This window comes from Pseudomonas maumuensis, assembly GCF_019139675.1.
Classification (GTDB): domain Bacteria; phylum Pseudomonadota; class Gammaproteobacteria; order Pseudomonadales; family Pseudomonadaceae; genus Aquipseudomonas; species Aquipseudomonas maumuensis.
In genome coordinates, this window is sequence record NZ_CP077077.1 from 1,297,097 (window position 1) to 1,521,260 (window position 224,164).

Genomic DNA, 224,164 nt, shown 5'->3' on the forward strand with positions numbered 1-224,164 from the left:
ACACAGGAAGCTTGCCGATGCAGTCAGCCTATACCGTTCTTATCCTGCTGATGCTGGTGAGCGTGTCGAAACTGGTGGGGCGCGTGTTGCCGCTGCCGCTGCCACTGGTGCAGATCGGCGCGGGCGCCCTGTTGGCCTGGCCGACTCTGGGCCTGCACGTGGCGCTGGATCCGGAGCTGTTCCTGTTCCTGTTCTTGCCGCCGTTGCTGTTCGCCGATGGCTGGCGCATGCCCAAGCGCGAGCTGTGGCGCATACGCGGGCCGGTGGTGGCCCTGGCGGTGGGGCTGGTGCTGTTCACCGTGGTCGGTGCCGGGTACTTCATCCACTGGCTGCTGCCGGGCATTCCCCTGCCGGTGGCCTTTGCCCTGGCGGCGGTGCTGTCGCCCACCGATGCTGTGGCGGTCTCGGCCATCACCCAGGACCGCCTGCCCACGCCGCTGATGCACATGCTCCAGGGCGAGGCATTGATGAACGACGCCTCGGGCCTGGTGACCTTCAAGTTCGCCCTGGCCGCCGCCATCACCGGCGTATTCTCGCTGACCGAGGCCAGCCTGACCTTCGTGCTCGTCGCCCTTGGTGGCTTGGCGGTGGGCGTGGCGCTGAGCTGGCTGGTGGGACGCCTGCGCATGTGGATGATCACCCGCGGCTGGGACGATCCGGCCACCCACGTGGTGTTCATGCTGCTGCTGCCGTTCGCCGCCTACGTGCTGGCCGAGCGCCTGGGCGTGTCGGGCATCCTCTCGGCGGTGGCCGCGGGCATGATGCAGAGCTGGCTCGACCTGCTGCCGCGCCAGACCAGCACCCGCCTGCTCAATCGCAGTGTCTGGTCATTGCTGGAGTTCGCCTTCAACGGCCTGATCTTCCTGCTGCTCGGCCTGCAGTTGCCGGACATCATCAAGGCGGTGGTCACCGACGAGGCGACGGTCTGGCCGACCCTGGCCTGGCGCTGCCTGGACGTGGTGGCGATCTTCGCCGCGCTGGTGCTGCTGCGCTTTGTCTGGGTGCAGAGCATCTGGCGGGCGATCGGCGTGGTGCGGCGCTGGCGCGGCAAGCCGGCGCTGGTGCTGATGCCGACCGCGCGCTCCTGCTGGTTGCTGACCCTCGGCGGCGTGCGCGGGGCGGTGACCCTGGCGGGCGTGATGTCGGTGCCGCTGCTGATGGGAGCGGGCAAAGCCTTCCCCGAGCGCGACCTGCTGATCTTCATCGCCGCCGGGGTGATCCTGCTGTCGCTGGTCAGCGCGGTGATTGCCTTGCCGATTCTGCTGCGTGGCGTGACCAAGAGCCCCGACGAGCGCTTGCACCAAGAAGTGCAGGAAGCCTGGCGGCGCACCGCCGAGGCGGCCATTCATGCTTTGGAAGCCGAGGAAGTGATCGACGCCAATGCGCCCCAGGACGCTGCCCAGGCCACCCTGGCCACCGAGCTGAAGGCGCGGTTGATGGCCGAGTACCGAGATGAACTGGACAGCTACAACGACAGCGCCGAAGCGCGGGCGCTGGCGGAGCAGATGGATCTGCTGGAGCGTCGCCTGCGCCTGCGGGCATTACGTGCTCAGCGCCTGGAACTGTACGAGCTGCATCGCCAGCATCTGGTGGGTGATGAGGTGGTGCGACAGGTGCTGGGGGAGTTGGACATGAGCGAGGCGAACCTGGGCCAGGTTCGCTAGTGACGCAGGGGCCGCAGGGCGGCCCCATACGACTCAACGGCTGCGCAGGAAGTCGCGAATCCTCTCGGCGGCCTCGATGCACTCGGCCAGCGGCGCGACCAGTGCCATGCGCACGCGCCCGGCGCCCGGGTTGACCCCTTCCACCTCGCGGGACAGGTACGAACCCGGCACCACCGTCACATGTTCGGCCTCGAACAGGTCGCGGGTGAAATCGGCATCGCTACCCGGCACCTTGGCCCACAGGTAGAAGCTGCCATCCGGGCGCTGCACATCCATTACCGGCTGCAGGATGTCGAGCACCGCGTCGTACTTGGCGCGGTACTGGTCGCGGTTTTCGCGCACGTGGGCCTCGTCCTGCCAGGCGGCGATGCTGGCCAGCTGGGTCTGCACCGGCATGGCGCAACCATGGTAGGTGCGGTATAGCAGGAACGGCTTGATGATCTCGGCGTCGCCAGCCACGAAGCCCGAACGCAGCCCCGGCAGGTTGGAGCGCTTGGACAGGCTATGGAACACCACGCAGCGCTTGAAATCGCTGCGGCCCAGTTCCGCGCAGGCGCTCAGCAGGCCCGGTGGCGGCGCGTCCTCGTCGAAGTAGAGCTCGCTGTAGCACTCGTCGGCGGCAATCACGAAGTCGTGTTCGTCGGCCAGGGCGATCAGCTTCTTCAGGGTGTCCATCGGCACCAGGGCGCCGGTGGGATTGCCCGGGGAGCACAGGAACAGGATCTGGCAGCGCTTCCACACTTCTGCCGGCACGGCATCGAAGTCGGGGTTGAAACCGTTGTCTTCCAGGCACGGCAGGTAATGCGGGGTGGCACCGGCCAGCAGCGCTGCGCCTTCGTAGATCTGGTAGAACGGGTTGGGGCTGACCACCAGGCCGGCCTCGGCGCGGTTGACCACGGCTTGGGTGAAGGCGAACAGCGCTTCGCGGGTGCCATTGACCGGCAGGATATGGCGGTCGGCGTCCAGCCAGCCCGACGGTACGCCGAAGCGCCGTTCGCACCACTGGCCAATGGCCTGGCGCAGGGCTGGCAGGCCGATGGTGCTGGGGTAGACCGCCAGCTTGTCGAGGTTGTCAGCCATGGCCTTGGCGACGAAGGCTGGCGATTCATGCTTCGGCTCACCGATCGACAGGGCGATGGCGCGCTTGTCGGCTGCCGGTTTCACGGTGCCCAGCAGGGCGCGCAGTTTCTCGAACGGGTAGGGCTGGAGCTGGGTCAGGGCGTGGTTCATCGGCGCAAGGTCTCGTTAGCGTCAAAAGGTCATGCGGGTAGGGCTGGCGTCGCTGGCCTGGCCGGCCTGCAACTGCTGGACGATGGCTTCCTGCAGGCGGCTGCACAGCTGCGGGTCGGACAGCGGCTGGTTGTCGGCATCGGTGATGAAGAACACGTCTTCCACGCGCTCGCCGAGGGTGGCGATCTTGGCGTTCTGCAGCGAGATGTCGAACTCGAGGAAGATCCGCCCGATCCTGGCCAGCAGGCCGGGGCGGTCGGGCGCGGTGATCTCGAGGATGGTCACCGGACGCTGGGCGTCGTTGAGGATCGTCACCTGCGGCGGGAAGTCGAAGTGCTTGAGCTGACGCGGCACCCGACGCTGGATGATCGCCGGGTAGTCCTCGGGGTTGCGCAGCGCGTCGCTCAGGCCGTCACGGATCTGCCTGACTCGCTGTGGATTGTCGCCGATCGAGCCGCCGTCGTTGTCGAGCACGATATAGGTGTCGAGGGTGAACTGGCTGCTCGAGGTGATGATCCGGGCGTCATGGATGTTCAGGTTGAGCTGGGCCATGGCGGCCACGGTCACGGCGAAGAAATCGTGCTGGTCGGGGGCATAGATGAAGATCTGCGTGCCGCCCTCGAACTCGCGTTGGGTGGTTTCCTTGATCAGCACCAGCGGGCCGCCATCGGCCGGTTGCTGGAGGATCGCATCGCTGTGCCAGGCCACATCGGCGGCGTTGTGCTTGAGGAAGTAGTCGTCGCCCAGCTGCGACCAGAGCTGCTCGACGTCATCCGGATCAGTGCCCTCGCGCACCAGGATATCCAGCGCCGCGCTCTGGGTCTGGCGGATCTGCTCTTCGCGGTCCAGCGGGTTTTCCAGGCCACGGCGCAGGGCGCGCTTGGTCTCGGTGTAGAGCTGGCGCAGCAGGCTCGCCCGCCAGGAGTTCCACAGGCTGGGGTTGGTGGCGTTGATGTCGGCCACGGTCAGCACGTAGAGGTAGTCCAGCCGTGTTTCGTCACCGACATGCAGGGCGAAATCGTTGATCACCTGCGGGTCGGAGAGGTCCTTGCGCTGGGCGGTGGTGGACATCACCAAGTGGTTCAGCACCAGCCAGACGATCAGGCGGCTGTCCCAGGCCGGCAGCTGATGCCGTTCGCAGAACTGCTGCGCATCCACCGCACCCAGTTCGGAGTGGTCGCCCTGGCGACCCTTGCCGATGTCGTGGTAAAGGCCGGCCAGGTAGATCAGCTCGGGCTTGGGCAGGCGCCCCATGAGCTTGCTGGCCAGCGGGAATTTCTCCGAGACCGGGGTGTATTGCAGTTTGCGCAGGTGCTTGATCAGGTTGAGGGTGTGGGCATCGACCGTGTAAATGTGGAACAGGTCGTGCTGCATCTGCCCGACGATCAGGCCGAACTCCGGCAGGTAGCGGCCGAGGATACCGTAGCGGTTCATTCGCCGCAGGTTGCGGTGGATACCGATCTCGCACTTGAACAGTTCGATGAACAGGCTGGTGTTGCGGATATCGTGGCGGAACTTGTCGTCGATCAGGTGGCGATGTTCGCGCAGCAGGCGCACGGTGTCGGCGCGCACGCCCTTGATTTCGGGGTGCTGGGCCATCAGCACGAAGATTTCCAGCATGGCGAACGGGGTACGCCGGAAAATGTTCGGATTGACCGCTTCTATATAGCCGTCATGCAGGCGGAACCGGGCGTTGATCGGTTGGGTGGCACCGCTGTCATCGGCCAGGATCACCTCTTCGAAATGCTGGATGATCAGGTCGCACAGCTGGCTGATGCTCATCACCACCCGGTAGTACTGCTGCATGAACTGTTCGATGGCGCGCTTGGGGTTCTCGTCGGTGTAGCCCAGCAGCGCGGCGATGCTGCGCTGGTGGTCGAACAGCAGGCGGTCTTCGGCGCGGCCGGCGAGCATGTGCAGGGCGTAGCGCACACGCCAGAGGAAGGCCTGGGATGAGGCCAGCAGCTCGTTTTCGCTCTCCAGCAGGAAGTCCTCGCCCGCCAGCGCGTGCAGGTTCAGCGTGCCGTACTGGCGCCTGGCTACCCAGAGCACGGTCTGGATGTCGCGCAGGCCGCCCGGGCCGCCCTTGACGTTGGGCTCGAGGTTGTACTCGGTGTCGTTGTACTTGTGGTGGCGGGCCTTGAGTTCGGCCCGTTTGGCCAAGAAAAATTCCTTGCTGGGCCACATGTGCGCGGTGCTGGTGGCGTCGAGCATGCGCTGGCGCAGGGCCTCGGGGCCGGCGATGGTGCGGCTTTCCATCAGGTTGGTGATGACCGTGAGGTCGGCCCGGGCCTGCTCGGCGCACTCGTCGACGGTGCGCACGCTCTGGCCGACTTCCAGGCCGATGTCCCAGAGCAGCGTAAGGAAGCGCTCGATGGCATCGCGGTACTGCTCGTGCTCGGCGGCGTCGAGCAGGATCAGCAGGTCGATGTCCGAGTACGGATGCAGCTCGCCACGGCCGTAGCCGCCCACCGCCACCAGGGCGATGCCGCCTGGCGCGCCCCAGCTGAACTGGTGCCAGGCCTGCTGCAGGATGTTGTCGACGAACCAGGCACGGTCCTCGATCAGGCGGCGGATCTCACGGCCTTCGCGAAAACGCTTGTCGAGCACCTCGCCGGCCAGGCGGATGGCCTTCTTGAAAGCGGCGATGGGGCTTGCCTTGAGGGCCAGTTCCGCCTGGAACTGGCCGCGATCGAACAGCTCGGGATCCACCTGGGGCATCGAGTCGCGTTCCTGTCGTTCAGTATCAGGCCGAGGTGCGCGGGATGGTATCGTCCTTGCGCAGGGTGAAGATCTCGTAGCCGGTAGCGGTCACCACCAGGGTGTGCTCCCACTGGGCCGAGAGTTTGCGGTCCTTGGTGATGGCGGTCCAGCCGTCGCCAAGGACCTTGGTGTCGGCCTTGCCCTGGTTGATCATCGGCTCGATGGTGAAGGTCATGCCTTCCTTGAGTTCCATGCCGGTACCGGCGCGGCCGTAGTGGAGAATCTGCGGCTCTTCGTGGAACACCTTGCCGATACCGTGGCCGCAGAACTCGCGGACCACCGAGAAACCGTTCTTCTCGGCGTGCTTCTGGATCACCTCGCCGATGTCGCCCAGGCGGCAGCCGGGTTTGACCAGCTCGATGGCCTTGTACAGGCATTCCTGGGTGACCTTGGACAGGCGCTCGGCCCACGGCGCGACGGTGCCGACATGGAACATGCGGCTGGTGTCGCCATGGTAGCCGTCCTTGATCACGGTCACGTCGATGTTGATGGTGTCGCCATCCTTCAGCGCCTTGTCATTGGGGATGCCATGGCAGACCACGTGGTTGATCGAGGTGCAGATCGACTTGGGGAAGCCTTTGTAGTTCAGCGGCGCCGGGATGGCCTTCTGCTCGTTGACGATATAGTCGTGGCAGAGGCGGTCGAGTTCCTCGGTGGTGATACCGGGCTTGACGTGTGGCTCGATCATTTCCAGCACTTCGGCGGCCAGGCGGCCGGCGATGCGCATCTTCTCGATGTCTTCTGCGGTCTTGATGGTGACGGTCATTACAGGCTCTCTACGGCGCCGCGGGCGGCGCGAACAAACGGGAAAGGCCGGATTCTACCAGAGCGCGGCGGCGATCTGTCGGGAGAGTCCAGCAGATCCGGTGGTCTATTGAGGGCATTCTGGCCCCAAAGGACGGGCGCTGCAAAAACCACTGACGGACGAAGCATCATCCGGGTTCCGTTCGCTCGCCGGCTGTGGTATAAAATGCGCCGCTTTCGGGGGATGTCCTCCGTCAGCTCAAACCCACACACGTGTCGACACGATGGCCTGGGTGCCCGGTTTCCCTGGAAACACGGGTTGGTCATTGGGATACGTGGAGGCCCAACCCGACTTATCAAGGAACTATCATGTCCCAAGTCAACATGCGCGATATGCTGAAGGCCGGTGTGCACTTCGGCCACCAGACCCGTTACTGGAACCCGAAAATGGGCAAGTACATTTTCGGCGCGCGCAACAAGATCCACATCATCAACCTGGAAAAAACCCTGCCGATGTTCAACGAGGCTCTGTCCTTCGTAGAGCGCCTGGCCCAGGGCAAGAACAAGATCATGTTCGTCGGCACCAAGCGTTCCGCCGGCAAGATCGTCGCCGAGCAGGCTGCTCGTTGCGGTTCGCCATACGTTGATCACCGTTGGTTGGGCGGCATGCTGACCAACTACAAAACCATCCGCGCCTCGATCAAGCGTCTGCGCGACCTGGAAACCCAGGCCGAAGACGGCACCTTTGCCAAGCTGACCAAGAAAGAAGCCCTGATGCGTTCGCGCGATCTGGAAAAGCTGGACCGCAGCCTGGGTGGTATCAAGGACATGGGCGGCCTGCCTGATGCCCTGTTCGTGATCGACGTCGACCACGAGCGCATTGCCATCACCGAAGCCAACAAGCTGGGCATCCCGGTCATCGGCGTTGTCGATACCAACAGCAGCCCTGAAGGTGTTGACTACATCATCCCAGGTAACGATGACGCCATCCGCGCCATCGAGCTGTACATGACTTCGATGGCCGACGCGGTCATCCGCGGCCGCAACAACGTTGCCGGCGGCACTGAAGTCTACGCTGAAGAAGCGGCTGCACCTGCTGCTGAGTAATTGACGCCTGGCGTCTACTTGGCACGCAAAAAGGGGGCTTGGCCCCCTTTTTGCCACCTTGAAATCCTGCTGTCAGCAACGGCCCCGCATCATGGGCGAGCTGATATAAAGGCAGCGATTTGCAGAATTTAACGCCCGTGACGAGCGGGTGGAATGGTTGAAAAACTTTCCAAGAGGATTTTGAAATGGCAGCAATTACTGCGGCGCTGGTCAAAGAACTGCGCGAGCGTACCGGCGAAGGCATGATGGATTGCAAGAAGGCCCTGGAAAAGGCCGGCGGCGACATCGAGAAAGCCATTGACGACATGCGTGCCTCGGGCGCCATCAAGGCCGCCAAAAAGGCTGGCAACGTCGCTGCTGAAGGCGCTATCGCCGTCAAGACCGACGGTAAATCCGCCGTTCTGCTGGAAGTGAACTCGCAGACCGACTTCCTGGCTCTGCAGGACGACTTCAAGAACTTCGTAGCCGAAAGCATCGAAGAAGCCTTCGCCCAGAAGCTGACCGACGCCGCTCCGCTGATCGCCTCGCGTGAAGCTGCTCGTGAAGCCCTGGTTGCCAAGTGCGGCGAGAACGTCAACATCCGTCGCCTGGTGCGCGTTGAGGGTGACGTTGTCGGTGCCTACCTGCACGGTAACAAGATCGGTGCAGTTGTTGTCCTGAAAGGCGGTGACGTCGATCTGGCCAAGAACATCGCCATGCACGTTGCCGCTTCGAACCCAGAGTTCCTGGACGCGTCGGAAATCTCCGCCGAGGCCATCGAGCGCGAGAAGAACGTCTTCCTGCAGCTGAACGCCGACAAGATCGCGGGCAAGCCGGAAAACATCGTTGAAAACATGATCAACGGTCGTATCTCCAAGTTCAAAGCCGAAGCCTCGCTGAAAGAGCAAGCCTTCGTGATGGATCCGGAAGTCAAAGTTGGCGCGCTGGCCAAGAAAGCCGGTGCTGAAATCGTTTCCTTCACCTACTTCAAGGTCGGCGAAGGCATCGAGAAGCCGGTCGACGACTTCGCTGCCGAAGTTGCCGCCCAGGTAGCTGCCGCCAAGCAGTAAGACGGACTCGTCTGTCGCCCCAAAGAGGCTGCCCGCTCACGCGCGCAGCCTCTTTGTCAAAGCGGGAGTGGTTTACCAGACCGCTGCTCGCTGACGCAGTAGCTGCGTCACGCTAGAGTTACGCGCAGGCTGAAACAGCCCGCCAGATTTTTACAAACGCCGCAGGAGAGATTCGCAATGGCTCAGCAGGGCAGTGGTCATCAGGCTCGCTATAAACGCATTCTACTCAAACTTAGCGGCGAGGCCCTGATGGGCTCGGAAGAGTTCGGGATCGACCCCAAGGTCCTGGATCGCATGGCGCTGGAAGTCGGCCAGCTGGTCGGCATCGGCGTCCAGGTCGGCCTGGTGATCGGTGGTGGCAACCTGTTCCGTGGTGCGGCGCTCAGCGCAGCCGGCATGGATCGGGTCACTGGCGACCACATGGGCATGCTGGCGACCGTGATGAATGCACTGGCCATGCGCGACGCGCTGGAGCGGGCGAATATCACCGCGATCGTCATGTCGGCCATCTCCATGGTCGGCGTTACCGATCACTATGATCGCCGCAAGGCCATGCGCCACCTGAACTCGAAAGAAGTCGTGATCTTCGCTGCCGGTACCGGCAACCCGTTCTTCACCACCGACTCCGCCGCTTGCCTGCGCGCCATCGAAATCGATGCCGACGTGGTATTGAAGGCAACCAAGGTCGATGGTGTATACACTGCAGATCCATTCAAGGACCCGCATGCCGAGAAGTTCGATCATCTGTCCTACGATGAAGTGCTGGATCGCAAGCTGGGTGTAATGGACCTGACGGCAATCTGCCTGTGCCGCGATCACAAGATGCCGTTGCGCGTCTTCAACATGAACAAACCCGGCGCCCTGCTGAACATCGTGCATGGCGGCGCGGAAGGAACTCTGATCGAGGAAGTTCAAAAATGATCAACGAAATCAAGAAAGACGCCCAGGCGCGCATGCAAAAGTCGCTGGAGTCGCTGATCCACGCATTTGGCCAGATCCGCACCGGCAAGGCGCACCCCAGCGTCCTGGGCAGCGTGATGGTGCCTTACTATGGCACCGACACCCCGCTGACCGGCGTGGCCAACGTGACCGTGAAAGACAACCAGACCCTGCAAGTGGTGCCTTTCGAGCGCAACATGCTGGGTGCCATCGACAAGGCCATCGGCAGCGCTGGCTTGAACCTCAACCCGACCAACCTGGGCGAGTTGCTGCTGGTCAATATGCCCCCGCTGACCGAAGAAACCCGCAAGGGCTTCACCAAGCAGGCTCGCGCCGCGGCTGAAGACGCGCGCGTTGCCGTGCGTAACATTCGTCGTGACGCCATGGGTGAGCTGAAAAAATTGTCCAAGGACAAGGAAATCAGTGAAGACGAAGAACGTCGTGCCAGTGCGGACATCGACAAACTGATCAAGGATTTCGAAGCGAAGATCGCCAAGGCCACCGATGACAAAGAAAAGGACCTGATGGCCATCTAAGGGTCAGGACACCTTCATGGAAAAGACCAAGCAGACTGTGCCCTCCGTGGTGCCGCGTCACGTGGCGATCATCATGGATGGGAATAATCGCTGGGCGAAGAAGCGCTTTATGCCCGGCGTTGCCGGGCATAAAGCGGGTGTCGATGCGGTACGCGCCGTGATCGAAGTGTGCGCCGAGGCCAAGGTCGAGGTGCTCACGCTTTTTGCGTTCTCCAGTGAAAACTGGCAGCGACCGGCGGACGAAGTCAGTGCCCTCATGGATCTGTTCTTCAAGGCGCTGCGCCGTGAGGCCAAGCGCCTGAACGACAACAACATCAGCCTGCGCATCATCGGCGACCGCTCACGCTTCCACCCTGAACTCCAGGCTGCGATGCGCGAGGCCGAGGCCGCGACCGCCGGCAGCAACCGCTTCATCCTGCAGATCGCCGCCAACTACGGTGGCCAGTGGGATATCGCCCAGGCTGCCCAGCGCCTGGCGCGTGAAGTGCAGGCCGGCCATCTGCGCCCGGAGGACATCACCCCGGATCTGCTGCAGACCTGCCTGGTGACGGGCGACCTGCCATTGCCTGACCTGTGCATCCGCACCGGTGGCGAGCACCGCATCAGCAATTTCCTCTTGTGGCAGCTGGCCTACGCCGAGCTGTACTTCTCCGACCTCTATTGGCCGGACTTCAAACACGAGGCCATGCGCAATGCGCTGGCCGATTTCGCTTCGCGCCAGCGCCGCTTCGGTAAGACCAGCGAGCAGGTCGAAGCCGGAGCCCGTGCTTAATGCTTAAACAACGCATCATTACCGCGCTGATCCTGCTGCCGATCGCGTTGGGTGGTTTCTTCCTGCTCAATGGTGGGGATTTCGCCCTCTTCATCGGCTTCGTGGTGACGCTCGGTGCCTGGGAATGGGCGCGCCTGGCCGGCCTGGTGGCGCAATCGCTGCGTATCGCCTATGCCGCCGTGGTGGCGGGCGGGCTGATGCTGCTCTACCTGATGCCGGACCTCGCGCCCTGGGTGTTGGGTGCCTCGGTGATCTGGTGGGCGCTGGCCACCTGGTTGGTATTGACCTATCCGCGCAGTGGCGAGCTGTGGAGCAGTGCCGCCTGCCGCCTGCTGATCGGCTTGCTGGTGTTGCTGCCCGCCTGGCAGGGCCTGGTGCTGCTCAAGCACTGGCCGCTGGGCAACTGGCTGATCCTGGCGGTCATGGTACTGGTCTGGGCGGCCGATATCGGCGCTTATTTCTCCGGTCGTGCCTTCGGCAAGCGCAAGCTGGCGCCACAGGTCAGCCCGGGCAAGAGCTGGGAGGGCGTGTATGGCGGCCTCGCGGTCAGCCTGCTGATCACCCTGGGCGTGGGCATTGCCCGTGACTGGAGTGTCGGCCAGGTGCTGTTGGGTTTGCTGGGCGCCGTGGTGGTGGTGATGTCCTCGGTGGTCGGCGACCTGACCGAAAGCATGTTCAAGCGCCGTGAAGGCATCAAGGACAGCAGCAACCTGTTGCCGGGCCATGGTGGCGTGCTCGATCGCATCGACAGCCTGACTGCGGCGATTCCGATGTTTGCCGTACTGTTGTGGGCGGCTGAGTGGGGTGTGATGTGAGTCGCGTGCAACGCATTACCGTGCTGGGAGCCACCGGCTCCATTGGCTTGAGCACGCTGGACGTCATCGCTCGCCATCCTGACCGCTACCAGGTGTTCGCCTTGAGCGGCTATTCGCGCATCGACGAACTGCTGGCCCTGTGCGAGCGCCATCGCCCGGCGTACGCCGTGGTGCCGAGCGCCGAGGCGGCTGGGCGGTTGCGCGCGGGGCTGGCCAAGGCCGGATGTGCCACCGAGGTGCTGGAAGGTGAGGCCGGGCTGTGCCAGGTCGCCTCTGCATCGGAGGTCGATACCGTGATGGCGGCCATCGTCGGCGCTGCCGGCCTGCGTCCGACCCTGGCCGCGGTCGAGGCGGGCAAGAAGGTGTTGCTGGCCAACAAGGAAGCCTTGGTAATGTCCGGGGCCCTGTTCATGCAGGCGGTGCAGCGCAGCGGTGCGGTGCTGCTGCCGATCGACAGCGAGCACAACGCGATATTCCAGTGCATGCCCGGCGACTACGCCCGTGGTCTGGGCGCTGTCGGCGTGCGCCGCATCCTGCTGACCGCCTCCGGCGGCCCGTTCCGCGAAACCCCGGCCGAAGCCTTGCTGGATGTCACGCCGGAACAGGCCTGCGCCCATCCGAACTGGTCCATGGGGCGCAAGATCTCGGTCGATTCGGCGAGCATGCTGAACAAAGGCCTGGAACTGATCGAGGCCTGCTGGCTGTTCGACGCCAAGCCTTCGCAGGTCGAAGTGGTTGTGCATCCACAGAGTGTCATCCACTCGTTGGTGGACTATGTCGACGGCTCGGTGCTTGCCCAGTTGGGCAACCCGGACATGCGCACGCCGATCTCCAATGCCCTGGCCTGGCCGGAGCGGATCGATTCGGGCGTGGCGCCGCTGGACCTGTTCGCCATCGCCCGTCTGGATTTCCAGGCCCCCGACGAACAGCGCTTCCCATGCCTGCGCCTGGCGCGTCAGGCTGCCGAGGCGGGCAACAGTGCGCCGGCGGTGCTCAATGCCGCCAACGAAGTGGCTGTCGAAGCGTTTCTCCAGCGGCGTATCCGCTTCCCGGAGATCGCGGGTATGATCGAACAGGTGCTCGACCAGGAGCCTGTGGTGGCATTGCCCACGCTCGATGCGGTATTCGCCGCCGACCAGCGTGCTCGGGAGCTGTCCCGGGAATGGTTGCGACGCCACGGCCGCTAAAGCCTGCGGCCGGCTCCGCCGAATGTCATCCGGAGATTGGACATGACTGCGCTCTACATGATTGTCGGCACGCTGATTGCGCTCGGCGTGCTGGTCACCTTCCACGAGTTCGGCCACTTCTGGGTGGCGCGGCGCTGCGGGGTCAAGGTCCTGCGCTTCTCGGTGGGCTTCGGCACGCCGTTGCTGCGCTGGCACGATCGCCAAGGCACCGAGTTCGTCGTCGCCGCGATTCCCCTGGGCGGCTACGTCAAGATGCTCGACGAGCGTGAGGGCGAGGTGCCGCCGGCGCTGATCGAGCAATCGTTCAACCGCAAATCGGTACGCCAGCGCATCGCCATCGTGGCGGCCGGCCCGGTCGCCAACTTCCTGCTCGCCATCCTGTTCTTCTGGGTGCTGGCCATGCTCGGCTCGCAGCAGGTGCGCCCGGTCATCGGCGCGGTCGAGGCGGGCAGCCTGGCGGCCAGCGCCGGTCTGGGCGTCGGCCAGGAAATCGTTTCCATCGATGGCAAACCGACCACTGGCTGGTCGGCGGTCAACCTGCAGTTGGTGCGCCGCCTCGGCGAGAGCGGCACGCTGCGCGTGGGTGTGCTCGACGAAGGCGCAACGGTCGAGCGCCAGCTCGACATTACCCTGAACAATTGGCTCAAGGGCGCCGATGAGCCTGATCCGATCCAGTCCCTGGGCCTGCGCCCGTGGCGACCTGCGATGGTTCCGGTGCTGGCGGAGATCGATCCGAAAGGGCCGGCCGCTGTCGCCGGGCTCAAGACCGGTGACAAGCTGCTGGCGCTCGACGGCGTGACGCTGGGCGACTGGCAGCAGGTGGTCGACGCGGTCCGTGCCCGCCCCGAGCGCACGGTGAACCTGCGCATCGAGCGCGACGGCGCAACGCTCGAAGTACCGGTCACCCTGGCGCGCAAGGGCGAAGGCCAGGCATCCGGTGGTTACCTCGGCGCCGGGGTCAAGGCCAGCGAATGGCCGGCGAAGATGCTCCGCGAGGTCAGTTACGGGCCGCTGGAGGCGGTGGGCGAGGGCTTGTCCCGCACTTGGAACATGAGCGTCCTGACCCTCGAATCGCTGAAGAAAATGCTGTTCGGAGAGCTCTCGGTAAAAAACTTGAGCGGACCGATAACCATTGCTAAAGTGGCGGGCGCTTCAGCCCAGTCGGGCGTTGGGGATTTCCTGAATTTCCTGGCCTACCTGAGCATAAGCCTGGGGGTTCTGAACCTGCTGCCCATCCCAGTACTGGATGGGGGGCATTTGCTGTTCTACCTGATCGAGTGGGCGCGCGGTCGTCCGCTCTCGGATCGGGTGCAAGGTTGGGGGGTCCAGATCGGTATCAGTTTGGTCGTCGGGGTGATGTTGCTCGCCCTGATCAACGATCTGGGTCGACTATAAAAGCTTCGCTCAATCGCGAAACCTGCCGCTTTCTCGCGGCGGGTTGTTTATTGCCAGTTGGAATAAAAGGACTTCATGAAACGTCTGCTGCTAACTGCGGTGCTCTCCGCACTGATGATCGCTGAAGTTCACGCCGAGTCCTTCACCATCTCCGATATTCGTGTCAACGGCCTGCAGCGGGTTTCCGCCGGCAGCGTGTTCGGCGCGTTGCCGCTGAACGTCGGTGACCAGGTCGACGACCGCCGTCTGGTCGAGTCCACCCGCTCGCTGTTCAAGACCGGCTTCTTCCAGGACATCCAGCTGAACCGCGACGGCAATGTCCTGATCATCAACGTGGTCGAGCGCCCTTCGGTGTCGAGCATCGAGATCGAAGGCAACAAGGCGATCAGCACCGAAGACCTGATGAAGGGTTTGAAGCAGTCGGGCCTGGCCGAAGGCGAGATCTTCCAGCGTGCGACGCTGGAAGGCGTGCGTAACGAGCTGCAGCGCCAGTACGTGGCCCAGGGCCGCTACTCCGCCGAAGTCGACGCCGAGGTCGTGCCGCAGCCGCGCAACCGTGTCGGCCTGAAGATCAAGATCAACGAAGGCACCGTCGCCGCGATCCAGCACATCAACGTGGTGGGCAACACGGTCTTCGACGACGAGACCCTCGGCCAGCTGTTCGAGCTCAAGACCACCAACTGGCTGTCGTTCTTCAAGAACGACGACAAGTACGCCCGCGAAAAACTGTCCGGTGACCTGGAGCGCCTGCGTTCCTACTACCTGGACCGCGGCTACATCAACATGGACATCGCCTCCACCCAGGTGTCGATCACTCCGGACAAGAAGCACGTCTACATCACCGTCAACATCAATGAAGGCGAGAAGTACACCGTTCGCGACGTCAAGCTGTCCGGTGACCTGAAAGTGCCGGAAGACCAGGTCAAGTCGCTGTTGCTGGTGCAGCCGGGCCAGGTGTTCTCGCGCAAGGTGATGACCACCACGTCCGACCTGATCACCCGTCGCCTGGGTAACGAAGGCTATACCTTCGCCAACGTCAATGGCGTGCCGCAACCGAACGACCAGGATCACACCGTCGACATCATGTTCGTCGTTGATCCGGGCAAGCGCGCCTACGTCAACCGCATCAACTACCGCGGCAACACCAAGACCGAAGACGAAGTGCTGCGCCGCGAAATGCGCCAGATGGAAGGTGGCTGGGCTTCGACCTACCTCATCGACCAATCCAAGACCCGCCTCGAGCGCCTGGGCTTCTTCAAGGAAGTCAACGTCGAGACGCCGCCGGTGCCGGGCACCGACGACCAGGTCGACGTCAACTACAGCGTCGAAGAGCAGGCCTCCGGCTCGATCACCGCCAGCGTCGGCTTCGCCCAGAGCGCGGGCCTGATCCTCGGTGGCTCGATCAGCCAGAACAACTTCCTGGGTACCGGTAACAAGGTCTCCATCGGCCTGACCCGTTCCGAATACCAGACCCGCTACAACTTCGGCTACGTCGATCCCTACTTCACCCCCGATGGTGTGAGCCTGGGTTACAACGCCTTCTACCGCAGCACCGACTACGACGACCTCGACGTCGACGTGGCCAGCTATGCGGTGGACAGCCTGGGAGCGGGTGTCAGCCTCGGTTACCCGATCAGCGAGACCTCGCGCCTGACTTACGGCCTGACCGTGCAGCAGGACAAGCTGAAGACCGGCCGCTATACCGTCGATGAGATCTTCAAGTTCATCCAGGACGAAGGCGACAACTTCCTCAACTTCAAGGCTTCGATCGGCTGGTCCGAATCGACCCTGAACAAGGGCGTGCTGGCCACCCGTGGTCACTCGCAGAGCCTGACCCTCGAGACCACCGTGCCGGGCAGCGACCTGTCGTTCTACAAGCTCGACTACCGTGGCCAGCTGTTCAAGCCAATCAACAACGACTACACCCTGCGCCTGCACACCGAGCTGGGCTACGGTGACGGCTATGGCTCGACCAATGGTCTGCCGTTCTACGAGAACTACTACGCGGGCGGCTTCAACTCCGTGCGCGGCTTCAAGGACAGTACCCTGGGCCCACGCAGTACGCCGAGCCGTGGCGCGGCCGTGACCGGCAACCAGGGCACCATCGCCGACCCGGATCAGGATCCGCTGCCGTTCGGTGGCAACGTCCTCGTCCAGGGTGGCGTGGAGCTGCTGTTCCCGCTGCCGTTCGTCAAGGACCAGCGTTCGCTGCGCACCTCCGTGTTCTGGGACGTGGGTAACGTGTTCGACACCAACTGCGGGTCCAAGCCGGACTGCACCAAGGTCGGTTTCTCGGACATGGCCAGCTCCGTCGGTCTGGGCGTAACCTGGATCACCGCGCTGGGCCCGCTGAGCTTCAGCCTGGCGATGCCGATCAAGAAGCCGGACGACGCCGACACGCAAGTGTTCCAATTCTCTCTGGGCCAGACCTTCTAAGGTCGGCCCTTGCATAACGACAACGGATTATCCAGGAGTGCATCGTGCGTAAGTTGACCCAACTGGCCCTCGTGGCCGCGGCGCTGGTCGCCACCCCGGCTTTCGCCGAAATGAAGGTTGCCGTGCTGAACTATCAGATGGCCCTGCTGGAGTCCGACGCGGCCAAGAAGTACGCCGTCGACGCCGAGAAGAAGTTCGGTCCGCAACTGACCAAGCTCAAGGGCCTGGAAAGCAGCGCCAAGGGCATCCAGGATCGCCTGATCAAGGGCGGCGACAAGATGCCTCAGCCTGAGCGTGAACGCCTCGAGCTCGAGTTCAAGCAAAAGGCCCGCGACTTCCAGTTCCAGTCCAAGGAACTCAACGAAGCCAAGGCCGTGGCCGATCGCGACATGCTCAAGCAGCTCAAGCCCAAGCTTGATGGCGCCGTCGAGGAAGTGATCAAGAAGGGCGGCTTCGACCTGGTGCTCGAGCGTGGCGCGGTCATCGATGTCAAGCCGCAGTACGACATCACCCGCCAAGTCATCGAGCGCATGAACCAAGCCCGTTGATATGACCGTGACCATGACACTCGGCCAGCTGGCCGAAGCCCTCGGGGCCGAGCTCAAAGGCCCCGAGGCGCTGGAAATCACCGGGTTGGCCACCTTGCAGGAGGCCGTTTCCGGGCAGCTGAGTTTCCTGGCCAACAAGCAGTACCGCAAGTTCCTGGACGATTCCACGGCCAGTGCGGTATTGCTCAAGGCCGAGGACGCCGAAGGTTTCGTCGGCAACGCCTTGATCGTGGCCGACCCGTACCTGGCTTACGCGCGCATCTCGCACCTGTTCGATCCGAAGCCCAAGGCTGTGGCGGGAATTCATCCCAGCGCCGTGGTTGCCGAGGATGCCCAGGTGGATGCCAGCGCCAGCATCGGCCCGTTCGCGGTGATCGAAAGCGGTGCGCGAATTGGCGCCAACGTGACGGTCGGCGCGCACTGTTTCATCGGTACACGTTGCGTCATCGGCGAGGGTGGCTGGCTGGCACCCCGTGTCACGCTGTATCACGACGTGACCATTGGCAAGCGCGTGGTCATCCAGTCCGGCGCGGTGATCGGCGGCGAGGGCTTCGGCTTTGCCAATGAGAAGGGCATCTGGCGCAAGATTGCGCAGATTGGCGGCGTCACCCTGGGCGACGATGTCGAGATCGGCGTGAACACCGCGGTGGACCGCGGCGCACTGTCGGATACGTGCATCGGTGATGGCGTCAAGCTCGACAACCAGATCCAGATCGCCCATAACGTGCAGGTCGGTGACCACACGGCGATGGCGGCTTGCGTCGGCATCTCCGGTAGTACCCGAATCGGCAAGCACTGCATGATTGCCGGTGGTGTCGGGATGGTCGGTCACATCGACGTCTGCGACAATGTTTTCGTCTCCGGCATGACCATGGTGACCCGTTCTATTACCGAACCGGGTGGCTACTCTTCCGGTACGGCCATGCAACCTTTGGCCGAATGGCGCAAGAGCGCCGCTCGCATTCGCCAGCTGGACGAGATGTCCAAGCGTCTCCAGCAGCTGGAAAAGCGTGTCGACACCGTGACCTCAGGTGGCCAGCCGACATCAGAAGGCTGATACCATTTACTGAGCGAGCGTTACAGTCGCTGGCTGGCTCCTCTTTGGATCTGCAAAAGGAGCGTGTGTTCAGCACCTGCGCTCCCTATTCTTATACAGGCTTCCCCCCGAAATGATGGACATCAACGAGATTCGCGAATACCTGCCTCACCGTTACCCGTTCCTGCTGGTGGACCGAGTGACGGACCTGGACTTCGAGGCCCAAAGCATTCGTGCCTACAAGAATGTCAGCATCAACGAGCCGTTCTTCAATGGCCACTTCCCGGCGCATCCGATCATGCCGGGCGTGCTGATCATCGAGGCGATGGCCCAGGCGGCCGGAATTCTCGGATTCAAGATGCTTGACGCCAAGCCGGCCGACGGCACGCTTTACTACTTTGTCGGCTCCGACAAGCTGCGTTTCCGCCAGCCGGTGCTGCCGGGTGACCAGCTGGTCCTGGAAGCCAAGTTCCTCAGCCGCAAGAGCATGATCTGGAAGTTCGAATGCCGCGCCCTGGTGGACGGCAAACCAGTCTGCTCGGCCGAGATCACCTGCGCGGAACGCTCCCTATGAGTTCGATTGACCCACGGGCGATCGTCGACCCCTCGGCCAAATTGGCCGAGGGTGTCGAGGTTGGCCCCTGGTCGATCGTAGGCCCCGATGTGGAAATCGGGGAGGGTACCGTCATTGGCCCGCACGTCGTGCTCAAGGGGCCGACCCGTATCGGCAAGCACAACCGTATCTACCAGTTCTCCTCGATCGGTGAAGATACCCCTGACTTGAAGTACAAGGGGGAGCCGACGCGCCTGGTGATCGGTGATCACAACGTGATCCGCGAGGGTGTCACCATCCATCGCGGCACCGTCCAGGACCGTTCGGAAACCACCGTGGGCGACCACAACCTGATCATGGCCTATGCCCATATCGGTCATGACAGCGTCATCGGCAACCATTGCATCCTGGTCAACAACACTGCGTTGGCGGGGCACGTGCATGTGGGCGACTGGGCGATCCTGTCGGGCTACACACTGGTGCATCAGTACTGCCATATCGGCGCCCACGCGTTTTCCGGCATGGGCACCGCGATCGGCAAGGACGTGCCGGCCTACGTGACGGTGTTCGGTAGCCCGGCCGAGGCGCGCAGCATGAACTTCGAAGGCTTGCGCCGTCGCGGTTTCAGCGACGAGGTGCTGCATGCACTGCGTCGCGCCTACAAGATTGTCTATCGTCAGGGCCTGACCGTCGAAGAAGCGCTCAAGGAGCTGGATGAGCTGGTAACGCAGTTCCCCGAAGTCGACCTGTTCCGTCAATCGATCGCCAATTCCGCCCGCGGCATCACCCGCTGATATGGCCCGGCTCTGCGTGGCGCTGGTCGCGGGCGAGGCCAGCGGCGACATTCTCGGTTCCGGCCTGATGCGCGCCATCAAGGCACGTCATCCCGATGTCCATTTCATCGGCGTTGGCGGTCCCTTGATGGAGGCCGAAGGCATGACCTCCTACTTCCCGATGGAACGCCTGGCCGTCATGGGCCTGGTCGAGGTACTCGGGCGTCTGCGCGAGCTGCTCAAGCGGCGCAAGCTGCTGATCGAGACACTGATCGGTGAAAAGCCCGACGTTTTCATCGGTATCGATGCACCTGATTTCACCCTGAATATCGAACTCAAGCTGCGCCAGGCAGGGATCAAGACGGTGCATTACGTCAGCCCGTCGGTCTGGGCCTGGCGGCAGAAGCGTGTGCTGAAGATCCGCGAGGGCTGCGACCTGATGCTCACCCTGCTGCCGTTCGAGGCGCGCTTCTATGAAGAGCAGGGCGTGCCGGTGCGTTTCGTCGGCCATCCGTTGGCTGACACCATTCCCCTCGAGGCAGACCGCGCTGCAGCGCGCGCCGAGTTAGGCCTGGGTGACGCTCCGGTGATCGCCCTGATGCCCGGCAGCCGTGGCGGCGAAGTGGGGCGCCTGGGTGCCTTGTTCCTCGACGCCGCCCAGCGTCTGTGTGAGCTGGTGCCCGGCGTGCGCTTCGTGCTGCCGTGCGCGAATGCCGCCCGACGTGCCCAGGTCGAGCAGATGCTCGAAGGGCGCGACCTGCCGCTGACCCTGCTGGATGGCCGCTCTCACCAGGCGTTGGCCGCCTGTGACGCGGTGCTGATCGCATCCGGCACCGCTACCCTGGAAGCGATGCTGTACAAGCGACCGATGGTCGTGGCCTACCGCCTGGCACCGCTGACGTACTGGATCCTCAAGCGCATGGTCAAGAGCCCCTACGTGTCGCTACCCAACCTGCTGGCCCAGCGGCTGCTGGTGCCCGAGCTGCTGCAGGACGCCGCCACCAGCGAAGCCTTGGCGCAAACCCTGGCGCCGCTGGTCAAGGATGGCTCGCAGCAGACCGACAGCTTCGACCAGATTCACCGCACCCTGCGCCGCGACGCCTCCAACCAGGCGGCCGACGCGGTGCTTGCCCTGTTGAAGGACCGCTGACATGCAGATGGGACTGGATTTCAACCTGGTCGAGGAGCTGGTCGCTGGCGTCGATGAGGTGGGCCGTGGCCCGCTGTGCGGTGCGGTAGTCACCGCGGCGGTGATTCTCGACCCGCGCCGGCCGATTCTGGGCCTGAACGACTCGAAGAAACTCACCGAAGCCAAGCGTGATGCGCTGTTCGACGAGATCTGCGAGAAGGCGCTGAGTTTCTGCATCGCGCGCGCCGAGGTCGAGGAGATCGACCGTCTGAACATCCTCCACGCGACCATGCTGGCCATGCAGCGCGCGGTGGAGGGGCTGCACATCACGCCGAAACTGGCGCTGATCGATGGCAACCGTTGCCCGAAGCTGGCGGTGCCGGCGGCTCCGGTGGTCAAGGGCGATTCCCAGGTGCCGGCGATCGCCGCCGCATCGATCCTGGCCAAGGTCACCCGTGACCGCGAGATGAGCGCTTTCGAGCTGGTCTATCCGGGTTATGGAATGGGCGGGCACAAGGGGTATCCGACCCCGGTGCATCTCGAGGCCCTGGCCCGTCTTGGGCCGACGCCCATCCATCGGCGTTCGTTCGCGCCTGTTCGAGCCGCCTGGGAAGCCCGTGAAGGGTTCTCCAGCTCTTTGATCTAGCACATTGGGGCCGCTTCGCGGCCCCATACGTTTCGCCCGTTTACGCTACAATCCCGCCCTTGTCGTTCAGCACTGCTACAGGATCCTCCATGTCGGTCTCCTTCGTTCACCTTCGCGTGCACTCCGAATTCTCCCTGGTCGACGGCCTGGTGCGGATCAAGCCGCTGGCCAAGGCCCTGGCCGGGATGAACATGCCGGCGGTGGCGATCACCGACCAGAGCAACATGTGCTCGCTGGTGAAGTTCTACAAGACCGCCATGGGCGCCGGCATCAAGCCGATCTGCGGCGCTGACCTGTGGTTGGCCGGGGCCGATCCCGAGGCGCCGCTGTCGCGCATCTGTTTCCTGGCCATGAACCCCAAGGGTTACCGCAATCTCACCGAGCTGATCTCGCGTGGATGGACCGATGGCCAGCGCAATGGCCTGGTGATCATCCAGCGCGACTGGATCGCCCCGGCCAGCGAAGGGCTGATTGCCCTCTCCGCCGGCAAGGAAGGCGACATCGGCATGGCGCTGATGGCCAATCGTCAGGACGAAGCCCAAGTCCTGCTCGCCGACTGGATGAGCATGTTCCCCGAGCGCTTCTACGTCGAGGTGCAGCGCACCAACCGCGCCGGTGACGAAGAATATGTGCATGCCGCAGTGGCCCTGGCCGACAAGCTCGGCGCGCCGCTGGTGGCGACCAACGACGTGCGTTTCGTCAAGCAGTCGGACTTCGACGCCCACGAGACCCGCGTATGCATCGGCGAGGGCTGGACCCTGGACGACCCGCGCCGCCCGCGTGGCTACAGCGATCAGCAGTACCTCAAGTCCGCCGAAGAGATGGCCGAGCTGTTCAGTGACCTGCCGGACGCCATTGCCAACACCGTGGAGATCGCCAAGCGCTGCAACATCACCGTGCAGCTGGGCAAGTACTTCCTCCCCGACTTCCCGACGCCCAACGGCATGGGCATCGACGACTACCTGCGGCATGTCTCCCACGAAGGCCTGGAGGAGCGCCTGGCGGTGCTCTGGCCGAAGGAGACCACGCCCAATTACGAAGAGAAGCGCCAGGTCTACCTGGACCGCCTGAAGTTCGAGCTGGACATCATCATCCAGATGGGCTTCCCCGGTTACTTCCTGATCGTTATGGACTTCATCAAATGGGCGAAGAACAACGACGTGCCGGTCGGCCCGGGCCGGGGTTCGGGTGCCGGCTCGTTGGTGGCCTACGTGCTGAAGATCACCGACCTCGACCCGTTGGCCTACGACCTGCTGTTCGAACGTTTCCTCAACCCTGAACGTATTTCCATGCCCGACTTCGACGTCGACTTCTGCATGGATGGCCGCGACCGGGTGATCGACTACGTGGCCGAGGCCTACGGGCGCAACGCGGTGAGCCAGATCATCACCTTCGGCACCATGGCCGCCAAGGCGGTGGTGCGTGACGTGGCGCGGGTGCAGGGCAAGTCCTATGGCCTGGCCGACCGCCTGTCGAAGATGATCCCCTTCGAAGTGGGCATGACCCTGGAGAAGGCCTACGAGCAGGAAGAGATCCTGCGCGACTTCCTCAAGAGCGACGAGGATGGCCGCGAGATCTGGGATATGGCCCTCAAGCTCGAAGGTGTCACCCGCGGTACCGGCAAGCACGCCGGTGGCGTGGTGATCGCGCCGACCAAGCTTACCGACTTCTCGCCGATTGCCTGCGATGAAGAGGGCGGCGGCCTGGTGACCCAGTTCGACAAGGACGACGTCGAGGCCGCGGGCCTGGTGAAGTTCGACTTCCTCGGCCTGCGGACCCTGACCATCATCAAGTGGGCGATGGAGATCATCAACCGCGAGCAGGCCAAGAAGAACCTGCCCGACGTCAACATCGACTTCATTCCGCTGGACGACCGCAAGACCTACGAGCTGTTGCAAAAAGCCGAGACCACGGCGGTGTTCCAGCTTGAATCGCGCGGCATGAAGGAGCTGATCAAGAAGCTCAAGCCCGACTGCCTGGAAGACCTGATCGCACTGGTGGCGCTGTTCCGCCCTGGCCCGCTGCAGTCGGGCATGGTGGACGACTTCATCAACCGCAAGCACGGTCGCGCCGAGCTCGCCTACCCACACTCCGACTACCAGTACGAAGGCCTCAAGCCAGTTCTGGCGCCCACCTACGGCATCATCCTGTACCAGGAACAGGTGATGCAGATCGCCCAGGTGATGGCGGGCTACACCCTCGGCGGCGCCGACATGCTGCGCCGGGCCATGGGTAAGAAAAAGCCCGAGGAAATGGCCAAGCAGCGGGGCGGTTTCATCGAAGGCTGCGTGGCCAACAACATCGATGCGGACCTTGCCGGTAACATCTTCGACCTGGTAGAGAAATTCGCCGGCTACGGCTTCAACAAATCCCACTCCGCCGCCTACGGCCTGGTGTCGTACCAGACCGCCTGGCTGAAGACCCACTACCCGGCGCCGTTCATGGCTGCGGTGCTGTCGGCGGACATGCACAACACCGACAAGGTGGTGGTGCTGGTCGAGGAAGTACGCAGCATGAAGCTGCGCCTCGACGCGCCGGACGTGAACTTCTCCGACTTCAAGTTCACCGTCAACAACGATGGCCGCATCGTTTATGGCCTGGGGGCGATCAAGGGTGTGGGCGAAGGCCCGGTGGAGGCGATCGTCGAGGCGCGCGCACAGGGTGGTCCGTTCAAGGACTTGTTCGACTTCTGCGAGCGCATCGACCTCAAGCGCGTCAACAAGCGTACCCTCGATGCGTTGATCCGCAGTGGCGCACTGGATCGTCTCGGCCCGCACTTCCATGACGAACTCAAGGCCTACCAGGCCAACATCGACATCAACCGCGCGACCCTGTTGTCGGCGCTGGGTGAGGCCGTCAAGGCTGCCGAGCAGGCGGCTCATACCGCCGACAGTGGCCATGTCGACCTGTTCGGCGGCATGTTCGACGAGGCAGATGTCGACGTCTATGCCAATCACCGCAAGGTGCGCGAACTGACGCTCAAGGAGCGCCTGAAAGGTGAAAAGGACACCCTCGGCCTGTACCTCACCGGGCACCCGATCGATGAGTACGAGACCGAGATCCGCCGCTTTGCCCGCCAGCGCATTGTCGACCTGAAGCCCGCGCGGGATACCCAGACCATCGCCGGGATGATCATTGCCCTGCGCGTGATGAAGAACAAGAAGGGTGACAAGATGGGCTTCGTCACCCTTGACGACCGCTCCGGGCGCATCGAGGCTTCGTTGTTCGCCGACGCCTTCATGGCCGCCCAGGCCCTGCTGCAGACCGACGCCATGGTGGTGGTGGAAGGAGAGGTCAGCAACGACGATTTCTCCGGTGGCCTGCGCCTGCGGGTCAAGACCGTGATGACCATGGAGGACGCGCGCACCAAGCTGGCCGAGAGCCTGCGCCTGAAGGTCGCCCACGACGCGCTCAAGGGGGACCGCCTGAACTGGCTGGGCGAGTTGATCACCCGTCACCGTGGTGGCTGCCCGATCACCCTGGAGTACACCGGCAGCGACGCCAAGGCGATGCTGCAATTCGGCGACCAGTGGTCCATCGACCCTGCCGACGGCCTGATTCAAGCCCTGCGTGACCAGTTCGGACGTGAGAACGTCTTCCTGCAATACCGTTGAAACGACGAATTTTAATCTCGACCTATATGCGCCTGATCCCTTAAGGTAGGGCGCCAAACGGATCAACCGGCCGGCCGCCTGGCCGTAGACCCAAGACGGAAGCCTATGAACCCGAATTTCCTCGATTTCGAACAGCCGATTGCCGACCTGCAAGCCAAGATCGAAGAGCTGCGCCTGGTGGGTAACGACAACTCGCTGAACATCAGCGATGAAATTGCCCGTCTGCAGGACAAGAGCAGCACCCTGACCGAGAGCATCTTCGGCAACCTGACCAGCTGGCAGATCGCCCGCCTGGCCCGTCACCCGCGCCGCCCGTACACCCTCGACTACATCGATCACCTCTTCACCGAGTTCGAAGAGCTGCACGGCGACCGTCACTTTTCCGATGACGCCGCCATCGTCGGTGGCACCGCGCGCCTGGACGACAAGCCGGTGATGGTCATCGGCCACCAGAAGGGCCGTGAAGTGCGCGAGAAGGTGCGCCGCAACTTCGGCATGCCGCGCCCTGAAGGCTACCGCAAGGCCTGCCGCCTGATGGAAATGGCTGAGCGCTTCAAGATGCCGATCCTGACCTTCATCGACACCCCGGGCGCCTACCCGGGCATCGACGCCGAAGAGCGCAACCAGAGCGAGGCCATTGCCTGGAACCTGCGCGTCATGGCGCGTCTGAAGACGCCGATCATCGCCACCGTGATCGGTGAGGGTGGTTCCGGCGGCGCACTGGCCATCGGCGTGTGCGACCAGCTGAACATGCTGCAGTATTCCACCTACTCGGTAATCTCGCCGGAAGGCTGCGCCTCGATCCTGTGGAAGACCGCCGACAAGGCCGCTGACGCCGCCGAGGCCATGGGCATCACCGCCGAGCGCCTGAAGAGCCTGAACATCGTCGACAAGGTCATCCAAGAACCGCTGGGCGGCGCCCACCGTGATCCGGCCAAGATGTCGGCGAGCATCCGCGCCGACTTGATCGAACAGCTGGACATGCTCGGCAAGCTCGACAACGACGCGCTGCTCAAGCGCCGTTACGATCGCCTGATGAGCTACGGTCTCTGATGGATTCCAGGGGCCGCTTTGCGGCCCTTTCGCCGGCAAGCCGGCTCCCACAGGGGAATGCATACTTCTGTGGGAACCGGCTTGCCGGCGAAAGGGGCGTGAAACGCCCCCCGCGATCTCCATGACGGTGAGGTCCAGGTGATCAACCTCACCCGCCAGTTTGCCCGTTGGCTCGATGCCCCCGCCTGGCACGTCGCCTTCTCCGGCGGCCTCGACTCCACCGTCCTCCTGCACCTGCTGGCCGATTACGCCCGCAATCACCCCGCGCCCCCCCTGCGTGCCGTCCATGTGCATCATGGTCTGCAAGCTGCCGCCGATCCATGGCCCGCCCACTGCAAGACCGTCTGTGATGCCCTGGGCATCGAACTCGACGTTGTTCACGTTCAGGTAGCCCCGGGCGCCAGTCTTGAGCAGGCTGCCCGCGATGCCCGTTACACCGCGTTCGAAAAGCAGCTTGCCCCAGGCGCCGTGCTGTTCACCGGCCAGCACCGTGACGATCAGGCCGAAACCTTGCTGTTCCGTCTGCTGCGCGGCGCCGGCTTGCGTGGTCTGTCGGCCATGCCCGAGGCGCGCTCGTTGGGGCAGGGTAGGCTCGTGCGCCCGCTGCTGAAGGTTTCGCGCGAGCGTTTGCACGCCTATGCCCAGAGCAGGGGGCTGGTGTGGGTTGACGATCCCTCCAATACCGACACTACCTTCGCGCGCAACTTCCTGCGTGCAGAGGTCTTCCCGTTGTTGCGCAGTCGTTGGCCCCAGGCTGAGGGCAACCTGGCACGCAGTGCCGAACACCTGGGCGAGGCCCTGGGCCTGCTTGACGAGTTGGCCGCCACCGACCTGGCCTCGGCCTGCGACAATGCGCCGCTGCCCTGGCTCGGCCTTGCCTCCCTCGACCTCGCCGTACTCCAGGCGCTGTCACCGGCGCGCCAGCGCAATGCCCTGCAATACTGGCTCGGCCGCCGCACGCGCCTGCCGGACAGCCGCCACTGGGCCGGTTGGGATGACCTGCGTGACGCGGCAGGCGATGCCTGCCCGATCTGGCGCCTGACCGACGGTCAGTTGCAGCGCAGCCACGGGCGCATCTGGTGGTTGGGCGGGCAATGGCTCAAGGCTCCGGCGGGTGAATGGGCGTGGCCGAACCCGTCCAGGCCCCTGTCGCTGCCGGGCAACGGCCAGGTGTGGCTGGAGGGCTGCGTGGACGACGCGGGCCTGCGCATCGCCTACCGTCAAGGCGGCGAAGTGCTGGAGGTCAGCGGCCGTGGCCGGCGCGACCTCAAGCGTCTGCTCAACGAGCTGCAGGTCCCGCACTTCGTGCGTCCGCGCCTGCCGTTGCTGTACCGCGGCGAGCAATTGCTGGCGGTGGCCAATCTGCCCGAGCTGGCCTTGGCAGATTGCCAGTTGCACTGGCAACCGCCGACGAACGTGCAAGGTTTGAGCTGAAGGGTACATTCCGGTAGACTACCCTCCCTTCTTGATACAACTTCTGTGGGTTCCGCGAAAACACAGAGGTTGCCGATTACCAAGCAGTTTTTTGCTGGGCTGATTTCTTAAAATGACGAGCGAGCTCCATGCCGGGGATACCCCTGGTCTGTACAGACGCGGCAGTTTTTCGAGATGCACTGTGATTGACGCAGGTGATCGGGGGCTTCGGCCTTCCTTCGCTTTCTCCGGCGGCGCTGGCCGCCTTAACGCAGACTTCTAGGGTTTTTCATGACGCGCTACATATTCGTCACGGGCGGTGTTGTTTCTTCATTGGGGAAAGGCATTGCCTCGGCTTCCCTGGCGGCCATCCTGGAAGCGCGGGGGCTTAAAGTCACCATGCTCAAGCTGGACCCGTACATCAACGTCGACCCGGGCACCATGAGCCCGTTCCAGCACGGTGAAGTGTTCGTCACCCACGACGGCGCCGAGACCGACCTCGACCTGGGCCACTACGAGCGGTTCATCCGCACCACGATGACCCAGAACAACAACTTCACCACCGGCCGTATCTACGAGCACGTGCTGCGCAAGGAGCGCCGTGGTGATTATCTGGGCGCGACCATCCAGGTCATCCCGCACATCACCGACGAAATCAAGCGCCGCATCATCAAGGGCGCCGGCGATGCCGACGTCGCGCTGGTCGAGATCGGCGGCACCGTGGGCGACATCGAGTCGCAACCGTTCCTCGAGGCCATCCGCCAGCTGCGCGTCGAAGTGGGCTCCAAGCGCGCCATGCTGATGCACCTGACCCTGGTTCCGTACATCGCCACCGCCGGCGAGACCAAGACCAAGCCGACCCAGCACTCGGTCAAGGAGCTGCGCTCCATCGGCCTGCAGCCAGACGTGCTGATCTGCCGCTCCGACCACCCGGTCGACGCCTCGTCGCGCCGCAAGATCGCGCTGTTCACCAACGTCGAAGAGCGTGCGGTGATTTCGCTGGAAGACGTCGACACCATCTACAAGATCCCAGGTGTACTGCATGCCCAGGGCCTGGACGACTTCGTCGTCGAGCGCTTCGGCCTGCAGTGCAACAGCGCCGACCTGTCCGAGTGGGACAAGGTCGTCGACGCCAAGCTCAACCCTGAGCAGGAAGTGACCATCGCCATGGTCGGCAAGTACATGGAGCTGCTGGACGCGTACAAGTCGCTGATCGAAGCGATGAGCCACGCCGGCATCACCAACCGCACCAAGGTCAACCTGCGCTACATCGACTCCGAAGACATCGAGAACCAGGGCACCAGCCTGCTCGAAGGCGCCGATGCCATCCTGGTCCCGGGCGGTTTCGGCCTGCGCGGCGTCGAAGGCAAGATCACCGCGGTGCAGTACGCCCGTGAGAACAAGGTCCCGTACCTGGGCATCTGCCTCGGCATGCAGGTGGCCGTGATCGAATTCGCCCGTAACGTGATGGGCTGGAAAGACGCCAACTCCACCGAGTTCGACCGCAACAGCGGCCACCCGGTAGTTGGTCTGATCACCGAGTGGGCCGATGCCACCGGCGCGGTCGAAACCCGTACCGAAGCCTCCGACCTGGGCGGCACCATGCGCCTGGGCGCTCAGGACTGCCAGCTGGCAGCCGGCTCCAAGGTGCACGACTGCTACGGCAAGGACATCATCACCGAGCGTCACCGCCACCGCTACGAAGTCAACAACAACCTGCTGCCGCAGCTGGTCGAAGCTGGCCTGCAGGTGTCCGGTCGCTCCGAAGACGGCGCGCTGGTTGAAGTGGTCGAGTCCAAGGACCACCCATGGTTCGTCGCCTGCCAGTTCCACCCGGAGTTCACCTCGACGCCACGTGACGGTCACCCGCTGTTCAGCGGTTTCGTCAAGGCTGCCCTGGCACAGAAGAACAAGGCCTGATCCATGACTCAGAAGATCATTCGCGTCGGTAACATCGAGATCGCCAACGACAAGCCGTTCGTCCTGTTCGGCGGCATGAACGTCCTGGAGTCCCGTGACCTGGCCCTGAAGGTCTGCGAGGAGTACGTGCGGGTTACCGAGAAGCTCGGTATCCCGTATGTGTTCAAGGCCAGCTTCGACAAGGCCAACCGTTCGTCGGTCAGCTCGTACCGCGGCCCGGGCATGGAAGAGGGCCTGAAGATCTTCGAGGAGATCAAGCAGACCTTCAACGTGCCGGTGATCACCGACGTGCACGAACCCTACCAGTGCGAACCGGTGGCCAAGGTGTGCGACATCATCCAGCTGCCGGCCTTCCTGTCGCGCCAGACCGACCTGGTCGTGGCGATGGCCAAGACGGGCGCTGTGATCAACATCAAGAAGGCGCAGTTCCTGGCGCCCCACGAGATGAAGCACATCCTCGCCAAGTGCGTCGAGGCCGGCAACGACCAGCTGATCCTCTGCGAGCGTGGTTCGAGCTTCGGCTACAACAACCTTGTCGTGGACATGCTCGGCTTCGGCATCATGAAGGAGTTCGAGTACCCGGTGTTCTTCGACGTGACCCACTCGTTGCAGACCCCGGGCGGTCGCGCCGACTCCGCCGGTGGCCGCCGCGCCCAGGTCACCGACCTGGCCAAGGCCGGCATGAGTCAGGGCCTGGCCGGCCTGTTCCTCGAGGCACATCCGGACCCGGACAACGCCAAGTGCGACGGCCCGTGCGCCCTGCGCCTGGACAAGCTGGAACCATTCCTCAGCCAGCTCAAGCAGCTGGACGACCTGGTGAAAAGTTTTCCGACGGTAGAAACCGCGTAAAGCTCATTTCTCGGGTAAAGTACCGCCCGTTCCACCCCCTGACCTATCGGTCAGGGGCTCCCTTCGCCAGGCCTGCCCGTGCCATGTCGCCTGGTGAACGGCAAGAATTCCCAAAAGTTGCGTTCGTTTCGTCAATTCTGGAGTGCTTACAACAATGGCAAAGATCGTCGACATCAAAGGTCGTGAAGTTCTCGATTCCCGTGGCAACCCCACCGTGGAAGCCGACGTGCTGCTCGACAACGGCATCATTGGCAGCGCCTGCGCGCCGTCGGGTGCTTCCACTGGCTCGCGCGAAGCGCTGGAGCTGCGTGATGGCGACAAGAGCCGTTACCTGGGCAAGGGCGTGCTGAAGGCCGTCGCCAACATCAACGGCCCGATCCGTGACCTGCTGCTGGGCAAGGACCCATCGGACCAGAAAGCCCTGGACCGTGCCATGATCGAGCTGGACGGCACCGAGAACAAGGCCAAGCTGGGCGCCAACGCCATCCTCGCCGTGTCCCTGGCCGCCGCCAAGGCCGCCGCCCAGGACCAGGACCTGCCGCTGTACGCGCACATCGCCAACCTCAACGGCACCCCGGGCCAGTACTCCATGCCGGTGCCGATGATGAACATCATCAACGGCGGCGAGCACGCCGACAACAACGTCGACATCCAGGAGTTCATGGTCCAGCCGGTTGGCGCCAAGACCTTCTCCGACGGCCTGCGCATGGGCACCGAGATCTTCCACCACCTCAAGGCCGTGCTGAAGGCCCGTGGCCTGAACACCGCCGTCGGTGACGAAGGTGGCTTCGCGCCGAACCTGGCTTCCAACGAAGACGCCCTGGCCGCCATCGCCGAGGCTGTCGAGAAAGCCGGCTACAAGCTGGGCACCGATGTGACCCTGGCCCTGGACTGCGCCGCTTCGGAATTCTACGAAGATGGCAAGTACAACCTGTCCGGCGAAGGCAAGTCGTTCGACGCCGAAGGCTTCGCCGAGTACCTGAAGGGCCTGACCGAGCGTTTCCCGATCATCTCGATCGAAGACGGCCTGGACGAGTCCGACTGGGCTGGCTGGAAGATCCTCACCGACAAGATCGGCGAGAAAGTCCAGCTGGTTGGCGACGACCTGTTCGTGACCAACACCAAGATCCTGAAGGAAGGCATCGAGAAGGGCATCGGTAACTCGATCCTGATCAAGTTCAACCAGATCGGCTCGCTGACCGAAACCCTCGAAGCCATCCAGATGGCCAAGGCCGCTGGCTACACCGCAGTGATCTCGCACCGTTCCGGTGAAACCGAGGACTCGACCATTGCCGACCTGGCCGTGGGTACTGCCGCTGGCCAGATCAAGACCGGCTCGCTGTGCCGCTCCGACCGCGTCAGCAAGTACAACCAACTGCTGCGCATCGAAGAGCAACTGGGCGCCAAAGCCGTGTATCGCGGTCGTGCCGAGTTTCGCGGCTGAGCAAGAGATGGTAAAAAGGCAGCAGCCGGGGCCCGCTGAACGTTCGTACTGATCGTTTGGCTGTCTCCACGGGTTTCTGTCGACGAAGCCTGGCCTCGGCCAGGCTTCGTGCTATCGGAAGCTCGCTGCGGCGGCCTTTTTTACCCTGGATATCTTCATGCGCAGTCCCTATTGGTTGTTCCTCGTCCTGCTCCTGCTGCTCGGCGGCCTGCAATATCGCCTTTGGGTAGGTAATGGCAGCCTCGCGCAAGTGACCGAACTCAAGCAGCAGATCGCCGACCAGCATGCGGAAAACGAGCGCCTGCTGGAGCGCAATCGTGTGCTCGATGCCGAGGTCCTGGAGTTGAAGAAAGGTATGGAGACCGTGGAAGAACGGGCTCGTCATGAACTGGGGATGGTCAAGGAGGGCGAAACCCTCTACCAGCTGCCACAGAAATGACAAACGAACTGCCGGCCTTCTGGGCCGTGATTCCCGCCGCGGGCGTTGGTGCCCGCATGGCTGCCGACCGGCCCAAGCAGTACCTGCAACTGGGCGGGCAGACCATTCTCGAGCATAGCCTCGACTGTTTCCTCGACCATCCCATGCTCAAGGGCGTGGTGGTCAGCATTGCCGAACACGACCCTTACTGGCCCGGCCTGCGCTGTGCCAGCGATCCGCGTATCCAGCGTGCGCCGGGTGGTGACGAGCGCGCTGACTCGGTGCTCAATGCGCTATTGCTGCTGCACGCCCAGGGCGCGTCGGATGACGACTGGGTGCTGGTGCACGACGCCGCGCGGCCGAACCTGGAGCGCAGCGATCTGGACAAGTTGCTGTCAGCCCTGGCTGAAGATCCTGTCGGTGGATTGCTCGCCGTACCCGCTCGGGACACGCTCAAGCGGGCCGACGGCGAGGGTAGGGTGGCGGCGACGGTAGATCGCAGCACCGTTTGGCAAGCCTACACCCCGCAGATGTTCCGCCTCGGCATGTTGCACCGGGCGCTGGCCGAGTGCCTGGTGTCCGATGTGGCGGTCACCGATGAGTCGTCCGCCATCGAGTGGGCCGGGTATGCGCCGCGTCTGGTCGAAGGGCGCAGCGACAATATCAAGGTGACCCGGCCAGAGGACCTGGAGTGGCTGCGCCAGCGATGGGCCGGGCGTCGCTGAGCGACGGTCTGACACCGTACCTGTAGGAGCGGCTTCAGCCGCGATCACCCGCGCAGCGGGTGCCTGACCGCGTTGCCTGCATCGCGGCTAAAGCCGCTCCTACAAAGGCGTGATGCGATATTCCGGCAACTGCGCCAACCCTTCCTTGAGGTAGTCCACCAACCGCCGCACCTTCGGTGACAGATGCCGTTGTTGCGGATACAACGCCCACACTGCTGTATTCGGCGGTTGGTGCCCCTCCAGCAACGACACCAGCGCCCCGCTGTGCAAGTGCTCGAGCACGTAGTAGTCCGGCAACTGGCACAAGCCCATCCCCTGCAGCGCCGCATCCAGCACCGCCTGGCCGCTGTTGCAGCGCCAGTTGCCTTGCACCCGCTGACTGATCTCGCGACCCTCCTGCTGCAGCGCCCACAGGTCGGAGCTGCCGACCAGGCAATTGTGCCGCGCCAATTCCGAAACGCTGTGCGGCCGCCCATAACGTTCCAGGTAAGCCGGCGAGGCGCACAGGAACATGCGCCGCGGCGCCAGGCGCGTGGCCACCAGCCGGGAGTCCTGCAGGCGGCCCAGGCGAATCGCCAGGTCCATGCCTTCGTGCAGTAGGTCTAAGGTGCGGTTGCTCAGTTCCACTTCCACCCGCAACTGCGGGTACAGCGCCATGAAACGCGTCACCAGCGGCACGATGAAACGCTCGCCATAGGCCACCGCGCAGGTCATGCGCAGCAGGCCCTTGGGTTCGCTGGCCAGGTCGCCCATGGCGCGCAGCGCTTCCTCGCGGCCATCCTGCAGGCGCTGGCAGTGCTGGAGAAAGGTCTGCCCGGCTTCGCTGAGGGTCACCCGCCGCGTGCTGCGGTACAGCAGGCGAGTCTGCAGGCGCTCTTCCAGACGGGCGATCTGCCGGCTGATGTGCGAGGACGACACGCCCAGGCGTTCGGCGGCGGCGGTGAACTGGCCCGATTCGGCCACCGCAACGAATTCGTCGATGCCTTCCCAGCGGCTGCTCATTGATTGTCCCTGCATGGCAATAATGTTTTGTGGATGCCGGGATTATTCACAAAAAGGCAGTGAATTACACTGCTAGCCTGCATTCGACATCTTTTCTGGAGACCTTTGATGATCAAGTCCCGCGCCGCCGTCGCCTTCGAGGCCAAGAAACCCCTGGAAATCGTCGAAGTGGACGTGGCCATGCCCAAGGCTGGCGAAGTGCTGCTGCGCGTCGTCGCATCGGGTGTCTGTCATACCGACGCCTACACCCTGTCCGGCGCCGACCCGGAAGGCATCTTCCCTTCGATCCTTGGCCATGAGGGCGGGGCGATCGTCGAGGCGATTGGCGAGGGCGTGACCTCGGTGGCGGTGGGCGACCATGTCATCCCGCTGTACACCCCGGAATGCGGCAAATGCAAATTCTGCCTGTCGGGCAAGACCAACCTCTGCCAGGCCATCCGCGCCACCCAGGGCAAGGGCCTGATGCCCGACGGCACCACCCGTTTCAGCTACAAGGGCCAGCAGCTGTTCCACTACATGGGCACCTCGACCTTTTCCGAGTACACCGTGCTGCCGGAAATCTCCGTGGCCAAGATCCAGAAAGAGGCTCCGCTGGAGAAGGTCTGCCTGCTCGGCTGCGGCGTGACTACCGGTATTGGCGCGGTGCTCAATACCGCCAAGGTCAAGCCGGGTGACACCGTGGCCATCTTCGGCCTCGGCGGCATCGGTCTGTCGGCAGTGATCGGCGCGGTCAAGGCCAAGGCTTCGCGCATCATCGCCATCGACATCAACCCGGCCAAGTTCGAGATCGCCCGCCAGCTGGGCGCTACCGACTGCATCAACCCGAAAGACTACGACCGCCCGATCCAGGAAGTGATCGTCGACCTCACCGACGGCGGCGTGGACTTCTCCTTCGAGTGCATCGGCAATGTGCAGCTGATGCGCGCGGCGCTGGAATGCTGCCACAAGGGCTGGGGCGAGTCGGTGATCATCGGCGTGGCCGGTGCCGGCCAGGAAATCGCCACCCGTCCGTTCCAGCTGGTCACCGGTCGCGTCTGGCGCGGTTCGGCCTTCGGCGGTGTGCGCGGTCGCAGCGAGCTGCCGAGCTACGTGGAAATGTCCGAGAAAGGTGAGATCCCGCTGGACACCTTCATTACCCACACCATGGGCCTGGAGGACATCAACAAAGCCTTCGACCTGATGCATGAAGGCAAGAGCATCCGCAGCGTGATCCATTTCTGAGGCCCTCGCCATGACGCTGGAAAACATCTCCTGCCAGAAAAGCTTCGGCGGCTGGCACAAGCGTTACCGGCACAGCTCCAAGGTGCTTGGCTGCGACATGGTGTTCGCGGTGTACCTGCCGCCCCAGGCCGAGCAGGGCGAAAAACTGCCCGTGCTGTACTGGCTCAGCGGTCTGACCTGCACCGACGAGAACTTCATGCAGAAGGCCGGCGCCCATCGCCTGGCCGCGGAGCTCGGGTTGATCATCGTCGCCCCGGACACCAGCCCGCGAGGCGAGCAGGTGCCGGGCGATCCGGACGGTGCCTGGGACTTCGGCCTGGGCGCGGGGTTCTACCTCAATGCCACCCAGCAGCCCTGGGCCAAGCATTATCGGATGCACGACTACGTGGTGGAGGAGTTGCCGGCTTTGATCGAGGCGTCATTCCCGGCGTCTGACCAGCGCAGTATCAGTGGCCACTCGATGGGCGGGCACGGCGCGCTGGTCTGCGCCTTGCGCAACCCGGGGCGCTACCGCTCGGTGTCGGCGTTCTCACCGATCAGCAATCCAATGGATTGCCCGTGGGGCGAGAAGGCTTTCAGCCGCTACCTGGGCGAAGACCGGGCGCAGTGGCGCGAGTGGGATGCCAGTGTGCTGCTGGCCGAGGCGGACGAGTGCCCGCCGCTGCTGGTGGACCAGGGGGATCGCGATGATTTCCTTGAAAAGCAGCTCAAGCCAGAGGCGCTGGAGCAGGCGGCGCGCAAGGGCGGCCATGGGCTGACCCTGCGCCTGCAGCCAGGCTACGACCATAGCTACTACTTCATCGCCAGCTTCATCGATGAACACCTGCGCCATCATGCGGTGGCACTGGGCAGGGTCTGAGCCGCAGGGCCGTGAAGCAGCCCCAATACTACAAAAGCAGGTAGAATCACGCCCTGACTCAATCAGGGCGTTTTTCTATGCGTATTGGCCACGGCTACGATGTCCACCGTTTCTGCGACGGTGATTTCATTACCTTGGGCGGGGTGCGTATCCCCCACAAGTTCGGCCTGCTGGCCCACTCCGACGGCGACGTGCTGCTGCACGCCCTGAGCGATGCCCTGCTCGGTGCTGCGGCGCTGGGCGACATCGGCAAGCATTTCCCCGACACCGACCCGCAGTTCAAGGGCGCCGACAGCCGGGTGCTGCTGCGCCACGTGGTCGCTGTCGTGCGTGACAAGGGCTGGAAGGTCGGCAACGTCGACGCCACCATCGTCGCCCAGGCACCGAAGATGGCCCCGCACATCGAGACCATGCGCCAGCAGATCGCCGCCGACCTGCAGGTCGAGCTCGACCAGGTCAACGTCAAGGCCACCACCGAAGAAAAGCTGGGCTTCACCGGTCGCGAGGAGGGCATCGCCGTGCACGCGGTCGCCCTGCTGCTGCCAGCATGACCGAACTGGAACTGCTGGGCCCTCGGGCCTCGGGTGATGTCTTGGGCAGCGCGGTGCTCAAGGCGGTGGCTGAAGACTTCCAGGTCGATGAAGTGCTCGATATCCCGCTGTCCGGTCAGGGCGAGCACCTGTGGCTGTGGGTCGAGAAACGTGACCTCAACACCGAGGAGGCGGCTCGCCGCCTGGCCCGCGCCGCCGGTGTGCCGGTGCGCGCCATCAGCTATGCCGGCCTCAAGGACCGGCAGGCCCTGACCCGCCAGTGGTTCAGCCTGCACCTGCCGGGCAAGGCTGACCCAGACCTGTCCCGTGCCGAGGACGACACCCTGCGCGTGCTCAAGCAGGTGCGCCACCAGCGCAAGCTGCAGCGTGGCGCGCATTCGGCCAATGGCTTCACCCTGCGCCTGACCGCGCTGCAGGCCGACCACCAGGCCCTTGATGCCCGCCTGGAGCAACTCAAGCAGCAGGGCGTGCCCAACTACTTCGGCAGCCAGCGCTTCGGCCATGCCGGTGGCAACGTCCATGACGCCCAGGACTGGGCCGCTCGCCAGGCCCTGCCCGAGCAGCGCAACCTGCGCTCGCGGCTGCTGTCCGCCGGGCGCAGCTACCTGTTCAACCAGGTGCTGGCCGCCCGTGTCGCCGACGGCAGTTGGCAGCGCGCCCAGGTCGGCGACTTGCTGGCCTTCACCGACAAGCGCAGTTTCTTCGTCGCGGGCGAGGCCGAGTGCAACGACCCGCGCCTGGCCGTTCTCGACCTGCACCCGACCGGCCCGCTGTGGGGCGCCGGTGCGGCACCGAGCCAGAGCGCGACCCTGGACCTCGAGTCTACGGTCGGCGGACGTCATCCGGCGCTGTGCGATTGGCTGGCGCGAGCGGGCATGGATCACGAACGGCGCATCCTGCGGCTCCCTATTGGGCGGCTGACGTGGCATTATCCCGAGCCTGATATCCTGCAACTGGAATTCGTCCTTCCGGCCGGATGCTTCGCCACCGTGGTGGTGCGCGAACTCGTCGATCTGGTGCCGGCAGGGCAGACGGACAGCCCATGCGTATTCTGATTTCGAATGACGACGGTGTTACTGCACCCGGCCTCGCCGCGCTGCATGAAGCGTTGGTGGACTATGCCGAGTGCGTGGTGATTGCCCCGGATCAAGACAAGAGCGGTGCCGGCAGTTCGCTGACACTGGACCGGCCGCTGCACCCGCAGATATTGGCCAACGGCTTCATCAGCCTCAATGGCACGCCCACCGACTGCGTGCATCTGGGGCTCAACGGCCTGCTGCCGGAAACCCCCGACATGGTGGTGTCCGGCATCAACCTGGGCGCCAACCTGGGGGATGACGTGCTCTATTCGGGCACGGTGGCTGCGGCGTTGGAGGGGCGTTTCCTCGGCGGCACCTCGCTGGCCTTCTCGCTGCTGTCGCGTCTGCCCGACAACCTGCCGACCGCCGCCTACATCGCCCGGCGCCTGGTTGAGGCGCAGTCGCGCCTGGAGTTGCCGCCGCGCACCGTGCTCAACGTCAACATCCCCAACCTGCCGCTGGAGCATATCCGTGGCATCCAGCTCACCCGCCTGGGGCACCGCGCGCGTGCCGCGGCGCCGACCAAGGTGGTCAATCCGCGGGGTAAGGAAGGCTACTGGATCGCCGTGGCCGGCGATGCCGAAGACGGCGGCCCGGGCACCGATTTCCATGCCGTGATGCAGGGTTACGTGTCGATCACCCCGTTGCAGTTGGACCGCACCTTCAACGATGCCTTCGAGCGCCTCGACGGTTGGCTGGAGGGCCTGCTCTGATGCGCGAACAGGACGATCTGCAGCGCCGCGGCATCGGCATGACCTCCCAGCGTACCCGGGAGCGGCTGATCCAGCGGCTCTATGAGGAAGGCGTGTCGAACGCCAAGGTGCTCGAAGCCATTCGTCGCACCCCGCGTCACCTGTTCGTCGATGAAGCCCTGGCCCATCGCGCCTATGAAGATACGGCGCTGCCGATCGGCCACAACCAGACGATTTCCCAGCCGTTCATGGTCGCGCACATGAGCGAGCTGTTGCTCGAGGCAGGCCCCTTGGACAAGGTGCTGGAGATTGGCACCGGTTCGGGCTACCAGACCGCGATCCTCGCCCAGCTGGTCGAGCGGGTGTTCTCCGTGGAACGGATCAAGGTGCTGCAGGACCGGGCCAAGGAGCGTCTGGTAGAGCTCAATCTGCGCAACGTGGTGTTCCGTTGGGGCGATGGCTGCGAAGGCTGGCCGGCGTTGGCGCCGTACAACGGCATCATTGTCACCGCGGTCGCGTCCGAGGTACCGCAGGCACTACTCGACCAGCTGGCGCCGGGCGGGCGTATGGTGATCCCGGTCGGGCCGGCGGGGGAGACCCAGCAACTGATGCTGATCGTGCGCGAAGAGCATGGCTTCTCGCGCCGGGTACTTGGGGCCGTGCGCTTCGTACCGCTGCTCAATGGCCCACTGGCCTGAGCGGCGCCACGGAATATTTGCGTCGACGACGAATTCTTGCGTCTGGGCCCTGTCTATCTGGCGTGGCGCCTTTCGTACACCGAGTAGGCCAACAGCGAGTCACCCCAAGCAGGGTGGCTCGGTTATAATTGAAACAATATTGCATTTTGTATCGTCATTTTTTGACAGCATGAGGGGAGCGCGGGTGGGTCACACAGGCATGCGGCAGCGCAAGGATCGGTCGGTATTGAAGCTTCTGGTGATCGCGCTGGCCATGGGGACCTTGCTGGCTGGTTGTTCCAGCACCAGCTCGAACGGCGCCCGCGTGGTCGACCGCAACAACGCCGCGCCCAAGCGCCCGACCGTCACCTCGGGGCAGTACATCGTCAAACCCGGCGACACGCTGTTCTCCATCGCCTTCCGCTACGGTTGGGACTACAAGGAGCTGGCGGCGCGCAACAATATTCCCGCCCCCTATACCATCCGCCCGGGCCAGCCGATCCGTTTCAGCAGCGGCGCGGGGGGCAGCACAACGGTCGTTGGCAGCACTTCGTCGTCGAGCCGGACCACCGTGATCCGCCGGCCGGTCGCCACCACGGCGCCGGCGACCAGCAATGGCAAAAGTGCCACAACTGCCCCTTCCACCACCTCGCAAACGGTTGCCCAGGTGCCCGCCGCAGAGCGCGCCGTCGGCGGTTGGACGTGGCCGGCGAGCGGCGTGCTGATTGGAAAATTCGCTTCAAACGGTAGTTTGAATAAAGGCATTGATATCGCCGGTGATTTGGGACAGCCTGTTTTTGCTGCGTCTGATGGAGCGGTGGTCTACGCCGGCAGTGGCTTGAGGGGCTATGGCGAGCTCATCATCATCAAACACAGCGATACCTACGTCAGTGCCTACGGTCACAACCGCAGGCTTTTGGTTCGGGAGGGGCAGCAGGTCAAGGCAGGGCAGACGATCGCAGAAATGGGGTCCACGGGCACTGATCGGGTGAAGCTGCATTTCGAGATTCGCCGCCAGGGCAAACCCGTCGATCCTCTCCAGTTCCTGCCACGCCGTTGATCATTGTCCCGGCCTGTTCCTTGGATGTAGAGGGGACAGGCTCCAGCGCTGCCATGGAAGGGTGACGCTCGAGTCTGAGTTCGAACTCAGCAAAGGACTATAACAATGGCTCTCAGTAAAGAAGTGCCGGAGTTTGACATCGACGATGACCTGCTTCTGATGGAGACGGGCATCGTTTTGGAAACGGATGTGGTGTCAGACGAACCTGCTGTACCTTCGGTTCGGACCAAGTCGAAACAGGGCGCATCGCTCAAGCAGCACAAGTACATCGACTACAGTCGGGCACTTGATGCGACCCAACTGTATCTCAACGAAATCGGCTTCTCGCCCCTGCTTTCGCCAGAGGAAGAAGTGCATTTCGCGCGCCTGTCGCAAAAAGGCGACCCTGCCGGGCGCAAGCGCATGATCGAAAGCAACCTGCGCCTGGTGGTCAAGATCGCCCGCCGTTACGTCAATCGTGGCCTGTCGCTGCTCGACCTGATCGAGGAAGGCAACCTGGGCCTGATCCGTGCGGTGGAGAAGTTCGACCCCGAACGCGGTTTCCGCTTCTCGACCTACGCTACCTGGTGGATCCGCCAGACCATCGAGCGGGCGATCATGAACCAGACCCGCACCATCCGCCTGCCCATTCACGTGGTCAAGGAGCTCAACGTCTACCTGCGCGCCGCGCGTGAACTGACGCAGAAGCTCGACCACGAGCCTTCGCCCGAAGAGATCGCCAGCCTGCTGGAGAAACCGGTGGCCGAGGTCAAGCGCATGCTCGGCCTGAACGAGCGGGTGTCCTCGGTGGATGTCTCGCTGGGGCCGGACTCCGACAAGACGCTGCTCGACACCCTCACCGACGATCGTCCCACCGACCCATGCGAACTGCTGCAGGATGACGATCTGTCGCAGAGCATCGACCAGTGGCTCGGCGAGTTGACCGACAAGCAGCGTGAGGTGGTGGTACGGCGTTTCGGCCTGCGTGGGCATGAAAGCAGTACCCTGGAAGATGTCGGGCTGGAGATCGGCCTGACCCGTGAGCGGGTGCGGCAGATTCAGGTCGAAGGCCTGAAGCGCTTGCGCGAGATCCTCGAGAAGAATGGCCTGTCCAGCGAGTCGCTGTTCCAGTAGTCAGTGACGTGCGCCAGGCAGACGCCCCGACTGTGTTCGGGGCGTTTGCGTAAGTGGCTTGGCGAACGCTTTGATCGATACGAACGAAAAACCCCGCCATCAAGGCGGGGTTTTCGTTCAGCCAGCAACGGTTTACTGGATCTGGCTGACCGAGCGTGGTGCCACCGGCTGGTTGTCGTTGGAGATGGTCACTTCCACACGACGGTTTTGCGCACGGCCGGAGTTGCTGCCGTTGTCGGCCACCGGATACTCCTTGCCATAACCCTGGGCGACGATGCGCGCAGGGTCCACGCCGGCACGCACCAGCGCCATGCGTACGGCGCCGGCGCGACGTTCGGACAGGGTCTGGTTGTAGTTGGCCGAACCGACGCTGTCGGTGTAGCCCTCGACGATCACCTTGCGCTCGGGGTTCTCCTGAAGGAACTGGGCCAGCTTGGTGACGTTCGGATAGGCACTGCTCTTGAGCTCGGCCTTGTTGAAGTCGAACAGCACATCGCCGAAGGTCACCAGGGTGCCACGGTCGGTCTGCTTGGCGTTGAGGCTGTCCTGCAGTTTCTTGATCTGCGCGTCGCGGGCGTCGAGCTTGGCCTGGGCGCGCTGCGCTGCGGCGTTTTTCAGTTCACCTTCCGCAGTGCGCAGGGCGATGGTCTGCTTGGCCACTTCGACGCGCTGGTTGGTGAGGTAGGCGAGCTGGTCGACTTTCTTCTCATCCTCGCGCTCCATGTAGGCCCGGTCGGCCTTGTTCAGCCAATCCTGGGCGTCCTTGGTCTCGAGCGCGGCTACCTTGCTCGACTGCGGGTCGCTCTGCAGGGCGGAGAAGTTGGTGCGGGCCGACTCGAGGTTGGCGTTCGGGTCGTGAGAGCAGGCTGCAAGGCCGACGCTCAGGGCCAGCAGGGCGGGAATCATGACGTAGTTGCGCATAGTGTTCATCCTTTGATCTTTAACGAAGGCGGTAGTGGCTAAGCGGGCTTATTCAGCGCTGCGCAGGCCTTCCTCACGTACGTCCTGGACACCCTGGCGGGCATCCTGCACGGCCTTCTGGGCCTTGGCAGCCTGGGCCTTGCGCTCGGCGAGGCGGGCGTCCCATTCAGCCTGCTCGGCCAGTAGCTTGGCCTCGTCATACTTCTTGTCGTGCATGGCGATTTCGGCTTTCTTAAACTTGTCCTGGGCAGCCTTCATCTCCACCGCGGCGAACTCGGTGCCACCGGCACTGACCGCCGAGTTGACCGCCGATTGGGTCACGGCGTACTGCTCGGTAGGCGGCTTGCCCGCGCAGCCGGCCAGCACCAGGCTGCTGCCCAGGGCCAGCGCGGCCAGCTTGAGCCCGCGCAGGTGAGTGGAGGAAGGTTGTGCGATGCGGGTCTTCATGGTGGTCAACTCCATTGGGTCACTCCTGTTAAACGACGATGCCACGCAGTGACAATCGCTGTTCCCCTGTTGCCAGCGTCGGGCGCAAAGGCCCGTGTTTACAGGGTTTTGCCGTGATGGCTACTGGCTGTGACCGAGGCGTTTTTTGAATAGTTCAGAAAAATTTGCACGCTAAAGGTATTTTTTTCTGACTAATCAGTCAGCGGTTTCCGCCTGGAACTTCCGCTGCAGATGAAGGTATGCCGGGCGTTGCCCGGCACCCGCAAGAGCTCAGTGCGACGGATCTTTCTGCACCCGGCCAAGAGCCTGCAGATGGCGCCGGGACAGGGCTAGAAAGCGCGGCGTAGGGCCGATGTCCTCGTACAACGGGTCGCCGTCCTCATCGGTGGCGATCACCTGCTGGCCCTTGACGTAGGGGAAGCTGGCCTCGAGTTCTTCCAGTGCCGCCGCCACCAGCTCGCCCAGGAGTTCCTCGGGGCTGCGCTTGGGGTACATGTCGATCAGCGCGGCCAGGCGCGCTTCTGCTTCCATGTCCAGGTGCAGGACATGGCCGGTGGGGCTCAGGCGGCCGGCGGCGTTCTGTTCCCAGTGCTGGGCGAGTTGGCGAATTTTCATGATGACCTCTGTCAAAGCCTGGAGTGGCATTGCTTCGGATGACCTGTGTTCACTTTAGTTGCTTTGGCGGCTTGCGGCTTGCCAGGGGCGGGCGCGAGTGGGCACTCTTGGGCGCATGCGGTTTCCTGGAGTGGAGAAGGCTGATGAGTGATATCGATCTGCGCTTGCGCGAGGATGTGCACCTTTTGGGAGAACTGCTTGGCGAGACCATCCGCCAGCAGCATGGCGAGGCGTTCCTGCAGAAGATCGAGGACATCCGCCACAGCGCCAAGGCCGACCGGCGCGGAGCGGGCGAGCAACTGAGCTCGACCCTGGGCGACCTGGCCGAGGAGGACTTGCTCCCAGTGGCGCGGGCGTTCAACCAGTTCCTCAACCTGGCCAACATCGCCGAGCAGTACCAGCTGATCCGCCGTCGTGACGCCGGCCAGCCCGAGCCGTTCGAGGCCCAGGTGCTCCCCGAGCTGCTGGCGCGCCTGAAGGCGGCTGGCCACGGCAATGATGAGCTGGCCCGGCAACTGGGCAAGTTGCACATCGAGCTGGTGCTCACCGCCCACCCCACCGAGGTGGCGCGCCGCACCTTGATCCAGAAGTACGACGCCATTGCCGCGCAGCTGGCCGCGCAGGATCACCGCGACCTGATCCCGGCCGAGCGTCAGCAGGTGCGTGAGCGCCTGCGCCGGTTGATCGCCGAGTCCTGGCACACCGAGGAAATCCGCAGGACCCGGCCGACGCCGGTGGATGAGGCCAAGTGGGGCTTCGCGGTGATCGAGCATTCATTGTGGCAGGCGGTGCCCAGCCACCTGCGCAAGGTCGATACGGCACTGTTCGAGGCGACCGGGCTGCACCTGCCGCTGGAGGCGGCACCGGTTCGCTTTGCCTCCTGGATGGGCGGTGATCGTGACGGCAACCCCAATGTCACGGCGGCGGTAACCCGCGAAGTGCTGTTGCTGGCGCGCTGGATGGCCGCCGACCTGTTCCTGCGCGATATCGACTACCTGGCCGCCGAGCTGTCCATGCAGCAGGCCAGCGCCGCGCTCAAGGAAAAGGTCGGGGACAGCGCCGAACCTTATCGGGCGCTGCTCAAGCAGTTGCGCGACCGCCTGCGTGCCACCCGCGCCTGGGCCCACGCCTCGTTGGCCGCGACGCAGCCGGCCAGCGCAGCGGTGCTGGTGGACAATCGCGACCTTATCGCGCCGCTGGAGCTGTGTTACCAGTCGCTGCATGAGTGCGGCATGGGTGTGATCGCCGACGGCCCGTTGCTCGACTGCCTGCGCCGGGCGGTGACCTTTGGTCTGTTCCTGGTGCGCCTGGACGTGCGCCAGGACGCTGCCCGTCATCGCGATGCGCTGTCGGAAATCACCGACTACCTCGGCCTCGGCCGCTACGCCGAGTGGGACGAAGAGCGACGCATCACCTTCCTTCAGACCGAACTGAAGAACCGCCGCCCCCTGCTGCCGGCGCATTTCCAGCCCCAGGCCGATACCGCCGAAGTACTCGCCACCTGCCGTGAAATCGCTGTGGCCCCGGCGGCGTCGCTGGGGTCGTACGTGATTTCCATGGCCGGCGCGGCGTCCGACGTGCTGGCGGTGCAGTTGTTGCTGAAAGAGGCCGGGCTGACCCGGCCGATGCGCGTGGTACCCCTGTTCGAGACCCTGGCCGACCTGGACAACGCAGGCCCGGTCATGGAGCGTCTGCTCGGTCTGCCGGGCTATCGCGCCGGCCTGCACGGTCCGCAAGAAGTGATGATCGGCTATTCCGACTCGGCCAAGGATGCCGGCACCACGGCGGCGGCCTGGGCCCAGTACCGCGCCCAGGAAAACCTGGTACGTATCTGTCGTGAGCACCAGGTCGAGCTGTTGCTGTTCCATGGTCGCGGTGGCACCGTCGGGCGTGGCGGCGGCCCAGCCCACGCGGCGATCCTGTCGCAGCCGCCGGGGTCGGTGGGTGGCCGTTTCCGCACCACCGAACAGGGCGAGATGATCCGTTTCAAGTTCGGTCTGCCGGGCATCGCTGAACAGAATCTCAATCTCTACCTGGCCGCGGTGCTGGAGGCGACCCTGTTGCCGCCACCGCCGCCGGAGCCGGCCTGGCGCGCACTGATGGACCAGCTGGCCGCCGACGGGGTCAAGGCTTACCGTGCCGTGGTGCGCGAGAATCCTGACTTCGTCGAGTACTTCCGCCAGTCGACGCCCGAGCAGGAGCTTGGCCGCTTGCCGTTGGGCAGCCGCCCGGCCAAGCGCCGCGCCGGCGGCATCGAAAGCCTGAGGGCGATTCCTTGGATCTTCGGCTGGACCCAGACACGGCTGATGCTACCGGCCTGGCTCGGCTGGGAGACTGCGCTGAGCAATGCCCTGGCACGCGGGCAGGGCGCGCTGCTGGCGCAGATGCGCGAACAATGGCCGTTCTTCCGTACCCGCATCGACATGTTGGAGATGGTCCTGGCCAAGGCCGATGCGCAGATCGCCGAGGCCTACGACGAACGTCTGGTGCAACCCGAACTGCTGCCGTTGGGTGTACACCTGCGCGACCTATTGTCGCAGTCGTGCCAGGTGGTACTGGGGCTGACCGGGCAGTCGGTGCTACTGGCGCACAGCCCGGAAACCCTGGAATTCATCCGCCTGCGCAACACCTACCTGGACCCGCTGCACCGCCTGCAGGCGGAGTTGCTGGCACGCTCGCGCAGCCGCGAGGCCGCTCTGGATAGCCCGTTGGAACAGGCCTTGCTGGTGACGGTGGCGGGGATCGCGGCCGGGTTGCGCAACACCGGTTGAGTTCACCCCGCGGCGGTCGCGGCGCGAGGCGGAGCTGGCCGTGGCCGCGCCCTCCACGGCCGGTTGCGCTCGGCGCAACCTGTCCCCCGGCAAGCCACAAGTGGCGCATTCCTGCCACTTTGGGACGCTTGTCGGGGGGGCGGGCGCTGTGTATCTTGAGCAGCCTTTTGACCGATTTTACGGTCTCGACCGATTTTTCCGGAGTTGGCTTTGTGCGCCGAATCCGTTGATTTGCATAAAAAATATGAGGAGCACAAGATGCGCGTAATTCTGCTGGGAGCTCCCGGGGCCGGTAAAGGTACTCAGGCAAAGTTCATTACCGAGAAGTTCGGTATTCCCCAGATCTCCACCGGTGACATGCTGCGTGCCGCCGTCAAGGCCGGTACTCCACTGGGCCTGGAGCTGAAAAAGGTCATGGAGGCCGGTCAGCTGGTCTCCGACGAGCTGATCATCAGCCTGGTCAAGGAGCGCATCGCGCAGCCAGACTGTGCCAACGGTTGCCTGTTCGACGGCTTCCCGCGCACTATCCCGCAGGCTGAAGCCATGGTCGCCGCTGGTGTCGACATCGACGCCGTGGTCGAAATCGCCGTGGGCGACGAAGAAATCGTTGGCCGTATGGCTGGCCGCCGCGTGCATCTGGCATCGGGCCGCACCTACCATATCCAGTACAATCCGCCGAAGGTGGAAGGCAAGGACGACGTCACCGGCGAAGACCTGATCCAGCGCGATGACGACAAGGAAGAGACCGTGCGTCACCGCCTGTCGGTCTACCACAGCCAGACCAAGCCGCTGGTGGACTTCTACCAGAAGCTGTCGGCCGCCAACGCTGGCAAGCCGAAGTACAGCTACATCGAAGGCGTCGGTTCGGTCGAGTCGATCACCGCCAAGGTGCTGGCAGCCCTGAGCTGATCCATCACCGTGCGTCACGACGGCCCGCTTGCGGGCCGTTGTCGTTTATACTGCCGCTCTTTTTCCCTGTTGCCTGGATACCTCGCTCGATGACCACCTTGCTGGCCCTGGATACCGCTACCGAAGCCTGTTCCGTCGCCCTGTTGCATGACGGCAAGGTGACCAGCCATTACGAGGTGATCCCGCGCATGCACGCGCAGAAGCTGCTGCCAATGATCAAGCAGTTGCTGGCCGACTCGGGCGTGGCGCTGAGCGCGCTGGATGCCATCGCCTTCGGCCGTGGTCCGGGTGCTTTCACCGGCGTGCGTATCGCCATCGGCGTGGTCCAGGGCCTGGCCTTCGCCCTGGAGCGCCCGGTGCTGCCGACGTCCAACCTGGCGGCCCTGGCCCAGGGCGCCTTGCGTGAGCGTGGCGTGCAGCAGGTGGCCGCGGCCATCGACGCGCGCATGGACGAGGTGTACTGGGGTTGCTACCGCGCCGAACAGGGCGAGATGCGCCTGATCGGCCAGGAGGCGGTACTGCCGCCGGAGCGCGTGGCCCTGCCGCATGGCGCGGGCGAGGTATGGTTCGGTGCCGGTACCGGCTGGGGCTACGCCGAGCGCCTGGCCGTGCAGGTTTCTGCCAGCGATGCGGCCGCGTTGCCCAGCGCCCTGGATATCCTCACCCTGGCCGGCTTCGCCTGGGCGCGGGGCGAGGCGGTGGTCGCCGAACAGGCGCAACCGGTCTACCTGCGCGATAATGTGGCTACGACCAAGGCGCGTTGAAGGCATTTCGTCGGCTATCGCCGTTTACGATAAAACCTTTTGCGCGAACTGTGGTCCAGTTATCAGTTCGGGCATTAGCGAAGGATTCCTGATGCTGCTAAATTGCCATCATTGATCCTGAGTGCCTTTGTCATGCGTATCGACGGCTTCTCCTCACAGAGCTACCCCATCAAGCGTGCGCCACGCAAGGCGCCGGCGCGTGACGAAGCCATCGACGAAGCCGATGCCGAGATTATCGAGGACATCGACGCGCAGATCAGTCGCGCCAGCCGTCGCGGCGAGAACCTGCCGGCCCGCCAGCAGGACCTGATCTTTCCCCGCGCCCGCAACCGCCGCACCTCCACCGCCCTGGCCAGCTACCTGACCACTGCCGGCTTCACCGACTGGGAGATGGAAGTGCTGGGGCTGGACCTGTACATTTGATGGATGACGCCATCAACCCTCCCTTATTTCCTCGGTTGCCCGTCCTGGGCTGAAAACGCCTGGCGCGAGTACCTCTATCCCGCCGACGCCCGTAGCGGCGAGTTCCTCGGGCTCTACAGCCAGGTATTCAACGCCGTTGAAGGCAATACCACCTTCTATGCCCGTCCCGCGCCGGCGACCGTCGAGCGTTGGGCGCAGATCATGCCGTCGGGGTTTCGCTTTACGGCCAAGTTTCCGGGCGATGTAAGCCATGCCGGCGACCTGCGCGAACAACTCGATGCGGCCGTCGATTTCACCCGGCTGATGGCGCCCCTGGGCGGGCGCGTGGCACCGTACTGGCTGCAGTTGCCGGCGATGTTCGGCCCGTCGCGTCTGGGCGAGCTGGCGCATTTTCTTGATGAGATCGGCGTGCCCCTGGCTGTGGAGGTGCGCAACGATGCCTTCTTTGCCCGGGGCGAGGAGGAGCGTCAGCTCAATCGCCTGCTGCATGAACGTGGAGTCGAGCGTATCTGCCTGGATCCGCGTGCGTTGTTCAGTTGCACCTCGCGCGAGCCCGCGGTGCTCCATGCCCAGGCCAAGAAGCCCAAGGTGCCGCCGCGGCCAGCGGCCTTCAGCCAGTCTCCACAGGTACGTTTCATCGGCCACCCGCAGCTCGAGGCCAACGAGACCTTCCTCACTCCTTGGATCGACAAGGTCGCTGCATGGATCGAAGAGGGCCGCAGCCCCTACGTGTTCCTGCATACTTCCGACAATCGCCTGGCGGCGGCGCTGGCCCAGCGTTTTCACCAGCGGCTGATGGCTCGCCTGCCGGGCCTTGCAGCGCTGCCTGAATTGCCCCGCGCCCCTGAGGTCGAACAACTGGGGTTACTTTGATCTGACTGCCGGGAGGTTGAACCATGGATGTGCAAACCCTGCGAGCCGAAGCCTTCAAGGCGCTGCACGAGCGTGATGGCGCGTTCGTCATCCCCAATCCGTGGGATGCCGGCTCCGCCCGGCTGTTGGCCAGCCTCGGGTACGAAGCGTTGGCCACCACCAGCGCGGGGCTGGCGTTCAGCCTGGGGCGGCCGGATGCCGAGGGCGCGCTGACGCTCGAGGAAACCCTGGGCAACGCCCAGGCGATTGTCGATGCCACGCCATTGCCGGTGGCGGCGGACCTGGAAAACGGCTTTGGCGATTTGCCCGAGGACTGCGCACAGACCATTCTGCGCGCCGCCGAGGCAGGGCTGGTGGGCGGTTCGATCGAAGATGCCAGTGGCCGCGGCGAGGCGCCGATCTACGACTTCGACCTGTCCGTGGCGCGTGTACGCGCCGCCGTGCAGGCTGCCCGCAGCCTGCCGTTCCCCTTCACCCTTTGCGCGCGCGCCGAGAACCTGCTGCACGGGCGTCTCGACCTGGATGACACCATTCGCAGGCTACAAGCCTATGCCGAGGCCGGCGCCGATGTGCTGTATGCCCCGGGGCTGCGCAGCGTCGATGAGATCCGCGCGGTGGTGCAGGCCGTGGCGCCAAGGCCGGTGAACGTGCTGATGGGCATGGCGGGCGTGCCCTTGAGCGTGAACCAGTTGCAAGACCTGGGCGTCAAGCGCATCAGTGTCGGCTCATCGCTGGCGCGTGCCGCCCTGGCCGCTTTGCAGCGGGCCGCGCTGGAGATCCATGAACAGGGCACATTCAGTTATGGCGAGCAGGCGTTGCCATTCGCTCAGCTCAATGATCTCTTCCGTCGCTGAGGCCGCATGGGCAAAACGTTGACCGTACTGGCCAGCCTGCTGCTGGCCGTGCTTGTTGCCTGGTGGCTCGGTTGGCGCCCGGCGGATGCCTGGAACCCATGGGCGGTGCTGGATGTGCGGCAGCCGCCGAACCTGCTGACACCCTACAAGCTGTCGCGTCTGCGCGCCGACCCCGAGCTGTGCCGCGAGGCCTTGCAGACGTCGTCATTGCGCTATCGGCAGCAAAGCGACAGCCCGGCGACGGCCAACTGCCCGTTGCGCAACGTCTGGCGCGTCGAGGGCGGGCAGGCGCGGCTCAGCAGCAGCTTCCTCGCCAGCTGCCCGCTGGCCGTGGCCTATGCGCTGTTCGAGGTGCATGGGTTGCAACCGGCGGCGCAGCGGGTGTTCGGCCAGCCAGTGACCCAGGTCGATCACCTGGGCAGCTTTGCCTGCCGCAACGTCTACCATCGCAAGCAAGGGCGGCTCAGCCAGCATGCCAGCGCCAATGCCCTGGACATCAGTGGTTTTCGCCTGCAGGACGGCCAGCGCATCGTGTTGGCGCGGGACTGGCAGGGAGATGGGCGCAAGGCGGACTTCCTGCGCCAGGTGCAGGAGGCGGCGTGCGCAAGTTTCAGCACGGTGCTGGGGCCGGACTACAACGCCGCCCACCACAATCACTTCCATGCGGACATGGGCTTCTGGCAGATCTGCCGCTGAGGTTCAGGCGTGCAGGCGCACGTTGTTCAACACTATCGGGCGCGCCCAGTGGATATCGAACTCCAGGTCGTTCTGCTGCTTGGCCAGCGTGCTGTCGTCGAAGGGCTCGGGCGCAGGGTCGAGCAGGCCGGTCTCGAACTCGGCGATGGGCAGGAACAGCGGGCGTGGCGTTGGGCCAGGGCCGGGCTCGGCGATGGGGTGGCCCTGGCTCATGACAACTGGACGCACCCAGCTGTTGTCGATATCGAGCTGGCGTTGCTGCTCGATCAACTCGACGGTGTCGAAAGGCTCGGGGGCAGGGGGCAGCAGTTTGGCCTCGAGTTCCGCCTTGGGCAGGAACAGCGGCTCGGGTGGGGCCACCTCGGTGTCGTGAACCGGCAGGGCGCGCTGGGCATCGATCAGGGCCAGGGCGCGGGCACCGCCGATCGGTTCGCCGCTCTCCTGGTCGCACTGCATCAGCGCCTGGCTGAAACCGTCGACTTCCCCTTCCTGCTGCTCTGCCATGGCGCGGGCAAAGAAATCCTGCCACAGGTGGCTGACGCCACCCAGTGCCTGGGTATTCTGTCGACCGTAGTTGCCGACGGGCGACAAGTAGGTCAAGCCAATGGGAAGAGTGTCTGACATGGCAGTCGCGGGCGTTGTGCTCTGGCAGAATAGCGGGATATTGCCTGTATCGGCTCTGGCCGGGGTTACATTAATTTTTTTCGAGTGTGCGAATCGATGTTAGAGCAACAACAGGCGGCGGGTATCAGGGTCGAGGCGTTGGCCGCGCAATTCCAGGCGCAGGCCGAGACATGGGCGCAGCGACTGGGCTTGCCGCTGGTTGACGAGGCGGCGGAGTTTGCCGTGCAACTGGGCGCCGAGGGCTTGCAGATCCAGCAACTGGGGCCGCAGGCGCCCGGGCCTGTGCGGGTGGATTTCGTCGAGGGGCAGGCGGCGCATCGAAGGCTGTACGGCGGTGGCAACGGGCAGATGATCGCCAAGGCGGTCGGCATCGCCCAAGGCGTGCGGCCGCGGGTGCTCGATGCCACGGCGGGGCTGGGCAAGGACGCGTTCGTGCTGGCCAGCCTGGGCTGCGAGATGACCCTGATCGAGCGCCAGCCGTTGATTGCCGCGCTGCTGGAGGACGGTTTGGCGCGGGCGCGGGGCGATGCCGAAATCGGCCCGATCGTCGCGCGTATGCAACTGTTGACGGGCAATGCCATCGAGCGCATGCGTGCGTGGGAGGGGGAGGCGCCGCAGGTGATCTACCTCGATCCGATGTTCCCGCATCGTGACAAGAGCGCGCTGGTGAAGAAGGAGATGCGGGTGTTCAGGCCGCTGGTCGGCGATGACCTCGATGCGCCTGCCCTGCTCGAGGCCGCCCTGGCGCTGGCCACCCACCGGGTGGTGGTCAAGCGGCCGCGCAAGGCGCCGATGATCGAGGGGGGGAAACCGAGTCATAGCCTGGAAGGGAAGTCGAGTCGGTACGACATCTATCCCAAGAAGGCTTTGAAGGGGTGACGTGACTCGAGGGGGTTGGGTTTGCGCGGTCGCCTCAAACCCAAACCCGCGAACTCGCCACCCCTACCACCACCAACCCAATCAACAAGTTGCCCCCCACTATTCGCCGAATCCGCCCCAGCACCCCGGCCCCAGCAGCCCAATCCCCTGCCTCCACTGCCGTACGCAGTTCAGGCAACAACAACGCCTGAATCCGCATGAACAATGCGAACATGACAATCCCGCCGCCAATCATCACCTGCACGTAGCGTGGCACGGTCTCGAACCCGGCAAAGCGCAGGTGAACCATGCCGATCCCGGTGATGGCCAGCACCGCCACCGCCAGCCAGACCCATCTGAAGAACCGCTGGAAAACCTCCACCCACAAACGCAGCCGCGCGGGCCCCTCCAGCGCTGCAACCGTGGCCGGCCGCAGCACCAGCCAGGCGAAGAACATCCCGCCGACCCAGACAAGGGCGGCCAGGACATGCAAGGTGTAGGGCAGGGCAAAGGCAAGCATCCGGATCTCCATGCGGCACAAAGGGCAATAGCGGGTTATGATAGCCGGCCCATGCGAAACACTGAAAATATATCCAGCCCTCCGGGCGCCTGCAGACCATGATCAGCAACGAACTCAAAGCCACCATCCAGGGCGCCTACTCGCGTTTCCTCGAAGCCAAAAGCCTCAAGCCGCGTTACGGCCAGCGCCTGATGATCGCCGAAGTGGCCAAGGTGCTCGGCGACATCGCCAGCGACGATGAAGGCCGCCGTGCCGGCGAGCCCGCGGTGGTTGCCGTCGAGGCCGGTACCGGTACCGGCAAGACCGTCGCCTACAGCCTGGCCGCGATCCCCGCCGCCAAGGCCGCTGGCAAGCGCCTGGTGATCGCCACCGCGACCGTGGCGCTGCAGGAGCAGATCGTCTTCAAGGACCTGCCCGACCTGATGCGCAACAGCGGGCTGAACTTCAGCTTCGCCCTGGCCAAGGGCCGTGGCCGTTACCTGTGCCTGTCCAAGCTCGACGTCCTGCTGCAGGAAGGCCACGCCCAGTCGGCCACCGCCCAGCTGTTCGAGGAGGAGGGCTTTCGCATCGAGGTCGACGAGCGCAGCCAGAAGCTGTTCAACAGCATGATCGAGAAGCTCGCCGGCAACCGCTGGGACGGCGATCGCGACAGTTGGTCGGAGGCCATCGAGGATCAGGACTGGGCGCGCCTGACCACCGATCACAGCCAATGCACCGGTCGGCACTGCCCCAACTTCCAGCAGTGCGTGTTCTACAAGGCCCGTGAAGGCATGGGCAAGGTCGACGTGATCGTCACCAACCACGACATGGTCCTGGCCGACCTGGCACTCGGCGGTGGCGCCGTGCTGCCCGACCCGCGCGACACCATGTACGTGTTCGACGAAGGCCACCACCTGCCGGACAAGGCCATCGGCCATTTCGCCCATTACTCGCGGCTGCGCTCCACCGCCGACTGGCTGGAGCAGACCGCCAAGAACCTGACCAAACTGCTGGCCCAGCATCCATTGCCGGGCGACCTCGGCAAGTACATCGAGCAGGTGCCGGAGCTGGCTCGCGAGGTGCGTACCCAGCAGCAGTTCATGTTCACCCTCTGCGAGCAGGTGGCGGACTTCCGCACCGGCGAGGACATGGAAGGTCGCGACCGCCCGCGTTACCGCTTCGAAGGTGGCGTGGTGCCGGAGCAGATCCGTGAAGTGGGCATCGAACTCAAGAAAGGCTTCGCCCGCCTCAACGACCTGTTCACCCGCCTGGCCGACCTGCTCAAGGAAGGCATGGACGGCGAGAACAACATCGGTATCGCCAGCCACCAGGCCGAGGAGTGGTACCCGCTGTTCGGCAGCCTGGTGACCCGGGCCCAGGGCAACTGGGAGCTGTGGACCGCCTTTACCGCGGAAGACCCCGAAGACAACCCGCCCATGGCCCGTTGGCTGACCCTGGCCGAAAGCGGCGCGCTGTTCGATATCGAGGTCAACGCCAGCCCCATCCTCGCTGCCGAGATGCTGCGCAAGAGCTTGTGGAACGTCGCCTATGGCGCCCTGGTGACCTCGGCGACGCTCACTGCGCTGGGCAAGTTCGACCGCTTCCGCATGCGTTCGGGCTTGCCACGCGACGCGGTGCAGTGCGTGGTGCCCAGCCCGTTCGTGCATGGTGACGCCGGGCTGCTGCGGGTGCCCGACCTGGGTGCCGATCCGCGCGACGCCACGGCGCACACCGCGGCGATCATCCGCGAGCTGCCAGCCATCGTCGAGGACGCCCGCGGCGCGCTGGTGCTGTTCTCCTCGCGCAAACAGATGCAGGACGTGTTCGACGGCCTGGACCGCGACTGGCGCAAGCTGGTGCTGATCCAAGGCAACCTGTCCAAGCAGGAAACCCTGAACAAGCACAAGGCGCGGGTCGACGACGGCCAGCACAGCGTGCTGTTCGGTCTGGCCAGCTTCGCCGAGGGTGTCGACCTGCCGGGCGCCTATTGCGAGCATGTGGTGATCGCCAAGATCCCCTTCGCGGTGCCGGACGATCCGGTCGAGGCCGCGCTGGCCGAATGGATCGAAGCCCGTGGCGGCAATCCGTTCATGGAGATCGCGGTGCCCGACGCCTCGCTGCGCCTCATCCAGGCCTGCGGCCGGCTGCTGCGTACCGAGCAGGACCGTGGCGTGATCACCTTGCTCGACCGCCGTCTGGTCACGCAACGCTATGGCAAGGCTATTCTCAACGCGCTGCCACCTTTCCGACGGGAAATCGGCTGACTGCCGGAGCAACACGCACAACCCGTTGTCCATTACTCGATTGCGAGCCCATGACGGGCTCCGAAGGAGAGCCACCGCCCCATGATCCGCCGCGCCTTGCCTGTCGTGTTCTCCGTGTTGTTCAGTGCGCCCTTGCTGGCCGGGCAGCAGACCCTGTTCAGCTTCGTGCGCCCGGCCTCGGTGGTGAATGTCATCACCCAGGACGCCAGCATGCCGCAGTACAACGCGGAACAGACAGCCGAAGGCGAGGTGTTGCGGCGCGTGGTGTTCAACCCGGTGGCGCAGCCGACACTGCGCCTCGCGCCGCAGAGCGGGGTGTGGGACTGGTCTGCCGGCCAGGCGCTGACCCTGCGCCTGCAGAGCGGCATGGACTGGGCGCTGACCGTTGATGTGGTGGTGCAAAGCAGCGATGGACGCACGCTCACCAGCCGCATCGACCTGCCGGCTGGGCCTGCGCAGACCGTGATGATTCCGCTCAAGGCCCGTTCACCACTTAGCCAGGGCATGCGCGCCGGGCCGCCGATGCCGTGGACCTACGAAGGCCAGCGCCTGTTGCTGACCAGCAGCGAAGGAGCAGCCGACCTGGCCCAAGTCACCTCGGTCAGCTTGAGCATCCCCGCCCCCAAGGTGGCGCAGAGCCTGTTGATCGAGAAGGTCGGCCTGCAGGATGACGATCAGGCGTTCAAGGCCGCCTACGCCGAGCTGATCGATGGCTATGGGCAATCGACCCGTGGCCGCTGGCCGGAAAAAATCGTCAACGACGAGCAGCTCAAGGCTGCCGACAACCGTGAACAGGCACAGCTCAAGGGCTGGCTGGCCGAGCGCGACAAGCTCAAGCTGGACACCTATGGCGGTTTGCTTGAGGGGCCGACATTCGAAGCCAAGGGCTTCTTCCGTACCGAGAAACGTGACGGGCGCTGGTACCTGGTGACGCCGCAAGGGCATCCGTTCTATTCGCTCGGCGTCAATGCCGTCGCCGCCGATGGCGGACGCACCTATGTCGCCGGCCGTGAGGGCATGTTCAAAGCCTTGCCGGGTGAAGGCGACACCCTGAGTGCCTTCTATGGCGAAGGCAACAACGATGACGGCAATGCGTCGTCCCAAGGCCGTGGTTTCAAGCAGGGACGCTGGTTCGACTTCTACGCGGCCAATCTTCAGCGCACCTATGGCAAGCCTTGCCCGCAGGGAGAGGTGGCGTGCCCGGTGGCGGTGCTGGACGCCCAGCGCTGGCAGGCCCATACCCTGGATCGCCTGCAGGCCTGGGGCTTCAACACCCTCGGCAACTGGAGCGATGCGGCGCTCGGACAAGCCAAGCGCCTGCCGTACACCCTGCCGCTGTCGATCGTCGGTGACTACGCCAGCATCAGCACCGGCATGGACTGGTGGGGGCGCATGCCCGACCCGTTCGACCCGCGTTTCGCCATGGCCACCGAGCGTGCCGTGGCCATTGCTGCCCGGGATCACCGTGACGATCCTTGGCTGATCGGTTACTTCGCCGACAACGAACTGGCCTGGGCCGCGCCGGGGGACGACCCCAAGGCACGTTATGGCCTGGCCTACGGCACCTTGCGCCTGACCACCGATGTGCCGGCCAAGCGCGCTTTCCTCAAGCAACTGCGCGACAAGTACCGCAACCAGCAGGGGCTGTCGAACGCCTGGGGTATTGAGCTGACCGCCTGGGAGCTGATGGAAGACCCGGGTTTCGAGGCGCCGTTGCCCAATCCTGAGCATCCGGAAATCGAGCGTGACTACCAGTATTTCCAGCAGGTATTTGCCGAAACCTACTTCAAGACCATTTCCGATGCGCTGAAATGGCATGCGCCCAACCATCTGCTGCTCGGTGGCCGCTACGCGGTCAGCACCCCCGAGGCGGTGAAGGCCTGCGCCGAGTTCTGTGATGTGCTGAGCTTCAACTTCTATACCTTGAAGCCTGACGACGGCTACGATTTCGCCCGCCTGGCCGAGCTCGACAAGCCCGTGCTGGTCTCGGAGTTCCAGTTCGGCTCGCGCGATCGTGGCCCGTTCTGGCCCGGGCCGCTGGAAGTGGCCCGGGAGGAAGACCGTGGCCCGGCGTATGCCAATTTCCTCAAGGCGGCCATGGCGCAGCCGATGATCGTCGGTGCGCACTGGTTCCAGTACCTCGATCAACCCGCCAGCGGGCGCCTGCTCGATGGCGAGAACGGTCATCTTGGCCTGGTCGCTGTCACCGATGTGCCCTATGCGGGGTTCATCGAGGCGGTACGCCGCAGCAACCTGCAAGTCCTTGGGCATCTGCGCACAGCGTTGGAAAAGCCGTAGTTCCGGATAACCACCCAGCCATCTTCAGTAGGCAAATCGCCCAACTACTGAAACAATGCACCCCTTTGCAAGCCAGGCAGTAAAGAGAGGTAGTCGGGTGCAGATCCAGGGTCACTATGAGCTGAAGTTCGAGGCGGTGCGCGATGCTTTCGCCGCGTTGTTCGAGGATCCCCAGGAACGTGGTGCCGCGTTGTGCATCCAGGTCGGCGGAGAAACCGTGGTCGACCTGTGGGCCGGCAGTGCCGACAAGGATGGTCGCGAGGCCTGGCACAGCGACACCATCGCCAACCTGTTTTCCTGCACCAAGACCTTTACCGCCGTCACCGCCCTGCAACTGGTGGGCGAGGGCAAGCTCGCCCTCGACGCGCCAGTGGCGCGCTACTGGCCGGAGTTCGCCCAGGCCGGCAAGGAACAGGTCACCCTGCGCCATCTGCTCAGCCACCGCGCCGGCTTGCCGGCCATCCGTGAGCTACTGCCGGCCGAAGCCCTGTATGACTGGCAGGCCATGGTCGATGCCCTCGCCGCTGAAGCGCCCTGGTGGACGCCCGGCAGCGAGCACGGTTATGCGGCGATCACCTACGGCTGGCTGATTGGCGAATTGATCCGCCGCGCCGATGGCCGTGGTCCGGGCGACTCCATCGTCGCCCGCACCGCCAAGCCGCTGGGCCTGGACTTCCATGTCGGCCTGGCGGATGAAGAATTCCACCGCGTGGCGCATATCGCCCGCGGCAAGGGCAACCCTGGCGATGCCGCCGCCCAGCGCCTGCTGCAGGTGACGATGCGCGAGCCCGAGGCCTTGTCCACCCGGGCCTTCACCAACCCGCCGGCGATCCTCACCAGCACCAACAAGCCCGAATGGCGGCGCATGCAGCAGCCGGCGGCCAATGGCCATGGCAATGCCCGCAGCCTGGCGGGCTTCTATGCCGGCCTGCTCGATGGCAGCCTGCTCGAGTCCGAACTGCTCGACGAGCTGACCCGCGAGCACAGCCTCGGCCAGGACCGCACCCTGCTCACCCAGACCCGTTTCGGCCTGGGTTGCATGCTTGACCAGCCAGACGTGGCCAATGCCACCTTCGGCCTTGGCGCACGTGCCTTCGGTCACCCCGGCGCCGGTGGCTCGGTCGGTTTCGCCGACCCCGAACATGACGTGGCCTTCGGCTTCGTCACCAATACCCTCGGCCCCTACGTGCTGATGGATCCCCGCGCGCAGAAACTGGTGCGGGTACTTGGCAGTTGCCTTTGATCGGGTAACGCGGGTATTGCCAGGTCCCTTTGACTATCCTCAATGCCAACGCCTGAAGCGTATGGGCAAAATTTCTTTCTATTTCATGGTGTATCGCTGATGTCTTCACATAAAACCTTAGCACTCGCCCTGTGCCTGGCCATGACCGGTTGCGCCAGCCACTCCCCGGACGCCGCAAAGGACGGTGGCCTGAACTGGTGGCCATTTGGTTCGGACAAGGTTGCTGACAAGGAAGTGAAGGAGGCCGTCGTCGAGAACGTGGCCAAGGCCGACGCCAAGTCCGAAAGCGGCAGCCGCTGGTGGTGGCCGTTCGGCAGCGATGAGAAAAAGGACACGGTCGCAGCGGTGCCGAAGATCGACCACAAGGCCACGCAGGCCTGGCTCGACCAGTACGAGCCGAAGGTCCGCGAAGCGATCAAGGGCAGCAAGTTCGAGCTGGAGCGCCGCGAGGATTTGCTGGCGGTGACCATCCCGGTCGACAGCTCCTACAACCCTGATCGCCCGAACATGCTGCTGCCCGCGACCCTTGGCCCGATCACCCAGGTCGCCAAGGTCATCGAGACCGATACCAAGACCGCTGTGCTGATCCTCGGCCACGCCGACACCAGCGGCGCCACGGCCGCCAACCAGAAACTCAGCCTCGAGCGCGCCGCTTCGGTGTCGGCGATCTTCCGTCTCAGCGGCCTGCAGCGCGACCGCCTGATGCTCAAGGGCATGGGCGCAGTGATGCCGCGTGCCGCCAACGACAGCGCCGAAGGCCGTGCCCTGAACCGCCGTGTCGAGCTGCTGTTGACCCCACAGAACACCATGGTTGCATTGATTGCCAAGTACCAGCAGGCCGCGCCGGCACCCACGCCTACGGCCATGGTTGCCACCCAGGACGCCAAGGCCCCGGCCGCCAAGCCTGTAGCCAAGGCAGCCGCCAAGCCGGCTGCGAAGAAACCTGCCGCCAAAGCCAAGGCGCCGGCCAAGGCCAGCACCGCCGCCAAGAAGAAAGCCACTCCGGCCAAACCCGCCGCGAAGAAGGCCGCCACCGACAAGAAAGTCGCCGCCAACAGCCCTGCGAAGACCAACTGATCGTCAAGGAAACGCAGCATGACCCAATCCCTGGCCGATATGCGCCGCGACTATACCCGTGATGGCCTGGCCGAAGCCCAGGCTCCCGGGGAGCCGTTCGCGCTGTTCCACCACTGGTTCGCCGATGCGGTGAAGACCGAGCAGCTACCGGTGGAAGCCAACGCCATGACCCTGGCCACCGTTGATGCCGAGGGGCGTCCGCATTGCCGGGTGTTGCTGCTCAAGGCGCTGGACGCACGCGGTTTCACCTTCTTCACCAACTACGAAAGCGCCAAGGGTCAGCACATCGCGGCCAACCCTTTTGCAGCGATGACCTTCTTCTGGCCGGCGCTGGAGCGCCAGGTGCGGATCGAGGGGCGGGTGGAGAAGGTCACGGCCAAGGAGTCGGACGACTATTACCAGGTGCGCCCGCTGGGCAGCCGGCTGGGGGCCTGGGCGTCGCCGCAGAGCCGGGTGATCGCCGATCGCGAGGAGCTGGAAGGCCTGGTCAAGGCCACCGAGGCGCGCTTTTCCGACAGCCAGCCGCATTGCCCGGAGCATTGGGGCGGTTACCGCTTGTTGCCCGAGCGCATCGAGTTCTGGCAGGGGCGTGCGAGCCGCTTGCATGACCGCCTGAACTACCGCCTGGTCGATGGACAGTGGGCGCGCGAGCGCCTGGCGCCCTGACACGGATGGGGCCGCGACGCGGCCCCATCATCAACGATACCCCGCCGCCTCCCGTTCCAGCCACGCCGCCAACTCCTTGCGCCGCACCTTCTCCACCCGCGCCCGCTCCAGCAACTTGAGCATGAAGTCTTGCTTCGCCGGATCCTCCCCGGCCAGTGACAGCGCCAGGTCCCGGTCCATCCAGCGGCGCATGCGCACATACAGCCACCCGTGAAAATACAGCCCGGCGACCGTCACGACGACGACGATGAAGTAATCCATGGCTATCCTTGGTCTCACCTGTAGGCCCGCAACTCAGCCAGCAATGGCTGTACCTGAGCTGAATGAAAACATTTTTGTAACGTTTGCTCCGTGACACTTGTCAAGGCGCGGAGTCTAATGAGCACCTGTCTTATGGAGATTGTCCCCATGCGTAAATCCGCTTTGCTGCTGGCCAGCTTCACCACCGTGTCGCTGCTGCTGGGTGGCTGCCAATCGTCGCTGACCGGCGACAGCTACTCCCGTGATGAGGCCCGCCGCGTGCAGACCGTGCGCATGGGCACCATCGAATCCCTGCGTCCGGTGAAGATCGAAGGCACCAAGACGCCAATCGGTGGTGGCGCTGGCGCCATTGTCGGTGGTGTCGCCGGCAGTGCCGTCGGTGGTGGCCGTGGCAGCATCGTCGCGGCGGTAATCGGTGCCGTCGCCGGTGGCCTTGCGGGATCCGCCGCCGAAGAAGGCCTGACCCGCACCCAGGGTGTCGAGATCACCGTGCGTGAAGACGACGGCAGCATGCGCGCCTACGTGCAGCAAGTGCAGCAGAACGAGATCTTCCGTGTGGGTGAGCGTGTTCGCATCATGACTGTCGACGGCACCAGCCGCGTCACTCACTGACAGCACGCTTGAAAAGAAAACCCCGACCGGCTTGGCCGTGTCGGGGTTTCTTTTTGCCTGCAAAAGGCGATCGGGTTAGTCGTTCAGCCCGAGGATATCCCGTGCCACCGCTTCGGCGATGCGGATCCCGTCGACACCGGCAGACAGGATGCCACCGGCGTAGCCTGCGCCTTCACCTGCCGGGAACAGACCCTTGAGGTTGAGGCTCTGGAAGCTGGCGTCACGGGTGATGCGCAGTGGCGACGAGGTGCGGGTTTCGATGCCGGTCAGCACCGCGTCGTGCAGGTTGTAGCCCTTGATCTGGCGGTCGAAGGCCGGCAGCGCTTCACGGATCGCCTCGATGGCGAAGTCCGGCAGGCTCGGTGCCAGGTCGCCCAGGGTCACGCCCGGTTTGTACGACGGCTCGACACTGCCCAGCGCGGTGGACGGGCGCCCGGCGACGAAGTCACCGACCAACTGCGCCGGTGCCTGGTAGTTGCTGCCGCCCATCACGTAGGCATGGGCTTCCAGGCGCTCCTGCAGTTCGATACCGGCCAGCGGGCCACCTGGGTAGTCGCGCTCGGGGTCGATACCGACGACGATGCCGGAGTTGGCGTTGCGCTCATTGCGCGAGTACTGGCTCATGCCATTGGTGACCACGCGGCCAGGCTCGCTGGTGGCGGCGACCACGGTACCGCCCGGGCACATGCAGAAGCTGTAGACCGAACGACCGTTCTTGGCGTGGTGCACCAGCTTGTAGTCGGCGGCGCCGAGTTTCGGGTGGCCGGCGTACTTGCCCAGGCGCGCCTTGTCGATCAGCGACTGCGGGTGCTCGATACGGAATCCGACCGAGAACGGCTTGGCCTCCATGAACACACCCTTGGCGTGGAGCATGCGGAAGGTATCGCGGGCGCTGTGCCCCAGGGCCAGCACCACATGGCGCGAGTGCAGCTGTTCACCGCTCTGCAGTACCACGCCCGTCAGCTGCTCGCCGTCCACCAGCAGGTCGGTGACCTTCTGCTCGAAGCGTACCTCACCGCCCAGGGTGATGATTTCCTCGCGCATCTTCTCGACCATGCTGGTCAGGCGGAAGGTGCCGATGTGCGGTTTGTTGATGTAGAGGATCTCGTCGGGCGCACCGGCCTTGACGAACTCTTCCAGCACCTTGCGACCGTGGTGGTTAGGGTCCTTGATCTGGCTGTACAGCTTGCCGTCGGAGAAGGTCCCGGCGCCGCCTTCGCCGAACTGTACGTTGGATTCGGGGTTGAGCACGCTCTTGCGCCACAGGCCCCAGGTGTCCTTGGTACGCTGGCGCACCTCTTTACCGCGCTCGAGCACGATCGGCTTGAAACCCATCTGCGCCAGCAGCAGGCCGGCGAAAATACCGCAGGGGCCGAAGCCGACCACGATGGGGCGCGCAGGCAGCTCGGCCGGGGCCTGGCCGACGAACTTGTAGCTGACGTCCGGGGCCACGCCGACCTTGCTGTCGCCTTCGAAGCGGCGCAGCAGCTCGTCTTCGTTGCTGGTTTCAAGGTCGATGGTGTAGATGAACAGCAGCTCGCTGTTCTTCTTGCGCGCATCGTAGCTGCGCTTGAACAGGGTGAAGCCGAGCAGTTGCTCATCGCTGATGCCCAGGCGCTGGACGATGGCGGCGCGCAACTCGTCGTCGGAGTGGTCCAGGGGCAGCTTCAGTTCGGTGATTCGTAGCATGGCAGGGTCCAGTATCCCGGCCATGGGCGGCCGGCGGCGTTACACAAACCGCCAAGTATAAGCTGTTAGCCGCCCCGACTGGCAGGATAAAAGCACCCGGTGATCAGAGGTCGCGGGCGCCGCCGTAGTAGGCGCAGCCCTGCAGGGTCTTGCCGTCGATGCGCAGCTCGGCTTTGAGGTGGCGGATGGCGCCGGTGGCGCCGTCGACGCAGCGCTGTGGCGCGACCCACAGTTCGACACGCTGGCCGTTGGCCTCGCTGGACAGGCTCAGGCCGCCGCCGGGCAGCGCTTCTTCCAGGTAAGGCAATGGCAGCGGATCCTGGCCGATGCGGTTGAGCACCATGCCCTTGCCGCTGGCCTTGATGTCCCAGTCCGGCTCGTGGCCGCCGGCGCGCAGAGTCAATTGCTTGAAGTTGGGGTCTTCGCAGCCACGGTATTCGGAGGTGTCGAGGCGGTACAGGCGGGTCACGTCGAGCTGTCCGTCGCTGCCTGCCTGCTTGCTGCCGGACATACGCGCGCGGACATCGGCGAACAGCTTGTCACCGGCGTCGTCGGCCAGGGTGGCGGCCTCTTGCAGGATGCCGGTGCCGGCTGCGTCGTTGACGATGAAGCGGCGGCTTTCGTTGCAGGGTTTGAACAGCAGATGGCCGCCGGCCGCGCTCAGTTCGCCTTGCAGACGGGTGGTACCCAGGTTCGGGTCGACCGGTTTTTCGGCCAGCATCTGGCAGCCTGCGAACAGCGGCAGCAGGGCGGTGAGCAGCAGGGAAGGGGTGAGGCGCATCAGGCGGGCTCCGGTGTTCGGGCAAAAAGTGCCGGTCACGTTACCGAGCCTGCCGCATGACGACAAGGGGCGTGACCTTATCGCGGGGCGGCGTGGGAGCGGGCTTGCCCCGCGATGAGTTCCAAGCGCAAGAAAAAAGGGCCCGAAGGCCTAATGCCAGTCAGTTAAGCGTTAGGGGCCGCTTTGCGACCCATCGCCGGCAAGCCGGCTCCCACAGTGATCGCGCAATTCTTGAGTCCTGCACAGCAATTGTGGGAGCCGGCTTGCCGGCGATGGGCTGCATAGCAGCCCCAGTTACGCTAACTGACAAGTATTACCCGAAGGCCCTTTGATCATTCAACCCCCGAGGTACGCATCGCGTACCTTCGGGTCGGTCAGCAACGCTTCACCGGTACCCTGCATCACCACCTTGCCGTTCTCCAGCACATAGGCGCGGTCGGCGATCTTCAGCGCCTGGTTGGCGTTCTGCTCCACCAGGAACACGGTCACGCCATCGCGGCGCAGCTGTTCGATGATGTCGAAGATCTGCTGGATGATGATCGGCGCCAGGCCCAGCGATGGTTCGTCGAGCAACAGCAGCTTGGGCTTGCTCATCAGTGCCCGGCCGATGGCCAGCATCTGCTGCTCGCCACCGGACATGGTGCCGCCACGCTGGATGTAACGCTCCTTCAGGCGCGGGAACAGTTGCAGGACCTTGTCCAACTGCTCCTGGTAGTCGCCCTTGTTGGTGAAGAAGCCGCCCATGGCCAGGTTTTCCTCGACGGTCAGCCGGGCGAACACGCGGCGGCCTTCCGGCACTACCGCGATGCTCTTGCGCATGATGTGCGACGACGGCTGGCCGACCAGTTCCTCGCCCAGGTACTTGATGCTGCCGCTGCTCGCCTGGGGCGAGCCGCACAAGGTCATCAGCAGTGTCGACTTGCCGGCGCCGTTGGCGCCGATCAAGGTGACGATCTCGCCCTGGTTGATCTCGACGTTGACGCTGTGCAGCGCCTGGATCTTGCCGTAGAAGGTGGAAACGTTCTCGAACTTCAGCATTTACGCCTCCCCCAGGTAGGCCTTGATCACATCAGGGTTGCCGCGAATCTCTTCCGGCGTGCCGTCGGCCAGGGGCGTGCCCTGGTTGATCACCACGATGTGGTCGGAAATGCTCATCACCAGCTTCATGTCGTGCTCGATCAGCAGCACGGTCACGTTGTGCGATTCGCGCAGGTAGGCGATGAGGGCCTTGAGGTCCTCGGTCTCCTTGGGGTTCAGGCCGGCGGCCGGTTCGTCGAGCATGATGATCCGTGGTTGGGTCATCATGCAGCGGGCGATTTCCAGGCGCCGTTGCTGGCCGTAGGCCAGGGTGCCGGCGGTGCGGTTGGCGAACTCGGTCAGGTTGACCTTCTCCAGCCAGTACTGGGCGCGCTCCATGGCCTCCTTCTCGCTGCGGCGGAAGCTCGGGGTCTTGAACAGGCCGGCGAAGAAGTTGGTGTTGAGGTGGCGGTGCTGGGCGATCAACAGGTTTTCCAGCGCGGTCATTTCCTTGAACAGGCGCACGTTCTGGAAGGTTCGCACCACGCCCTTGCGGGCGATCTGATGGCCGGCCAGGCCCTGGATCGGCTGGCCGTCGAGCAGGATGGTGCCGCCGCTGGGCTTGTAGAAGCCGGTCAGGCAGTTGAACACGGTGGTCTTGCCGGCGCCGTTCGGGCCGATCAGTGCCACCACCTGTTTTTCCTTGACGGTCAGGGCCACGCCGTTGACCGCCAACAAGCCGCCAAAGCGCATGCTCAGGCCGCTGACTTGCAGAATTTCGCGGCTCATCGAGGCAGCTCCATGTGCGGACGTTGCATGGGCAGCAGGCCCTGCGGACGCCAGATCATCATCAACACCATCAGCGCACCGAACATCAGCATCCGGTATTCGCTGAACTCACGCATCATCTCCGGCAGCAGGATCATCACGATGGCCGCGAGAATCACGCCCAGCTGCGAACCCATGCCCCCCAGCACGACGATGGCGAGGATGATCGCCGACTCGATGAAGGTGAACGACTCCGGTGTCACCAGGCCCTGGCGGGCGGCGAAGAAGCTGCCGGCGAAACCGGCGAAGCAGGCCCCCAGGGTGAACGCCGAGAGCTTGATCACGGTGGGGTTCAGGCCCAGCGCGCGGCAGGCGATCTCGTCTTCACGCAGCGCTTCCCAGGCACGGCCGATCGGCATGCGCAGCAGGCGGTTGATCACGAACAGCGCCAGCAGGGCCAGCAGCAGGGCGACCAGGTAGAGGAAGATGACCTTGTTGATCGAGTTGTATTCCAGCCCGAAGAACTCGTGGAAGGTCTGCATCCCCTCGGCGGCGCGGCGCTCGAAGGTCAGGCCGAAGAACTCCGGCTTGGGGATGTTGCTGATGCCGTTGGGGCCGCCTGTCCAGTCGGTGAGGTTACGCAGGAACAGGCGGATGATCTCGCCGAAGCCCAGGGTCACGATCGCCAGGTAGTCACCGCGCAGGCGCAGCACCGGGAAGCCGAGCAGGAAGCCGAAGGTCGCGGCCATCAGGCCGGCGATCGGCAGGCACACCCAGAAGCTCCAGCCCAGGTAGTGCGAGAGCATCGCGTAGCTGTAGGCGCCGACCGCGTAGAAACCGACGTAACCCAGGTCGAGCAGGCCCGCAAGTCCGACCACGATGTTCAGGCCCAGGCCCAGCAACACGTAGATCAGGATCAGCGTGGCGATGTCGACCGCGCCGCGGGAGCCGAAGAACGGCCAGATCAGAGCGGCGACGATCAGGCCCATGATCACCCAGCGCTGGGTCTTCGGCAGGGTCAGGAAGTTGCTCACCGCCGGCGGCACCAGCTTGCGCTCCGAGCGGCGGCCCATGACCGCGCTCCACTGCTTGTCGAACAGCACGCGCAGGAACATCAGCACCGAGCACACGGCGATGATGCTGATGGTGAACGAGCCCTGACTGTGAACGATCAGGCTGATGCCATCGATGCTGAGTTTCAGGCCCAGCACCGGGAACGCCACGGCCCAGACCAGCAAGGCGCTGAAGAACGCCTGTTTGAGATTTCTGTTCATACTTTTTCAACCTCCGGGCGGCCCAGGATGCCGGTCGGCCGGAACAGCAGGACAAGAACCAAAAGACCGAATGCCACCACATCCTTGTACTGGTCGCCGAAAATGTCGGCGCCGAACGCTTCGGCCACGCCCAGCACCAGCCCGCCGAGCATGGCGCCCGGGATGCTGCCGATGCCGCCCAGTACCGCCGCGGTGAAGGCCTTCAGGCCCACCAGGAAACCGGCGTTGGGGTTGATCACCCCGTACTGCATGCTCAGCAGCACGGCCGCCACCGCCGCCAGCGCGGCACCGATGACGAAGGTCAGGGCGATGATGTTGTTGGTGTTGATGCCCAGCAGGTTGGCCATCTTGATGTCCTCGGCGCAGGCGCGGCAGGCGCGCCCCAGGCGGGAACGGGAGATGAACAGGGTGAGGCAGGTCATGGCGACGACGGTCACCACGAACACCAGGATCTGCATGTACGAGACCAGCACTTCCTCAGCGCCCCCCGGGCCGAACGAGAAGCTGCCGGGGATCAGGTTGGGGATGGACTTGTCTTTGGAGTCCTGTGACAGCAGGACGGTGTTCTGCAGGAAGATCGACATGCCGATGGCGGAGATCAGCGGGATCAGCCGGTTGCTGTTGCGCAGCGGCCGGTAGGCGACCCGTTCGATGCTGTAGCCGTAGGCACTGGTGACGAAGATCGTGGCGACGAAGGCCACGGTCATCAGGATCGGCAATGAGTGGATGCCCATCATGGCCAGCCCGGCGAGAGCGATGAAGGCCACGTAGGAACCGATCATGTACACCTCGCCGTGGGCGAAGTTGATCATGCCGATGATGCCGTACACCATCGTGTAACCGATGGCGATCAGCGCGTAGGTACTGCCGATGGTCAATCCGTTAACCAGTTGTTGTAGGAAATGGTAGATCTCAGGCATTACAGCGCTCCTAAAAACCTGATTTGCATTTCTCTGGCGGGGGATGACCCCGGCCCCTTGTTCTCGTGGTCTTCGCCACGTGATCTTTTTGCGGGCACGGCCAGGAAACCGCGGGTGACGGTTTTAAGATTTTCAGGTGAACCGGCTCCCGGATCACGGGAATCAGGTTCATGAACCTCGTAAAACAAAGCCCACTGCTCGCACAGTGGGCTTCTCGGTCAGCTATTAGTCACGCAGTTACTGAGGGGAGGCTTCGGTCTTCGGCTTGCCGAAGTGCCATTCGTAGACCACGAACTTGAAGTCCTTCAGGTCGCCTTTCTCATCGTAGGACAGGTCGCCGGTCGGGGTCTTGAAGGTACCGGCGTGGATGGCGGCAGCCACCTTGTCGGTGTCTTCGGACTTGGCGGCCTTGATGCCTTCGGCGATCAGCTGGACAGCCGAGTAGGCCGGGAACACGAACGGACCGCTCGGATCCTTGCCGTCGGCCTTGATGGCGTCGACGATGGCCTTGTTCGCAGGGTCGGCGTCGAACGACTTCGGCAGGGTGACCAGCAGGCCTTCGGAGGCGCCCTGGGCGATCTGCGAGATAGAGTCGTTACCCACGCCTTCCGGACCCATGAACTTGGCTTTCAGGCCCTTCTCTTGCGCCTGGCGCAGGATCAGACCCAGTTCTGGGTGGTAGCCGCCGTAGTAGACGAAGTCGACATTGTTCTGCTTGAGTTTCTGGATGATCGAGGAGAAGTCCTTGTCACCGGCGTTCAGGCCCTCGAAGACGGCCACCTTGGTGCCTTTCTTCTCGAGGGTGGTCTTGACCGCGGTAGCGATGCCTTCGCCGTACTGCTGCTTGTCGTGCAGGACCGCGACGACCTTCGGCTTGACGTGGTCGGCGATGTAGTTGCCGGCGGCTGGGCCCTGGGCGCTGTCCAGGCCGATGGTGCGGAAGACCATCTTGTAGCCACGGCTGGTGATGTCCGGGGAAGTGGCGGCAGGGGTGATCATGATCACGCCTTCGTCTTCGTAGATGTCGGACGCAGGCTGGGTGGAGCTGGAGCACAGGTGGCCGATCACGTACTTGACGCCATCGTTGACCACTTTGTTGGCGACGGCCACGGCTTGTTTAGGGTCGCACGCGTCGTCGTATTCCTTGGCTTCGAGCATCTTGCCATCGACGCCGCCCTTGGCATTGATGTCCTTGATGGCCTGTTTGGCGCCGACGAACTGCATGTCGCCGTACTGGGTCACCGGCCCGGTCTTGGGACCGGCGATGCCAATCTTGATGGTGTCGGCGGCAAACGAATGGCTGGCGACTCCGGCCAGAACCATCGCGGCAAACAGCTTGGAAATCTTGATCATAGTGCTCCACTCATTCTGTTGTAATTCTTATAGTCCTGAGGCCAGGGCTACAGACCGGGCGGGATTCGCGGCCTGGCTACGCCAATGCCGTAAGCCCACCTTCCCCCGGAACATGTCCCGGAACTGTACCGGTACAGTGTAGAGCGCCGTCCGAGCGCTTGAAAAGCGGGCGAAAAGCGTCTGTTTCAAGGGGTGTCGCTTGATCGACATAAAGATACAGAAAAGCGCCATCACTTTGCCTGTATTCCCGGCCCGCCCCCACAAGTTCGGGCCTGATCGACCAAATTACGTATTTGAAACCGGGTTTTTCTGCAAAAATGCCGGCCTTTTTGTTGGCCGATCTTTGCGCAGGTAAACCCATGACTGATCAAGTAAGCACCCTCTATGCCAAACTGCTCGGCGAGACCGCCGTCATCGAGTGGAAAGCCCTGGAGCGTTTCTGGGCCAAGGGTGACCTGATTTGGGTCGACCCCAGCCTCGACCTGATCGCCGTTGCCGAGGCGATGGCCGAGAATCGCGGCGAGATCTTCGCCAAGTGGCGCAATGATGGCACTGTCGGGCCGGTCTCCGCCGAGCAGGCGCTCGACCTGCAAACCCGCGATCCAGAGATCTGGGCGGTGGTGGTTTCGCCGTTCATCGTGATCCAGGCGAAGAAAGCGGAATAAGCACGGGCTTTTTTAGTGCGTGAAAACGCGCAAGCGCTCCGCAATGGTGCGCATTGACGCTCACGTAAGGTGGAAGTTGGTAACAGTGGCGGGGTGATTCGGCGGGGCGGTAACAGTTTACGGCATGCGTAAATGGGGCCGCTTTGCGGCCCCAATTGGATCAGTAGTCCACGCGCCCGGTATGGCTGTTCAGCGAAATCACCCGGGTCTTGCCAATGCGGTGGCGGAAGATCTCGCGTAGGTACTTCACCGCCTTCTTCACGCACTCGCGCGACAGGCGGATGTCGTTGATCGAGACGAAGCGGCTCTTGTCGTTGATCAGCTCGCGGTACTTCTTCTCGTACATCGGCTTGATCGCGTACCAGTTGGTGTCGAGGATCTTCGCCGGGTTCTCGAACTCGTTGAGCAGGTCGTCGATGCTGTCTTCATCGAAGTGCTCGCTGGTGATGAACTCGAGGATCGCATTGTCCATGGTGTCGTCGAAGCGGTACGGGTTGCGCGCGAAGCAACGCTTGATGAACGCCACGATCAGCGTGAGGAAATCGTCCGACAGGCATGGGCTCTTGGCGATCAGGGTGGTCAGCGACAGGTTGGCCGAGGCGCCGATCACCAGCGCATATCGCTTGAGCGTGGTGTTGGGGAACAGGCTGTTGAGGTGGGTCTTGAGCCGGTTCAGGTCCATGTACGACAGCTTGTAGTCCTTGGGCAGGGAGACGATCGACACCACCGACGAACAGTTCTTGAAGAAGTGCAGGTCGTGCAGCGCCGCGGCGTCGTAGCCCGAGGCCTGGTACTGCTCCAACGCGGCGCGGTAGCGGCGCGACTCGATCGGCAGCAGGCTGATGCCTTCGATGGCCTGGGTCTGCTTGTTGAAGTGCGGCAGGTCGATGGAGCGGAAGAACAGGTCGTCGATGTCCAGGCGCGGCTGCTCACGCTCGAACACCTTGAACTTGTCCGAGCCTGCCGGCGGCACTTCCGGCACCACCGACTCGGCATAGGCGATGGCCACGGGGCCGGCCAGGCTCATGAACAGGTCGTTGGCGTCCAGGCGGATGGTCTCGCCGATGTCGATGCCGGCGCGGCGGAAGTAGTTCTGGTCGTAGTCGGTGGTCACCGCCTGGGCGGTGAGGATGTTGAAGATCTGCTGGGAGATGTACTGGTTGGCGTGCTTCTCCATGGCGTTGACGTCGATGTTCTGAATCGTGCCGTCGTCGCTCTCCTCGGCGTAGCGCATGATGTCGTTGGAGATCAGCATCATTGCGTTCCACGGGCGGATGCGGCCCATGACGCTGGCTTCGCTGCTGTCTTCATTGTCGAAGTTGTACGAGAAGTCCCATTCCTCCGACAGGTATTTGCACAGCAGTCGCCCGGCGTTGATGTGCAGCGCCTCGGACATTTCGCTGCGGTGGTCGGACGCATTGGGCAGCACGCAGATGCCGCTGGTGAAGATCGGCTCGAACACGAACGAATGCCCGCTCTTGCCGTCGTTCTCGTCGGCCGGCTTGGTATCGAAGGTCTTGTTCATGTACGAGTACTGCTGGGCCAGGCCGAATTCCGAGGCCATGCCCGAGCCGGTGCCGCCACCGGCGCTGAAGATGTAGAAGTACAGGCGCGACTGGTTGGCCTTGATGCCGCAGGAGTCGATCAGGTACGAGTGGATCAGCTTCCAGTCGGCGCTGGAGAAGCGCTGGGTGTCCTTGTTGAGGATGATCTTGGCCAGGTACTGGCCGAGGATCGGCGCGTTGCCGGCGCCACCGGCATGCACCTCGGACAGGTCCATGATCTTCATCTTGCTGTAGTCGCGCAGGAAGCCGCCGCGCTCGCCCTTGCGCGAGAAGCGGATGCGCCCGGCGATGTCCTTGTCCAGGTCGCCCAGCATCACCAGCGGCTCGACCAGGAACACCGGCTTGGACGCCTTGTTCTGTACCAGGCGCAGGTTCTGGCGGATCCAGCGTGCCGGGCTGTAGCCTGCCTCGCCCTTGAAGCGGTCCTCGTTGTTGTACTCGTTGAGGAAGAAGGTGCGGGCGTTGTATACAAGCTCCGCCACGTCCAGGGCGATGTTCGAACCGCAACGACCCAGGCCGATCAGGCACACCGACGGGAACTGCTGCTCCAGGCGTAGTTGGTCTTCGTCTTCGACATGCAGGTTGGGCGGGAACACCAGGTCGCGCAGGCCGTCGAGGTTGTCGAGGATGCGCTGGATGTCCTGCTCGGTGAAGTACAGGTACTGTTGCGCCGGCATGCTGCGGGCCGCAGGGAGGTCTCGAGCACTGCTGGCGGTCAGCGAGGTGAGGCTGAGGGACGGCTCGGAGGCCGCATTGGCAGGAGTGTTCGTAGAGGTCATAGTGCGCCATTTGCCTGGTGTGGTTGGCTTCCCGGTGATGAATATCATCTCGCCATCACGGAGAAATTTCGCGACTTTATCAGTGCGTCTTTTTCTAATGCGATAGGGGTTTTCCCTAGTTCCATTAAGGTTTTTCCCCTCGTACCTTCATTGCATCGTCCGTTTGTCACGCTTCTTTAATCTGGAGTCGTTCATGAGTGCTTCATTGCCTTCGTTGGGGTTTGCCGGAATCGGCCTGATGGGCCTGCCGATGTGCCGTCGGCTGCTGGCTGCGGGGTATCCATTGACCGTGTGGAACCGCAGCCCGGAAAAGTGTGCCGAGCTGGTCGCCGCTGGTGCGCGCCTGGCCGCGAGCCCCGCCGAACTGTGCCAGGCAACTGACATGGTGCTGCTGTGCCTGGCCGACACGGCGGTGGTACGCGAGGTGGTATTCGGCGAGCAGGGCATCGCCCAGGGCGGGCGCAGCGGTCAACTGCTGGTGGACTTCTCCAGCCTCGAACCGACCGCTACCCGGGAGATGGCCGCCGAGTTGGCCGCCGTGTGCGGCATGGCCTGGCTCGACGCCCCGGTGTCCGGCGGCACGCCTGGGGCCGAGGCCGGTACCTTGGCGATCATGGTCGGTGGCGAGGCCAGCGACCTGGCGCGCGCGCGGTCGGTGCTGCTGACCCTTGGGCAGCGGGTGACGCATATGGGCGCGTTGGGTGCCGGCCAGGTGACCAAGGCGTGCAACCAGATGATCGTGGCCTGCAATGCGTTGGTGATCGCCGAGGTGGTGGCGCTGGCCGAGCAGTCAGGGGTCGATGCGCAGCTGATCGCCGAGGCGCTGGCCGGCGGGTTTGCCGACTCGAAACCCTTGCAGATCCTTGCCCCGCAAATGGCCGAAAGCCGCTTCGAGCCGGTCAAGTGGCATGTGCGCACCTTGCTCAAGGACCTCGACACCGCGGTGAAATTCTCCCGCGAGCAGGGTTCGGCGACGCCGCTCAGTGGCCTCGCCGCGCAGCTGATGCGCCTGCACGGTAGCCAGGGCTATCTGGAAAAAGATCCGGCGACCCTGGTAGCGCTGTATCGCAGCAAGGACTGAGCTCGCCCGGCTGGCGGTCGAGCCGTTCGAGGATCGGCCGCAGCTCGGCCAGCGGCACCGGCCGGCTGAGCAGGTAGCCCTGAAGATAGTCGCAGCCGTGACTGGCGAGGAACTCGTGCTGCTCGACCGTCTCGACGCCTTCGGTGACCACTTTCAGGTGCAGGGTATGGGCCATGATGATGATTGCCTGGACGATCTCGCGGTCTTTCTGGCTGCCCGGCACGTCCTGGATGAACGAGCGGTCGATCTTCAGCACGTCCAGCGGCAGGCGCTTGAGGTAGGCCAGCGATGAATAGCCGGTGCCGAAATCATCGATCGACAGCGCTACGCCCTGGGCACGGATGCGCTTGAGCAGGCTGATGGTGTGGTGGATGTCGCCCATCAGGGCGTTCTCGGTGACCTCCAGTTCCAGCTGACGTGGTGCCAGGCCGGCCTGGAACAGCGCCATCTCCACCTCGGTGGCCAGCTCTTCGCGGCCAAGGGTGAGCGCCGAGCAGTTCACCGTGACCTTGAGATCGCCATAGCCATGGCGGTTGAGTTGGGCCAGATCCTCGCAGGCGCGGCGCAGTACCCACAGGTCCAATTCGGCGATCAAGCCGTTGGCTTCGGCAATACAGATGAAACGGTCGGGACTGAGCAGGCCATGCTGTGGATGTTGCCAGCGTACCAGGGCTTCGAGTTTGGCCACCTGGCCGCTGCGCAGGTCGAAGATCGGCTGGTAATGCACGCACAGGCCGCGCTCCTCGAACAGTGCCACGCGCAGTTCCTCCTCGAGCTGCAGCTCGAGGGTGGCCCGGGTCTTCAGGCCGTTGTTGAAGAAGTTCAGGCTGTTGCGCCCGCACCCCTTGGATTGGTAGAGCGCCAGGTCGGCGTTCTTCAGCAGTTCCTCGGTGCTTTGCCCGTCGTCGGGGAAGATGCTGATGCCGATGCTGGTGGTCATCACCATGCGCCGGCCCGCCAGGTCGATCGGCTCCTTCATGCGCTGCATGATGCGCTGGGCCAGATGGCGCGCCTCGTCGCGGCTGTTGAGGCTGGTGACGATGCAGAACTCGTCGCCACCGAAGCGGGCCACCAGGTCATGGCCACGGGTGGCGGCCTTGATGTGGTCGGCGATCACCTTGAGCAGTTCGTCGCCGGCGGCATGCCCGAGGCTGTCGTTGATCCGCTTGAAGTGGTCGATGTCGAGGAACATCACCGCCAGCATGCCGTCATGGGCGGCCTGCTCGGCCAGGCGCTCGGCGAAGACCTGGTTGAAGCCGCGGCGGTTGACCAGGTTGGTCAGGGCGTCGTAGTGGGCGGCTTGCTGCAGCGAGGCGCGGGCCTGGTCGAGCTGGCTGAGCAGTACGTTGACCCGGCGCAGGTCGTGCTCCTTGCTCTGCAGCTTCTTGTCGGCCAGCGCCGCGCTGATGCTGCCAGCGCTGATCAGCAGGGTGATGACGGCAATGGTCAGCGCCAGTTGCAGGCTATTGTCGGCCGAGGGCAGGCGCAGCGCGGTCTCGCTGGGGATCACCAGGGTCATGGCGGCCATGCCGGTGAAATGGGTCAGGACGATACCTGCGGCCATCAGCAGGCTGGCGCCGTACTTGAGCAGCAAGTGCAAGGTGCCGCTGCCCTTGTTGAAATAGCGCGCCATCAGCAGCGCCACCAGGCTGGTGAGCACGGCGATGCCGACAGAGGCGAGCAGCAGGCCGGTCTGGTAGTACTGCAGGGCGCTGGTCTGCATGGCGGCCATGCCTGTGTAATGCATGACACTGATGCCCAGGCCGATGAACAGCGCGGTCTGCAGGTAGTGGCGCAGGCGCATTACGCTGCGGTTGAGACTGTTCATCGCCAGCCAGGCGGCAAGCAGGGCGACCAGCAGCGACAGGCCGGTGAGCGGGGCGTCGAAGTGGATTTCCAGGGGGGCCTGGAAGGCCAGCATGCTGATGAAGTGCATGGCCCAGATGCCCCCAGCGAGGCAGCAGGCACCGAGCACACGCCATTGACGGCGGGCGAAGCGGTCTTCGCATTGGCTCTGGCGTTCGCTCATGTCCAGGGTGGCGAAACAGGCGGCGCTGGCCACGATGAACGCGAGCAGCACCAGGAAGGGGTTGTGTCGGCAGTCGAGGATGATCTGTCCGGTCGCCGGCAGCTCGGCGAACAATTGCAGTCCCAGCCACTCCATTGCAGGCCTCTTCGTCGAGTCTTCACTCGTCCCCAAAAAGCACGGATGGAGACTGTTCCTGCTGGAGTATAGGAACGAGTACCTAAGCCTTCCTGATTAATGGCAATTTGATTTCTACCATTTGGATATGGAGGCAATAGCCAGATGGTCTAAATGGATGGTTTGCAGGCTGTAACGAGCGCGGGGCAGGCCCGCTCCCTGCAATTCCGAGCCGGAATTTTGGGAGCGGGCTTGCCCCGCGATGACCGCCATGGCGATCAACCGGCGACGAGCACCCGGATTGCCTCGAGGCGCAGTGCCGCTTTCTCCAGCGCCGCCAGGCCCTCTTCGCGCTGCTTGCGCAGGGCGTCGATCTCGCTGTCGCGCACGCTCGGGTTGACGGCCTTCAACGCAGTCAGGCGCGCCAGCTCCTCGTCGGCTTCGGCGGTCAGGCGCTGCCGGGCCTGGGCCACGCGCTCGTCGTGGGTTGGCAGGACCTTGGCCTCGCCCGCGGCGATGCGCTTGGCCAGCACGTCGCGCTGGGCCTGGATGAACTTGTTGGCGCTGGCCTTGGGCACGCTTTCGAGCTGGTCGTTGAGAGTTTCGAAGGCCACCCGCGGGCCCAGGTCGTTGCCGTTGGTATCGAGCAGGCAGCGCAGCGCGGCCGGCGGCAGGTAGCGCCCCAGCTGCAGGCTGCGCGGTGCCACCACTTCGCTGACATAGAGCAGTTCGAGCAGCACGGTGCCGGGCTTGAGCGCCTTGTTCTTGATCAGCGCCACGGCGGTGTTGCCCATCGAGCCGGACAGCACCAGGTCCATGCCGCCCTGGACCATCGGGTGCTCCCAGGTGAGGAACTGCATGTCCTCGCGCGACAGCGCCTGGCCACGGTCGTAGGTGATGGTCACGCCTTCGTCGTCACCCAGCGGGAAGCTGGCGTCGAGCATCTTCTCGCTCGGCTTGAGGATCAGGGCGTTTTCCGAGTGGTCCTCGCTGTCGATACCGAAGGCGTCGAACAGGGTTTCCATGTAGATCGGCAGGGCGAACTGGTCGTCTTGCTCGAGGATCGCCTCGACCAGCGCCTGGCCTTCGCCAGCACCACCGGAGTTGAGCTCCAGCAGGCGGTCGCGACCGGTGTGCAGCTCGGCCTCCAGGCGCTCGCGTTCGGCACGGGCCTCGCCGACCAGCTGGGTCCAGCCTTTGTCGTCGCCACCGGCCAGCTGTTGCAGCAGGCGCGGGCCGAACTGATGTTGCAGGGCGTTGCCGGTCGGGCAGGTGTTGAGGAAGGCGTTGAGGCCTTCGTGGTACCACTGGAACAGGCGCTCCTGCGGGCTGTCCTGCAGGTACGGGATGTGCAGTTGGATCGTGTGCTTCTGGCCGATCCGGTCGAGGCGGCCGATGCGTTGCTCGAGCAGGTCCGGGTGGGCCGGCAGGTCGAACATCACCAGGTGATGGGCGAACTGGAAGTTGCGGCCTTCGCTGCCGATCTCGGAACACACCAGCACCTGGGCGCCGAACTCTTCGTCGGCGAAGTAGGCGGCGGCGCGGTCACGCTCGAGGATGCTCATGCCTTCATGGAACACCGAGGCCGGGATGCCGGAGCGCACGCGCAGGGCGTCTTCCAGGTCCATGGCGGTCTCGGCGTGGGCGCAGATCACCAGGACCTTGGTGCGCTTGAGCATCTTCAGGGTGTCGATCAACCAGTCGACCCGAGGGTCGAAACGCCACCAGCGCTCGTCGTCGCCGGCTTCGCCCTGGGCCTGGAAGGCCACTTCCGGGTACAGCTCGGCGCGCTCGCCCGAAGGCAGGTCGGCGTAGGCTTCGGGGTTGGCCAGCGGGTAGGGGTGCAGTTGGCGCTCGGGGAAGCCCTGGATCGCCGCACGGGTGTTGCGGAACAGCACGCGGCCGGTACCGTGGCGGTCGAGCAGTTCGCGGATCAGGCGCGCGCTGGCCTGGCTGTCGCCATCGCTGACCGCGGCCAGCAGTGCTTCGCCTTCGGCGCCGAGGAAGCCCTGGATGGTGGCGTGGGCTTTCGGCGACAGACGGCCTTCGTCGAGCAGCTCCTGTACCGCTTCGGCCACAGGGCGATAGTGCTCGCTTTCGGCGCGGAAGGCGGCCAGGTCGTGGAAGCGGTTGGGGTCGAGCAGGCGCAGGCGGGCGAAGTGGCTGTCCTGGCCAAGCTGTTCAGGCGTGGCGGTAAGCAGCAGCACGCCCGGGATCACTTGGGCCAGTTGCTCGACCAGCGCGTACTCGGGGCTGGCTTGTTCTTCGTGCCAGACCAGGTGATGGGCCTCGTCGACCACCATCAGGTCCCAGCCGGCGGCGAACAGCGCGTCCTGGGCCTTTTCGTCCTCGACCAGCCACTCCAGCGCGACCAGCGCCAGCTGGGCATCCTCGAACGGGTTGCTGGCGTCGCTTTCGATGAAGCGCTCGGCGTCGAACAGCGCAACCTGCAGGTTGAAGCGCCGGCGCATTTCCACTAGCCACTGGTGCTGGAGGTTTTCCGGCACCAGGATCAGCACGCGGCTGGCGCGACCGGACAGCAGCTGGCGGTGGATGACCAGGCCGGCCTCGATGGTCTTGCCCAGGCCCACTTCGTCGGCCAGCAGTACGCGGGGAGCGATGCGGTCGGCCACTTCACGGGCGATGTGCAGCTGGTGGGCGATGGGCTGGGCACGCACGCCACCCAGGCCCCATAGCGTGGAGAGCATCTGCTTGCTGGTGTGCTGCAGGGTGTTGTAGCGCAGCGAGAACCACGACAGCGGGTCGATCTGCCCGGCGAACAGGCGGTCGCTGGCCAGGCGGAACTGGATGAAGTTGGACAGCTGCGTCTCGGGCAGTGTGCGCGGTTGGTTCTGCGGGTCGATGCCGTGGTAGACCATCAGGCCGTCGATGTCCTCGACCTCCTGCACGGTCAGCTTCCAGCCTTCGAAATGGGTGATCAGGTCGCCTGGCGAGAAACGCACGCGGGTCAGCGGCGCATTGCGTAGCGAGTACTGGCGGGTGTCGCCCGTGGCCGGGTAGAGCACGGTCAACAGGCGGCCATCCTGCGCCAGGATGGTCCCAAGACCGAGCTCGGCCTCGCTGTCGCTGATCCAGCGTTGCCCCGGTTGATACTGCTGCGCCATACTGCCAAAACTCCCGCGATGAAAAAGCTGGCCATGTTACCGGATCGGCTGCGCCAGACCAAAGAATCTCAGTGAGTCTAGCGTGTTCATCGACGAACACCCGTCACGAGGGCCATGCGCCAACATGTTTGCCAAGCACCGCTGGTTGAATGTCACCTTGGGCCTGGGCAGCCTGGCGCTGCTGGCCGCCTGCGAACAGAAAAGCTTCGAGATCCTGCCGCCGATCCCGGTCGAGCAACTGGAAGTGCTCGGCGTGCAGACGCCGATCAAGAGCGTGCATTTCCATGACCGCGAGGGCGAGGGCCTGCTGGTGCTGAGCCGGGTCGATGGCCAGGCCACCGACCCCGATACCGAGGAGGAAGTCGACAAGGTGGTGCTCAAGGCCACCCTGTATGGCCGCGCCGCCAGTGCCGATGTCTTCAAGCCGCGCTGGCAGATCGAGCAGGAGACCACCTGCGCCGGCCTCGACCTCGACGTCGACTTCTATACCGATGTCAGTGATGTCGGCGACCTGAACAAGGACGGTGTCGCCGAAGTGACGGTGGCCAGCCATGCCTTCTGCGGTGGCGGTATCGACCCCCACGACATCGCCATCGAGATGCGTGAAGGCCAGGCGACCTACACCATCACCGGCCAGTCGCTAATCAGCCCGCCCGGTGAAGACCCGTTCGGCGGCGAGCGCGAAGACAGCGCCTCGTTGAAGAATGCCCCGCCAGGTGTGCGCGAACATATGGATGCGGTCTGGCAGCAGGTCTACAAGCGGCCATGGAGCGAGTCGAGCCCTTCCCCAGACGATCCGGACGAAGACGCCGAGTAGGCCCGCGCTATACTCCAGCGCAATGCGGCGTTGTGACACGCCGCACACCCTCGACCGCAGGCATTCAAGGCGGCGCACCACCAGCCGACAACAAGGCTACAGGAGACCTCCCATGCTGCCGCCGATCATCCCACTCAGTGCCGCCCCCGTGACCTCGCAACACGATCCGGTCAAGCCACCGCCGACCATTGCGCCGGTGGTGCCCACGCAAGCGACCTCCAGCGATGGCACCATCGACCTGAAGAATCATCGCGACCCCGAGGAGCAGGCCCTGCTACTGCGCGATGAGCAGCGCCGCCAACAACAACGGCGCAAGCAGGCCGAAGGCGAGCGTTATGATGCCGTACCGGGCGATGAGCTCAATGCCGACAACACCGTGCCGGTGGCGCCGCTGGGCGAGCGCACGCGCCAGGGGTTGCTGGTGGATATCGAAGTCTGACTAGTCAGCGCCCCCGCAAGCCTTCATCATTGAGGCCTCTGCTGTCCGTCGAGCCCGCCATGAGCCAAGACAAACTGATTGACTTCGGTGCCGAACGCGCCAAACGCATCCACGACCTCAACGATAAGCGTCTGGACGACATGCGCCAGGCCTTCGAGCAGGCCATGCCGCTGGGGCAGGCCAAGAAGAAAAAGCCCAAGGGCAAACCTAAGAAGCGCTGAAACTTGATGCAGGTCAACCCTGCACCCGCCTCCCGCGCCCGGCTCCGGGCGCCATTGACTCCGGTCAATTTTCCCCCTCCTCGCATTGGTTACCTTGCACCCATCGGATGACGGCACATCAAGGGAGGAGCCGACATGTTCTTCGACAACGTGGTTATCGCCGGGGTGGTAACAGTCGGGTTGATGTTGGCCTTCTTCGCCGGTCTGGGCATTTTCATCTGGAAGGACTCGAAAAAGCGCAACCAGCGCTGATCCTTCCCGATACACGAGCACGCAAGGCATTTAGGGCGACTTCGGTCGCCCATTTTTTTGCCCGCTCGAAACGCCAGTCCTAACAGGGACCGTGAGTCTTCGCTGGGGCTCTGTGCGAGCCCGCTGCCACATCATTTCTCAGCGACGTTGGCCTTTCCCTGGCGGGTTTCGATTTCGCCGATCAGGCGTTTGGCCAACGCCGGGTAGTTCTCGTCGAAGTGATGTCCGCCGGGTAGCTTCATGCGTTCACCCACTGCGGTCTTATCCGTGCAGCCACTCTCGTCGGTCTCTTCGACGCCATAGATGCACACCACTTTGGATGCCGGCAGCCTGGCCATTTCCGGCCCGGTCGGGGCCTCTTGCCCTTCCTTGCCCAGCCAGCCCTCGACCTCGATCTCAAAACTGCCGCTGCGGGCAAATGCGAGCAGGATCACCGCATCGATGCGCTTCTGGTCGTCCGCGGAAAGGCGGTTATAGATAGCTGGCAGTACATCGGCACCGAACGAATAGCCGGTCAGCACGAAGCGCTTGGTGCCCCATTTCTGACGATAGTGCTGCATCAGTTCGGACAGGTCGGTGGCGCTCTGTTCCGGGGTCTTGTGCTGCCAGTAGTAGCGCAGGGTATCGATGCCGACCACCGGGTAGCCAAGCTTGGCCATCTCGCCGGCCACATCGCGGTCCAGATCGCGCCAGCCACCGTCGCCGGAAAGGAACAGGGTGACGGTGTCGGTGGTCTGCCCGGCCGGGACTTCCACCACCGGGATGGCCAGGGCGTTGCCATCATGACCGACCAGGGCCTGGGTCAACTGCGCCTTGAGTACCTGGGGCAGGTGGATGTCGTAGTCGGCGATGCTGGTCTCGGCGTTGGCCTGGTCGCGCACGAAGGCGGCGCTGGCGTCATCCGGGTTGTCGTTCCAGGCCACATTCCAGTGGCCATGGGCGGCGGACTTGGGCAGGGCGGCCTGGCAGCCGGGCTGCTCGACGGTGAAATCCACCGAGATGGCTCGCGCCTTGTCATCGCCTTGCGCGGCCAGCCAGCGCCAGGCCTGGGCGGCGCCTGGGCCGATACCGGCAACCAGGGTCGGTTTGTCGGCCAGTCGAGTCAGGGCCTGGTCCATCGCGGCCTGCTGTTTGGCGCAATCGGCCGGCGGCAGGACCACCTGCACCAGCTGGGCCTCGCCGGCCTGGCTCAGGTCGAGCAGTTGCTTGTCGGTCAGGGCTTGGTCCTGGGGCACGCCGATGGCCACCCGGGCCTTGGCATGCACGCCGGGAGTGGCGCGGGTCAGGGCGCTGCCGTCGTCGAGCGTGAGGTGCTCCAGACGTGCCTCGGGGGCCGGGCGGGTCCACAGCCAGAAGGCCGCGCCACCGGCCAGCACGGCGAGCAACAGGGGAATCAGTACGTACAGCCAATAGCGTCGGATCATCAACGTTTCACCAATCCAGTCAGGCCACCAGCGATCAGGGCGGCGGTGTCAGCCAGTGCCACCAGCGGGTCGAGCCCGGCCGGCACGGCCATGTAGCGGGGTTCCCAGTCCGGCTGGAACTTGTCCTTGAAGCGCCGCAGGCCCTGGAAGTTGTAGAGCTGCTCGCCGCGCTGGAACACCATTGATCCCAGGCGCTGGGTCAAAGGGGCGCCACGCCGCGGCTGCAAGCCGGAAAGCGGGACCATTCCCAGGCTGAAGCGGCCATAGTCGTGGCTTTTGTAGTGCAGGATCAGACCGACCATCATGAACTCCATGGTCAGCTTCGGCGCTTCTGGATGCGCGCGCATCAGGTCGAGGCTGGCCAGCTCGTTGCTGTGGGTCTCCAGCAGGTTGGCGAAGGCCACCGGACGGCCCTGGAAGCGGATCAGCGCGATACGGAAATGCTGCAGGTATTCGGGGCTGAAGCGGCCGAGGGAGAAGCCTTTTTCGCGCACGTTCTTGCCGCTGAGCCAAGCGTCGGAGATCTCCTTGAGTGCCTCCAGCGGAGCGTGACCAGGCTCATGGATCTCCAGGGCCAGGCCGTCGCGGCCGCCGCGGTTCCAGGTGTAGCGCAGGTCCTTCATTTCCTTGCCCTTGGCATCGATATTGAAGCGGCGCAGGTCGACCCGCGCTTCCTCGCCGAGCTTGATCGCGGTCAGGCCGATGTCCATGTAGAACGGCAGGTTCTCCGCACGCACCTGGTAGAACACCGGGCGCGCATGGTGCAGGTCGCACAGGTCGCGGAACTGCCAGATCATTTCGGCGCGTTCCTGCGCTGGGCCGATCGGGTCGTACAGGGCCACCAGGCTGCGGCCGCGGCGGGCATACATCAGGAAGGCGTTGTCGCGAGGGTGGAACAGCAACGCTTTGTCGCCGGTCAGGGCCAGGCCGCCATCAGGCTGGTCGGAGGCGAGCAGGATGCGGTTGGCGCGCTGCAGTTCTTCTTCGCTGGGCAGGTGGATCACTGGCCGGGCGGTGCGTAGCAGCCAGGTCAGGGCGACGATCACCAGCAGCACGGCGCTGCCCAGCGCGGCCCGCAAGGCCCGCGGCGCATCGGCATCGAGGGTGAACTGCCACCACAGTTTATGGGTGTAGGGCACGTCCTGGTAGGCGAACAGCAGCAGCCACACCGAGGCGCCGACCACGCAGGCGCTGGCCACCAGATAGACCGGCGAGAACGGCAGCTCCAGCAGGCGGCTGGGGCGGTAGAACGAGCGGCGGAACAGGGCGAGCAGGGCAGCGGTGAAGCACATCAGGCTGGCTTCTTCCCAGTCGAAGCCCTTGAGCAGCGACAGCACCGCGCCCACCAGCAGCAACACGGTGGTCAACAGCCAGGCGGCCGACAGGCGCCGACGCAGACCCTGGGCGAGCAGCAGGCAGAGAACGCCGATCAGGCTGGCGCCGAAGTGTGAGGCATCGATCAGGCGGTGCGGGATCAGGAAGCCCATGTGCTCCAGACGGCTGTCGATCTCCGGGGTAGCGCCGGAGAACAACAACACCACGCCGGAGAGGAATACCAAGATCGCCAGTACCGGCGCTGCCAGGCCCGAGGCTGCGCGGATCGCCTGCTGGGCGACCATCAGCCGGCGGGCTTCGTTGGCCAGCAGCAGTACGCAGGCCACCAGCAACGGCAGCACCACGTAGATCAGCCGGTACAGCAGCAGGGCGGCCGCCAGTGGCGCCGCGCCCAGCTGGTTGGCGAAGGCGGCCAGCAGGATCGCCTCGAACACCCCGACGCCACCCGGCACATGGCTGAGCACCCCGGCGGCGAGGGCGAGCAGGTAGACCAGCACGAACGCGCCAAAGGGCGGGGCTTCGGGTAGCAGCAAATAAAGCACAGTGGCGGCGGCGGCGACATCCAGGGCGGTGATCAGCAGTTGCAACGCAGTCAGGCGCGCGCCTGGCAGGCGCAGGGTGCGGCGGCCGAACTGCACCAGCAGGTTGTCGGCCAGCGGCTGTTCAGGCAGGCGACGGCGGTACAGGCCCATGACCAGGGCTACCGCCGCGACCAGCACGGCGATGGCGATACCGCCCAGCAGCGGCGCAGGCAAGCGCAGCGCCGTTGCCGCTGCCGGCAGGTCGCTCAAGGTGGCCAGTGCCGCCAGCGGCGGCAGCGCGCAGCCCAGCGAAAGGCTGGCGAACACCGTCATGCGCGCGACCTCTGCGGCGCCCAAACCTTGACGGGCATAGAGGCGATAACGCACCGAGCCACCCGACAGCATCGACAGGCCTATCGCGTTGCCAATGGCGAAGGCGCTGAAGCCCCCGAGCACCAGGGTGCGGCGAGGCAGTTGCACGGCGGCATAGCGGCTGGCCGACCATTCGTAACCGAGCAGGATCACGAAGCCGACCAACGTGGCCAGCAGCGCGCCGAGCAGCGACTGGGTCGGTACGCTGAGCATCGCATCATGCAGGGCGTAGATATCCAGTTCGCTCAACAGATGGCGGCAGGCAATCAGGCCCATGGCGAACAGCAGCAATGTCAGCGCCAATCCCAGCGGCTGACGGTATTTGCTCAGGCGTTCCAGCCAGGGCAGGCGCTGCGCCGCCGCCGGCAAGGCCGTGGTCAACGGTGCCTGGGGCTCGGGAGTGGGGGCGGTCATGGAGTGCCTCGTGCGCAACGCGCGAGGTGAAGGCAAGGTGCGGCCAAGTGAAAGTCCCTTTGGAAAAACGTATCCGAATATTACTCCGCGCCGGCGGCTTAATCTGTTTCAGGATAGTTAAAGATAGTTCATTCAGCCGTCTGCAAGGGCTGGAACCAGGGCTTGGCGAGGAGGAATCGAAAGGGTAGGGGCTGAATGCAACAAGCCCCGCACTGTCTTGCGACAGGCGGGGCTTGTTCTGACGAATATGGTTGCGGGAGCCGGATTTGAACCGACGACCTTCGGGTTATGAGCCCGACGAGCTACCAGGCTGCTCCATCCCGCGTCAGAGGGGCGCATTCTACGTATTTGCCATGGCTTGTCAAGGCTTGATATGGCATTGGCTGCGATTGGAAAAACAGAGGTCAATAAAAAAGGCCACTGCGTGAACAGTGGCCTTTTCTTGAATCTGGTTGCGGGAGCCGGATTTGAACCGACGACCTTCGGGTTATGAGCCCGACGAGCTACCAGGCTGCTCCATCCCGCGCCTGTTGGGTCGAATTCTACGGATTTCCCAACCGCTGTCAAGCGTTACTGCTTGATTTTTCGTAGGTTTTTCCTTCGGGGTAAATATAGACGCAATAAAAAAGGCCACTGTATGAACAGTGGCCTTTTCTTGAATCTGGTTGCGGGAGCCGGATTTGAACCGACGACCTTCGGGTTATGAGCCCGACGAGCTACCAGGCTGCTCCATCCCGCGCCTGTGAGATCGAATTCTACGGATTTTCCTTTGCCTGTCAAGCATTTCCTCAAGAAAATCCTTTTTCGTTCAAACCCTTAGCGTGCCAGATCGCGCCGCAGCTCAGTGCCGACGGGGCTTGCAGGCCGATTGTCCAGTCCAGGCTGTCTCGTCCGTTGGCCATGCGCTAATATCTGTATGAATTTACAGTAGTGGCTGTCGTCCATGTCCTTGCGCAAGATCATCCACATTGATTGTGACTGCTTCTACGCCGCCATCGAGATGCGCGATGACCCGCGCCTGGTCGGTCGCCCCATGGCCGTGGGTGGACAGCCAGGTCAGCGTGGCGTGATCGCCACCTGTAACTACGAGGCGCGCGCCTATGGCGTGCGTTCGGCGATGGCATCGGGGCATGCCATGAAGCTGTGCCCCGACCTGGAAATCGTCAAGCCGCGTTTCGAGGCTTACCGTGAGGCGTCCCGCGAGATTCATGCGATCTTTCGCGACTACACCGAGCTGATCGAACCGCTGTCGCTGGACGAGGCTTACCTGGATGTCAGTGACAGCCAATGGTTTGCCGGCAGCGCGACGCGCATTGCCGAGGACATTCGCCGTCGGGTCGCCCAGCAACTGCATATCACGGTGTCCGCAGGCGTGGCACCGAACAAGTTCCTGGCCAAGATCGCCAGCGATTGGCGCAAGCCCAATGGGTTGTTCGTCATCACCCCGGACCAAGTGGAGGAGTTCGTCGCGGCTTTGCCGGTTGCCCGCTTGCATGGCGTGGGCAAGGTGACGGCGGATAAGCTTTCGCGATTGGGGATCGATACTTGCCTGTCATTGCGCGACTGGTCGAGGCTGGCGCTGGTGCGCGAATTTGGCAGCTTCGGCGAGCGCTTGTGGGGGCTGGCGCGAGGGATCGACGAGCGTGCGGTGCACAATGACAGTCGGCGGCAGTCGGTCAGCGTCGAGAACACCTACGACCAGGACTTGCCTGACCTGAGCAGTTGCCTGGAAAAGCTGCCTGACCTGCTCGCCAGCCTGAATGAGCGGATTGCGCGCATGGATAGCAGCTATCGGCCCGACAAGCCTTTCGTCAAGGTCAAGTTCCATGACTTCAGCCAGACCACGCTGGAGCAGGCGGGGGCGGGGCGAGACCTGGAGAGCTACAGGCAGTTGCTCAGCCAGGCGTTTGCCCGAGGTGGCAAGCCGGTACGGTTGCTGGGGGTAGGGGTGAGGCTGCGGGACCTGCGTGGGGCGCTTGAACAGTTGGAGTTGTTTCGGGACTTATAAAGAAGAAGGGGCCGCATAAGCGGCCCCTTTCGTTTTACTGCATGCCCGGATCGGCAACCAGCCGCCCGGTGGCCTTGGTCAGTGCCTGCAGAAACTCCTGCTGCAGCTCCGGGTCGTTGCGCGTCAGTTCGATCAGGCTCTGTTCGAGTTCGCTGGCTTCTTCTTCAAGGCCCAGTTCCGACAGGCGCTTGACCCGATGTACCCACTGGCCGACATCGTCGTCCTCGAGGTCATCGAAGATCAGCTCATGGGCCTCGAGCAGCTTGCCGCGCAGGTTACCGCTGACCAGCAGGCTGGCATCGCCTCGTACCTGGTTTTCCTCATCCACCACCTGCAGGTGCAAGGTGCCAATATGGTTGAGGTTCTGCTCGGAGAACGGGCTGTCGAGCAGGTTCAGGCGCAGTACGCCATGTTTGTCAGTGGTCAGCTCGTGGGTCATCTTGCCGGCCTTGACCTCGACCAGGCGCTCGTTCCACGGCAGGCTGATGGACTCTTCGCGCTTGCCCTTCTCGACCTCGTCGATGCCCGCCAGGTTCTGCTGGGCACGGCCGTTGGACGGTACGTTCATGAACGGGTTGACGCCCGCCACGCCATAGCTCAGCCAGTCGTGAGTGACGCTGTCCGGCAGGTTGCCCAAGGTGAACACGTTGGCCACGTTGGCGCCGATGCCCGCCACCACGGCCACCGCGCCCAGCGGGATCTCGTAGATCTCCCGCCAGGGTTGGTAGGGGGTGTAGCGGTCGTAGCGGCGGGTCACTTCGAACTCGGTGACTTCGAAACGCTTGAGCTCATGAATGCGCACGCGCCGCTGCGGAAGCTCCATCACCTTCGGCTCGCCGACATCGATCTGCAGACTGTGCTCGAGCAGTTTGCGCTCGACGCGCTCCTCATGGTCGCTGCGCTGGGACATCTGGTTGGCGCAGCCGCCGAGGAGCAGGGCGCCGCACAGTGCGGCACCCCCCAGGGTGTAGGTACTTCGCTTGGACATGGTCACTCGCGTAACGGGTTATCAGCGGCGGATGCGGGCCTGCAGGAAGGTCAGCACTTCATTGAGCGGCAGTGCCTGGGCCTCCGACTCGGTGCGGTGCTTGTACTCCAGGTTGCCATCGGCCAGGCCGCGGTCGCTGACGACGATGCGGTGTGGGATGCCGATCAGCTCCATGTCGGCGAACTTGATGCCGGGGCTGGTTTTCTTGTCGCGGTCGTCCAGCAGGACTTCGAAACCTGCGGCGGTCAGTTCGGCGTAGAGCTTGTCGGTAGCCTCACGGACCACATCGGTTTCGTAGCGCAGCGGCACCAGGGCGATCTGGAACGGGGCCAGGGCGTCGTTCCAGATGATGCCCTTGTCGTCGTGGTTCTGCTCGATGGCGGCGGCGACCACGCGGGACACGCCGATGCCGTAGCAGCCCATCGACAGCACGACGGGTTTGCCGTTCTCACCCAGCACCTGGCACTTGAGTGCTTCGCTGTATTTGGTGCCGAGCTGGAAGATGTGGCCGACTTCGATGCCGCGCTTGATCACCAGCGTACCCTGGCCGTCCGGGCTCGGGTCGCCCTCGACCACGTTGCGCAGGTCGGCGACCTGTGGAACCGGCAGGTCGCGTTCCCAGTTGACGCCGAAGTAGTGCTTGTCGTCGATGTTGGCGCCGATGCCGAAGTCGCTCATCAGGGCGACCGAGCGGTCGATGATGCACTCCAGCGGCAGGTTCAGCGGGCCCAGGGAACCGGCGCCGGCACCGATGGCGGCGCGCAGCTCGGCGTCGCTGGCCATCACCAGCGGGTCGGCGACCTGCTCCAGCTTGGTGGCCTTGATTTCGTTGAGCTCGTGGTCGCCACGGACGATCAGCGCGACCAGCTTGCCTTCCTCGGCACCATGCACGATCAGGGTCTTGACGGTCTTCTCGATCGCCAAGCCGAAGTTTTCCACCAGTTGTGCGATGGTCTTGGCGTCCGGGGTATCGACCAGGCGCAGCTCTTCGGTCGGCGCCGGGCGCACGGTTTCGCGCGGAATGGCCTCGGCCTTCTCGATGTTGGCGGCGTAATCGGAGCTGTCGCTGAAGATCACGTCGTCCTCGCCGGAAGAGGCGAGCACGTGGAATTCGTGGGAGTAGCTGCCGCCGATCGAACCGGTATCGGCCTGCACCGGACGGAAGTCCAGGCCCAGGCGGGTGAAGATGTTGGAGTACGCCAGGTGCATGCGGTCGTAGGTTTCCTGCAGGGAAGCCTGGTCGGCATGGAAGGAGTAGGCGTCCTTCATGATGAATTCGCGGCCGCGCATAAGGCCGAAGCGCGGACGGATCTCGTCGCGGAACTTGGTCTGGATCTGGAACATGTTCAGCGGCAGTTGCTTGTAGCTGGACAGCTCGTTGCGCGCCAGGTCGGTGATGACCTCTTCGTGGGTCGGGCCGACGCAGAATTCGCGCTGGTGGCGGTCTTTCAGGCGCAGCAGCTCGGGGCCGTACTGCTCCCAGCGGCCGGATTCCTGCCACAGTTCAGCCGGCTGGATGCTCGGCATCAGCACCTCAAGGGCACCGGCGGCGGTCATTTCCTCGCGCACCACGGCTTCGACCTTGCGCATTACCCGCAGGCCCATCGGCAGCCAGGTGTACAGGCCGGAGGCCAGTTTGCGGATCATGCCGGCGCGCAGCATGAGCTGGTGGCTGATGACCACTGCATCGGCCGGGGTTTCTTTCTGGGTGGCGAGCAAATATTGACTGGTGCGCATGGTGGGCCGTGTCGATTGCCTGAATGTGAAATGACCCCGCATTGTACGGGGGCGGAACGAAAGCGTACAGAATGCAGCAGTCAGGCTTTTCTGTCAGCCAGGAAAAAGCCCGGCGATTGCCGGGCTTCTTCATATGCAGAGCGATGCAAGCACAGGCTTACAGGATGCTCAGCGGGTACTCGACGATCAGGCGCAGTTCGTCCAGCGACGGAGAACCGTAGTAGACACCGTCGGCGGAGCGGTAGGTGGCTTGGCGCACACGGAAGCTCAGATCCTTGGCAGGTCCTTCCTGCAGTACGTACTTGATGTCGATATCGCGTTCCCATTCCTTGCCGTTGGTGGTGCCGGCAACGTTGGCATCGCTACCGCGAGCGTAGCGAGTCATGAAGGTCAGGCCCGGGATGCCGTACTCGGCAAAGTTCAAGTCGTAGCGGGCTTGCCAGGATTTCTCGTCTTCGGCGTTGAAGTCGGAGCGAGCAATCGAGTTGGCCAGGAACACTGTGCCGCCGCCGTCGATGCCGTAAGCGTAGTCGCCATCGCCGGTGACCTTCTGGTAGGCGAGGGTGAAGGTGTGCGCGCCTACGTTATAGGCGGCCGAGAGGCTGAAGGCCCGGTTGTCGAGCTTGTCGCCATCGAACGCTTTGACGTTGGCGGCACCGCTGCTCTTGGTGTCGTAGATGTTGAAGTCGAATACCAAGCCTTGTTTATCGGACAGCGGTACTGCCCAGTTCACGTTGGCGTAGTATTTGCGCCAGTAGTCTTCGACCTTGGAGTAGTAGAGGCTGGTGCTCAGTCCGTCAGTGATGGCGTAAGTGCCGCCGAAGATGTTCGCCTCGGTCAGGCCGCCGTTCTTGATACCCGCATCGTTGCGACCGCGGATACTGTCCTTGTAGCTCTGGGCTTGTGCGTCGAGGCGGGTGAAATGCCCCGCGTTGAGCTCAAGGCCCTCGATTTCCTTGCTGGTCAGCAGGAAACCTTCGGCGGCTTCAGGCAACAGACGGCTGTCATCAGTGGCGAAGACTGGCAGCGCAGTGAACTGGCCGCCGAATTTCAGCACGGTGTTGGAGATGCGGGCTTTTACTGCGCCGTAGCCCTTGGAGTAGTTATCTTCCGGGCGGCCTTCGGAGTCGACCGGGAACAAGCCGGTGTTGGTAGTGCCGCGGCCACCATCAAGCTTGATGCCCAGCAGGCCGATGGCGTCGACGCCAACGCCGACGGTGCCTTGGGTGAAGCCGGACTCGAAGGTGCCGATGAAGCCTTGACCCCACTCGGCTTGACGGCTCTGACGTGCGCCGGTGTCCGGATCACGGTCGTCATTGCGGCGGTCGCGACTGAAATACAGGTTGCGCATTTTCACGTTCAGCTTGCTGTCGTCGACGAAACCCTTGGACTCGTCTTGCGACGAGGCGACAGCCAGCTGCGAAGTCCCTGCCGCTACGGCCAGGGCGATCATGCTCCACTTCATCACGCGCATCGTGATTTGCTCCTTTGGTTTTTAGGAAGAGTACCGCCGCACCCAAGTGTTTTAGTTATAGGGCCGGCTCTTTCTTGTTATGTCGGCGAAAATGTATATCACGCTGACTATTCTTGGCGATATGGGCAGAACAACCTTTCGGTAACTTTATGGCCATGTCGCTGTCAGTTGTCTCCATGTCGCAAATCACGCCTGTCATATAAAGGCGTACAACGCCAGCGCTGTCTCGAAACCGTCATTTTTGTATAAATACAAAGTACGGCTTGTGAAACTCCCTGGTTTATCCGATGCCGCTGTTGTTATTTGTCGCGTTCACCCGGCAATGCAGGGGTCGTGCCGACTTGGCGTGAAACGAATGCAACAAGCGTGCTCAAAATTGCGAACGGTTGATGAAATTTTCACATTCACCCCGGAAGGGGTTGGAAAACCTCCGCAAACATGGGCTGCGACCGGTTTGGCGGTGGCTCACGGTCATGCTTTGGGTTCGCGTGTGAAGCTGCCTTCCAAGTCAAGGTGTTACCGACGATTGTTTATCCTGGCTGTTTTATGTGACGGATGTGGGGTGGCGTTCTGACGAGCGGCATCATTTTGGTGCGAAAAGTAGCGGAGTGTTACCGAGGCGGGGCGTTGATGTTGTCATTCGCGTGCTACACACGGCTCGCCCGGTGTCGGCGGATGTGGTGAAGGCCGAAGCGGAGTATCCTTGCGCACCTGTGCCCGACCGATTGGAAGGGCTGTATCGCTAGTAAGGAGGTTTGCCGTGTTCACCCTCGATTCACGCCTGCAGGAAGATTCCCTGGTACTGGGCGACCTGCCGCTGTGCCGCCTGCTGCTGAGCAAGGATGCCAACTATCCGTGGTTCATTCTGGTGCCGCGTCGCGCCGATATCACCGAAGTGTTCGAACTCGAGGACGCGGACCAGCAGCAGTTGTGGGTCGAGACGGGTGCCCTGGCCGAGGCGTTGAAGGATGCCTTCGCCGCCGACAAGATGAACGTCGCGGCTTTGGGCAATGTGGTCAGCCAGCTGCACATGCATGTGATCGTGCGCCATCGCGGCGATGCAGCCTGGCCCGCCCCGGTTTGGGGCAAGGTAGCGGCCATCGGCTACACCCAGGAACAGCTCGACGTTATTCGCCAGCAAGTGCGCGCGCTACTGGGCGAGAGCTTCAAGGAGGCTTGAGGATGTCGCAGGAACTGGAAATGCGCATGATCGAGCTGGAGACCCGCCAGGCCTTTCAGGATGACAGCTTGCAGGCGCTCAATGATGTGATTGTCGAACAGAGTCGAGTGATCGAGCGCTTGCAATTGCAGATGGCGGAGCTGATCAAGCGCTATGAGGAAATGGCCGGCCAGCAGGGCGGCGGAGAAGAGGAAGCGCCGCCGCCTCACTATTGAGACGGCGGCGACAAAGGTTCAGCGGCGCGCGACGGCGACTACGTCTTCGGCCTGCAGGCCTTTGTCGCGATGCATCACCGAGAACTCCACGCGCTGGCCTTCGACCAGCACCCGGTGGCCTTCGCCGCGGATGGCGCGAAAATGCACGAAGATATCGTCACCGGAATCGCGGGAGATGAAACCGAAGCCCTTGGAGGTGTTGAACCACTTAACGGTACCGGTATCGCGCTGGCCGGCGTCCTGCGGATTGCCTTGGCTGGCGCGGGCCTTTCGCGTGCCGCGAACGAAGCCGGCTACCAGGTGCAGCACGCTGGCGAGGACGGCGCAGGCCAGTGCTGGCAGGTTGCCAAGCTCTGGGCGAGCGAGCAGGGTGAGGATCTGCAGTACCACGGCCACGACCAGCAGGATGCTGGCGGCGTGTTGCAGCTGCTGGCGCATGCCTTTGTAGTATTGCGGCAGTACGGGGGCGATCACCAGGTTAAGCAGGCCGAGCAGCGCCAGGTAGACAGCCTCGGGTTGTTGCAGGAAGGGTGTCGCGTCAGTTTTCAGGGTGGGTATGAGCGATAGCAGCAAAGCCGCCACGCCCGTCACCAGATGGACGATCTTGAACATTGGGTTTGGCTCACGTTGATAAGGCCGATCACAGGATGAGCTGGTCGCACGGTGCGCGTGAACGGTAGGCGCGAAAACGTGGCGGTCCAGCCTATGCACCCGGCACTGACAATCCGCACGGGTGGCACGCTGCCTATTTAACAGCAAAGGCGGGGGCTTCTCAAACCGATTGGCGCCGGCGGCTGTCCATGCTGCCTTGTGCCGCATGCGCCGACAGGCAACTCTTGTTAGAGTGTTTGCTGCCCGCTTGATGATCAAGCCTTATGGAAAGGGGAGCTTCATGGCAATCGATATCGGTATCAGTGAAGAAGATCGCAAGTCCATCGTCGATGGATTGTCCCGCCTGTTGTCGGATACTTATGTGCTGTATCTGAAAACCCATAACTTCCATTGGAACGTCACCGGTCCGTCGTTCCGTACCTTGCACCTGATGTTCGAGGAGCAATACAACGAACTGGCGCTGGCGGTCGACTCGATTGCCGAGCGTATACGTGCTCTCGGCTTCCCTGCGCCGGGCTCCTATGCTTTCTATGCCCGCCATTCATCGATCAAGGAAGAGGAAGGCGTGCCGCCTGCCGAGGAAATGATCCGCCAGCTTGTGCAGGGGCAGGAGGCTGTGGTGCGTACCGCCCGCAGTATCTTCCCGGTGGTGGACAAGGTCAGCGACGAGCCGACCGCCGACCTGCTGACCCAGCGCATGCAGGTGCATGAGAAAACGGCGTGGATGCTTCGGGTTCTGCTCGACGGCAACTGATTACCGCTTGACCCCAATAAAACCGGGCCCGACACCTTCAGTGGTGGCGGGCTCGCGTGTTTGCGGGGAAGGCTTTGCCGCTGCTATCCGTAAGGTCGGTTGGCGCTTCATGAGGCACGAGGATCCGTTCGCACGGCGAATGGCGGAGTGGTTTCGTGTTGATGGAGCGGTGCGGTGGACAACCCGATGCGCGGTGGTGACGGTAATGCAAGGAGCAGGCAGGGCGCGGGCAGTCCCCGCATCGATCCGTTCAGGCGGGATTTCGACATGGCGCAGGCGGGGCCTGTGTCGCGCTCGGTAAGGCTTAACGGTTTTGCCACCTGTCTGCGTCTGGAGGTGGTGTATTGGCGCATCCTGGAGCGCATCGCCCAGGCCAATCGCTGTTCGGTGAGCGCGGTGCTTTCCTATGTGGACCGCGAGGTACATCTGCGCCATGGTGGGGTGAGGAATTTCAGCGGGCTGGTCCGGGTGATCTGCGTCGCCTGGTTGCAGGATGCGCGGGACATGCACTGATCGCCGGGCTGCACAGCACTCCTTAACCATATATAATCCCGCTCTTTGCTGCCTTGGGCAGCGTGCGATGTGGTTGACGAGAGACACCCATGCCCCTTTACGACTATCAATGTGCATCCTGCGAACACCGCATGGAGGTGTTGCAGAAGATCAGTGCCGCGCCGCTGACCGATTGCCCGGCGTGCCAGGCTCCGGCATTGAAGAAGCAACTGTCGGTCCCCGGCTTTCGCCTGAGCGGCAACGGCTGGTACGAGACCGATTTCAAGACCGGGGCGAAAAAGAATCTGGCAGGCGGCGACAAGGCCGACTGAGTTGAATTGCACCGACCAGGTCTTGCAGTATTAGCCCCTTGGGCGGCCAAGACCTCCACCGAACATACGAATCACGAGAAGCGAAACCACGACCATGATGCGCAGCCATTATTGCGGCCAACTGAACGAGTCCCTGGACGGCCAGGAAGTCACCCTTTGCGGCTGGGTCCATCGTCGCCGCGACCACGGCGGGGTGATTTTCCTCGATATCCGTGACCGCGAAGGCATGGCCCAGGTCGTGTTCGACCCGGATCGCGCCGAAACCTTCGCCGCCGCCGACCGCGTGCGCAGCGAATACGTCGTGCAGATCACCGGCAAGGTACGCAAGCGCCCGGATGGCGCAGTGAACGCCAACATGGCCTCCGGCGCCATCGAGATCCTCGGTTACCAGCTGACCGTGCTCAACGAAGCGGAGACCCCGCCGTTCCCGCTGAACGAATACTCCGACGTGGGCGAAGAAACCCGCCTGCGCTACCGCTTCATCGACCTGCGTCGCCCGGAAATGGCCGACAAGCTGCGCCTGCGTTCGCGCATCACCAGCAGCATCCGTCGCTTCCTCGACGAGAACGGCTTCCTCGACGTCGAGACGCCGATCCTCACCCGTGCCACTCCTGAAGGCGCGCGTGACTACCTGGTGCCGAGCCGCACCCACGCCGGCAGCTTCTTCGCCCTGCCGCAGTCGCCGCAGCTGTTCAAGCAACTGCTGATGGTCGCCGGCTTCGACCGCTACTACCAGATCGCCAAGTGCTTCCGCGACGAAGACCTGCGTGCCGACCGCCAGCCGGAATTCACCCAGATCGACATCGAGACCAGCTTCCTCGACGAGTCCGAGATCATGGGCCTCACCGAGAGCATGATCCGCAAACTGTTCAAGGAAGTGCTGGACCTGGAGTTCGGTGAGTTCCCGCACATGACCTTCGAAGAATCCATGCGCCGCTACGGTTCCGACAAGCCGGACCTGCGTATTCCGCTGGAACTGGTCGACGTCGCCGACCAACTGAAGGATGTCGACTTCAAGGTCTTCGCCGGCCCCGCCAACGATCCGAAGTGCCGCGTCACCGCCCTGCGCCTGCCGGGCGGCGCCAGCATGCCGCGCAGCAAGATCGACGAGTACACCAAGTTCGTCGGCATCTACGGTGCCAAGGGCCTGGCCTACATCAAGGTCAACGAGCGTGCCAAGGGTGTCGAGGGGTTGCAGTCGCCGATCGTCAAGAACATTCCCGAGGCCAACCTCAACAACATCCTCGATCGCGTAGGCGCCGTGGATGGCGACATCGTGTTCTTCGGTGCCGACAAGTTCAAGATCGTCAGCGAAGCCTTGGGCGCGCTGCGTATTCGCCTGGGCCACGACTTCGAGCTGCTGACCTGCCAGTGGGCGCCGATGTGGGTCGTCGACTTCCCGATGTTCGAAGAGAACGAAGACGGCAGCTTCACCGCGCTGCACCACCCGTTCACCGCGCCGAAGTGCTCTCCCGAGGAGCTGGAGGCCAACCCGGCCACCGCGTTGTCGCGTGCCTACGATATGGTGCTCAACGGCACCGAGCTGGGTGGTGGTTCGATCCGTATCCACCGCAAAGAGATGCAACAGGCGGTCTTCCGTCTGCTGGGCATCGAGGCGGCGGAACAGGAAGAGAAATTCGGCTTCCTGCTCGACGCCCTGAAGTTCGGTGCGCCGCCTCACGGTGGCCTGGCCTTCGGTCTGGACCGCCTGGTCATGCTGATGACTGGCGCCCAGTCGATCCGTGAAGTGATCGCCTTCCCGAAAACCCAGAGCGCCGCGTGCGTCATGACCCAGGCCCCGGGCCTGGTCGACGCCAAGGCCCTGCGCGAGCTGCACATCCGTCTGCGCGAGCAGACCAAGGTCGAGTAACCTCGACCACGGGCGCACTTGTTGCGCCCATGTATTCACGCGTTCCGCCCTTCGGGGCGGAACCTGTTTCTGTTTCAAGGATTTGGAGTCGTTATGGCCGGTCATTCCAAGTGGGCGAACATCAAGCACCGCAAAGAACGCCAGGATGCCAAGAGAGGCAAGATCTTCACCAAATGGATCCGCGAACTGACCGTCGCTGCCAAGCAAGGTGGTGGTGATCCGGCGTCCAACCCGCGCCTGCGCCTGGCGCTGGACAGGGCCCTGGGTGCCAACATGAGCCGCGACATCATCGACCGCGCCGTGGCCCGCGGTGCCGGCACCAACGAAAGCGACAACGTCGAAGAGCTCAGCTACGAGGGTTACGGCCCGGGCGGCGTGGCGATCATGGTCGAAGCCATGACCGACAACCGCAACCGAACTGCCGCGGCCGTGCGGCATGCCTTCACCAAGTGCGGCGGCAACCTCGGTACCGACGGTTCGGTGGCCTACCTGTTCGAGCGCAAGGGGCAGATCAGCTTCGCTGCCGAGCTGAAGGTGGACGAGGATGCGCTGATGGAAGCCGCGATGGAGGCCGATGCCGACGATGTGGTGGTCAACGACGACGGCTCCTTTGACGTGTTCACCTCGTTCAACAGCTTCTATGCCGTGCGCAACGCCCTGGAAGAGGCCGGCTTCAAGGCGTCCGACGCCGAGATCGTGATGCAGCCGACCACCAGCGCCGAGCTGGACCAGGACGGCGCGGAGAAGGTGCTCAAGCTGATCGACATGCTCGAGGATCTGGATGACGTGCAGAACGTCTACTCCAACGCACAGATCTCTGATGAGATCATGGAAACGCTGGGCTGATCGTTTCGTCTATCGGCTGTAGCGCGGGGCAAGCCCGCTCCCACAAGGCCTGCGCCAGATTGCGGTGTAGTCTTTGTGGGAGCGGGCTTGTCCCGCGATAAGGCCGGAAAATTCGCACACCTTTATAGGCGCTATGACTCTCATTCTTGGTATCGACCCCGGCTCGCGCATCACCGGTTTTGGCGTGGTCCGCCAGACTGCCCGTGGCTGCGAGTACGTGGCGTCGGGCTGTATACGCACTGGCGGCGGTGAGCTGCATGAGCGTCTGCAGATCGTCTTTCGCGGTGTCAGCGAGATCATCCGCCAGCATGAGCCGGTGACCATGGGCATCGAGCGGGTGTTCATGGCGCGCAACGCCGATTCGGCGCTCAAGCTTGGCCAGGCCCGGGGGGCGGCCATCGTCGCCGCGGCCGAGGCGGGCCTTGAGATCGCCGAATACACCGCCAGCCAGGTCAAACAGGCCGTGGCCGGCACCGGCGGCGCCAACAAGGAGCAGGTGATGATGATGGTCATGCACCTGCTCAAGCTGACCCAAAAACCGCAGATCGACGCCTCCGACGCCCTGGCCATCGCCTTGTGCCATGCCCATACCCGCTCCAGTCTCATCCCCCACGGGTTGGCGACGGCGCGGCGTCGTGGTGGACGCTTGCGTCTGTAACCGCTTCATGCGGTGATACACATTTTGTCCGGGTGGCGCACTCACCCGGCGGTTTTGCTGATAGGGTGGACCGGTTTTCGGCCGGCGCCCGAGAGGAAGGATCGGAACGTGATTGGACGTTTGCGTGGCACCCTGGCGGAAAAACAGCCGCCGCACTTGATTATCGACGTCAACGGCCTGGGCTATGAGCTCGAAGTGCCGATGACCACGCTGTACCGCCTGCCCAAGCTGGGCGAGACCGTGACCTTGCACACCCATCTGGTGGTGCGTGAAGACGCCCACCTGCTGTACGGCTTCTTCGAAAAACGTGAGCGCGAGCTGTTCCGTGAGCTGATCCGCCTCAATGGCGTTGGCCCGAAACTGGCGCTGGCGCTGATGTCGGGGCTCGAGGCCGATGAGCTGGTGCGTTGCGTCCAGGCCCAGGATGCCTCGGCCCTGGTGCGTGTGCCCGGTGTCGGCAAGAAGACCGCCGAGCGCCTTCTGGTCGAGCTCAAGGATCGCTTCAAGGCCTGGGAAACCTCGCCGGCCATGTTCGCCCTGGTGTCCGACGGCCCGGTGCCAGTGGCCAGCGTCTCCAACGCCGAGGCCGATGCGGTCAGCGCCCTGGTGTCGCTGGGCTACAAGCCGCAGGAAGCCAGCAAGGCGATCGCCGCCATCGAGGGCAAGGCCAACCTCAGCAGTGAGGAACTGATCCGTCGCAGCCTCAAAGGGATGATTACCAAGTGATCGAGACCGACCGCCTGATCGCCGCCTCCGGACGCGACCGCGAAGAGGTCCAGGATCGTGCGATCCGCCCGCTGAGCCTGGACGAGTACATCGGCCAGCCGGTGGTGCGCGAGCAGATGTCGCTGTTCATCCAGGCCGCGCGTGGGCGCAGCGAGTCGCTCGATCACACCCTGATCTTCGGTCCGCCGGGCCTGGGCAAGACCACGTTGGCCAACATCATCGCCCATGAGATGGGCGTGTCGGTCAAGAGCACGTCCGGCCCGATTCTCGAACGGCCCGGCGACCTGGCGGCGATGCTGACCAATCTCGAGCCGCATGACGTGCTGTTCATCGACGAGATCCACCGCTTATCGCCGGTGGTCGAGGAAGTGCTCTATCCGGCGATGGAGGATTTCCAGCTGGACATCATGATCGGCGAGGGCCCGGCCGCGCGCTCGATCAAGCTCGACCTGCCGCCGTTCACCCTGGTCGGCGCCACCACCCGCGCCGGCATGCTGACCAACCCGCTGCGTGATCGCTTCGGTATCGTCCAGCGCCTGGAGTTCTACAGCGACAGAGACCTGGCGACCATCGTCAGCCGTTCGGCCGGCATCCTCGGCTTGCCCATGGACGACAAGGGCGCATTCGAGATCGCCCGCCGGGCGCGTGGCACGCCGCGGATCGCCAATCGCCTGCTGCGGCGGGTACGCGACTTTGCCGAAGTCCGTGGCAAGGGTGAGATCACCAAGGCGGTCGCGGACATGGCGCTGAACCTGCTGGATGTCGACGAGCGTGGCTTCGATCACTCCGACCGGCGTCTGCTGCTGACCATGATCGAGAAGTTCGACGGTGGTCCGGTGGGGCTCGACAATATTGCCGCGGCGATCGGCGAGGAGCGCCACACCATCGAGGACGTGCTCGAGCCCTATCTCATCCAGCAGGGCTATATCATGCGTACCCCGCGGGGCCGTGTGGTCACCCGGCACGCCTACCTGCATTTTGGCCTGAACATCCCCGGGCGCTTCTGCGAGGGTGGGGAATATGCAGCGCAAGACGACGAATGACAGATCGAATCGGCATTTTCGTGGTCCTACCGCTGGCATGCCCTGGGCTCGCTGGCAATACGACATTATCGATGCAAAAACAGTTGTTGCCGTGGATTGGCAAGCACAGGAGTAAGCACTAGAGTATGCGCGCGCAAAATGGGCTGGAACCGTTCGCACACCGCTGTCGCGTCTATTACGAGGATACCGACGCCGGTGGCGTGGTGTATTACGTCAACTACCTCAAATTCATGGAGCGCGCGCGCACCGAGCGGCTGCGTCACCTGGGGTTCTCCCAGGCCCAGCTGGCGCAGGACAACCTGTTGTTCGTGGTCCATTCCAGCGAGGCGCGCTATCACGCGCCGGCCCGCTTGGACGACGAGTTGCGGGTAACCGCGCAAGTACTTGAATTGAATCGTGCCAGCCTGCGCTTCGTGCAGCAGGTGTGGCGAGCAAAGGATGAAGTGCTGCTCTGCGAGGGGCAGTTCCTGGTGGCCGCCGTGCGCGCCGACACTTTCAAACCCCGGGCCATTCCCCCAGAACTGCGCGACGCCTTCCTGGCGGACGGCACGGGTACTCAATCGAACGCAGGAGAATAAGCGTGGAAGCAAACGTCGTCGACCATACCTCCATGTGGAGCCTGGTCGCCAATGCCAGTGTCGTGGTTCAGCTGGTAATGCTGACCCTCGTGGCAGCCTCGGTGACCTCTTGGATCATGATCTTCCAGCGCAGCACCATGCTGCGCGCCGGTCGTCGTGCACTGGACGCTTTCGAAGAGCGCTTCTGGTCGGGCATCGACCTGTCCAAGCTGTACCGCCAGGCGGGCAGCAACCCGGACCCGGACTCGGGTGTCGAGCAGGTCTTCCGTGCCGGCTTCAAGGAATTCTCGCGCCTGCGCCAGCAACCAGGTGTCGATCCGGACGCGGTCATGGAAGGGGTAGGGCGTGCCATGCGCGTGGCCATCTCCCGCGAGGAAGAAAAGCTCGAGCAGAGCCTGCCGTTCCTGGCCACCGTCGGTTCCACCAGCCCGTACATCGGTCTGTTCGGTACCGTATGGGGCATCATGAACTCCTTCCGTGGCCTGGCCAGCGCCCAGCAAGCCACCCTGGCCACCGTAGCACCGGGCATTGCCGAAGCACTGATCGCCACGGCGATCGGCCTGTTCGCCGCGATCCCGGCCGTTATCGCCTACAACCGTTTTGCCGCGCGCAGTGAAGTGCTGATCGGGCGCTACTACACGTTCGCCGACGAGTTCCAGGCGATCCTGCACCGCAAAGTACACACCAGCGAAGAGTGATCAGGTAGAAACCCATGGCCCGAGTTCGCCACAAACGCAAGCCGGTCGCCGAGATGAACGTGGTGCCCTACATCGACGTGATGCTGGTGCTACTGGTTATCTTCATGGTGACCGCCCCGATGCTCAACCAGGGCGTGAAGGTGGACCTGCCCAAGGTTTCCAGCGAAGCCCTGCCGCAGGACAACAACGTCCAAGTCCTGACCATCTCGATCAAGGCCGACAAGACCTACTATTGGAACCTCGGCAGTGAAGTCGACACCGACAAGCAGATGGACAAGGCCATGACCTTGCCGGAAATGACCAGCGCGGTGACCAAGATCATCGCCGCCGGTCGTGACCAGGGCAAGCAGACCCAGGTCTTCATCCGTGGCGACAAGGCTGTCGACTACGGTGCGGTGATGGGCGCCATGGGCGGGTTGCAGAAGGCCGGTGTCGGTAACGTTGGCCTGATTACCGAGGCGCCCTGATGCAACAGCGAGAGCCATCCGCCTCGGAAAGCTACTTCTGGCCCAGTGTCTGGGCCATTGCACTGCACGTGCTGGTGTTCGGCATGCTGTTCGTCAGCTTTGCCATGACGCCCGAGCTGCCGCCCTCCAAGCCTATCGTCCAGGCCACGCTGTACCAGCTCAAGTCCAAGAGCCAGGCGACCACCCAGACCAATCAGAAGATTGCCGGGGAGGCCAAGAAGACCGCTTCGCGCCAGACCGAGGTCGAGCAGTTGGAGCAGAAGAAGGTCGAGCAGGAGGCCGTGAAGGCCGCGGAACAAAAGAAAGCCGACGCCGCTCAAAAGGCCGAGGAGGCTCGCGAAGCCGCCGAGGCGAAGAAAGCCGAAGACGCCGCCAAGGCTGCCGAGCAGAAGAAAGCCGCCGAGGCCAAGAAAGCCGAGGAAGCGAAGAAGGCCGCTGAAAAGCAACAGGCCGATATCGCCAAGAAGAAGGCTGAGGACGAGGCCAAGAAGAAGGCCGAGGAAGAAGCCAAGAAACAGGCCGCGGAAGAGGCGAAGAAGAAAGCCGCCGAAGACGCGAAGAAAAAAGCAGCCGAGGACGCCAAGAAGAAAGCGGCGGCCGAGGATGCGAAGAAGAAGGCAGCTGAAGAGGCCAAGAAAAAGGCCGCGGCAGACGCCCAGAAGAAAAAGGCACAGGAAGCGGCCCGCAAGGCGGCGGAAGACAAGAAGGCCCAGGCACTCGCCGAGCTGTTGTCCGACACCACCGAGCGGCAGCAGGCGCTGGCCGACGAGCAGGGTGACCAGGTAGCCGGCGACTTCGACGACCTGATTCGCATGCGCGCGGCCGAAGGTTGGGCGCGTCCGCCATCCGCGCGCAAGGGCATGACGGTAGTTCTGCAGATCAACATGCTGCCGGACGGCACCCTCACCAATGTGAGTGTGGCCAAATCCAGTGGCGACGGTCCGTTCGACAGCTCGGCCGTGGCCGCGGTGAAGAACATTGGTCGGTTGACCGAAATGCAGGGCTTGAAGCCGAACGAGTTCAATCCGTATCGTTCATTCAAGATGACATTTACACCTGAGGATCTAGCGTTGTGATTAAACGTCTGAGAGGACTCCTGGTCTTGCTCTGCTGCGTGGCAGGCATGGCGATGGCAGAGGAAAAGAACATCCTGGTCACCAGCGGTAGCGACCGGGCAACTCCCATTGCGGTAGTGCCGTTCGGTGTCCAGGGCGGCAGCGTGCTGCCGGAAGACATGGCCGATATCATCGGCAACGACCTGCGCAACTCCGGCTACTACGCGCCGATCCCGCGGCAGAACATGATCAGCCAGCCAAGCCAGGCCAGCGAAGTGATCTTCCGTGACTGGAAAGCGCTGGGCGCCCAGTACGTCATGGTCGGCAGCATCGTGCCGGCCGGTGGTCGCCTGCAGGTGCAGTACGCCCTGTTCAACGTTGCCACCGAGCAGCAGGTGTTGACCGGCAGCGTGGCCGGCGGCGTCGACCAGCTGCGCGACATGTCGCACTACATCGCCGACCAGTCGTTCGAGAAGCTCACCGGCATCAAGGGTGCGTTCTCCACTCGCATGCTGTACGTGACCGCCGAGCGCTTCTCGACCAACAACACCCGTTACACCCTGCAGCGTTCGGACTACGACGGTGCCCGTGCAGTAACCCTGCTGCAGTCGCGTGAACCGATCCTGTCGCCGCGTTTCGCGCCGGATGGCAAGCGTATCGCCTATGTCTCGTTCGAGCAGAAGCGCCCGCGCATCTTCATCCAGCACATCGATACCGGTCGCCGCGAGCAGATCACCAACTTCGAAGGCCTGAACGGCGCGCCTGCCTGGTCGCCTGACGGTTCGCGCCTGGCGTTCGTGCTGTCGAAAGACGGCAACCCGGACATCTATGTAATGAACGTGGCTTCGCGCCAGATCACCCGTGTCACCGCCGGCCCAGGTATCAATACCGAGCCGTTCTGGGGCAAGGATGGCAACACCCTGTACTTCACCTCCGACCGTGGCGGCAAGCCGCAGATCTACAAGCAGTCGGTCGGTGGCGGTGGTGCCGAGCGCGTGACGTTCGTGGGCAACTACAACGCCAACCCGAAACTGTCGGCGGATGAAAAGACCCTGGTGATGATCCATCGCCAGCAGGGTTTCACCAACTTCAAGGTGGCCGCGCAGGACCTGCAACGTGGAAGTGTAAAGATTCTCTCCGAGACCAGTCTTGATGAGTCTCCCACTGTTGCGCCAAACGGCACCATGCTAATCTACGCCACCCGCCAGCAGGGCCGGGGAGTCTTGATGCTCGTGTCGCTTAACGGCCGCGTGAGGCTCCCACTTCCTACCGCTCAAGGCGAAGTCAGAGAACCGTCCTGGTCCCCTTACCTGAACTGATTGCGGCGTAACACGTTTTGCTTAACACACTGGGGTTTCATTAGGAGTTTCACGATGGAAATGCTGAAGTTTGGTAAATTCGCTGCGCTGGCTCTGGCCATGGCTGTAGCTGTAGGTTGCTCCTCGAAAGGCGGCGACAACGCTGGTGAAGGCGCTGTTGATCCGAACGCTGGCTACGGTGCCAACACTGGCGCTGTTGACGGTTCCCTGAGCGAAGAAGCCGCCCTGCGCGCAATCACCACCTTCTACTTCGAATATGACAGCTCGGACCTGAAGCCAGAAGCCATGCGCGCTCTGGACGTTCACGCCAAGGACCTGAAGTCCAACGGCAACCGCGTTGTCCTGGAAGGCAACACCGACGAGCGCGGCACCCGCGAGTACAACATGGCTCTGGGTGAGCGTCGTGCCAAGGCCGTTCAGCGCTACCTGGTTCTGCAGGGCGTTTCCCCTGCTCAGCTGGAACTGGTTTCCTACGGCGAAGAGCGTCCAGTTGCCACCGGCAACGACGAGCAGTCCTGGGCTCAGAACCGTCGCGTAGAACTGCGTAAGTAAGTTCCTATGCGTATGTGCCGTCGTGCTGTAACCGTCCTCGCACTCAGCCTGCCCCTTTCGGCGTGGGCTGCGGTTCCCGTAGTAGATGACAACGCGGGTGGCTATCCACCCGCGGGTTATGGCACGAGCGGCGCCTATGCCGGAGCAGGGGCTTCGGCCCCTGCTTCTGCAAATGGCCAGCTGTTCATGCAGCTGCAGCAGATGCAGGACCAAATTTCCCGCCAGCAAGGCATCATCGAAGAGCTGCAGAACGATGTGTCGCGCATGAAGCAGGAAAACCTCGAGCGCTACCAGGATCTCGACCGCCGCATCAGCAGCGGTGCCGCGCCTGCCGCGACTCCAGACAATTCTTCCACCGGTGGCGCGAGCAGCGCAGCCACGGGTGCGGCCGCCGGCGCCAATGCCGCGCAGCCACCGGCCGCGAGCAGCGAGCCGGGCGATCCGGCGAAAGAGAAGCTGTATTACGACGCCGCTTTCGACCTGATCAAGCAGAAGGACTTCGACAAGGCCAGCCAGGCCTTCAACGCCTTCCTGCGCAAGTACCCCAACAGCCAGTACGCCGGCAATGCCCAGTACTGGCTCGGCGAGGTCAACCTGGCCAAGGGCGACCTGCAAGGCGCCAGCCAGGCGTTCGCCGAGGTCGGCCAGAAGTACCCGAAACACAGCAAGGTGCCGGATTCGCTGTACAAGCTGGCCGATGTCGAGCGCCGCATGGGCCACACCGACAAGGTCAAGGGTATCCTGCAGCAGGTCATCACCCAGTACCCCGGCACTTCCGCCGCGCAACTGGCGCAACGCGACCTGCAAAAGCTCTGAACGACCCGTTGAAGAAGAAACCCGCGCTTGTCGCGGGTTTTTTCGTTAGAATCACGGCCCTTTTTTCGTAAACACGCTGCTGCGGATAACGCTTTGTCGAGTCCGCGACAGTGCCTGACGGAGGCGGACAGCCTGTTCAGCTGTCACGCCCGTGGCGATCATGCAAGACACATTACGCATCACCGAAGTGTTTTACTCGTTGCAGGGTGAAACGCGAACGGCCGGGCTGCCCACGGTTTTCGTGCGCCTGACCGGTTGCCCCCTGCGCTGCCAGTACTGCGACAGTGCCTATGCCTTCAGTGGCGGCACTATTCGCACCCTCGACTCCATCCTCGAGCAGGTGGCCGGCTTCAAGCCGCGCTACGTCTGCGTGACTGGTGGCGAGCCTCTGGCCCAGCCCAATGCGCTGCCTCTGCTGCAGCGCCTGTGCGATGCCGGTTACGACGTGTCGCTGGAAACCAGTGGCGCTCTCGACATCAGTGGCGTCGACACCCGGGTCAGCCGCGTGGTCGACCTCAAGACCCCAGGCTCCGAGGAGTCTCACCGCAATCGCTACGAGAACATCGAGCTGCTGACCGGCAACGACCAGGTCAAGTTCGTCATCTGTTCCCGCGAGGACTACGATTGGGCGGTTTCCAAGCTGATCCAGTACAACCTGGCCGAGCGCGCCGGTGAAGTGCTGTTCTCGCCCAGCCATCATCAGGTGAGCGCCACCGACCTGGCCGACTGGATCGTCGCCGACAACCTGCCCGTGCGTTTCCAGCTGCAGCTGCACAAGCTGCTGTGGAACGACGAACCCGGACGTTGAGGAGAAAGACATGACTGACAAACGCGCGGTAATCCTACTGTCCGGTGGCCTGGATTCGGCCACCGTGGTCGCCATGGCCAAGGCCGACGGCTACCAGTGCTACACCATGAGCTTCGATTATGGCCAGCGCCATCGCGCCGAGCTCAACGCCGCGGCGCGGGTGGCCCGTGATCTGGGCGTGGTCGAGCACAAGGTGATCGGCCTGAACCTCGATGGCATCGGTGGCTCGGCCCTGACCGACAGCAGCATCGATGTGCCCGAGGCGCCGAGCGAGGGGATTCCGGTCACCTACGTGCCGGCTCGCAACACCGTGTTCCTGTCCCTGGCGCTGGGCTGGGCGGAGGTGCTCGAGGCCCGTGACATCTTCATCGGCGTCAACGCCGTGGACTACTCTGGCTACCCGGACTGCCGCCCGGAGTTCGTCGAGGCCTTCGAGCGCATGGCCAACCTGGCTACCAAAGCCGGCGTGGAAGGGCAGGGTTTCCGTATCCAGGCGCCGCTGCAGAACCTGAGCAAGGCGCAGATCGTCCAGGCTGGCATCGCTCGTGGCGTGGACTACAGCCTGACCGTCTCCTGCTATCAGGCCGATGATGACGGGCGTGCTTGCGGCAAGTGCGACAGCTGCCGCCTGCGCGCCGATGGGTTCAAGGCTGCCGGTGTAGAAGACCCCACTCGGTATTTTTAAAAAAATTTTGCGATGGGGTGTTGAATTCTTCTGAGAAATCAGTAATATACGCGCCATCCAACGGGTCGTTAGCTCAGTTGGTAGAGCAGTTGGCTTTTAACCAATTGGTCGTAGGTTCGAATCCTACACGACCCACCATATGCAGTACGAAAGAGCCCGCCTTCATGGCGGGCTTTTTCATGCCTGTCGAAAAGTGGCCTGACCCACTGTCAGCGGTTCAGTCGTCGTGCATCCAAGGCATCGCGCGCCTGGTAGGCGGTGTAGGTGGCCTGCGCAGCCACCAGGCCAGCAAGGCCGAAGGTGCGGTCGAGGCCGAACCGATTGAAACCGCTCGAGATCGGTAGGCGGTGGGCGATGGCGTCCGCAAGGACTTCGCCGGCGACCGTGGTCGGTGCCATGCCATGGCCACCGAAACCGACCGCGTGCCAGATGCCGTTGTCGTCCTGGCCGATCTGCGCCATCTGGTGGCGTCCGTAGCTCATCAGCCCGCCCCAGGAGAATTCCAGCTCCACGTCCTCGAGTTGCGGGTAGACGCTCGCCAGGTCGGCCTTGAGCAGCCTGGCGATGGCCTGTGGCCCGCGATCGAGAATGGAGATGCGTCCGCCCCAGAGGATCCGGGTGTCCTTCAGCGGGCGGTAGTAATCGAAGGCGAAGCGTGTGTCGTAGATGGCCGACTGGCAGTCGATGGCGTCCTGCAGGCGTGTACCCAGTGGCGCAGTGGTGACCACGTAGGTGGCAATCGGCAGCACGGCGCGTTCGATCGGGGCGTAGACGCCGCGGGCATAGCCACCTGCGCTAAACACCACGTGCTCGGCATGAACTTCGCCCTGGCTGGTGCGCACGATGTAGCCGCCAGCCTTCTTCTCGATACTTGTCACCGACGATTGTTCGTAGATCGTCACTCCGGCCTGTGCAGCTGCCTGGGCGATGCCGCAGACGTACTTGAGCGGATGGAAGTGGAATGCGTTGCGCTCCAGCAATCCGCCGTAATAGCGCTCGGTCCTGAGCTGTTCCTGCAGTTCGCCGGGGGCGATGTATTCCCAGTCGACGCCATAGGCCTGCTTCATCAGCTGGCGCGGTTTCTCCAGGCGCGACGGGTCGTTGAACCAGTTGGCGAGGATCACGCCCTGGTCGACCAGGTCGCAATCGATGGCGTAGCGGCGGGTGCGTTCGCGGATTAGATCGACGGCGTCGAGTGTCAGTCGATACAGCTTGCGGGCCTCGTTGGCGCCTAAAGTCGACAGCAGTTCGGCGTTGCCGAGGCTGTAGCCGCCGAAGACGAAGCCGCCGTTGCGCCCCGAGGCGCCATGGCCGACACGTTGCGATTCGAGGAGCGTCACATCGGTCACTCCGCGCTCGGCAAGCGCTATCGCGGTCGACAGGCCGGCCAGGCCGCCACCGAGGATGCAGATGCGGGTATCGGTGCGCCCACGCTGGGCAGGGTAGAAGGTTCTGCTGGCGGTGGCTTCGTAGTAGGAGTCGAAGGTGCTGTTCATCAGGGGCCCGGAGCAGTGGTGGGCGGACCGCGGCGGGTCCGCCAATGGAGTGTTCAGGCGGGTTGCTGGCTGGCCGCGAGCGCATCGCCTGTAGGCTCTGCCTTGCTGCGTTCGGCCTTGCGCAGCTCGATACTGGAGAAGTCCATTTCCCTGTAGCGCACCACCTTGGAGCCTGTGACCAGCTTGTGGCCGAACCAGACCACCACGAACAGCACCAGGCCGACGTAGGTGGCGAAGGCGCCGATCCAGTCGATCTGCCCGCCGATGAACGCCTGGTAGTTCTGCCCGAGCATCACCACCATGCACAGGCCGAAGGCGAACAGCGGACCGAACGGGAAGTATTTCGACACATACGGCAGTTTCGCCAGGTCATTGCCATTGAGCAGGTAGCCGCGGCGGAAGCGGTAATGGCTGATGGCGATGCCCAGCCAGGCGATGAAACCGAGCATGCCGGAGGTGTTCAGCAGCCACAGGTAGAGCTTGCCGGGGCTGAACAGGAAGCTCAGCAGGCACAGGCCGGCGACCGCGGCGGTGGCCAGCAGCGCCCAGACCGGCGTGCCGCTGCGGGTCACCCGGGCGAAGATGGCCGGCGCCTTGCGCTCCAGCGCCAGGCTGTAGAGCATGCGCGACGAGGCATACATGCCCGAGTTGCCGGCGGACAACCGAGGTCAGGATCACCGCGTTCATCACGGCGGCGGCGGCGAGCATGTCGGCCTTGGTGAAGATCAGGGTGAACGGGCTGATGGTGACGTCCGACAGGCCGTCCTTGAGCAGGCGCGGGTCGGTGTAGGGGATCAGCAGGCCGATCACGACAATGGTGAGTACGTAGAACAGCAGGATGCGCCAGAAGATCTGGCGCACGGCCTTGGGAATGTTGCGTCCCGGGTTTGCCGTTTCGCCAGCGGCGATGCCCACGAACTCGGTGCCCTGGAACGAGAAACCGACGATCATCGCCACGCCGATCAGCGCCGGCAGGCCGCCGGCAATGGGCGCGTCGCCGATCTGCCAGAGGTGGGTGCCACCGTCCTGGCCGCCTTCGAGGATGCCCAGCAGCATCAGCACGCCCACGGCGATGAAGATGATGATGGTCACGACCTTGACCAGGGCGAACCAGAACTCCGCCTCGCCGAAGAAACGCACCGAGGCGACGTTGAGGGCGAACAACAGCACCAGGAAGGCCGCGCTCCAGATCACCCCGGGGGTGTCCGGGAACCAATAGAGCATGATGATCTGTACGGCCACCAGATCCACGGCGATGGTCACGGCCCAGGAGTACCAGTAGTTCCAGCCCAGGGCGAAGCCGAAGCTTTCTTCGACGTAGCGCGAGGCATAGGTGGAGAACGAGCCGCTGACCGGCATGCATGCAGCCATTTCGCCGAGGCTGGTCATCAGGAAGTAGACCATCAGGCCGATCACCGCGAAGGCCAGCAATGCGCCGCCGGGGCCGGACTGGGCAATGGTGGCGCCGGAGGAAACGAACAGGCCGGTGCCGATGGAGCCGCCGATGGCGATCATGTTCAGGTGGCGGCTGGTGAGGGTGCGTTTGAGGTGTCCGGAAGGCGGGGCTGCGGCAGTCAAACTTCCGTTGTTGTTCGAATGGGTCATGGGCAACCTATTTGATCTGCATTCGGGTGAGTTGTTGTTCTTGTTGTGATCTGACCACTTCCTGTTGCAGGTGACGGGCGCGGATGGGCGCTGGTCGGCCAGCAGCTTCTCCAGTGCTGCGGCGGTCGCGATTGCATTGATTGAAATCAGTATTGGCGTTGAAAGGTGTTCGTAACAAACGACAATTAGTTGTTAATTCATTCCATTTTGGAATGCATGATTTCGTCGTTTTGATCGTGTGCCAACGTTGATATTTGCATGCATTCATCTGGATTGCCCATATTTACTGATATGCATCGACGTCATTGTGAAGTGGGGAATGGTCGTTTTGTATTTTCCTTAAAATGTACGAAGCAATATGTCGGAAATTTATTCATCATTGATGCAACAAAAAAACCGATACCTGGGGTGGCCAGATATCGGTTTGAGAGTGTCGTATCCCTTCAGGCGGAAGGGTTGCTGAAGGGGCAGCCTTGTCGTGAGTTGTCAGCCTTTGTCACGGCGAGCAGTCCGCTGTTGCTGTTTCATCCGGGGCGGATTCAAACCCGGAACTGCGCCATCAGGGCCTGCTGCTGGTTGGCCAGCCGGTTAAGTGCCTGGCTGATGTGCGCCGACTCGTCGGCCTGCCCCGACAGCGATTCGGTAACGTCGCGGATGCCCGCCACGTTGCGGTTCACCTCTTCGGCCACTGCGCTCTGTTCCTCGGCGGCCGAGGCGATCTGCAGATTCATGTCGGTGATCACCGTCACCGCCTCGCCGATACGCTGCAGCGCCGGCAAGGTCTGTTCCATCTGCGCGGCACTGTCCTGGGCCTGGCGCTGACCGGCCTGCATTGCCTCGACCACGTCCTGGGTGCCTTGCTGCAAGCCTTCGATGACCTGGCGGATCTCCTCGACCGACACCTGGGTGCGCTGCGCCAGGTTGCGTACTTCGTCGGCGACCACCGCAAAGCCCCGCCCGGCTTCGCCGGCGCGGGCCGCTTCGATGGCGGCGTTGAGGGCCAGCAGGTTGGTCTGCTCGGCGATGGCGCGGATCACTTCAAGCACCGAGCCGATCTGTTCGCCACGGCTTTCCAGGGCGCGGGCTTCATCCATGGCCGCATCCATGCCGCCGGCAAGCTGGGCGATCGCTTCCCGGGTGGCGCCCACCCGCGCCAGGCCATCGCGGGTTGCCTGGTCGGCACCGCGTGCGGCCTGGGCGGCCTGGGCGGCGTTGTGGGCAACGTCATGGGCCGTGGCGCTCATTTCGTTTGCCGCCGTGGCCACCTGTTCGATTTCGCGGTGCTGTTGCTGCATGCCGTCGCTGGTCTGGCGGGCGATCAGCGCCGACTGGTCGGCAGTGCCGCGGGCTTCCTGCAGTGAACCCTTGAGCTGGGCGATCACTGGTTGCAGCTTGTCGAGGAAGCGGTTGAACCAACCGGTGAGCTGGCCCAGTTCGTCGTCGCGGGCGTAGTCCAGGCGCCGGGTCAGGTCGCCTTCGCCGCTGGCGATGTCCTTCAGGCGGGCGGCCACGGCCAGGATCGGCCGGGTCACGCCGCGGGCGGTCAGCCACACCAGCAGCAGCCCCAGCACGGCGGCGCCCAGGCCGATCAGCAGGCTGACGAGGTTGGCCTGCTGGTTCTGGCTGTCCAGGCGCTGGTTGAGGGTGACGGCGGGCGCTTGCAGTACCTGCTCGGGCAGTTCGAGCAACACCTGCCACGGTGCCGCGCCGGGAATTGGCGCAAAGGGTCGGGAAATACGCATGGTGCCTTGGTCCAGGCGCTCGACGGCCTGGCCGGCACGCAGTGGCGCGGCCAGGGCCGCCGCGCTGGCGCCGAAGGCTTGTTGCACGGTCTTGCTCAACTGGCCGGCATCCTGGCTGTGGCCGGCGAGCAGGCCCGCAGGGCTGACGATACTGACCTGGCCCTGGCCGTCGAACAGTTCCTGGCGGCCGGCCAGGCTCAGTTGCTGCAGGTTGTCCAGGCCGATGTCCAGGCCGACCACGCCCACCACCTTGCCGTTTTCCAGCAGCGGCAGGGCGATGCTGGTCATCAGTACCTGGTGGCCGTTGACTTCGTCGAAGTACGGGTCGAGCACGCAGGCCTTGGCGGTTTCCAGCGGGCAGGTCAGCCAGCGGTTGTAGGGCGAACCGTTGGCGCCGATGCTGGTGTCGGCAAGCATCGACTCGGGCATGGCCTCCACTTCGAGGCTGCCAGTGCCGGGCTGCGACCAGTACAGCGAGAAACGCCCGCTGTCGTTGCTGCCATTGTCGGCCTGGCCGACGAAGCGCGCGTCCTGCTGGTCCAGGGCGTTGGGCTGGAACACCAGGTACAGGCCGATCAGGTCGGCATTGCCGGCCAGTGCGGCGCGGGCTTCGCGGCTGAGTTCACCGCGCAGGTCGGCGCCGCCGCGGGCCTTGAGCGCCTGCACCAGGCGGGCGAAACCGTTGCCGTACTGGTAGGCGTCCATGAAGTAGCGCTGGATGCGCAAGGCCTGGGTTTCGCCGTGGGCCTGCAGGCGCAGGCGGGCGCTGTGGTCGAGCAGCTCGGTGTTGGCCTGGAACACCTGCTCGGCGCTGCGCCGGGCCTGGGTGAGCGAGGTGGCCACCAGCAAGACGACGATGGCCAGCAGGCACAGGCCGGCGAGCAGGGTGATCTTCCACTGGATGGAGAGACGGCGCTGCGACATGGGCTTTTCCTTCTCGGGCAAACACAACGCCCGCGGTCAGGCGGGCGTCGATGGGGTCATTCGGCGATGCAGTTCGGTGGCGCAACCCTGAAGGCCTTGGTCAGCCAGGCCAGGTAGAGCACGCCAAGCAGGGCCCAGACACCGCCGAACAGCAAGGAGTGTTCGTTCAGGTCCAGCCACAGCGAGACGATGATGCAGAAGCCTATCGTCGGCGCCACCAGATACTTGAGGTTGTTCGTCAGGCCCTTGTTCTGTCTCTCACGGATATAGCAGTGGTTGATCACCGAGAGGTTGACGAAGCTGAACGCCACCAGCGCGCCGAAGTTGATCACCGAGGTGGCGGTGACCAGGTCGAAGAAGATCGCCGACAGCGAAATCAGGCCGACCACGGCGATGTTCAGCACCGGGGTCTTGTAGCGCGGGTGCAGGCGGGCGAACACCCCGGCCGGGATCACGTTGTCGCGGCCCATCACGTACAGCAGGCGCGACACGCTGGTCTGCGAGGCCAGGCCCGAGGCGATGGTGTTGATCACCGTGCAGGCGATGAACACCGACTGGAACAGCTTGCCGCCGACGTACAGGGCGATTTCCGGCAGGGCTGCTTCCTGGTCGTGGAAGCGCTGCATGGTCGGGAAGTAGGCCTGGATGAAGTAGGACACGCCGATGAACACCACGCCGCCGATCAGCGCCGTGAGGAAGATCGCCCGGGGGATGGTCTTGCCCGGGTCGCGGGTTTCTTCCGACAGGCAGGTCACCGCATCGAAGCCCAGGAACGAGAAGCACAGGATGGTCGCGCCGGCTGCCAGGGCGGTGAACTGGGTCTGGTCGTCGGCGAACGGTACCAGGCTCCAGGCCGTGCCCAGGCCTTCGCCATGGCCCAGGCCGCGCCAGCAGAGGTAGATGAACACCGAGATGATCGCCACCTGCACGGCGACGAACAGCAGGTTGAAGTGCGCCACCAGGTTGATGCTGCGCATGTTGATCAGGCTGATCAGGGTGACGAAGCCGACCACCCACACCCAGGCCGGCACTTCGGGGAACATTGCCGACAGGTAGAGCTTGGCCAGCAATGCATTGACCATGGGCAGCAACAGGTAGTCCAGCAGCGACGACCAGCCGACCAGGAAACCCACGTGTGGATTGATGGCGCGCTGGGTGTAGGTGTACGCCGAGCCCGACTGCGGGAAGCGTCGCACCAGGGTGCCATAGCTCACGGCGGTGAACAGGATGCCGGCAAGGGCCAGGATGTAGGCGCTGGGCACATGCCCGGCAGTGATCCCGGAGACGATGCCGAAGGTGTCGAACACGGTCATCGGGGTGAGGTAGGCCAGGCCGATGATCACCACGTGCCAGAGGCGCAGGGACTTGCGGAACTGGGCATCGCCGGGAGCGCTGTGGTCAGTCTGCATGCGGGCGCTGCTCCTGTGTCGAAACAACGGGCACGGCGGATGACGGGCACGACAAGGTCGAGCGGAAGGGCTCCATGTTGTTCACCTTTTATGTTGGAGCTGCAGGGTGCGCGAAATAAACAACGATGGTCGTTTGGGTGTCAAGTTAAACATGACAGGTAGTCAGTTGGATGGAAGGTGAATCGGTTTTTTTGGCCGTTATGCACTGTTATTGGCCGATTGAGCGGATCGTAAGTCGATTTTGATGTTCGTAAAAATTGACAATACGCTTGCCGGTCTGCGTATGCGTCGACACACGAAATGCCCGTCGCACTACCGCGCTGGCTGGGTGCCAGTGGTATTCTTGTCATCCCGCGCGCCCTCGTTTCCGTGGTCCGCTCAATCGCCCTCCCTATGGACAGCAATCGGTTCTATTCATGAAGAAATCAGTAGGCATCCTTTCCGGCCTGGCGGTCGCCATCGCCGTCGCAACCACCGCTGGCGCCTGGTACACCGGCAAGCAACTGCCCGCAGAGCTGGAGCGCTCCGTTGCCCGCGGTAACGAAGAGCTGAAGAAGGCCCTCGCGGGCAACGGCGGCAGCATGACCATCGAGCTGGTCTCGCTGGACCAGCACTTCTTCACCAGCACCGCGCACTACCGCCTGAAGGCCGAGAACGTGCAGCTCGGCGAAGCCGAGGCGCTGAACTTCCAAGTTGGCGTGACCGACCAGATCGAGCACGGCCCTTTCCCTTGGTCGCGGGTCAAGGCGTTCAAGCTGATGCCGGTCATGGCCACCAGCAACAGCGCTTTGGACAAGGATGACTTCACCGCGGGCTGGTTCACCGCCGCCGGCGACAAGGCACCGGTCACCGCCCAGGTCAGCCTGGGCTACAACGGCAGCGTCGACAGCGATATCCGCCTGGCGCCGGTGACGCTCAAGGAAGACGGCGGCAACGTTCTGGACTTCTCCGGCCTGCAGCTGCAACTGCGCGGTGACCGCGACGGCAAGGCGGTGGAGATCCACGGCAATGCCGAGCACCTGGAGCTGAACTTCGTCGACGAGCAACAGGCACCGGTGAAGATCCTGCTCAACGGTTTCAAGGCCGGTGGCAAGCTCCACGAAACCGCTCACGACATGGTCTATGTCGGCAACTTCGACCTGGCCCTGGCCGACACCCAGGTGACCTTCGGGCCGAAGCAGGAAGTGCTGGTGCTCAAGGGGCTGCAGCAGAACAACCTGTACAACGCCGAGGGCGAGGCCAAGGACAAGCTGGCCGGGCGCCTGGAATACAAGGTTGCCGACATCAGCTATGCCGGGCGCAAGGTTGGCAGCGCGGAAATGGTCCTGACCATGAAGTCCATCGACATCGCTGCCATGCAGGCGCTGATGGAGTGGTACCAGACCCAGCTGCCGCAGATGCAGCAGGCGGCGGCCGAGGGCGAGGCCCCGTCGCTGGAAATGACCCCCGAGGAACAGGCCAAGGTCCAGGGCGACCTGCAGAAGCTGCTGGTGGCCAAGCCGCAGGTGGCGGTGGAGAAGCTGGCATTCAAGACCGCCAATGGCGAGAGCCACTTCAACCTGGCGATGGACTTCGCCAGCCCTAGCTCGTTCGACCTGCCGCCTGACCAGCTGGGCAAGCAGCTGCTGACCCAGCTGAAGGCCAAGCTCAGTGTCTCCAAGCCGATGGTCGGTGACCTGGCCACATTGCAGGCGCTGCTCGACGGCGAGACCGACGCCCAGGCCATCGCCCAGCAGTCCAGCCAGGCTGGCGAGATGCTCGGCATGATGGCGCTGCAGAGCGGCATGGCCACGGTAGAGGGCACCGATGTGGTATCGAGCCTGCAGTACGCCGATGGCATGGTCGACTTCAACGGCAAGAAGATGACCGTCGAGGAGTTCGCCATGCTGATCAGCGGCCACCTGGCGGCGCTGCAACCCCAGGGCTGATTCTCACGCGGGCCCGCTCTCATCAACAGGGGAGCGGGCTTGCCCCGCGATGTGCGTGCCCTGCAAAAACCCCTTTTGCATCCCTCCGATTGCCTGTAGCCTTCGCGTCCGATAAGAATCCGTGCCCGCAGAGGAGCCGAGACGCTGGCCGTCCGGCACCGCTAGCCGATCTGCCAGGGCCGGGTGATACACTCGACTGACGCGCTCAAGCGCCCTGCAGGTCCAGCGATCATGACCCAGATTTCCGAACGCCTGTTGGTCCAGGCGCACCTCGATGCCAAGCAGCCCAACCCGCTGACGCCCGCGCAGGAGGCCGATTACCGTGCGGCCATCGCTGCCGAGCTGAAGAAGCAGAACGCCGTGCTGGTGGCCCACTACTATTGCGATCCGGTGATCCAGGCCCTGGCCGAGGAAACCGGCGGCTGCGTGTCCGACTCGCTGGAAATGGCGCGCTTCGGCAAGAATCACCCCGCCGAGACCGTGGTGGTGGCGGGGGTGCGCTTCATGGGCGAGACGGCGAAGATCCTCACCCCGGAAAAGCGCGTGCTGATGCCGACCCTGGAGGCGACCTGCTCCCTCGACCTGGGTTGCCCGGTCAAGGAGTTCTCGGACTTCTGCGACCAGCATCCCGAGCGCACCGTGGTGGTCTACGCCAACACCTCCGCCGCGGTGAAAGCCCGTGCCGACTGGGTGGTGACCTCCAGCTGCGCGCTGGAAATCGTCGAAAGCCTGATGGACAACGGCGAGACCATCATCTGGGGTCCGGACCAGCACCTGGGCCGCTACATCCAGAAGCAGACCGGTGCCGACATGTTGCTGTGGGATGGCGCCTGCATCGTTCACGAGGAATTCAAGTCGCGCCAGTTGGCCGACATGAAGGCGCTGTACCCGGACGCCGCGATCCTGGTGCACCCGGAGTCTCCGGAAGCGGTGATCGAACTGGCCGACGCGGTAGGTTCCACCAGCCAGCTGATCAAGGCGGCGCAGACCCTGCCGAACAAGACCTTCATCGTCGCCACCGACCGCGGCATCTTCTACAAGATGCAGCAGCTGTGCCCGGACAAGGAATTCGTCGAGGCGCCGACCGCTGGCAACGGCGCGGCCTGCCGCAGCTGCGCGCACTGCCCGTGGATGGCCATGAACACCCTGGAGCGGGTGCTGGACTGTCTGCGCAATGGCAGCAACGAGATCTTCGTCGAGCCGGCGCTGATCCCCAAGGCGATCAAGCCGTTGAACCGCATGCTCGACTTCACCCAGGCGGCGCGGTTGAAGTTGTCCGGTAACGCCTGACCGGTTGCCCAAATCATCGCGGGGCAAGTCGGGTCGCCGCATCGCCGCTCTCACGCCACAGTGATTTCTGGCGTGGGAGCGGGCTTGCCCCGCGATGGTTTCTGGCTGTGTATCAGCGCCCCATCATCTCCTTGACCATGCGCTGCTGCTCCATGATCTCGCGCTGGCGCTGGTCGATCTGCGAAGCCAGCGGGAAGTTGCTGCCCGAGCGGCGCTTGGCGTAGTCGAGCTGCTGGATCGCCTGGTCGAAGTCACCGACCAGGGTGAAGTATTCGGCGCGCGCGCGGTGCAGGCCGATGGTGTTGCCCGACAGCCCGCGCACTTCGGCGACGTCGTACCATACGTCCGGGTCATCCGGGCGGCTCTTCACCAGGTCATCCAGCACCTTTTCCGCTTCGGCCGGCTTGTTCTGCTTGACCAGCAGGTCGGCGCGCACCTGTTTCAACGGGTAGTTGCCCGGGTACAGCGCCTGCATGCGCTGGGCGCGCTGCTGGGCGTCGGCCAGGCGGTTGTTGGTGATGTCCAGGTCGATCTGCGCCAGGTTGTAGGTGATGTCGTTGGGCGCCTTGGCCAGCAGTGGCTTGAGGTTCTCCCGCGCCTCGTTGAGCTGGCCGCCCTTGATCTGCGCCAGGGCCAGGCCGTAGCGGGCGGCATCCATGTTCGGGGTTTCGTCGAGCTGGGCGCGGAAACGCTTGGCGGCCATGCCCGGCGTGCCTTCGTAGGTGAGCTGCACGCGGGCGCGGATCAACTGGTAGCGCAGGCTGTCCTCCACGCCGCCCTTGGGCGCCTGTTCGGCGCGGTTGCGGGTGTCGGCGATACGCGATTCGGTGACCGGGTGGGTCAGCAGGAACTCCGGCGGCTTGGCATCGTAGCGATACTGGCGGGCCAGGCGCTCGAACATGCTGGGCATGTTGCGCGGATCGTAGCCGGCCTTTTCCAGGTTGAGGATGCCGAAACGGTCGGCTTCCTGTTCGTTCTGCCGGGAAAAGCGCCGCTGTTCCTGGATTGCCGCGGCCTGGGTGCCGGCGATCACGCCAATGCCGGCATCGCCGCCGCCGCCCGCCGCCAGCACGATACCGGCCAGCAAGGCCGCCATCATCGGCAGCTGCATGCGTTGCTGGGCCTCGACACCGCGGGCGAAGTGGCGTTGCGACAAGTGCGCCAGTTCGTGGGCCAGCACCGAGGCGTACTCGCCTTCGGTCTGGGCATTGAGGAACAGGCCGCCGTTGACCCCGACGATGCCACCGGGCGCGGCAAATGCGTTGAGTTCCTTGCTGTCGATAAGGATGAACTCCAGGCGCCGGTCCTGCAGCTGGCTGGTCTCGGCCAGCTTGTACACGCTGGTCTCGACGAAGTCCTTGAGCTGCGGGTCGTTGAGCTGGTTCACCTGGCCGCGCAACAGGCTCAGCCAGGCGCGGCCGAGCTGGTGTTCCTGTTGCGGCGAGACGATCGCGGAGCTGGCGTCGCCCAGTGACGGCAGGTCGTCGGCGTGGCCAGGCAGGGCCATCAGGCAGGCCAGCGTCAACAGCGTGGGGCGCAGTAGATTCATGCACAAGCTCGCGTCGGTCAAAAGCCTTACTGTAGCCGGGTCGCGCGATGCCGACCAGTGGCGGTATCCTAGCGGCCTTCCCCATGCGGTCCTGGAGCGCTGCCCGATGAGTGACACCCCGACTTGTGACGCCGAGCTCGATGCCAGCGGTCTCAACTGTCCATTGCCGCTGCTCAAGGCGAAGATGGAGCTCAATCGCCTGGCCAGCGGCGCGGTGCTCAAGGTGCTCGCCACCGACGCCGGTTCCCAGCGCGATTTCCGCACGTTCGCCCAATTGGCCGGTCATACGCTGCTGCATGAAACGGCCGAGGCCGGGGTCTACACCTATTGGCTGCGCAAGGCCTGATTCCCTTAATTAGGATCGTCAATGTTCAAAGTGCTTCGCGACTGGATGCAGCGCTACTTCTCCGACGAGGAGGCAGTGGTGCTGGCGGTCCTGCTGTTCCTGGCCTTCACCGTGGTGCTGACCCTGGGCGGCATGCTCGCGCCGGTGCTGGCGGGCATGGTCCTGGCGTTTCTCATGCAGGGGCTGGTCAATGCCCTGGAGCGCTTGAAGGTGCCGACGCGGCTGGCCGTCTGGCTGGTGTTCGCACTGTTCATGGGCGCGCTGGCGGTGTTCATGCTGGTGCTGGTGCCGCTGCTCTGGCATCAGCTGATCACCTTGTTCAACGAACTACCCGGCATGCTCGGCAAGTGGCAGTCGCTGTTGCTGCTGTTGCCCGAACGCTATCCGCACCTGGTGTCGGACGAGCAGGTGCTGCGTGCCATCGAGTCGGTGCGCGGTGAAATCGGCAAGTTCGGCCAGTGGGCGTTGACCTTCTCCTTGTCGAGCCTGCCGTTGCTGGTCAATGCCATGATCTACCTGGTACTGGTGCCGATTTTGGTGTTCTTCTTCCTCAAGGATCGCGAGCTGATCGGGCGCTGGGTCAGTGGCTACCTGCCGCGTGAGCGCACGTTGCTCAACCGGGTGGGCGACGAGATGAACCGGCAGATCGCCAACTATATCCGCGGCAAGGGCATCGAGATCCTGATCTGCGGGATTGCCACCTATATCGCCTTCATCAGCCTGGGCCTCAACTATGCCGCCTTGCTGGCGCTGCTGGTGGGGCTGTCGGTGGTGGTGCCGTATGTCGGCGCGGTGGTGGTGACGGTGCCGGTGACCCTGATCGCGCTGTTCCAGTGGGGCTGGGGCGACCAGTTCATCTACCTGATGGCGGTGTACGCGATCATCCAGGCGCTCGATGGCAACGTGCTGGTGCCGCTGCTGTTCTCCGAGGCGGTGAGCCTGCACCCGGTGGCGATCATCTGTGCGGTGCTGCTGTTCGGCGGGCTGTGGGGGTTCTGGGGGATCTTCTTCGCAATCCCGCTGGCGACGCTGTTCAAGGCGGTGCTGGATGCCTGGCCGAGGCAGGAAACGTCTGTGGCGCCGATGCTGTAATTGTTGGGGCTACGCAGCAGCCCCATGCGTCCTTAAGCCTTGTTCAAGGCCTCGGCCGCAGCCAGTACCGCATCCACATGCCCGGGTACCTTCACCCCACGCCATTCCTGGCGCAGCACACCGTCCTTGTCGATCAGGAAGGTGCTGCGGTCCACGCCCAGGTACTCCTTGCCATACAGCTTCTTCAGCTTGATCACGTCGAACAGCTGGCACAGCGCCTCGTCCTTGTCGCTGATCAGCTCGAAGGGGAAGGCCTGCTTGGCCTTGAAGTTCTCATGCGACTTGATGCCGTCGCGCGAAACGCCGAACACCACGGTGTTGGCGGCCTGGAACGCCGCGTGCTGGTCGCGGAAACCCTGGCCTTCGGTAGTGCAGCCCGGAGTGCTGTCCTTGGGGTAGAAGTACAGCACCACTTGCTGGCCTTTCAGTTCAGCCAGGCTGACGGTCTGGCCACTGGTGGCCTGGACCTGGAAATCGGCGACGGGTTGGTCGATTGCTACGGCCATGGGTGCTTCCTTAGACAGGGTTCTGTGGGCGCCACGGTTCGATCAGCGCGTCCAGGTTCAGCGCATCGGCGAAGTCGAGGAACTGGTCGCGCAGCCAGCTGATCTGGGTGCCGGCCGGCAGGATCACGGTGAACTGGGCGTTGAGCATGCTGCTGCCGGTCTGCGGGGCGAGGTAGGTGTCGCAGGTCATCGCTTCGAGCTCGACGCGGTGGTCGAGGAAGAACTGGCACAGCTCGTTGATGATGTCCGGGCGATAGGCGGCGCTGACGTAGGCCACGTAAGGCAGGGCCTGCGGGCGCACCTCCTGGTCGGCGCTGCGGACCACGTCCAGCGTCAGGCCGTGCTTCTTGCCCAGGCCCGGCAGGGTGGCCTCGAGGCGGGCCAGGGCATCCCAGCTGCCGCCGACCTGCAGCACCAGGGCGCTGGTTTCGCCGTGGCGCGACAGGCGCGAGGTGACCACCGCGCAGCGATTGTCGAAGGCCGCGCGGCTGAGGACGTTGGCCAGCTCCATGGGGTTGGGGCCCAGGGCGCTGATGACGAGGAATTGTTCGCGAACGGTGGGGGTGGACATGCAGCATTCCTAAAGCGATGAGCGGTCGGTACAGGACGGGGGCAAGCCTCCTTTTCCAGCAGGGCCCCGGCCGGTTTGGGCGGCTGTGGACGCAGGCGAGGCGCACTGTCGACGGCCCGACGGGCCGCGCTGTATCGATCAAAGGATCAAGGGTAGCGAAAAGCGGCGCGAAGGGGAATGCTCCGCCCGCCTGCTTCGCTTGTGCAAGGCCGATGGCGCCAGTACCATTACCGCTCTCTTTTTCCGGCAGGAGCAATTACATGATTGCGGGCAGTATGGTGGCGTTGGTCACACCCATGGATGCACAAGGGCGTCTGGACTGGGACAGCCTCGACAAACTTGTAGACTTCCACCTGGAAAACGGCACCCACGCGATCGTAGCTGTCGGCACCACCGGCGAGTCCGCCACCCTGGACGTCGAAGAGCACATCCTGGTCATCAAGCACGTGGTCGAGCGCGTCAAGCACAGCAAGAAGCGGATCCCGGTAATTGCCGGTACCGGTGCCAACTCCACTGCCGAAGCCGTGCACCTGACCCAGAACGCCAAGAATGCCGGCGCCGACGCCTGCCTGCTCGTCGTGCCTTACTACAACAAGCCGACCCAGGAAGGCCTGTACCAGCACTTCAAGCACATCGCCGAAGCCGTCGACATCCCGCAGATCCTGTACAACGTGCCCGGCCGCACCTCCTGCGACATGCAGGCCGACACCGTGATCCGCCTGTCGAAGGTCAAGAACATCATCGGCATCAAGGAAGCCACCGGCGACCTGGTCCGTGCCAAGGCCATCCTGGACGGCGTCGACAAGGACTTCATCGTCCTGTCCGGCGACGATCCGACCGCCGTCGAGCTGATCCTGATGGGCGGCAAGGGCAACATCTCCGTCACCGCCAACGTCGCCCCGCGCGAAATGGCCGACCTGTGCGAGGCCGCCCTTGAGGGCAATGCCGAGAAGGCCCGTGCAATCAACGAAAAACTCATGCCGCTGCACAAGGACCTGTTCTGCGAAGCCAACCCGATCCCGGTGAAATGGGCGCTGGTTGAAATGGGCCTGATGCAACAAGGTATCCGCCTGCCGCTGACCTGGCTGAGCGAAGGCTGTCACGAAAAAGTCCGTACTGCCTTGCGCCAGTCCGGCGTACTGGTTTAATCGAGGAAGTACACCGCATGAAGCGACTGGCTGGTCTTTCCGCTCTCGCCCTGATCATTTCCAGCACCAGTGGGTGCGGTTGGCTGTGGGGCGAGGATGGCTATTTCCGCGACCGTGGCAGCGACTACCTGCAGGCGCAGCCTACCGCGCCGATGCAGCTGCCGCCGGACGCCAGCAACGTCAAGCGCCTGGATCCGCTGCTGCCGATCCCGCGCAACGTGGCCGACGATCGCGCCACTGGCGAGTTCGAGGTGCCCCGTCCACAGCCGCTGTCGGCCACCGCCGACATCAGCGATTTCAGCCTGCAGCGCAGCGGCAACAGCCGTTGGGTGCTGGCCCAGCGCTCGCCCGCTGAAGTCTGGCCGGTGACCCGCCAGTTCTTCGAGGACAACGGTTTCCGCATCGCTGAAGAGCGCCCGCAGACCGGCGAATTCAACACCACCTGGCAGCGCTTCGACGAACTGTCGGCTTCCCTCGGCCAGCGCCTGGCCAGCACCTCCAGCAGCGCGGACAGCGAAGTCCGTGTGCGGGTGCGCATGGAGCCCGGCGTGCAGCGCAACACCTCCGAGGTGTATGTGGTCAGCGTCGAGCGTCCAGCCGGCAGCACTGCCGAGCCTGATTTCCCGTCCGCCTCCAGCAACACCGGCACCGACGCCCTGCTGGTCGACGAAATGCTCGCCAGCATGAACCGCAGCGCCGAGAAGGGCGGGTCGGTCTCGCTGCTGGCCGCGCGCGACTTCGATGCCCCGAGCCAGGTCAGCCTGAGCGAGGACGGCAGCGGCAACCCGGTGCTGTTCCTGGGTTCCGACCTGGACCGCGCCTGGTCCGGCGTCGGCCGCGCTTTGGAGCAGGGTGAGTGGCGTGTCGAGGACATCAACCGCAGCCTGGGCCTGTACTACATCAACCTCTCCGAGAAGCCCGACGACAAGCAGAAGGAGCCTGGCTTCTTCAGCCGCCTGTTCGGCAGCGAGCCGAGCAAGGAAGAGCGTGAGGCCCGCGCCGAGCGTTATCAGGTACGCCTGAGCAAGGTGGGTGAAAACGTCCAGGTGACCGTCGAGAAAAACATCAACACCGTGGCCCCGGCCGATGTCGCCCGCCGCGTGCTGAGCGCGATCCAGGACCACCTGGGCTAAGTGCGCTTCGCGGTTCTGGGAAGCGGTAGCCAGGGAAACGGCACGCTCATCGCCAGTGGTGACACGGTCATCCTGGTCGACTGCGGCTTTTCCCTGCGCGAGACCGAGCGGCGCCTGGCGCTGCTCGGGGTTTCGGCCACGCAGTTGAGCGCAGTGCTGGTGACCCATGAACATGCCGACCACGTGCATGGCGTGGGGTTGCTGTCACGGCGCTACAATGTACCGGTCTACCTCAGCCAGGGTACCTTGCGCGGCATGCGCAAGCCGGTGGAGGTGGCCGGTTTTCTCGGTTGCGGCGATGTCGTGCAGATCGGCGATCTGCAGGTCAGCGCGGCACGGGTCGAGCATGATGCCTACGAGCCGTTGCAGTACGTGATCAGCGACGGTCGCCGCCGCTTCGGCATGCTCACCGACCTGGGCAGCTACGACGCGCAGTTGTTGGAGCGCTATCAGGGGCTCGATGCCCTGCTGATCGAAGCCAACCATTGCCGCGACCTGCTGGCCCGTGGGCATTACCCGCGCTTTCTCAAGCTGCGGGTCGGCGGCAGCCAGGGACATTTGAACAACCACCAGGCCGCGAGCCTGGTGGCCGAGTTGGGCTGGCAGAACCTGCAGCACCTGGTGCTGGCCCACCTCAGCAGCAAGAACAACCTGCCACATCTGGCCCGCCAGTGCTTCGTCGACGCCCTCGGGTGCGACCCGGACTGGCTCCAGGTGGCGAATCAGGATCAAGGGCTCGACTGGCGCCAAATCGCCTAGCCCACCTACTCAAGCAAGCGGAGCCCATCATGGAAAAACGCGACGAACTCTACCGCGGCAAGGCCAAATCGGTTTACCAGACCGACGACGCCGACCGCTTGATCCTGCTGTTCCGTAACGACACCTCGGCGTTCGACGGCAAGCGCATCGAACAACTCGACCGCAAGGGCATGGTGAACAACAAGTTCAACGCCTTCATCATGCAGAAACTCGAAGAAGCCGGCGTGCCGACCCAGTTCGACAAGCTGCTGGGCGACAACGAGTGCCTGGTGAAGAAGCTCGACATGATTCCGGTCGAGTGCGTGGTGCGCAACTACGCCGCCGGTAGCCTGGTCAAGCGCCTGGGCGTGGAGGAGGGCATCAAGCTGGAGCCGTCCACCTTCGAGCTGTTCCTGAAGAACGACGAGAAGGGCGACCCCTTCATCAACGAATCCCACGTTGTCGCCTTCGGCTGGGGCACCGCCGAGCAACTGGTGGAGATGAAGAAGCTGTCGTTGAAGGTCAACGAAGTGCTGAGCAAGCTGTTCGACGACGCAGGCCTGCTGCTGGTCGACTTCAAGCTGGAGTTCGGCGTGTTCCACGGCCAGATCGTCCTGGGTGACGAATTCAGCCCGGACGGCTGCCGCCTGTGGGACAAAGAGACCCGCAAGAAGATGGACAAGGACCGCTTCCGCCAGGGCCTGGGCGACGTGATCGAAGCCTACGAAGAAGTTGCCAAGCGCCTGGGCGTGCCGCTGTAAGCGGCGCGTTCACGCAAGCGCCTGATACCACGCGAATTTTTTTCAAAAAAGGTTTGCCAGAAACGAAATCGCTGGTATGATGCGCGCCATTGGAGAGATGCCGGAGTGGTCGAACGGGACGGATTCGAAATCCGTTGTACTGGCAACAGTACCTAGGGTTCAAATCCCTATCTCTCCGCCATACATGAAAAAGCCCCGAGATTAACGTCTCGGGGCTTTTTTCATTGCCTGTGTTTTTGCGGCGACTCGCTGATAGCGTGCGTCAGCATCGGGTCCGCGTTCCTGGAAAAGGAATACAGACAGCAGGGCAATCGCTAGCCTGCGGCGCTTGCTGGCAACCTGCCACGATTTGCAGCGGCACTGCTCTCGTAGAGAATCGCGCCCTTTGTTTTCGTAAGGATGCGTGCAATGAAGTTCGAAGGGACTTTCCAATACATGGGCAATCACGGGATCGTCTTCAACGTCTCGCAGATCACCCTGACCGACAGTGAGCGTGGGCGTTTGCGCGAGCTGCATTTCGGCGAAGCTAAAAGTGCCCACTACGAGGTCAACAGCAAGGTCGTCGAGACGTATGACAGGATGCTGGCCAAAGGGCTGCCGTGTGTGATGAAGATCGGCATCTCCAAACCGCTGACCCGGCAGCAGGGCGATACCCTCAATGCCCAGCGCACCAAGGTCGCCAACCTTGCCGCCTCGGCGTTTGCCGCCGCCGCCAGTTCTGTAGCATCGCCGTATGTTGGCGTGCCGGTGGGCGCTGGGGTACGTGCCTATGCCAATGATGTCCTGCCCACCTACCATGCCGGCGATGTGTTGGTCAGCATCGAGGCGCAGGTCAATGGCGGCATCGGTCCGCAGCACTCCACTTCGACCCTGATCATCAAGACCTGAGGGAGGCGCCTGTGTCCGAAATTACTTATGCGGTCATCGCCCTGGTGCTTTATGGGCTGCTGGACCGGTTCCTCAGGCCTTACCCGCTGCGCAAGTGGCTCGGGGTGGCGCTGGTAGTGCTCGGTGTTGGTGGTTGCGTCGTTGTCAGCCGGGCCCGTTTGTTCGGATTGGACCTGGGATTGCTGTCGGTCCTTGCTACGGGGTTGGGTGTGGGCCTGTTCGTGAGGCGGCGACGATTCGAGCAGATTGGCTGATGCTTTGTCCGCATCTTGGCTTTTTGCATCGTGCAGCGGGGCAGTTTGTGACTGTAGTTCCGCTGCCACCGATTCGTGTCGTGCTTTAAGGCCTTTCAATGCGCGGCAGGTTCTGCGAGGTGGCTGTACGGGTAGGTTGTGTCGATCCATGCGGATCAGAGGTGCCTGTAACGATTTAGCAGCCGGTTCAATACACTTAGTTATTGGGGAGCAACTTGTTAGTTATCCCCAGCACAACTAGTGCGCCTGTACTAACGCCTTTCATTCTCACGCCTATTTCCCGTATGATCCGCGCGCCATCCGTTTGATGGTGGATCATGGACTAAAGGATTTTTATGAAAAAGCTGATCAAAGCTACTGTCGCTGTTGCTGTCGTTTCGGGCGTTGCCCTGCTGTCCGGCTGCACCGGCCAGGTCTACAACCAGCCTAAGAACTGCTCGTACGACTACCTGTTCCACCCATCGGTTTCCATCTCCAAGATCATCGGCGGCTGCGGCCCGATCGATAAACTGCCTCAGCAGCAGTAATCTTGGGATTACCCTGATCCGGCCGTTCACGGCCTGATCCAAGACCCCCGACCATGGATGTGGCCGGGGGTTTTTGTTTTCCGGGGCGTGGTAGCTTGTCGCGTGGCAACCTGTCGTCTTGACGCCCCGGCCCGCGTTTGTTTGTGCTGGCAATTCGGTTACAATCCGTAAATCGTTTCAGCCTTGTCGGTCAATCCGACCAAAGGCTGGCGCGTCCAATGTCTCTCTGGCTGCTGAACAATGATCACAACAAGCCTGCGCTGAAGAACATGGAATACCTGGGCCAGCCACAGGCCCACCCTCCGTTCTACTGACTGGAATCGATCAATGTTCAAGAAAGCTGGCAAGACCTTGCTGGGTCTGGCTGTCGCGGCGAGCTTCATGCAAGCGCACGCTGCCGACACCAAGAAAGTCGACGTGCTGCTGGTTGGCGGCGGCATCATGAGCTCCACCCTGGCTGTCTGGCTCAACGAGCTGGAGCCAAGCTGGTCGATGGAGATGGTCGAGCGCCTGGACGGCGTCGCCGAAGAAAGCTCCAACGGCTGGAACAACGCCGGTACTGGCCACTCCGCGCTGGCCGAGCTGAACTACACCCCGGAAGACAAAGACGGCAACGTCAACATCACCAAGGCCATCGAGATCAACGAGTCGTTCCAGATCTCCCGCCAGTTCTGGGCCTGGCAGGTACGCCAGGGCGTGCTGAAGAACCCGCACTCGTTCATCAACACCACCCCGCACATGAGCTTCGTCTGGGGCGATGACAACATCAAGTTCCTGAAGAAGCGCTACGACGCCCTGCAGGCCAGCCCGCTGTTCCGCCCGATGCAGTATTCCGAGGACCACGCGCAGATCGCCAAGTGGGTCCCGCTGATGATGGAAGGCCGTGACCCGAACCAGAAGCTGGCGGTCACCTGGACTCCGATCGGCACCGACGTCAACTTCGGCGAGATCACCCGCCAGTTCGTTGGCAGCCTGCAGACCAAAGAGAACTTCGACCTGAAGCTCTCCACCGAAGTGCAGGACATCACCCGCAACGAAGACGGCTCCTGGCACGTCGAGTACAAGAACCTGAAGGACGGTACCGTATCGGCCACCGACGCCAAGTTCCTGTTCATCGGTGCCGGCGGCGGCGCGCTGAAGCTGCTGCAGAAGTCGGGCATCCCCGAGGCCAAGGAATACGCAGGCTTCCCGGTAGGTGGCTCGTTCCTGGTGACCGAGAACCCGACCGTTGCCATGCAGCACATGGCCAAGGCCTACGGCATCGCCTCGACCGGCGCGCCACCCATGTCGGTACCGCACCTGGACACCCGCGTGCTGGACGGCAAGCGTGTGATCCTGTTCGGGCCATTCGCCACCTTCTCGACCAAGTTCCTGAAGAACGGCTCGTACCTGGACCTGCTGAGCAGCACCACCACCCACAACGTCTGGCCGATGGCCCGCGTCGGCATCGACCAGTACCCGTTGGTCGAGTACCTCGCCGGCCAGCTGATGCAGTCCGACGACGACCGTTTCGCCGCCCTGCAGACCTACTTCCCGAACGCCAAGAAGGAAGACTGGAAGCTGTGGCAGGCCGGTCAGCGCGTGCAGATCATCAAGCGTGACGAAGAGAAGGGCGGCGTGCTGAAGCTGGGCACCGAGGTCGTGGCTTCCCAGGACCGTACCATCGCCGGCCTGCTGGGCGCCTCGCCAGGTGCCTCGACCGCCGCGCCGATCATGCTCAACGTGCTCGAAACCGTGTTCAAGGAGAAGGTCGCCACCCCTGAGTGGCAGGCCAAGATCAAGGAGATCGTGCCGAGCTACGGTACCAAGCTGAACGCATCGGCCGCCGCCACTCAGAAAGAGTGGGACTACACCGCCGAAGTGCTGCAGCTGGAGAAGCCGCCGGTGCTCGATCAGAGCGTCAAGACCAGCGCCGCCCCAGGCGCACCGGTCGAGAGCAAGCCTGCGAACGACATGGCGCTGTAAGGCCCATGGTTGCCGGGCTTGCCCGGCAACACCAACCACGAGGATCGCCCCTGGCGGCCTCGTGGTTTTTTTGTGCCTGGACTATCGATGGAAACGGCTCTCGCCGCTGGCAGGCCGGGGTTCAACGCTGCTCGAGAATGCTGCCCAGCAACCCTGGAAAACGGCTTTCGAGCTCATCGCTGCGCAACGAGTTCATGTGCGTGGTACCGACATTGCGGGTGTACACCAGCCCCGAGTCACGCAGTACACGGAAGTGGTGGGACATGCTCGACTTGGGCCGGCCGCCGTCCAGCTCGCCGCAGCTGGCTTCGGCGACACCCGCCAGGCGCCTCACGATATCCATGCGCACAGGGTCGCTCAGGGCATAGAGCAGGCGCTCCAGCGTCAGGTCTTCAGGGTTGGGGTGGGTATAGGCTCGCATGGTCGACATGATAACGGGGGTTTCACAAATTGCCATAGTTCGAATATGATCGAACAATCGTATCCACCCCATCCCTGGAGTCACCTCATGGCCGCATTGTTCGAACCCTATACCCTCAAAGACGTCACCCTGCGCAACCGCATCGCCATTCCGCCGATGTGCCAGTACATGGCCGAAGATGGCCTGATCAATGACTGGCACCAGGTGCATTACGCGGGCCTGGCCCGTGGTGGCGCTGGCCTGGTGGTGGTCGAGGCCACCGCCGTTTCGCCGGAAGGGCGCATCACCCCCGGCTGCGCCGGGATCTGGAACGACACCCAGGCCCAGGCGTTCGTGCCGGTGGTCAAGGCGATCAAGGCCGCCGGTTCCGTGCCGGGCATCCAGATCGCCCACGCCGGGCGCAAGGCCAGCGCCAACCGCCCCTGGGAAGGTGACGACCACATCGCCGCCGACGATGCCCGCGGCTGGGACACCATCGCCCCATCCGCCATCGCCTTCGGCAGTCACCTGCCGAAAGTGCCGAAAGCCATGACCCTGGACGATATCGCCCGGGTCAAGCAGGACTTCGTCGATGCCGCACGGCGTGCCCGCGATGCCGGTTTCGAATGGATCGAGCTGCATTTTGCCCATGGTTATCTGGGCCAGAGCTTCTTCTCCGAGCATTCCAACCAGCGCACCGATGCCTACGGCGGCAGCTTCGACAACCGCACGCGCTTCCTTTTGGAAACCCTGGCCGCTGTACGTGAAGTGTGGCCGGAGAACCTGCCGCTGACCGCTCGCTTTGGCGTGCTGGAGTATGACGGCCGTGACGAGCAGACCCTGCAGGAATCCATTGAACTGGCGCGCCGGTTCAAGGCCGGTGGCCTGGACCTGCTGAGTGTCAGCGTTGGCTTTACCATTCCCGAGACCAACATCCCGTGGGGGCCGGCGTTCATGGGCCCGATCGCCGAACGTGTGCGTCGCGAGGCCAAGCTGCCGGTGACCTCGGCCTGGGGCTTCGGTACCCCGGAGCTGGCCGAAGGCGCGTTGCAGGCCAACCAGCTGGACCTGGTGTCGGTGGGGCGTGCGCACCTGGCTGACCCGCACTGGCCGTATGCCGCTGCCAAGGCCCTGGGCGTGGACAAGGCATCGTGGACCTTGCCAGCACCTTATGCGCACTGGCTCGAGCGTTATCGCTGAGTGAGGCAGGGGCCGCCACGCGGCCCCCGTTTCAAAAGCGGCTCAATCGATAGGCGCTGATTTGCGGGCAGTCTTCGCCATTTACCAACCGCCCCATCCATTCCGCCGTCACCGCCGCCTGGGTCAGCCCCAAATGCTGGTGCCCGAACGCCAGCAACACCTTGCCATCGGCCACCCGATCGATCACCGGCAGTGAATCCGGCAACGAAGGCCGGAACCCCATCCACGGCGTTGCCCCCTCGGCATCCAGTTCGCGCCGGAACAAACCCTTGCTCAACCTGTGCAGTTGCCACGCCCGCTGCATGCTCGGCGGCGCCTCGAGCCCGGCGAACTCCACCGTGCCGGCCAGGCGCAGGCCGTCGGCCATGGGCGTCATGATGAACTTGCGCTCCAGCGAGGTGACGGCAAACGGCAGGCGCTGCTGCTCCGCCGGCAGCATCAGGTGGTAGCCGCGCTCGGTATCCAGGGGCACCCGCCGGCCGGTCAGGGTGGCGGTGAGCTTGGCCGAGTGGGCACCGGTGCTGATCAACACCTGGCTGGCCTCGACGGGGCCCTGGTCGCTGGCAAGGCTGACGCCCTGACCATGCACCCGGCCGCCACTGACCTCGGCGCGCAGAAAGCGTACGCCGCTGACCCTTGCGGCGCTGAACAGTTCGCAGACCACTTGATAAGGGTCGAGGAAGTGACCGGTACGCGGGAAGAACAAACCACCCAGGATCGACGGGCTCAACTGCGGCGCAGCTTCGCTCACCGTCTCTGCCGACCACAGGTCCACGGGGACGCCCTGTGCCTGCATGCGGGCGCGCAGCGCCGCGAGGGCCTGGCGCGATTCATGGCGTTCGAACACCAGCAGCGACCCGTCTTCCTTGAGCAAGGGGCTGCGGTCGATGGATGCGAGCAGCCGTTGCCAGGCGCCAAGGCTGTTTTCATTCAACGCCCGAATGCCCGCCACGCTGCGCTGGAACGGCGCCGGGCGCAGGTTCAGCAGCAGCCGGGCGAACCAGGGCAGGGCGCGCGGCAGGTACTTCCAGTCCAGGCGCAGCGGGCCCATCGGGTCCAGCAGCATGGCTGGCAGGCGCTTGAGGATCGACAGGTCGGCGATGGGAAACACCTGCTCGGTGGCCAGGTGCCCGGCGTTGCCATACGAAGCGCCGTGGCCCGGTGCCTGGCGATCGATCAGCAGCACCCGTCGGCCCTGGCGTGCCAGCTGCAGGGCGCAGGCGACGCCGACAATGCCGGCGCCGACCACGGCGATGTCCGTGTCAGTGGCGGTCATGGTTCAGGCTTCCCGCTGGCCATCGAGCCGCCGCCGCAGGTGCAGCGGATTGGCCTGCTGCAATGCACCGGGCAGCAGGGCGTCGGGGAAGTCCTGGTAGCACACCGGGCGCAGGAAGCGCAGGATCGCCGCAGTGCCCACCGAGGTACTGCGGGCGTCCGAGGTGGCCGGGAACGGGCCGCCATGGACCATGGCGTCGCTGACCTCGACCCCGGTCGGCCAGCCATTGACCAGGATCCGCCCGGCCTTGCGTTCGAGGGTCGGCAGCAGGCGGCGGGCGCTGTGCAGATCGGCCTCGTCCAGGTGCAGGGTGGCGGTCAGTTGGCCTTCCAGATGCTCGGCCACCTGACGGATTTGTTCATCGTTGTCGCATGCCACCACCAGTGAGGTAGCGCCGAACACTTCGGCTTGCAGCGTAGGGTCGGCAAGAAACGCCTGCGCGGTGGTGACGAACAACTGAGCCTGGCACTGGTTCGACCCCTGTGCCGGCAGACCGCTCGCCGCGCACCGGGCGTTTTGGTTTTCGCTCAGTGCTGCTACGCCGCTGACGTAGGCACTGGCGATACCTGGGGTGAGCATGGTCTGCGCCGTGGCTTGTCGAACATGGGCGCTGGCGGCAACCAGGAAGTCTTCGAGGGCCAGGCTCTGCCGGGCGATCACCAGACCCGGATTGGTGCAGAACTGGCCGGCGCCCTGGGTCAGCGACGTGACGAAGCCTTGCGCCAGGGTTTCACTGCGCGAATGCAGGGCGGCATCGAACAGGAACACCGGATTGATCGAGCTCATCTCGGCATAGACCGGGATCGGCTCTGGGCGAGTCTGTGCGGCCTGGCATAGAGCGAGGCCGCCGGTGCGCGAACCGGTGAAGCCGACCGCCTTGATACGTGGATCAGTGACCAGGCCGATGCCCACTTCACGGCCCGCGCCGTACAACAGGGAAAACACGCCTTCGGGCAGTTCGCACTGCGCGACCGCCCGGGCCACCGCCTGGCCGACCAGCTCGCTGGTGCCGGGGTGGGCGCCGTGGGCCTTGACCACCACCGGGCAGCCCGCGGCCAGTGCCGAGGCGGTGTCGCCGCCGGCCACCGAGAAGGCCAGCGGGAAGTTGCTGGCGCCAAACACCGCCACCGGGCCCAGGGCCACCTGGCGTTGGCGCAGGTCCGGGCGGGCCAGCGGCTGGCGCTCGGGCAGGGCATTGTCCACGCGCACATCCAGCCACTCACCGGCGCGTACCACCCGGGCGAAGGTGCGCAGCTGGGCGCAGGTGCGGCCACGCTCACCCAGCAGGCGGGCCTTGGGCAGGCCGGTTTCGGCGTGGGCGCGGTCGATCAGCGCATCGCCCAGTGCTTCGATCTGATCGGCGATGGTTTCGAGAAAACCGGCGCGTTGTTCGAGGGGCGTTGCGCGGTAGGTATCGAATGCCGCCCACGCCAGGGCGCAGGCCTGAGCCACCTGTTCGCCGCTGGCGCCGGCGTAGGGTGGGTCGAGCTTAGTGTTGGTGGCCGGGTCGATGGCGTGGATCGCATCGCGGTTGCCGGGCACGGCACGCTGGCCGATCAGCAGGTTGCCTGTCAGGGTCATGGGGCGTCCTTTGGGATTGAATTCGGGAGAAAGCGGGCCGCTGTGCGGCCCATCGCCGGCAAGCCGGCTCCCACAGGTACTGCGCAAGGCTTGAAACTTGTGGGCGCTGGCTTGCTGGCGATGGGGGGTGAAGCAGCTCCTGGAATCAGGCCTGGTTCTGTTCGGCCGACCAGCTGGCGTACCAGCTGCGGAACAGCGCGTACTGCTGCTCGGCATAGTTGCGCTGGGCGTCGCTGAGGGCATCGGTTTCGTTGAAGTGCAGGCGGTACTCGGTGTCGCCGTTGAGCACCATCAGGTGCTTGTAGTACAGCACCAGGTCGCAGCCTTCATCGAACGACGACAGTACCGCCAGCGCTGCTTCCAGCTCACGTGCCTGACGCCGGGCCTTGGCATCGCCCTTGGCGGCGCGCTTGCTCAGGCTGACCAGTTGCAAGACTTCGCGGGGCAGGGCGTTGCCGATGCCGGTGATGGCGCCGGTGGCGTTGCAGTTGACGAAGCCATGCACCACTTGCGTGTCGACGCCGACCATCAGGGTCACGGCGTCGTCCTGGGAGGTGATGTGCTCGGCGGCGTAGCGCAGGTCGGCGCCGCCGCCGAACTCCTTGAAGCCGATCAGGTTCGGGTACTCGCGGCGTAGTTCGAAGAACAGGTCGGCGCGGGTGGCGAAGCCGTAGTAGGGGCTGTTGTAGATCACCGCCGGCAGCTTCGGCGCGGCGGCGAGGATCGCCGAGAAGTGGTGCTTCTGGGCGATCAGCGAGGCGCCACGGGACAGCACGCGGGGGATGACCATCAGGCCGGCGGCACCGACCTTGGCGGCGTGGGCGGCATGGGATACGGCTTCGCGGGTGTTCACCGCGCCGGTGCCGACGATGGTCGGGATGCCGGCGGCCACCAGGCGCGCCACGCCTTCCTGGCGTTCGGCCTCGGTCAGCAGCGGCCAGTCGCCCATCGAGCCGCAGTACACCACCGCGCTCATGCCGGCCTCGATCAGTTCGCGGCCCTTGCGCACCAGGGCGTCGAAGTCCGGCTTGCGCTCGGCGGTGCAGGGAGTCATCAGGGCGGGCATGGTGCCGGTGAAGATGTTGTCGGTCATTGTTGTCACTCCTGGCGGTATTCAGTGGGAAATCAACGGGGTCAGATGCCCCAGGCGAACGGATCCTGTTCGTCGATCAGCAGGATGCTGTCGGCGGTCATGTGGGCGCGGCCGGTGATGAACGGGCGAATGCGCTCGCCGTCGCGTTCGTAGCGGCCCTGGAAGCGGCTGCCGGTGATGCTGGCCTGGACCCAGGTCTGGCCTTCGGCGAGCTTGCCGTCGGCGGCCAGGCACGCCAGCTTGGCGCTGGTGCCGGTGCCGCAGGGCGAGCGGTCGTAGGCCTTGCCGGGGCACATGACGAAGTTGCGGCTGTCGGCGTTGGCGTCGTCGGCGAACAGCTCGACATGGTCGATCGGGGCGCCGTCCTCGCCGCTGATGCCTTGTGCTTCGAGGGCCTTGAGCAGGGCCCAGGTGTAGTCGGTGAGGGCTTCGCGGTTGTCCAGCTCGATACGCTGGCCGTGGTCGGAGACCAGGAAGAACCAGTTGCCGCCCCAAGCTATGTCGCCGCACACCTGGCCATGCCCTGGCACTTGCACCGCCACCTGACGGCGGTAGCGGTAGGACGGCACGTTGCCGACAGTGACTGAGCCGTCGTCATGCAAGGTGGCGCTGACCTGGCCGACCGGTGTGTCGATCCTGTGCATGCCCGGTCCGATCAGGCCAAGGTGGCGCAGCGAGGCGACCAGGCCGATGGTGCCGTGACCGCACATGTTCAGGTAGCCGGCGTTGTTGAAGAAGATCACCCCGCAGGTCGCATCCGCAGACACCGGGGGGCAGTACAGCGCGCCCACCAGGACATCGCTACCGCGCGGCTCCAGCAGGCAGGCGCGGCGCCAGTGGTCGTGCAGTTCGCGCAGTTCGTCGCGCTGCTCGGCCATGCTGCGGCCATGTAGCTGTGGGAAACCTTTCATCACCAGGCGGGTCGGTTCGCCGCCGGTGTGGGAGTCGATCACATGAACGTGTTTCATCGGCGTGTCCATTGGGTAGTGGGTCAAGAGGCGACGGCGGCGGGGTGTTGGGCGGCATGGGCCTCGCTGGCGGCTTCGCTTTCGTCGTCGCCATCGAGGCGCACCAGCCGCGCCGGCACACCGGTGGCGGCGCCCCAGTAGTAGATGCCCAGGGCACTGGCAGCCACGACCACGGTATCCAGCGGGTGGCCGATCACGCCCAGGCCACCGAAGCTGCCCAGCCAGGAGAGGAAAATGGTCACGGCGTAGAAGCCGATCAGCCAGGCCGACGAGCGCACCTGCTGGCCCAGCGACAGGTGTTCGGTAGGCACGAAGCGCCGGCACAGCAGGTACAGCACGAACATCACGATCTGCAGCGCCAGCAGCCAGGACACGGTGTTCCAGCCCGACCAGTAGACGATCAGCGCGGCGATGATGAACGACAGCGGGCCGAGCACGGCCATGCCCTTGACCTGGAACGGCCGGGCCATGTCCGGGGCGCTGCGGCGCAGGGCGGCCACGGACACCGGGGCCACGGCGTAGCTCAGCACCAGGGCGGCGGAGACCACGTTGATCAGCGCTTCCCACGACGGGAACGGCAGGGTCCAGAACACCGCCAGGGCGAAGGTCAGCCACAACGCCGGGCGCGGGATGCCGGACTGCTCGTCGATGCGGGTGAAGTACTTGAAGAAGGTGCCGGTCTGCGCCCAGCCGTAGATCACTCGCGGGGTGGCGTTCATGTAGATGTTGCCGCAGCCGCTGGGCGAGATCACCGCGTCGGCCACCACCAGGTAGGCCAGCCAGCCGACCCCCAGGGCCAGGGCGATGTCACGGTAGGGCAGGGCCAGTTCCTTGGTCACCCCGGCCCAGCCGTTGGCAATCATCTCGGTCGGCACGCTGCCGAGGAACGCCAGTTGCAGCAGGGCATAGATCGCGGTGGACAGCAGCACCGAGAGAATCAGCGCGATGGGGATGGTGCGCTGCGGGTTCTTCACCTCGCTGGCCACCGAGATGATCGGGGTCAGGCCCAGGTAGGCGAAGATGATGCCGCCGGCCGACACCGCCATCTCCACGCCGGATAGGCCGAACGGGGCGAAGCCCTGGACTTCGAAGTTCTCCGGTTTGAAGAAGGTGAACAGCACGCCGATCACCAGCAGCGGCACGATGAACTTGAACACGCTGACCAGGTTGTTGGCCTTGGCGAAGGTCTTCACGCTGCGGTAGTTGAGCACGAAGAACAGCCCCAGCAGGGCGAACTGCACCAGCCAGCCGAGCACCGTCGGGTCGCTGGAGCCGCTCTTGGTCAGCGCCGGGAACCAGGCCGCGGCGTACTGGCGCGAGGCGACCACCTCGATGGCGATCAGGCTGGAGAAGGCGATCAGGGTGATGAAACCCATCAGGTAGCCGAGCAGCGGGCCGTGGGAGTACACCGGGTAGCGCACCACGCCGCCGGCCCGTGGCAGGGCGGCGCCGAGCTCGCAGTAGACGATGCCCAGTAGCAGCACGGCGAAACCGCCGAGGAACCAGGAGAGGATGCCGGCCGGCCCGGCGATGGCCGAGACGTGGCTGGCGGCGAACAGCCAGCCCGAGCCGAAGATGGCACCGAGGCCGATGAAGGTGAGGTCCAGCAGTGACAGCTGTTTCTTGAATTTGCCTGACATGGGTGCGCCTTCTTGTAGGTTTTGGATAGGCAGGTCTGATGTCACGATGCAGCGGCATGCGCCGCGTTCTTGTAGGTCATGGGGCGGCTTGCGTGGGGCATAGAGTGGACCGATCGGGGGCTCGGTTCTTGATGGTTTTCTGCAAGGTGGGTGACGAAATCGGCATAGTCGGGAGCAAATGCTGGCGCCCGATGGGGACTGCTGACTAGGCTTGCAGGGCGCCAGAACCACTAGAGATGACCGCATGTCCGAGCAACCGTTGACTGCGCTGTACCAGCACCTCGACCAGCACCGCCCCGAATCCCTCGAAGCCTTGCTCACCGGCGTGGTCTGGCTGCTACCGATGCTCGACGTCATCGCCAATGCGGCGATCTTCATCAAGGACGACCAGGCCCGCTATGTGCTGGCCAACCGCACGCTGGTCCAGCGCTGCGGTTTGAAGCACCTGCAACCGCTGCTGGGCAAGACCAGCGCCGAGGTATTCCCGGCGCGCCTGGGCCCCGGCTACACCGAGCAGGATCGCCGGGTGCTGGAGCAGGGCCAGGTGCTGGAGGACCAGCTTGAACTGCACCTGTACGGCAGCCGCGAGCCGGGCTGGTGCCTGACCCACAAACGTCCGCTGTACGATGCGGCGGGGGCGATCATCGGCCTGGTGGGCATTTCGGTTGACCTTCAGTCAGCCGCCGACACCCACCCCGCCTACCAGCGCCTGGCCGCCGTGGACGCGTTTATCCGCGCGCATTTCCACCAGCCGATCAGCATGGGCGAGCTGACCCGCATAGCCGGCATCTCGGTGGCGCAGCTGGAGCGCTACTGCAAGCGGGTGTTTCACCTCACACCCCGGCAGATGATCCACAAGGCCCGTCTGGAACATGCGCACCACCTGCTGCACAGCGACCTGCCGATCATCGAGGTGGCGCTGCGCTGCGGCTACACCGACCACAGCGCCTTCAGCCGGCAGTTCAGGCAACTGACCGGGTTTACCCCGCGCCAGTACCGCCAGGCCACGGCTCAGGAAGCTTGAAACAGGGCGCGGGCCTCGTCGAAACACTGTTCGGCGATGGCCGAGCGTGGCTCGCTGCGGCGCAACAGCAGGCCGACCGGGCTGTGGATGCTCGCCTCCTGCACCGGGATGATGCGCATGTGCTGGCTGAGGTCTTCCAGGCCGCAGTCCAGTGGCATGATCGCGCAGCACACGCCGGTGTTGATCGCCTGGATCAGCTGGAAGGTCGAGTCGCTCTCGAGCACGGCGTTGGGCGTGAGGCCGCGGCTGCGGAAGCTCAGGTCGAGTGATTGGCGGTAGTGCATGCCTTTGCTCAGCAGGCCCAGTGGCAGCTCGCCCAGCTCTTCCCAGTGCAGGCTGTCGACCTCGAACTGGAAGTGCCGGGTGTCGTGCAGCAGGCCCATGGTGGTGATGCTCAGCTCGATCACTTCGAAGAAGCTGGTGTTGACCTGGTCGAGGTAGCAGATGCCCAGGTCGAGCTGGTTGCGGCTCAGGCCGTCGATCACCTGCTCTGAGCTCAGCGACGAAAGCTGGAAATGCAGCTCGGGGTACTTCGCGCGCAACGGCATCAGCAGTTGCATGGGGTTGAAGCTGGCCAGCGGCACGGTGCCCAGGCGCAGGCTGCCGACCACCTGGCCCCGGCAGCTGGCGGCCTCGGCCTGCAGGCCGTCGTGGGCGGCGAGCAGGGTGCGGGCCCAGGCCAGGATGCGTTCGCCGGCTTCGGTGAAGCCTTCGAAGCGCTGGCCGCGCTTGACCAGCACCAGGTCGAGTTCGTCTTCGAGGTTGCGCAGGCGCATGGACAGGGTCGGCTGGGTGATGTGGCACAGCGCCGCCGCCTGGCCGAAGTGGCGGGTCTGGTCGAGGGCGATGAGGAACTTGAGCTGTTTGATGTCCATGGTGCGGCCTGGGTTGCGGGGTGGGTAGACCTTAACCAAGAGTGAAGCACCTGGCTAATCATTGCTGACAAATTCGCTGGCCCGTGGCGGGCAGGCGATAGAAACCGTCGATCACCCGGTACGCGCTATCGATTGGACGCTACCGGGGCTTCTCTCTAACGTGGCCGCCAAGCCAATCCTGGAGCAAAGGCCATGAGCGTGAAACCGGACGCGGTGTTCGTACCGCTGAACATCGCGGTGCTGACCGTCAGCGACACCCGCACCTTCGAGACCGACACTTCCGGCGAGCTGCTGGCCAGCCGCGCGGTCGGCGTGGGCCACCGCCTGGTGGCGCGCGAGCTGCTCAAGGACGATCTGTACAAGATCCGCGCCCAGGTCGCCACCTGGATCGCAGACGAACAGGTGCAGGTGGTGCTGATCACCGGTGGCACCGGTTTCACTGGTCGCGACAGTACGCCGGAAGCGGTGGACTGCCTGCTGGACAAGCGCATCGACGGCTTCGGTGAATTGTTCCGCGCCTTGTCGATTCTCGATATCGGTACCTCGACCGTGCAGAGCCGGGCCCTGGCCGGCATGGCCAACGGCACCCTGGTGTGCTGCCTGCCGGGCTCGACCGGCGCCTGCCGCACGGCATGGGAGGGGATCCTGGCCGAGCAGCTGGATGCGCGGCACCGGCCGTGCAACTTCGTCCCGCACCTGAAGCCGATCGGGGCCTGCGAAAGCCGCGGTTGATCCGACTCTATCGCGGAGCAAGTTCGTTCCCACGCATTACCTCAACACAGTTGTAGCCGGTACGGCCCTATCGCCGGCAAGCCGGCTCCCACAGGGGGGGCACTCTGCCTTGTGGGAGCCGGCTTGCCGGCGATAGGGCTGCGCAGCAGCCCCGGCAATGTCAGCTCAACACATGATCCACCGGCACCAACGCCGGTGGCAGTGGCTCATGCCCCAGGGCCGACAGCACATCGCGCTCTATGGTGCGCACCAGCGCGTCGGTCGGCAGGTCGTTCTCATCCCGTCCGAAGGGGTCTTCCAGCTCGTTGCCGATCGCATCCAGGCCGAAGAAGGTGTAGCTGACGATGGTGGTGAACAGCGGCGCCAGCCAGCCCAGCGGTTCGGCCAGGGCGAACGGCAGCAGCAGGCAGAAGATGTAGATGGTGCGGTGCAGCAGCAGGGTGTAGGGGAACGGCAGTGGCGTACCCTTGATCCGCTCGCAGGTGGCCTGCACGTCCGACAGGCCGGCCAGGCGCTGCTCCAGCAAGGTGTAGCGGAACTCGCTGATCGCGCCACGCTCCGCCAGCCGTGAACAATGTTCACCCACCTCACGCAGGATGCCGTCGCAGACATTGTGCGCCACGATCTGCGCCTTCTCGCCCAGCCAGGGGCGGGCGGCGCCGAGCTCGTCTTCGTTGCGCAGCCGGGCATTGAGGGCATGGGCGAAGGCACAGAGGCTGCGCAGCAGTTCCTTGCGCAGCGCCTCATCCTTGATCACCACGCTTTCGCGCACGAACGAGCGCACCTCGATGATCATCCGCCCCCAGGCCTTGCGGCCTTCCCACCAGCGGTCGTAGCAGGCGTTGTTGCGAAAGCTCATGAAGATCGACAGCGACAGCCCCAACAGGGTGAAGGGCGTGGCGCTGACCGGGTAGAACAGCGCCGGGTAGTGCCGCTCGACCAGCACGATCAGCGCCGCGAGCAAGGTCACCGCCAGGCAGCGCAGGGCGATGCGCTGGACGATCGAGCCTTTGAGGGTGAACAGCACGCGCAGCAGGTCGGGGCGTGAGTGGACGATCAAGGCGGTTCCAGAGGCGGCCGATCAGCCGCCGGTCATGTTCATGAAGCGCAGGATCTGCACCTCGCCGCCCACTTCGAAGTGGTGACGGTAGGGTTTGAGCTGCATGGCGTCGCGGATGGCTTTTTCCAGGCGGGCGCTGTCGCCGGGGCGCTGGCGCATGACCTGCTTGAGGTCCACCGAGTGTTCGTTGCCCAGGCACAGCAACAGGCGGCCCTCGACGGTCAGGCGCACGCGGTTGCAGGTGGCGCAGAAGTTGTGGCTGTGGGGCGAGATGAAACCGACCCGGGTGTTGGGCGCCTCGGCCAGGCGCCAGTAGCGCGCCGGGCCCTGGGACGACTCGGCCGACTCGACCAGGGTGAAGTGCTCGGCCAGGCGCGCGCGTACGTCGTCGCTGGAGCAGAACGATTCGCCGCGCTCGTGCTCGCTGATCACGCCCAGGGGCATTTCTTCGATGAACGAGATATCCAGTTCGCGGTCGATGGCGAAACGCACCAGGTCGACGATCTCGTGGTCGTTGCGGCCCTTGAGCACCACCGCGTTGAGCTTGGTGCGGCGAAAGCCCGCGGCGCGCGCGGCGTCGATCCCGGCGATCACCTGCGCTAGGTCGCCGGTGCGGGTCAGGGCGCGGAAGTGCTCGGGGTCAAGGCTGTCGAGGCTGATGTTCAGGCGCGACACGCCGGCATCGAACAGCGGCTGGGCCAGGCGGCCAAGCTGCGAGCCATTGCTGGTCAAGCACAGTTCGCGCAGGCCGGGCAGGGCGGCGATGCGCCCGCAGAGCTCGACGATGCCTTGGCGTACCAGCGGCTCGCCGCCGGTCAGGCGGATCTTGCGGGTGCCCAGGGCGACGAAACGCTCGGCGACCTGGTACAGCTCTTCGAGGCTGAGAATCTGCTGGCGCGGCAGGAACTGCATGTCTTCAGCCATGCAATAGACGCAGCGAAAGTCGCAGCGGTCGGTAACCGACATCCGCAGGTAATCGACTTTGCGGTTGAAACCGTCGATCAGGGCCTGGGGGTTCTTTTCCACGTTCGCGCTCGACATTGAAGTGGCTGGGGGCGGCGAAAGGCCGCGGATAAGGTCCAAGCTATAACCTGCGCCCATTGGCGTCAAATTGCTTTGCCCGACCATTCGATCAGTCTCCTCTATCACGGCTGCAGGCCGCGCCGGCCAAGGGCCGGGCCCGGTGATCGAAACGCTTTATCACGCCGTCATTTATTTCGATTGGACGCAGCAGGGGGCGCTTCTTAGGCTGGAAAAAACACCGTGCGGAGAAGCGCAGCATGAGCCAGGACGAACACATCAGGGACTACAAGGGGCCGGCCGCCGGCTGGGGCGCGCTCAAGAGCGTGACCAAGAGCTGGCTGGGCAGCGAGAACGCCTTCAAGAACCTGCGGGCCATGCTCAAGACCAACCAGAACGGTGGTTTCGACTGCCCGGGTTGCGCCTGGGGCGAATCGCCGGAAAGCGACATGGTCAAGTTCTGCGAGAACGGCGCCAAGGCGGTCAACTGGGAAGCTACCGGGCGCTCGGTGGATCCGGCGTTCTTCGCCCGCTATAGCGTCAGCGCCTTGCTCGAACAGACCGACTACTGGCTCGAGTACCAGGGCCGCATCACCCACCCGATGCGCTACGACGCGGCCACCGATCATTACGTCGAGATCAGCTGGGACGAGGCATTTGCCCTGGTCGCCCGGCACCTGAACGACCTCGCTTCGCCCGATCAGGCCGAGTTCTACACCTCGGGCCGGGCCAGCAACGAGGCGGCGTTCCTCTACCAGTTGTTCGTGCGTGCCTACGGCACCAACAATTTCCCCGACTGCTCGAACATGTGCCACGAGGCCAGCGGCGTGGGCATGGCCGAAACCCTCGGCGTGGGCAAGGGCACCGTGGTGTTCCATGACCTGGAGCTGGCCGATGCGATCTTCGTGATTGGCCAGAACCCCGGCACCAACCACCCGCGCATGCTCGAACCGCTGCGCGAGGCGGTCAAGCGTGGTGCCCAGGTGGTCTGCTTCAACCCGCTCAAAGAGCGCGGGCTCGAGCGCTTCCAGCATCCGCAGCACCCGTTCGAGATGCTCAGCAACGGCTCCGAGCCGACCAACACTGCGTACTTCCGTCCGGCGCTGGGTGGCGACATGGCGGCCATGCGCGGGATTGCCAAGTTCCTCCTGCAGTGGGAGCGCGAGGCGCAGTTGAACGACGAGCCGCCGGTGTTCGATCACGCCTTCATTGCCGAGCACACCAGTGGCGTCGAGGCCTACCTGGCCGTGGTGGACGCCACACCCTGGGAGCATATCGTCGAGCAGTCGGGCCTGAACAAGGCCGAGATCGAGCTGGCCGCGCGCATGTACCGCAAGGCCGAGCGGGTGATCATGTGCTGGGCCATGGGCGTCACCCAGCACCGCCATTCGGTGCCTACCGTGCAGGAAATCGTCAACCTGCAGCTGCTGCGCGGCAACGTCGGCAAACCCGGCGCTGGCCTGTCGCCGGTGCGCGGCCACAGCAACGTGCAGGGCGACCGCACCATGGGCATCGACGAGAAGCCCAAGACGGCGCTGCTCGACGCCATCGAGAAACGCTTCCAGTTCAAGGTGCCCCGCGAGCACGGCCATAACGCCGTGCTGGCGATCCAGGCAATGGAAGAAGGGCGGGCCAAGGTGTTCGTCGCCCTGGGCGGCAACTTCGCCCAGGCGACTCCGGACACCCCGCGTACCCATGCGGCGCTACGCAACTGTGAGCTGACCGTGCAGATCTCCACCAAGCTCAACCGCTCGCACCTGGTCACCGGGCGCGATGCATTGATCCTGCCTTGCCTGGGCCGCACCGAGATCGATATCCAGGCCGAAGGGCCGCAGGGCGTCACCGTGGAGGACACCTTCAGCATGGTGCATATCTCCCATGGCCAGCTGAAACCGCGTTCTGCACTGCTGCGTTCGGAGCCGGCCATCGTCGCCGGCATGGCCAAGGCCACCCTGGGCAATCGACCCATCGACTGGGACTACGCGATTGCCGACTATGGCCGCATCCGCAGCATGATCGCCGATGTGATTCCCGGCTTCGCCGACTTCAACGCCCGCCTGCAGCATCCGGGCGGGTTCCATCTGGGCAACCACGCCGCGGACCGCAACTTCCGCACGGCCACCGGCAAGGCGCGTTTCACCCCGAGCCAGTTGCCGGAGCAACTGGTCAACGCGGCTGTGCTGGCCCGCGGTGACAAGCCGGACCTGATCCTGCAGACCTTGCGCTCCCACGATCAGTACAACACCACGCTGTATGGGCTCGATGACCGTTACCGTGGCGTGTTCGGGCTGCGCGAGGTGGTGTTCGTCAACGAGGCCGATATCCGCCGCCTGGGCTTCGAGCCGGGCGAGCAGGTGGATATCGTGTCGTTGTGGGAGGACGGCCTCGAGCGGCGAGTGTCGGGCTTCCGCCTGGTGGCCTATGACGTGCCTGAAGGGCAGGCGGCGGCCTATTACCCGGAGACCAATCCATTGGTGCCGCTGGAAAGCTACGGTGAGGGAACCTACACACCAACATCGAAGTTCGTGGCGATCAGGCTGGAGAAGGCCAAGGCGGGGAACCGGATCGAGGCCACCCTGGCTGACTGACAGGGCCGGCCTTATCGCTGGCAAGCCAGCTCCCACAGGGATGGCGTTTGGCTTGAGGTCGACGCCGTCGGGGTGGGAGCCGGCTTGCCGGCGATGAGGCCGGTCCTGCCAGAGATCATTTCAGCGCCCCACCGGATACGCCGTGGTGTACTTCATCTGCTCCATGGCAAAACTCGAAGTGATGTTCGACAACCCGTCGGTGCTGGTGATCAGCTTCTTGTAGAAGCGGTCGTAGGCGGCGATGTCGCCCACCACTACCCGCAGCATGTAGTCCCAGTCGCCGGACATGCGATACACCTCCATCACTTCCTCGAACGCCGTCACCGTGGCGGCGAACTGCGCCAGCCAGGCGCTGTCGTGGCGCTGGGTCTTGAGCTGGACGAACACCGTCAGGCCCAGGCCCAGGCGCTCGGGGTCGAGCAGGGCGACACGGCCGCGAATATAGCCTTCCTCTTCCAGGCGCTTGACCCGCTTCCAGCATGGCGTGGTGGACAGGTTGACCGCTTCGGCGAGGTCCTTGAGGGACAGCGAGGCATCGCGCTGGAGCAGGGTGAGGATGTGCTGGTCGAAACTGTCCATGACGTCGTGTCGCCGATTGCGGGAAAAGTTTCCCGAGATTAGCCGCTCAAGGCGAACGTTGAAACTGCTCTTGGCCATGTGCTGACAGAAATGTTCCGCTGGCGCTCGGGGGCGGTGGATATGAGATAGTGGCGCTTTTCCATCCTCAGGCAATGGACCCGACCATGTCCGACAAACCGCGCAATTTCGCCACTCGTACCATCCACGCCGGTGAGCAATCCAGCGTCGCCGACAACGCCATCTTCCCAGCCATCGTCACCTCCAGCTCGTTCATCAAGCGCGGCCTGGACGATAACCCCGAATACGCCTACAGCCGGGTCAGCAACCCGACCCGGCATGCCTACGAGACCTGCGTGGCCGCACTGGAGGAGGGCGTCGGCGCGGTCGCCTGCGCCTCGGGCGTCAGCGCCACCGCCACGGTTCTCGAGCTGCTGTCCAAGGATGCCCATGTGGTGGTGATGAACGGCGTCTACGGCGGTACCTTCCGCCTGCTGGAAGATTACCGTGGACGCACCTCGGGCCTGACCACCACCTATGTCGACCTCAACGACGTCGAGGCGGTGGCCGCGGCGATCCGCCCCGAGACCCAGCTGATCTGGATCGAGTCGCCGACCAACCCGCTGCTGCACCTGGTGGACATCAAGGCGGTCTGCGAGCTGGCCCGTGAGCGGGGGGTGATGACCTGCATCGACAACACCTTCTGCTCGCCTTGGAACCAGCAGCCGATCACTTTGGGCGTGGACCTGGTGATGCATTCGGCGAGCAAGTACATCGGCGGCCATTCCGACCTGACCGGCGGCGTGGTGGTGGCGGCCAACCACGAGTTGCTGGGGCGCCTGCGCAAGATCAGCATGGCGGTCGGCGCGATCCAGGGACCGTTCGACTGCTACCTGGCATTGCGCGGGCTGAAGACCCTCGATGTGCGCATGGAGCGCCAGAGCGCCAACGCCCTGCGTGTGGCGCAGTTCCTCGAACAGCATCCGCAGGTCGAGCAGGTCTACTACCCTGGCCTGGAAAGCCACCCGCAGCATGACCTGTGCAAGCGTCAGATGCGCACGGGCGGCGCGGTGGTGGCGCTGCGTATCAAGGGCGATCGGGCCGCGGTCAACCGCCTGGTCGAGGCGCTGTCGATCTTCGTCCTGGCCGACTCGCTGGGCGGTGTGGAGAGCATGATCAACCACTCCTGGAGCATGTCGCACAACTCCCTGAGCCCGGAGCAGAAGGGCGTGATGGGGATCAGTGAGAACCTGCTGCGGCTGTCGATCGGGATCGAGGATTACCGGGATCTGATCGAGGACCTGGATGCGGCGCTGAAGGCGTCCGCGTAACGGACGCCGACGTTATCGCGGGGGAATCAGGATTTGGGTGGGTGGACGATGCGTTCGATCTTGTCCTTGATCAGCACCCGCTCCTTGCGCAGGCGGTTTACGGTGTCGTCGCCGGTGGCATTGCCTTCGGCGGCCACCACTTCCTTGTCCTTGGCGTTGTATTCCTTGTGCAGCTTGTGCAGGTCGTGATCCTTGTCGATCAGGGCCTGGAACTGTTCGGCGGTCACGTGCAGGTCTGCGAGCAAATCATGCGGAACTGGCATTTCTTCACCTCTCTCAGGGTTGGTAAACGAGCCTGAACCAAGAGGATAGTCGCCTTTGCCGTATTGCGGGACTGGGTTAGGCTGTCGCATCCCCCTGCGTGAACGGAACCTGCGCCATGCCTCACCTGAACCTGGAATACAGCGACAACCTGCGCGATCTCAATGTCGATGTGCTGCTGCTGCGCCTGAACCACGCTCTGGTCGGCAGTGGCCAGTTCGCCGAAGAACTGGACATCAAGAGCCGCGCCCAGGCCTTTGCCCAATACCGGGTCGGTACTGCCCCGGCCGAACGGGCCTTCGCCCACGTGCGCCTGGCGATCCTCAGTGGGCGTACGCAGCAGGTGAAACAGCAGTTGTCGAACAGCCTGCTCGAGGTGCTGCGCGAGGCGATCCCGGCCCAGCCCGGCCTGGATATCCAACTGTGCGTGGAAGTCCTGGATATCGACCGCGAGCCGTACGCCAAACTTCGCCTGCCTGGCTGAATGGCAGCTGAATGAAAGTTGTTTAATTCATGAAAGACGCCCACCGACCAACTGTTGGCGTCTTTTTCACAAAAAATTGATGCTAGGCTTTCTAGAGTTCGGCCAACTTTCCAACCTGCCCGTCCGGGCGCGTTGGCCGCTGATGAACTCTTGTTGCGAACGCCATGCTGAAACTCAAATCCCTGCGCACCGAATGGGTCACGTTGCTGGCCAGCCTGTACCTGTTGATCGGCTTCAATACCTTGCTTTGGGAGCACCTGGAGTCCATCGTGCCACCGGGCATGGTGGGGCTGTGGCTGAGTCTGGTGTTTGCCGTGCTAATGCTGTTCGCCTTCAATCTCATACTTACGTTACTGGCGTTTCGTTATGTGTTGAAACCGGTATTGATTGTATTGTTCATCAGTGGCGCAAGTGTCGCTTACTTCATGAATCAATATGGTGTTCTTGTTGATGCTGGCATGTTTCGCAATGTCGCCGAAACCAATGTCGCAGAAGTACGTGACCTGCTCTCGCTAAAGTTTGCCGCTTATATCCTGCTGCTGGGTGTGCTGCCGTCGCTGCTGGTGTGGAAGGCCAGGATCGCCTATCGCCCCTGGCACCGCGAGCTGCTGGGCAAGCTGGTGGTCAGTGGCGCTTGCGTCGCGGCCCTGGGCTCGGTGGCGCTGGTCAACTACCAGGGCTTGGCGTCGTTGTTTCGCAACCACCATGAACTGCGCCTGATGCTTACGCCGAGCAATATCGTCGGCGCCTCCATCGGCTATGTCAGCGAGCAAGTGGGTGCGGCCACCCGGCCTTTCCAGCGTTATGGCGAAGATGCCCGTCGCGATGCGGTCTGGCAGCGGCACCAGCGCAAGTCGCTGACCGTGCTGGTGGTCGGCGAGAGTGCCCGGGCGGAAAACTTCGGCCTGCTCGGCTATGCCCGCGACACTACCGCGCAATTGAGCAAGGAGCAGGGCCTGTTGAGCTTTACCGACGTCCACTCTTGCGGCACCGAGACCGCCGTGTCGGTGCCCTGCATGTTTTCCGGCATGCCGCGCAAGGACTACGACGCCCGCGTGGCGAAGAACCGCGAAGGCCTGCTCGACATCCTCCAGCGCGCGGGGTTGGCGGTGCAGTGGCGCGACAACCAGTCCGGCTGCAAGGGCACCTGCGACCGGGTGCAGTTCATCGACGTAAGCAACATGAAGGACCCGAGCCTATGCACCGGTGGCGAATGCCACGACGAGATCCTGCTGCAGGGGCTGGGGGAACTGCTCGACAACCTCGACCAGGACACCGTGCTGGTGCTGCACCAGATGGGCAGCCATGGCCCGGAATACTTCAAGCGCTACCCGGCCGGCAGCGAACCTTTCACTCCGGTGTGCCGCAGCAACGCCCTGAACCAGTGCAGCCAACAGGAGATCGTCAACGGCTACGACAACACCCTGGCCTACACCGACAAGGTGCTGGCGACCTTGATCGATACCCTGCGCAGCAAGCAGGACAAGGTCGACACCGCGATGATCTATCTTTCAGATCATGGCGAGTCTCTGGGCGAGTACAACCTGTTCCTGCACGGCACGCCCTACATGATCGCCCCGGAGCAGCAGAAGCACGTGCCGCTGTTGGTCTGGTTCTCCGACAGCTACCGCGAGGATTTCGGTGTGGATACCGAATGCCTCGGCAAGATGCGCAATGCGCCGTTGTCCCAGGACAATCTGTTCCACTCGATGCTCGGCCTGCTGCAGGTGCGCACCGAGGTCTACCAGCGCTCGCTGGACCTGTTCGCCGGTTGCCGACCCTGGCTGGCGGCCGATCGCTGAGCGTACCGACGATCAGCACCAAGGATGGCGTGGCTTGCGAGGTTTCACCCATTGCGCCCGCGCCGTATATACTGCGCGCCAATGTTAGTGGGAGAGCCTCGTGGCCATCGAAATTCACTGGATCCGTGACGACCAGACCCTGGCCCAGCACTGCCTAAGCTGGCGTGAACTGCCTTTTGTGGCCCTCGACACCGAATTCATGCGGGTCGACACCTTCTACCCGAAGGCCGGATTGATCCAGATCGGTGACGGCAAGCGTGCCTTCCTCATCGACCCCTTGCTGATTCGCGACTGGCAGCCGCTGGCCGAGCTGCTCGAAGACAATGGCGTGGTCAAGGTGCTGCACGCCTGCAGCGAAGACCTGGAGGTCCTGCTGCGCCTGACCGGCAAGCTGCCACAGCCACTGTTCGACACCCAGCTCGCCGCCGGCTACCTGAACATCGGCTTCTCGATGGGCTATTCGCGTCTGGTGCAGGACGTGCTGGGGCTCGAGCTGCCCAAGGGCGAGACCCGCTCCGACTGGCTGCAGCGCCCGCTCTCGGAGACCCAGGTCAGCTACGCCGCCGAAGACGCCGTGCATCTGGCCGAACTGTTCAGCGCCCTGCGCCCGCGGCTGTCGGACGACAAGTACGCCTGGGTGCTCGAGGACGGTGCCGAGCTGGTTGCCGCGCTGCGCCGCGAAGTCGAGCCCGAGACCCTCTACCGCGACGTCAAGCTGGCCTGGAAGCTGGGCCGCCAGCAGTTGGCCGTACTGCGCGAGCTGTGCGCCTGGCGCGAGCGTGAGGCCCGCAGCCGCGATGTACCGCGCAATCGCATCCTCAAGGAACACTCGTTGTGGCCCATGGCCAAGAGCCAGCCCGACAGCCCGTCGGCGCTGGCGAAAATCGACGAAATGCACCCGCGCACCATCCGCCAGGACGGCGAGGCGCTGATCCAGCTGATCAAGCGTGCCGCCAGCCTGCCGCAGGAGCAATGGCCCGCGCCGCTGCCCGAGCCGCTGCCGATCGAAGCCGCCGGCATTCTCAAGCGCCTGCGCGCCATCGGCCAGGCCGAAGGTGAGCGCCTGGGCATCGCCCCGGAACTGATGCTGCGCAAGAAAGCCCTCGAAGCCCTGCTCAAGAGCGGCTACCCCGATGGTCCCTACCAACTGCCCGACTCGCTGCGCGGCTGGCGTCGCGAGCGTATGGGCCAGGCCCTGCTGGACGACCTGGCCGGTGCCGGAGATTCTCGATGAAACGTATCTGCTCGATCTACAAGAGCCCCCGCAAGAACGAGATGTACCTGTATGTGCTCAAGGCCGAGGGCCTGGAGCGTGTGCCCGAGGGGCTGTTGCCTTTCTTCGGCACGCCCGTGCATGCCTTCGACCTGGTGCTCAGCCCCGAGCGCAAGCTGGCCCGCGAGGACATCGCCAAGGTGCTGGAGAACTTGGACAACCAGGGCTACCACCTGCAGATGCCGCCGCCGGACGACGACTACATCGAGCACCTGCCCGAAGAACTGCTGCGCCGCAACGACCCGGCCTGATCCGGGCGCGGTCTCTTCTTTAGTCTGCGGCCCGCCTGGCGGGCCGCTTCCGTTGTTTGCCAAGGTTGTGTGTCACATGCGCGTTCTGATCGCTGAACAGGATCATGCCAACTATGCCCGCCTGCTGGGCGAGGCGGCGCCGGACCTGGAGGTCCTGACCAGTGGCGATTCCGCCGAACTGGCCCGCCAGGCCCCCGACTGCCCGGTATGGCTGGGCCAGCCCGACCTGCTGGCCAGCCTGTTGCGCCAGGGCCACAAACCCCAGTGGATGCAATCGACCTGGGCCGGCATCACGCCATTGCTGGCCGACGGCCTGCCGCGCGACTACCGCCTGACCCGGGCGGTGGGGATCTTTGGCCAGGTGATGGCCGAGTACATGCTCACCTACATGCTTGGCCATGAGCGCGATGTGCTGTCGCGCCTGGTCAGCCAGGTCGAGCGGCGCTGGGACGATCGGCCAGGGCGGACCCTGGAAGGACGGCGGGTGTTGATCGTCGGCACCGGCGATATCGGCCAGCAAGTCGCCGAGTTCCTCATGCCCTTTGGCGTCACCTTGTACGGGGTAGCCAGCAGTGCCCGTGAGCAGGCGCCGTTCGTCGAGGTGGCCGGGCTCGACCAGTTGCCTCGCCTGGTCGGCGAGGCCGACTACGTGCTCAACCTGTTGCCCGACACACCGGCTACCCATGACTTGTACGATGCGGCACTGTTCAAGTGCTTCCGTTCCAGTGCCTTGTTCATCAATGCCGGGCGTGGCGTGGCGGTAGTCGATGCCGACCTGGTCGAGGCGCTCAAGCAAGGGCACCTGGCCGGCGCGGTGATCGATGTCTGCCGCCAGGAGCCGTTGCCCCAGCGCCACCCGTTCTGGACTGCCTGGGGGTTGCTGCTGACCGGGCACAGCTCGGCGCCGACCTCGCCGGCGGCGATGGTGCGGTTGTTCGTCGGGAATGCGCAGGCGTATGCGGCGGGGCAGGGGTTGCGGGGCGAGGTGGATTTCGCGCGGGGTTATTGATCGTAGTCCGGCCGTTGCGGCCCTATCGCCGGCAAGCCGGCTCCCACAGGAGACCGCGCAACCTTGTGGGAGCCGGCTTGCCGGCGATGGGCCGGTGCTATCGAGGGAAGGCTTACAGGCTGAAGTCGCCTTCGGCCGCCAGCTCGCTCAACGGCCGGCGCGGGCTCGGCACTTCGCGGGCCTGCAGACCTTCGGCCAGGGTCGCCTTGTCGCCCAGCTTGCCGATTGCCACCATCGCGTGCAGTGCGTAGCCCTCGGGGATCTTCAGCTCGCGCCGGGCCAGGTCCTGGTCGAAGCCGGCCATGCCGTGGGTGTGCCAGCCGCTGATGCTGGCCTGCAACGCCAAATGGCCCCAGGCCGAACCCGTGTCGAAGGTGTGCCACAGGGCCGGCTTCTCTTCATCGGAGCCGGGAGCGGCGAAGGTGGTCTTGGAGATGATCAGCACCAGCGCCGAGGCATGCTGCGCCCAGCTGCGGTTGAACTCGTTGAGGATGTCCAGGTAGCGCGCCCAGCTCGGCGTGTCGCGACGGGCATAAAGGAAACGCCACGGCTGCGAGTTGTAGGCCGACGGCGCCCAGCGCGCGGCCTCGAGGAAGCTCAGCAAGGTTTCCTGGCTGATCGGCTCGTTGGTGAAGGCGCGGGGCGACCAGCGATTGATGAACTGCTCGTTGATGGCGTAGTCGGCGATGCGTGGGGTGGCGCTCATGGTTGCTCCTGCAAGGGCTGGGACAAAGACCGCACGCTACTGCGTCCGGCGAGCACTGACAAGCGGTCTGGCGTTGCCGCCGGACTGCCTCTAGACTGGCGCCGCCGCGCGCCGCGGATTGATGTTGACTGCAGGAACACGTGTGATGATCGCCGATACCGCGCCCTTCTGGCGGCGCAAGACCCTCGACCAGCTCGATGCGCAAGAGTGGGAGTCGCTGTGCGACGGCTGCGGCCTGTGCTGCCTGCAGAAACTCGAGGACGAAGAGGACAACAGCGTCTACTACACGAGCATCGCCTGCAAGCTGCTCGACCTGCAGACCTGCCAGTGCAGCGACTATCCCAATCGCTTCCGCTTCGTGCCCGATTGCATCCAGCTGACCCCGGGCAAGGCCGACCAGTTCAAGTGGCTGCCGCCCACCTGTGGTTATCGCCTGGTCAGCGAAGGCCAGGATTTGCCGTCGTGGCATCACCTGGTCTGCGGCGATCGCGGGCAAGTGCATGAGCAACGCATTTCCCGGTCCGGGCGGATGCTCAGCGAGAACGACGTGGACGAAGACGACTGGGAAGACCACCTGATTTTTCGCGCGGGTTGAGCCGCGCGGCTACAAGGAGTTTCGCTATGCGTCGCCCGCTGTTGATGGTGCTTGGTCTGCTGCTCAGCACCCAGGCGCTGGCCAGGAAAGTCGATCTGGACTATCAGGTTCGCCTGTTGCCGCAGAGCGGCCAGGCCGAGGTGCGCCTGACCTTGGCCGACGGCAGCGTGGTGCGCAGCCTGGACTTCGACCTGGGCAAAGCCGGCGTCTATAGCGACTTCCTTGCTGATGGCCAGTGGCAGCTGCAGAACGGGCGCGGTGTCTGGCACCCGGCGTCAGGCAAGACCAGCCTCAGCTACCGCGTGCTGCTCGACCAGCAACCGAAGGGCGGTGCCCATGAAACCCGCATGACCGCGCACTGGGCGCTGTTCCGTGGCGATCAGCTGGTGCCGCCGGCGCGCCTCGACCAGCAGGACGGCACCGAGCTGGTGTCGCGCCTGGCTTTCGACCTGCCGGCCGGCTGGAAGAGTGTCGAGACCGCCTGGCCACGCATCGGTCGGCAGAAATTCCGCATCGATGATGTATCGCGCCTGTTCGACCGCCCCACCGGCTGGATGCTCGCCGGCAACCTGGGCAGCCGCCGGGCGCGTCTTGGCGATACCGAGGTGACCGTCGCCGCGCCGCAAGGGCAGGGCATGCGCCGCATGGACACCTTGACCCTGCTGACCTTCGTCTGGCCGCAGTTGCAGTCGGTGTTTCCACGCAACCCGCCCAAGTTGCTGCTGGTCGGTGCCCGCGATGAGATGTGGCGTGGCGTGCTCGGCGGCAACAATTCGTTGTACCTGCACAGCACGCGCCCGCTGGTCAGCGAGAACGGCACCAGCCCGGTGCTGCGTGAGCTAGTGCAGTTGTTCGCCCGCATCAACGACCGCGATGGCAGCGACTGGCTGGGCGAAAGCCTGGCCGATTACTACGCCGCCGAGCTGTTGCGTCGTGCTGGCGGTATGAGCGACGACCGCTACGAGGCGTTGCAGGCGCGCCTGCACAAGCTGGGCGACAAGGTTAATCACCTCAAGGGTGCCAAGGCTAGCCCGGCCCAAGTGGCTCGCGGCGTGTTGCTATTGCAGGCGCTGGACCGCGAGATCCGGCTGCACAACCATGACAAGCGTTCGCTGGACGATGTCGCCCGGGCGCTGATGCGCCTGTCGAGCGTCAGCACCGAGGAGTTCGTGCAGATCAGCGAGAACGTCCTGGGGCGGCAGTCCGAAGCATTGCAAAGCAAGGTATTGCGCTAGGCGCAGGATCTATCGCGGGGCAAGCCCGTTGCCACGACCCCGGACATCATTTTGAACGCGGGCTCGTGGGAGCGAGTTTGCCCCGCGACGCTTTCAACCGCCGGTCACCGTCGCGGTCCGGGTCGCCGCCTCGGCGCTGGCCTTCAGCGCCTTGAGCTCGGCAGCCCCTCGTTCTATGTCGCGATGCAGGCGCAGGTATTCGGCGCGATGCCGCAGCCACCACGCCTTGGTCGAGCAATGCCCGCTCACGCCACGGGCCAGCGCCAGGCCGCCGACGGCAACCTGCAACATCCCCAGCAGGCCACCGTGGCGCAGCCCCTTGCTGATCATCAACGCGCCCCCAGCCAGGGAACTGATGCGCTCCAGGCCGTGGACATTGTGTTCCGGTGCGTCGGTTGTCCAATGGGTATCGTGCATTGCCGGGTCTCCTCAGGTTGGTGATATCCAGCAGACTTTGCTCAGCGTGCAAGCGTTCAGTGTAATTTGCCGCGTGGTTGCCCCGGACAACTTCGAGACTGTTCTGAGCAGGGGTGTTTATGGCGATTGGTTGCAGGTGTCGTTGGCGAGCGTGTTGGTTTTAATGAAACTTTTGCTCAGCGTATTTAATCAGCTGTGACATGAAAGATCCGCCGTGGCTGAACGACTATGGAGAATCTCTAAATCTCGCTTTTGCCGTTGCCGTTGCCGTTGCCGTTGTTTTTTGCTTTTGCTTCTAAGTGCGCGATAGTTCAGGCGACACAAATTGCGACTTCAGGAGGCCGAACGGAGGTCTCCTGAAGTCGCGAAGTTACGGGCGGCGCCTGGACTGACGCAGCTGTCGCTAGCTGGGTAGGGCGCTAGACTCCTGATCGGCATCGGCATCGGCATCGGCATCGGCATCGGCATCGGCATCGGCAACGGCAACGGCAACGGCAACGGCCCACGGTGGCGTGTACTTCGCCGCGTAGACGCCTGGCTTGCACAGGAGCCGGATGTGATCAAATACCCCCGCAATCCCTAAGCCCCACCTCATGTGAACCGTTCATCAAAAAATCTGTAGACACATTGTCTAACGGCGCTCTATATTCATTATACAAACTGTAGACACAAGCATATGACAACCAAAAAGGCCGCCATGAAAGCCAACGCTGATGTCCAACCGTCCGCCGACGAGGCGCCCATCGATCGCAAGGGCGTCCTTGCCGAGGCCTTGCGCCGGCGCATCCTCAGCATGGAGCTGGCGCCGGGAGCGGTGGTCGACGAGCTGGCGCTGTGCGACGAATTCGGCCTGTCGCGGCCTCCGGTTCGCGAGCTGCTGCGGCAGATGGCTGCCGAGGGTTATGTGGAGCTGGAGGCCAACCGGGCCCCGCGGGTGGCGGCGATGAACCACGACTCGCTGCACAGCTTCTTCCTGGCCGCGCCGCTGATCTACATCGCCACCACGCAACTGGCAGCCACCCATGCCACGGCGGCGGAGATCGAAGGGCTCAAGGCCATCCAGGCACTGTTCCGCCAGGCCATCGAGAGCAAGGACGTGGAAAACCGCGTGCTCTACAACGATGCTTTCCACCTGGAAATCGGCAAGATCGCCCACAACGACTACCTACTGCCCAGCCTGCGCCGCCTGCTGATCGACCACACCCGCTTGGGCAAGATCTTCTACCGTCACCCGACCACCGACGACATGCAGCGCGACCTCGAGCTGGCCTGCATGCAACACGATCAGATGATCGAGGCGATCGAACGCCGCGATCCACAAACCGCGGGGCAGCTGGTGCGCGAGCACTTCGAGCTATCCCGTCGGCGCATGGCCGAATATGCGGCGCCCCAGGGAATGGAAGTGGCACTGGCCTTGTGACGTGACACTCATCGCCCGCCACTGTCCCGGCAGGAGGCCGCAAAGGGCGGGCGTGATGAGGAACAGACCTAACAACAATATCTGGTTCCTGAAATGACAAAGATCACCTCGTTGCCCGCCGACGACAGTACCTGCGGCTGGTACCACCTGAGCAAGGGGCGTCGCACCCGGGCGCCGCACGCCGGCCATACCACGGCGCGCTGGGTCATCGTCGGCGCCGGGTTCACCGGCCTTGCCGCCGCGCGGCAGCTGGCGCTGAACTTTCCCGAGCAGCAGATCGTGCTGCTGGAAGCCCAGGAGGTCGGCTTCGGCTCGTCCGGGCGCAACGCCGGGTTCGCCATCGACCTGCCCCATGACATCGGTGCCGACGACTACATCGGCGACATCGGCGTGGCGAGCAAGACGCTCAAGCTCAACCTCAGTGGCCAGGCGTTCCTCAAGGAGCTGGTGGAGCGCTTCCAGATCGACTGCCAGATGAAGCACTGCGGCAAGTACCAGGCCGCCGTCGAGCCACGCGGCATCGCCGTGCTCGATGCCTACCGCCGGGGCCTGGACAAGCTTGGCCAGCCCTACCAGATGATCGAGGCAGGCGAGCTGCCCGAACACATCGGCACCACGTTCTACCGCAAGGCCCTGTTCACCCCGGGCACTTCGCTGGTGCAGCCTTCGGCGCTGGTGAAGGGGCTGGCCGACAGCCTGCCGGCCAATGTCACCCTGTACGAGCACACGCCGATTACCGAGGTCGAGTACGGCGCCAAGACCGTGCTGCGGCACGCCAACGGCTCGATCACCACCGACAAGCTGATCCTCACCACCAATGCCTTCGGCATGAGCTTCGGATTCCTCAAGGGCCGCATGCTGCCGGTGTTCACCTATGCCAGCCTGACCCGTCCGATGACGCCCGAGGAACAGCTGCGCCTGGGCGGCAAGCCATACTGGGGGGTGATCCCGGCCGATCCGTTCGGCACCACCGTGCGACGCACGCCGGACAATCGCCTGCTGATCCGCAACAGCTTCAGCTTCAACCCCGATGGCCGGGCCAACCGCAAGTACCTGGAGCGATTCGCCGTGCGCCATCGCGATGCCTTCGAGCGGCGCTTCCCGATGGTATCCGGCCTGCCGTTCGAGCATACCTGGGGTGGCGCGCTGGCGATGTCGCGCAACCACACGGGCTTTTTCGGCGAACTGTCGCCCAATGTCTATGGCGCCCTGTGCTGCAACGGCCTGGGCGTGACCCGCGGCACGGCCACCGGCAAGTTGCTGGCCGACTGGCTGGCGGGCGAACGCAATGAACTGATCGATTTCGTGCTGAATGCGCCGGGCCCCTGCGCCAATCCACCGGCCGCGCTGGTGTCGTTGGGCCTTAACCTTAATCTCAAGTGGGGGCAATACCGCGCCGGGCAAGAAAGTTGATGTGATTTAAAGCGTTATTAACAACTTGATATTCGCTGGGCGTTGATTGCCCGGCCTGCGGTTTCTATTGCGTGCTGTTTGGGTTCGAAGTGCAACTTCGACCGTTCGGAGCTGAAATTGAATTTCGGTTTCGCGGGTTCGCTCGCCCTGAAAACGGCCTGCGTTTGATGATGGCAGGAGACAATAATGACAAATACCAATGTATCAATCGAAGACGTACCGCTTAATCGCTTTCATCAATTGCTCACCGTGCGCTCCGGCGGTGGCTCGTTCGTCGATGGCTATGTGCTGAGCATCATTGGCGTGGCCCTGGTGCAGATGTCCGCGGGCCTTTCGTTGAGCAGTTTCTGGCAGGGCATGATCGCCGCTTCGGCGTTGATCGGGATTTTCTTCGGCGGTTTTCTCGGCGGCTGGCTGACCGACCGTTTCGGGCGCAAACGAGTGTTCTTCGTCGGCCCCACCTTGTTCATCCTCGCCTCGCTCAGCCAGTTCTGGGTGGAGTCGGCGCTGGTGCTGTTCCTGCTGCGTTTCACGCTCGGTATCGCCGTGGGCATCGAGTACCCCGTGGCCACTTCGCTGCTGGTGGAGTTCCTGCCACGGAAGAACCGCGGCCCGCGCCTGGCCACCCTGACTATTCTCTGGTTCGCCGGTGCGGCCTTCGCCTATATCCTCGGCGACTTCCTCCTGCGTCAGGGCGGCGACGATGCCTGGCGCCTGGTGCTGGCCAGCCCGGCGCTGATCGGCGCGCTGCTGTTCCTGATCCGTCTGGGGACGCCGGAGTCGCCGCGCTGGCTGCTGAGCAAGGGCCGCGCAAGTGAAGCCGAGGCGGTGATCAAGAGCGTCTACGGCGACACCTTCTCCCTGCGCAACCTGCCCGAGGAACCGGAGCAGAAGAAGCTGTCGTTCCTCAGCCTGCTGCATTCGGGCTATGGCAAACGCATGATGTTCGTCGCGGTGTTCTGGTCCTGCTCGGTGATCCCGGTCTTTGCCGTGTACGCCTTCGCGCCGAAGGTGCTTGGCGCGCTCAACCTCAAGGGCGACTGGGCCTCGTTCGGCTCGGTGGCGATCACCTTGCTGTTCGTGGTCGGCTGCATCGTCGCCACGCGGCTGATCAACAGCATGGGCCGGCGCAGCATGCTGATCCACAGCTTCTTCTGGTCGGGGCTGGCGCTGCTGGGGCTGGGTGTGTTCCACGCCGCTTCCGAACTGCTGATCCTCGGCCTGTTCGGCGCCTACGCGCTGTTCATCGGTGGCGCCCAGGTGCTGCAACTGGTCTACCCCAACGAACTGTTCCCCACCGAGATCCGCGCCAACGCCGTGGGCGTCGGCACCTCGCTGTCGCGGGTTGGCGCTGCGATCGGCACCTGGCTGGTGCCGCTGGTGCTCGATGGCTATGGCATCGCCTTCACCATGTATGCGGCAGCCGCAGTCACTTTGCTCGGCTTGCTGGTGGCCTGGGCGCTGGCCCCGGAGACCCGAGCGCTCAACCTGCAGCAGGCAGCCGCCCTCAATTGATCCCTTGCACCGCGCCGGGCTTGCCCGACGCGGCCTGAAACCTTGTGTCCAATGGAGTACCTGATCGTGAAATTCGAAGGCATCTACACCCCGGCAATCACCCCCCTGGCCACTGACGGCTCGATCGACAAGGCGGCCTTCGCCGAGGTTCTCGAATACCTGGTCGAGGCGAAGATCCACGGTGTGATCATCGGCGGCTCCACCGGCGAGTACTACGCCCATACCACCCAGGAGCGCATCGAGCTGGCGGCCCAGGCCAAGGATGTACTCAACGGGCGCCTGCCGCTGATCGTCGGCACCGGCGGCATCCGCACCGAGGACGCCGTGGCCTTCGCCAGGCACGCCAAGGAGATCAAGGCCGATGCGCTGCTGGTCGGCACGCCGCCCTATGCGCTGCCGACCCAGCAGGAAATCGCCCTGCATGTAAAAGCGGTGGACGCCGCCGCCGGCCTGCCGATCATGCTCTACAACTACCCCGGCCGCATGGGCGTGAGCATGGGCGATGAGTTCTTCGATGCGGTGGCCGATGTGCAGAACATCGTCGCCATCAAGGAAAGCTCCGGCGACATGGCCCAATTGCACCGCCTGGCCATTCGACGCCCGCACATCCAGCTGTCCTGCGGTTGGGACGACCAGGCCCTGGAGTTCTTTGCCTGGGGCGCGAAAAGTTGGGTCTGCGCCGGCTCCAACTTCATCCCCCGCGAGCATGTGGCGCTCTATGAGGCGTGCGTGCTGGAGAAAGACTTCGACAAGGCGCGGCGCATCATGGCGGCGATGATGCCGCTGATGGACTTCCTTGAAGGGGGCAAGTTCGTCCAGTCGATCAAGTATGGCTGTGCCCTCGACGGTTTGCGCAGCGGTGGCGTACGCAAGCCTTTGCAGGACCTCGACGGGGCCGAAAAGCAGGCACTCGAGCGGGTGGTCGGCGAACTCAAGCGCAATGTCGCGCAGATCACAGGAGGTGCCTGAACATGGCTGAATTGCTCAGCAAGGCCGAATACGCGGCCATCGCCGCGAAACTGCAACCGCGTACCCAGGCGTTCATCGACGGCGAGTTCCGCGATGCCGTCGCGGGTAATACCTTCGTCACCAGCAACCCGGCCACCGGCCAGTTGCTGGCCGAAGTGGCCGCCTGCGACGTGCAGGATGTGGACCTCGCGGTGGCGGCTGCCAAGCGTGTGTTCGAGGCCGGTACCTGGTCGAAGCGCCAGCCGGGCGAGCGCAAGCAGGTGCTGCTGAAGTTTGCCCAGTTGCTCGAGGACAATGCCCACGAACTGGCGGTACTGGAAAGCCTGGACAGCGGCAAGCCGGTAAGCGAGTGCCAGAACGTCGATGTGCCGGAAACCATCCACACGATCCGCTGGCACGCCGAGCTGATCGACAAGCTCTATGACAACACCGCGCCCACCGGCAACGCTGCGGTGACCCTGGTGGTCCGCGAGGCCATCGGCGTGGTCGGCCTGGTGCTGCCGTGGAACTTCCCGCTGCTGATGCTGGCCTGGAAGATCGCTCCGTCGCTGGCCGCCGGGTGTTCGATCGTGGTCAAGCCGGCCAAGGAAACCACCCTCAGCGCGCTGCGCGTGGCCGAACTGGCGCACCAGGCCGGCATTCCGGCTGGCGTGTTCAACCTGGTGCCGGGCGGTGGCCGTGAGGTGGGCGAGGCCATCGGCCGCCACATGGATATCCCGATGGTCAGCTTCACCGGTTCCACCGACACCGGCCGGCTGTTCCTCAAGTATGCCGCCGAGTCCAACCTCAAGCGCATCGTGCTGGAGTTGGGGGGCAAGAACCCGGCGGTGGTGATGAACGACTGCGAAGACCTGGACGAGGTTGCGCAGTTCGTCACTGCCGGGGCGTTCTGGAACATGGGCGAGAACTGCTCGGCGTCGTCGCGGCTGATCGTGCATGAGGATGTGAAGGACGAGTTGCTCGGCCTCATGGCCAAGCATCTGAAGGACTGGCAGCTGGGTGATCCGCTCGACCCGGAAAACCGCCTGGGCGCGATGGTCAGCAAAGCCCACTTCGACAAGGTGCGTTCATACCTGGAGTACGCCGCCGAGCATTCGCTCAAGGTGGTGCAGGGAGGCGAGACGCAAGAAGGTGTGTACGTGCAACCGACCATCGTCGACGGCGTGGCACGGGACAGCCGCCTGTTCGTCGAGGAGATCTTCGGGCCGGTGCTCAGCGTGACCAGTTTCACGACCATCGACGAAGCCATCGAGCTGGCCAACGATACGGTCTACGGCCTGGCCGCGTCGGCCTATACCGGCAGCCTGCGCAATGCCTTGCGCCTGTCGCGGGAGATCCGCGCCGGGGTGGTGACGGTGAACTGCTTCGGCGAGGGCGATGCTTCAACGCCATTCGGAGGCTACAAGGAGTCCGGGTTTGGTGGGCGCGACAAATCGCAGTGGGCGCATGACCAGTACACCGAGCTGAAGACCATCTGGATCAACGCTACGTAAGCGACAGCAGGATTGGCCTTATCGCCGGCAAGCCGGCTCCCACAGGTACTACGCATGACATCTGGCCAACTCGGACAGTGTGGGAGCCGGCTTGCCGGCGATGCGCCGCGTCAGCGGCGCCTATGGGCATGATATTTCGAAATGCATGCCCCAGGCGTTCATTCCGGCGTTACTTGAACTTGGGCCCCGACCGCGTATTCAACCCCTTGGCCATGCGGTCATACAGCACCACATTCACCGTCGCCGCCAGGTTCATGCAGCCCTGGGTCGGGATGTAGATGGTCTCTTCGCACCAACCGCGCACGTCTTCGCTCAGCGAGCCATCCTCTGGCCCGAAGATGTAGATCGCCCGGTCCGGGTGGGTGTATTCGGGCAGGGGGCGCGCGCCGTCCACCAGTTCCACCGCCACTGGCGTGCAACCCAGGGGGATGATGTGCTGCAGGTCGTCGATGCCGATCAGCGGGATGTCGTAATGGACGCGCTTGGTATCGGTGACGAAATCCCGGGCGCGCTCATAGCGCTTGCCGGTGTAGAACACCGAATTGACCCCATAGCAGCCCGCCGCGCGCATCACCGAACCGACGTTCTCGGCGGATTTGGGGTTGAACAGGCCGATGCAGCTGTACCGTTTGTTCGCCACGTGTCGGGGCCCTTCGCAAAAAAAGAGCGCGATTATACGGGCTTGCCGACACGGAGGGGGCGGGAATCGACGGTCAGTCCTTCTTCATCAGCGCGGCCAGGCCGGCGAACGGGTTGTGGGTGGCCACGGCGACTTTCGGCGTGCTCAGCGAACCTTCGCTGAAATACTGCTGGTCGGTGTAGCGGGCGTGCTCGTTGTCGTGGCAGTACAGGCACAGCAGTTCCCAGTTGGAGCCGTCCTGGGGGTTGTTGTCGTGGTTGTGGTCGCGGTGATGCACAGTCAGCTCCGACAGGCGTTTGCCGGAGAACTCGCGGGTGCAGCGGCCGCAGACATGGGGGTACATTTTCAGCGCCTTGTCGCGATAGCCCATTTCCTTGTCGCGCTTGGCGTCGGCGAGGATACGGTCGAGGCGGGCGGTGGCGTCGGAGGTGGAACTCATGGTGTTACCTTTTTTCTAATCAGGGCAATGACGGTTATGTCCTTGAGTCTAGCGCGCCAGTCGGGCGGGCGGACAGGCAAAAATGCGCCATTGGGCATAGCCTGTAGGAAGGTTTCTGACAGGAGGCTGCAGATGTTGCATGCGATCCTCGCCGCATTGTTGCTTGGCACAGTGCCGTTGGCCGACGCTGCGGGTCAGCAGCGGCCGCTCACGACCGTCCCGGGGGCACCGGGGACGCCGACGCCGACGCCCTACCCGCAGATCACCCCGAGCACGCCGCCCAAGGCCGGCGCCAACCGGCCCGGCGCGCCGCTGCTGCCGCCCATGCCGGTGCCGGGGCCGCCGAAGGACCAACCGTTGCCGGGGTTGAACCAGGATCCGCCAAAGCCGCCGCCTAGACGTGACTGACATCTGCTGTACCGGGCGTCGTGAAAGCGTCACGGCCAGAGCGCGAATGTTCCGGGTGTCGGTTTACGCCACGCCCAGCTCATTGAGCACGAACGCATACTCCAACGCCACGTCGCGCAGCCCCTGGTAGCGGCCGCTCATGCCGCCGTGGCCGGCGCCCATCTCGGTCTTGAGCAGCAGCAGGTTGGCGTCGGTCTTGCGCGTGCGCAGGCGCGCCACCCACTTGGCCGCCTCCCAGTACTGCACTCGGCTGTCGTTGTAGCCGGCGATCACCAGCATGGCCGGGTAGGCCTGGGCCCTGACGTTCTCGTACGGCGCGTAGGCCTTGATCCGCGCATACACCTCGGGGTCTTGTGGGTTGCCCCATTCGTCGTACTCGGTGACGGTCAGCGGCAGTTCGGGGTCGAGCATGGTGTTGAGCACATCGACGAACGGCACTTCGGCGATGGCGCAGCGGAACAGCTCGGGGCGCAGGTTGAGCACCGCGCCCATCAGCAGGCCGCCGGCACTGCCGCCACTGATGGCCAGGCGTTCGCTGCTGGTCACGCCTTCGGCGACCAGGTGTTCGGCGCAGGCGATGAAGTCGTCGAAGCTGTTGTGCTTGTGTTCCTGCTTGCCGGCCCGGTACCAGGCTTCACCCAGCTCGCCGCCACCGCGCACATGGGCGATGGCGAAGGCCACGCCACGCTCCAGCAGGCTCAGGCGGGCATGGGAGAACCACGGGTCGAGGCTTTCGCCGTAGGCACCATAGCCGTAGAGGTAGAGCGGCACCGTCTTGCCGTCGTCGGCGCGACGGCGCACCAGGCTGATCGGTACCCGGGTGCCGTCCTTGGCCACCGCCCACAGGCGCTGGCTGATGTAGTCGTCGGCGTCGAAGGCGCCAAGCACCGGGGTCTGCTTGAGTACCTGCTGGGCGCCTGTGGCCAGCTCCAGCTGGCGCACCTGGGCCGGACGGTTGAGGGCTTCGTAGCGCAGGCGGATGCGCGTGCTGGCGAATTCCAGGCTGTCCTGCACGTAGAGGCTGTAGGCGGCGTCCGGCAGTTCGACGCGGTAGGCCGGCAGGCCTTGCGGGCGCACTTCGATGATTGGCAGGCCGCCTTCGCGCAGGCTCAGGGACAGCGCCGAGGCATTGAGGCTGACGCCTTCGAGCATGATGTCGTCGCGGTGCGGCACCAGCACCTGCCATTGCGCGCGGGCCGGCACGCTGTCTGCCGGCGCATGGAACAGGGCGAAGTTGATACCGTCCTGGTTGCTGCGGATGAACCAGCGCCATTGACCGTCGAGCTGGCCATGGTCGGGGAAGTACTCATGGCCTTCGACCCGTGGCGCCAGGCAGGTGAAGTCGGCATGCGGCGTGGCCGCATCGAGCACCCAGGCTTCGCTGGTGGTCTTGCTGTTGAGCAGCAGCACCAGTTGGCGTTCGGAGCTGGCGCGGTAGCAGTGCAGGAAGAAACGTCCGTCGGGTTCTTCGAATACGCTGGTGGCCGCGGCCTCGCCCAGGGTGTGGCGGCGCAGGCGCCAGGGGCGGTGGGTGTCGTCCAGCTCGGCGAAGAACAGCGTCTGGCTGTCGTTGGCCCAGGTCATGCTGCCGTCGCAGTCGTCGAAGGGCAGGGCGCTCAGCGCGCCGCTGGCCAGGTCCTTGACGTACAGGGTGTAGACCTCGTCGCCGCTGGTATCCAGGCTGTAGGCCAGCAGGCGATGGTCGGGGCTGATGCTGAAGGCGCCGAGGGAGAGGAAACCGCCGTTCGCCAGCGCATTGGGGTCGAGCAGCAGTTCCTCGCGGCTTTCATCGACCGTATTGCTGTCGTCGGCCGGGCGCGGGCAGCGGTAGTGGCGCGGGTACTCGTCGCCGGCGGTGGTGCGGGTGTAGTAGAGGTACGGACCCCAGGGCGAGGGCAGCGACAGGTCGGTCTCGAGGATGCGGCTCTTGATCTCTTCGAACAGTTGCTCGCGCAGCGGCGCCTGGCCGGCCAGGCAGGCTTCCTGGTAGGCGTTTTCCTCGGCCAGGTAGGCCAGCACCTCGGGCGTGTCGCGGTCCTGCAGCCAGGCGTAGGGGTCGTTGCCGTCGGCTTGATGGGCGATAGGGGCGGGAAGGGTCAGGGGCATGGGTGATCTCATCGATGATGGGCCCCTCGCGAGGGGCCACTGCGGGTCGCATGCGGTGCGGGGGCAGCCTGCGCCGGTAAAAGTGTTTATCATAGGCGTCTCTTTGCCTGGCTTGCACCAACACCATGACCGAACACGACTATACGCTGGCCTGGGGCCTGTACGCCGTTGCCGCCCTGGGCTGCCTGCTGGTGGGCTTCAAGCTGACCAGCTGGATGTGGCGCTGGCTGCGCGAGCCGCTGCGGGTGATCATCGCCGTGCTGCTGTTCGCCCCGACCATCGTCGACCCGGTCAAGGAAAGCTTCGCCCCGGCCATCGCCATCACCGCGCTGGACCTCGCCTTCAAGGTCGGCAACAACGCCTGGCGCGCAGCCTCGGACCTTGCCATGTACGGGATGATCGCCTTTGCCCTGTACTTCGTCTTCGTGCTGATCCGCTGGCCGCTGGAAAAGCGTGCCCGCGAACGCCGCGCCCAGCGCGAGGCCGCCGCCCAGCGCCAGGCCAAGGAAGAGGAGGAGGTCGTGGCCGATGCGTCCCTGGCCGCCAATCGTCACGACCGCTACCGCGACGATCCGCCACCGGCCCCCGTGCGCCGCTCCGGCCCCGGGCAGGGCCGCGTCGAACCCCGTCTGTAAGCCAGGAGCCGCGAACATGTGCGAACTGCTGGGCATGAGCGCCAACGTCCCCACCGATATCGTCTTCAGCTTCACCGGCCTGATGCAGCGCGGCGGGCGCACCGGCCCGCACCGCGATGGCTGGGGCATCGGCTTCTATGAAGGGCGCGGCCTGCGTTTGTTCCAAGACCCGGCGGCGAGCAGCGAGTCGGAAGTGGCCAACCTGGTGCAGCGCTACCCGATCAAGAGCGAAGTGGTCATCGGCCATATCCGCCAGGCCAACGTCGGCAAGGTCTGCCTGTCCAACACCCACCCGTTCGTGCGCGAGCTGTGGGGCCGCAACTGGTGCTTCGCGCACAACGGCCAGCTGGGTGACTTCGCCGGCCAGCGCACGTTCTACCGACCTATCGGCGATACCGACAGCGAGGCCGCCTTCTGCGACCTGCTCAATCGAATTCGCGAGGCCTTCCCCGAGCCGGTGGAAGCCGAGCAGCTGCTGCCGGTGCTGGTCGAGGCTTGCGCCGAGTACCGCGGCAAGGGCGTGTTCAACTGCCTGCTCAGCGACGGCGACTGGCTGTTCTGCTTCTGCTCGACCAAACTGGTGCACATCACCCGTCGCGCGCCGTTCGGCGCGGCGCGGCTGAAGGATGTCGACCTGATCGTCGACTTCCACACGCAAACCACCCCCAACGACGTGGTCACGGTGATCGCCACCGAGGCCCTGACCGAGAACGAGACCTGGAACCGCTACGAGCCGGGTCAGTGGGGGCTGTGGCGCCACGGCGAGTGCGTCGCCCACGGCCAGAGCTAAGGACGCTCCATGTTCAGAAGTTACCTGCGTTTGCTGTTGTTCACCTTCGGCCTGCTGGCCGGTCTCCAGGTGCCGGGGCTGGTCAAGGACTACAGCCAGCGCGTCGAGGCGCACCTGCTCGAGTCGCGCCAGGCCCTGGACGGCTTCCGCCAGACCGCGCAGCGCTTTTTCAACGGCGACCTGCAGGCGCTGGTGCGGCATTACCGCGGCAGCGACGATCCGGTGTTCAACAGCGATGCCAACAGCATCGAAAGCCTGCTGATCCGCAACCAGGCGCTGGAGCATGAATGGCAGGCCCTGCAAGGCTCGTGGGTGAGCCGTACCTGGCATGTGCTGGTGCAGCCGGAGCCGACGCTGCGCGAAGAGACGCTCAAGGGCTACAGCTACCAGATCCTGCTGGTGCCCGAGGCTATCGGCTGGGGGATCGGCAGCGGGTTTGTGCTGGCGTTCGTGGTCGAGAGCCTGTTGCTGGTGATTGGCTGGGTGATCCTCGGTGGGCGGCGCAAGGTGGTGAAGGAAAGCTGGCGCTAGTTTTTCCGGCCCTGCGGCAGAGTTGCTCAGACCAACACAATCCGCTGCCCGCCCACATCCCGCGCATAGCGCTCCAGCACCTGTCGGCACACGCCTACCACCTCGTCCACCAGCGCCACGCCGGTCTGCCAGGCCACCACCAGCTCCAGGCTTGGCGGTGGCTGCAAGCCTTCCAGCAACACCAACTCGCCCCTGTTCAGTTCGCCATCGACCAGCGCCGGTGGCAGCGCGCCGATGCCGAAACCATCGCGCAGCAGGCGGGTGATCGCCGCCACCGAGTTCACGCAGTTCAGGCGTGGCGCGTCGGCCCCGGCGGCCTGCAGCAGGCCGAGCACCTCCTGGTGCGGTCGTGAATTCTTCGAGAAGGTGACGATGCGCTCGCGGGCCAGCTCCGTCAGCGAGGCGTAGGTGCGGTGGTGCGGGGAGCCTGCCGCGACGATCCAGCCCATCGGGTAGCGCGCCAGGTCCTGGCTGCGGATCGACTGTTCACGCAGCAGGTCGGTCTGCAGGATCACCTCGAGAAAACCCTTCTGCAACTGCTCGCGCAGGTTCAGCGCGGTATCGGCCACCAGCTCGATCTCCACCTGCGGATAGCGCTCGCCCAGCTCCGCCACCAGCGCGCTCATCCAGGTGTGGATGACCGTATCCATGACCCCCAGGCGAATGCGCCCGGTCTTGGTCCGGTCGCTGTCCAGCGACTGCTTCATGGCTTTGGCGGTGTCGAGCATGCGTTCGGCATATTCCAGCACTTTGGCGCCCTCGGGTGTCAGGCTGACCCCGCGCGAATCGCGCAACAGCAGTTTCACGCCCAGGTCGGCCTCCAGCGCGGCGATGCGGCTGGACACCGAGGCCTGGGTGGTGAACAGCTTCTCGGCGGTGAGGCGGAAGCTCTTGAGCCGGGCGACCCAGACGAAGGTTTCGAGGAAACGGAGGTTCATGATCAGTTTTTCTTGTTCCAGACCGGCGGATTTTCTCGTTGGACGTGCCGGGCGCGGCCTCTGAACATGGTGCCCAGGCCGCGACGTCCGACGTCGCCCATAGAACAATACCAACAAGCCGAGGCAACCATGAACCCGACCGGCGTGCAGCAGCAGGCCCCCGCCCGAACCTCGAGCGGCCCTTTCGCCTGGTACCGCGACATCGATTCCCAGCAACGACGCACCTTCTGGAGCTGCAAGATCGGCTACGGCCTGGACGGCATGGACACCCAGATGCTGAGCTTCGTCATCCCCACACTGATCATGCTGTGGGGCATCAGCACCGCCGAAGCCGGGCTGATCCATACCAGCACGCTGATCGCCTCGGCCCTGGGCGGCTGGATCGCCGGTATCCTCTCCGACCGCATCGGGCGGGTGCGCACTTTGCAACTGACGGTGCTGTGGTTCGCATTTTTCACCTTCCTCTGCGGTTTCGCCCAGAGCTATGAGCAGCTGTTGATCGCCCGTACCCTGATGGGCTTCGGCTTCGGCGGCGAATGGACCGCCGGCGCGGTACTGATCGGCGAGGTGATCCGTGCCCAGGACCGCGGCAAGGCGGTGGGCATGGTGCAGTCGGGCTGGGCCATCGGCTGGGGGCTGACGGCGATCCTCTATGCCTTGCTGTTCTCCTGGCTACCGGCCGAGCAGGCCTGGCGCGCGCTGTTTCTGCTCGGGTTGCTGCCAGCGATCTTCGTGATCTTCGTGCGGCGCCTGGTCAAGGACCCGGAGGTCTACCGCGAGGCCAAGGCCGCCGAGACGGTTGCCGCACCCTCGCATTTCTACGAGATCTTCGCCCCCGGCATGCTCTGGACCACGATCCGCGCCTCGCTGCTGACTACTGGTGCCCTGGGCGGCTACTACGCCATCACCTCGTGGCTGCCTACCTTCCTCAAGAACGAGCGCGGCCTGAGCGTGCTCGGTACCGGCGGCTACCTGGCGATGGTCATCGTCGGCTCCTACATCGGCTATGTGGTCAGTGCCTACCTCTGCGACCTGCTGGGGCGGCGGAAGAACTTCATCCTGTTCGCCGTGGGCTCGTTCGTCATCGTCCTGCTCTACACGCAGATGCCGGTCAGCGACAACGTGATGCTGTGGCTGGGCTTCCCGCTGGGCTTCTTCGCCTCGGGCATCTTCAGCGGCATGGGTTCGTTCCTCACCGAGCTGTTCCCCACCCGTATCCGTGGCTCGGGGCAGGGCTTCTGCTACAACATCGGCAAGGTCATCGCGGCCATGTTCCCGCTGCTGATCGGCCTGCTCGGCGAGAAAGTGCCGTTGGGCCTGGGGATTGGCGCCTTCGCCGCGGTGTCCTACGGTGTGGTGATCCTGGCCGCGCTGAGCCTGCCGGAAACCCGCGGCAAAGCGCTCCAGGCGCGCTAAGGTAGGCACCATGAACATTGATACGGAGGTCCGCCAGGTGAAACGCCTGCTACTCAATTGCGACATGGGCGAGAGCTTCGGCAACTGGCGCATGGGCCAGGATGCCAAGGTCATGCCGTTCATCGACTGCGCCAACATCGCCTGCGGCTACCACGCCGGCGACCCCGGCACCATGCGCCGCACCGTGGCCCTGGCCCTGGAGCACCGGGTGGCCATCGGCGCGCACCCGGCCTACCCGGACCTGGCAGGCTTCGGCCGCCGCTCCATGGCCTGCAGCAGCGACGAGATCCGCGACCTGCTGCACTACCAGATCGGCGCCCTGGACGGCATCTGCAAAGTGCTCGGTGGCCGGGTGGCCTACGTCAAGCCCCATGGCGCGCTGTACAACGACATGATGGCCAACCCGGCCATCCTGCGCACCGTGCTCGAGGCCGTGGCGGCATTCGACAGCGGCCTGCCGTTGATGCTCATGGCCACCGCCGACGACAGCGCCGCCCAGGCCCTGGGCGACGAGATCGGCGTGCCGTTGTGGTTTGAAGCCTTCGCCGACCGTGGCTACACCGCCAGCGGGCACCTGATGTCGCGGCGCTTGCCGAACGCGGTACACCATGATCCGGCGCTGGTGGTCGAGCAGGCCTTGCGCCTGGCCAAGGGCGAGGCCCTGGTGGCCGACGATGGCAGCGAGGTGCGGTTGAACGCCAGCACCTTGTGCGTGCATGGCGACAACGATGGCTCCGTGGCCGCGGTACGCCAGATTCGCCAGGCACTCGACGCGCTGGAGCAGGCATGACCCCACGTATCGAAGTGGTGGCCGTCGACAGCCTGATGGTGCGGCTGTTCGATGCCATCGATGAAGGCAACATGCCGTGGATTCTCGCCGCCAGCCAGCGCTTGCGGGAAGCTTTCGGCCAACAGTTGATCGACCTGGTGCCGTCCTACACCACGCTGATGATGCAGTTCGACCTGGCGCCGGGCGAAGCGCGCCGGCGCATCCTGCACGCACTGGAGGGCCTGCGGCCGGATGCCGGACAGGCCGGGCGCCGGCACGAGATCCCAGTGTGGTACCACGTCAGCGTCGGCCCCGAGTTGCCGGTGCTGGCTGCGCGAAGCGGGCTGAGCGAGGCCGAGGTGATCGACGTGCATAGTGGCCGTGATTACCCGGTGTTCGCGCTGGGGTTCGCACCGGGCTTCGGCTTCATGGGCCTGGTCGACGAGCGCCTGGCCACACCGCGCCTGAGTACCCCGCGCAAGCGTGTGGCAGCGGGCAGCGTCGGCATTGCCGAACGCCAGACCGCCGCGTATCCGGCGGTGTCGCCGGGCGGCTGGAACCTGATCGGACGGACGCCGGTGCGCCTGTTCGACCGCGAGCGCGAGGGCTATAGCCTGTTGCAGCCAGGCGACCGGGTCCGTTTCGTGGCGGTCGGGCACGCCGAGTTCATCAACCTGGGCGGCGACGACAGCCCGCTGGAGGCCCAGGTATGAGCCAGTTGAGGATCGAGGCCAGCACCGCGCTGTGCCAATTGCAGGATGGTGGGCGCTTCGGCGTGCGGCATCTGGGGGTGACCCAGGGCGGCGCGCTGGATTGGGTGGCGATGCGCTGGGCCAACTGGTTGCTGGGCAATACCCTGGACAGCGCAGTGGTGGAAATCGCCCTCGGAGGCTTCAGTGTGGTTGCCGAGGAAGATTGCATGCTGGCGTTGGCCGGGGCCGACCTGGATGCGCAGGTCGACGGGCAGGCTGTGGCGCCCTGGACCAGCTTCAACCTCGGCAAAGGCCAGCAGCTGACGCTGCGTCAGCCTCGCCAAGGGGTACGTGCTTATCTGGCGGTGCCGGGCGGGTTCGTGGGCGAGTCGGTGCTGGGGAGTTGTGCCACGGTGGTTCGGGAAGAGCTGGGCGGGGTTGATGGCCAGGGCCGGGCGTTGCTGAAAGGGGAGGTACTGCATGCTGCCGGAGCCATCGCGGGGCAAGTCGGGGCGCCGAACCGCCGCTCTCACGTGCCTGAAGCATTGCGGCCGGTGTATGCGGACAAGCCTGTGCTGGACCTGGTGATGGGGGCGCAGATAGGCGATTTCAGCGGCACCAGCCTGTTCGAGGCGTTCAACCGTGACTGGACGCTGGACAGCCGTGCCGACCGCATGGGCATTCGCCTGCTCGGGCCGCAACTGGTTTACCAGGGCGCGCCGATGATCTCCGAGGGAATCCCGCTCGGCGCCGTGCAGGTGCCGCCGGACGGGCAGCCGATCGTACTGCTTAACGACCGGCAGACCATCGGTGGGTATCCACGGCTGGGGGCGTTGACGCCGCTGGCTCTGGCGCAACTGGCGCAGTGCATGCCGGGGACTGCGATACGGTTTCGGGCGGTGGTACAGGAGCAGGCGTGGATCGAGGTGAAAGCTTATAGCGAGCGCTGGCAGTAGTCGTTGAGTATAAAACTGCGCGGTTTACTTGCAGCCATCTGGTAGTTTTGTCAGTTGCAGCACTCGGTGCCTCTTGTCAGTATTTACCCGTACTACTCATTTGTGGTCGGAGCGGGGGCGCCAATGACTGCCCAATGCCAGATTGAACTGTTAGCTGTCGACAGGGCCGATTCGATAATGGCTGGCCAGCCCGCTGCCATGCAGCCTGCATACAGTGCCTATGGCTACTGCGCAAATGCGGGGAAGGCAGTTGCTCTTGCCTTTAATGGAGAGTACTGGGACGCCGGTGTCGATGGTTATCTGTTGGGTAAAGGTTACCGTTTGTACAGTCCTTCCTTGTTGCGGTTTTTGTCTGCAGATGCGATGAGCCCATTCGGCAAAGGGGGCATCAATGCTTACACCTATTGCAATGGTGATCCGATAAATAACGTCGACCCGTCCGGTCGATTGGGTTTACCGCCAAAATTGGCTCATGCAGTCAATTCAAAAATGCAAAGAAAAGTTTTTGATGCGGGGGCGTTAACTCCGTTCAGAAACCTGGGTATGGCTGAAGATGTGGATCCCTACGGACTGAAGCGAGAATTTAAGCGAGGTAATGTCGGGGCGGTCGTAGAACAGGTGGGCATTGGCAATTTTGATTCTTTGATCGGTGCTTATTCTTATCAGGCGCGAAATGTTCTGGTTGCCGTGACGAAAAATGCATTTAATTTGGTGGTGAGTGGCAATGCCGCTGTTGAGTCTGGAGGGCAATTCAGTTTCACGTGGCAAGGACCGCATGGTATTGCAGCTGTGGATGCAAAGGTTTTGAGTTGGCTGGCGGCTGGCCAAAAATATGAGCCTGGCCAGGCTCCAAAACTTCCAGAATTGGCAGGAAATGCAGTTAACGCTAAGAACGCCGGTAAAAAAGTCCAGAATATTTTGGCGCGGAGAATTGAGTCCCTTAGGCAGGGTGAAATTATCGCCGCCGATGACTGGTATGCTAGTAACTTCAACCAGACTTTAAATCCGACAAGCTCTTGAGTTTCAGATGAGTGAGGGGCTGCAGTGCCTTCATCGATAAGCGCAGCCCCCCTCTTGGAGTTTACTTTGACAGGTACCGCATCCCGTCTTCCAACCCCTGCAACGTCAACGGATACATCTTGTCCTCGATCAGGTCCCGCACCAGATGGGTCGAGGCGGTGTAGTCCCAGGCCTGCTTGGGATACGGGTTGATCCAGATGATCTTCCTGAACTTCTCCATGAAGCGCTGCATCCACACGTACCCGGCCTCTTCGTTCCAGTGCTCGACGCTGCCGCCCGGCTGGGTGATCTCGTAGGGTGCCATGGCTGCGTCGCCGACGAAGATCACTTTGTAATCGTCGCCGTACTTGTGCAGCAGGTCGAAGGTGGAGAAGCGCTCCGAGGTGCGGCGCAGGTTGTTCTTCCACACCGACTCGTAGACGAAGTTGTGGAAGTAGTAGTACTCCAGGTGCTTGAACTCGGTCTTGCAGGCCGAGAACAGTTCCTCGCACACCTTGATGTGGGCATCCATCGAGCCGCCGATGTCGAACAGCAACAGCAGCTTTACCGTGTTGCGTCGTTCGGGGCGCATCTGGATGTTCAGCAGGCCGGCGTCACGGGCGGTGTGGTCGATGGTTCCGTCGATGTCCAGCTCTTCGGCGGCGCCTTCGCGGGCGAACTTGCGCAGCCGGCGCAGGGCCAGCTTGATGTTGCGTGTGCCCAGCTCGACCTGGTCGTCGAGGTTCTTGTATTCGCGTTGGTCCCAGACCTTCACCGCCTTGCCCTGGCGCTTGCCGGCCTCGCCGACGCGGATGCCCTCGGGGTTGAAGCCGCCCGAGCCGAACGGGCTGGTGCCACCGGTGCCGATCCATTTGTTGCCGCCGGCGTGGCGTTCCTTCTGTTCCTCGAGGCGCTTCTTGAACTCCTCGATCAGCTTGTCCAGCCCGCCCAGGGACTGGATCTGCGCCCGTTCCTCGTCGGTGAGCGAGCGCTCGAACTCCTTGCGCAGCCACTCGTCGGGGATCAACGCCTCGATATGCCGGTCGAGGTTTTCCAGGCCCTTGAAGTAGGCGGCGAAGGCGCGGTCGAACTTGTCGAAGTGCCGTTCGTCCTTCACCAGGATAGCGCGGGCCAGGTAGTAGAAGGCGTCCATGTCGGCAAACACCACACCTTTTTGCAAGGCATGGTGCAAGTCGAGCAGTTCGCGCACCGAGACCGGCACCTTGGCCGCGCGCATTTCATTGAACAGGTTGAGCAGCATGGCCCGGCTCCCGTCAGCGGTTGCCGCGCCGGCTCATGAAGGCCAGGCGCTCGAGCAGCGTCACGTCCTGTTCGTTCTTCACCAGGGCCCCAGCCAGCGGTGGGATGGCCTTGGTCGGGTCGCGCTCGCGCAGCACCGCCTCGCCGATGTTGTCGGCCATCAGCAGCTTGAGCCAGTCGACCAGCTCGGAGGTGGAGGGCTTTTTCTTCAGGCCTGGCACCTTGCGCACGTCGAAGAACACGTCCAGCGCTTCGCTGACCAGCGACTGGCTGATATTCGGGTAATGCACGTCGACGATGCGTTGCAGGGTGTCGCGGTCGGGGAAGGCGATGTAGTGGAAGAAGCAGCGGCGCAGGAAGGCGTCAGGCAGCTCCTTTTCGTTGTTGGAGGTGATGATGATGATCGGGCGCTGCTTGGCCTTGATGGTCTCGTCGATTTCGTAGACGTAGAACTCCATCTTGTCGAGTTCCTGCAACAGGTCGTTGGGGAATTCGATGTCGGCCTTGTCGATCTCGTCGATCAGCAGGATTACCCGCTCGTCGGCCTCGAAGGCCTCCCACAGCTTGCCTTTCTTCAGGTAGTTGCGTACGTCGTGGACTTTGTCCACGCCCAATTGCGAGTCGCGCAGGCGGCTGACCGCGTCGTATTCATACAGGCCCTGGTGAGCCTTGGTGGTCGATTTGATGTGCCAGGTGATCAGGCGCGCGCCGAAAGAGGCGGCCAGTTGCTCGGCGAGCATGGTCTTGCCGGTGCCCGGCTCGCCCTTGACCAGCAGCGGACGCTCCAGGGTGATGGCCGCGTTGACCGCCAGCTTAAGGTCGTCTGTGGCGACGTAGTCGCGGGTGCCTTCGAACTTCATTAACCGATCCTCTGGGTGGCTGGCTGGCGTCATTGCGGGCAAAGCCGCCCCCTAGGAGCCGGCTTGCCGGCGATAGGGCCGGCCCAGGCAATACATGTTTACTGATGTGTCAGCGACTATAACGCCACGCCCGACGCGTGAAAACGCAGACCGGGTATTCAGTCCCTGAATGGTCCGTCACCCAAGGCTCAGTCGGATTTGGGCGCGGGCTGCTCGTAGCGTGCATTGAACGCCTGGATGAAGCCGTTGCGCAGGATCTGCAGGAACGCCTCGAAGGCGCTGATGTCCTGTTGATGCACGCTGCCGCTGAGTTCCACGCGGGTGGCGAACTGGTTTTTCGGCTGGTTCTTGAGCACGGTCTCCGTAGCACCCACGACGGCTTCCCATATCGAGCGCAAAAAGCCTTTGTCCTTGTCTTCCACGTCCTGCTGCCAATTAAATACATCGACATCGCGCAACAGCGGCTTGATGTAGCCCTTGAGCCGGCCGTTCTCGGCCTCGGCCTCGATCACCACGTCGCCATGTCCGGCATTGAAGTCGAACTTGCCGTAGGCACTGGCGAAGTCGTTCAGCCGGCGCAGTTCGATGCCGGTGGCGCGCAGGCGGAACTGGAAGTCGTCGAAGTCGCTGAAGGGGTCGAAGGTGGCGCGGCTTTCCACCTTTGCATCGCCCAGCAGCAGCGCTGTCCCGTCGAAGCGGGCATCGCGCCGGCCCTTTTCGTCGCGCACGTTGGTCAGGTTGCGGATGCTTGCGTCCAGTTGGGTGGCCTTGAGGTCCACCGGCGGGCTGGAATTGAAGTTGCGGAAGGTGAGGGTGCCTTGTTCGATGCGCACGTCGTTCAGGGTGATCGGCAGCAGTTTTTCCAGTTGCTGGCGCCAGTCGGTGCCTTGGCCGGTCTGAGAGTTCTGTTTGTTGCCGCCGTCGACGAAATTGAGTTCGGGGCGTACGAAGGTCACTTCGGCGACCACGGCGCGGTCGTACCACAGCGAGTGCCAGCTCACCGACAGGTCGATCAGCGGCGCTTCGAGCAGCGGCACCGGCACCTTGCCGCTGACCTTGACGATCTTCAGGCCATTGATCTGGTAGGCGCCACGCCACCACGCCAAGTCGACGTCGCGGACCTCGCCGCGGTAGTCGCCCATGTCGGCCAGCTTGTCGTTGAGGTAGTCACGCACCAGGTAAGGCAAGGCCAGGTGCAGGGCCACCAGCAGTGCGACCAGGCTGGCGAAGCCGACCAGTGGCCAGCGGTAGCGCGCTTTCATCGGGTTTCTCCACGGCAGCATGTGCGGTTGACCGCAGGGCGTTTCGTCGAGTTCGAACGGGCTTTACGCTCACCGATTGCAGGCTTACCCTCAGGGTTTTCCCTGCACTTTTTTCCTGTTCAAGGACCGCCGCCATGAGCCGTATCTACGCCGACAACGCCCATTCCATCGGCAACACGCCGCTGGTGCAGATCAACCGCATTGCCCCGCGTGGCGTGACCATCCTGGCCAAGACCGAAGGGCGCAACCCTGGCTACTCGGTGAAGTGCCGGATCGGCGCGAACATGATCTGGGACGCCGAGAGCAGCGGCAAACTCAAGCCGGGCATGACCATCGTCGAGCCCACCTCGGGCAATACCGGCATCGGCCTGGCCTTCGTCGCCGCCGCCCGTGGCTACAAGCTGGTGCTGACCATGCCCGACTCGATGAGCCTGGAACGGCGCAAGGTGCTCAAAGCGCTGGGCGCCGAGCTAGTGCTGACCGACAAGGCCAAGGGCATGAAGGGTGCCATCGAGAAGGCCAATGAGATCGTCGCCTCCGACCCTGCGCAGCACTTCCTGCCGGGCCAGTTCGACAACCCGGCCAACCCGGCCATCCACGAAAAGACCACCGGCCCGGAAATCTGGAACGACACCGATGGCGCGGTCGACGTGCTGGTTGCCGGCGTCGGCACCGGTGGCACCATCACCGGCGTGTCGCGCTACATCAAGCACACCCAGGGCAAGGCGATCCTGTCGGTGGCGGTGGAACCGGTGAACTCGCCACTGATCAGCCAGACCCTGGCCGGCGAGGAGCTCAAGCCCACCCCGCACAAGATCCAGGGTATCGGCGCCGGCTTCGTGCCGAAGAACCTCGACCTGTCGATCGTCGACCAGGTCGAGACGGTGACCGAGGAAGAGTCCAAGGCCATGGCCATCCGCCTGATGCAGGAGGAGGGCATCCTCTGCGGCATCTCTTGCGGCGCCGCGATGGCAGCGGCGGTGCGCCTGGCCGAGAAACCGGAGATGCAGGGCAAGACCATCGTGGTGATCCTGCCGGATTCGGGCGAGCGTTACCTGTCGAGCATGCTGTTCAGCGATCTGTTCACCGAGCAGGAGAACCAGCAGTAAGCGACACGCTGCAAGCTGCAAGTCGAAGGCATGGCCGTATTGACGCGGATCAGCTTGAGCTTGCCGCTTGCAGCTTCTGGCTTGCAGCTGCTCCTGATGGGTTTATGATGTCCGGCTATCTGGGGATGGCCTGATTTCCCCTCCAAGGAGTGTTGCATGACCTTTTCCTTCGTCGCCAAGGCCGGTGTCCTGCTGGTGTTCTTCGGCAGTGTGCTGTTCGTGCACCTGCGCGGCAAGGCACGCCTGCCGGTGCTGCGCCAGTTCGTCAACCATTCGGCGCTGTTCGCCCCCTACAACAGCCTGATGTACCTGTTCTCCGGCGTGCCTTCCAAGCCGTACCTGGACCGCCAGCGCTTCCCCGAGCTGGATGTGCTCAAGGACAACTGGGAGGTGATCCGCGAAGAGGCCATGCGCCTGTTCGACGAGGGTTACATCCGCGCGGCGGAAAAAGACAACGACGCCGGCTTCGGTTCGTTCTTCAAGAAGGGCTGGAAGCGCTTCTATTTGAAGTGGTACGACAAACCGCTGCCGTCCGCCGAAGCGCTGTGCCCGAAGACCGTCGAGCTGGTCAGCAGCATCCCCAACGTCAAGGGCGCGATGTTCGCCCTGTTGCCCGGCGGCAGCCACCTGAACCCGCACCGCGACCCGTTTGCCGGCTCCCTGCGCTATCACCTGGGGCTGTCCACGCCGAATTCCGACAACTGCCGCATCTACGTTGATGGCCAGCCCTACGCCTGGCGCGACGGCGAGGACGTGATGTTCGACGAGACCTTCGTGCACTGGGTCAAGAACGAGACCGAGGTCACCCGCGTGATCCTGTTCTGCGACGTCGAGCGCCCGCTCAACAGCCCGCTGATGACCCGCATCAACCGCAAGGTCAGTGCCTTCCTCGGCCGCGCCACCGCGCCGCAGAACACCGATGACGAGCGTGTCGGCGGGATCAACCAGGCCTATGCCTGGAGCAAGCGCTTCAGCAATGTCATCAGCACCCGGGTCAAGCAGTTCAAGCGTGCCAACCCCAAGGCCTACCGCGTGCTGCGGCCGGTGCTGGCGGTTGTCGTCGCCTACGCCCTGTACCACTGGTTGTTCTGATCCGGTTGAGCAGGCCTGCTTTCGCACCTTGTGCAAGCAGGCTTGCCCCGCGATGATTCCCCCGCTATATTCCGAAACACTCTCTTCCCCGAAGACCTGTTCATGCCAGCCATTCCTTCCACCACCGCTTACGTTCTCGCGCCTGTCGCGGGCGTGGTCGTGCGTGGCAGCCAGCAGCCGGCCATGATCAGTCACTATCCACCACCTGTCAGTGGCGTGGTAGGCGGCGTAGCTCCGCCTCCTTGCGCAGTCGTGGTGCTGGGCTGACCGGCCGCTGGCCGCTCCCCACCGCACTCGCAACCTACTGAACACGGTCGGCTATCCCCGCAAGTCGCGATAGGCCCTCCGTACGGCTCATTTGCCCGTATACAGGTGGCATACATGTCTGTCCTCAACAAAGCATCCGTGGCCTCGGCGGCCACGACCAGCCTGTTCGTCCTGCTGTGGAGCAGCGGGGCGATTGTCTCCAAGCTCGGCCTGGCCCAGGCCAGCCCCTTCGCCTTCCTGCTGCTGCGTTCGGCCCTGGCGCTTTTCGGTCTGCTGTTGATCGGTCCGTTGCTCGGATTACGTTGGCCACGTACCCGGGGCGGCATTGTTCGCGCCCTGGGGACCGGCTGCGTATTGCTCGGCGCCTACCAGATCTTCTACCTGCTGGCGCTGAACACCCATGTCACGCCCGGCGTCATGGCCACGGTCATGGGCGTACAACCGATCCTGACTGTGGCGCTGATGGAGCGTCAGCGTTCCTGGAGCCGTCTGTTCGGCCTGGGGCTTGGCTTGGGTGGCCTGGTAATGGTGGTCTACCAGGGCATCAACCTGGGTGGGGTATCCCTCACCGGGATGCTGTTCGCCCTGCTGGCGCTGGCCAGCATGACCTTGGGCTCGATCCTGCAGAAACGCATTACCGACAACCCCATGGGCACCTTGCCCTTGCAATACTTAGCGGGCTTCGCAATGTGCGCGGTGTTCGCGCCGTTCCAGCCGCTGCATGTCCAATGGAATGTCAGTTTCCTTGGCGCGCTGCTGTGGATGGGGTTGGTGGTCTCGCTACTGGCCACGCTGTTGCTGTACCGGCTGATCGCAAGGGGCAACCTGGTCAATGTCACCAGCCTGTTCTACCTGGTGCCGGCGGTCACGGCGGTGATGGATTTCATCATCTTCGGCAACCGCCTGGCGCCCCTCAGCCTGCTGGGGATGGCGCTGATCGTGATCGGCTTGCTGTTCGTGTTCCGTAAACCTGCGTTGCGCACGGCCGAGGCCTGAGTCAGCGAGCAGTGGGAGCGGGGCAAGCCCGCTCCCCTTTTTCAGTGCCGTGCCGGGCGCAGCACCAACCACAGCGCCGCACCGATCAGCAGACCGCCATACAGGTGCGCCATCGACAGCGGCTCATCCAGCAGCCATGCGCCCCACAGCACGCCGAACACCGGGATCAGGAAGGTCACGGTGCTGGCCTTTACCGGCCCGATTTCGTTCAGCAGGCGGAAGTACAGGATGTAGGCGAACGCCGTACACAACAGCCCCAGGCCCAGCAGCGACAGCCACACCTGCCAGCCGCCCCAGCTGGCGGGCGGCTGGCTCATGGCGCTCCAGACGAACAGCGGGCTGAGCAGCAAGGTGGCGCCGAGCATGCTGCCCAGCGCCGACAGACGGCTGTCCAGCGTGCCGACCCAGCGCCTTGCCAGGAAGCCGGCGAAGCCGTAGCAGGTGGTGGCGGCCAGGCAGGCCAGTGCGCCTTGCACCAGGGCCATATCCAATGCCACCGGGCCAGCACCGCTGAGAATGCCGACACCGAACAGCCCGAGGAAGATCCCGCAGAGCTTGGGCAGGGTCATGGCTTCGCGGAAGAACAAGGCGCCGATCAGCACGCCCATCAGCGGCGTGGTGGCGTTGAAGATCGCCGAATAGCCCGCCGGCAGCACCTGCGCTGCCACGGAATAGAATGTGGCCGGAATGCCCGAGTTGATCATGCCCAGCACCAGGCAGGCGCCCAGCTTGCCCTCGAAGTCCCAACGCACACGGGCGGCGGCGAGGATGGCGATCAGACCCAGGCATGCGATCGACACGCGGAAGAAGGCGGTCGGCACGGTGCCCAGCTCGGGGGCAATGATGCGCATGAACAGGAAGCTGGCGCCCCAGACAGCGGCAAGGGTCAGCAGGCGGGCGAGGGCAATGGGGCTCACGGTGGTCTCCGGCGGTAGGGCAGGGCGCGAGTGTACGTCAGGGCGCGTGGGGGATTCTTGTGCTTTCTTGCTGTGTGAATCCGGGACTGCCTCACGGGCTTCATCGCCGGCAAGCCGGCTCCCACAGGGCTCGTATCCGACTAAGCTGTCTCGGTGACCATTGCATAGAGGCACGCGCATGACCCCAGCCTGGCCCGCCGTCGATATCGCCCGGATGATCCTCGATGGCTTCGACGACTACCGCGAGCACTTTCGCCGTATCACTCTCGGCGCCCGCGAACGCTTCGAACAGGCACGCTGGCAGGACATCCAGCATGCCGCCGCAGCGCGTATCAACCTGTATGAAGAGAAGGTCGCCGAGGTCAATGGCTGGCTGCGCCAGCGCTTCGAAAGCACGGTGCTGCTGGACGTCGAGCAGTGGCCGCTGGTCAAGAACGCCTACATCCGCCTGATCGACCCGCGGCTGGACGACGAGTTGTCCGAGACCTGGTACAACTCGTTGTTCTGCAGCCTGTTCAGCCATGACCTGATCAGCGACGGCTGCATGTTCATCCACACCACCCGGCCGTCGATGCGCGGCCATGAGCGGGCGGCGCAGACGCGTACCTATACGCTGCAGGACGGTCTCAAAGGCTTGTTACGAGCGATCTTCGCCGATTATGCGTTCGACGTGCCATATGGCGACCGGGAAGGCGATATCGCGCGCCTGGAGGACCAATTGCGCGAATGCCTGCCCGACTGGGTCTGCAAGGATCCGGCTCTCGCCGTGGAGCTGTTCACCCCGGTGCTCTACCGCAACAAGGGCGCCTACCTGGTCGGTCGGCTGTACACCCCCGACGAGCAGTGGCCACTGGTGATCCCGCTGCTGCACCGCGAGGGGCATGGCATCGAGGCCGATGCGCTGATTACCGACGAGGCGGAGGTGTCGATCATCTTCTCCTTCACCCGTTCGTATTTCATGGTCGATGTGCCGGTGCCGGCGGAGTTCGTCAACTTCCTCAAGCGCATCCTGCCGGGCAAGCACATCGCCGAGCTGTACACCTCGATCGGGTTCTACAAGCATGGCAAGTCGGAGTTCTACCGGGCGCTGATCAACCACCTGGCCAACAGCGACGACCGCTTTGTCATGGCCCCGGGCGTGCGCGGCATGGTCATGAGCGTATTTACCCTGCCGGGCTTCAACACCGTGTTCAAGATCATCAAGGACCGCTTCTCGCCGTCCAAGACCGTCGACCGGGCCACGGTGATCGAGAAATACCGCCTGGTAAAAAGCGTCGACCGCGTCGGGCGCATGGCCGATACCCAGGAGTTCGCCGATTTTCGCTTTCCCCAGGGCAAGTTCGATCCCGACTGCCTGGCGGAACTGCTTGAGGTGGCGCCCTCCACCGTGGCGCTTGAGGGCGACACGGTGCTGATTCGCCACTGCTGGACCGAACGGCGCATGACCCCGCTCAACCTGTACCTCGAACAGGCCAGCGAAGCCCAGGTGCTGGAGGCGCTGGAAGACTATGGGCTGGCGATCAAGCAATTGGCGGCGGCGAACATCTTCCCCGGCGACATGCTGCTGAAGAACTTCGGCGTCACCCGCCATGGCCGGGTGGTGTTCTACGACTACGACGAGATCAGCTACCTCACCGAGGTCAACTTCCGCCATATCCCGCCGCCGCGTTATCCGGAGGACGAGATGTCCGGCGAGCCGTGGTACTCGATCGGGCCGCATGACGTGTTCCCCGAAGAGTTTCCGCCATTCCTGTTCGCCGATATCGGCCAGCGCCGCTTGTTCAGCCGCTTGCATGGCGAACTGTACGACGCCGATTACTGGAAAGGCCTGCAGGAGGCAATCCGGGCGGGGAAGGTGATCGATGTGTTCCCTTATCGGCGCAAGGCGCGTTAGGCCTTAGCTTTTCACCCCTTGAGGCACTTGAGCTCGCTGAAGTCCGCGCGCACTTTGCTCAGCCGCTGCTGCAGGAATTGCCGCTGGGCCGGGCTGCTCTGTTTCAGCAGATCCACCAGCAGGCTGCGTGCCTGGCGCTCGGTATTCTGGAATGCCTGGCGGTACTCCGGTGTCCACAGGCTTTCCTTGCGCTGTAGCAACTGCGCCAGCCTGGGCTCGAAGCTTGGGCTGGCGCGCTGGTCCATCGCCAGCACCAGTTGCTGCTGCCAGTGGGCGCGGTTGGCGATCCACTGGCGATTCTGGTCACCCAGGGCCTGGGACCAGCTCATCACCCGCAGCCGTTGTTCGGCATCGAGCTCGCCCAGCCAGGGCTCGAGGCGCTTGCGCATGCGTGCGGCACGGTTCTCGACCTGCTTGGCCAGTGGCGTGTCGACGTATTCCTTCTGGCGTTTGTCGATGTCCTTGCGAAAAGCCTCGCGCATTTCCGCTACCTGGCTGTCATTCATGCCCTTGAGCAGTTCCGCGGCAGAGGGGGTTATCGCTTCGGTGACCCGGCCGATGGCCTGGCGCGCCTCGACCGTGCGTTGGCGCAGGTTTTCATCGGTGACCGCGTCGTTGGCGACCATCACTTGCACCCGGTCGAGCCAGTCGAGGTAGCCGGGCAGTTGGGTCTTGCAGTGCCAGGCCAGGTGCGCCTTGAGCCGTTCGTCGAGCAACTGCTTCTGCTCGCGGTTCATGTCCAGGTAGTCGCCCAGCGACCACGGCACCAGGCGATCGAGGTTGCGGTAGGCCAGGTCGATGCGGCTGCAGGCCGTCAGTGCCAGGGCGAAGCCGATGAGCATGAGCAGGGCTTTGGGCAGGCGAAGTGGCATGAGCGAATCCTTGCTGGGCTGGCCAGGCGGTAGACGCATGGTTGGCCCGACGGTTCCGGCGAATGTGCGCTCGGGCGGCCGGGCGGGTCAGGTGTTAGAATAGCCGCCTTGTCTTGAGGATCTTCGGAAATGGCTCTGCTTGGGCGTTACAACAGTTTGCAAATCGTGAAACACGTGGAGTTCGGCCTGTACCTTGACGGCGGTGCCGATGGCGAAATCCTCCTGCCGCGGCGCTACTTCCCCAAGGATGCCGAGCTGGAGCTGGACGACTGGCTCAACGTGTTCATCTACCTGGACAGCGAAGACCAGCTGATCGCCACCACCGAAAAGCCGAAAATGCAGGTGGGCGAGTTTGCCAGCCTCAAGGTCAAGGACATCAACGGCGCGGGCATTTTCCTCGACTGGGGCCTGTCCAAGGACCTGCTGATGCCCTACTCGGAAGAGTCGCGGCAACTGAAGATCGGCGACTACTGCGTGGTCCATGCCTACCTGGACAAGCGCACCCGGCGCATCACCGCCACCGCCAAGCTGGACCGTTACCTGGACCGCACCCCGGTGGACTACAGCGTCGGCCAGCCGGTCGAGCTGCTGGTGGCCGGCGAGACGCCGATGGGCTTCAAGGCGATCATCAACAACCGCCACTGGGGCCTGATCCACAAGAACGAGGTGTTCAAGTTCCTGCGTTCGGGCATGCACGAGAAGGGTTTCATCAAGGAAGTGCGCGCCGACGGCAAGATCGCCCTGAGCCTGCAGCCGGTGGGCCAGGCCTTGGCCGACAGCCTGCACGAACAGATCATGCAGCGCCTGGAGGCCAACGGTGGTGTGCTGCCGGTGTGCGACAAGAGCGACCCTGCGCTGATCAGCCAGATGTTCAACGTCAGCAAGGGCAACTTCAAGAAAGCCATCGGCGCGTTGTTCAAGCAGGGCCGCATCGTCATCCATGACGATCGCATCGAGCGGGCCTGATCAGCCCTGCACGAAGGTGCTGAAATCCAGCTGCTCGCCACCCGGGCGGGTGTCGCGCAGCAGTGAGTCGCGGTCGGCGCTCAGGGCCAGGCTGATGGTCGAACGGCGTTTGCCGGGGTTGCGCACTTCCATCTGCTCCTGATGAGCCTTGAGGAAATTGGTGGGCACCTTGAGGTGCTGCAGCTCATCACCCTCCGGTGTGTGCAGCAGCAGGTTGACCCAGTCGGGCTGACCCTTGCGCAGCAGTGCGACCGGCACTTCGAACCACCACAGGTTGCGCTTGGTGTCGAGAATGGCGAACAGGGTGTTGGCACTGGTGAGTACCGGTTTGGCCAGCGCCTCGTTACGGCGAGCGATGGCGGTGGGTTTGTCGAGTTTCATGCAGGTTCCTGCGGGTTGACGCGAGTAAGGCCTGCCATTGTGGGGTGGGGCTTATCGCGGGGCAAGCCCGCGTCCTGAAATCACCCAAGCCGAACCGTGCAAGCGTAGGGTGCTGAGCCATTCAACCGTTTGGCTGACAGGGTGCAAATGAATTGAAACTCTGGCCAATGGCCTTGGGTCGATCAGGTGTCGACACGATTTCCCGTGTCTTTCCCCCGAGGAGACATCCCATGAGCGGCACCAAGGACAAAGCGAAGGGCCTGGCCAATGAGGCCGTGGGCAATATCAAGCAGGGCGTCGGCAAGGTGACCGACAATGACAAGCTGCGCGCCGAGGGCAAGGCCCAGGAGTTGAAAGGCGAGGCGCAGCAGGCCGTGGGCAAGGTCAAGGATGCCGTGAAGAAACCTTGATCGCGAGAGCCTTGTCGCTGGCCAGCCCGCTCCCGTCGAATGGGAGCGGGCTGGCACGGCGAAAGGTGCGCGCAACGCGCTCATTCACTCGGCGATTTGCAACTTGCGCGCTTGGGTGTACACGTACCGCAGCTTCTCGTACTCGAACGGCGAATTGGTCTGCCCATAGCGGAAGTTGGTGGTGTAGCGCTTGTCCACTGCCCGCAACACGGTCAGCTCCGGATGGTCACTGGCGGTGTCGGGCACGTTCAGGTAGTTGATCTCTTTCTCCCCTACGTAATCCACCACCAACCCAGTCGTGTCGCGCAGGTTCGACGGCCCGAGGATCGGCAGCATCAGGTAGGGGCCGTCCGGCACTCCATAGAAGCCCAAGGTCTGGCCGAAGTCCTCACTCTGCCGGGGCAGGCCCATCTTGGTCGCCGGATCCCACAAGCCGCCGACACCGATGATGGTGTTGAACATAAGGCGCGCGGTGATCTGCGCCGAACGCTTGGGCTTGAGCTGCAGCACGCTGTTGAACAGGTTGGGCACATCACCCAGGTTATTGAAGAAGTTGCTGACCCCGGTGCGCACGAAGCTGGGGGTGACGTAACGGTAGCCGTCGACCACCGGCAGGAACACCCACTGGTCGAAGCGGTAGTTGAAGTGGTAGATGCGTCGGTTCAGCGACTCCAGCGGGTCATAGATATTCAATGCGGCCAGGGTCGAGCGTTCGAATTCGCGCTGGTCCAGGCCGGGGTTGAATTTCAGCTCGCGCAGCGGGTCGACGAAGCCGTCGGCCTCCACGGTGAGTGTTTCGGTCTTGTCGGCCTCGATCACGCTGGCACGCGGCGCGACTTCCTCGGCCAGGGCGCAGCCGCTGGCGAGCAGGGCGGTGACGAGCAGCAGTCTGTTAACCACGGAAGAACTCCAGCATGGCGTCGCTGTTGACGCGGTAGTTGAGGTTGCCGCAATGGCCGCCATGGGGGTAGAGCGTAAGGCGTTCACCGAACACCCGGCGCAGGAAACCGATGTCGCCGGGGCCGAGGATCACGTCGTCGGCGTTGTGCATCACGGCGATCTTCGGGTTGTCGCGCAGATAATCTTCCAGCGCGTACAGGCTCACCTGGTCGACCAATTGCAGCAGGCTGTTGCCGTCGGTGCGCGCGCGCCACATGGGGATCACCTGCTCAGTCAGGTAGCAGTCGAAGTCGCATTGCAGCGCCCGTTTGAAGAACGGCTCCAGGCTGCTGCCCTCGGTGATCGGGAACTTCGGCGGAATGATCAGCCCGCGACGGTTGATCAGGTCGGAGGTGAAGGCGATGTCGGCGGCTGAGAAGCGGAACGAGGTGCCGATGAGCATGGCCATCTGCTCGTTGGACAGGTGCTCCCGCGACTTCTGGAAGTCGTAGAGCAACGCATCGTTGAGGTCGATGTAGCCCTTGTCCTGGAAGTAGCGGGTGAGCTTTTCCAGCATCAGTTCATAGAAGGTGGTGCTGCGGTCGATGCCCTTGACCCGGGTCTGCACCAGCTTGTCCAGGTTGGTGATCGAGGTGTACAGGTTGACCGGCGGGTTGAGCAGCAGCACGCGCTTGAACTTGAAGCTCTGGCGGGTTTCGTCGAGCTTGCTGACGAACGCCGCGTCCAGCGCGCCCAGGCTGTAGCCAGTGAGGTAGTACTCGCTGACCGGCAGGCGCGCTTGCTGGGCGCGCACCGCCTGCATGACCCGGTACAGGTCCTTGGCGTCTTCGCTCGACACCCCGGGGGTGGCGAAGCGCGAGGCGGCGCTCATGAAGTCCCAGCTGGTCGGCGAGGACAGTTGCACGACGTGGTAGCCGGCCTGGTAGAACAGTTTCTTCAGGTACTCGTTGATGCTGCTGGAGTAGGGCGCGCCGGTGCCGGCGATCAGGAAGATCAGCGGCGCTTCGTGGTCCTGTTTGGCCAGGCGGTAGCGCAGCTTCTTCACCGACCAGAAGTTGTCGGGCAGGGTGAACTCGCGCTCCGGACGCAGGGTGAGGCTGTAGTCGGCCTGGTCGATGTCGTCGTCGCTGGGCAGCGTCGGGCGCTGCTCCGGCGGCGTGGTGGCGATGGTCGCCTCGAACGGGTTGGTCAGTGGATAGCCGTAGCTCGCCGCATCTATATCCCTCGCCGAGGCGACCGTAGCCATGAGCAGGCCACCAAGCAGGGCGGCGAGGCGCAAAGATCGAAGCATGTAGTCCCCCAAGGAAAGCGCAAGGTCGTGCAGGAAACTAGGACCACGGTAAGTCGGACAAAGTTGCCCGTCGCCCTGACGTATGTCGCACCAGATGTTGCCGCGCCGGGCAACATTTGTCTTGTGCAACATAGCTGCCGCGCCATGATTTTGCCTTGTCGCGTCCCCTGGGCGATCATGCGGCGTTTCGATGACGACTAAGTGGAGATACCCATGGCGCGTAACTGGCCGGTGGTTGCCCTGTTGCTGTTCCTGCCCTTGTGGCTGGCTGCCAGTTATGGCGTACGTTATGGGCTGATGGAGGATGCCCAATGGGTCGGGCTGTGCAGCGTGCCGGGGGATATCTGGCAATGCCAGGCGCGTTCGCTGCTGGGCTTGGGGATTCATTTCCAGGTTATCGCCTGGGGGGCGCTGGGGATGGCGTTGGCCTGCCAACTGATACCTGGTCGTGGCGGATGGTGGCTGGCCCTGCTGGCGCTGGTGCCAGGGATTCCGGCGCTGGTGCTGTACACCGCGAGCATTGCGGTGTTCGCTCTGGTGCTGGCCGGATTGCGGTTGGTCCGCTAAACGCGGGCCGGTTCGATCAATGCAAAGTCTCAAGGCAAAAAGAAGCCCCGCACAAGGCGGGGCTCGGGGTATCGCAGGCAGCGCTATCAGTTGCCCTTGACCGTCTTGCCGTCCACCGTACCATCTTGCAGCACGATCACGTATTCCTTGCCGTCGGTCTCGACCTGGCGCAACTGCACCAGCAGGTAGTCCCAGTCTTTGGCGAACCACAGCTCGGTGATGCGTTTGCTCTGGCTAGGGTCGCGCACACGCTCGACCTTGATCGCGTCGACCTGGCCGGTCTTGGTGGTGACTTTCTCTGAACCCAGTACGCGGAAGTCGTAGGTGTCGATCTCGTCACCGTCGACCACCTGGTAGGTCATGCTCTTCTTGCCGGCGGCTACGTCATGCTGCAGGGCCAGCTGATAGGACGACTTGTCCAGCACGCCACGGTTGAGCGGCAAATTGATCGCATCACCACGGTCGCTGCCGGTGACCTTCTTGCTCGCCCAGTCGAAGGTCAGGTCGACCTTCTTCGCCTTGCCCAGGCCGCCGCGCTCGAAGTGGTATTTCTGCGGCAGCAGGGTTTCGTTGTCGAGCTTGAGCGTGCTTTGTTCGGTGAGGCTGGCGATCATCATGGAGGCCTTGAAGTTAAGGTCCCAGGTACCGTTGGCGTTCTTCACCAGGCTGCGCTCGGCAGTGCCGCTCATGGGCAGTTGCTTCCAGTCAGCCGTGTAGCTGGCCGCGAAAGGCTTCAGATCAGCTGCCTGGAGTGGCAGGGCGAGCACGGCGAGAGCCAAGAGCAGGGCGCGACGCATAAATTCTCCTAGGATCGAATCAAGTGACCGCTGGCCGCCAGCGGCTGGCCATCCAGTAATGCACCCTGTTCGCCCAGACGCAAGCGTCCTTCGGCGAACCAGCGCACCGCCAGCGGGTAGATCTGGTGTTCTTGCACATGCACGCGCTGGGCGAGCGTCTGCGCGGTGTCGTCCGTTGCAACCGGCACCACAGCCTGTACGACCAATGGCCCGCCATCGAGTTCCTCGGTGACGAAGTGCACGCTGCAGCCGTGCTCGGCATCACCGGCCTCCAGGGCGCGCTGGTGAGTGTGCAAGCCTTTGTACTTGGGCAACAGTGACGGATGGATGTTGAGCAGGCGGCCCTGATAGTGGCGCACGAAACCGCCACTGAGAATGCGCATGAAACCAGCCAGTACCACCAGGTCAGGCTCGAAGCCGTCGATCAGCGCCATCAGCGCCGCATCGAAGGCTTCGCGACCGTCGAAACCGGTGTGCGCGAGCACCGCGGTGTCGATACCGGCGGCCTTGGCACGTTCCAGGCCGTAGGCATCGGCGCGGTTCGAGATCACCGCGCGGATGCGTGCCGGGCTGTCGCTGGCGCTGTTGCTGTCGATCAGCGCTTGCAGGTTGCTGCCGGAGCCCGACAGCAGTACCACGACGTTGCAGGTCTTGCTCGGCATCAGTGTGCCTTGAGGTTCTGCAGTTCGACCTGGGCGGCGCCTTCGGTGGCTTCGGCGATCTGGCCGATGACCCACGGCTGCTCGCCGGCGGCACGCAGTACGCTCAGGGCGTTGTCGACCTGGTCCTGGGCGACGCAGATGACCATGCCCACGCCGCAGTTCAGCACGCGGTGCATCTCATGTTCGTCGACGTTGCCTTTTTCCTGCAGGAAGTCGAACACCGCCGGACGCTGCCAGCTGGCCACGTCGACCACGGCCTGGGCGCCTTTTGGCAGTACGCGCGGGATATTGTCCAGCAGGCCGCCGCCGGTGATGTGGGCCATGGCCTTGACCGCGCCGGTCTGCTTGATCAGCTGCAGCAGGGGTTTTACGTAGATGCGGGTCGGCGCCATCAGCAGGTCGGCCAGCGGCTTGCCATCGAGCTGGGTGTTGTCGATGTCGGTGCCGGAGACTTCGAGGATCTTGCGGATCAGCGAGTAGCCGTTGGAGTGCGGTCCGGAGGACGGCAGGGCGAGCAGGGCATCGCCGGTGGCCACTTTCGAGCCGTCGATGATCTCGGCCTTTTCCACCACGCCGACGCAGAAGCCGGCCAGGTCATAGTCTTCGCCTTCGTACATGCCTGGCATCTCGGCGGTTTCACCACCGACCAGCGAGCAGCCGGCCAGTTCGCAACCGGCGCCGATGCCGGTGACCACGGTGGCGGCCACATCGACGTTGAGCTTGCCGGTGGCGTAGTAGTCGAGGAAGAACAGCGGCTCGGCGCCGCACACCACCAGGTCGTTGACGCACATGGCGACCAGGTCCTGGCCGATGCTGTCGTGCTTGTTCAGGTTCAGCGCCAGGCGCAGCTTGGTGCCGACGCCGTCGGTGCCGGAGACCAGCACCGGCTGCTTGTAGCCGGCCGGGATCTCGCAGAGGGCGCCGAAGCCGCCCAGGCCACCCATGACTTCAGGGCGTGCGGTGCGCTTGGCGACGCCCTTGATGCGTTCGACCAGTGCTTCGCCGGCGTCGATGTCTACACCGGCGTCTTTGTAGCTCAGGGAGGGTTGCTTGCTCATTGATCCAGGCCTTTAGGAGGGAGGGATTCAGAAAAACGACCGGGACGGCCAAGGCCACTTTCAGAAACGGCGGCTGCCTGTACGTCACTGGTCTGCGAAGGCGCGCGATTTTATCAGGGTTGCCCCAAGGCGGCCATCCTCAGGCCGACGGGCAGGCGGGAAATCTGGGCAAAAAGTGGTGTTTCACCCTGTGCGACTGGTTGCCGCGCCGGTGCCTGTATAAGGTATAGGCATGGCGACGTGCGCAAAGGTGCGGCACGGCGGAGCATTTTCCGACGTGGCGCGGTCACAGCCGACAGGCAAGGGCGCGTCGCCCCAAGGTCATCTGGACAGGAATCCTCAATGCGTCTTCTCAATTTCCTCGCTGGCGCCTGCCTCGCAGTGGCCGGCACCCTCGCGCAGGCCGAAACCGTCTCGGGCCTGTATCAGGTTCGCGAGCCCGTCGAAGGGCAGGGCAGCGAGGCCCGCGCCCAGGCGACCGGCAAGGCGCTCGATACCCTGGTGCTGCGCCTGACCGGCGACCCCAAGGCCGCGCAGAACCCGGCACTGGCCGCGCTGCGCAAGGACCCGCAACAGATCATCAATCAGGTCGGCACCGAGGCAGGGCCGCCGGAGTCGGTGCTGGTCGAGTTCGACCCCGGCAGCACCGAGCGCGCCTTGCGTCAGGCCGGCCTGGCGTTGTGGGGCAGCAATCGGCCGTCGATCCTCGGCTGGTGGCTGAACGACAGCGTCGAGGGCAGCAGCCTGGTGGGCGATGGCCAGGTCGCCGCCGAGCCATTGCGCAAGGCGGCGCAGCACCGTGGCCTGCCACTACGCTTGCCGTTGGCCGATCTGCAGGAACAACTGGTGGCCAATGCCAAGCTGCTCGAAGGCAACGACCCAACGCCGCTGCGCGAGGCTTCCGAGCGCTATGGTGCCGATGCCCTGCTGGCTGTCCACGCCCATGAGGCCGACGGTAAGTGGCAAGGCAAGTGGCAGCTGTGGTTGGGCGACCAGCGCGAGCAGGGCAACGCCGAGGGCGCCGATCAGGTGGCCCTGGCGGATGCCGTGCTGCTGGCGGTAAGCAACCGCCTGGCGCCGCGCTACGTCACCCGTCCCGGCGCCAGCAGTGACTTGCAGGTGCAGGTCCAGGGCATGAACCTGCAGCGCTATGCCGAGCTGAGTCGGGTGCTCGAGCCTTATGGCGCGCGCCTGCAGATGGCCGATGGCGGCACTCTGACCTACGGCGTCACCGGCAATCGGGAGCAACTGCGCGCGCAGTTGAGCCTGGCCAAGCTCCAGGAACTGCCCGCCGAGCCTATGCCCGCCACGCCCGCGCCGAGCACGCAGACCCCGGCCGGCGCGATGCCGCCAGCCACCGCTGGCAAGCCGTTCGACGGCCTGCGTTTCCGCTGGTAAGGAGTGCCTGAATGACTGACATGCGTCGCTGGATCTGGCTGGGCGCGGCTTTTGTGATCGCCGTGCTGCTGTACTTTCTGCACAACATTCTCTCGCCGTTCCTGGTGGGTATCTTGCTGGCCTATCTGGCCGACCCCCTGGTCGATCGCCTGGAGCGCCTCGGGCTGTCGCGCACCTGGGGCGTGGTGGTGGTGTTCAGCCTGTTCACGCTGATCTTCCTGGCCCTGCTGCTGGTACTGGTGCCGATGCTGGCCAAGCAGTTGCTGCGCCTGTACGAGCTGGCGCCGCAGATGCTCGACTGGCTGCAGCATGTAGCGTTGCCCTGGGTGCAGAGCCGCCTGGGCCTGGCCGACGGCTTCTGGAAGTTCGACAAGATCAAGGCCGCCATCGGCGAGCACATGGGCCAGACTACCGACCTCGTCGGCGTGCTGCTGTCCCAGGCCACCGCCTCGAGCCTGGCGCTGATCGGCTGGCTGGCCAACCTGGTGCTGATCCCGGTGGTGGGCTTCTATCTGCTGCGTGACTGGGACCTGATGATGGCCAAGCTGCGCAGCCTGCTGCCGCGCCAGCGCGAACCGCAGGTGGTGGGGCTGGCCGGCGAGTGCCACGAGGTGCTGGGGGCGTTCGTGCGCGGGCAACTGTTGGTGATGCTGGCGCTGGGCGTCATCTATTCCACCGGGTTGATGCTGGTGGGGCTGGAGTTGGGCCTGCTGATCGGCATGTTGGCGGGGCTGGCGGCGATCGTGCCGTACATGGGGTTCATCATCGGGATCGGCGCGGCGCTGGTCGCCGGCCTGTTCCAGTTTGGCGGCGAGCTCTATCCGATGCTGGGTATCGTCGCGGTGTTCATGGTCGGGCAGGCGCTGGAGGGCATGGTGCTGACACCGCTGTTGGTGGGCGACCGCATCGGCCTGCATCCGGTGGCGGTGATCTTCGCGATCCTGGCAGGGGGCGAGCTGTTCGGCTTTACCGGCGTATTGCTGGCGTTGCCGGTGGCCGCGGTGATCATGGTGTTGTTGCGACATGTGCATGACTTGTACAAGGAGTCGGACATGTACGCGGGAGCGATCGATCCGGATCTCTGAGCGATCGCCAGGCAAGCCCGCTCCCACGATTCCACGCCTTGCTTGGAACGGGCTTGCCCCCGGATGCTTGAGAAATGGCGCAACTGCTTGATTTTACTTGTGCTATTTCCCTCGCCGATTGTGCCGTCCGCGTTGCGGGTATAGACTTTGCACACTGTTCATCAAAGGCCCCCTGTGGTCCCCCGCGACCGCCCGCGAGCATGAAACCGATCCAGTTGCCCCTGGGTGTGCGTCTGCGCGACGACGCCACCTTCATCAACTACTACCCCGGCGCCAATGCCGCGGCACTGGGCTATGTCGAGCGGCTCTGCGAAGCCGACGCCGGCTGGACCGAAAGCCTCATCTACCTGTGGGGCAAGCAGGGCGTGGGCCGTACCCATCTGTTGCAGGCCGCCACGCACCGCTTCCAGCAACTGGGCGAGCCCGCCGTGTACCTGCCCCTGGCGCAATTGCTCGATCGCGGCGTCGAGCTGCTCGATCATCTCGAGCAGTACGAACTGGTATGCATCGATGACCTGCATGTGATCGCTGGCAAGGCCGATTGGGAAGAGGCCATGTTCCACTTGTTCAACCGTCTGCGCGACAGCGGCCGGCGCCTGTTGCTGGCGGCGTCCAGCTCGCCGCGAGAGCTGCCGATCAAGCTGGCCGACCTCAAGTCGCGCCTGACCCTGGCGTTGATCTTCCAGATGCGCGGGATGTCCGACGAGGACAAACTGCGCGCCCTGCAACTGCGGGCCTCGCGTCGCGGCCTGCACCTGACCGACGAAGTCGGCCACTTCATCCTCACCCGTGGCACGCGCAGCATGAGCGCGCTGTTCGACCTGCTCGAGCGCCTCGACCAGGCGTCGTTGCAAGCCCAGCGCAAGTTGACCATTCCGTTCCTCAAGGAAACCCTCGGCTGGTAGCGCCGAAAACACGGCGCCAGAGCGTCGAATCGGAAAAGTCACATGTTTTTCGATAAAATTTGCAAATGGGTCCGATAGAAGGCATAGTTTCCCCCTTCTAAAGGACTACAGACACGGTCGTGCCCATGCTGAAGCGCTTCGCACCCCTCGTGCCACTTGCACTTGTCACCCTTCTTTACGGCTGTGCCTCCACCGGCCCGGTCAGCACCTCGCAGGATCAACGCATGGCCGCCGAGCAATCGGTCAAGGCCAAGGCTTCCACTTCTTCCGTATTCACCGAGGAAGAGCTGGCTAGCGAAGATGACCTCGAGGCCTTCTCCAGCAACAGCAAACCGTACCAGTTGCCCGTGCTGGCCGACAGCATTCTCGAGCGCGGCATGGCACTGATCGGTACCCGCTACCGCTTTGGTGGCACTTCCGAGAAATCCGGTTTCGACTGCAGCGGTTTCATCGGCTATCTGTTCCGCGAAGAAGCTGGCATGAACCTGCCGCGTTCGACCCGCGAGATGATCAACGTCGACGCCCCCAAGGTCGCACGCAACAAACTTAAGCCGGGCGACCTGCTGTTCTTCAGCACCAATGGTCGTGGCCGGGTCAGCCATGCTGGCATCTACCTGGGTGACAACCAGTTCATCCACTCCAGCAGCCGCCGCAGCGGTGGTGTGCGCATCGACAGTCTGGGCGACCGCTACTGGAGCAAGACCTTCATCGAGGCCAAACGTGCGCTCGCCATGGCGCCGACCACGATCTCGCGCAATTGAATTGATATCAAAATGCTGTACCCTGCCACGGCGGCGTAGCTGAAAAGCTCGCCGCCGTGCGCATTTACAGAAAGCGTCTAATCTAAATTCTCAACTCTTTTTACCTTCGGCCATGGCCGGGGCTTCCCGACAGGACGTTTACATCATGGCGATGTTGGCGCGCTTCGCATTCCTCTCCCTCGTGGCCCTGCTTGCGGCGTGTTCCAGCCGGGCGCCTGCTCCGGCGCCGATGGCCAAAGCCCCGGTGGCGTTCAATCCTGCGCCGTCTTCTCCCGCAGCGGAGGATGTGCTGTTCCGCGCCATCGGCCTGGTGGGTACGCCCTATCGCTGGGGTGGCAACACGCCGGACGCCGGTTTTGATTGCAGTGGCCTGATTGGCTACGTGTACCGTGACGCCGCCGGTATCAGTCTGCCACGCACCACCCGCGACATGATCGTGATGCGTGCGCCGAACGTGGATATCAATGCGCTGCAGTCCGGCGACCTGGTGTTCTTCGCCACCAGTGGCGGCTCGCAGGTCAGCCATGCCGGGATCTACGTGGGTGAGGGGCGCTTCGTGCATGCGCCGTCCGCTGGCGGTACCGTACGCCTCGACTACCTGTCCAACAGCTATTGGGCCAAGGCTTATCTGCAGGCCAAGCGGGTGATCCCGCCGGGGCACCTGGCCCAAAATCCTTGACGGCGAGTGCCGTGCTCCCTGGCCTGCCTTTGGGTCAGGGTTCAGCCTTGCTTGAGCAGTAACGCCACCCCGGGGAAGTATTGTCCCAGTTCGTTGTGCAGCTTGCGGTAGGCATAAGGGAAGTACCAAGCAATCGCGCAGGCGGTGTGCTTCTGCAGGTCATCGACCAGGTCCTGCAACTCCTCTGGGCTGGCGTGCTGGCCAGCCTTCCACGGAGTGACGAACAGCGCCCCGGCCTTGAGTTGGCTGGCGTAGACGATTGCCCTGGCCTGATTGGCGGTTTCCTGCAGTGCCGGTGCCAGGTCCAGGCGAGCGATCCGCGGCCAGCGCTGGCTGCTGTGCAGGTGGATCGACTCCTCTGCGCTGCTGATGACCAGGTCGCCACGGGCCTCGCGCTCGCCTTCGTCACGTTGCTTCTTGCTTGTGTATTGCTCTAGTGCCGCCAACTCGGCCTGCCAGGCGGCCGCCGCGAGCAGCCCGGTGTTGGCGGCTGCGCCGTGCCAGTAAGGCGCTTCGTTGTCGCCCTGAAACTGGTTCAAGCGGTCGATGCAGTCGATCCAGCGTTCCAGGGCCGGACGCAGGAACTCCAGGCGCGGGTTGTTGATGATCAGGCCTTGCATACTGCGCTCTCCTTGCGATTGTGATCGAGGTCAGTTGAAATGGTGGCTATTTGATATCACTGCTTTGAGTGTGGCACAAGCTGGCGGATCGGCCATTGATCCGGGCCAGATCGGCCCTCGTTCGATTGACGCTCCCGGTGCAACCCTCTAACCTTCGCGGCGTGTTTCAGGTGCCCGGCGAACCGCGGTTCGGCAGGGTGAAACTGGGAAGCCGGTGGGCGCCAGCAGGCGCGAACCCGGCGCTGCCCCCGCAACGGTAGGTGAGTAGAAGACGGCGCATGGCCACTGGGTGCATCCACCTGGGAAGGCGCGCGGTCCGGGCATGTCCCGCTCACGAGCCCGGAGACCGGCCTGTCACTGCCAACGGCATCACGGAGGGTGATGCGCGGTGCGATGTGGCCTGCGCCACGGCCCCTGCGCGTTCTCCGTCTGCCCGCCTTTTCCCTGTCGCCCGCCGCGACAGTCAGCGGAGACCCCTGATGAGCGAATCCACCGAACGCGACGAACGTCACCTGGCGCGCATGCTGCGCAAGAAGGCGATCATCGACGAGCGCATCGCCAATTCCCCCAACGAGTGCGGCCTGCTGCTGGTACTGACCGGCAATGGCAAGGGTAAGAGCAGTTCGGCCTTCGGCATGCTCGCCCGGGCCCTGGGCCATGGCATGCAATGCGGCGTGGTGCAGTTCATCAAGGGCCGCAACAGCACCGGCGAAGAGTTGTTCTTCCGCCGCTTCCCCGAGCAGGTGCGCTATCACGTGATGGGCGAGGGCTTCACCTGGGAGACCCAGGACCGCCAACGCGACATCGCCGCTGCCGAAGCGGCCTGGGCGGTATCGCGCCAGTTGCTGCAGGATCCGTCGATTCAGTTCGTCGTGCTCGACGAACTGAACATCGCCCTCAAGCATGGCTACCTTGATCTCGACCAGGTGCTCTCGGACATCCAGGCCCGCCCGCCGATGCAACACGTGGTAGTCACTGGTCGCGCGGCCAAGCCGGAAATGATCGAACTGGCCGACACCGTCACCGAGATGGGCATGCTCAAGCATGCCTTCCAGGCCGGTATCCGCGCACAGAAGGGCGTCGAGCTGTGAGTGACTCGCGCCAATGCCCCGCCGTGCTGATCGCGGCCCCGGCCTCGGGCCAGGGCAAGACCACGGTCACCGCCGCCCTGGCCCGCCTGCATCACAACCTTGGGCGCAAGGTGCGGGTGTTCAAGTGTGGGCCTGACTTTCTCGACCCGATGATCCTCGAGCGTGCCAGTGGCGCGCCGGTCTACCAGTTGGACCTGTGGATGATCGGTGCCGAGGAGAGTCGTCGCCTGCTGTGGGACGCGGCGGGCGAGGCCGACCTGATCCTGATCGAAGGCGTGATGGGGTTGTTCGATGGCACGCCGTCGAGCGCCGACCTGGCCCGCCATTTCGGCGTGCCGGTGCTGGCGGTGATCGATGGCACGGCCATGGCCCAGACCTTCGGCGCCCTGGCCCTGGGCCTGGCGCGTTACCAGCCCGACCTGCCGTTCGCCGGGGTGCTGGCCAACCGTGTTGGCAGCTTGCGTCATGCGCAACTGCTCGAAGGCAGCCTCACCGAAGGCCTGCGCTGGTACGGCGGGTTGTCCCGCGAGCGTGGCATCGAGCTGCCCAGTCGCCACCTCGGCCTGGTCCAGGCCAGTGAACTGAACGACCTGGATGCGCGTTTGGATGCCGCCGCCGAAGCGCTGGGTGCCAGCTGCGATGCCGCATTGCCGCCACCGGTCGGTTTTGCCCGACCTGAGCCACTGGGCGTGACCACGCCGCTTGCCGGGGTGCGCATCGGGGTGGCCAATGACGAAGCCTTCGCCTTCACCTATGGCGCCAACCTGGATCTGCTGCGCAACCTCGGCGCGCAGCTCGAATTCTTCTCGCCGTTGCATGATCGGGAGTTGCCTGATGTAGACAGCCTGTACCTGCCAGGCGGCTACCCCGAGTTGCACCATCAGGCCCTGGCCGCCAACGCGCCGATGCTGGAGGCGATCCGTGGCCACCACGCCAAGGGCAAGCCGCTGCTGGCCGAATGTGGCGGCATGCTCTACCTGCTCGACGCGCTGACCGATGTGGCCGGTGTGCGTGCGCCGCTGGCAGGCCTGCTGCCGGGCGAGGCGACCATGCAAAAGCGCCTGGCGGCCCTGGCCCTGCAGGCTGTCGAGTTGCCCGAAGGCACTCTGCGCGGCCACACCTATCACCATTCGCTGACCAGCACCGAGCTGGAACCGATTGCCCGGGGCCTGAGCCCCAACGGCGGACGCGGCAACGAGGCGGTCTACCGCCTGGGGCGGCTGACCGCTTCCTACATACACTTCTATTTTCCGTCCAATCCCGATGCGGCGGCGGCGCTGTTGCGACCATGAGCGAACACGCGTACAGCGCCGTTGAGCGCGCGGCGATCTACCGGGCCATCGGTGAGCGCCGCGACATGCGCCATTTCGCCGGCGGCGAGGTGGCCCCCGAGTTGCTCGGGCGTCTGCTGGCCGCCGCTCACCAGGCCCCCAGCGTGGGCCTGATGCAGCCCTGGCGCTTCATTCGTATCAGCCAGCGTGATTTGCGCGAACGTATCCAGGCTTTGGTGGAGGAGGAGCGGGTGCGCACCGCCGAAGCCCTGGGCGAGCGCTCCGATGAATTCATGAAGCTCAAGGTCGAAGGCATCAACGACTGCGCCGAGGTGCTGGTGGCTGCGCTGATGGACAAGCGCGAGGCGTATGTCTTCGGCCGCCGCACCCTGCCGGAGATGGACCTGGCTTCGCTGGCCTGCGCCATCCAGAACCTATGGCTGGCGGCGCGGGCCGAAGGGCTGGGCATGGGTTGGGTGTCGCTGTTCGAGCCCCGGGCCCTGGCCGAGCTGCTGGGCATGCCCGCAGGTGCCAAGCCCATGGCGGTGCTGTGTCTGGGGCCGGTGACCGAGTTCTACCCGGCGCCGATGCTGGTGCTCGAAGACTGGGCCGAGCAACGGCCGTTGAGTGACATGCTGTACGAGAACCAGTGGGGGGAATGTCCATGAGCGTGGCCTTGCTGACCGTGGCCGGCGTGGCCATAGATGCGCTGTTGGGCGAACCGCGGCGACGCCATCCCCTGGTTGGTTTCGGCAACCTTGCCGCGCGCCTGGAGCAGCGTTTCAACGCCGGTGGCCGGGGCTGGCGCAGCCACGGTGTCACGGCCTGGTTCCTGGCGGTGGTGCCGCTGACCTTGCTGGCGCTGATTCTTTCCTGGCTGCCTGTTATCGGCTGGCTGGTGGACGTGCTGGCGCTGTACTGCGCCCTGGGCCTGCGCAGCCTGGGCGAGCATGTGCTGCCGGTGGCCCAGGCGCTGCGCCAGGGCGACCTGGCGGAGGCGCGGCGGCGCGTCGGTTACCTGGTCAGCCGCGAGACCCGCGAACTGGACGAACCCGCCGTGGCCCGGGCGGCCACCGAGTCGGTGCTGGAGAACGGCAGCGATGCGGTATTCGCCGCGCTGTTCTGGTTCGTCGTGGCCGGGGCGCCGGGGGTGGTGCTGTACCGCTTGAGCAATACCCTGGATGCCATGTGGGGCTATCGCAATGAACGTTTCGAGCGCTTCGGCTGGTGCGCGGCACGTATCGACGATGGGCTGAACTATATTCCCGCCAGGCTGGTGGCGCTGACCTATGCGCTGCTGGGCAAAACCCGCTTGGCCCTGGCCTGCTGGCGCAAGCAGGCGCCGCTGTGGGACAGCCCCAACGCCGGCCCGGTGATGGCGGCGGGGGCCGGTGCCCTGGGCGTGGAGCTGGGTGGCCCGGCGGTGTATCACGGCGAGCTGCACGAACGCCCGCGCCTGGGCGAGGGGCCGATGGCCGACGCTGATGCCATCGAGCGTGGCTGGAGCCTGGTGCAGCGTGGCGTGTGGCTGTGGGTGCTATTGATCTGCGTGGGAGCCTACCTGAATGCTTGAGCACGGTGGCCGCCTGCTGCGGGCGGTGAAACAGTACGCGATCCCTCGGCAACAGTGGCTCGATCTGTCCAGTGGTATCGCACCCTGGCCCTACCCGATACCGCCGATTCCCGTGGACGCCTGGGCTCGACTGCCCGAGACCGAGGACGGCCTGGAGGCGGCTGCACGGCGCTACTATGGCGCGCAGCCGCTGTTGGCGGTGGCGGGCTCGCAGGCGGCGATCCAGGCCTTGCCGTATCTGCGCCCGGTCGGGCGGGTCGGGGTACTGACGCCATGCTATGCCGAACATCCGCATGCCTGGGCGCGGGCGGGGCATGCGCTGGTCGAGCTGGATGAGGCCCAGGTCGAGGACGTACTCGACAGCCTGGATGTCCTGGTGCTGGTCAATCCCAACAACCCCACCGGTCGCTGTGTGCCCCGCGAGCGCCTGCTGGCCTGGCATGCGCGCCTAGCTGCGCGGGGTGGCTGGCTGCTGGTGGACGAAGCCTTCATGGACAACACGCCGGCACACAGCGTGGTCGATCAGGCCGGACAACCCGGGCTGATCGTGCTGCGCTCGTTCGGCAAGTTCTTCGGCTTGGCCGGCGTGCGGCTGGGCTTCGTCGTCGCCGAGGCGGATGTGTTGCGGCAACTGGCCGAGGCGCTCGGGCCCTGGACCGTCAGTGGCCCGACCCGCGTGTTGGGGCAAGCGTGCTTCGCCGACGAGGCGATGCACCTGGCGCAGATTACCCGTTGCTCCATGGCCAGCCAGCGGCTGGCCATGACGCTCGAAGGCGCAGGCCTGCCACCCAGCGGTGGCTGCGACCTGTTCCAATACGTGCGTGACGAACGTGCCGCGCACCTGCATGACTATCTCGCTCGCCGCGGCATCCTGGTGCGGCTTTTCGAGCACCCGCCAGCGCTGCGTTTCGGCCTGCCCGCCACGGCGGCTGACGAACAACGCCTGGCCCAGGCTTTGGCGGACTACCACAAGGAATCGGCATGACCACCCTCATGGTGCAAGGCACCACCTCCGATGCCGGCAAGAGCACGCTGGTCACCGCCCTGTGCCGCTGGCTGCTGCGTCAGGGCATCGCCGTGGTGCCGTTCAAGCCCCAGAACATGGCGCTCAACAGCGCCGTGACCGCCGACGGCGGCGAGATCGGTCGCGCCCAGGCGGTGCAGGCCCAGGCCTGCCGGCTGGCGCCGCACACCGATATGAACCCGGTGCTGCTCAAGCCCAACAGCGACACCGGCGCCCAGGTAATCGTCCATGGCCGGGCGGTGACCAGCATGAACGCCGTGGCCTATCACGACTACAAGACCATCGCCATGCAGGCGGTGTTGGCCTCCCATGAACGCTTGAGCGAAGCCTATCCGGTGGTGATGGTCGAAGGTGCTGGCTCCCCGGCGGAGATCAACCTGCGGGCCGGCGATATTGCCAACATGGGCTTCGCCGAAGCCGTCGACTGCCCGGTGATTCTGGTGGCCGATATCAACCGGGGCGGCGTGTTCGCTCATCTGGTCGGCACCCTGGAGCTGCTGTCGGCGAGCGAGCAGGCGCGGGTCAAGGGCTTCGTCATCAACCGTTTCCGTGGCGACATCGCCTTGTTGCAACCTGGCCTGGACTGGCTGGAGCAGCGCACCGGCAAGCCGGTGCTGGGCGTGCTGCCCTACGTCACCGACCTGCACCTGGAGGCCGAGGATGGTATCGATACGCGCCAGGGCGAAAAGAGCGAGCGCCTGCTGAAGGTGATCGTCCCGGTGTTGCCGCGCATCAGCAACCACACCGACTTCGACCCGCTGCGCCTGCACCCGCAGGTGGACCTGCAGTTCATCGGCCCGGGCCAGGCGATCCCGTCTGCCGACCTGATCATCCTGCCCGGCTCCAAGAGCGTGCGCGGCGACCTGGCGCAACTGCGCGAGCGCGGCTGGGACACCGCCATCGCCCGGCACCTGCGCTACGGCGGCAAGCTTATCGGTATCTGCGGCGGCCTGCAGATGCTCGGGGAGCAGGTGCATGATCCTCTGGGTCTGGAGGGGCCGGCTGGCTCCAGTGATGGCCTGGGTCTACTGGCCTACAGCACCGTGTTGGAAGCCGAGAAGCAGCTGCGTAACGTGGCGGGCACCCTCGGCCTCGAGCAGGCCCCGGTATCGGGGTACGAGATTCATGCTGGCGTCACCAGCGGCCCGGCGCTGGAGTGCCCCGCGGTGCAACTGGCCGATGGCCGTGCCGACGGCGCCATCAGTGTCGACGGGCAGATCCTCGCCACCTACCTGCATGGCCTGTTCGAAGGCAGCCAGTCGTGCGCTGCGTTGCTGCGCTGGGCCGGGCTGGCCGATGCGCAGACCATCGACTACGAGGCCCTGCGCGAGCGCGATATCGAGCGCTTGGCCGATCTGGTCGAGCAGCACCTGGACACCGCGCGCCTGCGCGAACTGTGTGGAGTTGCCTGAAATGCACAGCCTGATCCTCGGCGGCGCCCGTTCGGGCAAGAGCCGCCTGGCCGAGCAACTGGCCGAAGCCAGCGGCCTGCCGGTGACCTACATCGCCACCAGCCAGCCGCTGGACGGCGAGATGAATGACCGCGTGCGCTTGCACCGTGAACGGCGTCCGGCCCATTGGGGGCTGGTGGAAGAACCCGTGGCGCTGGCCACCGTGCTGCACGCCGAAGCCGGCGAAGGGCGCTGCTTGCTGGTGGACTGCCTGACGCTGTGGCTGACCAACCTGCTGATGCTCGAAGACGAACAGCGCCTGGCGCTGGAGCGTGATGCGCTGCTCGATGGCTTGGCGCAGTTGCCGGGCACGATCATCCTGGTCAGCAACGAAACCGGTCTGGGCGTGGTGCCCATGGGCGAACTGACCCGCCGCTACGTCGACTTGGCTGGCACTTTGCACCAGGCCGTGGCCGAACGCTGCCAGCGTGTGGTGCTGACCGTCGCCGGCCTCCCTCTCATGCTCAAAGGACCTGCCCTATGACCCAGATGTGGTGGCGTGACGCCTGCCAACCCCTCGACACCGCCGCCATGGACCAGGCCCGCGCGCGTCAGCAGCAGCTGACCAAACCAACCGGCTCCCTTGGCCAGCTCGAAGGCCTGGCGATACGCCTGGCCGGTTTGCAAGGGCGCGAGCGCCCTAGCCTGGAGCGCGTCGCCATCACGATTTTCGCCGGTGACCATGGTGTCGTGGAGGAGGGCATTTCCGCCTATCCGCAGGCAGTGACCGGGCAGATGTTGTGTAACTTCGTCGGCGGCGGTGCGGCGATCAGCGTGCTGGCGCGCCAGCTGGACGCAGACCTTGAGGTGGTTGACCTCGGTACCATCGACCCGACGCTGCAACTCCCTGGTGTCCACCACCTCAATCTCGGGTCCGGCACGGCCAACTTCGCCCGCCAGCCGGCGATGACCGACGCGCAGCTGGCGGCGGCGTTGCAGGCCGGGCGCGACAGTGCCTTGCGCGCTCTCGACAACGGCGCCCAGCTATTCATCGGCGGCGAAATGGGCATCGGCAACACCACGGCCGCAGCCGCGCTGGCCAGCACCTTACTGGGTTGCCCGGCACGTGAGCTGAGCGGCCCGGGCACTGGCCTGGACAGCGCCGGTGTGCGCCACAAGGCCGAGGTGATCGAGCGTGCCCTGGTGCTGCACGGCCTGCGCGCCGACCAACCGCTGCAGGCACTGGCCTGTGTCGGTGGCTTCGAGATCGCCGCGCTGGCAGGCGCCTACCTGGCCTGCGCCCAGCACGGCGTGGCGGTGTTGGTCGACGGCTTCATCTGCAGTGTTGCCGCCCTGGTGGCGGTGCGTCTCAACCCGCAATGCCGCCCCTGGTTGCTATTTGCCCATCAGGGCGCCGAGCCGGGACACAAGGCCCTGTTGGCGGCGCTGGAGGCCGAGCCGCTGCTGGCCCTGGGCCTGCGCCTGGGCGAAGGTAGCGGCGCGGCATTGGCGGTGCCATTGATCCGCCTGGCTTGCGCATTGCACGGGCAGATGGCGACCTTCGCCGAGGCAGCGGTGGCGGATCGCCCGGCATGATCCTGGAACTGCTGCGCCATGGCGAGACGGAGCTGGGTGGCGGGCTGCGCGGCAGCCTGGACGATGCGCTGACTGATACCGGCTGGGCGCAGATGCGTCAGGCCACCGCCGCTGCCGGCCCCTGGGATGTGCTGGTCAGCTCGCCGTTGCAGCGTTGCGCGTCGTTTGCCGAAGAGTTGGGGGCACGGATCAACTTGCCGGTGCAGCGCGAGGCCGATGTGCGCGAACTGCATTTTGGTGACTGGGAAGGGCAGAGCGCCGCCCAGGTCATGCAGGCCGACGCCGATGCCCTGGGGCTGTTCTGGCGTGATCCTTATGCGTTCACCCCGCCTGCGGGCGAGCCGGTGCTGGCCTTTGCCGAACGGGTGCTGGCCGCGGTCGAGCGCCTGCACCGCGAGCATGCCGGCAAGCGGGTGCTGGTGGTGACCCATGGCGGGGTAATGCGCTTGCTCCTGGCGCGTGCGCGCGGGCTGCCACGTGAGCAATTGTTGCAGGTCGAGGTCGGCCATGGCGCGCTGGTGCGCCTGGCCGTGGCTGAAGACGGTCAGTTGCGCGAGGTACGCTGAGATGCTGCCGTTCTGGATTGCCCTGCAGTTTCTCAGCAGCCTGCCGGTGCGCTTGCCGGGCATGCCGGCGCCACAGGAAATGGGGCGTTCGCTGCTGTTCTATCCCGTGGTGGGGCTGCTATTCGGTCTGTTGCTGTGGCTGGCCAGCCAGCTGCTGCATGGCGTGGCGGCTCCCCTGCACGCGGCCTTGCTGTTGGCGCTATGGGTATTGCTCAGTGGCGCGCTGCACCTCGATGGCCTGGCCGATAGCGCCGATGCCTGGCTGGGCGGTTTTGGCGACCGCGAGCGCACCTTGCAGATCATGAAGGACCCGCGTAGCGGGCCGATAGCCGTGGTCACCCTGGTGCTGGTGCTGCTGCTCAAGTTCTGTGCGCTGTGGGTGCTGGTCGAGCGGGGTGTCGGCGGCCTGCTGCTGCTGGCGCCGGTGGTGGGGCGCGCGGCGATGCTTGGGCTGTTCCTCGGTACGCCCTATGTACGTCCCGGCGGGCTCGGGTCGGCATTGGCCGAGCATCTGCCGCGGCGCGCTACCGCCTGGGTGTTGCTGGGCAGCGCGGCTTTCTGCGTGACGCTGGGCGGCTGGCCGGTGCTGTGGGTGTTAGTGCTGACGATGGCGGTGTTCGCCTGGTTGCGACACCTGATGTGCAAACGCCTGGGTGGAACTACCGGTGATACCGCCGGGGCGCTGCTCGAGTTGCTGGAACTGGTGGTGGTACTTGGCCTGGCGTTGCAGTAGATGGCGTAGGAGTGTTCCCTGGTTGTTGACTGCAACGCCCGAAGCGTCCTGCGGGAAAAACGGAAGCCCTTAGCAAGCACTTCCTCTATCCTCGTTCGCTCGCCATTCAGCAGGAATGCTCCGCATGCAGCACTGGATCCTCGCCGGTTTGATTGCCCTTGCCGGTATACCCGCCAACGCCGCCGACCTGATCGATTTCTGGGATACCCCTCGCCATGGCGGTAACAGCTTCAACCGCCTGCCCCCGGACCAAGCCTACTTCGATGCCCTGAAGGGTTACGGCGCCAGCTGGGTACGGCTGTCGTACGACAAATGGCGGCCGGCTGAACGCGACTTCCTGCTGGGCAACGTCGATGACTACCAGGGCCTGGTCGCCGCCGATCTGAAGCAACTGGTCGAGGTGCTCGACCGCGCCCACGCCGCCGGCCTCAAGGTGGTGATCACACCACTGTCGCTACCCGGCATGCGCTGGGCGCAGAACAACGAGAACCGATTCGACGACCGTTTGTGGCAAGACAAGCGCTTCTGGGCACAGTCCGCCCGTTTCTGGCGTGACGTCGCCCAGGCGCTCAAGGGTCACCCAGCCATCGCTGCCTACAACCTCATCAACGAGCCGGCGCCCGAGAAGCAGGGGGGTATGGCCGAACATGCCGAACTCGCCATTATGAAGCAGTGGTACGCCCGCGAGCAAGGCGGATCGCGTGACTTGCCGGCGCTCTACCGGCAACTGGTGGCAGCGATCCGTGAAGTCGATGGCAAGACGCCGGTCATGCTCGATGCTGGCTGGTACGCCGCCGCCGACGCCTTCGGCTACTGGCCCGGGGTGTTGCAGGACGAGCGCGTGCTGTACAGCGTGCATATGTACGAACCCTATGCCGCCACCAGCGCGCCGAACCTTGCCCGTCAGCAGCCATATGCCTACCCGGGGCCTGTGCCGTTCGCCGGGCGGTCCCGCCAATGGGATGCCGAACGGGTCGCTAACTACTTGCAGCAACCAGTGGATTGGGCCGATGCCATCAAGCTTCCGCGCTCGCGGTTGGTGGTCGGCGAGTTCGGTTGCATGCGTCGCCTGCCTGGATGCCGGCAGTACCTGGAAGACGTGCTCACCGTGCTTGACCGCCAACAGGCGCATTGGGCCTTCTATAGCTTCCGTGAAGACAGCTGGGATGGCATGGACTATGAACTGGGTTCGGCCAAGGTGCCGTGGGCGTACTGGCAGGCGATCGACAACGGCGCGTCCGACCCGTTGCCGCGCAAGGCCACGGTTGAGTTCGAGCCGATTCGCCGTCGTCTGCAGCCTGGCATCAGCCCCTGAAATGTCTTGCAACGTCTTTGATGCGGGTATATACACGTATCCATGCTGACCAGTGAATGCATCTGTACCCATCTGCGTCGCGCTGCCCGTGGGGTGAGCCGGCATTACGACGAGGCCCTTGCCGGCTTCGGCATCAATGTCGCCCAATTTTCCCTGCTGCGTCATGTACAGCGCCTCGATCGGCCCAGTATCACCTGCCTGGCCGAGGCCATGGGCCTGGAGCGCAGCACCTTGGGTCGCAACCTCAAGGTGCTCGAGGCCGATGGTCTGGTATGCCTGGCCGACGGCGACGACCAGCGCAACCGCGTGGTCTTGTTGAGCGAGGCGGGCAGGGCATGTCTGGATGCGGCTTACCCGGCCTGGCAACAAGCCCAGACGCAATTGGTGGAGCGCCTGGGTGAGGGGCGGCGCGATGAGTTGGTACGTTTGCTGGAACAACTTGCCTGATACACGACGATTAAAAGCGGGTATATACCCGCATCAACCTTGCGATGGGCTGGAGACAACGACAATGACTTCCCTTTGGCGGAGCAGCGGTTGGGTACTTCTGGGGGCGGCGCTGATCCTCGCGCTGTCGCTGGGGGTGCGGCATGGTTTCGGCCTGTTCCTGGCGCCGATGAGCGCCGATTTCGGTTGGGGCCGTGAGGTATTCGCCTTCGCCATCGCTCTGCAGAACCTGATCTGGGGCCTGGCGCAACCGTTCACCGGGGCCTTGGCCGATCGCCTGGGGGCCGCCAAGGTGGTGATCATCGGCGGCATCCTCTACGCGGTGGGTCTGTTGATGATGGCATCGGCCGACTCGGCTTGGTCGCTGTCGCTCAGTGCCGGCCTGCTGATTGGTATCGGTTTGTCCGGTACTTCGTTCTCGGTGATTCTCGGCGTGGTCGGCCGCGCCGTGCCGGCGGAGAAGCGCAGCATGGCCATGGGCATCGCCAGCGCCGCCGGCTCCTTCGGTCAGTTCGCCATGCTCCCCGGCACCCTGGGCCTGATCCAGTGGCTGGGCTGGTCGGCAGCCTTGCTGGTGCTGGGCCTGCTGGTGGCCTTGATCGTGCCGTTCGTGGGCATGCTGCGCGACCGCCCGCTACCCAGCCATGGCGCCGAGCAGACCCTCGGCCAGGCATTGCGTGAAGCGTGCGCGCATTCCGGCTTCTGGTTGTTGGCGCTGGGCTTTTTCGTCTGCGGTTTCCAGGTGGTGTTCATCGGCGTGCATCTGCCGGCCTATCTGGTCGACCAGCACCTGCCGGCAACCACAGGCACCACCGTGCTGGCGCTGGTCGGCCTGTTCAATATCGTCGGTACCTACACCGCGGGCTGGTTGGGCGGGCGCATGTCCAAGCCGCGCCTGCTGACCGGCCTGTACCTGCTGCGCGCCGTGGTCATCGTGCTCTTCCTCTGGGCGCCGGTAACCCAGTTCAGCGCCTACCTGTTCGGCATCGCCATGGGCCTGCTGTGGCTGTCCACGGTGCCGCTGACCAATGGCACCGTGGCCACGCTGTTCGGCGTGCGCAACCTGTCGATGCTCGGTGGCATCGTGTTCCTGTTCCACCAGCTGGGCGCCTTCCTTGGGGGCTGGCTGGGTGGGGTGGTGTATGACCAGACCGGCAGCTACGACCTGGTGTGGCAGATCTCGATCCTGCTCAGCCTGCTGGCTGCGGCGCTCAACTGGCCGGTGCGCGAGCGGCCGGTCGCCCGCCTGCAGGCCCAGGCCGCATGAACCGCCTGCTCGGGCGCGGCCTGCTGCTGGTTGTGGCACTGTTGGTGCTGGGGCTGGTGTGGTGGGGCTGGCACAAGGGCGGTTTGGCGTTGATGCAGTTGGGCATGAGCCTGTGTTAGGCGCTACCCTGCACATTCAAGGAATCATGTGCAGGAGACCAACACCATGCATGCACGCTGGCTGACGATACCCATGCTGACCCTGGCCGCCGCCACCTCGAGCTGGGCGGCGGATTGCCCGGCGCTGCTCCAGGGCAGCCTGCCGGAGCTGCGCGGCAAGGAACAGATCGACCTGTGCCAGCGCTTTGCCGGCAAACCGCTGGTGGTGATCAACACCGCCAGCTATTGCGGCTTCGCTCCGCAGTTCGAGGGGCTCGAGGCGACCTACAAGGATTACCGCGAACAGGGCCTGGAAATGCTCGGCGTACCGTCCAACGACTTCAAGCAGGAAGACGCCGACAGCGAGAAGACCGCCAAGGTCTGTTACGCCAACTATGGTGTGACCTTCACCATGACCAAGACCCAAGCTGTCCGTGGCAAGGATGCTATCCCGATGTTTGTCGAGCTGGCCCGGCAGAGCAGCGCGCCCAAGTGGAATTTCTACAAGTACGTGGTGGATCGCAAGGGCAGGGTGATCGGCAATTTCTCCAGCCTGACCAAGCCGGATGATCCGGCGTTCAGGGCGGCGATCGACAAGGCGATTGCTTCGCAGCCTTGAGCCAATAGGTCCAGAGTGGGTGCAGGTCGGCTGATCTGATATTTTTACCAGTTATCTCCGGAGTCGAAATGGCGCAATCTTGCTGAAAGATCGCGCTTGCCCGGAGGACACATGGCAATCAACCATCTCGCGATGTGTGACCGTCAACAGTCGGTTCTGATGGCGGCTGAAACACCTCGCAGCTATACAGCCTATGGCGGATTATCGACGGTTCTGGGGGCAAGACTGGCCTATTGTGGCGAGCCGCGGGATGGGCTAGCGGGTAATTATCACTTGGGTAATGGTCACCGCACTTACAGTCCAGCTCTGATGCGTTTTCACTCCCCCGACAACTTGAGTCCATTCGGAGCGGGGGGGATCAATACCTACGCCTATTGCAGCAATGATCCAATCAATTACCGGGATCCTGAAGGGCGTAGTAAAAGTACTGTTACCCGGTTACTTCAAGCTTTTGGTATGGGGAAAACAGCCGTTCAGCTGAAACATATCGAAGCGGCAGCGCATATGTGGGAGGCCTCGGGAACAAAGAACGCTGCCGATTTAGGTGACTGGTCTACGCTGGCGGGGGCGGTCGTGCTAGGCGCCCTTAATACTGTGCTCTCGGCACATGCCATGGCAGGCGGGTCACCCATGGGTAACTCGGAAGGTTTCATCAGCCTATATGACACGTATCGTGGTTATTACAAACCTTACCAGATGAGTTCACTTGACGAGTTGCAGCAGAACATGAAATACAACGTGCTCCAGCTTTCACTTGGAGCACTGTCCACCGCTGCAGATGCGTACGCATCGGTTAGGCTTCTGCGCTTCACTGATGAGTGGAAGCCCGACAAGGTTCATCCCTCTGCTTTTGAAGAGCTTCGTGTGCTACGAACCGGGGACGACTTGCCTGTTTAAATGCCACGGAGGGCCTCAGTTATTATGAACTGACGGTCAGTGTTACTAGGTGAATGACCATTGGGCGTACAATCAAAACACAGACGAATCCTACTGGCATCGCAAGCTGGTAGGCCTTGATGACATTCTTCAGATAATTTTCATCAATTCCGCCGTTAGCGGCCGTGATCACAAGGCACATCAGCAACGCCATGATGGCCGACATGTAGAAAGCAAAAACATAGGGCGCTGTGCTCCGGTGCAGCTTGCGTCGGCGGCGCGGGGAAGAGAATCCAGTCATGGTACTTCCTGAGCGATGGGGTGGAGGCGCAGGTTAGCAACGGGGGGGCGAGGTGCTGTAGACCTTGATTGGTGAGTTCTTTATAAAGAGAAACTTACGAATCAGCCAGGCATCCCATGGACCTACTCAACGCCATCCGCAGTTTCATCAAGGTCGTCGAGGCTGGCAGCATCGCTGGTGGAGCCCGCAGCCTGGGACTCACTCCAGCGGCCGTGAGCCAGAACCTGGCGCGGCTCGAGACACATCTGCAGGTACGGCTGCTGACTCGTACTACCCGCAACATGGCCCTGACACCGCCTGGCAGTCTGTACTACGAGCGTGTGCGGCATATCGATCGCGATCTTGTCCAGGCCGAGCAGGCGGTCACCACGCCGGACAGCGAGCCCCAGGGGCGTTTGTGCATCGCCTCGACCTCGGCCTTCGGTCGGCATGTACTGGCGCCGTTGATCCCGGCATTCAGCGCCCGTTACCCATTGCTTTCGATAGAGTTGGTGATGGCTGATCGCAAGGTCAATCACGCCCTCGAAGATGTGGATGTCAGCCTGCGCATCACCCCGCAGTTGGAAGACCACCTGCTGGCCCGGCATATCGCCCGTATTCCATTTATCTGCTGCGCATCGCCTGGCTACCTGGCGCGCGCTGGCCGGCCCACTACGCCGGAAAGCCTGCACGATCACAGTTGCCTGGTGTTCCGCTATCCGGTGGATGGGCGTTTCCTGCCCTGGGGGTTCATGCGCGATGGGCTGCGTTTCGAGGCTCGATTTGGCCGGGTGCTGATCAGTGACGATATCGATGCGTTGACCCAAATGGCACTGAATGACGGCGGTATTACCCGACTGGCGGAGTTCGTCGTGCGTCCGCACCTCGATGCAGGCCGGCTGATGCCCTTGTTCGAATTCAGTGCCAGTGGCCAGGCCTATGCCCAGACCGAGCCGATGGATGTCTACCTGTGCCTGGCCGACCGCTTTGCGCTGACGACCAAGGTGCGTGTGTTCATGGAGTACCTGCAACAGTGCCTGGGCGAACAATGGCGCGTGCAGCCATGAAAAAACCGCCAGGAGGGCGGCTTTTCCTGCAGCGGTGTAGTAGGGCCTGCGTGGAGCGAAAGGTGGACTGACCTGATATTTTTGCCAGTTACCTCCGGCGCCTGAGTGATGCACGCTTGCTGAAAGATCACACTTTCGCGGAGAGCATCATGGCGATGCAAAATCTAACACTATGTGACCAGCAACATTCAGTTCTGGCGTCGGCAGGTGCTGCTCGAAGCTACCCGCCTTATGGTGCATTGCCAGCAGCCACTGGCCCACGGCTGGCGTATTGTGGTCAGGCGCGTGAAGCATCGACGGGTTTTTATCACTTGGGTAATGGGTATCGAAGTTACGACCCTTGCTTGATGCGTTTCTTATCTCCCGATGTGTTGAGCCCGTTCGCGAAGGGCGGCATAAATGCATATGCCTATTGTGCTGGAGATCCGATCAACTATCAGGACCGCAGTGGTAGGGTAAAACTTCCACTTAACTGGACACCAAGTAAAGGGTCAGTTCGAGGATTTTCTGATAATTCTAGTCTTGGCGTAAATGGGTCGAGGATAACTTATAATTCTACCTCCCCAATCTTGACGCGAGCTTACAACTCGTCTGCTGAAATTTTGACGGTAGATCCCTCGTGGCTACCTGGTCTTACAGAAGCCTGGATGTATGGGTCGGCAAGTGCAGCCGTTGGTCATACATTGGTTGGGCTTAAACAGATGTTCTATAACCCCAAGGCAGCGAAGGCTAATTTTATCGCAGCAAGCGTTAATGCCGGTGCCGCCGTAATGGCAGGGATAGAATTGTCAATGGGCGTAAGTGGGAATGTTCCAATGAGTGTGGATAAACAAATTTCATACGGGATTGGTTCCGGTCTTGTTTTCGGTGCGCAAGTTGCGAGTAGCAGCGTTGCTGCTCACATGTCTTGGTCTAAGCCAAGTGCTAGTAGCGGGCAGTCGGGCGATAGTTTCGAAATGAACGAACTTAATAAAGGTGGTAGATCTTCGAAAGCTGTAGATGGGAATAGTGAGGTGAGTACGCTAGTGCGTAGCAGCAATTGAGTTCGTTTCGGAGACGTTCAAAATCGAAGTGTTCGTCCAAACGCCGGGGGCCGGGTGACGATCTTGCGGCATCAGCGCACGCTCGTTGGGGTGTAAGGTGAAGTGCATGCTCATGGATTGGCCCGTGCAGGCATGAAAAAACCGCCACGAGGGCGGTTTTTTCATGCAGCGGGTAGCACTTAGAAGCGGTAGGTCAGCGAAGCACCCACGCCGTGGGCGCTGTTTTCGTATTTCGCCTGGTAAGTACCTTTGGTCGGGCTTGCCAGGTTGACCTTGGTGTCTTCCTCCCACAGGTAGGAGTAGGCCACGTCGATGGTCATGTCGTCGTTCGGGCTCCAGCCGGCACCCAGGCTGAAGATCTTGCGATCGCCAGTGGGGATGCGTGGCGAACGGTCCTGGTTGTTGGTTGGCGACTGATCGACCGAGAAACCGGTGCGCAGTGTCCACTGCTTGTTCACCTTGTAGGCCGCACCAACGGCGCCGGCCCAGGTGTCATGCCAGTTCTGCTCTTCGGTGATAGTGCCGAACTGAGCGCGCAGCGCCGCAGGTACTTCGTTGTCGACAGTGATGTCCTTCAGGCGGCTCCAACGGGTGAAGGTGGTGCCGGCGTACAGGGTCCATTGGTCGTCGAGTTCATGAGTGACCGAGAAGTCCACCGATTCGGGTGTCTTGATCTTCAGCTCGGCATCGAACTTGCTGCCGCTGAATGGGCCGATCAGGGCGCTGTTGACCTTGGTATTGCCTTCGAGCTTGTAGTCCACCATCGAGTGGTAGGTCAGACCGAGGCGAGTGCGGTCGGTGGCCTGAACCAGGATACCGATGTTGTAGCCGACTGCGGTGTCGTCGCCCTTGATCTTCACTTCGCCATCGTTACGGCCAGGGGTGAAGCGGTTGATGATATTCGAACCGAGCTCACCTTTGATCTTGTTGATGGTTGGACCGAAGCCGATCGACACTTTGTCGTTGAACGCATAGCTGATGGTGGGCTGGAAGGTCACCACTTCGACGTGGCTCTTCTTGCCCCAGTAGCGGGCGGCATCGCCGCTGCCGTAGTCGGTCACCAGACCGAAGGGCACATACACGCCGAAACCGACAGCCCAATGGTCATCGATCGGCTTGACGTAGAAGCCCATCGGCACACCGACGGTAGGAACCATGTCACCGTCGGTTTCTCCCCCGAGGTTGCTGCCACGGCCCGAGATATCGGACTTGGCGAAAATGGCTGCGCCGCCCACGGTTACTTCCTGACGCTTGAGGCGTGACATACCTGCCGGGTTTCCGTAAACCGTGCTGGCATCATCGGCAGAAGAAGAACGCCCCGCAAAACCTGTTCCCATGCCGCTGACACTTTGTTCGTTCAGCGCGAAACCGCTGGCGAGCAAGTGGCTGGAAGCGAAGGCAACGGCAATACCGAGAGAGGTTTTGAGCAATACTTTTTTCATTATTAGAAACTCCTTGGGATCTCCGAGGCGGAAAGCTACCAATAAATCCCGCGCTGCGCTATAGGCTAGAACGCAGGAGATAGAGCGGTTTTGTAGGACAATCCGACCAAAATTCCATTTTTTTCAGTTGTGGGGCGTGGCTGTTCAGGAGGCTTGGGTGAGCATCGGCTCGATGCAATGGTGCCAGGCTTGAGTGAAATCCCGCAGGCGTCCCTGGGGGTGGAAGGTCTGTCGCCAGATCCGCGCCAGGCCCAACAGGTCATCGGCGGCTGGTAACGGTATGGCCTGCTCTTCGATCAGCATCCAGGCGATGGCGGTGGCGTAGCGCAGGTTGACGGTCAGTTCGAGGTGCGGGCCGCCGAGGAAGGCATGCTGGCTGGCCAGGCCGCGGACAAGGCTGGCCAGTTCGGGGTCGCGGGCGAGGTATTCGTCCCACAAACAACGGTGACGATTCTCACCGATTCGGTAAAGCCCGTGGCCGCGTCGGTCATGCAGGGCAGACCCCAATCCCGACTGGCTTGCGGCAATGCCCAGTAACAAAGCTTCTGCGCTGTCGCAGTGGCGGCCCAGGTAGATCAGGGTCGGTCGGATTACGTATTGGCTCAACTCGTTCGCAGCGATGCCCATGATGCCCTCTGCTGAAAGGGCCGACGGGCACTGGAGCTTGGCAGCTGGTGAGTGGTCAGGCCCGCCGGAAGCGGCAGTTGCCGCTCGAGTTGAAGTGTAGTGTGATAACTGTGCTGTAAAGGGCTGTTTTTAAATCGTTTGCAGCCTGAAGGCGCGGCGTATATGCCCGCTGGCGATTAAGCCAATTACCTTCAGGCTGGCGCATGCATGATGTATTCAGGGCGTGAATTACTCGCCATTCATTCATGCGGTCAACGACTGGCGCGCACGCTCGATCACGGCCTGCAGCGGCTCGGCCCGGTTGTATTGTTCCGGGTAGAGACGCTCGCTGTGGCAGGCGATGCCATGCTCGTCCACCAAGGTAAAGCTGAAGCTGCCCTTGCGCGGGGCAACGATAAGGCACTTCAGTGGGGCGAAGGCCTGGGAAAGGGTGCCAAAGGCAGCCTGGATCTGTTGATGGTTACTCATATTGTTGGATGTTCCTGCGTAAGACACGGTGTTTGATCCGTGCACAATAGAAACGTTCCAGTGACGTCTTTATTAAGGAGACGCAGAACCTGACTGGAACAGGGCAGCCAGAGAGGCGCATGCAATAAGTGGCGCTGGGCTGACTGGTAGGTACGACAGAAGGCAGGCAGCACACCGACACCAGGGTTCTGGGCGTCGGGGAAGATCCTGATCAATCTGAAAACGTGATTCGTGCTGGGCAAGGGTTTGCCGAGTGAATCATCGAATGGGCCGGTCCCGATGGGGCAGCGCCTGCTCGTCTTGAGCGCCGGGCTGTAGGGACAAAGTGGCCAGAATGACTTCAGCTGGGTACTAACGGGGCGCAACCCTACGCGAACATTCAAGGGTTGGCAAGCTTTTATTTTCTTGCGGGAAGCCGACCATTATGTCGCCTATTGCACCTGCTGTGAAGAGGGGGAAATGCCCCGGGAATCGTCTTGATGTACCGTTTTCGTGCGCAGCGTGCTGTTTGATGGTGCAGTTGTACACACTCGCCCGGAGACTTGTAACGCTCTTGCAACATCCTGTGGAAGGCTCGCCAATGACTTGACTTAGGGCTTAAGTCAATGAAAAAAAACACTAAATTTTGCTGGTGAAAAAATCGACAGTTTGACCGAAAGCCCCATTTCACAGGGGTTTGAGGGCTGCCTCAAGGGGTTGTCCACCGAGTTATCCACAGGTTCTGTGGATTGTCCCGGGCGCTTGCTCTAGGACGGGCGTGCCAGCCGTTTCATCGATTGTCCGACAATCGGTGGCCTAGGCTGGCATGGGCATTTTCCCTGGGAAAACGTCAAGAAAAAAACAGGGAAAGAATTTGTCGATCCACCGAAAGTCGCCCGGGCCAGTCGCTGAAAAAAGGAGTAGAGTGGCGCGCCTCTCGAGTCTCCCTTGCTGTTGGTCATGAAGCTTCGCGGTAAACACCTCGCCAGTCCTGATGCCTCGCCATCGCTGCCTTCCCCCAAGCGCTTTTCCCTGAAAGTGGCCCTGTGGCTGCTCGATAGTCCCCATCTGGGCGACAAGCCCAGTGTCAAGCACCTGGCCGGACGCATGCTCAAGCAACCGGCGCGCCAGGGCGTGGTGGTAGCCCAAAGCCGCTTGGGGCAGATGCTCTGCCGTGACTGTGGCAATGCCCGCGACCGACGCATCGGTCATGAACTGTTGCGCCAGGCGGCCCGCGCCGGTGATCGCCGAGCTCAGCTGGAATATGGCCGGCTGTGCCAGGCCCAGGCACCTGAACAGGCGCGTTTTTGGCTGGAGCTGGCGGCGGGGCAGGGCTCGCAGGAGGCGCGGCGCTTGTTGCGCCAATGGTTCCCCGGCTAATGGCCGTACAGGCAAGCGCGCCAGCAGCCTGATAAGCTGCGCAGCATCAATCAGCGTTCGATCGGGGTAGGCATGACAGTGGATCTGACCAGCATTCTGCTGGGCTTGGTGGCAGGTGCCGTGCCTTGCCTGGGCTGGGTCATGCAGGTTCAGCGCGGGCAAGGTGCGCGCAAGGCCGAACAAGCGCTGCTTGCAGAGCGCCTTACCGCCGCGCAGCTGGCCCAGGCCGGACTGCAGGCGCAGCTGGAGGCCAGTCGTGACGAAATCAGCGACCTCAGCGAGGCCAATACCGTCAAGCAGACCCAACTGGCCGCCCAGGGCCGTGAGCTGGAGTTGCTGCAGATCGACCGCGACAACAGCCGCGACGCCGCCCACGCCTGGCACCTCGAACGCGCCAATCGCGAGGCCGAGCTGCGCCGCCTGGAGGCGCAGGCCGCACGGCTGGAGGCCGAGTTGCGCGAGCAGCAGGAAAGCCACCAGCAACGCCTGGAAGACTTGCAGGAAGCCCGCGACACCCTGCGCGCCCAGTTCGCCGACCTGGCCACCAAGATCTTCGATGAGCGCGAACAACGCTTCGCCCAGACCAGCCAGCAGCACCTGGGGCAATTGCTCGACCCGCTCAAGGAGCGCATCCAGGCCTTCGAGAAGCGTGTCGAGGAAAGCTACCAGCAGGAAGCCCGCGAGCGGTTCTCCCTGGGCAAGGAACTCGAACGGCTACAGCAACTCAACCTGCGCCTGTCCGACGAAGCCACCAACCTCACCCAGGCACTGAAGGGCCAGAAGACCCAGGGCAACTGGGGCGAATTGATCCTGGAGCGGGTGCTGGAGCATGCGGGCCTGGAGAAGGGCCGTGAGTACCAGACCCAGGTCAGCCTCAAGAGCGCTGATGGCGAGCGCTTCCAACCCGATGTGCTGATCATGCTGCCGGGCGACAAGCAGGTGGTGGTCGATGCCAAGGTCAGCCTTACCGCCTACCAGCAATTCGTCGGCAACAACGACGAGGCGGCGCTCAAGCAACACGTGCAATCGCTGCGCAACCACGTCAAGGGCCTTTCGAGCAAGGATTACAACCGCCTCGAAGGCCTGCACAGCCTGGATTTCGTGCTGTTGTTCGTGCCCATCGAGGCGGCCTTCTCGGCCGCACTGCAGGCCGAACCGAACCTGTTCCAGGAAGCTTTCGACCGACAGATCGTGATCGTCAGCCCGACGACCCTATTGGCCACCCTGCGGGTGATTGACAGCCTGTGGAAGCAGGAGCGCCAGGGGCAGAACGCCCGCGAGATCGCCGAGCGCGCCGGTTGGCTGTACGACAAGTTCGTGCTGTTCATCCAGGACCTGGACGAGCTCGGTACGCGTCTGGCCCAGGTCGACAAGGCCTACGCCGCGGCACGCAACAAGTTGTGCGAGGGACGCGGCAACCTGGTCAGCCGCAGCGAGCAGCTCAAGCTGCTCGGCGCGCGGGCCAGCAAAAGCCTGCCGGCGGAGCTGATCGAGCGCGCCCTGACCGACGAGGCACTTACTGAACCAGGCTCAGATGCCGATTGAGCAAGGCGCGCAAGGCTGCCGGTTTAACCGGCTTGGCCAGGTAGTCCAGGCCCGCGGCATGAACCATGGCGATGGTCTCGTTGCGCCCGTCGGCGCTGATCACCACACCAGGCACCGGCTCGCCCAGACGCGCCCGTAGCCAACCCATCAGCCCGGTGCCGGTCTCGCCGTCATCCAGGTGGTAGTCCACCAACGCCAGGTGTGGGCGCAGGCCCTTGCCGAGCAGGGCTTCGCATTCGGCCTGGTTGCGCGCGGTCCACACCTGGCAGCCCCAGCGGCTGAGCAGGCTGTTCATGCCGATGAGGATGCTGTCTTCGTTGTCCACGCACAGCACCTGCAGCCCGGCCAGTGGCTGGCCGGCCTGTTCCACGGGGGCGGGCGTCGCGGGCGCGGGGCTGCGGGCGATGGGCACGCTGACGCGGAACACGCTGCCCTTGCCCGGCCAGGACCGTACCTCCAGTGCGTGCCCGAGCACCCGGCACAAACCATCGGCGATCGCCAGGCCCAGCCCCAGGCCTTTCTCGGCGCGGGTCTGGTGGCTGTCCAGGCGCTTGAACTCCTGGAAGATCACCGCCAGCTTGTCGTCGGCGATGCCTGGGCCGCGGTCCCACACTTCAAGCCACAGGTTTTCACCCTTGTGTCGGGCGCCGAGCAGGATCGGGCCTTTGCCGTAGCGCAGGGCGTTGGTGAGGAAGTTCTGCAGCACCCGGCGCAGCAGCTTCATGTCGCTGTCGACGCGCAGGCGGCTGCCGCGCAGGCGGAACTCCAGGCCTTTTTCGGCGGCCAGTACCTTGAACTCGGTGCCGAGGGTATCGAACAGCTCGTTGAGGGCGAAGGGCTTGATGTCGGGGGTGACCTTGCCGTTCTCAAGGCGCGAGATGTCGAGTAGGTCGCTGATCAGCTCTTCGGCCGAGCGCAGTGAACTGTCCATGTGCTGCACCAGCTGCCGGGCTTCGTCGTTCATGCCTTCGGCCTGCTGCGACAGGGCGGCGGAGAACAGCCGGGCGGCGTTGAGCGGTTGCATCAGGTCGTGGCTGACGGCGGCAAGGAAGCGGGTCTTGGATTGGCTGACCGCCTCGGCGCGGCTCTTGGCCTCGGTGAGTGCCTGGTTCAGCTGCGACAGCTCGTGGGTACGCTCGGCGACCCGCTGCTCCAGCCCCTCGTTGGAGTCGCGCAGAGCCTGCTCGGCTTCGCGGAACGGGGTGATGTCGGTGAAGCTCATGACGAAGCCGCCGCCGGGCATCGGGTTGCCGATCAGTTCGATCACCCGGCCATTGGGGAACAGCCGCTCGGAGGAATGCGCGCGGCCCTGGCGCATCCAGTGCAGGCGCCGCGCCACATGCACCTGGGCCTCGCCCGGGCCGCACAGGCCGCGTTCGGCGTTGTAGCGGATGATGTCGGCGATCGGTCGGCCGACGCTGATCAGCCCGTCGGGGTAGTTGAACAGTTCGAGGTAGCGGCGGTTCCAGGCCACCAGGTGCAGGTTCTGGTCGACCACGCTGATGCCCTGGTTGATGTTCTCGATGGCCCCCTGCAACAGCGCCCGGTTGAACTGCAGCACTTCGCTGGCTTCGTCGGCGATGCGCACCACGTCCTCGAGCTGCATGTCGCGGCCCTCGATGGCGGCCTTGACCACGGCGCGGGTCGAGGAGGTGCCGAGCACACCGGCCAGCAGCCGTTCGGTGTGTTCGATCCAATCACCGTCGGCGTTCTGGTTGGGATTGAAGCCCTTGCCTTGGCGGTAGGCGAAGCGGATGAAGCTTTGCCGGGCGCGCTCCTCACCGACGAAGCGCGCGGCGAGCTTGAGCAGGTCGTCGATCTGCACCGCCAGCAAGGGTTTGCTGGAGGGGCGTGCGTTGGTCTGCTGGCCGATGAAGCGTCCGGCCTGCCAGTGCTCGGAGACCCGTGTGCGCGACAGGATCGAGACCCAGACGAACAGGGTGAAGTTGCCCGCCAGCGATAGCACCACGCCTTGGGTCAGCGGGGTGATCGGCAGGTTGAGCGGGTTGCCGTGCAGCCAGGCCAGGCCTGGGAACAGTTGCAGCGACCAGCCCAGGCTATGGGCGGCGATCGGCAGGACCAGGGTGTAGAACCACAGGAAGATACCGGCGGCCAGGCCCGCGAACACGCCGCGGCGGTTGGCCTGTTTCCAGTACAGCGCGCCGAGCATGGCCGGGGTCAGCTGGGTGACCGCGGCGAAGGCGATCTGGCCGATGGTCGCCAGGCTCGCGGTGGAGCCCAGCAGGCGGTAGCTGACGTAGGCCAGCAGCAGGATCACCACGATGGTCACCCGGCGCACCGAGAGCATCCAGTGGCGGAACACCTCGAACGGCCGCTCGGCGTTGTTGCGACGCAGCAGCCAGGGCAGCAGCATGTCGTTGGAGACCATGGTCGACAGCGCCACGGCCTCGACGATGACCATACCGGTGGCCGCCGAGGCGCCGCCGATGAAGGCCAGCAGGGCCAGGCTCGGGTGGGCCTCGGCCAGCGGCAGGCTGATCACGAACGAGTCGGAGATCACCGTGCCCGGCAGCAGCATCTGCCCGGCCAGGGCGATGGGCACCACGAACAGTGCGGCCAGGGCCAGGTATAGCGGGAACACCCAGCGCGCCAGGCGCATGTCCTGGGGCTCGATGTTCTCCACCACGGTGACGTGGAATTGCCGCGGCAGGCAGATGATCGCCATCATCGCCACGGCGGTCTGCACCACCATCGACGGCCAATTGATGGTTTCTTCCCAGTAGTCGTTCAGATGCACGGATTGCCGGGCCTGGGTGAACAGGTCGTCGAAGCCGTCGTACAGGTTGAACACCACAAAGGCGCCCACGGCAAGGAAGGCCAGCAGCTTGACCAGCGATTCGAAGGCGATTGCCAGGACCATGCCGCGGTGGTGCTCGGTGACATCCAGGCTGCGGGTGCCGAAGACGATGGCGAACAGCGCCAGCACCAGCGACACCACCAGCGCGGTGTCCTGCACACGGCTGCCGGTGGCGTCGGCGTTGGCGCCGATCAGCAGGTTCACCCCCAGCACGATGCCCTTGAGCTGGAGGGCGATGTACGGCAGCACGCCAACCAGGCAGATCAGCGCCACCACCACCGCGAGGCTCTGCGACTTGCCGTAACGGGCAGCGATGAAGTCGGCGATCGAGGTGATGTTCTGCTGCTTGCTGATCAGCACCATCTTCTGCAGCACCCAGGGTGCGAAGATGAGCAACAGCACCGGGCCCAGGTAGATGGGCAGGAACGCCCAGAGCTGCTCGGCGGCCTGGCCGACCGCGCCGAAGAAGGTCCAGCTGGTGCAATACACCGCCAGCGACAGGCTGTACACCCAGGCGCGCAGGCGCGGCGGCAACGGCGTGCTGCGGCGGTCGCCATAGAAGGCGATGGCGAACATGATGGCCATGTAGGCCAGGGCGACCACGGCGATCAGCCCGCTGGACAACGACATGCAAACTCCGGAGCAAAAATAGAAACGCGGTCCCGATCAATCAGTCTGGCACGCAGGGCGCGGTTCGTCAGCGCCGACCATGGTCGCAGTGGCAGGACGTCGCAGGGCGTCAATCAGGTCGGCGTGTCCCCAGCCAATAGAACACACTTGCCAGTATCACCGACCCGATCAACAGATAGAACACCGCCACCGGCACCAGGTGCCCCAGCGCGGCGCCCACCAGCACCGGCCCTAGTGCTGCGCCCAGGTTGCCCAGGTTCTGCGCGCCGTAATAGATGCCGCGCAGATGCTCCGGGGCGATCAAGTCGATGAACATGTACTCGGCGGGAATCACGATGATCTCGCCCAAGGTGAACACCAGCATCGCCAGGCACCAGGCCAGCGCCGTATCGGCCAGGGAAAAGCCCAGCAGCCCGGCGATGAACAGGCCCATGCCGGCCATCAGCCAGGGCATCAGCCGGCGCCGGTCGATGCGTTTGCCGATCAGGTACTGCAGGGCGATCACCGTCACTGCGTTGGTGGTTACCAGGTAGCCGACCAGTCGCGCCGCTTCGGCGGGGTTGCGGGTTACCACCAGGTATTGCGACAGGTAGGCGGTGAACTGGCCGAACACCACCGCGCTGAGCACGCCGCCCAGGGTGAAGCACACCAGTCGTCGGTCACGCAGCAGGCCCAACGCCACTTGGGCGAAGCCGGCGCCGGGTTGCGGCCGGTCCTGCAGCTGCAGGTCGCGAATGCCCAGGCGCTGGTAGGCCAGGCACATGGCGAGCCCGATCAGCGCCGACACCACGAAGGGCAGGTGCCCGTCCAGCTCGATCAGGGCCACGCCGAGCATCGGCCCCACGGCATAGGCGATGTTGCTCAGGGTGTACTTGATGGCGAACACCTCGGCGCGCTGCTCCACCGGCAACAGCGCGCAGAAGGCGGCCTTGGCGGCGATGTCGACCAGCGCCAGGGCCAGGTTGATCAGCACCAGGCAGAGGAAGAACAGGGCCGCCGAGCGGCTGGCGATGGCGCCGACAAAAGCCAGGGCGAACACCAGCAGGCTGGCGATCACCAGGGTGTGGTTGCGCACGGTGTCGACCAGGTGGCCGCCGTACAGGCTCAGCAGCGAAGCGACGATCAGCGCGCCGCCGATCACCAGGCCGATACGGCCGACCGACAGCTGGAAGTTGTCAGCCAGATAGACCACCAGGTAGGGCAAGGTGATTGCCCGGGCCATGGTCAGGGTGAAGGTCGTGAGCAGGAGCAGGCGTACCGGGTTGGGGTAGCGCTTGAGGGTGGTGAGCATCGACAGGTCCTTGTCATTCTTGTCATCAGGAAAACCGCGCCAAGCATATTCCAAGGGCCGTGCTTTTAGCTATATCTGTAAAATAGATAACAGATAGAGAAATTACCCGTTATATAGATATTCTTGGAAGGCATAAGATGAATCCACCTTACACAAGGCCAGGAGACATCCCATGCCATGCATCCAGACCCGCGCCCCCTCATGGCGCCCGTTGAGCCATCTGGCCCATCCCCGCGAAGTGATTCGCCAGTTCACCCCCAACTGGTTCGCCGCGACCATGGGTACCGGCGTGCTGGCCCTGGCGCTGCATCAGGTGCAGGTGCCAGGCCTGGACGCCGTTGCCCAGGGCCTGTGGTGGTTGACCATTGGCCTGTTCACCCTGTTCTGTGTCTTGTATGGCGCTCGTTGGGTGATGTTCTTCGACGAGGCGCGGCGGATCTTCGCCCATTCCACCGTATCGATGTTCTTCGGCACCATCCCCATGGGCCTGGCTACCATCCTTAACGGCGCCTTGGTGTTCGGCCTGTCGCGCTGGGGCGAGGCTGTGGTGCCGTGGGTCGAAATGCTCTGGTGGCTGGATGTGGGTCTGGCGTTGCTGTGCGGTGTGGCCATTCCCTATCTGATGTTCACCCGCCAGGAGCACAGCATCGACCAGATGACCGCGGTGTGGCTGCTGCCGGTGGTGGCGGCGGAAGTCGCGGCCGCCAGTGGCGGGCTGCTGGCGCCGCACCTGGTGGATGCGCACCGGCAGTTCCTGGTGGTGATCACCAGCTATGTGATGTGGGCGGTATCGCTGCCGGTGGCGTTCAGCATCCTCACCATCCTCATGCTGCGCATGGCCCTGCATAAGCTGCCGCCAGCCAATATGGCCGCGTCCAGCTGGCTGGCGCTGGGCCCGATCGGCACCGGCGCGCTGGGCATGCTGGTGCTCGGTGGCGATGCCCCCGCAGTGTTCGCCGCCAATGGCTTGGGCAACCTGGGCGAGGTGGCCCGGGGACTGGGGCTGGTGGCCGGGATCGTGCTGTGGGGTGCCGGGTTGTGGTGGTTGCTGACGGCGGTGCTGATCACCCTGCGTTACATGCGCCAGGGCATGCCGTTCAATTTGGGCTGGTGGGGGTTCACCTTCCCGCTGGGGGTGTACTGCCTGGCCACGTTGAAACTGGCTGCCTGGCTGGGCTTGGGCTTCTTCACGGTGTTCGGTCAGGTGCTGGTGGTGGCGCTGGCCCTGCTGTGGCTGCTGGTGGCCAGTCGGACCCTGAGCGGCGCATGGCGGGGCGAGCTGTTCGTGTCGCCGTGCATTGCCCGGCAGTGAAGCCGGGCAATGCTGCCACTGGAGGGGCTAGAGGTTGGGTCTGTAGGAGAAGCCGCTTGCAGCTTGCGCATCGGTGAACGGGACAATTGGCAATTGACGGTTCAGCACAGCATTGACCATCGAGCCCGGGAACATCTGGATTCTATTGTTGAACCGTTCCACCTCACCGTTGAAGATAGCGATCGCCGCGCCGACATTTTCCTGTTGCTCGGCGATTTCCCGCATCAGATTGTTCAGCACTGCGGATGCCTTGAGATCGGGATAGGCCTCTACGGCGACTCGCATGCCATTGAGCAGCGAACGGGTGGCGTTCTCTGCATTTACCAGCGAGTCGCCGTTAGCCGTGCTCGGCAATTCGGCAATGGCACTACGCAGGCGTGTGATCTCGCTCATCAGGCTCTGTTCGTATTCCTGGTAATGGTTCACGTGTTGCTGCAGGCCGTCGAGCACCTTGTTCTTTTGCCGTTCGTAGGTCAGCACGTCGGCCCAGGCACGCTGTGCACGGTTGAGGCCACCGATAATCGAGTTATACAGTCCGATTATGCTCATTAAAACCAAGGCCGTGACGGCAATGCCGATGATGGTGGGTAGATCCACTGTCATTGCTCCATTTGCATATTAGGTTGATTGGACAATTCGAAGTTGTCGTCATGCTGTTCGGCGAGTACGTGAATCGCCTCCAGCAGTCTTGTTAGCGTGGGCAAGGCTATGCCGGCATCGAGGTGTTGGAAGAAGGCGCCAGGTGTGCTCAGGTCGCACGGCATATCGAAGTCGGTGATGTCATTGTCAAAGCTTATGCACAATCCAGCGCCATCGGCTGCGAATTCTAAGTTCAGACTGTGCAGGCCTGTTTTCATGCTCAGCAAGTGCAACACGGTAACGGGTTTGGCGAATCGAGCGCAGTCCATTGCTGTGGTGCCGCTCAGGGTGAAGACTTCGTTGAACGCGGTTGAGCTGGTCTGGTACTTGTTCGGGTAGTCGATCCCATCCTGCAGATCCCCCCGCACGGCGATACCCCGCATCCAGGGAAAGCCAACTACCAGGCTATAGCGCTGGTGGTGGTCGAAGACGGTTCGGGTCCGTATGGTGGTGCTGCCTTTGCTGTCTGTCGTGGTGTAGGTTTCCTGCCGTTTCTCGACGTACTCCAGATCGATGAAGAGGTATTCAACGGTCTGTCGTGCATCTGCGTGGCGTCCCTTCAGCGCGCGCTGTATCTTGCGGCTGTAGTTACCACGCGAGTAGTCATTGAAGGATCGCTGGAGTTGCTCAAGCAACGGCTCAAGCGGTGTGTCGGTTTCTACAAGACCGTTTGTAAACCAGCTTGAGCGGCGTGCCAGTTCCTTGGAGAGCTCAGGTATCTCTTTGCTATCGCCAATGACCATGGCGATGTTGAAGATCGCGGGGACTAAGATCGGCCCAGCGAAAATCCATGCGACGAACGACGTTGGCACACCCCAGTCTTGTGCCGTCGACACCAAGAGCAAGGAAGGGCCCAATAAGTAGTTGTCTATCAAGGCAATGGCAGCAAGGCCAATACCTAGGAGTGAAGTGTATTTCAAGGCCTTGTTTTCAATGCGCAACTTGCCTTTGTAATTGGCGAAGGTCTGCACGATGTCCAATAATTCGGACTTGTTCCTCACCACTTTCATGGCTTGTTTGGCTGACTCGATCAATGCTCTTAGCTGATCGTCTCCACTCATCTTCCGCATTTCATTCCTTTGTGTGCTCCGTGTCTGCGGCCTCGCCTTTGCGAGCGCTGTTGACAGCATAGTGAGGGCTGGCAGTCTGCCACTGTCACTTTCGTCTTTCCAGTTTGCCGAATGACTGAGAGGCTGAAGTGTAAGGCCTGGTCAAGCAGATGCAGCGCATATCGGGGGTGACCATCCGGCCCGTCCGACAGGCACCGGGACTTTGGGCGCGGGTTGCCTTGGTGGGACTTTTCCGTGCAGATTGTGGCTTATCACGTTGTACGTGCCTCCAATGACAAAGCCCAATCAGGTACAAGGACGATGAGTCACCCCTCGCAATTCACCCTGCTCGGCAAGCGGCGCTTCCTGCCGTTCTTCATCACCCAGTCGCTGGGTGCCTTCAACGACAACCTGTTCAAGCAGTCGCTGATCCTGGCGATCCTCTACAAGCTGAGCCTGGAAGGCGACCGCTCGATCTGGGTCAACCTCTGCGCGTTGCTGTTCATCCTGCCGTTCTTCCTGTTCTCGGCACTGGCCGGGCAGTTCGGCGAGAAGTTCGCCAAGGACCGGCTGATCCGCGCCATCAAGCTGGCCGAAATCGTCATCATGGCCATCGGCGCGACCGGTTTCGTCACCCATCACCTGGAACTGATGCTGGTGGCGCTGTTCGCCATGGGCACCCACTCGGCGCTGTTCGGCCCGGTGAAATATTCGATCCTGCCCCAGGCATTGCGTGAGGAGGAGCTGGTGGGCGGCAATGGCCTG

Annotated in this window: 213 protein-coding genes, 5 tRNA genes, 2 pseudogenes and 1 riboswitch (1 of these 221 only partly in view); of the genes and pseudogenes, 146 read left to right on the forward strand and 74 right to left on the reverse strand. The window is 63.9% G+C overall.

From position 1 onward, the window contains the following. Positions 1–17 precede the first annotated feature (17 nt). Complete coding sequence (locus KSS90_RS06010) at positions 18–1,664, forward strand: Na+/H+ antiporter (protein ID WP_217868598.1); 1,647 nt, start codon at positions 18–20, stop codon at positions 1,662–1,664. A gap of 33 nt (positions 1,665–1,697) precedes the next feature. Here the strand turns inward: KSS90_RS06010 and dapC are convergent, their stop codons facing one another. Genes dapC through map form a run of 3 tightly spaced genes read right to left on the reverse strand, consistent with a single transcriptional unit; the run spans position 1,698 to position 6,423 of the window. Continuing rightward, positions 1,698–2,894, reverse strand: coding sequence for a succinyldiaminopimelate transaminase (dapC, locus tag KSS90_RS06015; protein ID WP_217868599.1), 1,197 nt, complete (start codon positions 2,892–2,894; stop codon positions 1,698–1,700). A gap of 21 nt (positions 2,895–2,915) precedes the next feature. Beyond that, positions 2,916–5,615 carry a [protein-PII] uridylyltransferase gene (locus KSS90_RS06020; RefSeq protein WP_217868600.1) on the reverse strand — a complete coding sequence of 900 codons (2,700 nt, stop codon included), beginning with the start codon at positions 5,613–5,615 and terminating at the stop codon, positions 2,916–2,918. A 25-nt stretch (positions 5,616–5,640) separates the two neighbouring features. After that, positions 5,641–6,423 (reverse strand): type I methionyl aminopeptidase, encoded by a 783-nt coding sequence (gene map / locus KSS90_RS06025; RefSeq protein ID WP_217868601.1) that lies wholly within the window; start codon positions 6,421–6,423, stop codon positions 5,641–5,643. Between the two features lie 347 nt (positions 6,424–6,770). Here map and rpsB point away from each other — a divergent pair, with 347 nt between their 5' ends. The 23 genes from rpsB to ispD all read left to right on the forward strand — a co-directional run bounded on the left by rpsB (position 6,771) and on the right by ispD (position 32,758). Next, on the forward strand, positions 6,771–7,508 hold the full coding sequence (gene rpsB / locus KSS90_RS06030) for a 30S ribosomal protein S2 (protein ID WP_028690678.1): 738 nt from the start codon (positions 6,771–6,773) through the stop codon (positions 7,506–7,508). A 185-nt stretch (positions 7,509–7,693) separates the two neighbouring features. Next, complete coding sequence (gene tsf, locus KSS90_RS06035; protein ID WP_050704410.1) at positions 7,694–8,557, forward strand: translation elongation factor Ts; 864 nt, start codon at positions 7,694–7,696, stop codon at positions 8,555–8,557. A gap of 177 nt (positions 8,558–8,734) precedes the next feature. Beyond that, positions 8,735–9,478 carry a UMP kinase gene (gene pyrH, locus KSS90_RS06040; protein ID WP_023629889.1) on the forward strand — a complete coding sequence of 248 codons (744 nt, stop codon included), beginning with the start codon at positions 8,735–8,737 and terminating at the stop codon, positions 9,476–9,478. Beyond that, entirely contained in the window at positions 9,475–10,032 is a 558-nt protein-coding gene (gene frr, locus KSS90_RS06045; protein WP_217868602.1) for a ribosome recycling factor, read from the forward strand. Before pyrH ends, frr begins: the two co-directional genes overlap by 4 nt. 16 nt (positions 10,033–10,048) lie before the next feature. Further along, complete coding sequence (gene uppS / locus KSS90_RS06050; RefSeq protein WP_102684051.1) at positions 10,049–10,804, forward strand: polyprenyl diphosphate synthase; 756 nt, start codon at positions 10,049–10,051, stop codon at positions 10,802–10,804. After that, the gene (locus KSS90_RS06055) at positions 10,804–11,619 is read left to right on the forward strand and encodes a phosphatidate cytidylyltransferase (protein ID WP_217868603.1); all 816 of its coding nucleotides are present in this window, start codon (positions 10,804–10,806) and stop codon (positions 11,617–11,619) included. Before uppS ends, KSS90_RS06055 begins: the two co-directional genes overlap by 1 nt. Beyond that, positions 11,616–12,806: a 1-deoxy-D-xylulose-5-phosphate reductoisomerase gene (gene ispC, locus KSS90_RS06060; RefSeq protein ID WP_046854396.1), complete on the forward strand. Its 1,191-nt coding sequence runs from the start codon at positions 11,616–11,618 to the stop codon at positions 12,804–12,806. The genes KSS90_RS06055 and ispC overlap by 4 nt, the downstream gene beginning before the upstream one ends. A 42-nt stretch (positions 12,807–12,848) precedes the next feature. Next, positions 12,849–14,201, forward strand: coding sequence for an RIP metalloprotease RseP (gene rseP / locus KSS90_RS06065; RefSeq protein ID WP_217868604.1), 1,353 nt, complete (start codon positions 12,849–12,851; stop codon positions 14,199–14,201). Positions 14,202–14,276: 75 nt separating this feature from the next. Next, entirely contained in the window at positions 14,277–16,637 is a 2,361-nt protein-coding gene (bamA, locus tag KSS90_RS06070; protein ID WP_046854398.1) for an outer membrane protein assembly factor BamA, read from the forward strand. A 44-nt stretch (positions 16,638–16,681) separates the two neighbouring features. Next, positions 16,682–17,185: an OmpH/Skp family outer membrane protein gene (locus KSS90_RS06075; RefSeq protein WP_023629834.1), complete on the forward strand. Its 504-nt coding sequence runs from the start codon at positions 16,682–16,684 to the stop codon at positions 17,183–17,185. A 1-nt stretch (position 17,186) separates the two neighbouring features. Then, on the forward strand, positions 17,187–18,242 hold the full coding sequence (gene lpxD, locus KSS90_RS06080; RefSeq protein ID WP_217868605.1) for a UDP-3-O-(3-hydroxymyristoyl)glucosamine N-acyltransferase: 1,056 nt from the start codon (positions 17,187–17,189) through the stop codon (positions 18,240–18,242). Positions 18,243–18,354: 112 nt separating this feature from the next. Continuing rightward, positions 18,355–18,795, forward strand: a complete 441-nt coding sequence (fabZ, locus tag KSS90_RS06085; RefSeq protein ID WP_003252314.1) for a 3-hydroxyacyl-ACP dehydratase FabZ — start codon at positions 18,355–18,357, stop codon at positions 18,793–18,795. Beyond that, positions 18,792–19,568 carry an acyl-ACP--UDP-N-acetylglucosamine O-acyltransferase gene (lpxA, locus tag KSS90_RS06090; protein ID WP_217868606.1) on the forward strand — a complete coding sequence of 259 codons (777 nt, stop codon included), beginning with the start codon at positions 18,792–18,794 and terminating at the stop codon, positions 19,566–19,568. Before fabZ ends, lpxA begins: the two co-directional genes overlap by 4 nt. A gap of 1 nt (position 19,569) precedes the next feature. Then, the gene (lpxB, locus tag KSS90_RS06095) at positions 19,570–20,697 is read left to right on the forward strand and encodes a lipid-A-disaccharide synthase (protein ID WP_217868607.1); all 1,128 of its coding nucleotides are present in this window, start codon (positions 19,570–19,572) and stop codon (positions 20,695–20,697) included. Position 20,698: 1 nt separating this feature from the next. Continuing rightward, the gene (gene rnhB / locus KSS90_RS06100) at positions 20,699–21,322 is read left to right on the forward strand and encodes a ribonuclease HII (RefSeq protein WP_217868608.1); all 624 of its coding nucleotides are present in this window, start codon (positions 20,699–20,701) and stop codon (positions 21,320–21,322) included. 89 nt (positions 21,323–21,411) lie between these two features. Further along, complete coding sequence (gene dnaE / locus KSS90_RS06105) at positions 21,412–24,936, forward strand: DNA polymerase III subunit alpha (RefSeq protein ID WP_217868609.1); 3,525 nt, start codon at positions 21,412–21,414, stop codon at positions 24,934–24,936. A gap of 105 nt (positions 24,937–25,041) precedes the next feature. Further along, positions 25,042–25,989, forward strand: a complete 948-nt coding sequence (locus tag KSS90_RS06110) for an acetyl-CoA carboxylase carboxyltransferase subunit alpha (RefSeq protein WP_023628729.1) — start codon at positions 25,042–25,044, stop codon at positions 25,987–25,989. A gap of 138 nt (positions 25,990–26,127) precedes the next feature. Beyond that, entirely contained in the window at positions 26,128–27,423 is a 1,296-nt protein-coding gene (gene tilS / locus KSS90_RS06115; protein WP_217868610.1) for a tRNA lysidine(34) synthetase TilS, read from the forward strand. A gap of 270 nt (positions 27,424–27,693) precedes the next feature. Further along, positions 27,694–29,322: a CTP synthase gene (pyrG, locus tag KSS90_RS06120; protein WP_046854404.1), complete on the forward strand. Its 1,629-nt coding sequence runs from the start codon at positions 27,694–27,696 to the stop codon at positions 29,320–29,322. A 3-nt stretch (positions 29,323–29,325) separates the two neighbouring features. Then, complete coding sequence (gene kdsA, locus KSS90_RS06125; RefSeq protein WP_046854405.1) at positions 29,326–30,171, forward strand: 3-deoxy-8-phosphooctulonate synthase; 846 nt, start codon at positions 29,326–29,328, stop codon at positions 30,169–30,171. Between the two features lie 154 nt (positions 30,172–30,325). Then, the gene (gene eno, locus KSS90_RS06130) at positions 30,326–31,615 is read left to right on the forward strand and encodes a phosphopyruvate hydratase (protein WP_008099635.1); all 1,290 of its coding nucleotides are present in this window, start codon (positions 30,326–30,328) and stop codon (positions 31,613–31,615) included. 157 nt (positions 31,616–31,772) lie between these two features. Then, positions 31,773–32,054: a cell division protein FtsB gene (ftsB, locus tag KSS90_RS06135; RefSeq protein WP_011535259.1), complete on the forward strand. Its 282-nt coding sequence runs from the start codon at positions 31,773–31,775 to the stop codon at positions 32,052–32,054. Then, positions 32,051–32,758, forward strand: coding sequence for a 2-C-methyl-D-erythritol 4-phosphate cytidylyltransferase (ispD, locus tag KSS90_RS06140; RefSeq protein WP_217868612.1), 708 nt, complete (start codon positions 32,051–32,053; stop codon positions 32,756–32,758). Before ftsB ends, ispD begins: the two co-directional genes overlap by 4 nt. A 99-nt stretch (positions 32,759–32,857) precedes the next feature. Here the strand turns inward: ispD and KSS90_RS06145 are convergent, their stop codons facing one another. Then, positions 32,858–33,760, reverse strand: coding sequence for a LysR substrate-binding domain-containing protein (locus KSS90_RS06145; RefSeq protein ID WP_217868613.1), 903 nt, complete (start codon positions 33,758–33,760; stop codon positions 32,858–32,860). A gap of 108 nt (positions 33,761–33,868) precedes the next feature. On the opposite strand from KSS90_RS06145, the gene KSS90_RS06150 reads away from it, so the two are divergent. The 8 genes from KSS90_RS06150 (at position 33,869) to rpoS (ending at position 41,012) form a co-directional block, all read left to right on the forward strand. Beyond that, entirely contained in the window at positions 33,869–34,981 is a 1,113-nt protein-coding gene (locus KSS90_RS06150) for an S-(hydroxymethyl)glutathione dehydrogenase/class III alcohol dehydrogenase (RefSeq protein ID WP_039614790.1), read from the forward strand. A 10-nt stretch (positions 34,982–34,991) separates the two neighbouring features. After that, complete coding sequence (fghA, locus tag KSS90_RS06155) at positions 34,992–35,840, forward strand: S-formylglutathione hydrolase (RefSeq protein WP_217868614.1); 849 nt, start codon at positions 34,992–34,994, stop codon at positions 35,838–35,840. Between the two features lie 77 nt (positions 35,841–35,917). After that, positions 35,918–36,391: a 2-C-methyl-D-erythritol 2,4-cyclodiphosphate synthase gene (gene ispF / locus KSS90_RS06160; RefSeq protein WP_028690655.1), complete on the forward strand. Its 474-nt coding sequence runs from the start codon at positions 35,918–35,920 to the stop codon at positions 36,389–36,391. Next, complete coding sequence (gene truD, locus KSS90_RS06165) at positions 36,388–37,446, forward strand: tRNA pseudouridine(13) synthase TruD (RefSeq protein WP_217868615.1); 1,059 nt, start codon at positions 36,388–36,390, stop codon at positions 37,444–37,446. The genes ispF and truD overlap by 4 nt, the downstream gene beginning before the upstream one ends. Beyond that, on the forward strand, positions 37,434–38,183 hold the full coding sequence (gene surE / locus KSS90_RS06170) for a 5'/3'-nucleotidase SurE (RefSeq protein ID WP_217868616.1): 750 nt from the start codon (positions 37,434–37,436) through the stop codon (positions 38,181–38,183). The genes truD and surE overlap by 13 nt, the downstream gene beginning before the upstream one ends. Before the next feature lie 38 nt (positions 38,184–38,221). After that, complete coding sequence (locus tag KSS90_RS06175) at positions 38,222–38,860, forward strand: protein-L-isoaspartate(D-aspartate) O-methyltransferase (RefSeq protein ID WP_217869745.1); 639 nt, start codon at positions 38,222–38,224, stop codon at positions 38,858–38,860. Positions 38,861–39,044: 184 nt separating this feature from the next. Continuing rightward, positions 39,045–39,899 carry a peptidoglycan DD-metalloendopeptidase family protein gene (locus tag KSS90_RS06180; protein WP_217868617.1) on the forward strand — a complete coding sequence of 285 codons (855 nt, stop codon included), beginning with the start codon at positions 39,045–39,047 and terminating at the stop codon, positions 39,897–39,899. A 105-nt stretch (positions 39,900–40,004) separates the two neighbouring features. After that, positions 40,005–41,012 (forward strand): RNA polymerase sigma factor RpoS, encoded by a 1,008-nt coding sequence (gene rpoS / locus KSS90_RS06185; protein ID WP_011535249.1) that lies wholly within the window; start codon positions 40,005–40,007, stop codon positions 41,010–41,012. Positions 41,013–41,144: 132 nt separating this feature from the next. Here the strand turns inward: rpoS and lptF are convergent, their stop codons facing one another. The 3 genes from lptF to KSS90_RS06200 all read right to left on the reverse strand — a co-directional run bounded on the left by lptF (position 41,145) and on the right by KSS90_RS06200 (position 42,995). After that, positions 41,145–41,933 carry a lipotoxin F family OmpA-related lipoprotein LptF gene (gene lptF / locus KSS90_RS06190; protein WP_217868618.1) on the reverse strand — a complete coding sequence of 263 codons (789 nt, stop codon included), beginning with the start codon at positions 41,931–41,933 and terminating at the stop codon, positions 41,145–41,147. Positions 41,934–41,981: 48 nt separating this feature from the next. After that, positions 41,982–42,395, reverse strand: coding sequence for a DUF4398 domain-containing protein (locus tag KSS90_RS06195; RefSeq protein WP_023630101.1), 414 nt, complete (start codon positions 42,393–42,395; stop codon positions 41,982–41,984). Positions 42,396–42,650: 255 nt separating this feature from the next. Then, positions 42,651–42,995: a pilin assembly protein gene (locus tag KSS90_RS06200; RefSeq protein WP_217868619.1), complete on the reverse strand. Its 345-nt coding sequence runs from the start codon at positions 42,993–42,995 to the stop codon at positions 42,651–42,653. Positions 42,996–43,138: 143 nt separating this feature from the next. On the opposite strand from KSS90_RS06200, the gene ppc reads away from it, so the two are divergent. From ppc to KSS90_RS06235, 7 genes are all read left to right on the forward strand, one after another. Beyond that, the gene (ppc, locus tag KSS90_RS06205) at positions 43,139–45,766 is read left to right on the forward strand and encodes a phosphoenolpyruvate carboxylase (RefSeq protein ID WP_217868621.1); all 2,628 of its coding nucleotides are present in this window, start codon (positions 43,139–43,141) and stop codon (positions 45,764–45,766) included. A gap of 258 nt (positions 45,767–46,024) precedes the next feature. Beyond that, positions 46,025–46,675 (forward strand): adenylate kinase, encoded by a 651-nt coding sequence (gene adk, locus KSS90_RS06210; protein ID WP_217868622.1) that lies wholly within the window; start codon positions 46,025–46,027, stop codon positions 46,673–46,675. An 89-nt stretch (positions 46,676–46,764) separates the two neighbouring features. After that, on the forward strand, positions 46,765–47,439 hold the full coding sequence (gene tsaB / locus KSS90_RS06215) for a tRNA (adenosine(37)-N6)-threonylcarbamoyltransferase complex dimerization subunit type 1 TsaB (RefSeq protein ID WP_217868623.1): 675 nt from the start codon (positions 46,765–46,767) through the stop codon (positions 47,437–47,439). A gap of 132 nt (positions 47,440–47,571) precedes the next feature. Continuing rightward, positions 47,572–47,862: a hypothetical protein gene (locus KSS90_RS06220; protein ID WP_038707592.1), complete on the forward strand. Its 291-nt coding sequence runs from the start codon at positions 47,572–47,574 to the stop codon at positions 47,860–47,862. 3 nt (positions 47,863–47,865) lie between these two features. Beyond that, positions 47,866–48,735 (forward strand): DUF72 domain-containing protein, encoded by an 870-nt coding sequence (locus tag KSS90_RS06225; protein ID WP_217868624.1) that lies wholly within the window; start codon positions 47,866–47,868, stop codon positions 48,733–48,735. Positions 48,736–48,758: 23 nt separating this feature from the next. Next, positions 48,759–49,589: an isocitrate lyase/PEP mutase family protein gene (locus KSS90_RS06230; protein WP_217868625.1), complete on the forward strand. Its 831-nt coding sequence runs from the start codon at positions 48,759–48,761 to the stop codon at positions 49,587–49,589. A gap of 6 nt (positions 49,590–49,595) precedes the next feature. Then, positions 49,596–50,285 (forward strand): extensin-like domain-containing protein, encoded by a 690-nt coding sequence (locus KSS90_RS06235; RefSeq protein ID WP_217868626.1) that lies wholly within the window; start codon positions 49,596–49,598, stop codon positions 50,283–50,285. A 3-nt stretch (positions 50,286–50,288) separates the two neighbouring features. Here KSS90_RS06235 and KSS90_RS06240 read toward each other — a convergent pair whose 3' ends face one another. After that, positions 50,289–50,909, reverse strand: a complete 621-nt coding sequence (locus tag KSS90_RS06240; RefSeq protein WP_217868627.1) for an energy transducer TonB — start codon at positions 50,907–50,909, stop codon at positions 50,289–50,291. A 96-nt stretch (positions 50,910–51,005) separates the two neighbouring features. Here KSS90_RS06240 and KSS90_RS06245 point away from each other — a divergent pair, with 96 nt between their 5' ends. Further along, entirely contained in the window at positions 51,006–51,788 is a 783-nt protein-coding gene (locus tag KSS90_RS06245) for a class I SAM-dependent methyltransferase (RefSeq protein ID WP_217868628.1), read from the forward strand. 34 nt (positions 51,789–51,822) lie between these two features. On the opposite strand, the gene KSS90_RS06250 is transcribed toward KSS90_RS06245, so the two are convergent. Then, complete coding sequence (locus KSS90_RS06250; RefSeq protein ID WP_217868629.1) at positions 51,823–52,287, reverse strand: CopD family protein; 465 nt, start codon at positions 52,285–52,287, stop codon at positions 51,823–51,825. A 98-nt stretch (positions 52,288–52,385) separates the two neighbouring features. On the opposite strand from KSS90_RS06250, the gene dinG reads away from it, so the two are divergent. The 5 genes from dinG to pdxH all read left to right on the forward strand — a co-directional run bounded on the left by dinG (position 52,386) and on the right by pdxH (position 59,814). Next, on the forward strand, positions 52,386–54,530 hold the full coding sequence (dinG, locus tag KSS90_RS06255; protein ID WP_217868630.1) for an ATP-dependent DNA helicase DinG: 2,145 nt from the start codon (positions 52,386–52,388) through the stop codon (positions 54,528–54,530). An 81-nt stretch (positions 54,531–54,611) separates the two neighbouring features. After that, positions 54,612–56,828 (forward strand): beta-galactosidase, encoded by a 2,217-nt coding sequence (locus KSS90_RS06260; protein WP_217868631.1) that lies wholly within the window; start codon positions 54,612–54,614, stop codon positions 56,826–56,828. Positions 56,829–56,925: 97 nt separating this feature from the next. Beyond that, positions 56,926–58,071, forward strand: a complete 1,146-nt coding sequence (locus KSS90_RS06265) for a serine hydrolase domain-containing protein (RefSeq protein WP_217868632.1) — start codon at positions 56,926–56,928, stop codon at positions 58,069–58,071. Positions 58,072–58,170: 99 nt separating this feature from the next. Next, positions 58,171–59,148 carry an OmpA family protein gene (locus KSS90_RS06270; RefSeq protein ID WP_217868633.1) on the forward strand — a complete coding sequence of 326 codons (978 nt, stop codon included), beginning with the start codon at positions 58,171–58,173 and terminating at the stop codon, positions 59,146–59,148. 18 nt (positions 59,149–59,166) lie between these two features. Beyond that, complete coding sequence (pdxH, locus tag KSS90_RS06275) at positions 59,167–59,814, forward strand: pyridoxamine 5'-phosphate oxidase (protein WP_217868635.1); 648 nt, start codon at positions 59,167–59,169, stop codon at positions 59,812–59,814. 30 nt (positions 59,815–59,844) lie between these two features. On the opposite strand, the gene KSS90_RS06280 is transcribed toward pdxH, so the two are convergent. Next, positions 59,845–60,075 carry a hypothetical protein gene (locus KSS90_RS06280; protein WP_031316816.1) on the reverse strand — a complete coding sequence of 77 codons (231 nt, stop codon included), beginning with the start codon at positions 60,073–60,075 and terminating at the stop codon, positions 59,845–59,847. Between the two features lie 147 nt (positions 60,076–60,222). Between KSS90_RS06280 and KSS90_RS06285 the strand changes: the two genes are divergently transcribed. Then, positions 60,223–60,687 carry an outer membrane lipoprotein gene (locus KSS90_RS06285; protein WP_023632818.1) on the forward strand — a complete coding sequence of 155 codons (465 nt, stop codon included), beginning with the start codon at positions 60,223–60,225 and terminating at the stop codon, positions 60,685–60,687. Between the two features lie 75 nt (positions 60,688–60,762). Here KSS90_RS06285 and KSS90_RS06290 read toward each other — a convergent pair whose 3' ends face one another. The 7 genes from KSS90_RS06290 to KSS90_RS06320 form a co-directional block, all read right to left on the reverse strand. After that, complete coding sequence (locus KSS90_RS06290) at positions 60,763–62,376, reverse strand: NAD(P)/FAD-dependent oxidoreductase (RefSeq protein WP_217868636.1); 1,614 nt, start codon at positions 62,374–62,376, stop codon at positions 60,763–60,765. A 103-nt stretch (positions 62,377–62,479) separates the two neighbouring features. Next, complete coding sequence (locus tag KSS90_RS06295; protein WP_217868637.1) at positions 62,480–63,157, reverse strand: COG3650 family protein; 678 nt, start codon at positions 63,155–63,157, stop codon at positions 62,480–62,482. Positions 63,158–63,493: 336 nt separating this feature from the next. Then, positions 63,494–64,195 carry an ABC transporter ATP-binding protein gene (locus KSS90_RS06300; RefSeq protein WP_023631160.1) on the reverse strand — a complete coding sequence of 234 codons (702 nt, stop codon included), beginning with the start codon at positions 64,193–64,195 and terminating at the stop codon, positions 63,494–63,496. Beyond that, positions 64,196–64,963 carry a high-affinity branched-chain amino acid ABC transporter ATP-binding protein LivG gene (gene livG / locus KSS90_RS06305; RefSeq protein WP_023631159.1) on the reverse strand — a complete coding sequence of 256 codons (768 nt, stop codon included), beginning with the start codon at positions 64,961–64,963 and terminating at the stop codon, positions 64,196–64,198. It abuts the gene before it with no gap. Continuing rightward, positions 64,960–66,216: a high-affinity branched-chain amino acid ABC transporter permease LivM gene (locus tag KSS90_RS06310; protein WP_217868638.1), complete on the reverse strand. Its 1,257-nt coding sequence runs from the start codon at positions 66,214–66,216 to the stop codon at positions 64,960–64,962. Before KSS90_RS06310 ends, livG begins: the two co-directional genes overlap by 4 nt. Continuing rightward, a complete protein-coding gene (gene livH, locus KSS90_RS06315; RefSeq protein ID WP_217868639.1) occupies positions 66,213–67,136 on the reverse strand; it encodes a high-affinity branched-chain amino acid ABC transporter permease LivH in 924 nt (307 codons plus the stop codon). Before livH ends, KSS90_RS06310 begins: the two co-directional genes overlap by 4 nt. A gap of 237 nt (positions 67,137–67,373) precedes the next feature. Beyond that, entirely contained in the window at positions 67,374–68,489 is a 1,116-nt protein-coding gene (locus tag KSS90_RS06320) for a branched-chain amino acid ABC transporter substrate-binding protein (protein ID WP_217868640.1), read from the reverse strand. A gap of 359 nt (positions 68,490–68,848) precedes the next feature. On the opposite strand from KSS90_RS06320, the gene KSS90_RS06325 reads away from it, so the two are divergent. Then, complete coding sequence (locus tag KSS90_RS06325) at positions 68,849–69,154, forward strand: DUF2288 domain-containing protein (RefSeq protein ID WP_046854488.1); 306 nt, start codon at positions 68,849–68,851, stop codon at positions 69,152–69,154. Between the two features lie 160 nt (positions 69,155–69,314). On the opposite strand, the gene KSS90_RS06330 is transcribed toward KSS90_RS06325, so the two are convergent. Continuing rightward, positions 69,315–71,396 carry a hypothetical protein gene (locus KSS90_RS06330; protein WP_437180083.1) on the reverse strand — a complete coding sequence of 694 codons (2,082 nt, stop codon included), beginning with the start codon at positions 71,394–71,396 and terminating at the stop codon, positions 69,315–69,317. Between the two features lie 295 nt (positions 71,397–71,691). Between KSS90_RS06330 and KSS90_RS06335 the strand changes: the two genes are divergently transcribed. After that, positions 71,692–72,579 carry an NAD(P)-dependent oxidoreductase gene (locus KSS90_RS06335; RefSeq protein WP_217868642.1) on the forward strand — a complete coding sequence of 296 codons (888 nt, stop codon included), beginning with the start codon at positions 71,692–71,694 and terminating at the stop codon, positions 72,577–72,579. Here the strand turns inward: KSS90_RS06335 and KSS90_RS06340 are convergent. Together KSS90_RS06340 and rapA are read right to left on the reverse strand one after the other, a co-directional pair. Further along, positions 72,479–74,743, reverse strand: coding sequence for a putative bifunctional diguanylate cyclase/phosphodiesterase (locus tag KSS90_RS06340; RefSeq protein WP_217868644.1), 2,265 nt, complete (start codon positions 74,741–74,743; stop codon positions 72,479–72,481). The two genes, KSS90_RS06335 and KSS90_RS06340, sit on opposite strands and share 101 nt — an antisense overlap. Positions 74,744–75,000: 257 nt before the next feature. Then, positions 75,001–77,847 carry an RNA polymerase-associated protein RapA gene (gene rapA / locus KSS90_RS06345; RefSeq protein ID WP_217868645.1) on the reverse strand — a complete coding sequence of 949 codons (2,847 nt, stop codon included), beginning with the start codon at positions 77,845–77,847 and terminating at the stop codon, positions 75,001–75,003. 124 nt (positions 77,848–77,971) lie between these two features. On the opposite strand from rapA, the gene KSS90_RS06350 reads away from it, so the two are divergent. The 4 genes from KSS90_RS06350 (at position 77,972) to ccoM (ending at position 79,576) form a co-directional block, all read left to right on the forward strand. Continuing rightward, on the forward strand, positions 77,972–78,664 hold the full coding sequence (locus KSS90_RS06350) for a M949_RS01915 family surface polysaccharide biosynthesis protein (RefSeq protein ID WP_217868646.1): 693 nt from the start codon (positions 77,972–77,974) through the stop codon (positions 78,662–78,664). Between the two features lie 112 nt (positions 78,665–78,776). Beyond that, a complete protein-coding gene (locus tag KSS90_RS06355) occupies positions 78,777–79,103 on the forward strand; it encodes an aspartate-semialdehyde dehydrogenase (protein WP_217868647.1) in 327 nt (108 codons plus the stop codon). A gap of 59 nt (positions 79,104–79,162) precedes the next feature. Continuing rightward, positions 79,163–79,324 (forward strand): hypothetical protein, encoded by a 162-nt coding sequence (locus KSS90_RS06360; RefSeq protein WP_217868648.1) that lies wholly within the window; start codon positions 79,163–79,165, stop codon positions 79,322–79,324. A 135-nt stretch (positions 79,325–79,459) separates the two neighbouring features. Continuing rightward, a complete protein-coding gene (ccoM, locus tag KSS90_RS25705) occupies positions 79,460–79,576 on the forward strand; it encodes a cytochrome c oxidase subunit CcoM (RefSeq protein ID WP_023629476.1) in 117 nt (38 codons plus the stop codon). A gap of 131 nt (positions 79,577–79,707) precedes the next feature. Here the strand turns inward: ccoM and KSS90_RS06365 are convergent, their stop codons facing one another. The 5 genes from KSS90_RS06365 to KSS90_RS06385 form a co-directional block, all read right to left on the reverse strand. Beyond that, complete coding sequence (locus KSS90_RS06365) at positions 79,708–81,000, reverse strand: virulence factor family protein (protein ID WP_217868649.1); 1,293 nt, start codon at positions 80,998–81,000, stop codon at positions 79,708–79,710. Further along, positions 81,000–83,642 carry a bifunctional lysylphosphatidylglycerol flippase/synthetase MprF gene (mprF, locus tag KSS90_RS06370; RefSeq protein ID WP_217868650.1) on the reverse strand — a complete coding sequence of 881 codons (2,643 nt, stop codon included), beginning with the start codon at positions 83,640–83,642 and terminating at the stop codon, positions 81,000–81,002. Before mprF ends, KSS90_RS06365 begins: the two co-directional genes overlap by 1 nt. A gap of 248 nt (positions 83,643–83,890) precedes the next feature. Then, positions 83,891–83,967, reverse strand: a tRNA-Met gene (locus KSS90_RS06375). 124 nt (positions 83,968–84,091) lie between these two features. Continuing rightward, positions 84,092–84,168 (reverse strand) — tRNA-Met (locus KSS90_RS06380). A 136-nt stretch (positions 84,169–84,304) separates the two neighbouring features. After that, positions 84,305–84,381, reverse strand: a tRNA-Met gene (locus KSS90_RS06385). A 210-nt stretch (positions 84,382–84,591) separates the two neighbouring features. On the opposite strand from KSS90_RS06385, the gene dinB reads away from it, so the two are divergent. Further along, positions 84,592–85,650, forward strand: a complete 1,059-nt coding sequence (gene dinB, locus KSS90_RS06390) for a DNA polymerase IV (RefSeq protein WP_217869746.1) — start codon at positions 84,592–84,594, stop codon at positions 85,648–85,650. A 34-nt stretch (positions 85,651–85,684) separates the two neighbouring features. Here the strand turns inward: dinB and KSS90_RS06395 are convergent, their stop codons facing one another. From KSS90_RS06395 to KSS90_RS06405, 3 genes are all read right to left on the reverse strand, one after another. Then, entirely contained in the window at positions 85,685–86,638 is a 954-nt protein-coding gene (locus KSS90_RS06395) for a hypothetical protein (protein ID WP_217868652.1), read from the reverse strand. A 21-nt stretch (positions 86,639–86,659) separates the two neighbouring features. After that, positions 86,660–88,375 carry a proline--tRNA ligase gene (locus KSS90_RS06400; RefSeq protein WP_217868653.1) on the reverse strand — a complete coding sequence of 572 codons (1,716 nt, stop codon included), beginning with the start codon at positions 88,373–88,375 and terminating at the stop codon, positions 86,660–86,662. A 157-nt stretch (positions 88,376–88,532) separates the two neighbouring features. Then, positions 88,533–89,849 (reverse strand): OprD family porin, encoded by a 1,317-nt coding sequence (locus KSS90_RS06405; RefSeq protein ID WP_217868654.1) that lies wholly within the window; start codon positions 89,847–89,849, stop codon positions 88,533–88,535. A 760-nt stretch (positions 89,850–90,609) separates the two neighbouring features. On the opposite strand from KSS90_RS06405, the gene KSS90_RS06410 reads away from it, so the two are divergent. Both KSS90_RS06410 and KSS90_RS06415 read left to right on the forward strand, forming a co-directional pair. Continuing rightward, positions 90,610–91,029 carry an HIT family protein gene (locus KSS90_RS06410; protein WP_217868656.1) on the forward strand — a complete coding sequence of 140 codons (420 nt, stop codon included), beginning with the start codon at positions 90,610–90,612 and terminating at the stop codon, positions 91,027–91,029. A gap of 2 nt (positions 91,030–91,031) precedes the next feature. Beyond that, a complete protein-coding gene (locus KSS90_RS06415; protein WP_046856768.1) occupies positions 91,032–91,244 on the forward strand; it encodes a SlyX family protein in 213 nt (70 codons plus the stop codon). Positions 91,245–91,262: 18 nt separating this feature from the next. Here the strand turns inward: KSS90_RS06415 and KSS90_RS25710 are convergent, their stop codons facing one another. After that, entirely contained in the window at positions 91,263–91,856 is a 594-nt protein-coding gene (locus KSS90_RS25710; RefSeq protein ID WP_302467766.1) for a cold shock domain-containing protein, read from the reverse strand. Between the two features lie 280 nt (positions 91,857–92,136). On the opposite strand from KSS90_RS25710, the gene KSS90_RS06425 reads away from it, so the two are divergent. The 18 genes from KSS90_RS06425 to KSS90_RS06510 all read left to right on the forward strand — a co-directional run bounded on the left by KSS90_RS06425 (position 92,137) and on the right by KSS90_RS06510 (position 105,693). Then, a complete protein-coding gene (locus tag KSS90_RS06425) occupies positions 92,137–92,610 on the forward strand; it encodes a Dps family protein (RefSeq protein WP_028690591.1) in 474 nt (157 codons plus the stop codon). A gap of 186 nt (positions 92,611–92,796) precedes the next feature. Beyond that, positions 92,797–93,123, forward strand: a complete 327-nt coding sequence (locus tag KSS90_RS06430) for a ribbon-helix-helix domain-containing protein (protein ID WP_217869748.1) — start codon at positions 92,797–92,799, stop codon at positions 93,121–93,123. An 89-nt stretch (positions 93,124–93,212) separates the two neighbouring features. After that, positions 93,213–93,434, forward strand: a complete 222-nt coding sequence (locus tag KSS90_RS06435) for an FmdB family zinc ribbon protein (RefSeq protein WP_046856766.1) — start codon at positions 93,213–93,215, stop codon at positions 93,432–93,434. A gap of 94 nt (positions 93,435–93,528) precedes the next feature. Continuing rightward, entirely contained in the window at positions 93,529–95,304 is a 1,776-nt protein-coding gene (gene aspS / locus KSS90_RS06440) for an aspartate--tRNA ligase (RefSeq protein ID WP_217868657.1), read from the forward strand. A gap of 93 nt (positions 95,305–95,397) precedes the next feature. Further along, positions 95,398–96,150, forward strand: a complete 753-nt coding sequence (locus KSS90_RS06445) for a YebC/PmpR family DNA-binding transcriptional regulator (protein WP_217868659.1) — start codon at positions 95,398–95,400, stop codon at positions 96,148–96,150. A gap of 133 nt (positions 96,151–96,283) precedes the next feature. Then, positions 96,284–96,808, forward strand: coding sequence for a crossover junction endodeoxyribonuclease RuvC (ruvC, locus tag KSS90_RS06450; RefSeq protein ID WP_023628699.1), 525 nt, complete (start codon positions 96,284–96,286; stop codon positions 96,806–96,808). A gap of 108 nt (positions 96,809–96,916) precedes the next feature. Then, a complete protein-coding gene (ruvA, locus tag KSS90_RS06455) occupies positions 96,917–97,534 on the forward strand; it encodes a Holliday junction branch migration protein RuvA (RefSeq protein WP_046856764.1) in 618 nt (205 codons plus the stop codon). After that, positions 97,531–98,577, forward strand: a complete 1,047-nt coding sequence (gene ruvB, locus KSS90_RS06460; RefSeq protein ID WP_023628697.1) for a Holliday junction branch migration DNA helicase RuvB — start codon at positions 97,531–97,533, stop codon at positions 98,575–98,577. Before ruvA ends, ruvB begins: the two co-directional genes overlap by 4 nt. A 125-nt stretch (positions 98,578–98,702) precedes the next feature. Next, positions 98,703–99,155 carry a tol-pal system-associated acyl-CoA thioesterase gene (gene ybgC / locus KSS90_RS06465; protein WP_023628696.1) on the forward strand — a complete coding sequence of 151 codons (453 nt, stop codon included), beginning with the start codon at positions 98,703–98,705 and terminating at the stop codon, positions 99,153–99,155. Positions 99,156–99,157: 2 nt separating this feature from the next. Beyond that, on the forward strand, positions 99,158–99,853 hold the full coding sequence (tolQ, locus tag KSS90_RS06470) for a protein TolQ (RefSeq protein WP_023628695.1): 696 nt from the start codon (positions 99,158–99,160) through the stop codon (positions 99,851–99,853). 14 nt (positions 99,854–99,867) lie between these two features. Next, a complete protein-coding gene (tolR, locus tag KSS90_RS06475) occupies positions 99,868–100,320 on the forward strand; it encodes a protein TolR (RefSeq protein WP_023628694.1) in 453 nt (150 codons plus the stop codon). Next, complete coding sequence (tolA, locus tag KSS90_RS06480; protein WP_046856762.1) at positions 100,320–101,396, forward strand: cell envelope integrity protein TolA; 1,077 nt, start codon at positions 100,320–100,322, stop codon at positions 101,394–101,396. Before tolR ends, tolA begins: the two co-directional genes overlap by 1 nt. Positions 101,397–101,443: 47 nt before the next feature. Next, on the forward strand, positions 101,444–102,694 hold the full coding sequence (gene tolB, locus KSS90_RS06485) for a Tol-Pal system beta propeller repeat protein TolB (protein ID WP_046856761.1): 1,251 nt from the start codon (positions 101,444–101,446) through the stop codon (positions 102,692–102,694). 54 nt (positions 102,695–102,748) lie between these two features. Then, complete coding sequence (gene pal / locus KSS90_RS06490; protein WP_008090230.1) at positions 102,749–103,246, forward strand: peptidoglycan-associated lipoprotein Pal; 498 nt, start codon at positions 102,749–102,751, stop codon at positions 103,244–103,246. A 6-nt stretch (positions 103,247–103,252) separates the two neighbouring features. Further along, positions 103,253–104,062, forward strand: coding sequence for a tol-pal system protein YbgF (gene ybgF, locus KSS90_RS06495; RefSeq protein ID WP_217868661.1), 810 nt, complete (start codon positions 103,253–103,255; stop codon positions 104,060–104,062). A 160-nt stretch (positions 104,063–104,222) separates the two neighbouring features. Then, complete coding sequence (gene queE, locus KSS90_RS06500) at positions 104,223–104,870, forward strand: 7-carboxy-7-deazaguanine synthase QueE (protein WP_050704519.1); 648 nt, start codon at positions 104,223–104,225, stop codon at positions 104,868–104,870. A gap of 10 nt (positions 104,871–104,880) precedes the next feature. Continuing rightward, positions 104,881–105,555, forward strand: coding sequence for a 7-cyano-7-deazaguanine synthase QueC (gene queC, locus KSS90_RS06505; protein WP_050704481.1), 675 nt, complete (start codon positions 104,881–104,883; stop codon positions 105,553–105,555). Positions 105,556–105,617: 62 nt separating this feature from the next. After that, positions 105,618–105,693: transfer RNA gene (locus KSS90_RS06510), tRNA-Lys, on the forward strand. A gap of 71 nt (positions 105,694–105,764) precedes the next feature. On the opposite strand, the gene KSS90_RS06515 is transcribed toward KSS90_RS06510, so the two are convergent. The 5 genes and pseudogenes from KSS90_RS06515 to KSS90_RS06530 all read right to left on the reverse strand — a co-directional run bounded on the left by KSS90_RS06515 (position 105,765) and on the right by KSS90_RS06530 (position 112,731). Further along, positions 105,765–107,051, reverse strand: coding sequence for an NAD(P)/FAD-dependent oxidoreductase (locus KSS90_RS06515; protein ID WP_217868663.1), 1,287 nt, complete (start codon positions 107,049–107,051; stop codon positions 105,765–105,767). A gap of 53 nt (positions 107,052–107,104) precedes the next feature. Further along, positions 107,105–108,656: pseudogene (locus KSS90_RS06520) on the reverse strand (amino acid permease). Positions 108,657–109,195: 539 nt separating this feature from the next. Further along, positions 109,196–109,951 carry a methyl-accepting chemotaxis protein gene (locus KSS90_RS25835; RefSeq protein WP_371926761.1) on the reverse strand — a complete coding sequence of 252 codons (756 nt, stop codon included), beginning with the start codon at positions 109,949–109,951 and terminating at the stop codon, positions 109,196–109,198. Positions 109,952–110,053: 102 nt separating this feature from the next. Continuing rightward, positions 110,054–111,322, reverse strand: a pseudogene (locus KSS90_RS25840) (methyl-accepting chemotaxis protein); the annotation flags it as partial. 56 nt (positions 111,323–111,378) lie between these two features. Further along, on the reverse strand, positions 111,379–112,731 hold the full coding sequence (locus KSS90_RS06530) for an APC family permease (RefSeq protein ID WP_217868666.1): 1,353 nt from the start codon (positions 112,729–112,731) through the stop codon (positions 111,379–111,381). Between the two features lie 416 nt (positions 112,732–113,147). Here KSS90_RS06530 and KSS90_RS06535 point away from each other — a divergent pair, with 416 nt between their 5' ends. Both KSS90_RS06535 and nadA read left to right on the forward strand, forming a co-directional pair. Further along, positions 113,148–114,659, forward strand: coding sequence for a YdgA family protein (locus KSS90_RS06535; RefSeq protein ID WP_217868668.1), 1,512 nt, complete (start codon positions 113,148–113,150; stop codon positions 114,657–114,659). A gap of 231 nt (positions 114,660–114,890) precedes the next feature. Beyond that, positions 114,891–115,949, forward strand: coding sequence for a quinolinate synthase NadA (gene nadA / locus KSS90_RS06540; protein ID WP_046856750.1), 1,059 nt, complete (start codon positions 114,891–114,893; stop codon positions 115,947–115,949). Between the two features lie 112 nt (positions 115,950–116,061). On the opposite strand, the gene KSS90_RS06545 is transcribed toward nadA, so the two are convergent. Next, complete coding sequence (locus tag KSS90_RS06545) at positions 116,062–117,498, reverse strand: M48 family metalloprotease (protein ID WP_217868670.1); 1,437 nt, start codon at positions 117,496–117,498, stop codon at positions 116,062–116,064. A gap of 106 nt (positions 117,499–117,604) precedes the next feature. Here KSS90_RS06545 and KSS90_RS06550 point away from each other — a divergent pair, with 106 nt between their 5' ends. Then, a complete protein-coding gene (locus KSS90_RS06550; RefSeq protein ID WP_023630920.1) occupies positions 117,605–117,844 on the forward strand; it encodes a sulfurtransferase TusA family protein in 240 nt (79 codons plus the stop codon). 21 nt (positions 117,845–117,865) lie between these two features. After that, the gene (locus KSS90_RS06555) at positions 117,866–118,936 is read left to right on the forward strand and encodes an AI-2E family transporter (protein ID WP_023630921.1); all 1,071 of its coding nucleotides are present in this window, start codon (positions 117,866–117,868) and stop codon (positions 118,934–118,936) included. A 32-nt stretch (positions 118,937–118,968) separates the two neighbouring features. On the opposite strand, the gene KSS90_RS06560 is transcribed toward KSS90_RS06555, so the two are convergent. Both KSS90_RS06560 and KSS90_RS06565 read right to left on the reverse strand, forming a co-directional pair. After that, a complete protein-coding gene (locus KSS90_RS06560; RefSeq protein ID WP_023630922.1) occupies positions 118,969–119,442 on the reverse strand; it encodes a peroxiredoxin in 474 nt (157 codons plus the stop codon). A 10-nt stretch (positions 119,443–119,452) separates the two neighbouring features. Beyond that, positions 119,453–120,013, reverse strand: coding sequence for a glycine cleavage system transcriptional repressor (locus tag KSS90_RS06565; protein ID WP_038705592.1), 561 nt, complete (start codon positions 120,011–120,013; stop codon positions 119,453–119,455). A gap of 260 nt (positions 120,014–120,273) precedes the next feature. Here KSS90_RS06565 and dapA point away from each other — a divergent pair, with 260 nt between their 5' ends. The 9 genes from dapA (at position 120,274) to mqo (ending at position 127,427) form a co-directional block, all read left to right on the forward strand. Then, on the forward strand, positions 120,274–121,161 hold the full coding sequence (gene dapA, locus KSS90_RS06570; RefSeq protein WP_217868671.1) for a 4-hydroxy-tetrahydrodipicolinate synthase: 888 nt from the start codon (positions 120,274–120,276) through the stop codon (positions 121,159–121,161). 17 nt (positions 121,162–121,178) lie between these two features. After that, entirely contained in the window at positions 121,179–122,294 is a 1,116-nt protein-coding gene (gene bamC, locus KSS90_RS06575; protein ID WP_217868672.1) for an NlpB/DapX family lipoprotein, read from the forward strand. Then, complete coding sequence (locus KSS90_RS06580) at positions 122,295–123,053, forward strand: MBL fold metallo-hydrolase (protein WP_046856745.1); 759 nt, start codon at positions 122,295–122,297, stop codon at positions 123,051–123,053. Positions 123,054–123,082: 29 nt separating this feature from the next. After that, positions 123,083–123,793: a phosphoribosylaminoimidazolesuccinocarboxamide synthase gene (purC, locus tag KSS90_RS06585; protein ID WP_016392503.1), complete on the forward strand. Its 711-nt coding sequence runs from the start codon at positions 123,083–123,085 to the stop codon at positions 123,791–123,793. 91 nt (positions 123,794–123,884) lie between these two features. Beyond that, positions 123,885–123,974: transfer RNA gene (locus KSS90_RS06590), tRNA-Ser, on the forward strand. 227 nt (positions 123,975–124,201) lie between these two features. Further along, a complete protein-coding gene (locus KSS90_RS06595) occupies positions 124,202–124,681 on the forward strand; it encodes a hypothetical protein (RefSeq protein ID WP_028692998.1) in 480 nt (159 codons plus the stop codon). Between the two features lie 11 nt (positions 124,682–124,692). Continuing rightward, positions 124,693–124,935, forward strand: a complete 243-nt coding sequence (locus KSS90_RS06600) for a hypothetical protein (RefSeq protein WP_217868673.1) — start codon at positions 124,693–124,695, stop codon at positions 124,933–124,935. Positions 124,936–125,270: 335 nt separating this feature from the next. Then, complete coding sequence (locus KSS90_RS06605; RefSeq protein WP_023630554.1) at positions 125,271–125,462, forward strand: DUF4223 family protein; 192 nt, start codon at positions 125,271–125,273, stop codon at positions 125,460–125,462. 327 nt (positions 125,463–125,789) lie between these two features. Next, a complete protein-coding gene (mqo, locus tag KSS90_RS06610; RefSeq protein WP_217868675.1) occupies positions 125,790–127,427 on the forward strand; it encodes a malate dehydrogenase (quinone) in 1,638 nt (545 codons plus the stop codon). A gap of 121 nt (positions 127,428–127,548) precedes the next feature. On the opposite strand, the gene KSS90_RS06615 is transcribed toward mqo, so the two are convergent. Next, complete coding sequence (locus KSS90_RS06615; protein ID WP_046856709.1) at positions 127,549–127,884, reverse strand: ArsR/SmtB family transcription factor; 336 nt, start codon at positions 127,882–127,884, stop codon at positions 127,549–127,551. A 51-nt stretch (positions 127,885–127,935) separates the two neighbouring features. On the opposite strand from KSS90_RS06615, the gene KSS90_RS06620 reads away from it, so the two are divergent. Next, complete coding sequence (locus KSS90_RS06620; protein WP_217868676.1) at positions 127,936–129,027, forward strand: NADH:flavin oxidoreductase/NADH oxidase; 1,092 nt, start codon at positions 127,936–127,938, stop codon at positions 129,025–129,027. A gap of 31 nt (positions 129,028–129,058) precedes the next feature. On the opposite strand, the gene KSS90_RS06625 is transcribed toward KSS90_RS06620, so the two are convergent. The 5 genes from KSS90_RS06625 to KSS90_RS06645 all read right to left on the reverse strand — a co-directional run bounded on the left by KSS90_RS06625 (position 129,059) and on the right by KSS90_RS06645 (position 135,585). After that, on the reverse strand, positions 129,059–130,303 hold the full coding sequence (locus KSS90_RS06625) for an NAD(P)/FAD-dependent oxidoreductase (protein ID WP_217868677.1): 1,245 nt from the start codon (positions 130,301–130,303) through the stop codon (positions 129,059–129,061). Positions 130,304–130,306: 3 nt separating this feature from the next. After that, positions 130,307–131,884, reverse strand: coding sequence for an aldehyde dehydrogenase (NADP(+)) (locus KSS90_RS06630; RefSeq protein ID WP_217868678.1), 1,578 nt, complete (start codon positions 131,882–131,884; stop codon positions 130,307–130,309). Between the two features lie 145 nt (positions 131,885–132,029). Beyond that, a complete protein-coding gene (locus tag KSS90_RS06635; protein ID WP_217868679.1) occupies positions 132,030–132,977 on the reverse strand; it encodes a dihydrodipicolinate synthase family protein in 948 nt (315 codons plus the stop codon). A 41-nt stretch (positions 132,978–133,018) separates the two neighbouring features. Further along, the gene (locus tag KSS90_RS06640) at positions 133,019–133,945 is read right to left on the reverse strand and encodes a 4-hydroxyproline epimerase (RefSeq protein ID WP_217868681.1); all 927 of its coding nucleotides are present in this window, start codon (positions 133,943–133,945) and stop codon (positions 133,019–133,021) included. 23 nt (positions 133,946–133,968) lie between these two features. Continuing rightward, positions 133,969–135,585, reverse strand: coding sequence for an APC family permease (locus KSS90_RS06645; protein WP_217868682.1), 1,617 nt, complete (start codon positions 135,583–135,585; stop codon positions 133,969–133,971). A gap of 244 nt (positions 135,586–135,829) precedes the next feature. Between KSS90_RS06645 and KSS90_RS06650 the strand changes: the two genes are divergently transcribed. Then, on the forward strand, positions 135,830–136,609 hold the full coding sequence (locus KSS90_RS06650; RefSeq protein WP_217868684.1) for an AraC family transcriptional regulator: 780 nt from the start codon (positions 135,830–135,832) through the stop codon (positions 136,607–136,609). Here the strand turns inward: KSS90_RS06650 and KSS90_RS06655 are convergent. Then, positions 136,597–137,484, reverse strand: a complete 888-nt coding sequence (locus tag KSS90_RS06655; RefSeq protein WP_217868685.1) for a LysR family transcriptional regulator — start codon at positions 137,482–137,484, stop codon at positions 136,597–136,599. The genes KSS90_RS06650 and KSS90_RS06655 overlap by 13 nt on opposite strands. A gap of 192 nt (positions 137,485–137,676) precedes the next feature. Here KSS90_RS06655 and moaB point away from each other — a divergent pair, with 192 nt between their 5' ends. Beyond that, entirely contained in the window at positions 137,677–138,216 is a 540-nt protein-coding gene (gene moaB, locus KSS90_RS06660; protein ID WP_139673042.1) for a molybdenum cofactor biosynthesis protein B, read from the forward strand. Between the two features lie 160 nt (positions 138,217–138,376). On the opposite strand, the gene KSS90_RS06665 is transcribed toward moaB, so the two are convergent. Next, positions 138,377–139,276, reverse strand: a complete 900-nt coding sequence (locus KSS90_RS06665) for a bestrophin family protein (RefSeq protein ID WP_217868686.1) — start codon at positions 139,274–139,276, stop codon at positions 138,377–138,379. A 21-nt stretch (positions 139,277–139,297) separates the two neighbouring features. Beyond that, a complete protein-coding gene (moaA, locus tag KSS90_RS06670; protein ID WP_217868687.1) occupies positions 139,298–140,302 on the reverse strand; it encodes a GTP 3',8-cyclase MoaA in 1,005 nt (334 codons plus the stop codon). A gap of 254 nt (positions 140,303–140,556) precedes the next feature. On the opposite strand from moaA, the gene KSS90_RS06675 reads away from it, so the two are divergent. Further along, positions 140,557–142,884, forward strand: coding sequence for an FdhF/YdeP family oxidoreductase (locus tag KSS90_RS06675; RefSeq protein WP_217868688.1), 2,328 nt, complete (start codon positions 140,557–140,559; stop codon positions 142,882–142,884). A gap of 120 nt (positions 142,885–143,004) precedes the next feature. On the opposite strand, the gene KSS90_RS06680 is transcribed toward KSS90_RS06675, so the two are convergent. Continuing rightward, positions 143,005–143,463, reverse strand: coding sequence for an Lrp/AsnC family transcriptional regulator (locus KSS90_RS06680; RefSeq protein WP_046856697.1), 459 nt, complete (start codon positions 143,461–143,463; stop codon positions 143,005–143,007). Between the two features lie 152 nt (positions 143,464–143,615). On the opposite strand from KSS90_RS06680, the gene KSS90_RS06685 reads away from it, so the two are divergent. Beyond that, positions 143,616–144,791 (forward strand): trans-sulfuration enzyme family protein, encoded by a 1,176-nt coding sequence (locus tag KSS90_RS06685; protein WP_217869749.1) that lies wholly within the window; start codon positions 143,616–143,618, stop codon positions 144,789–144,791. Positions 144,792–144,817: 26 nt separating this feature from the next. Here KSS90_RS06685 and KSS90_RS06690 read toward each other — a convergent pair whose 3' ends face one another. Next, positions 144,818–145,054: an HP1242/YdcH family protein gene (locus KSS90_RS06690; RefSeq protein WP_217868690.1), complete on the reverse strand. Its 237-nt coding sequence runs from the start codon at positions 145,052–145,054 to the stop codon at positions 144,818–144,820. Positions 145,055–145,170: 116 nt separating this feature from the next. Between KSS90_RS06690 and KSS90_RS06695 the strand changes: the two genes are divergently transcribed. The 5 genes from KSS90_RS06695 (at position 145,171) to KSS90_RS06715 (ending at position 149,871) form a co-directional block, all read left to right on the forward strand. Beyond that, positions 145,171–145,536: a 5-carboxymethyl-2-hydroxymuconate Delta-isomerase gene (locus tag KSS90_RS06695; RefSeq protein WP_023630459.1), complete on the forward strand. Its 366-nt coding sequence runs from the start codon at positions 145,171–145,173 to the stop codon at positions 145,534–145,536. 164 nt (positions 145,537–145,700) lie between these two features. Further along, positions 145,701–147,338, forward strand: coding sequence for a phosphoethanolamine transferase (locus KSS90_RS06700; RefSeq protein ID WP_217868692.1), 1,638 nt, complete (start codon positions 145,701–145,703; stop codon positions 147,336–147,338). A gap of 100 nt (positions 147,339–147,438) precedes the next feature. Further along, on the forward strand, positions 147,439–148,572 hold the full coding sequence (gene rnd, locus KSS90_RS06705) for a ribonuclease D (RefSeq protein ID WP_217868693.1): 1,134 nt from the start codon (positions 147,439–147,441) through the stop codon (positions 148,570–148,572). Continuing rightward, positions 148,569–148,862, forward strand: a complete 294-nt coding sequence (locus KSS90_RS06710) for a YcgL domain-containing protein (protein ID WP_217868695.1) — start codon at positions 148,569–148,571, stop codon at positions 148,860–148,862. Before rnd ends, KSS90_RS06710 begins: the two co-directional genes overlap by 4 nt. A gap of 76 nt (positions 148,863–148,938) precedes the next feature. Next, positions 148,939–149,871, forward strand: a complete 933-nt coding sequence (locus KSS90_RS06715) for a D-2-hydroxyacid dehydrogenase (protein WP_217868696.1) — start codon at positions 148,939–148,941, stop codon at positions 149,869–149,871. Positions 149,872–149,983: 112 nt separating this feature from the next. On the opposite strand, the gene KSS90_RS06720 is transcribed toward KSS90_RS06715, so the two are convergent. Further along, complete coding sequence (locus KSS90_RS06720) at positions 149,984–150,577, reverse strand: nitroreductase family protein (protein ID WP_102681718.1); 594 nt, start codon at positions 150,575–150,577, stop codon at positions 149,984–149,986. Between the two features lie 145 nt (positions 150,578–150,722). On the opposite strand from KSS90_RS06720, the gene KSS90_RS06725 reads away from it, so the two are divergent. Together KSS90_RS06725 and KSS90_RS06730 are read left to right on the forward strand one after the other, a co-directional pair. After that, a complete protein-coding gene (locus KSS90_RS06725; RefSeq protein ID WP_102681719.1) occupies positions 150,723–151,172 on the forward strand; it encodes a YcgN family cysteine cluster protein in 450 nt (149 codons plus the stop codon). A 26-nt stretch (positions 151,173–151,198) separates the two neighbouring features. Then, complete coding sequence (locus tag KSS90_RS06730) at positions 151,199–152,407, forward strand: hypothetical protein (RefSeq protein ID WP_217868698.1); 1,209 nt, start codon at positions 151,199–151,201, stop codon at positions 152,405–152,407. Between the two features lie 93 nt (positions 152,408–152,500). Here the strand turns inward: KSS90_RS06730 and KSS90_RS06735 are convergent, their stop codons facing one another. After that, positions 152,501–152,824, reverse strand: a complete 324-nt coding sequence (locus tag KSS90_RS06735) for a YgaP-like transmembrane domain (RefSeq protein WP_217868700.1) — start codon at positions 152,822–152,824, stop codon at positions 152,501–152,503. 697 nt (positions 152,825–153,521) lie between these two features. Here KSS90_RS06735 and KSS90_RS06740 point away from each other — a divergent pair. The 5 genes from KSS90_RS06740 (at position 153,522) to KSS90_RS06760 (ending at position 159,634) form a co-directional block, all read left to right on the forward strand. After that, the gene (locus KSS90_RS06740; protein ID WP_217868701.1) at positions 153,522–154,244 is read left to right on the forward strand and encodes a GntR family transcriptional regulator; all 723 of its coding nucleotides are present in this window, start codon (positions 153,522–153,524) and stop codon (positions 154,242–154,244) included. Positions 154,245–154,337: 93 nt separating this feature from the next. Beyond that, entirely contained in the window at positions 154,338–155,657 is a 1,320-nt protein-coding gene (locus KSS90_RS06745; protein WP_217868702.1) for an NAD(P)/FAD-dependent oxidoreductase, read from the forward strand. 186 nt (positions 155,658–155,843) lie between these two features. After that, positions 155,844–157,172: an MFS transporter gene (locus KSS90_RS06750; RefSeq protein WP_217868703.1), complete on the forward strand. Its 1,329-nt coding sequence runs from the start codon at positions 155,844–155,846 to the stop codon at positions 157,170–157,172. 66 nt (positions 157,173–157,238) lie between these two features. Beyond that, positions 157,239–158,141, forward strand: coding sequence for a dihydrodipicolinate synthase family protein (locus tag KSS90_RS06755; RefSeq protein WP_217868704.1), 903 nt, complete (start codon positions 157,239–157,241; stop codon positions 158,139–158,141). Positions 158,142–158,143: 2 nt separating this feature from the next. Continuing rightward, complete coding sequence (locus KSS90_RS06760) at positions 158,144–159,634, forward strand: aldehyde dehydrogenase (protein WP_217868705.1); 1,491 nt, start codon at positions 158,144–158,146, stop codon at positions 159,632–159,634. Positions 159,635–159,803: 169 nt separating this feature from the next. Here KSS90_RS06760 and KSS90_RS06765 read toward each other — a convergent pair whose 3' ends face one another. Together KSS90_RS06765 and KSS90_RS06770 are read right to left on the reverse strand one after the other, a co-directional pair. Beyond that, the gene (locus tag KSS90_RS06765; RefSeq protein WP_217868706.1) at positions 159,804–160,274 is read right to left on the reverse strand and encodes an RNA methyltransferase; all 471 of its coding nucleotides are present in this window, start codon (positions 160,272–160,274) and stop codon (positions 159,804–159,806) included. 73 nt (positions 160,275–160,347) lie between these two features. Next, positions 160,348–160,713 (reverse strand): YajD family HNH nuclease, encoded by a 366-nt coding sequence (locus KSS90_RS06770; protein WP_023632486.1) that lies wholly within the window; start codon positions 160,711–160,713, stop codon positions 160,348–160,350. A gap of 132 nt (positions 160,714–160,845) precedes the next feature. Between KSS90_RS06770 and KSS90_RS06775 the strand changes: the two genes are divergently transcribed. Next, positions 160,846–161,121 (forward strand): hypothetical protein, encoded by a 276-nt coding sequence (locus KSS90_RS06775; protein WP_217868707.1) that lies wholly within the window; start codon positions 160,846–160,848, stop codon positions 161,119–161,121. A gap of 63 nt (positions 161,122–161,184) precedes the next feature. Here KSS90_RS06775 and KSS90_RS06780 read toward each other — a convergent pair whose 3' ends face one another. After that, the gene (locus KSS90_RS06780) at positions 161,185–163,227 is read right to left on the reverse strand and encodes a S9 family peptidase (RefSeq protein WP_217868708.1); all 2,043 of its coding nucleotides are present in this window, start codon (positions 163,225–163,227) and stop codon (positions 161,185–161,187) included. A 125-nt stretch (positions 163,228–163,352) separates the two neighbouring features. Here KSS90_RS06780 and KSS90_RS06785 point away from each other — a divergent pair, with 125 nt between their 5' ends. Genes KSS90_RS06785 through KSS90_RS06795 form a run of 3 tightly spaced genes read left to right on the forward strand, consistent with a single transcriptional unit; the run spans position 163,353 to position 165,183 of the window. Next, positions 163,353–163,862: an MFS transporter gene (locus KSS90_RS06785; RefSeq protein ID WP_217868709.1), complete on the forward strand. Its 510-nt coding sequence runs from the start codon at positions 163,353–163,355 to the stop codon at positions 163,860–163,862. Between the two features lie 16 nt (positions 163,863–163,878). Continuing rightward, on the forward strand, positions 163,879–164,652 hold the full coding sequence (locus KSS90_RS06790; protein WP_038705609.1) for a class II glutamine amidotransferase: 774 nt from the start codon (positions 163,879–163,881) through the stop codon (positions 164,650–164,652). A gap of 9 nt (positions 164,653–164,661) precedes the next feature. Then, on the forward strand, positions 164,662–165,183 hold the full coding sequence (locus KSS90_RS06795) for a DUF2937 family protein (RefSeq protein WP_102684379.1): 522 nt from the start codon (positions 164,662–164,664) through the stop codon (positions 165,181–165,183). A gap of 26 nt (positions 165,184–165,209) precedes the next feature. On the opposite strand, the gene KSS90_RS06800 is transcribed toward KSS90_RS06795, so the two are convergent. Further along, complete coding sequence (locus KSS90_RS06800; protein ID WP_217868711.1) at positions 165,210–166,121, reverse strand: LysR family transcriptional regulator; 912 nt, start codon at positions 166,119–166,121, stop codon at positions 165,210–165,212. 129 nt (positions 166,122–166,250) lie between these two features. Here KSS90_RS06800 and KSS90_RS06805 point away from each other — a divergent pair, with 129 nt between their 5' ends. The 5 genes from KSS90_RS06805 (at position 166,251) to KSS90_RS06825 (ending at position 170,974) form a co-directional block, all read left to right on the forward strand. Further along, positions 166,251–167,537, forward strand: coding sequence for an MFS transporter (locus KSS90_RS06805; RefSeq protein WP_217868712.1), 1,287 nt, complete (start codon positions 166,251–166,253; stop codon positions 167,535–167,537). A 10-nt stretch (positions 167,538–167,547) separates the two neighbouring features. Then, complete coding sequence (locus KSS90_RS06810; protein WP_217868714.1) at positions 167,548–168,327, forward strand: 5-oxoprolinase subunit PxpA; 780 nt, start codon at positions 167,548–167,550, stop codon at positions 168,325–168,327. After that, positions 168,324–169,019: a 5-oxoprolinase subunit PxpB gene (gene pxpB, locus KSS90_RS06815; protein ID WP_217868716.1), complete on the forward strand. Its 696-nt coding sequence runs from the start codon at positions 168,324–168,326 to the stop codon at positions 169,017–169,019. The genes KSS90_RS06810 and pxpB overlap by 4 nt, the downstream gene beginning before the upstream one ends. Beyond that, on the forward strand, positions 169,016–169,954 hold the full coding sequence (locus KSS90_RS06820) for a 5-oxoprolinase subunit C family protein (RefSeq protein WP_217868718.1): 939 nt from the start codon (positions 169,016–169,018) through the stop codon (positions 169,952–169,954). Before pxpB ends, KSS90_RS06820 begins: the two co-directional genes overlap by 4 nt. Positions 169,955–170,077: 123 nt before the next feature. Beyond that, on the forward strand, positions 170,078–170,974 hold the full coding sequence (locus KSS90_RS06825; protein ID WP_217868720.1) for an RHS repeat-associated core domain-containing protein: 897 nt from the start codon (positions 170,078–170,080) through the stop codon (positions 170,972–170,974). Positions 170,975–171,035: 61 nt separating this feature from the next. Here KSS90_RS06825 and KSS90_RS06830 read toward each other — a convergent pair whose 3' ends face one another. The 3 genes from KSS90_RS06830 to KSS90_RS06840 form a co-directional block, all read right to left on the reverse strand. Further along, positions 171,036–172,214 (reverse strand): vWA domain-containing protein, encoded by a 1,179-nt coding sequence (locus KSS90_RS06830; protein WP_023629932.1) that lies wholly within the window; start codon positions 172,212–172,214, stop codon positions 171,036–171,038. A gap of 13 nt (positions 172,215–172,227) precedes the next feature. Next, entirely contained in the window at positions 172,228–173,073 is an 846-nt protein-coding gene (locus KSS90_RS06835; RefSeq protein WP_186521076.1) for an AAA family ATPase, read from the reverse strand. Positions 173,074–173,261: 188 nt separating this feature from the next. Next, positions 173,262–174,335 carry a DUF748 domain-containing protein gene (locus KSS90_RS06840; protein WP_217868722.1) on the reverse strand — a complete coding sequence of 358 codons (1,074 nt, stop codon included), beginning with the start codon at positions 174,333–174,335 and terminating at the stop codon, positions 173,262–173,264. A 134-nt stretch (positions 174,336–174,469) separates the two neighbouring features. Between KSS90_RS06840 and cysK the strand changes: the two genes are divergently transcribed. The 3 genes from cysK to KSS90_RS06855 all read left to right on the forward strand — a co-directional run bounded on the left by cysK (position 174,470) and on the right by KSS90_RS06855 (position 177,799). Further along, on the forward strand, positions 174,470–175,444 hold the full coding sequence (gene cysK / locus KSS90_RS06845; protein WP_046856671.1) for a cysteine synthase A: 975 nt from the start codon (positions 174,470–174,472) through the stop codon (positions 175,442–175,444). 156 nt (positions 175,445–175,600) lie between these two features. Continuing rightward, positions 175,601–176,536, forward strand: coding sequence for an aspartyl/asparaginyl beta-hydroxylase domain-containing protein (locus KSS90_RS06850; protein ID WP_046856670.1), 936 nt, complete (start codon positions 175,601–175,603; stop codon positions 176,534–176,536). Between the two features lie 381 nt (positions 176,537–176,917). Next, positions 176,918–177,799 carry a DMT family transporter gene (locus tag KSS90_RS06855; RefSeq protein ID WP_217868724.1) on the forward strand — a complete coding sequence of 294 codons (882 nt, stop codon included), beginning with the start codon at positions 176,918–176,920 and terminating at the stop codon, positions 177,797–177,799. 41 nt (positions 177,800–177,840) lie between these two features. On the opposite strand, the gene KSS90_RS06860 is transcribed toward KSS90_RS06855, so the two are convergent. Beyond that, on the reverse strand, positions 177,841–178,716 hold the full coding sequence (locus KSS90_RS06860) for a DMT family transporter (RefSeq protein WP_217868725.1): 876 nt from the start codon (positions 178,714–178,716) through the stop codon (positions 177,841–177,843). Positions 178,717–178,894: 178 nt separating this feature from the next. On the opposite strand from KSS90_RS06860, the gene aceK reads away from it, so the two are divergent. After that, positions 178,895–180,610 (forward strand): bifunctional isocitrate dehydrogenase kinase/phosphatase, encoded by a 1,716-nt coding sequence (gene aceK / locus KSS90_RS06865; protein WP_217868726.1) that lies wholly within the window; start codon positions 178,895–178,897, stop codon positions 180,608–180,610. Between the two features lie 11 nt (positions 180,611–180,621). On the opposite strand, the gene KSS90_RS06870 is transcribed toward aceK, so the two are convergent. Continuing rightward, positions 180,622–181,482 (reverse strand): DUF6279 family lipoprotein, encoded by an 861-nt coding sequence (locus tag KSS90_RS06870; protein ID WP_217868727.1) that lies wholly within the window; start codon positions 181,480–181,482, stop codon positions 180,622–180,624. Positions 181,483–181,611: 129 nt separating this feature from the next. Between KSS90_RS06870 and KSS90_RS06875 the strand changes: the two genes are divergently transcribed. Then, complete coding sequence (locus KSS90_RS06875; RefSeq protein WP_023629535.1) at positions 181,612–182,448, forward strand: CvfB family protein; 837 nt, start codon at positions 181,612–181,614, stop codon at positions 182,446–182,448. Here the strand turns inward: KSS90_RS06875 and KSS90_RS06880 are convergent, their stop codons facing one another. Continuing rightward, positions 182,449–182,829 carry a hypothetical protein gene (locus KSS90_RS06880; RefSeq protein WP_217868728.1) on the reverse strand — a complete coding sequence of 127 codons (381 nt, stop codon included), beginning with the start codon at positions 182,827–182,829 and terminating at the stop codon, positions 182,449–182,451. Between the two features lie 230 nt (positions 182,830–183,059). Here KSS90_RS06880 and KSS90_RS06885 point away from each other — a divergent pair, with 230 nt between their 5' ends. Beyond that, on the forward strand, positions 183,060–183,239 hold the full coding sequence (locus KSS90_RS06885) for a CsbD family protein (RefSeq protein WP_023629533.1): 180 nt from the start codon (positions 183,060–183,062) through the stop codon (positions 183,237–183,239). An 84-nt stretch (positions 183,240–183,323) separates the two neighbouring features. On the opposite strand, the gene KSS90_RS06890 is transcribed toward KSS90_RS06885, so the two are convergent. Both KSS90_RS06890 and KSS90_RS06895 read right to left on the reverse strand, forming a co-directional pair. Next, a complete protein-coding gene (locus KSS90_RS06890; protein ID WP_437180060.1) occupies positions 183,324–184,139 on the reverse strand; it encodes an MlaA family lipoprotein in 816 nt (271 codons plus the stop codon). Further along, the gene (locus KSS90_RS06895) at positions 184,132–185,430 is read right to left on the reverse strand and encodes a serine/threonine protein kinase (RefSeq protein ID WP_217868730.1); all 1,299 of its coding nucleotides are present in this window, start codon (positions 185,428–185,430) and stop codon (positions 184,132–184,134) included. The genes KSS90_RS06890 and KSS90_RS06895 overlap by 8 nt, the downstream gene beginning before the upstream one ends. A 213-nt stretch (positions 185,431–185,643) precedes the next feature. On the opposite strand from KSS90_RS06895, the gene KSS90_RS06900 reads away from it, so the two are divergent. After that, positions 185,644–185,997, forward strand: a complete 354-nt coding sequence (locus KSS90_RS06900) for a hypothetical protein (RefSeq protein ID WP_217868731.1) — start codon at positions 185,644–185,646, stop codon at positions 185,995–185,997. A gap of 86 nt (positions 185,998–186,083) precedes the next feature. Here the strand turns inward: KSS90_RS06900 and KSS90_RS06905 are convergent, their stop codons facing one another. The 3 genes from KSS90_RS06905 to purM are packed head-to-tail and all read right to left on the reverse strand — an operon-like array spanning position 186,084 to position 188,514. Beyond that, on the reverse strand, positions 186,084–186,794 hold the full coding sequence (locus tag KSS90_RS06905) for a DUF3108 domain-containing protein (protein ID WP_217868732.1): 711 nt from the start codon (positions 186,792–186,794) through the stop codon (positions 186,084–186,086). 8 nt (positions 186,795–186,802) lie between these two features. Then, positions 186,803–187,456: a phosphoribosylglycinamide formyltransferase gene (gene purN / locus KSS90_RS06910; protein WP_217868733.1), complete on the reverse strand. Its 654-nt coding sequence runs from the start codon at positions 187,454–187,456 to the stop codon at positions 186,803–186,805. After that, entirely contained in the window at positions 187,456–188,514 is a 1,059-nt protein-coding gene (gene purM, locus KSS90_RS06915; RefSeq protein ID WP_217868734.1) for a phosphoribosylformylglycinamidine cyclo-ligase, read from the reverse strand. The genes purN and purM overlap by 1 nt, the downstream gene beginning before the upstream one ends. Positions 188,515–188,856: 342 nt before the next feature. On the opposite strand from purM, the gene KSS90_RS06920 reads away from it, so the two are divergent. The 5 genes from KSS90_RS06920 (at position 188,857) to KSS90_RS06940 (ending at position 193,342) form a co-directional block, all read left to right on the forward strand. Then, entirely contained in the window at positions 188,857–189,912 is a 1,056-nt protein-coding gene (locus KSS90_RS06920) for a DUF2066 domain-containing protein (protein ID WP_217868735.1), read from the forward strand. Positions 189,913–189,923: 11 nt separating this feature from the next. Beyond that, on the forward strand, positions 189,924–190,997 hold the full coding sequence (locus tag KSS90_RS06925; RefSeq protein ID WP_217868737.1) for an AI-2E family transporter: 1,074 nt from the start codon (positions 189,924–189,926) through the stop codon (positions 190,995–190,997). A 200-nt stretch (positions 190,998–191,197) separates the two neighbouring features. Continuing rightward, positions 191,198–191,902 (forward strand): DnaA regulatory inactivator Hda, encoded by a 705-nt coding sequence (hda, locus tag KSS90_RS06930; protein WP_133331767.1) that lies wholly within the window; start codon positions 191,198–191,200, stop codon positions 191,900–191,902. A 125-nt stretch (positions 191,903–192,027) separates the two neighbouring features. Continuing rightward, the gene (locus tag KSS90_RS06935; protein WP_217868738.1) at positions 192,028–192,663 is read left to right on the forward strand and encodes a C40 family peptidase; all 636 of its coding nucleotides are present in this window, start codon (positions 192,028–192,030) and stop codon (positions 192,661–192,663) included. A gap of 145 nt (positions 192,664–192,808) precedes the next feature. Then, the gene (locus KSS90_RS06940) at positions 192,809–193,342 is read left to right on the forward strand and encodes a C40 family peptidase (protein WP_217868739.1); all 534 of its coding nucleotides are present in this window, start codon (positions 192,809–192,811) and stop codon (positions 193,340–193,342) included. A gap of 41 nt (positions 193,343–193,383) precedes the next feature. Here KSS90_RS06940 and KSS90_RS06945 read toward each other — a convergent pair whose 3' ends face one another. Further along, positions 193,384–193,962: a hypothetical protein gene (locus KSS90_RS06945; protein WP_217868741.1), complete on the reverse strand. Its 579-nt coding sequence runs from the start codon at positions 193,960–193,962 to the stop codon at positions 193,384–193,386. A 151-nt stretch (positions 193,963–194,113) separates the two neighbouring features. Beyond that, positions 194,114–194,331: riboswitch (cobalamin riboswitch) on the forward strand. Between the two features lie 110 nt (positions 194,332–194,441). Between KSS90_RS06945 and cobO the strand changes: the two genes are divergently transcribed. The 16 genes from cobO (at position 194,442) to KSS90_RS07020 (ending at position 207,850) form a co-directional block, all read left to right on the forward strand. Then, positions 194,442–195,053 carry a cob(I)yrinic acid a,c-diamide adenosyltransferase gene (cobO, locus tag KSS90_RS06950; protein WP_217868743.1) on the forward strand — a complete coding sequence of 204 codons (612 nt, stop codon included), beginning with the start codon at positions 194,442–194,444 and terminating at the stop codon, positions 195,051–195,053. Next, positions 195,050–196,345 carry a cobyrinic acid a,c-diamide synthase CobB gene (locus KSS90_RS06955; protein ID WP_217868744.1) on the forward strand — a complete coding sequence of 432 codons (1,296 nt, stop codon included), beginning with the start codon at positions 195,050–195,052 and terminating at the stop codon, positions 196,343–196,345. Before cobO ends, KSS90_RS06955 begins: the two co-directional genes overlap by 4 nt. Next, a complete protein-coding gene (bluB, locus tag KSS90_RS06960; RefSeq protein WP_217868746.1) occupies positions 196,342–196,992 on the forward strand; it encodes a 5,6-dimethylbenzimidazole synthase in 651 nt (216 codons plus the stop codon). The genes KSS90_RS06955 and bluB overlap by 4 nt, the downstream gene beginning before the upstream one ends. Then, positions 196,989–197,897 carry an adenosylcobinamide-phosphate synthase CbiB gene (gene cbiB / locus KSS90_RS06965; RefSeq protein WP_217868747.1) on the forward strand — a complete coding sequence of 303 codons (909 nt, stop codon included), beginning with the start codon at positions 196,989–196,991 and terminating at the stop codon, positions 197,895–197,897. Before bluB ends, cbiB begins: the two co-directional genes overlap by 4 nt. Beyond that, positions 197,890–198,882, forward strand: coding sequence for a threonine-phosphate decarboxylase CobD (gene cobD, locus KSS90_RS06970; protein WP_217868748.1), 993 nt, complete (start codon positions 197,890–197,892; stop codon positions 198,880–198,882). Before cbiB ends, cobD begins: the two co-directional genes overlap by 8 nt. After that, complete coding sequence (locus KSS90_RS06975) at positions 198,879–200,333, forward strand: cobyric acid synthase (protein ID WP_217868749.1); 1,455 nt, start codon at positions 198,879–198,881, stop codon at positions 200,331–200,333. Before cobD ends, KSS90_RS06975 begins: the two co-directional genes overlap by 4 nt. A gap of 1 nt (position 200,334) precedes the next feature. Continuing rightward, the gene (cobU, locus tag KSS90_RS06980; RefSeq protein WP_217868751.1) at positions 200,335–200,856 is read left to right on the forward strand and encodes a bifunctional adenosylcobinamide kinase/adenosylcobinamide-phosphate guanylyltransferase; all 522 of its coding nucleotides are present in this window, start codon (positions 200,335–200,337) and stop codon (positions 200,854–200,856) included. Continuing rightward, positions 200,853–201,908: a nicotinate-nucleotide--dimethylbenzimidazole phosphoribosyltransferase gene (gene cobT / locus KSS90_RS06985; RefSeq protein ID WP_217868753.1), complete on the forward strand. Its 1,056-nt coding sequence runs from the start codon at positions 200,853–200,855 to the stop codon at positions 201,906–201,908. The genes cobU and cobT overlap by 4 nt, the downstream gene beginning before the upstream one ends. After that, on the forward strand, positions 201,905–202,474 hold the full coding sequence (cobC, locus tag KSS90_RS06990; RefSeq protein ID WP_217868754.1) for an alpha-ribazole phosphatase family protein: 570 nt from the start codon (positions 201,905–201,907) through the stop codon (positions 202,472–202,474). The genes cobT and cobC overlap by 4 nt, the downstream gene beginning before the upstream one ends. A gap of 1 nt (position 202,475) precedes the next feature. Next, a complete protein-coding gene (locus KSS90_RS06995; RefSeq protein ID WP_217868755.1) occupies positions 202,476–203,207 on the forward strand; it encodes an adenosylcobinamide-GDP ribazoletransferase in 732 nt (243 codons plus the stop codon). Positions 203,208–203,331: 124 nt separating this feature from the next. Then, positions 203,332–204,522 carry a glycoside hydrolase family 5 protein gene (locus KSS90_RS07000; protein ID WP_217868756.1) on the forward strand — a complete coding sequence of 397 codons (1,191 nt, stop codon included), beginning with the start codon at positions 203,332–203,334 and terminating at the stop codon, positions 204,520–204,522. A gap of 42 nt (positions 204,523–204,564) precedes the next feature. Beyond that, complete coding sequence (locus KSS90_RS07005; RefSeq protein ID WP_217868757.1) at positions 204,565–204,969, forward strand: MarR family winged helix-turn-helix transcriptional regulator; 405 nt, start codon at positions 204,565–204,567, stop codon at positions 204,967–204,969. 64 nt (positions 204,970–205,033) lie between these two features. Continuing rightward, on the forward strand, positions 205,034–206,236 hold the full coding sequence (locus KSS90_RS07010) for an MFS transporter (RefSeq protein WP_217868758.1): 1,203 nt from the start codon (positions 205,034–205,036) through the stop codon (positions 206,234–206,236). Beyond that, a complete protein-coding gene (locus tag KSS90_RS25660; RefSeq protein ID WP_263975092.1) occupies positions 206,233–206,355 on the forward strand; it encodes a hypothetical protein in 123 nt (40 codons plus the stop codon). Before KSS90_RS07010 ends, KSS90_RS25660 begins: the two co-directional genes overlap by 4 nt. A 46-nt stretch (positions 206,356–206,401) precedes the next feature. Next, positions 206,402–206,953 carry a glutathione peroxidase gene (locus KSS90_RS07015; RefSeq protein ID WP_217868759.1) on the forward strand — a complete coding sequence of 184 codons (552 nt, stop codon included), beginning with the start codon at positions 206,402–206,404 and terminating at the stop codon, positions 206,951–206,953. Between the two features lie 111 nt (positions 206,954–207,064). After that, entirely contained in the window at positions 207,065–207,850 is a 786-nt protein-coding gene (locus KSS90_RS07020) for an RHS repeat-associated core domain-containing protein (protein ID WP_225933140.1), read from the forward strand. Positions 207,851–207,872: 22 nt separating this feature from the next. Here the strand turns inward: KSS90_RS07020 and KSS90_RS07025 are convergent, their stop codons facing one another. Beyond that, a complete protein-coding gene (locus KSS90_RS07025; RefSeq protein WP_217868760.1) occupies positions 207,873–208,130 on the reverse strand; it encodes a DUF2798 domain-containing protein in 258 nt (85 codons plus the stop codon). Between the two features lie 116 nt (positions 208,131–208,246). On the opposite strand from KSS90_RS07025, the gene KSS90_RS07030 reads away from it, so the two are divergent. Both KSS90_RS07030 and KSS90_RS07035 read left to right on the forward strand, forming a co-directional pair. Beyond that, positions 208,247–209,176, forward strand: coding sequence for a LysR family transcriptional regulator (locus KSS90_RS07030; RefSeq protein ID WP_217868762.1), 930 nt, complete (start codon positions 208,247–208,249; stop codon positions 209,174–209,176). 149 nt (positions 209,177–209,325) lie between these two features. Further along, positions 209,326–210,219 carry an RHS repeat-associated core domain-containing protein gene (locus KSS90_RS07035; RefSeq protein ID WP_217868763.1) on the forward strand — a complete coding sequence of 298 codons (894 nt, stop codon included), beginning with the start codon at positions 209,326–209,328 and terminating at the stop codon, positions 210,217–210,219. Positions 210,220–210,398: 179 nt separating this feature from the next. Here KSS90_RS07035 and KSS90_RS07040 read toward each other — a convergent pair whose 3' ends face one another. From KSS90_RS07040 to KSS90_RS07050, 3 genes are all read right to left on the reverse strand, one after another. Beyond that, positions 210,399–211,661: an OmpP1/FadL family transporter gene (locus KSS90_RS07040; protein WP_023632425.1), complete on the reverse strand. Its 1,263-nt coding sequence runs from the start codon at positions 211,659–211,661 to the stop codon at positions 210,399–210,401. A gap of 144 nt (positions 211,662–211,805) precedes the next feature. Continuing rightward, complete coding sequence (locus KSS90_RS07045; protein WP_217868764.1) at positions 211,806–212,288, reverse strand: hypothetical protein; 483 nt, start codon at positions 212,286–212,288, stop codon at positions 211,806–211,808. A gap of 243 nt (positions 212,289–212,531) precedes the next feature. Next, complete coding sequence (locus tag KSS90_RS07050; RefSeq protein WP_217868765.1) at positions 212,532–212,756, reverse strand: hypothetical protein; 225 nt, start codon at positions 212,754–212,756, stop codon at positions 212,532–212,534. A 939-nt stretch (positions 212,757–213,695) separates the two neighbouring features. On the opposite strand from KSS90_RS07050, the gene KSS90_RS07055 reads away from it, so the two are divergent. Continuing rightward, positions 213,696–214,115: a tetratricopeptide repeat protein gene (locus KSS90_RS07055; protein WP_217868766.1), complete on the forward strand. Its 420-nt coding sequence runs from the start codon at positions 213,696–213,698 to the stop codon at positions 214,113–214,115. 186 nt (positions 214,116–214,301) lie between these two features. Beyond that, positions 214,302–215,660, forward strand: coding sequence for a DNA recombination protein RmuC (locus KSS90_RS07060; RefSeq protein WP_217869751.1), 1,359 nt, complete (start codon positions 214,302–214,304; stop codon positions 215,658–215,660). Here the strand turns inward: KSS90_RS07060 and KSS90_RS07065 are convergent. After that, entirely contained in the window at positions 215,632–219,108 is a 3,477-nt protein-coding gene (locus KSS90_RS07065; protein ID WP_217868767.1) for a hybrid sensor histidine kinase/response regulator, read from the reverse strand. The genes KSS90_RS07060 and KSS90_RS07065 overlap by 29 nt on opposite strands. Positions 219,109–219,217: 109 nt before the next feature. After that, positions 219,218–220,399, reverse strand: a complete 1,182-nt coding sequence (locus KSS90_RS07070) for an MFS transporter (protein ID WP_217868768.1) — start codon at positions 220,397–220,399, stop codon at positions 219,218–219,220. A gap of 172 nt (positions 220,400–220,571) precedes the next feature. Here KSS90_RS07070 and KSS90_RS07075 point away from each other — a divergent pair, with 172 nt between their 5' ends. Further along, positions 220,572–221,711: a TDT family transporter gene (locus KSS90_RS07075; protein WP_217868769.1), complete on the forward strand. Its 1,140-nt coding sequence runs from the start codon at positions 220,572–220,574 to the stop codon at positions 221,709–221,711. Positions 221,712–221,738: 27 nt separating this feature from the next. Here KSS90_RS07075 and KSS90_RS07080 read toward each other — a convergent pair whose 3' ends face one another. Together KSS90_RS07080 and KSS90_RS07085 are read right to left on the reverse strand one after the other, a co-directional pair. Further along, the gene (locus tag KSS90_RS07080; RefSeq protein ID WP_367616215.1) at positions 221,739–222,308 is read right to left on the reverse strand and encodes a LemA family protein; all 570 of its coding nucleotides are present in this window, start codon (positions 222,306–222,308) and stop codon (positions 221,739–221,741) included. Between the two features lie 2 nt (positions 222,309–222,310). Continuing rightward, positions 222,311–223,411, reverse strand: coding sequence for a hypothetical protein (locus tag KSS90_RS07085; RefSeq protein WP_217868772.1), 1,101 nt, complete (start codon positions 223,409–223,411; stop codon positions 222,311–222,313). Positions 223,412–223,720: 309 nt separating this feature from the next. Between KSS90_RS07085 and KSS90_RS07090 the strand changes: the two genes are divergently transcribed. Continuing rightward, positions 223,721–224,164, forward strand: partial view of an MFS transporter gene (locus tag KSS90_RS07090; protein ID WP_217868773.1) — the start only. The gene runs 1,431 nt beyond the window's last position; the window shows 444 of its 1,875 coding nt (coding positions 1–444); the start codon lies at positions 223,721–223,723; its stop codon lies beyond the right edge, outside the window.

Excerpts from the sequence above, each read along its gene's own strand:
- KSS90_RS06560 (WP_023630922.1), bottom strand. The coding sequence starts at position 119,442 with ATGGCCGTAGCAATCGACCAACCCGTCGCCGATTTCCAGGTCCAGGCC.
- KSS90_RS06290 (WP_217868636.1), bottom strand. The coding sequence starts at position 62,376 with ATGCTACGAATCACCGAACTGAAGCTGCCCCTGGACCACTCCGACGAC.
- KSS90_RS06780 (WP_217868708.1), bottom strand. The coding sequence starts at position 163,227 with ATGCCCCTGACCCTTCCCGCCCCTATCGCCCATCAAGCCGACGGCAAC.
- KSS90_RS06745 (WP_217868702.1), top strand. The coding sequence starts at position 154,338 with ATGACAAAGATCACCTCGTTGCCCGCCGACGACAGTACCTGCGGCTGG.
- cbiB (WP_217868747.1), top strand. The coding sequence starts at position 196,989 with ATGAGCGTGGCCTTGCTGACCGTGGCCGGCGTGGCCATAGATGCGCTG.
- KSS90_RS06715 (WP_217868696.1), top strand. The coding sequence starts at position 148,939 with ATGCGCGTTCTGATCGCTGAACAGGATCATGCCAACTATGCCCGCCTG.
- dapA (WP_217868671.1), top strand. The coding sequence starts at position 120,274 with ATGATTGCGGGCAGTATGGTGGCGTTGGTCACACCCATGGATGCACAA.
- rpsB (WP_028690678.1), top strand. The coding sequence starts at position 6,771 with ATGTCCCAAGTCAACATGCGCGATATGCTGAAGGCCGGTGTGCACTTC.
- KSS90_RS06905 (WP_217868732.1), bottom strand. The coding sequence starts at position 186,794 with ATGCGTCGCGCCCTGCTCTTGGCTCTCGCCGTGCTCGCCCTGCCACTC.
- KSS90_RS06795 (WP_102684379.1), top strand. The coding sequence starts at position 164,662 with ATGTTCAGAAGTTACCTGCGTTTGCTGTTGTTCACCTTCGGCCTGCTG.
- KSS90_RS07000 (WP_217868756.1), top strand. The coding sequence starts at position 203,332 with ATGCAGCACTGGATCCTCGCCGGTTTGATTGCCCTTGCCGGTATACCC.
- bluB (WP_217868746.1), top strand. The coding sequence starts at position 196,342 with ATGAGCGAACACGCGTACAGCGCCGTTGAGCGCGCGGCGATCTACCGG.
- KSS90_RS06975 (WP_217868749.1), top strand. The coding sequence starts at position 198,879 with ATGACCACCCTCATGGTGCAAGGCACCACCTCCGATGCCGGCAAGAGC.
- KSS90_RS06225 (WP_217868624.1), top strand. The coding sequence starts at position 47,866 with ATGACGCCATCAACCCTCCCTTATTTCCTCGGTTGCCCGTCCTGGGCT.
- lpxB (WP_217868607.1), top strand. The coding sequence starts at position 19,570 with ATGGCCCGGCTCTGCGTGGCGCTGGTCGCGGGCGAGGCCAGCGGCGAC.
- KSS90_RS06635 (WP_217868679.1), bottom strand. The coding sequence starts at position 132,977 with ATGACCGACAACATCTTCACCGGCACCATGCCCGCCCTGATGACTCCC.
- KSS90_RS06875 (WP_023629535.1), top strand. The coding sequence starts at position 181,612 with ATGGCTCTGCTTGGGCGTTACAACAGTTTGCAAATCGTGAAACACGTG.
- KSS90_RS06010 (WP_217868598.1), top strand. The coding sequence starts at position 18 with ATGCAGTCAGCCTATACCGTTCTTATCCTGCTGATGCTGGTGAGCGTG.
- KSS90_RS06335 (WP_217868642.1), top strand. The coding sequence starts at position 71,692 with ATGAGTGCTTCATTGCCTTCGTTGGGGTTTGCCGGAATCGGCCTGATG.
- KSS90_RS06330 (WP_437180083.1), bottom strand. The coding sequence starts at position 71,396 with ATGCCGGCGCAACAGTACCTGTACTTCACCGAGCAGGACATCCAGCGC.
- KSS90_RS06655 (WP_217868685.1), bottom strand. The coding sequence starts at position 137,484 with ATGGACATCAAACAGCTCAAGTTCCTCATCGCCCTCGACCAGACCCGC.
- KSS90_RS06595 (WP_028692998.1), top strand. The coding sequence starts at position 124,202 with ATGAAGTTCGAAGGGACTTTCCAATACATGGGCAATCACGGGATCGTC.
- KSS90_RS06250 (WP_217868629.1), bottom strand. The coding sequence starts at position 52,287 with ATGCTTGCCTTTGCCCTGCCCTACACCTTGCATGTCCTGGCCGCCCTT.
- KSS90_RS06695 (WP_023630459.1), top strand. The coding sequence starts at position 145,171 with ATGCCTCACCTGAACCTGGAATACAGCGACAACCTGCGCGATCTCAAT.
- KSS90_RS07070 (WP_217868768.1), bottom strand. The coding sequence starts at position 220,399 with ATGCTCACCACCCTCAAGCGCTACCCCAACCCGGTACGCCTGCTCCTG.
- KSS90_RS06430 (WP_217869748.1), top strand. The coding sequence starts at position 92,797 with ATGCGCGGTGGTGACGGTAATGCAAGGAGCAGGCAGGGCGCGGGCAGT.
- adk (WP_217868622.1), top strand. The coding sequence starts at position 46,025 with ATGCGCGTAATTCTGCTGGGAGCTCCCGGGGCCGGTAAAGGTACTCAG.
- aspS (WP_217868657.1), top strand. The coding sequence starts at position 93,529 with ATGATGCGCAGCCATTATTGCGGCCAACTGAACGAGTCCCTGGACGGC.
- KSS90_RS06800 (WP_217868711.1), bottom strand. The coding sequence starts at position 166,121 with ATGAACCTCCGTTTCCTCGAAACCTTCGTCTGGGTCGCCCGGCTCAAG.
- purM (WP_217868734.1), bottom strand. The coding sequence starts at position 188,514 with ATGAGCAAGCAACCCTCCCTGAGCTACAAAGACGCCGGTGTAGACATC.
- surE (WP_217868616.1), top strand. The coding sequence starts at position 37,434 with ATGCGTATTCTGATTTCGAATGACGACGGTGTTACTGCACCCGGCCTC.
- pyrG (WP_046854404.1), top strand. The coding sequence starts at position 27,694 with ATGACGCGCTACATATTCGTCACGGGCGGTGTTGTTTCTTCATTGGGG.
- KSS90_RS07050 (WP_217868765.1), bottom strand. The coding sequence starts at position 212,756 with ATGAGTAACCATCAACAGATCCAGGCTGCCTTTGGCACCCTTTCCCAG.
- pxpB (WP_217868716.1), top strand. The coding sequence starts at position 168,324 with ATGACCCCACGTATCGAAGTGGTGGCCGTCGACAGCCTGATGGTGCGG.
- KSS90_RS07025 (WP_217868760.1), bottom strand. The coding sequence starts at position 208,130 with ATGACTGGATTCTCTTCCCCGCGCCGCCGACGCAAGCTGCACCGGAGC.
- KSS90_RS06820 (WP_217868718.1), top strand. The coding sequence starts at position 169,016 with ATGAGCCAGTTGAGGATCGAGGCCAGCACCGCGCTGTGCCAATTGCAG.
- KSS90_RS06280 (WP_031316816.1), bottom strand. The coding sequence starts at position 60,075 with ATGGATTACTTCATCGTCGTCGTCGTGACGGTCGCCGGGCTGTATTTT.
- KSS90_RS06675 (WP_217868688.1), top strand. The coding sequence starts at position 140,557 with ATGAGCCAGGACGAACACATCAGGGACTACAAGGGGCCGGCCGCCGGC.
- tolR (WP_023628694.1), top strand. The coding sequence starts at position 99,868 with ATGGCCCGAGTTCGCCACAAACGCAAGCCGGTCGCCGAGATGAACGTG.
- KSS90_RS07075 (WP_217868769.1), top strand. The coding sequence starts at position 220,572 with ATGCCATGCATCCAGACCCGCGCCCCCTCATGGCGCCCGTTGAGCCAT.
- KSS90_RS06790 (WP_038705609.1), top strand. The coding sequence starts at position 163,879 with ATGTGCGAACTGCTGGGCATGAGCGCCAACGTCCCCACCGATATCGTC.
- cobO (WP_217868743.1), top strand. The coding sequence starts at position 194,442 with ATGAGCGAATCCACCGAACGCGACGAACGTCACCTGGCGCGCATGCTG.
- cobC (WP_217868754.1), top strand. The coding sequence starts at position 201,905 with ATGATCCTGGAACTGCTGCGCCATGGCGAGACGGAGCTGGGTGGCGGG.
- KSS90_RS06760 (WP_217868705.1), top strand. The coding sequence starts at position 158,144 with ATGGCTGAATTGCTCAGCAAGGCCGAATACGCGGCCATCGCCGCGAAA.
- KSS90_RS06855 (WP_217868724.1), top strand. The coding sequence starts at position 176,918 with ATGTCTGTCCTCAACAAAGCATCCGTGGCCTCGGCGGCCACGACCAGC.
- KSS90_RS06320 (WP_217868640.1), bottom strand. The coding sequence starts at position 68,489 with ATGATCAAGATTTCCAAGCTGTTTGCCGCGATGGTTCTGGCCGGAGTC.
- KSS90_RS06830 (WP_023629932.1), bottom strand. The coding sequence starts at position 172,214 with ATGCTGCTCAACCTGTTCAATGAAATGCGCGCGGCCAAGGTGCCGGTC.
- KSS90_RS06515 (WP_217868663.1), bottom strand. The coding sequence starts at position 107,051 with ATGAACAGCACCTTCGACTCCTACTACGAAGCCACCGCCAGCAGAACC.
- moaB (WP_139673042.1), top strand. The coding sequence starts at position 137,677 with ATGAGCGTGAAACCGGACGCGGTGTTCGTACCGCTGAACATCGCGGTG.
- livH (WP_217868639.1), bottom strand. The coding sequence starts at position 67,136 with ATGCCTGAGATCTACCATTTCCTACAACAACTGGTTAACGGATTGACC.
- ruvC (WP_023628699.1), top strand. The coding sequence starts at position 96,284 with ATGACTCTCATTCTTGGTATCGACCCCGGCTCGCGCATCACCGGTTTT.
- KSS90_RS06640 (WP_217868681.1), bottom strand. The coding sequence starts at position 133,945 with ATGAAACACGTTCATGTGATCGACTCCCACACCGGCGGCGAACCGACC.
- KSS90_RS06285 (WP_023632818.1), top strand. The coding sequence starts at position 60,223 with ATGCGTAAATCCGCTTTGCTGCTGGCCAGCTTCACCACCGTGTCGCTG.
- queE (WP_050704519.1), top strand. The coding sequence starts at position 104,223 with ATGCAAGACACATTACGCATCACCGAAGTGTTTTACTCGTTGCAGGGT.
- tolA (WP_046856762.1), top strand. The coding sequence starts at position 100,320 with ATGCAACAGCGAGAGCCATCCGCCTCGGAAAGCTACTTCTGGCCCAGT.
- purN (WP_217868733.1), bottom strand. The coding sequence starts at position 187,456 with ATGCCGAGCAAGACCTGCAACGTCGTGGTACTGCTGTCGGGCTCCGGC.
- KSS90_RS06645 (WP_217868682.1), bottom strand. The coding sequence starts at position 135,585 with ATGTCAGGCAAATTCAAGAAACAGCTGTCACTGCTGGACCTCACCTTC.
- KSS90_RS06565 (WP_038705592.1), bottom strand. The coding sequence starts at position 120,013 with ATGTCCACCCCCACCGTTCGCGAACAATTCCTCGTCATCAGCGCCCTG.
- fghA (WP_217868614.1), top strand. The coding sequence starts at position 34,992 with ATGACGCTGGAAAACATCTCCTGCCAGAAAAGCTTCGGCGGCTGGCAC.
- KSS90_RS06940 (WP_217868739.1), top strand. The coding sequence starts at position 192,809 with ATGGCGATGTTGGCGCGCTTCGCATTCCTCTCCCTCGTGGCCCTGCTT.
- KSS90_RS06300 (WP_023631160.1), bottom strand. The coding sequence starts at position 64,195 with ATGCTGAAGTTCGAGAACGTTTCCACCTTCTACGGCAAGATCCAGGCG.
- KSS90_RS06650 (WP_217868684.1), top strand. The coding sequence starts at position 135,830 with ATGTCCGAGCAACCGTTGACTGCGCTGTACCAGCACCTCGACCAGCAC.
- rseP (WP_217868604.1), top strand. The coding sequence starts at position 12,849 with ATGACTGCGCTCTACATGATTGTCGGCACGCTGATTGCGCTCGGCGTG.
- KSS90_RS06340 (WP_217868644.1), bottom strand. The coding sequence starts at position 74,743 with ATGGAGTGGCTGGGACTGCAATTGTTCGCCGAGCTGCCGGCGACCGGA.
- ybgF (WP_217868661.1), top strand. The coding sequence starts at position 103,253 with ATGCGTATGTGCCGTCGTGCTGTAACCGTCCTCGCACTCAGCCTGCCC.
- KSS90_RS06900 (WP_217868731.1), top strand. The coding sequence starts at position 185,644 with ATGGCGCGTAACTGGCCGGTGGTTGCCCTGTTGCTGTTCCTGCCCTTG.
- KSS90_RS25660 (WP_263975092.1), top strand. The coding sequence starts at position 206,233 with ATGAACCGCCTGCTCGGGCGCGGCCTGCTGCTGGTTGTGGCACTGTTG.
- KSS90_RS06735 (WP_217868700.1), bottom strand. The coding sequence starts at position 152,824 with ATGCACGATACCCATTGGACAACCGACGCACCGGAACACAATGTCCAC.
- KSS90_RS06935 (WP_217868738.1), top strand. The coding sequence starts at position 192,028 with ATGCTGAAGCGCTTCGCACCCCTCGTGCCACTTGCACTTGTCACCCTT.
- mprF (WP_217868650.1), bottom strand. The coding sequence starts at position 83,642 with ATGACCGCCCCCACTCCCGAGCCCCAGGCACCGTTGACCACGGCCTTG.
- lpxA (WP_217868606.1), top strand. The coding sequence starts at position 18,792 with ATGAGTTCGATTGACCCACGGGCGATCGTCGACCCCTCGGCCAAATTG.
- KSS90_RS06150 (WP_039614790.1), top strand. The coding sequence starts at position 33,869 with ATGATCAAGTCCCGCGCCGCCGTCGCCTTCGAGGCCAAGAAACCCCTG.
- KSS90_RS06435 (WP_046856766.1), top strand. The coding sequence starts at position 93,213 with ATGCCCCTTTACGACTATCAATGTGCATCCTGCGAACACCGCATGGAG.
- tsaB (WP_217868623.1), top strand. The coding sequence starts at position 46,765 with ATGACCACCTTGCTGGCCCTGGATACCGCTACCGAAGCCTGTTCCGTC.
- truD (WP_217868615.1), top strand. The coding sequence starts at position 36,388 with ATGACCGAACTGGAACTGCTGGGCCCTCGGGCCTCGGGTGATGTCTTG.
- mqo (WP_217868675.1), top strand. The coding sequence starts at position 125,790 with ATGTTCAAGAAAGCTGGCAAGACCTTGCTGGGTCTGGCTGTCGCGGCG.
- KSS90_RS06775 (WP_217868707.1), top strand. The coding sequence starts at position 160,846 with ATGTTGCATGCGATCCTCGCCGCATTGTTGCTTGGCACAGTGCCGTTG.
- KSS90_RS06620 (WP_217868676.1), top strand. The coding sequence starts at position 127,936 with ATGGCCGCATTGTTCGAACCCTATACCCTCAAAGACGTCACCCTGCGC.
- KSS90_RS06730 (WP_217868698.1), top strand. The coding sequence starts at position 151,199 with ATGCGTCGCCCGCTGTTGATGGTGCTTGGTCTGCTGCTCAGCACCCAG.
- KSS90_RS06235 (WP_217868626.1), top strand. The coding sequence starts at position 49,596 with ATGGGCAAAACGTTGACCGTACTGGCCAGCCTGCTGCTGGCCGTGCTT.
- purC (WP_016392503.1), top strand. The coding sequence starts at position 123,083 with ATGGAAAAACGCGACGAACTCTACCGCGGCAAGGCCAAATCGGTTTAC.
- ftsB (WP_011535259.1), top strand. The coding sequence starts at position 31,773 with ATGCGCAGTCCCTATTGGTTGTTCCTCGTCCTGCTCCTGCTGCTCGGC.
- ybgC (WP_023628696.1), top strand. The coding sequence starts at position 98,703 with ATGCGCGCGCAAAATGGGCTGGAACCGTTCGCACACCGCTGTCGCGTC.
- queC (WP_050704481.1), top strand. The coding sequence starts at position 104,881 with ATGACTGACAAACGCGCGGTAATCCTACTGTCCGGTGGCCTGGATTCG.
- KSS90_RS06365 (WP_217868649.1), bottom strand. The coding sequence starts at position 81,000 with ATGATCCGACGCTATTGGCTGTACGTACTGATTCCCCTGTTGCTCGCC.
- KSS90_RS06690 (WP_217868690.1), bottom strand. The coding sequence starts at position 145,054 with ATGCCAGTTCCGCATGATTTGCTCGCAGACCTGCACGTGACCGCCGAA.
- KSS90_RS07020 (WP_225933140.1), top strand. The coding sequence starts at position 207,065 with ATGGCAATCAACCATCTCGCGATGTGTGACCGTCAACAGTCGGTTCTG.
- KSS90_RS06545 (WP_217868670.1), bottom strand. The coding sequence starts at position 117,498 with ATGAATCTACTGCGCCCCACGCTGTTGACGCTGGCCTGCCTGATGGCC.
- KSS90_RS06175 (WP_217869745.1), top strand. The coding sequence starts at position 38,222 with ATGACCTCCCAGCGTACCCGGGAGCGGCTGATCCAGCGGCTCTATGAG.
- nadA (WP_046856750.1), top strand. The coding sequence starts at position 114,891 with ATGACCCAGATTTCCGAACGCCTGTTGGTCCAGGCGCACCTCGATGCC.
- map (WP_217868601.1), bottom strand. The coding sequence starts at position 6,423 with ATGACCGTCACCATCAAGACCGCAGAAGACATCGAGAAGATGCGCATC.
- cysK (WP_046856671.1), top strand. The coding sequence starts at position 174,470 with ATGAGCCGTATCTACGCCGACAACGCCCATTCCATCGGCAACACGCCG.
- KSS90_RS06530 (WP_217868666.1), bottom strand. The coding sequence starts at position 112,731 with ATGCAGACTGACCACAGCGCTCCCGGCGATGCCCAGTTCCGCAAGTCC.
- lpxD (WP_217868605.1), top strand. The coding sequence starts at position 17,187 with ATGACCGTGACCATGACACTCGGCCAGCTGGCCGAAGCCCTCGGGGCC.
- KSS90_RS06260 (WP_217868631.1), top strand. The coding sequence starts at position 54,612 with ATGATCCGCCGCGCCTTGCCTGTCGTGTTCTCCGTGTTGTTCAGTGCG.
- KSS90_RS07015 (WP_217868759.1), top strand. The coding sequence starts at position 206,402 with ATGCATGCACGCTGGCTGACGATACCCATGCTGACCCTGGCCGCCGCC.
- KSS90_RS06885 (WP_023629533.1), top strand. The coding sequence starts at position 183,060 with ATGAGCGGCACCAAGGACAAAGCGAAGGGCCTGGCCAATGAGGCCGTG.
- dnaE (WP_217868609.1), top strand. The coding sequence starts at position 21,412 with ATGTCGGTCTCCTTCGTTCACCTTCGCGTGCACTCCGAATTCTCCCTG.
- tsf (WP_050704410.1), top strand. The coding sequence starts at position 7,694 with ATGGCAGCAATTACTGCGGCGCTGGTCAAAGAACTGCGCGAGCGTACC.
- KSS90_RS07005 (WP_217868757.1), top strand. The coding sequence starts at position 204,565 with ATGCTGACCAGTGAATGCATCTGTACCCATCTGCGTCGCGCTGCCCGT.
- KSS90_RS06445 (WP_217868659.1), top strand. The coding sequence starts at position 95,398 with ATGGCCGGTCATTCCAAGTGGGCGAACATCAAGCACCGCAAAGAACGC.
- KSS90_RS06625 (WP_217868677.1), bottom strand. The coding sequence starts at position 130,303 with ATGACCGCCACTGACACGGACATCGCCGTGGTCGGCGCCGGCATTGTC.
- rnhB (WP_217868608.1), top strand. The coding sequence starts at position 20,699 with ATGCAGATGGGACTGGATTTCAACCTGGTCGAGGAGCTGGTCGCTGGC.
- bamA (WP_046854398.1), top strand. The coding sequence starts at position 14,277 with ATGAAACGTCTGCTGCTAACTGCGGTGCTCTCCGCACTGATGATCGCT.
- KSS90_RS06870 (WP_217868727.1), bottom strand. The coding sequence starts at position 181,482 with ATGCCACTTCGCCTGCCCAAAGCCCTGCTCATGCTCATCGGCTTCGCC.
- pyrH (WP_023629889.1), top strand. The coding sequence starts at position 8,735 with ATGGCTCAGCAGGGCAGTGGTCATCAGGCTCGCTATAAACGCATTCTA.
- KSS90_RS06750 (WP_217868703.1), top strand. The coding sequence starts at position 155,844 with ATGACAAATACCAATGTATCAATCGAAGACGTACCGCTTAATCGCTTT.
- KSS90_RS06680 (WP_046856697.1), bottom strand. The coding sequence starts at position 143,463 with ATGGACAGTTTCGACCAGCACATCCTCACCCTGCTCCAGCGCGATGCC.
- KSS90_RS06770 (WP_023632486.1), bottom strand. The coding sequence starts at position 160,713 with ATGAGTTCCACCTCCGACGCCACCGCCCGCCTCGACCGTATCCTCGCC.
- ispD (WP_217868612.1), top strand. The coding sequence starts at position 32,051 with ATGACAAACGAACTGCCGGCCTTCTGGGCCGTGATTCCCGCCGCGGGC.
- rpoS (WP_011535249.1), top strand. The coding sequence starts at position 40,005 with ATGGCTCTCAGTAAAGAAGTGCCGGAGTTTGACATCGACGATGACCTG.
- KSS90_RS06880 (WP_217868728.1), bottom strand. The coding sequence starts at position 182,829 with ATGAAACTCGACAAACCCACCGCCATCGCTCGCCGTAACGAGGCGCTG.
- KSS90_RS06245 (WP_217868628.1), top strand. The coding sequence starts at position 51,006 with ATGTTAGAGCAACAACAGGCGGCGGGTATCAGGGTCGAGGCGTTGGCC.
- KSS90_RS07010 (WP_217868758.1), top strand. The coding sequence starts at position 205,034 with ATGACTTCCCTTTGGCGGAGCAGCGGTTGGGTACTTCTGGGGGCGGCG.
- cobU (WP_217868751.1), top strand. The coding sequence starts at position 200,335 with ATGCACAGCCTGATCCTCGGCGGCGCCCGTTCGGGCAAGAGCCGCCTG.
- pal (WP_008090230.1), top strand. The coding sequence starts at position 102,749 with ATGGAAATGCTGAAGTTTGGTAAATTCGCTGCGCTGGCTCTGGCCATG.
- KSS90_RS06405 (WP_217868654.1), bottom strand. The coding sequence starts at position 89,849 with ATGCGCGTGATGAAGTGGAGCATGATCGCCCTGGCCGTAGCGGCAGGG.
- KSS90_RS06145 (WP_217868613.1), bottom strand. The coding sequence starts at position 33,760 with ATGAGCAGCCGCTGGGAAGGCATCGACGAATTCGTTGCGGTGGCCGAA.
- frr (WP_217868602.1), top strand. The coding sequence starts at position 9,475 with ATGATCAACGAAATCAAGAAAGACGCCCAGGCGCGCATGCAAAAGTCG.
- KSS90_RS06295 (WP_217868637.1), bottom strand. The coding sequence starts at position 63,157 with ATGCGCCTCACCCCTTCCCTGCTGCTCACCGCCCTGCTGCCGCTGTTC.
- rapA (WP_217868645.1), bottom strand. The coding sequence starts at position 77,847 with ATGGCGCAGCAGTATCAACCGGGGCAACGCTGGATCAGCGACAGCGAG.
- KSS90_RS06725 (WP_102681719.1), top strand. The coding sequence starts at position 150,723 with ATGATCGCCGATACCGCGCCCTTCTGGCGGCGCAAGACCCTCGACCAG.
- KSS90_RS06895 (WP_217868730.1), bottom strand. The coding sequence starts at position 185,430 with ATGCTTCGATCTTTGCGCCTCGCCGCCCTGCTTGGTGGCCTGCTCATG.
- KSS90_RS06825 (WP_217868720.1), top strand. The coding sequence starts at position 170,078 with ATGACTGCCCAATGCCAGATTGAACTGTTAGCTGTCGACAGGGCCGAT.
- KSS90_RS06810 (WP_217868714.1), top strand. The coding sequence starts at position 167,548 with ATGAACATTGATACGGAGGTCCGCCAGGTGAAACGCCTGCTACTCAAT.
- KSS90_RS06195 (WP_023630101.1), bottom strand. The coding sequence starts at position 42,395 with ATGGAGTTGACCACCATGAAGACCCGCATCGCACAACCTTCCTCCACT.
- KSS90_RS06360 (WP_217868648.1), top strand. The coding sequence starts at position 79,163 with ATGAGCCAAGACAAACTGATTGACTTCGGTGCCGAACGCGCCAAACGC.
- KSS90_RS06555 (WP_023630921.1), top strand. The coding sequence starts at position 117,866 with ATGTTCAAAGTGCTTCGCGACTGGATGCAGCGCTACTTCTCCGACGAG.
- pdxH (WP_217868635.1), top strand. The coding sequence starts at position 59,167 with ATGACCCAATCCCTGGCCGATATGCGCCGCGACTATACCCGTGATGGC.
- KSS90_RS06425 (WP_028690591.1), top strand. The coding sequence starts at position 92,137 with ATGGCAATCGATATCGGTATCAGTGAAGAAGATCGCAAGTCCATCGTC.
- KSS90_RS06110 (WP_023628729.1), top strand. The coding sequence starts at position 25,042 with ATGAACCCGAATTTCCTCGATTTCGAACAGCCGATTGCCGACCTGCAA.
- dinG (WP_217868630.1), top strand. The coding sequence starts at position 52,386 with ATGATCAGCAACGAACTCAAAGCCACCATCCAGGGCGCCTACTCGCGT.
- KSS90_RS06020 (WP_217868600.1), bottom strand. The coding sequence starts at position 5,615 with ATGCCCCAGGTGGATCCCGAGCTGTTCGATCGCGGCCAGTTCCAGGCG.
- ppc (WP_217868621.1), top strand. The coding sequence starts at position 43,139 with ATGAGTGATATCGATCTGCGCTTGCGCGAGGATGTGCACCTTTTGGGA.
- KSS90_RS07065 (WP_217868767.1), bottom strand. The coding sequence starts at position 219,108 with ATGTCGTTGTCCAGCGGGCTGATCGCCGTGGTCGCCCTGGCCTACATG.
- ccoM (WP_023629476.1), top strand. The coding sequence starts at position 79,460 with ATGTTCTTCGACAACGTGGTTATCGCCGGGGTGGTAACAGTCGGGTTG.
- cobT (WP_217868753.1), top strand. The coding sequence starts at position 200,853 with ATGACCCAGATGTGGTGGCGTGACGCCTGCCAACCCCTCGACACCGCC.
- hda (WP_133331767.1), top strand. The coding sequence starts at position 191,198 with ATGAAACCGATCCAGTTGCCCCTGGGTGTGCGTCTGCGCGACGACGCC.
- KSS90_RS06615 (WP_046856709.1), bottom strand. The coding sequence starts at position 127,884 with ATGGCAATTTGTGAAACCCCCGTTATCATGTCGACCATGCGAGCCTAT.
- KSS90_RS25835 (WP_371926761.1), bottom strand. The coding sequence starts at position 109,951 with ATGCAGCAACAGCACCGCGAAATCGAACAGGTGGCCACGGCGGCAAAC.
- KSS90_RS06920 (WP_217868735.1), top strand. The coding sequence starts at position 188,857 with ATGCGTCTTCTCAATTTCCTCGCTGGCGCCTGCCTCGCAGTGGCCGGC.
- KSS90_RS06710 (WP_217868695.1), top strand. The coding sequence starts at position 148,569 with ATGAAACGTATCTGCTCGATCTACAAGAGCCCCCGCAAGAACGAGATG.
- kdsA (WP_046854405.1), top strand. The coding sequence starts at position 29,326 with ATGACTCAGAAGATCATTCGCGTCGGTAACATCGAGATCGCCAACGAC.
- KSS90_RS06805 (WP_217868712.1), top strand. The coding sequence starts at position 166,251 with ATGAACCCGACCGGCGTGCAGCAGCAGGCCCCCGCCCGAACCTCGAGC.
- KSS90_RS06925 (WP_217868737.1), top strand. The coding sequence starts at position 189,924 with ATGACTGACATGCGTCGCTGGATCTGGCTGGGCGCGGCTTTTGTGATC.
- KSS90_RS06630 (WP_217868678.1), bottom strand. The coding sequence starts at position 131,884 with ATGACCCTGACAGGCAACCTGCTGATCGGCCAGCGTGCCGTGCCCGGC.
- bamC (WP_217868672.1), top strand. The coding sequence starts at position 121,179 with ATGAAGCGACTGGCTGGTCTTTCCGCTCTCGCCCTGATCATTTCCAGC.
- KSS90_RS06605 (WP_023630554.1), top strand. The coding sequence starts at position 125,271 with ATGAAAAAGCTGATCAAAGCTACTGTCGCTGTTGCTGTCGTTTCGGGC.
- KSS90_RS06995 (WP_217868755.1), top strand. The coding sequence starts at position 202,476 with ATGCTGCCGTTCTGGATTGCCCTGCAGTTTCTCAGCAGCCTGCCGGTG.
- KSS90_RS07035 (WP_217868763.1), top strand. The coding sequence starts at position 209,326 with ATGGCGATGCAAAATCTAACACTATGTGACCAGCAACATTCAGTTCTG.
- tolB (WP_046856761.1), top strand. The coding sequence starts at position 101,444 with ATGGCGATGGCAGAGGAAAAGAACATCCTGGTCACCAGCGGTAGCGAC.
- KSS90_RS06835 (WP_186521076.1), bottom strand. The coding sequence starts at position 173,073 with ATGAAGTTCGAAGGCACCCGCGACTACGTCGCCACAGACGACCTTAAG.
- KSS90_RS07040 (WP_023632425.1), bottom strand. The coding sequence starts at position 211,661 with ATGAAAAAAGTATTGCTCAAAACCTCTCTCGGTATTGCCGTTGCCTTC.
- KSS90_RS06310 (WP_217868638.1), bottom strand. The coding sequence starts at position 66,216 with ATGAACAGAAATCTCAAACAGGCGTTCTTCAGCGCCTTGCTGGTCTGG.
- fabZ (WP_003252314.1), top strand. The coding sequence starts at position 18,355 with ATGATGGACATCAACGAGATTCGCGAATACCTGCCTCACCGTTACCCG.
- KSS90_RS25710 (WP_302467766.1), bottom strand. The coding sequence starts at position 91,856 with ATGTTCAAGATCGTCCATCTGGTGACGGGCGTGGCGGCTTTGCTGCTA.
- KSS90_RS06355 (WP_217868647.1), top strand. The coding sequence starts at position 78,777 with ATGCTGCCGCCGATCATCCCACTCAGTGCCGCCCCCGTGACCTCGCAA.
- uppS (WP_102684051.1), top strand. The coding sequence starts at position 10,049 with ATGGAAAAGACCAAGCAGACTGTGCCCTCCGTGGTGCCGCGTCACGTG.
- KSS90_RS06840 (WP_217868722.1), bottom strand. The coding sequence starts at position 174,335 with ATGAAAGCGCGCTACCGCTGGCCACTGGTCGGCTTCGCCAGCCTGGTC.
- KSS90_RS06395 (WP_217868652.1), bottom strand. The coding sequence starts at position 86,638 with ATGTCCAAGCGAAGTACCTACACCCTGGGGGGTGCCGCACTGTGCGGC.
- ispF (WP_028690655.1), top strand. The coding sequence starts at position 35,918 with ATGCGTATTGGCCACGGCTACGATGTCCACCGTTTCTGCGACGGTGAT.
- lptF (WP_217868618.1), bottom strand. The coding sequence starts at position 41,933 with ATGCGCAACTACGTCATGATTCCCGCCCTGCTGGCCCTGAGCGTCGGC.
- KSS90_RS06550 (WP_023630920.1), top strand. The coding sequence starts at position 117,605 with ATGAGTGACACCCCGACTTGTGACGCCGAGCTCGATGCCAGCGGTCTC.
- KSS90_RS06785 (WP_217868709.1), top strand. The coding sequence starts at position 163,353 with ATGACCGAACACGACTATACGCTGGCCTGGGGCCTGTACGCCGTTGCC.
- aceK (WP_217868726.1), top strand. The coding sequence starts at position 178,895 with ATGACCCCAGCCTGGCCCGCCGTCGATATCGCCCGGATGATCCTCGAT.
- KSS90_RS06270 (WP_217868633.1), top strand. The coding sequence starts at position 58,171 with ATGTCTTCACATAAAACCTTAGCACTCGCCCTGTGCCTGGCCATGACC.
- KSS90_RS07055 (WP_217868766.1), top strand. The coding sequence starts at position 213,696 with ATGAAGCTTCGCGGTAAACACCTCGCCAGTCCTGATGCCTCGCCATCG.
- KSS90_RS06740 (WP_217868701.1), top strand. The coding sequence starts at position 153,522 with ATGAAAGCCAACGCTGATGTCCAACCGTCCGCCGACGAGGCGCCCATC.
- KSS90_RS06350 (WP_217868646.1), top strand. The coding sequence starts at position 77,972 with ATGTTTGCCAAGCACCGCTGGTTGAATGTCACCTTGGGCCTGGGCAGC.
- KSS90_RS07045 (WP_217868764.1), bottom strand. The coding sequence starts at position 212,288 with ATGGGCATCGCTGCGAACGAGTTGAGCCAATACGTAATCCGACCGACC.
- cobD (WP_217868748.1), top strand. The coding sequence starts at position 197,890 with ATGCTTGAGCACGGTGGCCGCCTGCTGCGGGCGGTGAAACAGTACGCG.
- KSS90_RS06700 (WP_217868692.1), top strand. The coding sequence starts at position 145,701 with ATGCTGAAACTCAAATCCCTGCGCACCGAATGGGTCACGTTGCTGGCC.
- KSS90_RS06685 (WP_217869749.1), top strand. The coding sequence starts at position 143,616 with ATGGACCCGACCATGTCCGACAAACCGCGCAATTTCGCCACTCGTACC.
- KSS90_RS07085 (WP_217868772.1), bottom strand. The coding sequence starts at position 223,411 with ATGAGTGGAGACGATCAGCTAAGAGCATTGATCGAGTCAGCCAAACAA.
- KSS90_RS06325 (WP_046854488.1), top strand. The coding sequence starts at position 68,849 with ATGACTGATCAAGTAAGCACCCTCTATGCCAAACTGCTCGGCGAGACC.
- eno (WP_008099635.1), top strand. The coding sequence starts at position 30,326 with ATGGCAAAGATCGTCGACATCAAAGGTCGTGAAGTTCTCGATTCCCGT.
- KSS90_RS06720 (WP_102681718.1), bottom strand. The coding sequence starts at position 150,577 with ATGAGCGCCACCCCACGCATCGCCGACTACGCCATCAACGAGCAGTTC.
- KSS90_RS06200 (WP_217868619.1), bottom strand. The coding sequence starts at position 42,995 with ATGAAAATTCGCCAACTCGCCCAGCACTGGGAACAGAACGCCGCCGGC.
- KSS90_RS07030 (WP_217868762.1), top strand. The coding sequence starts at position 208,247 with ATGGACCTACTCAACGCCATCCGCAGTTTCATCAAGGTCGTCGAGGCT.
- KSS90_RS06850 (WP_046856670.1), top strand. The coding sequence starts at position 175,601 with ATGACCTTTTCCTTCGTCGCCAAGGCCGGTGTCCTGCTGGTGTTCTTC.
- KSS90_RS06535 (WP_217868668.1), top strand. The coding sequence starts at position 113,148 with ATGAAGAAATCAGTAGGCATCCTTTCCGGCCTGGCGGTCGCCATCGCC.
- KSS90_RS06220 (WP_038707592.1), top strand. The coding sequence starts at position 47,572 with ATGCGTATCGACGGCTTCTCCTCACAGAGCTACCCCATCAAGCGTGCG.
- KSS90_RS06055 (WP_217868603.1), top strand. The coding sequence starts at position 10,804 with ATGCTTAAACAACGCATCATTACCGCGCTGATCCTGCTGCCGATCGCG.
- livG (WP_023631159.1), bottom strand. The coding sequence starts at position 64,963 with ATGAGCCGCGAAATTCTGCAAGTCAGCGGCCTGAGCATGCGCTTTGGC.
- dapC (WP_217868599.1), bottom strand. The coding sequence starts at position 2,894 with ATGAACCACGCCCTGACCCAGCTCCAGCCCTACCCGTTCGAGAAACTG.
- KSS90_RS06240 (WP_217868627.1), bottom strand. The coding sequence starts at position 50,909 with ATGTCAGACACTCTTCCCATTGGCTTGACCTACTTGTCGCCCGTCGGC.
- KSS90_RS06230 (WP_217868625.1), top strand. The coding sequence starts at position 48,759 with ATGGATGTGCAAACCCTGCGAGCCGAAGCCTTCAAGGCGCTGCACGAG.
- KSS90_RS06400 (WP_217868653.1), bottom strand. The coding sequence starts at position 88,375 with ATGCGCACCAGTCAATATTTGCTCGCCACCCAGAAAGAAACCCCGGCC.
- KSS90_RS06415 (WP_046856768.1), top strand. The coding sequence starts at position 91,032 with ATGTCGCAGGAACTGGAAATGCGCATGATCGAGCTGGAGACCCGCCAG.
- KSS90_RS06945 (WP_217868741.1), bottom strand. The coding sequence starts at position 193,962 with ATGCAAGGCCTGATCATCAACAACCCGCGCCTGGAGTTCCTGCGTCCG.